Below are 228,256 nucleotides of genomic sequence, written 5' to 3'. Positions count from 1 at the left end.
GCAAACCCATCGCCGGCAGCACGATCAGCGCGGCAAAGGTCGCGCCACCGCCCACTCCGGCCACCCCGGCCGAACTCAGCGTTACAATCGCCACCAGTGTCGCGATCCACAGCGGGTCCAGCGGGTTGATGCCCACGGTTGGCGCCACCATTACCGCCAGCATCGCCGGGTACAGACCGGCACAGCCGTTCTGGCCAATGGTCGCGCCGAACGAGGCGGCGAAACTGGCGACAGACTGTGGAATGCCCAGGCGACGGGTCTGCGCTTCGATGCTCAGCGGGATCGTCGCCGCGCTCGAGCGGCTGGTGAAAGCGAACGTCAGCACCGGCCAGATTTTGCGGAAAAAGCGCAGCGGGTTGATCCCGGCTGCCGACACTAGCACGCCGTGGACCACAAACATCAGGCCCAGGCCCAAGTAGGAAACCACCACGAAACTGCCGAGCTTGATGATGTCCTGCAGGTTGGAACCGGCGACCACTTTGGTCATCAGCGCCAACACGCCGTACGGGGTCTGCTTCATGACCAGGCGCACCAGACGCATCACCCAGGCTTGCAGGGTGTCGATGGCGTTGATCACTTTCTGACCTTTTTCCACGTCATCCTTCAGCAGTTGCAGCGCCGCGACACCCAGGAAGGCGGCAAAGATCACCACGCTGATAATCGACGTCGGCTTGGCCCGCGCCAGATCGGCGAACGGGTTTTGCGGGATGAACGACAGCAACAGTTGCGGCACATTCAGGTCGGCGACCTTGCCGGCGTAATCGGTCTGGATGGTTTGCAGGCGGGCCATTTCCTGGGTGCCGGCGACCAGGCCTTCGGCGGTCAGGCCGAACAGGTTGGTCAGGCCGATGCCGATCAGCGCCGCGATGGCGGTGGTAAACAGCAGCGTGCCGATGGTCAGAAAGCTGATTTTGCCCAGCGACGAAGCATTGTGCAGACGGGCCACGGCGCTGAGGATCGAGGCGAACACCAGTGGGATCACGATCATTTGCAGCAACTGCACATAACCGTTGCCCACCAGATCGAACCAGCCGATCGAGGCTTTGAGCACCGGGTTACCGGCACCGTAGACCGAGTGCAGGGCCACGCCGAATGCCACGCCCAGCCCCAATGCAAGCAGGACTTTTTTCGCCAGGCTCCAGTTGGAGCGGCGGGTTTGTGCCAGGCCCAGGAGCAGGGCGAGGAACACCAGCAGATTCAGAATCAGCGGCAGATTCATTGGAACTCCCATTAGACATGTGCCAACTGCCTTCCGGGGCAGTTGCGAACCGGCAAGGCTAACAGCTTGATATCTAATGAATTAATATCAAAAACGTCTGTTAACTGTCGTTTTTGGAATAAGCACATGTCGCTCTCAGCGATGCAGTTGGCGCGATAGGTAAGTTGGCGGTCGCTGACAGACGAGGACTGTCACACTTATTTGTTAGCGTCGATGCCTTTAATTCAGGGAGAAACGCCAATGAAGTTCGCACCGAAATTTCTGGCAGCAGCACTTTGCGTGGGCCTCGCGGGCCAAGTGTTTGCAACGGATCTTAAGCACTGGCCCGCCGATCAGGCCAAGGCGCTGGACGCGATGATTGCCGCCAACGCCAACAAGGGTAACTTCGCAGTGTTCGACATGGACAACACCAGTTACCGCTACGACCTCGAAGAGTCCTTGCTGCCGTTCATGGAAAACAAGGGCCTGATCACCCGCGAGACCCTTGATCCCTCCCTGAAACTGATGCCGTTCAAGGACACCGCCGACCACAAGGAAAGCCTGTTCAGCTACTACTATCGCCTCTGCGAAGTCGATGACATGGTGTGCTACCCATGGGTCGCTCAAGTGTTCTCCGGCTTTACCCTGCAAGAGCTCAAGGGCTATGTCGACGAGATGATGGCTTCGGGCAAACCGGTCCCGGCCACCTATTACGATGGCGACGTGGTCAAGAACCTCGACGTCAACCCGCCGAAAATCTTCACGGGTCAGAAAGAGCTCTACAACAAGTTGATGGAGAACGGCATCGAGGTCTACGTGATGACTGCCGCCTCCGAAGAACTGGTGCGCATGGTCGCTGCCGATCCGAAGTACGGCTACAACGTCAAACCGGAGAACGTGATCGGCGTGACCACGCTGCTCAAGGATCGCAAGACCGGCGAACTGACCACCGCCCGCAAGCAGATCACCGCCGGCAAGTATGACGAGAAAGCCAACCTCGGCCTCGAACTGACCCCGTACCTGTGGACACCTGCGACCTGGATGGCCGGCAAACACGCGGCGATCCTGACCTACATCGATGAGTGGAAAAAACCGGTGCTGGTCGGCGGCGACACCCCAACCAGTGATGGTTACATGCTGTTCCACGGGGTCGACGTGGCCAAGGGCGGTATTCATTTGTGGGTCAACCGCAAGGATAAGTACATGACCCAGATCCAGGGCATGATGGCCAAAAACGCCGCAGCCCAGGCCAAGGAAGGGCTGGCGGTTACGGCGGACAAGAACTGGGTGATCGTCAAGCCGGAAGAAATCCAGTAAGGATTTGATTTCACAGTAGGAGCGAGCCTGCTCGCGATGGACGCAAGGGCAACGCGTTAAATCAGAAAGTACGCGTTATCGTTGACGACCATCGCGAGCAGGCTCGCTCCTACAGTTGACCGGATGTTGCCCAAAAAAATACCCCGCACTTGGCGGGGTATTTTTTTGTTCGACGGTTAAGCCTTACAGCCCGTCGAGCATGGCCTTGTTACGTACCGCACCCTTGTCGGCGCTGGTCGCCAGCAGGGCATAGGCTTTCAGGGCCGTAGTCACTTTGCGTGGACGCTTCTCGACGGGTTTCCAGCCTTTCTTGTCCTGCTCGACCCGGCGCGCGGCCAGTTCTTCGTCGCTGATCAACAGGTTGATCGAGCGGTTCGGAATGTCGATCAGCACTTTGTCGCCATCCTGCACCAGGCCGATGGCGCCACCGGCTGCCGCTTCAGGCGACGCGTGACCGATGGACAGGCCCGAGGTACCGCCGGAGAAACGGCCGTCGGTGAGCAGGGCGCAGGCTTTGCCCAGGCCTTTGGATTTCAGGTAGGACGTCGGGTACAGCATTTCCTGCATGCCCGGGCCGCCTTTCGGGCCTTCGTAGCGAATGATGACGATGTCGCCTTCCTTCACTTCGTCGGCGAGGATGCCGCGTACGGCGCTGTCCTGGCTTTCGAAGATCTTCGCATTGCCTTCGAAGACGTGGATCGACTCGTCGACGCCCGCAGTTTTCACCACGCAGCCATCGAGCGCGATGTTGCCGTACAGCACGGCCAGGCCGCCCTCTTTCGAGTAGGCGTGCTCGACACTGCGGATGCAGCCGTTTTCACGGTCGTCGTCCAGGGTTTCCCAACGGGTCGACTGGCTGAACGCGGTCTGGGTCGGGATGCCTGCCGGGCCGGCCTTGAAGAAGTGATGCACGGCTTCGTCGGTGGTCTGGGTGATGTCCCACTTGGCGATGGCTTCTTCCATACTGCGGCTGTGCACGGTTGGCAGGTCGGTGTGCAGCAGGCCGCCACGGGCCAGCGAGCCGAGGATGCTGAAGATCCCGCCGGCACGGTGTACATCTTCCATGTGGTACTTCTGGATGTTCGGCGCGACCTTGCACAGTTGCGGTACATGACGGGACAGACGGTCGATGTCGCGCAGGTCGAAATCGATCTCGGCTTCCTGGGCAGCGGCCAGCAAGTGCAGGATGGTGTTGGTGGAACCGCCCATGGCGATGTCCAGGGTCATGGCGTTTTCGAACGCCTTGAAGTTGGCGATGTTGCGCGGCAATACCGACTCGTCGTTCTCGCCGTAGTAACGCTTGCACAGCTCGACGATGGTGCGGCCGGCCTGCAGGAACAGCTGTTCGCGGTCGCTGTGGGTGGCCAGGGTCGAACCGTTGCCTGGCAAGGCCAGACCCAGTGCTTCGACCAGGCAGTTCATCGAGTTGGCGGTGAACATGCCGGAGCACGAACCGCAGGTCGGGCAGGCGCTGCGCTCGTACTCGGCGACTTTCTCGTCAGAAGCGCTGGAGTCGGCGGCGATCACCATGGCGTCGACCAGGTCTAGGCCGTGGGAGGCGAGTTTGGTTTTGCCGGCTTCCATCGGGCCGCCGGAAACGAAGATCACCGGGATGTTCAGGCGCAGGGAAGCCATCAGCATGCCAGGGGTGATCTTGTCGCAGTTGGAGATGCAGACGATCGCGTCGGCGCAGTGGGCGTTGACCATGTACTCGACGGAGTCGGCGATGATTTCGCGGCTCGGCAGCGAATACAGCATGCCGTCGTGGCCCATGGCGATGCCGTCATCGACGGCGATGGTGTTGAATTCTTTCGCCACACCGCCAGCGCGTTCGATTTCGCGGGCGACCAGTTGGCCCAGGTCCTTGAGGTGCACGTGGCCCGGTACGAACTGAGTGAACGAGTTGGCGATGGCGATGATCGGCTTTTTGAAGTCGTCATCTTTCATCCCTGTTGCGCGCCACAGTGCGCGGGCGCCGGCCATGTTGCGGCCGTGGGTGGATGTTTTCGAGCGGTAATCAGGCATGAAGCACTCCGGGCGGCTAAATCAGGTATCAAAAGGGAAGTGAGCTTCTATTGACGTCTGGAACACTCAGAAATGGCCGTGTGTCCGGAAGTTGCCGATAACTTTGCGGGATCGCCGCGCGCTTCAGCTTGAGCTCATAAACCCGCCGGGGGATGACTGGCGATGAATGTCGCGATTCTACACGGCTGGCGGCTGGAGGGAATGCCGGGAAGCGTCGAACCCGTATCAGCGGAGCACACGGGATGACGACCGGCAGCTGTCACGCCCCGTCCAGAGCCCCCTGATTCTTGTGGTCGATCAACGCATTCAGGCCCAGACCTGCAAGACTCAATATCAGGAAGCCAATGGCCAGTGTCGTGGTCAGGTCCCCGGACACCAGATTGATCACCATGCTGACGACGCCGCCACCCGTGAAGATCAGCACAGCGCCGACCGATGTCGAGGTTCCGGCATATGCCGGATGGATGCTCATGGCCCTGGAGTTGACGACGGGCCGGGTAATGGTGGTCCCGACCGTGCAGATCAGCATGGATACCAGTACCGCAGCGGCAGACAGGCCGAAGTGGCGAATCAGCCACAGCATCAACACACCCGAAACCGCGATCAGCCCCAGGCCAACAACGATCTGAGTATGGGCTTGCAGGCGTTCATGCAAGACGTTGGCGACTGCGCCGCCGCCCACGTACGCAACGTCATAGAGCAATAACGTCCAGGCGAACTCGTAGGGTGAGAGGGCCAGGTGTTCCATGAAAATAATGGGTGAAGTCACGATGAACGAAAAATGGCAGGCGAAAGCCAGGGACGAAATCAGCCAGTAAGCCATGAAGCGTGCATTCGAACAGACGTGCCAGTAGGCACTGAAAAATCCCCCGCGCGATGCGGTGCGGATAGCTGAGGACTCCTTGAGCAGCCAGCAGGCGCTTGACCAGACTGAAACGGCCAGTGCGACAAACACATAGAAGCTGCCTTGCCAGCCAAGCTGCAATTGCAGCCAGGTCCCCAGCAGCGGCGAAATCGAAATGAATACGCCACTGGCGGTCACCATCCAGATCCTCAGTCGCTGCCTTTCATGGCCTTCGAACAAATCCTGCACCAGCGCCTGTGACAGCGAAAAGGACCCGCAACCGATCGCCTGGACCACACGAAAACCCAGGAACCAATGGTATTCGCTTGAAAATGCGCATCCCAACGCGCCAATGGCCGCGATGGCTATACCTCCCAACAACAGCTTCTTGCGGCCCCACATGTCCGAGAGGGGGCCAACCAGCATCACGGAGAACGCCAGGCTGACGGCGAACAGGCTGACAGACAACGCAGTGTCGGCAGGCGAAATCCGGAAGCAGGCCGACAGGTCTGGAAAGGAGGGAAGAACCACGTCCAGCGGGAATACGCCCAGCAGGGTCATGGTCATCAGCAGCAGGACGATTAACGGCTTTTCTTTGGCGTTATCGGTGTGCCGCATTCTTCAACACGCTCGTTCCGTGAGAGGTGGACGAGAATTGATTTGATAAAGAAGCAAGTCAATGCGGCAGGGCGTGGGCCCTTTCTGAATCTGCTGTAGGAGCAGGCTCGCTCCTACAGAGGTGGGGTGTGTATTAGAGCCAGACGGCATCCCAGAGTGGATAGTTGCCGATATGGTCGACAAGCCCTGCGCGAAGCGGGTTGGCGATGATGTATCGAGCCATGGCTTTAAGATCTTCCTCACGCCGCAGGGCTCGGTCGAAGTAGCCTTTTTGCCATACGGGAGTATATGGATCTCGTTTCTGATTGATCAGGCGCGTGCAGCGAGATTTGGTGGCTTGTACCAGTTTTGGCAAATCACCGTTGTGCAGTTCAATCAGCCAGTGGAAGTGATCCGGCATGACTACCCAGGCTATGGAGGTGGCATGGCCGGCTTCCTGAGCCCTTCTGAACTCATGCACCAAAAAACGGCCCGTACGCCAATCCTGGAAGAAAGGCTGTCGTTCATGGGTGACGGCGGTCAGGTGATAGATACGACCGGATTGCGAGTGTCGACCGGTGCGTGATCGATGGGCTTTTGGCGTGTTGGACATTCCGTTGTCCTCTTCAATGGTGGGAAGAGAAAACGGTAGGCGTGGGGCAGGAGGTTGTCGTTTCGACAGTGGATCAGGATGTGTCGTGAACCTGTAGGAGCGAGCCTGCTCGCGATGAACGTCAACGATAACGCGGTGTGTCTGGTGCCCGCGGTGTCTTTGCGTTTTTCGTCGGAACGCCGCCCGGAGCAGGCTCGCTCCTACAGGAGGTGTTGTCAGCTGTTTGGCAGCAGCCGGCAGGTGATGCTCTTGATGTAGCGGGTTTCGGCAATGGCTGGGTGCACCGGATGATCCGGACCCTGGCCGCCGCGCTCGAGCATCTGGATGTTGCGATCCAGGTGACGGGCGCTGGTCAGCAGGATGTTCTGCAGGTCGTCTTCCGGCAGGTGCATCGAGCACGAAGCGCTGACCAGGATGCCGTCCTTTGTGAGCAGGCGCATGGCTTGCTCGTTCAGGCGGCGGTAGGCGCCTTCGCCGTTCTTCATGTCTTTCTTGCGTTTGATGAACGCCGGCGGGTCGGCCACGATCACGTCGAAACGTTCTTCGCTGGCTTTCAGCTCTTTCAGGGCTTCGAAGACGTCGCCTTCGATGCAGGTCATTTTTTCGGCGAAGCCGTTCAGCGCGGCGTTGCGTTCCACGCCGTCGAGGGCGAAGGCCGACGCATCGACGCAGAACACTTCACTGGCGCCGAAGGCAGCAGCCTGCACGCCCCAGCCGCCGATGTAGCTGTAGAGGTCCAGTACGCGTTTGCCTTTGGCATAAGGTGCCAGGCGTGCGCGGTTCATGCGGTGGTCGTAGAACCAGCCGGTTTTCTGGCCCTGGATGACGGGCGCTTCGAATTTCACGCCGTTCTCTTCCAGCGCAACCCACTCCGGCACCAGGCCGAAGACGGTTTCGACATAGCGATTGAGGCCTTCGGCATCACGGGCCGCGGAGTCGTTCTTGAACAGAATGCCGCTTGGCTTGAGCACTTGGGTCAGGGCCGCGATCACGTCGTCTTTATGGGCTTCCATGGTCGCCGAGGCGATCTGCACGACCAGGATGTCGCCGAAACGATCGACCACCAGACCTGGCAGCAGGTCGGAATCGCCGTAGACCAGGCGATAGAAAGGTTTGTCGAACAGACGATCGCGCAGCGACAGGGCGACGTTCAGGCGATGCACCAGCAGCGACTTGTCCAGCGGCAGCTTGATGTCGCGCGACAGCAGGCGGGCGCAGATCAGGTTGTTCGGGCTCATGGCAACGATGCCCAGGGGCTTGCCGCCTGCGGCTTCGAGGATCGCCTGGTCGCCGGCCTTGAAACCGTGCAAAGGGGTCGCCGCTACATCGATTTCGTTGCTATAGACCCACAAGTGACCGTTGCGCAGACGACGGTCGGCATTGGCTTTGAGGCGCAGGCTAGGCAGGGACATGACGTCGCTCCAGAAAAAAGAGCGGGAGTATAGCGTGTTGCGGCGCTTGCAGGTTCAGCGGGTAGACATGTGGCAAACGGCTTGAGAAATCCATAGACACCCTCACCCCCGGCATAAAGCATTGCCTGGCGATTTGGTATGTCGGATCCAACTTTAAGAAGCTAGAATCTGCGCCTGACCCAGAGTGTGTACTTATGTCCCAAGAGCTGACTCCCGAACAGATCCAACAGTCCCTGCAAGGCATTAGCGTGCCCGCTCAACCGCAGATCATGGTGGATTTGCAGATGGAGCAGTACATGCCGGACCCGGATCTGGAGGTGATCGCGAAGCTGATTTCCCAGGACCCAGGCCTTTCCGGCTCCCTGCTGAAAATCGTCAACTCGCCTTATTACGGCCTGACGAACAAGATCGCCTCGATCCAGCGCGCGGTGAATCTGCTGGGCAGCCGTTCGATCATCAACCTGATCAACGCCCAGTCGATCAAGGGTGAGATGAACGATGAAACCATCGTCACCTTGAACCGTTTCTGGGACACCGCCCAGGACGTGGCGATGACTTGCCTGACCCTGGCCAAGCGCATCGGCGCCCAGGCCGGCGATGAAGCCTATGCCCTGGGCTTGTTCCATGACTGTGGTGTGCCGCTGATGCTCCAGCGTTTCCCCGACTACATGAGCGTTCTGGAACAGGCCTACGCCAATGCCGGGCCCGAGTGCCGGGTGGTGGATACCGAGAACAACGCGTTCAACACCAATCACGCGGTGGTCGGTTACTACACGGCCAAGTCCTGGCGCCTGCCGGACCACGTGACGGCGGCGATTGCCAACCATCACAATGCCCTGGCGATCTTCAGCGATGAATCGTCGCGCAACAGCTCGCTGAAAAACCTGCTGGCGATTCTGAAAATGGCCGAGCACATTTGTGCGTCCTACCGTGTACTGGGGAACCAGACCGAAGACCACGAATGGAACAGCATCGGGCATCTGGTGCTCGATTATGTGGGTCTGTCGGACTACGACTTCGAAACCCTCAAGCAGACCATTCGCGATCTCGGCACTCACCGCTGAGTGCCGGACCTTCTTCTTTTTCGAGCGCCCGATTCGAGAGCACCATGCCTGAACTGCCAGAAGTCGAAACCACCCGTCGCGGTATTGCCCCGCACCTGGAAGGCCAGCGCGTCAGCCGGGTGATCGTGCGCGATCGCCGTCTGCGCTGGCCGATCCCCGAAGACCTCGATGTGCGGTTGTCCGGGCAGCGTATCGTGCTGGTTGAGCGGCGCGCCAAGTACCTGTTGATCAACGCCGAAGTCGGTACGTTGATCAGCCATTTGGGCATGTCGGGCAATTTGCGTCTGGTGGAAGTCGGCACGCCGGCGGCCAAGCATGAACACGTGGATATCGAGCTCGAATCAGGCCTGGCCCTGCGCTACACCGACCCGCGACGGTTTGGTGCGATGTTGTGGAGCCTTGATCCGCTCAACCACGAATTATTGATTCGCCTGGGGCCGGAGCCGTTGACCGACCTGTTCGACGGCGAGCGGTTGTTCCAGCAATCCCGCGGGCGTTCGATGGCGGTCAAGCCGTTCATCATGGACAACGCGGTGGTGGTCGGCGTCGGCAACATCTATGCGACCGAAGCGCTGTTCGCCGCCGGGATCGACCCGCGTCGCGAGGCCAAGAGTATTTCCCGGGCGCGCTATCTGAAGCTGGCCATCGAAATCAAACGCATCCTGGCCGCCGCCATTGAGCGCGGAGGCACCACATTGCGGGACTTCATCGGGGGTGATGGTCAGCCGGGCTACTTCCAGCAGGAGCTGTTCGTTTATGGCCGTGGCGCTGAACCGTGCAAGGTCTGTGGTACAGAACTGCGGGAAGTGAAGCTCGGGCAGCGCGCCAGCGTCTTCTGCCCACGCTGTCAGCGCTGAAACGCCTGCGGTCTATAGGCAGGTTTCTGACTGTCCAGCCGGAGTCGGGGAGAGGGTCGAGCGGCGGGAGTTATTCAGTCGGATATTGGGTGCATCTGATGACGTCATCGCGGGCAAGCCCGCTCCCACAGGGTTTAAGCGATCCTTGTGGGAGCGGGCTTGCCCGCGATGGCGTTTGAACAGATATCGAAAGACTCAAGCCTTGCCGGTGATTTTCCGGTACTTCTCCATCAACTGCTCGTGAGTTTCCGGATGGGCTTCGTCCAGGGGAATGCAATCGACCGGGCAGACCTGCTGGCACTGAGGTTCGTCGTAGTGGCCGACGCATTGGGTGCACAGGTTCGGGTCGATCACGTAGATCTCTTCGCCTTGGGAAATGGCGGCGTTCGGGCACTCAGGTTCGCAGACGTCGCAGTTGATGCAATCGTCGGTGATGATCAGGGACATGCTAACTCCAGCCGGGGCGGCAGGCCCGGGCGCAATAAATCAATGCGCGTAATTGTGCCGCATTGGCGCCTGCGTTGCACGCAGGTGCGACGTACTGCAGGAGCCAGCCTGCAGGCGATGAACCCGAGAACGCCGCGGGGTGTCAGGGTTCCCGCGTTCGTTGACGTCCATCGCCAGCAGGCTCGCCCCTGCAGTGTGCGGGGTTTATTTCTTGAAGCGTTCGGTCAGAGCGTCCGCCACCACGGGGTGCACGAACTTGGTGATATCGCCGCCAAGGGCTGCAATTTCACGGACCAGCGTTGAGGAAATGAACGAATAACGCTCGGACGGGGTGAGGAACAGACTCTCAACATCCGGAGCCAACTGGCGGTTCATGTTGGCCAGCTGGAATTCGTATTCGAAGTCCGACACCGCGCGCAGACCACGCAGGAACACGTTGGCATTCTGCTCTTTGGCAAAGTGTGCCAGCAGTGTCGAGAAGCCGACGACTTCAACGTTCGGCAGATGTTTGGTGACCTCGCGGGCCAGCTCCACACGCTGTTCCAGGGGAAACAACGGGTTTTTCTTCGGGCTGGCGGCGACGGCAATGATCACGTGATCGAACAGGCGCGAGGCGCGTTCGACCAGATCGCCATGGCCCTTGGTAATAGGGTCGAAGGTACCTGGGTACAACACTCGGTTCATCGCGTCGTCCTGGCGGGAGTGCGTTGGGGAGTCGGATGGTAACGCAGCCTAACCGGTCGGCCAAGTCGCCTGTTGGGTAAGAAAGCACTATAGACGATGGGAATATTCGTCGTTTTCATGAGTTTTTCAAACGTTCGGCCAGGGAAGTCGCCAGTTGCGCCGTCAGCCCGTAGACCGATAACTGCGGGTTTGCGCCAATGCTGGTGGGGAACAGCGAGCCGTCGTGAATCGACAGATTGGCCAGTTGATGATGTCGACCGAGGCTGTCGGTCACGGCGGTTTTCGGGTCTTCGCCCATGGCGCAACCGCCCATCACATGGGCGCTGCCCAGCCGCGTGCGGTACAGCTCCAGGCTCAAACCATCGATCAGCGTGCGCGCTTCGCCCAGGGTTTTCACATAGCGGGCGTCGGCGTGCATGGGCATCACGGCCTTGGCGCCACCGGCAAACTGAATCTCGGCCATGCTGTGGAACGCACGGCGCAAGCCTTCCCACATATAAGGCGTAACCTGGTAATCGAGCACCGGCGTGCCATCACCGCGCAATTCGACGGCGCCGCCGGTGCTGTCCGGGTGAAAACCGTCCCGCAGCAACGCGAGCATGGCGTGAGTATGGGGAAGGTTGGCCAGGTGCTGGGCATTTTCCTGGCCGAAACCACCAAGCAGCGTCGTGGCCAGCGCCGGGTGCAGCGGCGGCACCTCCAGTTTGTACGCCATCCTGCCCGTGGTGCCGTCCAGCCATTGGAAATGGTCGGAGTAAATCGACTGCGGTGCCCCGTAGAACGGATTGATCACCTCATCAAACAGCCCGGCAGACATGTTCACCACATGCAGGAAAGTCCGTTTGCCCAGTCGTTTGTGCGGATCGGGCGCTTCGGAACGCAGCAACAGCGCCGGGCTGTTGATCCCGCCACCGGCCAGCACGTAATGCCGCGCCTTGACCGTGATTCGACGTCCAGTGGGTTCGACGCAGCGCTCGTCCATCGCTACGCATTGCAGGCCGGTAACCTTGTCGCCAGTCAGAATGAGCTTTTCAGCGCGGGCCAGGTAAAGCAACTCGCCACCCTTTTCCAGGGTCGCCGGAATGGTCGTGACCATCATCGATTGCTTGGCGTTGGTCGGGCAGCCCATGCCGCAGTAGCCGAGGTTCCAGCAGCCGCGCACGTTGCGCGGGATCACATGCCAGCTGTAACCGAGTTTCTCGCAGCCTTTGCGGATCACGTCGTTGTTGGCATTGGGTGGAACCCTCCACGGCGCCACCCCCAGGCGCTGCTCCATTTTCTCGAACCAGGGCGCCATTTCAGCCGGTGAGTGGCCTTTTACGTTGTGCTCCCTGGCCCAGTGTTCCAGGGTCGGTTCCGGGGTGCGGAAGCTTGAGGTCCAGTTGATCAACGTAGTGCCGCCCACCGCCCGGCCCTGGAGAATGGTGATCGCGCCATCCTTGCTCATGCGGCCGATACCTTCCTGATAAAGGCTGGCATAGGCCTGGTCTTCAAGCAGTTTGAAGTCACTGCTGGTCTTGAGTGGCCCCTCCTCGATCAGCAGCACTTTGTAGCCGGCTGCGCTGAGGATTTCGGCCGTGGTTCCACCGCCGGCGCCACTGCCGATGATCGCCACATCCGCTTCGAGGGTCAGGTCCTGGGTCAGTTGTGAGCCGTTGTAGGTTTTCCAGCCACGGGCCATGCCTTCGCGGAACGGATCGGGTACGGGCATCTTGGGGTTCTCTTGTTGTTATGGTTTGGATCAGCGGTGTTCATGACGCCGTCTTCGCGAGCAGGCTTGCTCCCACAAGGGGAGCGATTCTCTGTGGGAGCGAACCTGCCCGCGATAGGGTTGACTCGACTTCAAACCGTGGGCGGCCCGGGATACCCGCAGTGCGCCCAGGATTCCTTGCGGCCGTACCAGGCCATCATCACCAGTTGCAGTAACGAGCTGTGACCCATGCGTAACAGGCCCAAGGAGCTGTTTTCCCAGCGATCGAGAAAGTGCCGGATCTCATCGCCGCTGGCGTTTTCCCAGCTGCCCCAGATACCGGTCAGCGGCCCGCGGGTCACGGCCATACCCAGCACGTCGAACAACTGCCGGGTCAACTTGAGCATTTCCGGTGACAGGTGATCGAGGCTGTAGTCCAGGCCTTTGAGGGTGCCTTCGACGGCGTCGGGCATCCGTTCGACGGGCACGGCACCGTCGAGCATCACCGGCACCAGTGCCCGCAGGCACAGCAGGTCGCCACTGCGCAGGGCCGCGAAGCCGCTGGCTGCAATGCCCGACGAGCAACCGCTGAGGCTGGCCCCCAACCCGGCGGTGGCAAGAAAGGCGCTGGCGCCGAGGCTGAATTTGAGCAGGCCGCGCCGTGACAGCGCGGGTGTATCGGACAGGCTTGGGCTCATTATTGTTATTACCCGAGGGTGATGATCGTTAGCGGATGAACAACTTCTGGATCAGTTTCTGAATGGATTTCCCGTACGGCGGGTAGATCAGTTTCGCCGCGTTGAACCGCTGTTTGATCAGCACACCCTTGGCCTTGCTGAAGGTCAGGAATCCTTCGTGGCCGTGGTAATGGCCCATGCCAGAGGCGCCAATGCCGCCGAACGGCATGTCGTCCTGGGCAACGTGCAGCAGGGTGTCGTTCAGGCACACGCCGCCGGAATGGGTTTCATGAAGTACGCGGTTTTGCTCGCGTTTGTCGTAGCCGAAGTAGTACAGCGCCAGTGGGCGAGGGCGCTGGTTGATGTAGGAAAACGCCTGATCCAGCCCCTTGTACGGCACGATCGGTAGCAGTGGGCCGAAGATTTCATCTTGCATCACCGTCATGTCGTCGCTGACGTTGAGCAGCAAGCTGTGACCCATGCGGCGTCCCTGGGCCTGTTCGAACAGCGGTATCAGCAGCGCGCCTTTGCTGGTGGCATCGCTGATGTAGCCGTTGAGTCGTGCCAGTTGGCGGTCATTGATGATCGCGGTGTAGTCCGGGTTGTCGGCCAGGGTCGGATAAAACCCGCGAACCGCCTGGCGATAGGCTTCGACGAAGGATCCGACGCGTTCTTCGGGCACCAGCACGTAGTCCGGCGCCACGCAGGTTTGCCCGGCGTTGAGGGTCTTGCCGAAAGCGATGCGTTCGGCGGCGTCCTTGAGGGGGACGTCGCGGGATACGATGGCTGGGGATTTGCCGCCCAGTTCGAGGGTGACCGGCGTCAGGTTCTCCGCGGCGGCCCGCATCACGTGTTTGCCGATGCTGGTGGCGCCGGTGAACAACAAATGATCGAAATGCAGTCGTGAGAACGCGACGCCGATGTCGGCCTCGCCCAGCACCACGCAGACCAGGTCTGCGGGAAAGATGCGCCCCAGCAGTTCCTTGAGCAGCAAACCGGTAGCGGGGGTCGACTCGCTGAGCTTGAGCATCACCCGATTGCCCGCCGACAGCGCACCGACCAAAGGCCCGATGGCCAGGTACAGCGGGTAGTTCCACGGCACGATCACCCCGACCACGCCCAGCGGCTGGTAGACCACTTTCGCCGAGGCTGGCTGGAAGGCTACGCCGACCTTGCGTCGCGACGCTCGCATCCAGCCCTTGAGGTGGCGGCTGGCGTAATGAATGCCATGCAGGCTGGGCATCAATTCGGCGAGCAGGGTTTCATCGGCGCTGCGATGGCTGAAGTCCTGGCTGATGGCGTCGATCAAGGATTGGCGTTCGCTGCTCAACAGGTCGCGCAAGGCCTTGAGCCATTGCTGGCGCTGGGCCGCGGGTGGCATCGGGTTGGCAGCGTAGGCGGCGCGCTGTGCGTCGAAGAGGTTTTGGAGTTCTTCCAGAGGCTGCTGCAGGTCTTGCAGGTAGGAAATTTCAGCAGTCATGGTCGGCTCCGGATTTTTTATAATGAGGCTTGTTTTAGAGTCTATGCTCTAGAAAGTCAAATGACATCCGGCGGCAGCTTTGTTTATCCCTGTCCGGTTAGGTCGTAAGATGCCCGTCAACGCACTCTGAATTAAAGCTCAAGCCATGGCCCCAAGGATCAAAACCAGCGAGCGCATCGTGCAGAACAGCCTGGAGCTGTTCAATCAACAGGGCGAGCGCAGCATCAGCACCAATCACATCGCTGCTCACATGGAGATTTCTCCAGGCAACCTGTACTACCACTTCCCCAACAAGCAGGCGATCATCGCTGTGCTGTTCAGTGAGTACGAAAGCCTGGTGGACAGTTTCCTGCGTCCGCCACAGGGCCGCGCCGCCACAGTGGAAGACAAGCGCTACTACCTCAAGGAGCTGCTCTCGGCGATGTGGCGCTACCGGTTTTTGCATCGCGACCTCGAACATTTGCTCGACAGCGATGCAGATCTTGCCGGGCGGTATCGGCGCTTTTCCCAGCGCTGCCTGATCCAGGGCACGCACATCTACGAAGGCTTCGTCGAGGCAGGCATCCTGAAGATGGATCGGGTGCAGATCGAATCCCTGACCCTCAATGCCTGGATCATCCTCACGTCCTGGGTGCGCTTTCTGTGCACCACGCGGGAAAACTCCAGCCACCTCAGCGAGCAAGCGATCAAGCGCGGGGTCTATCAGGTATTGGTGCTTGAGGCCGGCTTCGTCACGGATCAGGCGCGCGATGCGGTCAACGCCTTGTTCGAAGAGTTTTACGTGCCGCTGGCCCAGGCTCTGGAAGAGCTGTGAATCTCAAAGTGCAGTAGGATCGTCATTCGACACCATCACAGGAGCCTGTTATGCCCATTGCGCAACTGATCAGCCCGCCAGCACTGGACCTGAAGAAGGACCAGCCGGGGTTGGTGATTCTGGATTGTCGTTTTGCCCTCGAGGACCCGGATTACGGTCAGCGCAGTTATGCCGAAGGACACATCGCCGGGTCGAGCTTCGCCGATCTTGAACGCGATCTCAGCGGCAAAGTGGTCAGGGGCGTGACCGGGCGTCATCCGTTGCCCGAGCCGGCCGACCTGATCGAGCGCCTGCAAGCCTGGGGCATCAACGCCGACAGCGAAGTCGTTTTGTATGACGATGGTCCCGGGGCTTACGCGGCGCGGGCCTGGTGGCTCCTGGCCTGGCTGGGCAAGCGTGATGGCGTGTTCATCCTCGATGGCGGGCTCAAAGCCTGGCATGCCGCGGGGTTACCGTTGAGTCTGGACGCGCCTTCAATCACTCGCGGTACCTTTACCGGGAGTCCCGACGCCTCGCTGTTGCTCAGTGCAGAACAGTTGCACAAGCGTCTGGGTCAACCCGCGCTGACCTTGCTTGACGCCCGCGCCTTGCCGCGCTTCAAGGGCGAAGTGGAGCCGATCGATCCGATTGCCGGGCACATCCCCGGCGCGCAGTGTGCGGCGTTCACCGACAACCTGGGCAGCGATGGGCGTTTCCTTCCGGCCGATCAACTCAAGCAGCGTTTTGCGGCGAAGCTGCAAGATCGTTCGCCAACTGAGCTGGTGGCGTATTGCGGTTCCGGTGTGACGGCTTGCCATAACCTGTTTGCGTTGTGCCTGGCGGGTTATCCGTTGGGTTCGTTGTATGCCGGGTCGTGGAGCGAGTGGATCAACGAGCCTGCTCGGGGCATCGCCACCGGCGAATAAAAAGCGCAAACCTGTGGGAGCGAGCTTGTTCCCACATTGTTTTTGTCGTCATCAGGATCCGGGCAACTGCCGCGCACTTCGATACGCCCCCGGCCCAACCCCATACACCTGCTTGAATTGCCGACTCAGATGGCTCTGGTCGGCAAATCCCAACTGCGTCGCAACTTCCAGCGGCCAGCAACCGCCCTGCAAGAGTGCCCGTGCCCGAGCGATGCGTTGTTGCATCAGCCAGGTGTGCGGCGGCATGCCGGTGGCGCGGCGGAACACCCGGGCAAAGTGAAAGGGCGACAAGTTCACAGCCGCTGCCAGTTCCTCCAGCGAGGGAGGCGCCGCCAGGCGCGTGTGCAGCAGGTCCTTGGCCAAGGTCACCGCCCGGTGTTCCTTGCCCGGTTTTCCCGCATCCGCAATTGCCGCGTGGCGCTGCAACAGAGACAGCATCAGTTCACGCCAGGCGGTCTGTTGTTGCAGTGCGCTGGCCGGGCTTTCCAACAAGCGGTGCAATTGGCAGAAGCCGTTCACCAGATCCGGATCCCGGTACAGCGTGGCACCGAACGCCGGCAGGTTGTGGGTGGGCAATTCGAGTTCGGCCAGCAGCGACAGGATCTGCCCGCTATCGGGATAAAACGCCCGGTATAGCCAGCCGTCCTCCGTACCCTTGTGCCCGGTGTGCAGTTCATCCGGGTTGATCAACACCAGTGTGCCGCTGCCAGCCAGATGCTCGGCACCGCGATACCGGTAGCGCTGGGCGCCGGCCATGATCATGCCGATCACGTAGCCGTCGTGCACATGAGGGGCGAAACGCTGCTCGATGTAGCGCGCCGACAATAACTCGACCCCGGCCAGCGGCGCGGTATGCCAGAAGTGGATGGATTCGCCCTGAGGGTTGTTCACGGTCTACTCGCGGGCCACGGTGGTCAGCCACTGTGGGATGCGCCGTTCCAGGTAGTACCCCGGTTGGCGGAACGAGCCGTCGACAAATCCGACATGCCCGCCTTTGGCCTGCAACTCGAAATGCGTGCAGGCCGACAGCTCTTGAGTTTGGGGCAGGCTGTGGGGAAATACGAAGGGGTCGTCGGCGGCCTGAATGATCAGGGTTGGCGTGCGGATTTCGCCGAGGAAGTAGCGGCTCGACGCGCGGCGATAGTAGTCCTCGGCATCGGCAAAACCATTCAGCGGTGCAGTCACCCGGCCGTCGAAATCCCAGAACGTGCGCATGTTCTCCAGCGAGCCCAGCGCCGCGATTGCCGCCAGGCCGTCTTCGCGCCCGTCATGCTGGAACTGCCGTTGTTTGTTCTTGATGTAGGCCAGCATCTCGCGCATGAAATGCGCTTGATAGACCTTGGAAAATCCCTGGCCGATGCGGTCGGCACATTGGTCGAGGCGAAACGGCACTGACACCGCCACCGCACCGAGCACGCCGCTGGCACTGCCGGTTTCGCCCAGGTGTTTAAGCAACACATTGCCGCCCAGGGAGTAGCCGACCGCAAACAGCGGAGCGAGAGGGCGTTTGGCGCGCAAGTGCCTGATGGTTTCAGCCAGGTCTTCACTGGCACCGGAATGGTAGCTGCGCGGCAGCAGATTGGGTTCGCCGGAGCAACCGCGCCAGTTCAGCGCGACACTGGCCCAGCCGCGATCGCCCAGCGCCTTTTGTATCCCGGCCACATAAGGCGAATTCGACGAACCTGTCAGGCCGTGCAACACCAGGACCAGGGGCGCATCGACGCTGTGCGGACCGTGCCAGTCGAGGTCGAGGAAGTCGCCATCCTCAAGCCACAGGCGTTCACGCTCACGCTGAAGATGAGTGGTTTTGCGCCACAGCGGTCCCCACAAGGTTTGCAAGTGCGGGTTGCCGAGGCCGAAGGCCGGGATGAAGCGTTCTGACGGATGGGACACGAGTGTTCTCGAAGCATCGGCGCGTACCTTGAAGGAGGCACGCGCCTTGTTCAGGCCGATCGATTAGCCGGCAATCTCTGCCATACGTTGCCACAACGAATAATAGACCCGCCCGGACTTTTGCTCCCGGTGCAGACGCCAGTTGCCTGGCAGGCCCAGGGTCGAGGGTGCGCTTTCGCTTTCGGTATAAACCCAGGCGTCGTCTGCCAGCCACTGACGCTCTTCAAGCAGCGTACAAACGGCGGGCAACAGGTTTTGGTTGAACGGCGGGTCGAGGAATACCAGGTCGTAGGCAACCGCTGGCTGGGTTTCCAGATAGCGCAGGGCGTCGGCGGTCTGCACCTGGCCGGTGGTGCAGCGCAGCGTACCCAGATGCTCCTTGAGGCTGGATACCGCCAGGCTGCTGGCGTCCAGCGCCTGGCCCATGGCTGCACCACGGGACAAAGCCTCGAGAAACAGCGCGCCACTGCCGGTGAACGGGTCGAGCACCTTGGCGCCGGGGACGTAGGGAGCCAGCCAGTTGAACAGGGTTTCACGCACCCGGTCCGGCGTCGGGCGCAGGCCCGGAGCGTCAGGGAAGCTCAGCTTTCGGCTGCGCCATTCGCCGCCGATGATGCGCAGTTGGTTCACGCCGTTATGCACGTTGTGAACCGGTTTTTTGGGACGGGAAGTGGCCATTAATGCTCCGGAACCCCGAGCGGTTGCTCGGCAGGTTTATCAGTAGGGGCCGGTAACGGCTTTTGTGGCACGGTCGGGCCAGCGCTGACGATGACCATTTTGTCCGTGCTCAGGTGTTTGTTCAGTGCAGCCCGGACTTGCTCGACAGTCAGGTTCTGGGACTGTTGCATGAAGTCCTCCAGATGACTCAACGGCAGGTTATAGAAGCCGATGGCGCCCAGTTGTCCGACAATGTCGGCGTTGCTGGCGGTCGACAGCGGGAAGCTGCCGGACAGTTCGCGCTTGGCGTCGTCGAGTTCTTTTTCGGTCGGGCCGGTTTTAAGGTAGTCCGCCAGCACGTCCTGCACCAGCTTCAGGGTGCCTTCGCTCATTTCGGCGCGGGTCTGCAGATTGATCATGAACGGGCCGCGCGCCTGCATCGGGGTGAAGCCCGAATACACGCCATAAGACAGGCCACGCTTCTCGCGGACTTCGCTCATCAGGCGAGTGCCGAAACCGCCACCGCCGAGGATCTGGTTACCCATGGACAGGGCCGCGTAGTCCGGATCGTCACGGTCGATGCCCAGTTGCGCGATCATCAGATTGGTCTGCTTGGACGGAAACTCGATGTGGCTGACGCTGGCCTTGGGTTCGGCCGGTTGTGCGATTTTCGGCAGGGCCGGGCCTTTGGGCAGGGCTGCGGAAACCTGTGCCGCAATGGCTTCGGCTTCAGTGCGGGACAAGTCACCCACCAGTGCGATCACTACGTTCCCGGCAGCGTAGGCTTTCTGGTGGAACGCACGCAGTTGCTCCAGGGTGATGGCCGGAATGGTGTCCGCCGTACCGTCGCTGGAATGCGCATACGGGTGATCGCCATACAGGCGATTCATCAATTCGACGCTGGCCAGTTTGCCGGGATTCTGTTTCTGGTATTCGAAACCGGCGAGCAACTGGTTCTTGATGCGGGTAAAGGAATCAGCGGGGAACGTCGGTTTGCCCACGACTTCGGCGAACAGCTTCAAGGCTGGCTCGCGTTTGTCCGCGGCGCTGAGGCTACGCAAGGAGGCGACCGCCATGTCTTTGTAGGCACCGTTGCCGAAATCGGCGCCCAGTCCTTCGAAGCCCTGGGCAATCGCGCTGACGTCTTTGCCGGCGACGCCTTCGTTGAGCATGGCGTTGGTCAGGGTCGCCAGACCGGGTGCATCGCCATCCTGGCTGCTGCCGGCGGCGAAGATCAGGCGCATGTCGAACATCGGCAGCTCACGGGCTTCGACAAACAGCACCTTGGCGCCTTCGGCTGTTTGCCAGGTCTGGATGTCGAGTTTGCGATGGCTCGGTGCCTTGCCGTTGAGCTCGGTCAGCGATTGCAGTTTCTGGCTGGCCCTGGCTTTGTCCAGCGCCTCGCTGGCAATGGAATCATCAGTCTTGGAGAAATAGAACGCGGCTGAGCCGATCAGCATGGCTGCGATCAGGCCGAGCAAGGCCAGGCGCGATTTTTTACGCTCACTCATGAGTCGTCTCCTCTGGCAGAACATGGGCGACGCTGAGACGTTCGCGGGTGAAATACAGCTTGGCGGCTTTCTGGATGTCTTGCGGTGTCACGCTTTCCAGGTCGGTGAGTTCGGTGTCCATCACTTTCCAGGACAGGCCCACGGTTTCCAGTTGACCAATAGCAGAGGCCTGGCTGGTGATCGAGTCACGTTCGTAAACCAGACCGGCGATGACCTGCGCACGCACGCGCTCGAGTTCTTCGCTGGACGGGGCGGTGGTTTTAAGTTGTTCGAGCAGCTTCCACAAACCGGCTTCTGCCTGTTCGATGGTTTTGTTTTTCTGACTGTTAGGGGTTGCCGACAGCGTGAACAGACTGTCGCCACGGGTGTAGGCGTCGTAACTCGACGAGCCGCCGGACACCAGCTCTTCGCCACGCTCCAACTGGGTCGGGATGCGAGCGCTGTAGCCGCCGTCGAGCAGGGCGGAAATCAGGCGCAAGGCATTCACCGAGCGTTTGTCTTCGGCGGTGGCAATGCTCGGCACGTTGAATGCCAGCATCAGGCTGGGCAATTGGGTCTTCACGTGCAGGGTGATCTGACGTTCGCCGGGCTCGGCCAGTTCCAGCGGAATCTTCGCCGGCGGCACGTCGCGTCTGGCGATCGGCCCGAAGTAACGCTGGGCCAGGGCCTTGACTTCGTCCGGGGTCACATCGCCGACCACCACCAGCGTGGCGTTGTTCGGCACGTACCAGGATTGATACCAGTGGCGCAGCTCTTCGACCTTCATGCGGTCCAGATCCGCCATCCAGCCAATGGTGGGCGTGTGATAGCCGCTAGCCGGGTAGGCCATGGCCTTGAAGCGCTCGTAGGCCTTGGACATCGGTTTGTCGTCGGTGCGCAGGCGGCGTTCTTCTTTAATGACTTCGATTTCCCGGGCGAACTCATCGGCCGGCAGGCGCAGGCTGGCCATGCGGTCGGCTTCCAGTTCGAAGGCCACGCCCAGGCGATCGCGGGCCAGCACCTGGTAATACGCGGTGAAGTCGTCGCTGGTGAAGGCGTTCTCTTCGGCGCCGAGGTCACGCAGGATCAGCGAGGCTTCGCCGGGACCGACTTTCTCGCTGCCCTTGAACATCATGTGTTCCAGGGCGTGTGACAACCCGGTCTGACCCGGAGTCTCGTAGCTGGAGCCGACCTTGTACCAGACCTGTGAAACCACCACCGGCGCGCGATGATCTTCGCGCACGACGACCTTCAGGCCATTGTCGAGGGTGAATTCGTGAGTGGGTTGCGGGTCGGCAGCCAGGGCCGAAAGGGGCAGGCAAACTGTGCTGAGCAGCAGGCCTGCGGCGCGGCGGGCTAGAGCATTCATTCGTTTTTAAACCTTTGGGGCTGTCCGCTTGGTCTTAGCCTAGGCGGGCGAGGAGGTGCTAGGATACTGATCCGTTTTAGCGGCGGCCACGCCTATCAGGCCTTTATGCTTGATCAGGTTGATTGGGTTTGCGACGGAAGGTGGATATTTATCAACTGAATTCCGCTTTTTCGCCGATTTTGCTGCTTTAGTCCTATGAGAAGTCGATTTCTTGAGGCGCCGTTGAGCACCTCGACAAAATGTTGCGCGTGAACAAGCTGGATGAATCACAGTCTGTTCTGCATCGAATATTTATTTGCCGGGGCGCCCGTTGGCGCGTCGCTACCGTGAGATAGCCGTCCCCCATGTTTGGTTCCAACGACGACAAGAAGACCCCAGCTGCGGCTGGCGAAAAGAAAAGCCTGTTCGGATGGCTGCGCAAAAAACCGCAGGAATCCGTCGTCGAACAGCCAAAGTCAACACCCGAGCCAGCGCCTGCGCCAGTTGTGTCGCCAATCGCAGAGCCGGTACTGCAACCGGTTGCCGAACCTGTAGACGAAGTTCCGGCCGAATTGCCCCGAACCCCGGTCGCTCAGCCCTGGCTGACGTTGCCGGTGGCGGAAGAACCGGTGGCCCTGGTTGAAGATGAGCAGGCGCCACACGTGACGCCGCCGATTCCTGCACAGCCACCCGTGGCTCATGAGCCGGTTCGTGCGCCAGTGATCGAGCCGGTTATTGCCGCGCCGGTTGTCGAGACTGCGCCGGTATTCGTCCCACCGGTTGCACCGGTTGTCAAAGCGCCAGAGCCTGCACCTGCACCTGTTGTCGCTGCACCGGTCGAACCGCCGGCTGAACCCGTTCGCACCGAAGAAACCAAGGCCGGTTTCTTCGCCCGCCTCAAACAAGGCCTGTCCAAGACCAGCGCCAGCATCGGTGAAGGCATGGCCAGCCTGTTTCTGGGCAAGAAAGCCATCGACGATGATCTGCTCGATGATCTCGAAACCCGTCTGCTGACCGCCGACGTCGGCGTCGAAGCCACTTCGGTGATCATTCAGCGCCTGACCCAAAAGGTTGCGCGCAAGGAGCTGGCTGACTCCGATGCCTTGTACAAGTCCCTGCAAGCCGAACTCGCGGCCATGCTCAAGCCCGTCGAGCAACCGCTGAAAATCACCTCGCAAAACAAGCCGTTCGTGATTCTGGTCGTTGGCGTCAACGGTGCCGGCAAGACCACCACCATCGGCAAGCTGGCAAAGAAACTGCAGCTGGAAGGCAAGAAGGTTATGCTCGCTGCCGGTGACACCTTCCGTGCCGCGGCGGTCGAGCAATTGCAGGTCTGGGGTGAGCGCAACAAGATTCCGGTCATCGCCCAGCACACGGGTGCCGACTCGGCTTCGGTTATCTTCGACGCCGTGCAGGCCGCCAAGGCCCGTGGCATTGATGTGCTGATCGCCGACACCGCCGGTCGTCTGCACACCAAAGACAACCTGATGGAAGAGCTGAAAAAAGTTCGCCGGGTGATCGGCAAGCTCGACGCCGATGCACCGCACGAAGTGTTGCTGGTGCTCGATGCCGGCACCGGCCAGAACGCCATCAACCAGGCCAAACAGTTCAACCAGACCGTCGAACTGACTGGCCTGGCACTGACCAAGCTCGACGGAACCGCCAAGGGCGGGGTGATTTTTGCCCTGGCCAAGCAGTTCGGTCTGCCGATCCGCTACATCGGCGTCGGTGAAGGCATCGACGATTTGCGCACTTTTGAAGCTGAACCCTTTGTCCAGGCACTGTTTGCCGAGCGGGAGCGTTCATGATTCGTTTCGAACAGGTCGGTAAACGCTACCCGAACGGTCACGTCGGCTTGCATGAGCTGAGCTTTCGAGTCCGTCGCGGTGAGTTTTTGTTTGTAACCGGCCATTCCGGTGCCGGTAAAAGTACTTTGTTGCGGTTGCTGCTGGCCATGGAACGTCCCACCAGCGGCAAGTTGCTGCTGGCCGGGCAGGACCTGAGCACCATCAGCAACGCGCAGATTCCATTTTTGCGCCGACAGATCGGCGTGGTGTTCCAGAACCACCAGCTGTTGTTTGATCGCACGGTGTTCAACAACGTCGCGCTGCCGTTGCAGATTCTTGGCCTGTCCAAGGCGGAAATCGCCAAGCGCGTGGATTCGGCCCTGGAGCGCGTAGCGCTGTCGGACAAGACTGATCTGTACCCCGGTGACCTCTCCACCGGCCAGCAACAGCGCGTCGGCATTGCCCGCGCCATCGTTCACCGTCCGGCCTTGCTGCTGGCGGACGAACCGACCGGTAACCTCGACCCGCGTCTGGCGGCGGAAATCATGGGCGTGTTTGAAGACATCAACCGTCTGGGCACCAGCGTGCTGATCGCCAGTCACGACCTGGCCCTGATCGCGCGCATGCGCCATCGCATGCTGACCCTGCAACGCGGTCGATTGATTGGCGACGGGGAGGCCGGCGTATGAGTGCGACTCGCAGTCCAAAGGTTTCCGAGCGTGTAGCCCCGAAGGCCGCCGATCCGCAACCGACCAAGAAAAAGCACGACGACGATGACGGCCCGGACTTCGCCACGCTGTTCCGTGCCTGGGTCGAGAGCCATCGCGCCAGTCTGCTCGACAGCTTGCGTCGTCTGGGCAAGCAGCCTATCGGCAGTTTTTTCACCTGCATGGTGATGGCCGTGGCCCTGAGTTTGCCCATGGGTCTGTCACTTTTGCTAAGTAACGTTGAGCGTCTGGGTGGTTCCTGGCAGCGAGCTGCGCAGATTTCCCTGTACCTGCAACTCGAAGCCAGCCCGGTCGAAGGCGAGGCGCTGCGCGAGCGGATCAAGGCTATGCCGGGCGTGGCCGATGCCGAATACGTTGGGCGGGATCAAGCGCTGGAAGAGTTCCAGCAGCAGTCCGGCCTGGGCGACGCGCTCAAGGAGTTGCCGGAAAACCCGCTGCCCGGCGTGGTCCTGGTGACGCCGAACGAAGTCGATAAGCCGACTCTTGAAGCATTAAGACAAAAACTTTCCGAGCTGCCGAAGGTACAGCAGGCGCAGCTTGATTTAGTCTGGGTGGAGCGTCTGGCAGCCATTCTCAAGCTGGGCGACCGTTTTGTCTTCGGTCTGACCGTGCTTCTGGTTTCTGCATTACTTTTGGTGATAGGCAATACCATTCGTCTTCATATTGAAAACCGCCGCACAGAGATAGAAGTGATTAAACTGGTCGGCGGCACTGACAGCTATGTACGCAGGCCCTTTCTCTATATGGGCGCGCTTTATGGCTTCGGTGCGGGGATTTTTTCCTGGGGTGTATTGGCGTTTGGCCTTAACTGGCTGAATGACGCGGTAGTCGGGCTGGCCGGTTTGTACGGCAGTGATTTCGCGCTGGCCGGAGTGCCGGTTGCCGACGGTCTGTCTCTCTTGCTTGGCGCGGTGCTGTTAGGGTATATCGGTGCATGGATTGCAGTCGCACGCCACCTGAGGGAGCTTGCGCCTAAGTAGTATCATTTTGCTCGTATTGACCTTTCAGCGTTTATGGGAACTTGTTCTTCGGTTTCCGGTCAATTTTCGCAGTGCTTAACTGCACGAGTTATGTAAGTCGGAGGTTTTTTCGTATGACCAATTCTTTGCAGCCTGCATATGCTCTGGTCCCGGGTGCGAACCTGGAGGCCTATGTGCACACGGTGAACAGCATTCCTTTGCTGACGCCGGAGCAGGAGCGTGAACTGGCCGAGAGTCTCTATTATGAGCAGGATCTTGAGGCGGCTCGGCAGATGGTGCTCGCCCACCTGCGTTTTGTCGTACATATCGCCCGTAGCTATTCCGGCTACGGTCTGGCTCAGGCTGACCTGATCCAGGAAGGTAACGTCGGCCTGATGAAGGCCGTGAAGCGCTTCAACCCGGAAATGGGCGTGCGCCTGGTGTCCTTTGCCGTGCACTGGATCAAGGCTGAAATCCACGAATTCATCCTGCGCAACTGGCGTATTGTGAAAGTCGCGACCACCAAGGCCCAGCGCAAACTGTTCTTCAATCTGCGAAGCCAGAAGAAACGTCTGGCCTGGTTGAACAATGAGGAAGTCCATCGTGTGGCGGAAAGCCTCGGCGTAGAGCCGCGGGAAGTGCGCGAGATGGAAAGTCGCCTGACCGGCCATGACATGGCCTTCGACCCGGCGGCTGAAGCTGACGACGACAGTGCTTTCCAGTCGCCGGCCAACTACCTGGAAGACCACCGGTACGATCCGGCCCGTCAACTGGAAGATGCCGACTGGAGCGACAACTCCAATCACAACCTGCACGAAGCGCTGGAAGTGCTGGACGACCGCAGCCGAGACATCCTCTATCAGCGTTGGCTGGCAGAAGAAAAAGCCACGCTGCATGACCTGGCGCAGAAGTACAACGTGTCGGCCGAGCGTATTCGTCAGCTTGAGAAGAGCGCGATGAACAAGCTAAAGCTCTCGATTGCCGCGTAACCGGCAAGCAGGCAATAAAAAACGCCCCGATCATTGATCGGGGCGTTTTTGTTTCTGGCCTCACACATAACCAATGTGGCAGCGTCATTGAGACCACGGCGCCCGGCGCGAATCGTTCAGTCCCACCAGATAGCTGTCGCCCCCCAACTGGCTCATCTGCTGCCGTATCCACCCCGCACGCCGCGAAACGTAAGAAGTCGGATGGCTGGCGCTCCACACACGCGGGTTGGGCAGCACAGCGGCTAATAGACTCGATTGCTGGCGGCTGAGGTTTTTCGCACTGATGCCAAAGTGATGTCGTGCAGCGGCCTCGGCACCAAATACCCCGTCATCCCACTCGACGCTGTTGAGATACACCTCGAGAATCCGCTGTTTGGGCCAGAACACTTCGATCAGGCCGGTAAACCAGGCCTCCAGGCCTTTGCGCAACCAGCTGCGACCGGACCACAGGAACAGGTTTTTCGAAACCTGCTGGCTCAGGGTACTGGCGCCGCGAACCGTGCCTCCGAGCTCGTTATGGGCCAGTGCGGCCTGGATCGCTCCGAAGTCAAAGCCCCAGTGCTCCGGGAATTTCTGATCCTCACCCGCGATCACCGCCACTTTCAGGTCATCCGAGATTTCATCCCAGGGCTTCCAGGTGCGTTGCAGGTCAATGGGTTCGCCGTTGAACCAGGATTCAATCTTGCGTTCAACCATCAACGCCGTCCCCGGCGGTGGTACCACGCGAAAAATCAGCACGAGCAGTACGCTGCCGCCCATGAACCAGAGCACGGCCTTCGTGAATCGACGGAAAAATATACGCAGCATAGAGATGGCTTGGCCGAACCCGTTGAGCGGGCCATTATACAGACCCTGTTGATTGCGTCTGACTGGAGTTCTTCATGCTGCGTGGCTTTCTGATGCTGGCCGCTTTTTTCGGTTTCACTGGTGTCGGCCTTGGCGCATTCGCCGCCCACGGTCTGAAAAATCGCCTGAGTGCCGAGTACCTGGCCATTTTCCACACCGGCGTCACCTATCAACTGGTGCATACACTGGCGCTGCTGGGTGTGGCGCTGCTGGCCACGCAGGTGCCCGGTCGACTGATCACCTGGGCCGGTGCGTCCTTTGCCATCGGCATCCTGCTGTTCTCCGGCAGTCTGTACGTGCTGACGCTGACAGGCTTCAGCAAGCTCGGCATCATCACGCCTTTTGGCGGACTGGCATTCCTGGTTGGCTGGTTTTGCCTGGGTCTTGCCGCCTGGCGCTTGCAGCTTACCGCTTGACGCTTGTTGCTGACCTTTAGGTCACGATCGGGCTAGAATGCCAGCCCCTAAAAATGATGGCGGCATCCGGCATGCGCATTCAGTTGAACGGCGAATCCTTTGAACTGCCCGACGGTGAAACCGTTGCGGCCCTGCTGACCCGTCTGGACCTGACCGGACGTCGGGTGGCGGTCGAACTCAATCTGGATATCGTCCCGCGCAGTCAGCATGCCGATACCACGCTCAATGACGGCGACAACGTCGAAGTCGTGCACGCCATCGGCGGCGGCTAGCCGTCTGGCCCGCATGGGCCGAGAATTCTGCAAGACCCTCACTCCTACAGAGGATTTCCCATGAGCATCGTTCGTAGCGACAAGCCCTTCGTCCTGGCTGGTCGTACTTACCAGTCGCGTTTGCTGGTAGGTACCGGCAAGTACCGTGACATGGAAGAAACCCGCCTGGCCATCGAGGCCTCGGGTGCCGAGATCGTCACTTTCGCCGTGCGTCGTACCAACCTCGGCCAGAACGCGGGCGAACCGAACCTGCTGGATTTCCTGTCGCCGGATCGCTACACCTTTCTGCCGAACACTGCCGGTTGCTATGACGCAGTCGAGGCCGTGCGCACCTGCCGCCTGGCCCGTGAGCTGCTTGATGGCCACAACCTGGTGAAGCTGGAAGTGCTGGCGGACCAGAAAACCCTGTTTCCCAACGTGATCGAAACCCTCAAGGCCGCGGAGTCGCTGGTCAAGGAAGGCTTCGACGTGATGGTCTACACCAGCGACGACCCGATCATCGCCCGGCAACTGGCGGAAATCGGCTGCATCGCGGTGATGCCGCTGGCCGGTCTGATCGGTTCCGGCCTGGGGATCTGCAACCCGTACAACCTGCAGATCATCCTTGAAGAAGCCAAAATTCCGGTGCTGGTGGATGCCGGTGTCGGTACCGCTTCCGACGCTACCATCGCCATGGAACTGGGTTGTGACGCCGTGCTGATGAACTCGGCGATCGCCCACGCCCAGCAGCCGATCATGATGGCTGAAGCCATGAAACACGCCATCGTTGCGGGCCGTTTGGCTTACCTCGCTGGCCGCATGCCGAAAAAACTCTATGCCAGCGCCTCTTCGCCGCTGGATGGTCTGATCAAGTAAGAGCCATTGATGACTGAATCGAACGACACGCCTATCCAGACGGAAGAAGGCGACGAGCGCCAACACCGCCGCATCAAGAGTTTCGTGATGCGTGCCGGGCGCATGACCGAAGGCCAACAACGTGGCCTGGAGCAGGGCGCACCGCTGTTCGTGCTGCCCCTGGCCGACGCGCCGGTGGACTTCGACCAGGTGTTCGGTCGCTCGGCCCCGCGCTCGCTGGAAATCGGTTTCGGCATGGGCCATTCGCTGCTGGAAATGGCGGCGGCTTCGCCGGAGCAGGATTTCATCGGTGTCGAAGTGCACCGTCCGGGCGTTGGTGCGTTGCTCAATGGCGTGCTGACCCAGGGTTTGACCAACCTGCGGGTCTACGATTGCGATGCCATCGAAGTGCTCAACCGTTGCGTGGCCGACAACAGCCTCGATCGCCTGATGCTGTTTTTCCCGGACCCATGGCACAAGAGCCGTCATCACAAGCGTCGCATCGTTCAGGCTTCGTTCGCTGAACTGGTACGCAGCAAGTTGAAGGTCGGCGGCATCCTGCACATGGCCACCGACTGGGAACCGTACGCTGAATACATGCTGGAAGTGATGAACGTCGCGCCGGGTTATCGCAACCTGGCCGAAGACGGCAAATGCGTACCGCGCCCGGCCGAGCGGCCGATCACCAAGTTCGAACGCCGTGGCGAACGTCTTGGGCATGGTGTGTGGGATTTGAAGTTCGAAAAACTGGCGTAAAACCTGTGGGAGCGAGCCTGCTCGCGATAGCGGTCTGACAGTCGACGAAGATGTTAAATGTCAGCCCCTCATCGCGAGCAGGCTCGCTCCCACAGTTGTTTTATGTACAGCCGAAAGTCAGCGGCGGTCAGCCACGACGCCGATGAGCACCAGCACCACCAGCAACACCGGCGCCAGGCTGTAGTTGTTGAATTGGCTCAAGCCGCGAACGATCCACGGCGTGGCGTAGATCAGCGCGGCGCCGCTGCCCACCATGCACAGCAATGCCATCAACGGTACGCGCAAGGCGCCAGCAATGCTGCCCAGGCGTTGCTCGACCCAGCCTTTGAAGTCCGCGCCAAACAGCACCAGCAGACAGCCCACCAGGGCCAGGGCGATTTCCGAGAGATTGCTGCGGCTCCAGCGAGAAACGGTGGCGAGCAGGTCGAGTACCAGATCCATTCGATTTCCTTATGTCAGAAACTTTTGCAGCAAGTCGTTGAGGAATAGCTGTCCGCGCTCGGTAGCCGCCAGACGTGTCGGTTCGACCTGCAACAGGCCACTTTGTTCGGCTTCGCGACGCGCTTCGGCCAGGCTTTCCAGGGGCAGGCCGGTGCGTTCCGGATACAGGCGCGATTCGACCCCTTCGGTCAGGCGCAGGGCATTCATCAGGAACTCGAACGGCATCTCGTCGTTGGTCAGGGCTTTCTCGCCCGCCTGGAAGCTTTTGGCCGGGTTGAGGTAGTCCTTCGGCAGGCGAGTCTTCCAGGTTCGCACGATGCGCCCGTCCGGATGGCTGAGCTTGCCGTGGGCGCCGGCACCAATGCCAATGAAGTCGCCGAAACTCCAGTAATTGAGGTTATGCCGTGCCGGGCGGCCCGGTTGGGCGTAGGCCGAGACCTCGTACTGCGCGTAACCGTGTTCGGCCAGCAGTGCCTGGCCGGCTTCCTGAATGTCCCACAACGTGTCGTCTTCCGGCAGCGTCGGCGGCTGGTTCCAGAACACGGTGTTCGGTTCCAGGGTCAGCTGATACCAGGAAAGGTGGGTCGGCTTCAGGGCGATGGCCTGGCGCAGGTCGCTCAGGGCGTCCTCCAGTGACTGATCCGGCAGGCCGTGCATCAGGTCCAGGTTGAAGTTATCGAACCCGGCCTGACGCGCCATGCCAGCGGCTCGCACCGCTTCGTCGCCGTTGTGAATCCGCCCCAGCGCCTCGAGCTTTGCTTGCTGGAAGCTCTGGATGCCGATCGACAGGCGATTGATGCCGAGCGCCCTGTAGGCGACGAATTTCTCTTGCTCGAACGTGCCGGGGTTGGCTTCCAGGGTGATTTCGATGTCGTGGGCAAAGGGGATGCGCTGTTCAACGCCTTTGAGCAGTCGGCCCAGCGCGGCGGCGCTGAACAGGCTCGGCGTGCCGCCACCGAAGAAAATCGAGGTCAACTCGCGACCATAGACAGCGTGCAGGTCCTGATCGAGGTCGGCCAGCAACGCATCGACATACTCCTCTTCCGGCAGCACCGGGCTGGCGGTATGGGAGTTGAAGTCGCAGTAAGGGCATTTGCGCACACACCACGGGATGTGGATGTACAGCGCCAAGGGCGGCAGGACCGGCAGGGCCGCCCGAGGCGATTGCGCGGCACCGCCGAAGATCAGCGGCGACGCGGAGCGGTCGTGGGTCATTTCAGGCCCAGACGCTGGCGCAGCAGATCCATTGCACGGGCGCGGTGGCTGATCTGGTTCTTGTCGCCCGGGCTCAGCTCGGCGCTGGAGCAATCGCGCTCCGGCACCCAGAACAGCGGGTCGTAGCCAAAGCCGTGTTCCCCACTGGCCTCCGTCAGGATGCGACCGTGCCACAGGCCCTCGCAGAGAATCGGCAGCGGGTCTTCGGCATGTCGCACCAGGGCCAGCACGCAGACGAACTGTGCGCCGCGCTCGGCCTCGGGCACGTCCTTGAGGACGTCCAGCAATTTGGCGTTGTTCGCCGCATCGCCCTTGCCGTCGGCATAGCGCGCCGAGTAGATGCCCGGCGCACCGCCGAGGAAGTCCACCGCCAACCCGGAATCGTCAGCCAGCGCCGGCAGGCCGGAAATGCGCGCGGCGTTGCGGGCCTTGAGAATCGCGTTCTCGACGAACGACAGGCCGGTTTCTTCAGGCTCGACCTGGCTGAACTCGCCGATCGAGCGCAGTTGCACCGAGTCGCCGAGCATGGCCTGGAGTTCCTTGAGTTTGCCGGCGTTGTGGCTGGCCAGTACGAGTTGCGTGAAGTTGATCATTCGCCGGGGAAGAGCTCTTGGTTGAAATTGATGGTGTTGATTTTGTCACCGGTCTGCACCTTGATCTCGAAGGTGCGGGTTTCCTGTTGAGGCACAGGGTACTGAGCGATGTAATAAATGGCGCCCTGCTCGGTGATCTGTTTAAAGCTCAGTGGCACGCTCTGGCTGGTCAGGTCTTTGACCGTGCCGGTGACTTGCGCCATCAGCGGTTTACCGTCCTTGAGCACCGAAATATTGATCACGCCCTGATTCTTGCTGCGAATGAGCTCGGCCGATTTGGCGATGTCCGGCGTCAGGTAGGTGGAATTGAAGGTGTTGTAGTGCACCGTCACGTCGCCAAAGGTTTCCTGGCGCTCGCTTTTGATGACGTCGGCGGCCATGGCCGTGACGCTCAGGCAGGCGGTGAGTAGAAACAGCGCTAGACGACCCATGATCGTTCTCCTCGAAATGTGGTGATTCAGACCGCGACCTTGTGGTCCGCAAGCCCCGGGCTGCTGACGCGGTAGATACCGATCTCACCTAACAGATTAGGCCATAGCTTACTGGCCCACCCGTGCCGATGCTGTTGATCCACGGCAAGCCGATCAATGACCTTGGCTTCACGTTCGCGACACAAGGCTTCAAAGTCCTCGAAAGTGCAAAAGTGGATGTTTGGCGTGTTGTACCAGGTGTATGGCAGAAACTCGGAAACCGGCATCCGCCCCTTGCTGGCCAGGTACCAGCGGCAGCGCCAGTGACCGAAGTTGGGGAAGGTGATGATGCACTGACGTCCGACCCGCAGCATTTCGTCGAGGATCTTGTCCGGGTAATGCACCGCCTGCAGCGCCTGGGTCATGACCACGATGTCGAAGCTGTTGCTGGCAAAGTTGCCCAGGCCCTTGTCCAGGTCCTGTTCGATGACGTTGATGCCCTTGGCCATGCATTCGGCGATGTTGTCGGCGTCGTTTTCCAGGCCATAACCGGTGACCTGCTTGTTATCACGCAGCCAGCTCAGCAACTCGCCATCGCCGCAACCCAGGTCGAGCACGCGGCTACCGGCGGGGATCCATTCCTGGATGATTTCCAGATCAGCTCTCATGGCTATCTCACAACGTAATGCGGTTCATGTAATTGCCGAACGCCTGCAAGTAACGCGGGATCGGAATCAGGAAGGCGTCGTGGCCCTGCGGCGCGTCGATTTCCAGGTAGCAGACGTCCTTGCGCGCGGCCATCAGTGCGTCCACCAGTTCCCGGGAACGGGCAGGGGAGAAGCGCCAGTCGGTGGTGAACGACATCACACAGAACTTGGCGGTGGCGCCGGCGAAGGTCTTGGCCAGGTCATCGTCGAAATTGGCGGCCGGATCGAAGTAGTCCAGGGCCTTGGTCATCAGCAGGTAAGTGTTGGCGTCGAACCGTCCGGAGAACTCTTCCCCCTGGTAGCGCAGGTAGCTTTCGACCTGGAACTCGACGCTGTGGAAGTCGTAGTTGAGCTTCTCGCTTTTCAGGCCGCGACCGAATTTCTCGCCCATGGAATCGTCGGACAGATACGTGATGTGCCCGACCATCCGTGCCAGCATCAGGCCGCGCTTGGGGATCACGCCAAATTCCTGGAACGAACCGCCGTGGAATTCCGGGTCGGTGAGGATCGCCTGACGTGCCACTTCGTTGAAGGCAATGTTCTGCGCCGACAGCTTCGGTGCCGAGGCGATGGCCAGGCAGTGCCGTACGCGGTCCGGGTACGTGATGGTCCACTGCAGGGCCTGCATGCCGCCCAGGCTGCCGCCGATGACGGCCGCCCATTGGCCGATGCCAAGCAAGTCGGCGAGGCGCGCCTGGCTGTGCACCCAGTCTTCCACGGTCAGCACCGGGAAGTCGGCACCAAACGGCTTGCCGCTCTCCGGGTTGATGCTGCTCGGGCCGGTGGAGCCGTTGCAGCCGCCGAGGTTGTTCAGGCTGACCACGAAGAATTTGTTGGTGTCGATGGGCTTGCCGGGGCCGATGCAGCTGTCCCACCAACCGGGTTTGCGGTCGTCAGGGCTGTGATAGCCGGCCGCGTGGTGGTGTCCGGACAAGGCGTGGCAGATCAGCACGGCGTTGCTCGCCGTGGCGTTCAGCGTGCCATAGGTTTCGTAAATCAAGTCATAGGCTGGTAGCGAACGACCGCAGGCCAACGCCAGGGGTTCGCTGAAGTGCGCCACTTGCGGCGTCACCAGACCAACAGAATCGGGGGGGAAGGCAGCTGGCATCGACCCTGCTCTCATTGAAATGAGGCGTAAGTCTAAAGACCGGTGGGGTTAGCGGCAAGCAAAGGGCGGGCCTGATTTCATTCAGTTGTACCGAGGCGCTTCATTCGCGAGCAGGCTCGCCCCCACAGGGGAAACGCATTCCAATGTGAGAGCGAGCCTGCGCGCGATGAACGATGAAGCGGTTTAGATCAAACCGAATAATTCCTTAGGCATCAGCGCATAGTAAGCCAGGCGCGGAATCAGCCAGCTTTGCAGCAATTGCAGCGCGATAAAGGCGAAGATGGGCGAGATGTCGAGGCCGCCCAGGTTCGGAATGATCCGGCGGAAGGGGGCAAGTACCGGTTCGGTGATCTGCTGGACCAGTTCTGCGCCGGGGTTATGGCTGCCTGGAGCGACCCAGGACAGGATCACACTGATGATCATCGCCCAGAACAGGATCTTCAAAAACAGCGCGAAGATGCCGATCAAGGCCCATGGCACCAGGAACAGCACGTCGACCTTATAACCGCTGAGCAGCAGGATGACGGCGAACAGCACCATCTGCACGATCAGCGCCAACACCAAAGACGACATGTCCAGCCCGAACATGCTCGGGATGACCCGGCGCAGTGGCTTGAGCAACGGTTGGGTGGCCTTCACGGCGAACTGGCAGAGCGGGTTGTAGAAGTTTGCCCGCACCAGTTGCAGGATAAAGCGCAACAGCACGACCAGCAGATACAGGCTGCCCAGGGTTTGAATCACAAAAATGGCAGCGTCATTGAGTCCGAGCATCATTGATTCCTTTGTGAGAGCGGATTAGCGACCGAGTTGCTCAGCCATTTCGGCCGAACGGTGCGCGGCGGCGCCCAGTGCTTTTTCGACCAGCGCTTCGAAGCCGCCAGCCTGGAACGATTTGATCGCCGCTTCCGTGGTGCCCGCAGGCGAGGTCACGCGACGACGCAGTTCAGCCGCGTCGACGTCGCTGGACACCGCCATGTGAGCGGCGCCCAATGCGGTTTGCAGGGTCAATTGAGCGGCGATGTCGGCTGGCAGGCCGAGTTTCACGCCCGCAGCGGTCATGGCTTCGATCAGCAGGAAGAAGTAGGCAGGGCCCGAGCCGGAAACGGCGGTGACCGCATCCAGTTGCTGCTCCTGCTCCAGCCACAAGGCAATCCCGACGGCCGATAGCAGCTCTTGCGCTTGCTGACGCTGTTCGGCGCTGACCTGAGGCGTGGCGAACAAGCCGCTCACGCCCTGACGCAGCAGCGCCGGGGTGTTGGGCATGCAACGCACGATCGGCTGGGCGCCGAGCCAGTTGTTCATGCTGGCGCAGGTGATGCCGGCGGCAATGGAAACCACCAGTTGCCCAGGCTTCAGGCTTGGACGGATCGCTTCGCAGACCGTTTTCATCGCTTGAGGCTTGACCGCCAGCACGATCACGTCGGCACCGTCGATGGCCTGTGCGTTGTCGGCAAAGGTTTCGATGCCGTGTTCGGCGCTTACCCGGGCGCGGGTTTCTTCACCCGGGTCACTGGCGCGGATCTGCGTGGCGTCCAGGCCTTTGGCCCGCAGGCCGCCAATCAGACTGGCGGCCATGTTACCGGCACCGATAAAGGCGATACGCGTCTTGCTCATGTCAGGTCCTTATCAAAAGTGTGTAAGCCATGGATCAAGGCTGTGAATAGTCGCGAGCGCCAAACAGGGCCGTACCAATGCGGACCCAGGTGGCGCCCTGAGCGATGGCCGATTCGAGATCGTGGCTCATGCCCATGGAAAGTGTGTCGAGCGGCAGATTGAGGCTGGCTTGCAGGTTCTGCACGGCAGCAAAGGCGGCATCCTGGGCGGCGCGATCTTCGGTCGGCTCGGGAATCGCCATCAATCCGCGCAACTTGAGGCGTGGCAGGGCACTGATGGCATTGGCCAGGGCCGGCAGGTCGGCCGGGGTGCAGCCGGATTTACTGGCCTCACCGCTGACATTGACCTGGATGCAGATGTTCAACGGTGGCAAATCGGCAGGTCGTTGTTCGGACAAGCGTTGTGCAATTTTCAGGCGATCCACGGAATGCACCCAAGCGAAGTGCTCGGCGATTGCGCGAGTCTTGTTCGATTGAATGGGGCCGATGAAGTGCCAGATCAAGGGCAGGTCAGCCAATTCGAGCTGCTTGCCCAGGGCTTCCTGCAGGTAGTTTTCGCCAAAGTCGCGCAAGCCGGCGGCATAGGCGTCGCGCAGGGCTTGTGCCGGTTTGGTCTTGCTCACGGCCAGCAGCTGGACGCTGTGTTCGTCACGGTTGGCGGCGAGGGCGGCGGCGCGGATGCGCGAACTAACCAGTTCAATGTTGTCTGCTATCGTGGACATTCAAGAGGCGCCAGCGGGTCTGAGGTTGGCGGCATTCTACTGGAATTGAGGAGTGCTATGGATATCACTGAGCTGCTGGCGTTCAGCGCCAAACAAGGAGCATCCGACCTGCACCTGTCCGCGGGCCTGCCACCGATGATTCGGGTTGATGGCGATGTGCGGCGCATCAACCTGCCGCCTCTGGACCACAAGGAAGTGCAGGCGCTGATCTACGACATCATGAACGACACCCAGCGGGTGGACTTCGAGAAGCACCTGGAAACCGACTTTTCCTTTGAATTGCCCGGCGTGGCACGTTTTAGGGTCAACGCGTTCAACCAGAGCCGCGGTGCTGGCGCCGTGTTTCGCACCATTCCCTCCAGGGTCTTGAGCATGGAGGAGTTGGGCATGGGTGATGTGTTTCGCAAAATGACCGACGCTCCCCGTGGCCTGGTGCTGGTGACCGGCCCGACCGGCTCCGGCAAGTCCACGACGCTGGCGGCGATGATCGATTATCTGAACAATCATCGCCACCACCATATCCTCACTATTGAAGACCCTGTCGAGTTCGTCCACGAATCGCGCAAATGCCTGATCAATCAGCGTGAGGTCCATCGTGATACCCGCAGCTTTGCCACGGCCTTGCGTTCGGCCCTGCGCGAAGACCCGGATGTCATTCTGGTCGGCGAGATGCGCGACCTGGAAACCATTCGCCTGGCGCTGACCGCCGCCGAAACCGGTCATCTGGTGTTCGGCACGATGCACACCACCTCGGCGGCGAAGACCATTGACCGGATCATCGACGTGTTTCCGGGGGATGAAAAGTCGATGGTGCGTTCGATGCTGTCCGAATCGTTGCTGGCAGTGGTTTCCCAAACCCTGGTCAAGAAGATCGGCGGCGGGCGTACAGCCGCCCACGAGATCATGCTCGGCACGTCGGCGATCCGAAACCTGATCCGCGAAGACAAGGTGGCGCAGATGTATTCATCGATTCAGGCAGGAGGGTCGCTGGGCATGCAGACGCTGGACATGAGCCTGAAGGACCTGGTGACCAAGGGCCTGGTCACTCGCGACCATGCGCGGGAGAAGGCGCGGTCGCCGGATAATTTCTGAGGGGCTGGTACAGCTTTGTGGCGAGGGGAGCTTGCTCCCGCTCGAGTGCGTAGCGCTCGCGCTTTTTGGGGTCGCTTCGCGGCCCGGCGGGAGCAAGCTCCCTCGCCACAAATGCCTGCCTCGGGAGGCAGGCGTTTTCAAATCAGCGCTGAACAACCCGCATCTGATGAGGTTCTTTTGGCAGAACCCGTTTTGCAACGGCGTAGTGGTTTTCCCAGTACGGCTTCTTCAGTGTGTCGATGGTCACCGACTTGCCACGACGCGGTGCGTGGATGAAGCGGTCGTTGCCCAGGTAGATGGCAACGTGATTGACTCGACGACTCTTGATGTTGAAGAAAATCAGGTCGCCCGGCTTCAAGTCGTTGCGATCGACCTTCTGGCCGTGACCGCTGGCCATGGCATTGGAGGTGCGTGGCAGGTCAAACGTGGCGTCGTTGAACGCGTATTTCACCAGGCCGCTGCAGTCGAAGCCTTTGCTCGGGCTGCTGCCGCCCCAACGATACGGTGTACCGAGGACGTTGACCGCGCGGCTCAGCACGTTGCTGCTTTCCTTGTTCGCCATCGGCGGAACCAGGCCACTTTTTTTGCTGGCCAGGTGTTGAGCGTGTTTGACTGACTTTTTGCTTTTGTTCGAAGGAGCAGAAGCATGGGATTTCGGGGTGTAACCATTAACGTTCGGAAGACGTTGCTCACGATTGGTGGCGTGGGCGGCCAGTGGCAATAATAGGCAAATGGTTAGCCATGTCTTTATAAATGGATGCATTAGGCAGGGCTCGTATGGGTTAGCGCGCAACTTTATAACAGCTTTTTTGTCCCTTCCGAGGCCGTTGGTCGATTCAACCTGGGGGTCAACGGAACCAAATAAGCGGCAAAAAGACGCAATTGTCGGACAGAAGTCAGGTGCTACAAGGCTTTGACGGGAGACAACGTACCATTTGCCATACGTCGGGTGCTCGTAAAAAAGTCACAAAGAATTCAAGAATATTTATCTATCGCGTGAATCGAGGTCATCCATGAACACCTATCAACAACCTGTTCCCCATCAAGATACTCACAGCAAAGTGATCGGTTATCTGCTGTGGATTTTCGGTTTCACCGGCGCTCACCGCTTTTATTACGGCAAGCCGGTCACGGGGACGATCTGGTTCTTCACTTTTGGTTTGCTGGGGATTGGCTGGTTGATCGACCTGTTTCTGATCCCGTCCATGGACCGTGAAGCGGATCTTCGGTTCAACGCCGGACCGATCGAATACAACGTTGCCTGGATTCTGCTGACGTTTCTCGGGGTGTTCGGTGTGCACCGGATGTATCAGGGGAAATGGATCAGCGGCTTGATCTACCTGCTGACGGGTGGGCTGTTCTTCGTGGGAGTGCTGTATGACTTCTGGACGCTGAATGATCAGGTTTCGCTGCGTAATGCGCAGAACCGCTGATTAATTGTGGCGAGGGAGCTTGCTCCCGCTGGACTGCGCAGCAGGCCCATCTTGAGGCCGCTGCGCGCCCTGGCGGGAGCAAGCTCCCTCGCCACAGGTCTTACGCCTGGTGACTGATCCGTCCATCCACCAGGGTGTAACGCACCAGGCCCGGCAGGCTGTGCCCGATGAACGGGCAGTTCTCGCCTTTGGACAGCCAGGTTTCCCCGGCCACGGTCGAGGCCGCGGGGTCGAACAGCACGATATCCGCCGCACCACCCACCGCCAGTTTGCCCGCCGGCAGGCGCAAGGCCTCGGCAGGACCGGCGCCAAGGCGCGCCAGCAGGGTCGGCAAGTCCAGCAAACCGTCTTCCACCAGTGTCATCGCCAATGGCAGCAGCAGTTCGACGCTGCTGATGCCGGGCTCGGTGGCACCGAACGGCGCCAGCTTGGCATCGCGCTCGTGGGGTTGGTGGTGGCTGGAAATCGCCGAAACCACGCCCGACTTCACTGCCGCGCGCAGGCCCTCGCGGTCGGCGCGGGTACGGAGCGGAGGCTGGACGTGATACAGGCTATTGAAGTCGATCAGCGCTTCGTCCGTCAGGATCAGCTGGTACAGGGCGACATCCGCCGTAACCTTCAGGCCGCGGGCCTGGGCCTGGGCGATCAGGGCCACACCGCGAGCGCTGGTGAGTTGGCTGAAGTGCGCGCGCACGCCGGTTTGCTCGACCAGCAACAGGTCCCGGGCCAGGGCCACGGTCTCGGCGGTTTCCGGAATACCCGGCAAGCCGAGGAAGCTGGCGGTCGGGCCTTCGTGGGCCAAACCACCCTCGGCCAGATCATGGTCCTGGGAGTTGAAAATCACCGTCAGGTCGAAGGTTGCCGCGTACTCCAGTGCCCGGCACAGGGTACGGGTATTGCGGAAGCTCTCCAGGCCGTTGCCGAAGGCTACGCAGCCGGCATCGCGCAGCGCGACCAGCTCTGCCAGCTGTTCGCCGTCCAGGCCTTTGCTCAGGGCGCCGATCGGGAAGACTTTGGTGTTGCCGGCCTCGCGGGCGCGGTCGAGGATCAGTTCGGCCACCGCCGAGGTGTCCAGTACCGGTTTGGTTTTTGGCGGGCAGCACAGGCTGGTCACGCCACCGGCCGCGGCTGCGCGGGTTTCGCTGACGATCGAGCCTTTACGGCTGTAGCCCGGCTCGCGCAGGGCAACGTTGAGGTCAACCAGGCCAGGGGCGGCCACCAGGCCTTTGGCGTCGAGGGTGTCGACGGCGACAAAACCGGCCGGTGCGGCGCCAATGGCGACGATCTTGCAGGCTTCAATGTGGATATCGGTTACTTGATCCAGGCCGCTGGCTGGATCGATCACGCGGGCGCCGAGAATGCTGAGCTTCACTGGGCGTTCTCCTGCTCGAATTGGCGCTGGGCTGTCTGCCCGCTCATGGCCATGGACAGCACGGCCATACGAATGGCGATGCCGTAGGTCACCTGATTGAGGATCACCGAGTGCGGGCCGTCGGCCACCGCCGACTCAATCTCCACGCCACGGTTGATCGGCCCCGGGTGCATCACGATGGCATCGGGCTTGGCGCCGGCCAGGCGCGCGGTGGTCAGGCCGAAGAGGCGGTAGAACTCGCCTTCGCTCGGCAACAGGCCGCCGGTCATGCGTTCGCGCTGCAGGCGCAACATGATCACCACGTCGACGTCTTTCAGGCCTTCGGTCATGTCGGTGTAGACCTTCACGCCGTATTGCTCGATACCGATCGGCAGCAGGGTTTTCGGGGCGATTACGCGGATATCGGGGCAGCCCAGGGTCTTCAGCGCGAGCATGTTCGAGCGCGCCACCCGCGAGTGCAGGATGTCACCGACGATGGCCACCGAGAGGTTCTCGAAGCCGCCCTTGTGCCGGCGGATGGTAAGCATGTCGAGCATGCCCTGGGTCGGGTGGGCGTGACGGCCGTCGCCGCCGTTGATGATCGCCACTTGCGGGCAGACATGCTCGGCGATGAAGTGTGCGGCGCCGGAGTCACCGTGACGCACGACGAACATGTCGGCCGCCATGGCTTCCAGGTTGCGCAAGGTGTCGAGCAGGGTTTCACCCTTGCTCGCCGACGAGGTGGACACGTTCAAAGTGATCACGTCAGCCGACAGGCGCTGGGCCGCCAGTTCGAAGGTGGTGCGGGTGCGGGTGGAGTTCTCGAAGAACACGTTGCACACGGTCTTGCCGCGCAGCAGCGGGACTTTCTTCACCGCCCGGGCGCCGACTTCGAGGAACGAGTCGGCGGTGTCGAGGATTTCCGTCAGCAGCTCGCGGCGCAAACCGTCGAGCGAGAGGAAGTGGCGCAGCTGGCCCTGATCATTGAGCTGCAGCGGGCGCTTGGTTTCTAGAGGCGTCATCGCAAGGGGGACTCTCAATAGGGCGAATTAAAGGGCGAGGTCTTGCACTTCGAGCTTGAGCTCCGGGCCGGACAGCTTCACGCGCTCGTGGGCGGCGAGTGACAGCGTCGCACCGACCACGTTCGGGCGGATCGGCAGCTCGCCGGCGTCCAGGTCCAGCAGGCAGACCAGCGTCACACTGGCCGGACGCCCGTAGTCGAAGAGTTCGTTCATGGCCGCGCGGATGGTCCGGCCGCTCATCAGTACGTCGTCGATCAGCACCAGGTGCTGGCCTTCGATTTCGAACGGCAGGGCAGACGGACGCACTTGCGGGTGCAGGCCGTTCTGGCTGAAGTCGTCGCGGTAGAAGGAAACGTCGAGCGTGCCGAGAGGTTCATGGCTGCCCAGCTCTTTGAGCAGGGCCTGGGCGACCCAGACGCCGCCGGTACGAATACCGATGAAACGCGGTTCGCTGATGCCACGGTGTTCCAGGTGTGCCTTGAGACGGATCGCCATCTGGCTGATCAGTTCGGTGGGATTGGGCAGGCTCATGGTTGCTCCTTCTTGGGCCCGAGTCGGGTTGTGCTTGGGTTGGCTCGGGTTGTAGCTAAAAGAGGCGCGTGGCGACTCTTCAGGGTTAGGTGCATCAGGATTCGAACAATGCGCTGTTTTCGTCGAGCCAGCCTTGCAGCAACAGGGCGGCGGCGATGGCATCGACCGGGTTATCGCGGTAACTGCCTTTCTGGCCGCCACGATCACGTCGTTCGCCTTTGGCTTCGAACGTGGTCAGGCGTTCGTCGTGGGTATAGAAGGGCAGATTGAAACGACCGTTCAGGCGGCGGGCGAACTTTTCCGCGCGGGCGCACATCTCGCTGGGCGTGCCGTCCATGTTCAACGGCAGGCCGACCACCACGGCGTCGGGCTTCCATTCCTTGATCAGGGCTTCGACCTGATCCCAGTCGGGAATGCCGTTCTGCGCTTTCAGGGTGCACAGTTCGCGGGCCTGGCCGGTAATCACCTGGCCTACCGCAACGCCGATCTGTTTGGTGCCGTAGTCGAATCCCAGGATCAGCCGCAGGGCCATCAGGCGTGCCCCGCCTGGCTGGTGAGCAGGCTGAGGTTGACGCCCAGATGTTTGGCGGCCGCTTCCAGGCGCAATTCACTGCTGGTGTTGAACAGGACGTCAGCGTCGAACGGGCAGGTCAGCCAGGCGTTCTGCGCCAGTTCGGCTTCCAGTTGCCCGGCTTCCCAACCGGCATACCCGAGGGCGATCAGGCTTTTCGCCGGGCCGACGCCATCGGCGATGGCGAACAGCACGTCCTGGGAGGTCGACAGGGATAAATCGCCTTCCAGATCAACGGTCGCCTGATAGCGCTGCCCCGAGGGATGCAGGACAAACCCGCGATCGGTCTGCACCGGGCCGCCGATGAAAATCGGCACGTGCTGGCAGAGTGCAGGAGGTTCGATATCCGGGCGCAATTGCTCGAGGATATCGGCCAGGTTCAGGTCCTGCGGACGGTTGACCACCAGCCCCATGGCACCATTGGCCGTGTGCTCGACGATGTAGGTCAAGGTGTGCGCAAAGTTCGGGTCGACCATGTGTGGCATGGCGATCAGGAAGTGGTGCTTGAGGTAGCTGGGGCTGACGTTTTTCATGAGCGCTAGTGTGGCGTTGGAGGGGCGAACTGACAAGCTGGGGATGCGCAGGAAATGCCGCAAATTGCTGTTGGCGACGCAATCCCTGTAGGAGCGAGCCTGCTCGCGATGGTCGTCAACGATAACGCCGCAAGGTTGATACTACGCGGTGCTCTCAGGTTTATCGCGAGCAAGCTCGCTCCTGCAGGGGGATTTGGGTTGGTATCAGTTGCTTGAGAGGCGATCGCCGCGGGCAAATTTCCAGGTGCGAATGATTTCCAGGCGGTCAATATCCGATAGATCCCCGGTAAACGGAGCAAAGGGCGCGGCCAGCCGCACGATGCGCTGGGCCGCCTGATCGAGCAACGGTTGCCCGGAAGACTCCAGCACCAGCACCTCATACAGCGAACCGTCCCGGTTGATCGACACCATCAGGCGCAAATTGCCGTAAATCTGCTTGCGCCGGGCTTCGTCGGGGTAATTGAGGTTGCCGATGCGCTCGACCTTCTTGCGCCATTCGTCCTTGTACCAGGCGCCCTTGTCTTTCATGGTCGAGGCGGCGCTCAGGCGATGGATGCGCGGGCGCTTGGCGTACAACTGTTGTTCGTTGGCCAGTTCCGCTTCCAGGCTGGCGATGTCGCTGGATAACTGTTCGGTGTCAAACGTTGGCGCGGCGACCGCGGGTTTGATGTCGGTTTTGGGCTCTTCGGTCTTGGCGGCGGTTTTTTTCGGCTTCGGCGCGACGGTGGTCACGGCAGCCTTGGGCGGAGCGTCCCGCACTTCAGGCTTGGCCGCCGGCGGTGGCGTGACTTTCTGCACCTTGTTGTCCTGGAACGGCGCGACCTCGGTGGTCTTGGGAATGGCCTTTTTATCCAGGGTGCCGCTGCCTTGCTGGTTTTCCTGGGCGAGGAAATCAGCTTTCTCAGGCTTCTTTTCGCTTTTGAAAGTGGCGAGGGTGATTTCCAGGGTTTTGCTGATCTGCTGGGGCTCGACCATCGTGAAGCCGACACCCAGCAGCAAGGCCAGGTGAATCAGCGCCGCGAGAAACAGGGTAAAACCGAGGCGATCGGCCGGGCGCACGCCACGGTGGGCGAGTTCGGCGGGCAGATCGGACGGGAGTGTCATGACAAGGAAACCAACATCGCGTTTTCACAGGCCGCGCATGATAACGCAATGTTGGTTTGGCTTTTCAACGAGCCTTGAGCTTCTGATCGATGGCATCCATCAGCAGGCCGCCGATGTCGGTGCCAAAGGCGTTGTCGATCTCGCGAATGCAGGTCGGGCTGGTGACGTTGATTTCCGTCAGATGTTCGCCGATCACGTCCAGGCCTACGAACAGCAGGCCCTTTTCGCGCAAGGTCGGGCCGACTTGCGCGGCGATCCAGCGGTCTTTTTCGGTCAGCGGACGCGCTTCGCCACGGCCACCGGCGGCCAGGTTGCCACGGGTTTCGCCGGCAGCGGGAATGCGCGCCAGGCAGTAGTCCACCGGTTCGCCGTCGATCATCAGGATGCGTTTGTCACCATCGACGATGGCGGGCAGGTAACCCTGGATCATGATCTGCTGTTGACCGTGCAGGGTCAGGGTCTCGAGGATCACCGACAGGTTCGGGTGGCCCGCGGTGTGGCGGAAGATCGACGAGCCGCCCATGCCGTCCAGCGGCTTGAGGATCACGTCCCCATGGTGGTCGGCGAACTCGCGCAGCACATCCGGGCGACGGCTGACGATGGTCGGCGGCGTGCACTGCGGGAACAGCGTGGCGAACAGTTTTTCGTTGCAGTCACGCAGGCTCTGCGGTTTGTTGACCACCAGCACGCCAGCGCTTTCGGCTTGCTCGAGCAGATACGTGGTGTAGACGAACTCCATGTCGAACGGCGGATCCTTGCGCATCAGGATCACGTCCAGATCGCTCAGCAGATTGTCCTGCTCGGCGTCCAGTTCGAACCATTTTTCCGGATTGGCGAAGACCTTCAGCGGACGCATCCGCGCCCGTGCCTGGCCTTCGGCCTGGTACAGGTCACGCTGCTCCATATAGAACAGTTCCCAGCCGCGCTTCTGCGCAGCCAGCAGCATGGCCAGCGAGCTATCCTTTTTATAGGAAATGCCGGCAATAGGGTCCATGACAATCCCGACGCGAACGCTCATGGGTGTTTCCTCGAAAGTTGGGGGCGTATGAATGACCTGTAGGAGCGAGCCTGCTCGCGATAGGCTTGAGGGCGCCGCATTTTTCCAGCCGGCCTGCGTCATCGTTGACGACCATCGTCGGAACGCCGCCCGGAGCCGGCTCGCTCCTACAAAAGATCAGGCCGTAAAGTGGCGTCAGAGTGGCGCTGAGTGTGTTCCCGGTCAAGGAAAAACCACCTCGAAGGTTGGCCGATAGATTGGTGTTGGAGACTGTGCTAAAAAGACTGCCAAGTTGTACTGGCCCTTGAGTATCAAGGGTTTCTGGCCGCCATTAACCGGCAAACGGACAATTTGATTCGCAAAGGCGACGGTAGAGCATTTATGGAACAGCATTCCAGCGCCTTGAAGGTCATGGTCATCGACGATTCGAAGACGATTCGCCGAACCGCCGAAACGCTCTTGAAAAACGTGGGCTGTGAAGTGATCACGGCCATCGACGGATTCGATGCCCTGGCCAAGATCGCCGACAATCACCCCGGCATCATCTTTGTCGACATCATGATGCCGCGTCTGGATGGCTATCAAACCTGCGCATTAATCAAGAACAACCCGGCTTTCAAGTCCACGCCAGTGATTATGCTGTCGTCCAAGGACGGGCTGTTCGACAAGGCCAAGGGGCGTATCGTCGGCTCCGACCAGTTTTTGACCAAGCCTTTCAGCAAGGAAGAACTGCTGAACGCGATCCAGGCCCATGTTCCGGGCTTTGCCGCCGTTTTGCCGCAGTAAGACACCTACAGTGACGCTCGGCCAACGGGCCTTGCGTCGACAAGAATGGGGAAGACCATGGCTCGTATTCTGATCGTCGATGATTCGCCGACTGAGATGTACAAACTGACCGGCATGCTGGAAAAGCACGGTCATGAAGTATTGAAAGCCGAAAACGGCGCCGACGGCGTGGCCCTGGCCCGCCTGGAAAAGCCCGACGCGGTGCTGATGGACATCGTCATGCCCGGCCTCAACGGTTTCCAGGCGACCCGTCAGTTGACCAAAGACCCGGAAACCGGGCACATCCCGGTGATCATCATCACCACCAAGGATCAGGAAACCGACAAGGTCTGGGGCACACGCCAGGGGGCCAGGGACTACCTGACCAAGCCCGTCGACGAAGAAACCCTGATCAAGACCCTGAACAACGTCCTGCCCGGTTGATTGTCCGGTCATGACCGAGTCGCTGACCGCCTTCGAGCTGCTGCTGCAGATTGACCAGCGTTGTCGTCTGCTGGCCGCGGACTTGCCGTCCCAGCCACCCCGGCAGGACAGTTGGAGTGGCATCGGCTTTCGCGTGGGCGAGCACTGGTATGTTGCGCCCATGAGCGAAGTCGGCGAGGTGTTGCACGAGCCGCGCTTTACGCAACTGCCGGGGGTCAAGCCTTGGGTCAAGGGCGTGGCCAACCTGCGCGGACGGTTGTTGCCGATCATGGACCTGTGTGGCTTCTTTGGTTACGAACTGTCGACCGCGCGAAGGCAGCGACGGGTATTGGTGGTGGAGTACGAAGATGTGTTTGCCGGCTTGATGGTCGACGAAGTCTTCGGCCTGCAGCACTTTGCTCAGGACAGCCTGAAGGCCGTGCCCGCTGACGAATTGCAGGGGCCGATGGCGGCATTTGTTGAAGGCTGTTTCCAGGGCGAGCAGAGTTGGCGGGTGTTCAGCCCGTTTGCGCTGGTACGCTCGCAAGGATTCATGAACGTGGCCCTGTAAACCCTGTGGGAGCGAGCTTGCTCGCGATTGAACGATAACGCGGTTTTCCTGATGCGCCGCGGCACCTGAATCGCGAGCAGGCTCGCTCCCTCAGGTACTTCGGCAAGCTTTAAAGGGTGTTGGTGACCGATGATGAAAGCAAAAGCAGGCAAGCCAATGGAAGGGTCGCGCAGCCGGTCGCAGATCATTGTGCTGTTTATCGCACTGATCATCTTCATCATGCTGTTGTTCGCCAACTTCGCGTACCTCAACACCCAGGCCACCTACGATAAGCAGTACATCGGCCACGCTGGCGAATTGCGCGTGCTGTCCCAGCGCATTGCCAAAAACGCCACCGAGGCCGCCGCCGGCAAGGCTGCGGCATTCAAGCTGCTCAGCGATGCGCGCAACGATTTTGCCCAGCGCTGGGGCTATCTGAAAAAAGGCGATCCGGCGACCGGCTTGCCGCCAGCGCCGGCGACCGTGCGCCCGGAAATGCGCGCCGTGCAACTGGATTGGGAGCGCCTGCTGAAAAACACCGACGCCATTCTCTCCAGCGAGCAGACCGTGTTGTCGCTGCATCAGGTGGCCGCCACCCTCGCCGAAACCGTGCCGCAGTTGCAGGTCGAATACGAAAAGGTGGTGGAAATCCTGCTGCAGCGCGGTGCTCCGGCGGGTCAGGTGGCGATGGCCCAACGTCAATCGCTGCTGGCTGAGCGGATTCTCGGCGCGGTGAACACGGTGTTGTCCGGCGATGAAAATTCGCAACAGGCCGCCGACGCTTTCGGTCGCGACGCGGCGCGTTTCGGCCTGGTGCTCAACGGCATGCTCCAGGGCAACCTGTCGCAGAGGATCAGCCAGGTCGAAGACCGTGATGCGCGCGCGCGACTGACCGAAATTTCCGAGCTGTTCGAGTTTGTCTCGGGTTCAGTGGATGAAATCCTCGAAACCTCGCCCGAACTGTTCAAGGTGCGCGAATCGGCCACCAACATTTTCAGCCTGTCGCAAACCCTGCTCGATGAAGCCTCGCACCTGGCCAACGGTTTCGAAAACCTGGCGGGCGGGCGCACCACCGACACCATTGGCGGTTACGTGCTGGGTCTGTTGGCGTTGGCCTCCATCATCCTCATTGGCCTGGTGATGGTGCGTGAAACCAATCGCCAGCTGCGGGAAACCGCCGAGAAAAACGAGCGCAACCAGAACGCAATCATGCGTCTGCTCGACGAGATCGAGGACCTGGCCGATGGCGACCTGACGGTCACGGCATCGGTCACCGAAGATTTCACCGGCACGATCGCCGACTCGATCAATTACTCCGTGGATCAACTGCGCGACCTGGTGGCGACCATCAACCTGACGGCCGGCCAGGTGGCGGCCGCCGTGCAGGAAACCCAGGCCACCGCCATGCACCTGGCGCAGGCGTCGGAGCATCAGGCGCAGCAGATTGCCGAAGCCTCTACCGCCATCAATGAGATGGCCGAATCCATCGACCAGGTGTCGGCCAACGCTGCCGAGTCGTCGGCGGTGGCCGAACGCTCGGTGGAAATCGCCAACAAGGGCAACGAGGTGGTGCACAACACCATCCACGGCATGGACAACATCCGTGAACAGATTCAGGACACCGCCAAGCGGATCAAGCGTCTTGGCGAGTCTTCCCAGGAAATCGGCGACATTGTCAGCCTGATCGATGACATTGCCGATCAAACCAACATCCTCGCCCTCAATGCGGCGATCCAGGCGTCCATGGCCGGTGATGCCGGACGCGGTTTCGCGGTGGTCGCCGATGAAGTGCAGCGTCTGGCCGAGCGCTCGTCCGCCGCGACCCGGCAGATCGAAACACTGGTGCGGGCGATTCAGACCGACACCAACGAAGCCGTGATTTCCATGGAACAGACCACCACCGAAGTGGTGCGGGGTGCGCGGCTGGCGCAGGATGCGGGTGTGGCCCTGGAAGAAATCGAAGGGGTTTCCAAGACGCTGGCGGCGCTGATCCAGAGTATTTCCAATGCCGCACAACAACAGACGTCGTCTGCCGGTCAGATTTCCCTGACGATGAATGTGATCCAGCAAATCACGACGCAGACCTCGTCAGGTTCCACCGCCACTGCCGAGAGCATTGGCAACCTGGCGAAGATGGCCAGCCAGTTGCGGCGGTCGGTGTCCGGTTTCACCTTACCGGCCGCCAAGGCGCAGGCGACGGACAAAGCTTGAACCGCCTGCGGGCGTTGGCATTTTGACTGAAGTGGTAACTGAGGTGGTTATGGGTGATCGGCACGACTATGTGGCCCTCGAATGGGTCAAAGGCGAGATTGCCGAAACGCTGAAGCAGGCTCATCACGCCATCGAAACCCTGCTGGATGATCCGCAGGCGACGCACGCGCTGAGCGATTGCCTGGCGTACATTCATCAGGTTCACGGCAGTTTGCAGATGGTCGAATTCTACGGCGCGGCCCTGCTCGCCGAAGAGATGGAGCAGCTTGTAAGCGCCCTGCAACAGGGCCGCGTCAGCCATCGTGACGAGGCGCTGCACCTGCTGATGCAAGCCTTGGGGCAACTGCCGATGTACCTCGACCGGGTCCAGGGTGCGCGACGCGACCTGCCGCTGGTGGTGCTGCCGCTGATCAACGACCTGCGCAGCGCCCGTGGCGAAGGCCTGTTGTCGGAAACCAGCCTGTTCAGCCCGCTGCTGCCCGATCTGCCGCCGCTGGACGAAGCGTCGCTGGCGCATCTGGAACCGCCGGACCTGCCGAGCGTGCTGCGCAAATTGCGGCAAATGTTGCAGATGGCCCTGGTCGGCTTGCTCCGCGAGCAGGATGACGAGACCAACCTCGGTTATCTGGCCAAGGTATTCAGTCGCCTTGAAAGCCTGTGCGGTAACGCACCCCTGAGCCCGTTGTGGCAGATCGCTGCGGCGCTGGTCGAAGGCATGCGCGCCGGTGCGATTGCCAACAGCCCTGCCTTGCGCAGCCTGTTCAAGGAAGCCGACAAAGAACTCAAGCGCCTGCTCGAACAGGGCATGCCCGCCATCAATCGACCGGCGCCGCCGGAGCTGCTCAAGAGTTTGCTGTTCTACATAGCCAAAGCCGAACACCCCACCGGGCAGATGCTGACCATGAAAGATCGCTACGGACTGGATGACGCGCTGCCTGACAGCGCAATGGTCGATGAGGAACGTGCACGACTGGCAGGGCCTGACCGCGACGCCATGCGTTCGGTACTGACAGCACTGTGCGAAGAGCTGGTGCGGGTCAAGGAGCGCCTGGACCTGTTCGTGCGCAGCGACCGTCAACACGCTTCCGATCTCGACAGCCTGCTGGCGCCGCTGCGGCAAATCGCCGACACCCTGGCGGTGTTGGGTTTCGGTCAGCCGCGCAAGGTCATCATTGACCAATTGGCGGTGGTCCTGAGCCTCGCCCAGGGCCAGCGCGCACCCGATGACGCGATTCTCATGGACGTCGCCGGGGCCTTGCTCTACGTGGAAGCGACGCTGGCCGGCATGGTCGGCACCGTGGAGCCAGAGAGTCAGGAAGAAAGCCGTCTGCCGACCACTGATCTGACGCAGATTCACCAGATCGTGATCAAGGAAGCGCGCATCTGCCTGCAACAGGCCAAGGACATGATCGTCGACTACATCGACGCCGACTGGGACCGTCAGCATTTACAGGCGCTGCCGGCCTTGCTGACCCAGGTTCGCGGTGCGCTGGCGATGATTCCGTTGAGCCGCGCGGCCAGCCTGATCGACACCTGCAATCACTTCATCCGCGAGCACCTGTTGCTCGATCCCGGTCAGCCCGGCTGGCAGGAACTGGACAGCCTGGCCGACGTGATCGCCAGCCTCGAATACTACCTGGAGCGCCTCAACGATGACCCGGAAGCACCCGGTGAGTCGTTGCTCGATATCGCCGAAAAAAGCCTGGCGTCGCTCGGTTTCTTCCCTAGCGAACAGCATGTGCCGGTGCTCGAGGATGTACTGAGTCCGAGCGAAGCGCAGGTCATGCAGCAGAGGCAGGAACTGGACACCCCGGCCGTCGTCCAGACTCTGGCGGATGTGTTGGCCAGCCCGGTGTCGGCACTCAACCCGCCCGCCCAGACCACACCGGGCAGCCTGCTGCCGCCGCCCGCCGGTGAAGCACCGGTGGATGACGAGCTGCGCGAAGTGTTCCTCGAAGAGACCGACGAGGTGCTGGACATCCTGCGGGAATACCTGCCGCGCTGGTCGGCCAACCCTGATGACCCGTCAGCCCTGGGGGAAGTGCGTCGCGCTTTCCATACGCTGAAGGGCAGCGGCCGAATGGTCCGGGCACTGGTGCTCGGCGAACTGGCCTGGGCCGTGGAAAACCTGCTCAACCGTGTGCTGGAACACAGCGTCGCCCCGGGCGCTGCGGTGCAACAACTGCTGGTCGATGTGTTGACGCTGTTGCCGGAGCTGGTGGCCGAATTTGCCGCCAATGCCCAACGTCAGTGTAACGACGTCGACCAGTTGGCCGCCCGGGCCCATGCCCTGGCCAAAGGCGAGGCATTGGCCGCGGATGAAGATACCCAGGACGTCGCGGCCCTCGATCCTTTGTTGCTGGAGATCTTCCGCAAAGAAGCCGAATCCCATTTGAGCAGTCTCAATCGCTTTCTGGATCAGGCTGCCGAACACGTGCCGTTACAGGCCAGCGATGAATTGCAGCGCGCCTTGCACACCCTCAAGGGCAGTGCGTCGATGGCCGGGGTGTTGCCGATTGCCGAGCTCGCTGCGCCGCTGGATCAACTGGCCCGGGAATACAAGGCCCACCAGATCGCCCTCGACCTGGACGAAGTCGAATTGTTGTTGGAAGCCGAAGGTTTGTTCCGCCTCGGTTTGCGCCAACTGAAGACGGACCCGTTGGCCGAGATCCCTGACGCGGCGGCATTGATCGAACGCACCCAGGCCTTGTTGGCCGAACGTCTGGCCAGCCTGTCGAACACCCCGAACACAGGTCTGCGCATCAAGCGCGATCCGCAGTTGATCAACAACTTTCTGGCCCAAGGGATGGACATCCTGCTGGACGCCGAAAGCCTGTTGCAACGCTGGCAGCAACACCCCGGCGAACGCCAGGAACTCAGTGCGCTGCTGGATGAATTGACCACCCTCGGCGAAGGTGCACACCTGGCTGATTTGCATCCGGTGGATGAGCTGTGCGAAGCCTTGCTCGACCTTTACGGTGCCGTGGAAGAAAGCAGCCTGGCGGTCAGCGAGACGTTTTTCCATGAAGCGCAAAGTGCCCATGAAGCGCTGATCAACATGCTCGACGAACTGGCTGCCGGCCAGGAAGTCAGTCCGCGCCCGGAGCGGATTCGCGCCTTGCACGGCTTGCTCGATCAGAGTCTCGACCCGTCGGCCATGGGCCTGATCCGTAGCGATGGTAGCCGTACCCTGAGCATCCGCGAACTGTCTGATGCCACCGCCGAACTTGAAAACTCCCTGCCCCCTGTGGGCGCTGGCTTGCCAGCGATGGTCGTCAACGATGACGCGTTATCGCAGGATAAACGCGGCGCCTGTGAATCCATCGCGAGCAGGCTCGCTCCTACAAGGGAACGCGAGCCGGACGACGAGATTGTTTCGATCTTCCTCGAAGAAGCCGCGGATATCCTTGAAAGCGCCGGCCCGGCCTTGCAGCGCTGGTTAAGCGAGCCGTCCAATGCCGCGCCGCTGTCGTCCTTGCAACGGGATTTGCACACCCTCAAAGGCGGCGCGCGCATGGCCGAGGTCGAGCCGGTCGGCGATCTGGCCCATGAACTGGAAAGCCTTTACGAAGGCCTGGTGGACCGCCGGTACAGCTACAGCGACGGGCTCGCTTCTTTGTTGCAACACAGCCACGATCGCTTGGCGCATTTGCTTGAACAGCTTCAACAGCATCAACCCCTCGACGATCCGGGCGAACTGATCGAAGCGATCCGTGCGTTCCGCCAGGGACACGCAGGCCATGCCGATCTGATCGAGCCGGCGGCCAGCAATGACTCGGCCCATCACGACAGCGAGTTGCTGGACATCTTCCTTGAGGAAGGTTTCGACATCATCGAAAGCTCTGGTGCGGCGCTGGTGCGCTGGCAGGCCGAGCCGTCGAATCGTCAGGAAGTGGAAACCCTGCTGCGCGACCTGCACACGCTCAAGGGCGGCGCACGCATGGTGGAGATCACCCCGATCGGCGATTTGGCTCATGAGCTGGAATTTCTCTACGAAGGTTTATCCGCCGGAGTACTGAAACCCACGGCGGCGTTGTTCGAGCTGCTGCAACGCAGCCATGACCGACTGGCGCAAATGCTCGACGCGACCCGCGCCGGCGAACCCTTGCCGCCGGCCGATCGACTGATCGACGCGATCAAGAATTTCAGCCACCCGGCGCTGCCTGAAACGCCCGCGCCAATCGCGCTGCCCGTCGCCGCAAAAGCCGAAGCCCCGCTGCAACCCGATGCCGGCGCCGACATGGTCAAGGTCTCGGCGGAACTGCTCGATGACCTGGTGAACCTGGCCGGCGAGTCATCGATTGTTCGCGGCCGCATCGAGCAGCAGGTCAGCGATGCGCAAATCGCCCTGAACGAGATGGAAACCACCATCGAGCGGATGCGCGATCAGTTGCGCCGGCTCGATATCGAAACCCAGGGCCGGATCCTCAGTCGCCAGCAAGTCGACGCCGAACGCCTGGGTTACGAAGAGTTCGATCCCCTGGAAATGGACCGTCACTCACAATTGCAGCAACTGTCGCGGGCACTGTTCGAGTCCGCTTCCGACCTGCTCGACCTCAAGGAAACCCTCGACCGGCGCAATCAGGACGCGGAAAACCTGCTGCAACAGCAGGGCCGTATCAACACCGAGCTGCAGGAAGGCCTGATGCGCACGCGCATGGTGCCGTTCGAAAAGATGCTGCCGCGCTTGAAACGCATCGTTCGTCAGGTTTCCGAGGAGTTGGGCAAGGACGTTGAGTTCATCGTCGAAAACGCCGAAGGCGAGATGGATCGCAACGTGCTCGAACGCATGGCGGCGCCGCTGGAGCACATGCTGCGCAATGCCGTGGACCATGGACTTGAATCTGCCGAGGCGCGAATAGCGGCGGGTAAACCGGCCCAGGGACGGATCACCCTCGACCTGTCGCGCGAGGGTGGCGACATCATTTTCGATATCCGCGACGACGGTGCCGGCGTGCCGCTGGAGGCGGTGCGGCGCAAGGCGATCAAGCGCGGTCTGCTCGACCCGAACAGCGAAATCAGCGACCGCGACGTGCTGCAATTCATCCTGCAGCCGGGGTTCTCCACGGCCGAGAAAATCACCCAGATTTCCGGGCGCGGCGTCGGCATGGATGTCGTGCACGAAGAAGTCCGGCAACTGGGCGGCAGCATGAGCATCGATTCCGTGCAGGGGCAGGGCGTGCATTTCCGCATTCGCCTGCCGTTCACGGTGTCGGTCAACCGCGCGCTGATGGTGCAATGTGGCGAGGATCAATACGCGATCCCGTTGAACACCATCGACGGGATCGTCCGTGTGCTGCCCAACGAACTCGAAGGGCACTTCCGCCTCGACCCGCCGACCTATGAATACGCCGGGCAACGCTATGAACTGTGCTACCTGGGCGAGCTGTTGAAGACCAGTCCACGGCCGAGGTTGCTGGGCCAGAACCTGCCGCTGCCGGTGCTGCTGGTGCAGTGCAACGAGCGGCACATCGCGGTGTTGGTCGACGCCATGGCCGGCACTCGCGAGATCGTGGTCAAGAGCCTCGGCCCGCAGTTCGCGGCCGTGCAGGGCGTGTCTGGCGCGACGATCCTGGGCGATGGCCGGGTGGTGCTGATTCTGGATTTGCTGGCGCCGATCCGCGCCCTGCAAGCCCATGTGCCACAGCGTCCGGCCAATCACGATGTCGAGCCCGAGCCGCAACGGCCGTTGCTGATCATGGTGGTCGATGACTCGGTGACCGTACGCAAGGTCACCAGCCGCTTGCTCGAACGCCATGGCATGAACGTGCTGACGGCCAAGGACGGCGTCGACGCCATGTTGTTGCTCGAAGAGCACAGGCCGGACGTGATGCTGCTCGACATCGAAATGCCGCGCATGGACGGTTTCGAAGTGGCCAGGCAAGTCCGCAGTGACGAGCGTTTTCAGCACCTGCCCATCATCATGATCACCTCGCGCACCGGCCAGAAACACCGCGACCGCGCCATGGCCATCGGTGTCAACGACTACCTCGGCAAGCCGTACCAGGAATCGGTCCTGCTCGAAAGCATTGCCCTATGGAGCAAAACCCATGCTTGAGCGGCTGATCAACCCGCGCACCAGCCACCTCACTGGCCTTTTGCTGCCCCTGGCCGACCGCAACCTGATCCTGCCCAACGTCGCGGTCGCCGAACTGATCGACTACCAGCCCGCCGCGTTCGACCTCGACTCGCCGCCCTGGTTTCTCGGGCGAGTACCGTGGCGCAACCGGCAAATCCCGCTGCTCAGTTTCGAGTCGGCGTGCGGCAGTAAAGTCGTCATCGGAGAGCGCGCGCGGATCGTCATCCTCAACGCCCTCGGCGGCCGCCCCGAGCTGAAATTCATCGCCATGCTGGTCCAGGGAATTCCCCGCTCGTACAAGCTCGACAGTCAGTTGAGCTATGTCGATGTGCCGCTTTGTTCGCTGGAAAAAGCGGCGGTGCAAGTGGGCGATCAAGTGGCCAGGGTTCCGGATTTGCTGGGGTTGGAAGAGTTGCTGGTAGGGGCGGGGTTGGTTTGAAGGTTGATGATTCCCAAAAAGGGACCTAAAGTTCCCTTTTTGGGACCTTTTGGTTGTTGACGTGGAAAACCTGTCGCTGAGCGAAGCATTGTTCACCACGACCCAGCAAAAAGTGCTGGGCCTTATGTTTGGCAAACCCGACCGAAGCTTTTACGCGAACGAGATCGCCCGCTGGGCTCAGGTCGGAAAAGGCAGTCTCATGCGCGAACTGGACCGCTTGCAACGAGCGGGTGTGCTGACGATGTCACGTCTGGGTAATCAGACCCACTACCAGGCCAATCCCGATTGCCCGATCTATGCCGAACTGTTGGGTATTACTCGCAAGACATTCGGTATCGCCGAGCCTTTGCGTGAGGCACTGCAACCCTTCGCCGAACAACTCACATGGGCGTTTGTTTATGGGTCCATCGCCAAGGATCAGGCCATCGCATCCAGTGACATTGACCTCATGTTGATCGGGGAAGGGCTGCACTACAGTGATGTGATGGAGCGGCTCTTGCCTCTGGAAGAGCATCTGGGCCGCACCCTTAATCCGACGCTCTACACCCCTGATGACTGGGTTGCAAAACTGACGGCCGAAAACAGCTTCGTCATGCGGGTAGCGCAACAGGAGAAGATCAACCTGATGGGGGAAAACCCTTTGGAGTCCAAGGATGGGCAGCAACGAGAATCTGGAAAACCTGTTACGTAGTGGTGGACTGAAGGCCGAAGCACCCGATCGCAAGGAATGCGAAGGCTTGATGCGTTCGGCAACAGATCGCCTGAAAGATGCGCAAACCTCTTCACTTTCCTTCGCCAGCCGATTCGATCTGGCCTACAACGCTGCCCATGGCATTGCACTGACAGCGCTTCGATTGCGTGGCTACCGTTCGGATAAGCGTTACCTGGTTTTCCAGTGCCTGATCCACACCGCAGGTTTCAGCAAGGTGCAGGTTCGGCTGTTCGCCCTTTGCCATGAACGACGCAACCTGGCGGAGTACGAAGGCTATATGGATGAAGATGAGGCATTGCTGGGGCAGTTGCTGGAAAGTACTGCGCAGTTGTTGATCGGGGTGGAGCAGCAAATGGCAGAACCGTGATTCAGGAATCTTCGAAACGTTTTGACGGCCCCATCGCCGGCAAGCCGGCTTCCACACTGTTCTTGCAATCACGATACCTGTGGGAGCGGGCTTGCCCGCGAAGGCGTCAGCCATGGCAACGAAACTCTTCTGCACCATTAACCTGACCGTAACAATCCATCACCCTGCTTGATTGATGCCCCCCACCCAACGCTCCTAAGGTGACCCCACGACAGCGAACCCGTGGAGTGGTCATGACAACAACAATATCCCCCGACTCGCGATGGACGCGGCGGCGCAGCGAAAAGCTGCGGCGTCTCGAGCTGGTGCGGGGCCTTGCCGACGGTGTGGTGTTGCCCACCGACAAGATCGTGGCGGCGCTGGAGGCGTTGATTCTGCCTGGCGACCGTGTGGTGCTGGAGGGCAACAACCAGAAGCAGGCGGATTTTCTCTCCCGCTCCTTGGTCAAGGCCGATCCGGGCAAGCTGCATGACTTGCACATGATCATGCCCAGCGTCGGACGCGCCGAGCACCTGGACCTGTTCGAACGCGGCATTGCCAGCAAGCTCGACTTTGCCTTCGCCGGCGCGCAAAGCTTGCGCATCAGCCAGTTGCTCGAAGACGGCCTGCTGGAAATCGGCGCGATCCACACTTACATCGAGCTCTATGCGCGGCTGGTGGTGGACCTGATTCCCAACGTCGTGCTCTCGGCCGGTTTCATGGCCGACCGCGCCGGCAACATCTACACCGGGGCAAGTACCGAAGACACCCCGGCCTTGATCGAGCCGGCCGCGTTCAGCGACGGCATTGTCATCGTCCAGGTCAATCAGTTGGTGGACGATGTCAGCGAATTGCCCCGCGTCGACATTCCCGCGTCCTGGGTCGATTTCGTGGTGGTGGCCGACAAACCGTTCTATATCGAACCGCTGTTCACCCGCGACCCCCGGCACATCAAGCCTGTGCACGTGCTCATGGCGATGATGGCGATCCGCGGCATCTACGAAAAACACAATGTTCAGTCGCTCAATCACGGCATCGGTTTCAACACCGCCGCCATTGAGCTGATTCTGCCGACCTACGGCGAATCCCTCGGATTGAAGGGCAAGATCTGCCGCAACTGGACACTCAATCCGCACCCGACGTTGATCCCGGCGATTGAAAGCGGTTGGGTCGAAAGCGTGCATTGCTTCGGCACCGAACTGGGCATGGAAAACTACATCGCCGCCCGGCCTGACGTGTTCTTCACCGGGCGTGACGGATCCATGCGTTCCAACCGCATGTTCAGCCAACTCGCCGGGCAATACGCGGTGGACCTGTTTATCGGTGCCACCCTGCAAGTCGATGGCGATGGCCATTCTTCAACCGTGACCCGTGGACGCCTGGCCGGTTTCGGTGGGGCACCGAACATGGGCCACGATCCGCGTGGCCGGCGCCACGGTACGCCGGCCTGGCTCGACATGCGCCACAGCGACGCGCCTGAACCCATGCTCGAACGCGGCAAGAAACTCGTGGTGCAGATGGTCGAGACGTTCCAGGAGGGCGGCAAACCGACCTTCGTCGAAACCCTCGATGCGATCGACGTGGCGAAGAAAAGCGGCATGCCATTGGCGCCGATCATGATCTACGGCGACGACGTCACCCACCTGCTGACCGAAGAAGGCATCGCCTACCTCTACAAGGCGCGCTCGCTGGAAGAGCGCCGGGCGATGATCGCCGCCGTCGCCGGGGTGACCGCCATCGGCCTGCGTCATAACCCCAAAGACACGGCGCGCATGCGCCGCGAAGGGCTGATCGCCTTGCCCGAAGACCTGGGCATCCGCCGCACCGACGCCACCCGCGAATTGCTCGCCGCCAAAAGCGTGGCCGACCTGGTCGAGTGGTCCGGTGGTCTCTACAACCCGCCCGCCAAATTCAGGAGCTGGTAATGCACGCATTCAACCTGCAAGCGAAACCCCTGAGCCTGGCCGACCGGCTGGCGGACCTGGCGGTGGACGCACTGATCGACGAAGCGGACCTGTCGCCGAAGCCGGCGCTGGTCGACCGACGCGGCAGCGGTGCCCATACCGATTTGCACCTGGGGCTGATGCACGCCTCGGCACTGGCCTTGTGGCCAGCGTTCAAGGAAATGGCTGAAGCCGCCATCGAAATCGGCGAGATCGGTTTGCCCCTGCGTGAAGCCATCGGGCTGATCGGCCGAGAAGGCGAGCAAGCGATGCTCGCCACCACCCACGGCGTGAACACCCATCGCGGGGCCATCTGGGCGTTGGGCTTGTTGGTCGCGGCTGCCGCGCTGGAGCCTGAATCCTCTGGCGCAGGTTCCATCGCTTTGCGCGCCGCACGCCTGGCTTTGCTCGACGACCGCCATGCGCCACGGCCTCTGAGCCATGGTGCCCAGGTCGCCCAGCGCTATGGCGCTCGCGGTGCCCGGGAAGAAGCGCAGTTGGGCTTCCCGGCCGTCACCCAGCGCGCCCTGCCACAACTCAAGCGCAGCCGCGCCGCCGGCCATGGCGAACAGAACGCCCGGCTCGATGCACTGCTGGCGATCATGACCCGGCTGGCCGACACCTGCGTGCTCTACCGCGCCGGCGAGCATGGCCTGCACACCATGCAGCGAGGCGCCCAGGCGGTACTCGACGCCGGTGGCAGCGCCAGCCTCGGCGGTCGCCGTCGCTTGCACGAGCTGGACCAACAATTAATCGCGCTGAATGCCTCGCCCGGTGGTGCTGCCGATCTGCTCGCAGCCTGCCTGTTCATCGACCGCATCGAATCCCGCGACGGCATTAATCAGGGAGCTTTTTGATGGAAACCTTATCCTTTGAATTCCCCGCCGGGCAGCCGCCACGCGGGCGCACACTGGTGGGCTGTGTCGGCTCGGGCGATCTGGAAGTGCTGATCGAGCCGGGTCAGGCCGGCAAGCTGACGATCAACGTGCAGACCTCGGTCAATGGCAGCGAGCAACGCTGGCAGCACCTGTTTGCACGGATGTTCGACGGGCAGACCCCGCCGGCGATGGACATCAATATTCACGATTTCGGCGCCACCCCCGGCGTGGTGCGTTTGCGCCTGGAGCAGGGCTTCGAGGAGATCGGCCATGACTGACAGTGCTGAACTGCTGCACAAGCACAGCTTCGTCGAACTCGGCGCCCGCCAACGGGCGAAAGCCTTGCTTGATGTCGGTACCTTTCGTGAATTGCTCGACCCGTTTCAACGGGTCATGTCGCCCTGGTTGTCGCGTCAGGGCGTAGTGCCACAGGCCGATGACGGCGTGATCATTGCCAAGGGCAGCATCGACGGTTTGCCGGTGGTGATCGGGGCTATCGAAGGGGCGTTCCAGGGCGGCAGCCTCGGTGAAGTCGGCGGGGCGAAACTGGCCGGTGCGCTGGAGCTGGCGGCCGAAGACAACCGCAAGGGCATTCCGACCCGTGCCGTGCTGCTGTTGGAAACGGGTGGCGTGCGTCTGCAGGAAGCCAACCTCGGCCTGGCGGCGATTGCCGATGTTCATGCCGCGATTGTCGACCTGCGCCAATACCAACCCGTGATTGGCGTGGTGGCCGGCAGCGTGGGCTGCTTCGGCGGCATGTCGATTGCCGCGGGCTTGTGCAGCTACTTGCTGGTGACCCAGGAAGCGCGCCTCGGCCTGAACGGCCCGCAGGTGATCGAACAGGAGGCCGGGCTTGAGGAGTACGACTCGCGGGATCGTCCGTTCATCTGGAGCCTGACCGGCGGCGAACAACGTTTCGCCACCGGCCTGGTGGACCGCTTCGCGGAGGACGACGTGGCCCAGATCCGCCAGCAGGTCAGCGCATTGCTCAAGCAAGGTTTGCCCGCGCAGCAACGCAGCGCTCAGGCCGAACTGTTCCTGCAACGGCTGGCGCGTCTGGACGCCGAACCGCAAATCGAACCTTCAGTGGTTCGCGATCTGTATCAAGGAGAGCGCTCATGAGCTCGTATTCCCTGAGGGGCTTGAACTGGTTCAACGCCTTGAGTGCTGGTGCCAAACCGGTCGAAGGTTTGCCGGCCTCGCTGAAGGTGGCGGATGGATTTATCGGTGAACAAGCCGTTCGGTTTATCGCGGTGGTGGCCGATCCGGATAACCGTTTTGTTCGTGCCCGACATGGCGAGGTCGGCTTGCTCGAAGGTTGGGGCCTGGCCAAAGCGGTGGATGAAGTCATCACGGCCGATCAGGACAAAGCGCAAAAACGTGCCTTGATCGCCATCGTCGACGTACCGAGTCAGGCTTATGGCCGGCGTGAAGAAGCGCTCGGTATTCATCAGGCCCTGGCCGGCGCCGCCGACAGTTATGCCCGTGCCCGACTGGCCGGCCACGCCGTGATCGGCTTGTTGGTGGGCAAGGCCATGTCCGGGGCGTTTCTCGCCCACGGCTATCAAGCCAACCGGCTGATTGCCCTGCGTGATCCTGGGGTGATGGTGCATGCCATGGGCAAGGCTTCGGCGGCGCGGGTGACGCTGCGCAGTGTCGAAGAACTGGAAGCCCTGGCCGCCAGCGTGCCGCCGATGGCCTATGACATCGACAGCTATGCCAGCCTCGGCTTGCTCTGGGAAACCTTGTCGGTGGAGCAGATCGAACAACCGACGGCGAACGATCTGGCGCGGGTGACTGAGTGCCTGACTTTGGCGATCGGCGATGTCGCCGCCAAAGGTCGCGACCTGAGCGGCCGCCTCGGTGCCGCCAATCGTGCGGCCTCAAGCCAGGTTCGCCAATTGCTGAGGGCACAGTGGTGAACACGCTGCTGGCCCACGACCTGCTCTGGGGGATGACCCTGGAGCAGTTGCCCGCGGATGCTCCGGCGTGGGTGATCGAGTCTGTCCTTGCAGGGCAACCGGTGGTGGTACGGCGCGCTTTGTCAGCGGTAGGGCAGGTTGCGGTCGGTGTGCGTGGCCGTCTGCGTGAGCAGCGTTACGCGGCGTCGATGGCGATCAGGTCGATCACCCGTCGGGTTACGCCGGAAGCACTCTGTCATGTCGACATCGACCGTGCGTTGCCGGCACTTCAAGCCCTGCATCAATTGCGGCCCATGCTCAATGGCGGCGGTTGGGTCTGGGGTGTCAGTGGCAGTGCCGGGTTTGAGCTGGCCAGCGGTTTTACAGCCCTGCACGAGGGCAGTGATCTCGACCTGATTCTGCGTACGCCGCAGCCGCTGAGTCGCACCCGCGCTCAAGCGTTGCTGGCGACGCTCGACAGCGCCATGTGCGCGGTGGACATGCAATTGCAGACGCCATATGGCGCCGTCGCCTTGCGTGAATGGGCCGGTTCTTCGAATCGCGTTCTGCTCAAGAAGGCCAGTCAGGCCTGTCTGGTGCTCGATCCATGGAACCCGCAGGAGCAGGCAGCGTGAGCAGCTTGTTGGTGTTCCCCGGCCAGGGCGCGCAGCAGCCGGGCATGCTCCAGCGCTTGCCTCGGGAAACCCTGAACGAGGCGAGCGACGTGCTCGGTGAGGATGTCTTGCGGCTCGATTCTGCCGAAGCCCTGCAGTCGACGCGGGCCGTTCAGTTGTGCCTGTTGATCGCGGGCGTGGCGGCGTCACGACAGCTGTCAGTGGCTGCGGATTGTGTCGCCGGATTGTCCATCGGCGCCTACCCGGCAGCGGTGGTGGCCGGTGCGCTGAGTTTCAGCGATGCGTTGCATCTGGTCAGCCTGCGCGGTGAGTTGATGCAGCAGGCTTATCCACAGGGCTACGGCATGACCGCGATAATCGGTCTGGATCTGACTACGGTAGAAGGTTTGCTGGCTCGGGTTCACGGCAATGACTCGCCGGTTTACCTGGCCAACATCAACGCCGATAACCAGGTGGTGATCGCCGGCAGCGATGGTGCGATGAAAGCGGTCGCCGAGTTGGCGAAAGTCCATGGCGCCGGACTGGCCAAGCGTCTGGCGGTGAGCGTGCCTTCGCACTGTCCGCTGCTGGATGCGCCGGCGAAGGTCCTGGCCGAAGCCTTCGCCACGGTGCCACTGAAAACGCCTGTCCTGGGTTATCTCAGCGGCAGCCGCGCGCGGAGGGTGACCCACATCGAAGCGTTGCGCGACGACCTCGCTTTCAACATGTGCCGCGTGGTGGATTGGCGCGGCACGGTACAAAGCGCTTATGAACGTGGCGTACGTCTACAGATTGAACTGTCGCCCGGTGCGGTGCTGACCGGGCTGGCGCGCCGGGTGTTCGAGCAGGGCACCGTGATGGCTTTCGACGGTGCACGGCTCGATACCCTGCAGGCGCTGTTGCGTGAGGAGGGAAGCCGCCAACCCTAGATCTCAGGCTTCGAACAACAAAAACAATATTCGACGATGCATTTTGAGGACGACAACAATGATTATTTACGGTGTGGCGCTGTTGGCGATCTGTACGCTGGCAGGGGTGATCATGGGTGACATGCTGGGCGTGTTGCTGGGTGTGCAATCCAATGTCGGCGGAGTCGGGATCGCAATGATCCTGCTGATCTGCGCGCGGTTGTGGATGCACAAGCGTGGCGGCATGACCAAGGACTGCGAGATGGGCGTCGGCTTCTGGGGCGCGATGTACATTCCGGTGGTGGTGGCGATGGCCGCGCAACAGAACGTGGTCACGGCGCTGCACGGCGGCCCGGTGGCGGTGCTGGCGGCCATCGGTTCGGTGGTGGTCTGCGGCTGCACCATTGCGCTGATCAGCCGGACCCACAAGGGCGAACCCTTGCCCGACGAGCCGGCGGAAATAACGTCGGTTGGCGCATCGGCAGGAGGTCGCTGATATGTGGGATCTCATCGAGAAAGGTCTGGAACACAACGGTCTGGTCACGGCGTTCGCATTCGTTGGCGTGATCATGTGGGTGTCGGTGGTGGTGTCCAAACGCCTGACTTTCGGACGTATTCACGGCTCGGCGATTGCCATCGTCATCGGCCTGGTCCTGGCCTGGGTCGGCGGTACGCTGACGGGCGGGCAGAAAGGCCTGGCGGACCTGACGCTGTTCTCCGGCATTGGTTTGATGGGCGGCGCGATGCTGCGTGACTTTGCCATCGTCGCCACGGCGTTCGAAGTGCAGGCGACCGAAGCGAAGAAGGCCGGTTTGATCGGGGCGATTGCCTTGTTGCTGGGCACGGTGCTGCCGTTCATTGTCGGTGTGTGCATCGCCTGGGCCTTCGGTTATCGCGATGCGGTGAGCATGACCACCATTGGCGCTGGCGCGGTGACCTACATCGTCGGGCCGGTGACCGGGGCGGCGATTGGCGCGAGTTCCGATGTGGTGGCGCTGTCGATTGCCACCGGGCTGATCAAGGCGATTCTGGTGATGGTCGGCACGCCGATGGCGGCGCGCTGGATGGGCCTGGATAACCCGCGTTCGGCCATGGTGTTTGGTGGCCTGGCCGGGACGGTCAGCGGTGTGACAGCGGGGCTGGCGGCGACGGATCGGCGTCTGGTGCCTTATGGTGCGTTGACGGCGACCTTCCATACCGGGCTGGGCTGCTTGCTGGGGCCTTCGTTGTTGTTCTTTATCGTTCGGGGGATTGTGGGCTGATTGCTTTTTGTGGCGAGGGAGCACGCTCCCTCGCCACCCGTTTCAGGCCTGCCGATTGGCATACATCCGACACTCCGCCAGCAACGCCAACAGATTCGGGTCACGCTCCTTGGCCTTGAGAAACACCACCCCGATGTGCTGCTGCAACCGGTATTTTTCCTGCAACGGGATCAGTTTCACCCGGTTCTCATACACCGCCGCAATCCTGCCCGGCAGCAAGGCATAACCCACCCCCGAACTGACCATGCTCAGCAAGGTGAAGATGTCGTTGACCTGCATCGCCACCTTCGGCTCGAACCCCGCCTGCTCGAATACCCGCTTGCCGTCCTGGTGGGTGGCGAAGCCCTGGGTGAGGGTGATGAAGGTTTCGTCGCGCACTTCGGCGAGGTCGACTTCGCTGCGTTGGGTGAACTTCGAATCGGCCGGCGTGGCGAGGAAGATGTCGTCGGAAAACAACGGAATCTGCTCGCAGTCCGGGTCGTTGATGCTGTCGTCCAGGGACACCAGGATCGCATCCACTTCCATGTTCTTGAGTTTGTAGAGCAGGTCGAAATTCGAGCCAAGGATCAGGTCGATATTGAGTTCACTGCGGCGGATTTTCAGGCCCATGATCAACTGCGGCACGGTCTTCACGGTCAGCGAATACAGCGAGCCCAGTTTGAAGCGTTCAGCGGAAAATCCGGCGGCCTCGCGAGTCAGGCGCACGCTCTCGAGCACGTCCTGGATCAGCTTCTGTGCCCGTTCCTCCAGCACGTAGGCGCTTTCCAGCGGCGTCAGGTTGCGGCCCTCGTGTTTGAACAGCGGGCAGCGCAAGGCACTTTCCAGGGAATGGATCGCCCGGTGCACGCTGACGTTGCTGGTCTGCAACTCGGCCGCGGCCCGCGCCAGGTTACCGGTGCGCATGAAGGCCAGGAACACCTCGAGTTTTTTCAGGGTCAACTCTTCGTCAATCAGCATGGCGCGGACTCTTTTTGGAATGCCCCGATTGTGCCTAATTGCATTGGGTTACGCAGACCTTTGTGGGCGCTGGCTTGCCAGCGATGGCGCCATGAAGATCAACGTAAAACTTGAGGCTCGACAGCAGAAAGCCGGCCATTGTGTTCTGAAACATTGCGCTTTTAAGCTTCAGGCCTAAGCCTTGTACGTTGGGTTAATGATTTTCGAGGTGGATTACCGATGTATCACGGGGAAAGACTCAATGCCTGGACGCATCTGATCGGGGCGGTGGCGGCGTTTGTTGGTGGTATTTGGCTGATCGTCCTCGCCAGCCTGGATGGCAGCCCGTGGAAGATCGTCAGCATGGCGATCTACGCCTTCACCTTGCTGGTGCTGTACAGCGCGTCGACCGTGTACCACAGCGTGCGCGGACGCAAGAAAGTGATCATGCAGAAGGTTGATCACTTTTCGATCTACCTGCTGATCGCCGGCAGTTATACGCCGTTTTGCCTGGTGACCTTGCGCGGGCCCTGGGGCTGGACGTTGTTCGGGATTGTCTGGGGGTTGGCACTGATCGGCATCTTGCAGGAGATCAAGCCGCGTTCTGAAGCGCGGATTCTGTCGATCGTGATATACGCGGTGATGGGCTGGATCGTGCTGGTGGCGGTCAAGCCATTGCTGGCGGCGCTGGGTGGCGCTGGGTTTGCGTGGCTGGCCTCGGGCGGGGTGTTTTACACCGTGGGCATTATCTTTTTTGCCCTCGACCATCGCCTGCGGCATGCCCATGGGGTCTGGCATCTGTTTGTGATCGCCGGGAGTCTGCTGCACTTCGTGGCGATTTTCTTTTATGTCCTGTGATCGCTCCTACAGATCCGGTGCAAGACCCGCAATGCGGTCGAGTTGTGCCTGGGCCTGTCGACTGAACACTTGCAACAGGTCGCTCAATGTGTGGGGCGGCGGTTCCGTGGCACGGGTCACCGCATACAGGGTGATGGGCAGCGGTGGCGCGAGAGGGCGGATAGTCGTTGTGGCGGGGGAAGCGCCCAGGGCCGTGAATGGATCGATCACCGCCAGCCCGGCACCGGACTCCACCATCGCCCGGGCCAGCGAATAGGTCTGCACCGCGATGCGCACCCGAGGCGGCGGTTCGACCGCTTCGAGGTAGCTGTCGAGCCGGGCGGCCAGCGGGTCGGCGCTGGACAAGCCAATCAGCGGCGCATCGGCCAGGGCCATCAATGACAATGGCATGCCGGCCTGCGCCGATGGCCAGTAACCCGCCGGTGCCAGCACCACCAATACACCGCCCGCCAAGGCGTGGGCCTTGAGCCCCGGATGATCCGGTCTTTGAAGTGTCAGGGCGACATCCACTTCACGCATCAGCAGGTTCTGCACCAGCTCACGGCTATGGGCGCTGGACAGTTCGCAGGCGATGTCCGGATAGCGTGCGGTCCACTCGTGAATGGCCGGCGGCAACAACGACAGGGCCAGCGCCGGAGTGGCACCGATCCGCAGGCTGTGGCCCGGTTCGCGACGCAGGCTCTGAGCCAGGCGCCGCACGCCTTGCAGGCTTTCGCTGACCTTGTCGACCTCGCGCTCCAGCTCCAGCGCTTCGGGCGTCGCTTGCAACTTGCCGCGAACGCGCAAGAACAACGGGAACCCCAACTGCTGCTCGGCGTGTTGCAGCACCTTGGTCACCGCCGGTTGCGAGACATGCAGCAATTGCGCGGCGGCGCTGATCGATCCGGTTTGGCGGATGGCCTGGAAAATCTCGATGTGACGAAGGCGCATGGCGAGTCCATAACCTTTGTTTATGGGTTGAGCATCTTTATTCATTGTTCGCCGCCTGTCACCTGGCCCTAACCTCGGCTTCGTCATCACAACGGTTTTAAGGACGGACATGGCTCAGCGTGTGTGCATTATCGGCGGCGGCGTGATTGGCCTGGCAACGGCTTATGCGCTGGTGCGCGACGGCTTCGAAGTGACCGTCATCGAGGCGCGGGACGCGTTGGGCAGCGAAACCAGTTTCGCCAATGGTGGGCAACTCTCCTATCGCTACGTCGCACCTTTGGCTGACGCCGGTGTGCCGTTGCAAGCCATCGGCTGGATGCTGCGCGGCGATTCACCCTTGAAGCTACGCCCGCGGTTCGACGCTGCGCAGTGGCGCTGGATGGTGTCCTTCCTCGGCGCTTGCCGCCGTTCGGTCAACCGCGAGAACGCCGCGCACTTGCTGCGGCTGGCGCTGTTCAGTCAGGGCACATTGGAGGCATGGCGCGAAGACGATGGGCTCGCAGGCTTCCAATGGCGGCGCAACGGCAAACTGGTGACCTTCCGGGAGCGAGCCAGCTTCGAGCATGCATGCCGGCAGCTGGCCGACCCTCAACAGCAACAGGTGCTGTCGGCGGCCGAGTGCGCTGAACTTGAGCCGGCCCTGGCCAATGCCCCATTTGTCGGTGCGATTTATACGCCCGACGAAGAAGTGGGCGATTGTCATGCTTTCTGCCGGCTATTGGCTACACGGTTGCAAGCATCCGGGCGTTGCGAGCTACGCCTGGGGCAAGCGGTGACCGGCATTCGCCACGCCAATGGCAGCGTCAGCGCCATCGATCTGGGTGAGCAAGTGTTGCCGGTCGATCAATTGGTGATCGCCGCCGGCCACCGCAGTCCGCTGTTGGCATTGCCCGGTCTGCAATTGCCGTTGTACCCGCTCAAGGGCTACAGCCTGACGGTGCCCATTGGCCCCGAACACCAGGCCCCGGATGTGAGCGTCACCGACTATGACCGCAAGATCGTATATGCACGGATCAGCGACCGGTTGCGGGTGGCCGCGATGGTCGACATCGTTGGCTTTGATCCTGCTATAGACCCCAAGCGACTGGCGCTGATCAAGCGTCAGGCCCGTGACACCTTCCCCAATGCCGGGGCCTATGACGCGGCCATCGAATGGGCCGGGATGCGCCCGGCCACGCCAAGCGGCGTGCCGTTGCTGGGCGCCACCGCCTATCGCAACCTGTGGCTCAACATCGGTCATGGCGCGTTGGGGTTCACCCTGGCTTGTGGCAGTGGGCAGTTGCTCAGTGAGCTGATCGGCCAGCGCCGGCCCTCTATTGATATGCACGGTTTCAACCACCGGGCTGCCTGATCATTTATTTGCGAAGAGGACACTGCAATGACCATTACCCGACTCCACAGCAACTCGAGGTTGTCTGGCGCCGTGTCGTTTGGCGATCTGGTATTTCTCTCCGGCCAAGTGCCGGGTGAGGCCGCGGACGTGGGCGGTCAGACCCGCGAAGTGCTGGCCAGGATTGATGCATTGCTGGCCGAAGCCGGCAGCCACAAGGATCAAATGCTCAGTGCGACCATTTACTTGAAAAACATCACCGACGATTTTGCCGCCATGAATGAGGTCTGGTCGACCTGGCTATCGCCGGGGCAGGCCCCGAGCCGCACGACCGTGCAGGCCGAGCTGGCGCGGCCGCAGGTGCTGGTGGAAATCACCGTCATCGCCGCTCGTTTGAAATGACCGTCACCCAATACCCACAACGGAGAATAACAATGCAAAAAATCACGTTGCTCGGCTGCACCCTCGGACTGTTGCTCGCGAGTCAGGTCCAGGCCAACGAGGCCCCGCTGACCGGCACCCTGAGCAAGATCGCCGATGCCAGGAGCATTACCCTGGGCTATCGCGATGCGTCGGTGCCGTTCTCTTACGTGGGTGATCAAACCGGCAAGCCGATGGGCTATTCAGTGGATCTGGCGAGCAAGATTGTCGAGCGCATCAAGCAACAATTGGTGTTGCCGGACCTGAAGGTCAAGTACAACCTGGTGACGTCGCAAACACGCATTCCTCTGGTGCAGAACGGTACCGTGGACCTGGAGTGCGGCTCCACGGGCGTGACCGCCGAGCGGCAGAAGCAAGTGGCGTTTTCCTATGGCTTCATCTATGTAAAAGGCCAATTGCTGACTGCCAGGGACAGCGGCATCAAGAGCTTCGCCGACTTGCGTGGCAAGAACGTGGTAACGACTGCCGGTACTACCAACGAGCGCTTCCTGAAGAGCTATAACGTCGACCACAAGATCGACATGTTCGTCATCAGCGCCAAGGACCACGGTGAAGCCTTTCAGATGTTGCAATCGGGTCGTGCCGCCGCTTTCTACATGGACGATGCGCTTCTCTACGGCGAGCGCGCCAAGGCTCATGACCCACACAAGTGGGTGGTGGTGGGAGAGGAGCAATCGCGGGAGATCTACAGCTGTATGGTGCGCAAGGACGACCCGCAGTTCCTGTCGCTGGTCAACGGCGTGCTGGGGGATCTGTACAGTTCGGGGGAAATCAACGGCATCTATCAGCGCTGGTTCGAACAGCCGATTCCGCCGAAGGGTTTGAACCTTGAGTTTCCGATGACCAGCGAACTCAAGGCGATCATTGCCAAGCCGGTGAGTGATCCGGTGCAATAGTTACCTGTGCTGTTTTCGTAGACCGTGTCGCGGCCATCGCGAGCAGGCCCGCTCCCACAGTGGAACGCATTTCAAGTGTGGGAGCCTGCTTGCGCTGAGGCCCTAGAAATCGCCCCACAACTGCTGGGCCACCGCCAAGGCAACCACCGGCGCCGTCTCTGTACGCAATACCCGAGGCCCAAGCCGGGCCGCATGAAAACCGGCCCCCTTGGCCTGATCCACTTCCGTATCCGACAACCCGCCTTCCGGGCCGATCAGAAACGCCAGCGTCGCAGGCTTGGCATGGCTGACCCATGGTTCGGCCACCGGGTGCAGCACCAGTTTCAATTCAGCCTGAGTCTGCTTCAACCAATCGGCCAGCAGCACCGGCGGATGGATCACCGGTACCCGTGAGCGCCCGCATTGCTCGCATGCGCTGATGGCGACCTGACGCCAGTGCAGCAGGCGTTTGTCGGCGCGTTCGTCCTTGAGCCGGACTTCGCAGCGTTCGCTGAAGATCGGGGTGATTTCGCTGACACCCAGTTCAGTGGCTTTCTGGATCGCCCAGTCCATGCGCTCGCCACGGGACAGGCCCTGGCCCAGATGGATCTGCAGTGGCGAATCGATCTGGCCGGCGAACTGCTCGTCGATCTGCACCACGACACGTTTCTTGCCGACCTCCACCAGAGTGGCGCGGAATTCCTGGCCCGAGCCATCGAACAGTTGCAGCAGATCGCCTTCAGCCATGCGCAATACGCGGCTGATGTAATGGGCCTGGGCTTCGGGCAATTCGTGCTCGCCGGTACTCAGGGGGGCGTCGATAAAGAAGCGGGACAGTCTCATTTGAGTTCTCTACTAAATTCGATCGGAGTCGCTATTGTGGGGAGGGAGCTTGCTCCCGCCCGACTGCGCCGCCGTCGTAAATCCAGTGGATGCCATACAACTGGAAAAACGGGGTTGCAGGTTTTGGGGCCGCTTCACAGCCCAACGGGAGCAAGCTCCCTCGCCACAGGGTCGTGCAGTGACGGTCAGCCCGGATCACGGAACCCCGGATGGAAGTCCTTCGGCACTGAAACACTGACGCTGTCGCGAGTCGCGATGTCGATGCCTTCGCTGGCCACTTCGGCCAGAAAGTCGATCTGCTCCGGCGTGACCACGTACGGCGGCAGGAAATACACCACGCTGCCCAATGGTCGAAGTAGCGCACCGCGCTCCAGCGCATGCTGGAACACCTTCAGGCCACGGCGTTCCTGCCATGGATAGGCCTCTTTGCTGGCCTTGTCCTTGACCATCTCGATGGCCAGGACCATGCCGGTCTGGCGCACTTCACTGACGTTCGGGTGATCCACCAGGTGCGCCGTGGAGGAGGCCATGCGCCGGGCCAGGACCTTGTTGTTCTCGATGACGTTGTCTTCTTCGAAGATATCCAGCGTTGCCAGCGCCGCCGCACAGGCCAGCGGGTTGCCGGTGTAGCTGTGCGAGTGCAGGAAGGCGCGCAGGGTCGGGTAGTCGTCGTAGAACGCGCCGTACACCTCTTCGGTGGTCAGGCAGGCGGCCAGCGGCAGGTAGCCGCCGGTCAGGGCCTTGGACAGACAGAGGAAGTCCGGGCGGATGCCGGCCTGTTCACAGGCGAACATGGTGCCGGTGCGGCCGAAACCGACGGCGATTTCGTCATGGATCAGGTGCACGCCATAGCGGTCGCAGGCTTCGCGCAGCAGCTTGAGGTACACCGGGTGGTACATGCGCATGCCGCCGGCACCCTGGATCAGCGGCTCGACAATCACTGCCGCGACCGTGTCGTGATTCTCGGCCAGGGTCTGCTCCATGGCGGCGAACATGGTGCGCGAGTGTTCTTCCCAACTCATGCCTTCGGGGCGCAGGTAGCAATCCGGGCTTGGTACCTTGATGGTGTCGAGCAGCAGGGCTTTGTAGGTTTCGGTGAACAGCGGCACGTCGCCCACCGACATCGCGGCCATGGTTTCGCCGTGGTAGCTGTTGGTCAGGGTCACGAAGCGCTTCTTGTTCGGCTGACCGCGGTTGAGCCAGTAGTGAAAGCTCATCTTCAGCGCCACTTCGATGCAGGAGGACCCGTTATCGGCGTAGAAACACCGTGTCAGGCCTTCCGGCGTCATCTTCACCAGGCGCTCGGACAATTCGATCACGGGCTGATGGCTGAAACCGGCGAGGATCACGTGTTCGAGTTGATCGACCTGATCCTTGATGCGCTGGTTGATGCGCGGGTTGGCATGGCCGAACACATTGACCCACCAGGAGCTGACGGCATCGAGGTAGCGCTTGCCTTCGAAGTCTTCCAGCCAGACACCTTCGCCGCGCTTGATCGGGATCAGAGGCAGTTGTTCGTGATCTTTCATCTGGGTGCAGGGATGCCACAACACTGCGAGATCGCGTTCCATCCACTGTTTATTCAGGCCCATTTTCACTCTCCTGGAGGCGGTCCGTGACAAGCGCGGACATACAATCGCGCAAGCCTATGCAATGCATCGCGTGGGGACAACCCATTGTGTCGATTGGGCTACTTTGTATCGGGCGTTCAGACGCTGCTGGCAGGCGTCTGGCAGCTGACGTGTCCTTCGCGGTTCTTGAGCCGACTGGCTCGCAAAGACCGCTATTTTTTTGCCATAAGACATGAGTAATTCCGGCTTCGCCTGCGCAGTCCTGCACGCCTCAGCGATGTATCAGATACATCCCACAACCGAATCAGAATGAAATGATAGAGAGCGGCTGCTCTTGAAACCCAGGATCTTCAAAACCTGGAGGTCGTATGAAAGCACTCGCACTAATAATTGGATTGATCGCACTTTCTGGCTGTGTAGATGGCCATTTTTTTCCTAAAGGACATGGTCATGAACTGGACTTTAAATGTGAGATGAATCCGTACGATCCTGAATGCTTACAGATACGCCCGGTCTACCATAATTAGAGAAACCAACCATGGTGAGCCCAGGAAAGCCTGACTGCTCGCCTTCGTAACCCACCAAATCCCCTCCTGAATTGCATGCTCCGGCCAAGGCACCAACGAAAAGTGCCTTTGCTCCCGCCAGAACGCGATGCCGCCCGGAAAATGGGTTCGCGCCAGGCCTCAGGGCCCCCATTTTTTGCCTGAAAAAAAACCGCGAGCAGAAATCGAATAAATCTTTCAGTACAGGTGTTCTCAGATTTGTATTCACTTTTTCTGACAATTTGCCCTTTAATCTTTCCTTAACTCAGCTATTTCAGACTCTTGATCGTATTTCTCGATATTTCAAAGCAAAATTTTCCGCTTTTTTTCGATAGATAACTCGATAGTCTTGGGCCAGCACTTACAGGGATCTAGGCAATGCAGCTACGTAACACCACTTCTCGCTATGGCTGGGTCAGCATCTTCCTGCACTGGGGGGTAGCGCTGGCGGTTTTCGGTTTGTTCGCCCTGGGGCTGTGGATGGTGGGTCTGGGTTACTACGATCCCTGGCGCAAAGCCGGGCCGGACATCCACAAGAGCGTCGGGCTGATACTGCTGGCGTTCATGGTGTTACGCGTGTTGTGGCGTTTCATCAGCCCACCACCGCCGACGTTGAGCAGCTACAGCCCCATGACGCGTCTGGGCGCCAAGTTGGGCCATGCCTTTCTGTATATCTGTCTGTTTGCCGTGATGATTGCCGGTTACCTGATTTCCACCGCAGAAGGTGTCGGGATTCCGGTGTTTGACTGGTTTGAAGTGCCTGCACTGGTTTCCGGACTACCGGACCAGGCAGATAACGCCGGTGCGATTCATCTCTACCTGGCGTGGGCGCTGGTCATTTTTTCCGGCCTCCATGCATTGGCAGCTTTGAAGCACCACTTTATCGACCGCGATGTGACCCTCAAGCGAATGCTGGGTCGCAAAGCCTGAAGTTCAACCTCGACTCCCAAGGAAAACCAAGCATGTTGAAAAAGACTCTCGCCGCTCTGGCAATCGGTTCCGCCCTGCTGTCTGCCAATGTCATGGCAGCTGACTATGTTGTCGATAAACAAGGCCAGCACGCCTTCGTCAACTTCAAGATCAGCCACCTGGGCTACAGCTACATCACCGGTACCTTCAAGGACATCGACGGCAAGTTCAGTTTCGACGCGGCCAAGCCTGAAGACAGCAAGATTGAGTTCAACGTGCACCCCGCGAGCGTTTTCACCAACAACGCTGAGCGTGACAAGCACATCTCCAGCAAAGACTTCCTGGAAGTGGATAAATTCGCTACGGCCACCTTCGTGTCCACCAGCGTCAAATCCACCGGTAAAAACGCCGCAGGCAAAGACACTGCCGACGTGACCGGTGATCTGACCATCCACGGCGTGACCAAGCCAGTGGTGGTCAAGGCCACTTTCCTGGGTGAAGGCAAGGATCCATGGGGCGGCTACCGTGCGGGCTTCGAAGGCACTACCAGCATCAAGCGTTCTGATTTCGGCAAGATGATGGATCTGGGTCCACAGTCTGACGCCGTCGATCTGTACATCACGTTTGAAGGCGTCAAAGCGAAGTAATTTTTCGCTCCTGACAAAAAACGCCCGCTGCTTTCCCGAGCACGGGCGTTTTTTATTGGCGAACACATATCCATTGTGGGAGCGAGCGTGCTCGCGATGGCGGCCATTCAGTCAACACAGTTCTGAATGTGAGGGCCTCATCGCGAGCAGGCTCGCTCCCACAGGTATTTGTATCGCTCATAAAAAATGCCCCGGACCTTTCGGCTCGGGGCATTTTTATGGCTTTGAAAAACTCAGCGATTGCGGGTCAGCAAGGCCGGTTTTTCACCGCGAGGGCGGGTTGGCAGTTGATCCAGCTGCTCGGGTGTCGGGAAGCGATCAGCCTTCGACTCCTTGTGCATGATCTTCGGCGCCGGGCCACGCGGGTTCTGCACGGCCGGTTCCGAACGAGGCTGGTCGTCGCGGGCCGGACGGCGGTTGCGCGAGTCTTCGCGACGGGCCTGGCCGTCACGCGGCGCACCATTGCGCGGGCCGCTGCGTTTGGCTGGCGGTGTGCCGGTGCTGGCGCCATCGCTGTTGCGCGGACCGTTCTGGCGACCTTGTGGCTTGCCGCCACGTGGTGCGCCGGAACCTGCCGTCGCGCCATGTGCCGGAGCACCAGGACGGCGGCCACGGCCCTGGGCCGGTTTTTGCTGTGGCACGTAGTCGACGCGGTTACCGAAGTTATCGATATCGTCGTCGAGGAACTCGTCCGGGGCACGATCAGCGGCCGGGCGAGGAGCCGGGCGTTGCTGTTCACGGGCCGGCGTGCCTTCGCGCGGCTTTTGCTCACGGGCCGGGCGCTCGCCGCGACCGGACGCGGCAGGTTTTTCCTTGCCTTTGTCCTTGCCCTTGTCTTTGCGACCGCCACCGCTGCCGTTCGGGCCATCGCCGCGCGGGCCACGTGGATTGCGCGGGTTACGCACATCCGGACGCTCGCGAACTTCAGGCTTCTCGGCTTCCACGGCGCTCGAATCGAAGCCCATCAGGTCACCGTCGGCGATTTTCTGCTTGGTCATGCGTTCGATGCTTTTGAGCAGCTTCTCTTCGTCCGGAGCCACCAGCGAGATCGCCTCGCCCGAACGACCGGCACGGCCAGTCCGGCCGATGCGGTGCACGTAGTCTTCATCGACGTTCGGCAGTTCGAAGTTGACCACGTGTGGCAACTGGTCGATGTCCAGGCCGCGAGCGGCGATGTCGGTGGCGACCAGGATGCGTACGTCACCGGCCTTGAAGTCGGCCAGGGCTTTGGTGCGGGCGTTCTGGCTCTTGTTGCCGTGGATCGCGACAGCGCTCAGGCCGTGCTTGTCCAGGTACTCGGCCAGGCGGTTGGCGCCGTGCTTGGTACGGGTGAACACCAGCACTTGTTCCCAGGCACCGGCGGTAATCAGGTGCGCCAGCAGGGAACGCTTGTGGTTGGCCGGCAGGCGGAACACGCGTTGCTCGATGCGCTCGACCGTGGTGTTCGGCGGCGTGACTTCGATGCGTTCCGGGTTGTGCAGCAATTTGCCGGCGAGGTCGGTGATGTCTTTGGAGAAGGTCGCGGAGAACAGCAGGTTCTGCCGTTTGGCCGGCAGGCGGGCCAGGACCTTTTTCACGTCATGGACGAAGCCCATGTCGAGCATGCGGTCGGCTTCGTCCAGCACGAGGATTTCCACGTGGGACAGGTCGACGCTACCTTGGCCGGCGAGGTCGAGCAGGCGGCCAGGGCAGGCCACCAGCACGTCTACACCGCGGGACATGGCCTGAACCTGCGGGTTCATGCCAACGCCGCCGAAGATGCAGGCGCTGACGAACTTCAGGTCACGGGCATAGACCTTGAAGCTTTCGTGCACTTGCGCCGCGAGTTCGCGGGTAGGGGTCAGGACCAGGACGCGTGGTTGGCGCGGGCCATGACGCTGGGATTTGTCCGGATGACCGTTCGGGAACAACCGCTCCAGGATCGGAAGGGCGAAACCGCCGGTTTTACCAGTACCTGTCTGTGCCGCGACCATCAGGTCGCGACCTTGCAACACGGCGGGAATGGCCCGCTGTTGCACCGGAGTAGGCTCGGTATAGCCCGCTGCCTCGATGGCGCGGACTAAAGCCTCGGAGAGACCGAGGGAAGCAAAGGACATGAGTAATCCTGTTTTAGTTAGGGCTTGGCCCAATGGGAGTCTTGCCTGGCGCGAATGGCGTTTAAGAGGAACGCAATCCCGTCCGGTCCTGCTGGGTTTCGAAAGCTCGTCTGAAGCGCTCGCGCGGGCTGCAAAGCTGCGCTGTAGCGGGTCGAGATGCCTTGAACGATTCCGAGCGTCCGGGCGTGAGCCTGGCGGGAAGGCCGGAGTATAACAGAGCAATCACTGCGCGCTGCTTTCCTGCTGCTCAACGGTTTTTGCGGTGGTGGCAGTGGCGTGTTCCGCCGGTGCGGTGGTTGTCGGGTCGGCACCGTATCGGGCGCTTAGCTCTGCGTAGGCCGGTTCGCGCTTGAAGCGCTTGAGCTCGGCACCGAAGCGCTGCACCAGCAAATCCATGCCGGCGTTGCGGCGCACCGCCAGAAACTGGCTCTGCTGGCTGATGATGGTCGGGTTTTCGGTGATTTTGTCGCGGATGTTCAACTGGTCGAGTAGATGCTGGCCGACCCGGCGATCGGTGATCAGCAGGTCAATGCGCCCCCGCAACAGTTTGCCGAAGTTGGCTTCATGGCTCGGTGCGGGCTCACGGGTGAACAGTGTCGAGTCCCTGAAGTCCTGGCTGTACAGGTAGCCCGGCGAGGTGCCGATGGTCAGGCCGCGCAGTTCATCGAGGCTGTGGAACGGATGCGGCCGCTCATTGGCGTAGAACATCACGAACTGTACTTCCGAGAGCGGTTCGCCGGGGTAGAGCAGCATCGCGTCGCGTTCGTCGCTGTGGAAAATGTCCAGCGCGCCATCGGCCTGGCCTGTTTCAAGCATCGACAGGCAGCGTTTCCATGGCAGGAATTGCCACTCGACTTCGATGCCCAGTCGCTTGAAGACAATCGCCGTGGTTTCGTAGTCCAGCCCCAGGGATTTGCCGTTCTCCTCATAGACGTAAGGAGCCCAGGGTTCCGTGACAATGCGCAGTTTCTCGCCCCGGGCCGCGAAGCTCAGGCAAGTGAAGACAAGCACGGCGATTAGCTGCGTGATCAAAGGCATGGGCTTGAGATTACGACGAGAAACGGCAAAGAGCCAGAAACGGGATCCAGAAGCTCTATCTCCGTGTGTTGCGTCACAATAAACCTGTTGTTGAAGCAAAAAATCGCCGCCCGAGAAGGCGCCTACAGAAACGTCGGTTTCCAATGCAGGCGCTTTCGCAGGCGGCGATCTTTTGATCTTGCTTCGATAGCTTTTAGCGCGGCAGCTTCAGGTTGTTCCACACCGCCAGGCTCGCTTCGGCCTGGTTCAGTGTGTAGAAGTGCAGCCCTGGCGCACCACCTTGCAGCAGGCGCTCGCACATCTCGGTGATGACGTGTTCGCCAAAGCGTTGAATGCTCTGGGTGTCGTCGCCGTAGGCTTCCAGTTGCTTGCGGATCCAGCGCGGGATTTCCGCACCGCAGGCATCGGAGAAGCGCGCCAGCTTGCTGTAGTTGGTGATCGGCATGATCCCCGGCACGACCGGGATGTTCACGCCCAGTGCCCGTACACGCTCGACGAAATAGAAGTAGCTGTCGGCGTTGAAGAAGTACTGGGTGATCGCGCTGTCGGCGCCGGCTTTGGCCTTGCGGACGAAGTTGGCGATATCGTCTTCGAAATTGCGCGCTTGCGGGTGCATCTCCGGGTAAGCGGCCACTTCGATGTGGAAATGATCACCGGTCTCTTCACGAATGAATTCAACCAGGTCATTGGCGTGGCGCAATTCGCCGCTGGCCATGCCCATGCCCGAAGGCAGGTCACCGCGCAGGGCAACGATACGTTTGATGCCGGCAGCCTTGTACTGGCTCAGCAGGCCGCGCAAGTCATCCTTGCTGTCGCCCACGCAAGACAGGTGCGGCGCGGCAGGTACTTTGACTTCGCTTTCGAGCTGCAACACGGTGTTGAGGGTGCGATCACGGGTCGAACCGCCAGCGCCGTAGGTGCAGGAGAAGAAATCGGGGTTATAGGTTGCCAACTGGCGGGCAGTGGCGAGCAGCTTTTCTTGCCCGGCATCGGTCTTCGTCGGGAAGAACTCGAAGCTGTAGCGACGATCTTGGGACATGGTCATATCCTTGGAAACGCGTAAAGCGGACGCAGGCCGCTCCTTTCAGGAGCGAGCCGGCTCGCGAAAAACGTGAGGGCAGCGCGTTCAGCCAGGCAGTACGCGTTATCGTTAACGTCCATCGCGAGCAGGCTCATTCCCACAGGGGAGGAGCCGGCTTATCAGTAGCGGTAAGCGTGCGGCTTGAACGGACCTTCGACGGTCACGCCGATGTAGTCGGCCTGGGTCTTGGTCAGTTGGGTCACTACGCCGCCGAAGCCACGGACCATTTCCAGGGCCACTTCTTCGTCGAGTTTCTTCGGCAGTACTTCAACGGTCAGGCGCTCGGCTTTCTGGGCTGGCGACAGGTCGGCGTACTTTTGACCGAACAGGAAGATCTGGGCCAGAACCTGGTTGGCGAACGAACCGTCCATGATGCGGCTTGGGTGGCCAGTGGCGTTGCCCAGGTTAACCAGGCGGCCTTCGGCCAGCAGGATCAGGTAGTCGTCGTTCTGGGCATCGAATGCGCCAGGACCGGTACGGTGGATCTTGTGAACCTGTGGCTTCACTTCTTCCCATGCCCAGTTCTTGCGCATGAAAGCGGTGTCGATTTCGTTGTCGAAGTGGCCGATGTTGCAGACAACAGCGCGCTTCTTCAGGGCTTTGAGCATGTTCGAGTCGCAAACATTGACGTTGCCGGTGGTGGTCACGATCAGGTCGATCTTGCCCAGCAGTGCCTTGTCGATGCTGGCTTCGGTACCGTTGTTGATCCCGTCGATGAACGGCGAAACCACTTCGAAACCGTCCATGCAGGCTTGCATGGCGCAGATCGGGTCGACTTCGGACACTTTGACGATCATGCCTTCCTGACGCAGGGACTGAGCCGAGCCCTTGCCCACGTCACCGTAACCGATGACCAGCGCTTGCTTGCCGGACAGCAGGTGGTCGGTACCGCGCTTGATTGCATCGTTCAGGCTGTGACGGCAGCCGTACTTGTTGTCGTTCTTGCTCTTGGTGACCGAGTCGTTGACGTTGATGGCCGGGATTTTCAGCTCGCCCTTGGCCAGCATGTCCAGCAGGCGGTGTACGCCGGTGGTGGTTTCTTCGGTCACGCCGTGGACGCGATCCAGCACCTGCGGGTACTTCTTGTGCAGCAGCTCGGTCAGGTCGCCGCCGTCGTCGAGGATCATGTTGGCGTCCCATGGCTTGCCATCCTTGAGGATGGTTTGCTCCAGGCACCACTCGTACTCTTCTTCGGTTTCGCCTTTCCAGGCGAAAACCGGAATGCCGGCAGCGGCGATGGACGCAGCCGCCTGGTCTTGAGTCGAGAAAATGTTGCAGGACGACCAGCGTACTTCGGCACCCAGGGCAACCAGGGTTTCGATCAGCACGGCAGTCTGAATGGTCATGTGGATGCAGCCGAGGATCTTCGCGCCCTTGAGCGGTTGCTCTTCGGAGTACTTGCGGCGCAGGCCCATCAGGGCTGGCATTTCGGATTCGGCGATGATGGTCTCGCGACGGCCCCAGGCAGCCAGGGACATGTCGGCCACTTTGTAATCGGTAAAATCTGCAGGCGTGATAACAGCGCTCATGAAGAGCCTCCATTCGTAATGTATGCGAATGGGCGCCGTTGTGCGTTTAGTGTCTGGCTGATGACAGCCAGGCAACGCCCCATCCGAGCCTGACAGGTTGAACCTGCTGCAGCGCCCCTCGGACAGGTGGCGGGAAAACGGTACCCGGTAGAGGTTACCGTTTTGAAACGGGGGCGATTATAGCGGGCTATGCTGATCTTCCAAAGCCTTTCTGTTGGTCAATGTCCGAACGGTAATCGAGACCATAGTCGATGGTTAATAGAGCTCTGGCCCGGGGTCTGCCAAGATACCGCCCATCATTCGGCAAGACGCTCAGGAGTGAATATGAATTTCCACACCCGCAAATGGGTTAAGCCCGAAGACCTCAACCCCAACGGCACCCTGTTCGGCGGCAGCCTGTTGCGCTGGATAGACGAAGAGGCGGCGATTTACGCCATCGTCCAGTTGGGCAACCAGCGCGTCGTCACCAAGTACATTTCGGAAATCAACTTTGTCAGCGCCTCGCGCCAGGGCGACATCATCGAACTGGGTATCACTGCCACCGAATTCGGTCGCACCTCGATCACCCTGACCTGTGAAGTGCGCAACAAGATCACCCGCAAAAGCATCCTCACGGTGGAGAAGATGGTCTTCGTCAACCTGGGCGAAGACGGCTTGCCGGCGCCCCATGGCCGGACCGAGATCAAGTACGTCAAAGACCAGTTCAAGGAAGATGAATTGGTTACCAAGTGACATCGGTGTTGGCTACATCGCGAGCAGGCTCCCTCCTTCAAGGATCACGTTGTACCTGAGGGGGCGAGCCTGCTCGCGAAAACGGTTGTGCAATCACCGAAGATTTACCTGTCTACTGAACAGCCATGAACCACGGGGGTCGTAACTTAATCGCACGCCAGCGGTTCAGGAGTCCCATGGACACTCAAAAAGACGGCAAGACCCCCGACCTCTCGGCCAAAGAGCAGCGCGAGGTCGAAAAGAGCCAGCCACCGCGCGCGGCGGTGCTGCACGAAATCATCCGCACCCAGGGCGATCAAGAGCTTGAGCGCAGCGTCGCCGCGCTCTGGTGGTCGGCGCTGGCCGCCGGCCTGACCATGGGCCTTTCCCTGATGGGCATGGGCTTGCTCAATTCGCGGCTGCCGGAGGGTGAAGGCTTCAAGGTGATCGCCAGTTTCGGGTACTGCGCGGGTTTTCTTGCAGTGATCCTTGCCCGCCAGCAGTTGTTCACGGAAAACACTCTGACTGCTGTGCTGCCGATCATGAGCAAACCCACGCTGGCAAACTTCGGTCGCTTGCTCCGGCTGTGGACGGTGGTGCTGGTCGGCAATCTGTGCGGCACCTTGCTGGTGGCCTACGTCATGCTGAAGCTGCCGATATTCGATAGCAAAACCGATTTGGCCTTTCTGGACATCGGCCGCAAGGTCATGGAAAACCACCCCGGTCAGATGTTCGCCAAGGGCATCGTCTCCGGCTGGATGATCGCCACCATGGTCTGGATGATTCCATCCATGGAGAGCGCCAAGATGTGGATCATCATCCTCATCACCTACCTCATGGCCCTGGGGGATTTCACTCACATCGTGGTCGGTTCGGCCGAGGTTTCCTACCTGGTGTTCGCCGGCGAGCTGCCGTGGAAGGATTTCTGGCTGGTGTTCGCCGGGCCGACGCTGGCAGGGAATATCATCGGCGGCAGTTTCATCTTTGCGCTAATCAGTCATGCGCAAATTCGCAGCGAAAGCGGGGCGCCAAAGGAAGCTGCGGACCGAGACCGGGAGTCCGGTCCGCAGGAGCTCAAAAAATGATCAGGGCAAAAAGGCCGAGGCTCAGCCGGGCACATTGACCACGGCGGCATTGCGTCGCTGCAGATGGATGAAGTACAGCGCCGCCAGTACCGTCAAGCCGCTGACCAGCGCGCCCGTCCAGGGCAGGTCGGCCAGGTCGGCACCGCTGGCGACCACCAGACCGCCGATCCAGGCGCCCGCTGCGTTGCCGAGATTGAATGCACTCTGATTCAGCGTCGAACCCAGGTTCGGCGCCTCATGGGCCTGGTCAATGATCAGCAGTTGCAGGATCGGGCACAGGGCGAAGGCGAAGATTCCCCACAGCACCAGCGTAATGGCGGCCGGGATCACCGAGTGGCTGGTCTGGCTGAACGCGGCCAATACCACCACCACGGCCAGCGCCATGCCCACCAGTGACGGCAGCAGGCGACTGTCTGCCAGGCGCCCGCCGAGCATGCTGCCGGCCGTCAAACCGACGCCGAACAACAGCAGCATGATAGTCACGCCGTGGGGGCTGACGCCGGTGACGTCCTGCAGAATCGGGGCGATGTAGGTAAACACGCTGAACAGACTGGTCGATGCCAACACGCTCATGCCCAGCGCCAGCAGCACGTTGGTTTTGCCCAATACCTTGAATTCGCTGGCCAGGTTGGCCCTGTCCATCGCGATGTGCGTGGGCAGCCACACCCACTGTGCAATCGCGGCAATCACGCCGATCACCGACGCCGCCCAGAAGGTAGAGCGCCAGCCAGCGTATTGTCCGAGTGCCGTGCCCAGCGGCACGCCGAGCACGTTGGCCAGGGTCAGGCCGGTGAACATCATGGCAATCGCCTGGGCCCGTTTGTTGGGTGCGACCAGCCCGGCGGCCACGACCGAGCCGATGCCGAAGAACGCACCGTGACAGAGCGCGGTAATCACCCGCGCGGCCATCAGCGTGGCGTAGTTCGGCGCCAAGGCGCAGAGCATGTTGCCGAGAATGAACATCAGCGTCATGCCCAGCAGCGTGGCCTTTCGCGGCATGTTGGCCGTGCCGACGGCGAGGATCGGCGCACCGAACACCACGCCCAGCGCATAGCCGGTAATCAACAACCCGGCGTGGGGAATGCTCACGGCCAGATCGCGGGCGACGTCGGGCAACAGGCCCATGATGACGAATTCAGTGGTGCCGATGCCGAACGCGGCAACGGCGAGGGCAAGCAAGGCGAGTGGCATGCGCAAGGTCTCTGTCGGTAGTCTTGACGCTGTGATCAGGCATACGCATGCCAAAGTCCGTTCTCGACGAGAGCGGGCAGGGGCAGATTTTATTGGAATTAGTCTGTGCGCAACTGAGTGCGGCGTGGTCGCTTGCAGTATAAACAGCCGCAGACATATGGCGAATCAATTATCCGCCCGAACACTGTAGGAGCGAGCTTGCTCGCGATGAACGCCAACGATGACGCGTGCTTGCTGGCTAGTCGCGTTGCTCTTGGTCTATTCGCGAACAAGCTCGCGCCTGCAGGGGGGCGCGGAAAAATTAAAAAAGGAGTGTGCCGTGCTTGCAACGGCTTTGGTGTTGGTGGCGGCGCTGTTACACGCGGCGTGGAATACCTTGATCAAATTCAGCGCCGAACGGCTGCTGGTGGTGGCCTGCATGGACAGCGTGGCGTTGCTGTTTGTCGCCATCATGCTGCCGTTCGTGGCATTGCCGCCGCTGGAAATCTGGCCGTGGATCCTGGCGTCGGCGGCGTTCGAGTTGCTCTATCGCTACTTGTTGATCCAGGCCTATCGGGTCGGCGACCTGGGCTTGGTCTACCCGCTGATGCGAGGCTTGTCGCCGCTGGTGGTGCTGGCGTTGACGCTGATCTTTGCCGGCGAGGCGCTGACGGATCAGCAGGTTTTCGGAATTCTGCTGATCCCGCTCGGCATGCTGTGCCTGCTTTGGCAGGGCGGCGGCGGTGCACGCTTGCCGTGGTCGATGTTGCCGGTGGTGGCGTTGATCGGCTTGTGCATCGGTTGCTACACCTACATTGACGGCCAGGCGCTGCGGCGCTGGTCGCATCCGCTGGATTACCTGGTCTGGGTGACGTTGCTCAGTGCCTGGCCATTTCCGTTGTTGGCCTGGGTGAGCAAGCGACCGGCCTTCAAGCTGTTCTGGCGTGAGCAGTGGCGATTGGGGCTGGCGGTCGGGTTCTGCGTATTGTTCAGCTACGCTCTGGTGCTGTGGGCCATGCAGTTGGGTTCGATTGCCGAAGCGGCGGCGTTGCGCGAGATCAGTGTGATTCTGGTGGTGCTGTTCGGCATGCGCTATCTGAAAGAACCTTTCGGCAGACCTCGGCTCTTAGCCTGTGGGCTGGTGTTGGTTGGCATGCTGGTCATGAAGTTCTGACCGGCCCGCGAGGGAGCCCGATTGTCTATAACGTGAAGAAGGGACTGCTTTTATGACGGTTGCTCTGTGGTGCATTTTGATCGCGATTTTTCTGCCCTACCTGTGCACGGGGATCGCCAAGGCCAGTGGCCGGTACAACCTGAAAGACAACCATGACCCACGGGACTTTCTCGAGTCACTCAATGGTTTGGGTCGACGCGCACATGCGGCGCAACTGAACGGCTTCGAAGTGACCCCGGCGTTTGCGGCGGCCGTGATCGTGGCGCACCTGGTCGGCAATGCCGAACTGGTGACGATCAATGTGCTGTCGGTGTTGTTCATTACCAGTCGGCTGCTTTACATCATTTGCTATCTGGCGGACTGGGCGATTTTGCGGTCGCTGGTCTGGCTGGTGGGGATGGGCCTGATTGTGTCGTTTTTTGTTGTATCTGTTTGAATCTCTACCGCCGATAACTGCCGCTTCGCGAGCAGGCTCGCCCCCACAGGGGTATGCATTCCAATGTGGGAGCAAGCCTGCTCGCGAAGCTTTTTAGCGGGGAGTTCCGGTCTCAGGGTTTAGTCTTTTCTGCATCCGCCACCTGCGGTACTTGTGGCAATGCCGCCCCTTTGGGCCACAGCATCCAGATCTGCCCCTGCTGCTTCATGTCCCCGGCCAATTGCCCGGCGGCGTCGCCCGTTCCCCAGTACAAGTCCGCGCGTACTTCGCCGGCAATAGCGCCACCGGTGTCCTGTGCCGCCACGGGGCGGACCAGTGCCGTACCGTCCGGTTTGGTGGTCGACAACCACAACAGGCTGCCCAGCGGAATCACTTTGCGATCCACTGCCGCGCTGTACCCCGCCGTCAGCGGGACGTTCAGCGAGCCGCGAGGCCCTTCGTTGCTGTCGGGGTTGCGGGTGAAAAACACATAGCTGGGGTTGCTGCCGAGCAGTTCCGGAATGCGTGTCGGGTTCGCCTTGGCCCAGGTGCTGATCGCACCCATGGTCACGTCCTCTTTCTTCAACTCGCCTTGCTCGACCAGCCAGCGACCGATGGGTCGATACGGATGGCCGTTCTGATCGGCATAAGCGATGCGCAACTGACGGCCACTGTCGAGCTGGATGCGACCCGAGCCCTGGATTTGCAGGAACTGCAGGTTCATCGGGTCGGTCAGCCAGGCCACCACCGGCGCCTTGACGCCCTTGCTCTCGATGGTGGCTGCATCGTCATAAGGTTTGAGCACGCGGCCTTCGAGCCGACCGCGCAGGCGTTTGCCTTTGAGTTCCGGATAGAGGCTGTCCAGCGCAACGATGATCATGTCTTCGGGCACGCCATACACCGGGATGTTCGCCGTTGCGGTCTGGGTCAGGCTGCCGGGGTATACCGGTTCGTAGTAGCCGGTGATCAGGCCATTGGGGTTATCGTTGGCAGCGCGCAGGCCATAGACGTCAAGGTTCTGCTTGAGAAAGCCACGGATTTCGTTGGCGGTCTGCGGAACGTTGGCGGCCGCCGTGCAGGTTGCGCCCCAGACCGGGTCAGTCTTGAGTCGGGTGCAAGCGCTGCGCCACGAGCCGAAACCGGCGACAAGGTCATTGTCCGACACCGCCGGCAGTGCTTCCCACTTGGCACTGGAGTAGGTGGCCAGGGCGTGGGTTTTCGGTTTGTTGTTGTCACCACCGGTGCAGCCTGCGAGCAGGGCCACCATCGGCAGGGTCCAGGCCAGGCTGTGACGCCATGCCTTGAAACGGCTATTCATGGAGTGATTTCCTTTGCCGGTTGCCTGAGTGCTCCATGCGCTCAGGCAACCCTTATCGATAATAGGGCTATTGGTGTTTGCCGATGACGCGAGGATACTGGCCGCCATTTCCCGTGACTTGAAGCCAACATGACTCTTAAAAGACTTTCTGTTGTATTGCTGGCCTGCCTGACGTTGACCGCTTGCGGCGCGGTCGATCCCAACTCGCCGCTCGGTCAGCGCAAGGCTATTTTCAAGCAAATGCTCAAGACCGGCGAAGACCTGGGTGGCATGTTGCGTGGCCGGATTGCATTCGATGGCCAGAAATTCGCTGACGGCGCCGTGAAGCTCGATGCGTTGTCCCATGAGCCATGGAAACATTTTCCGCAAGTGCGCGAAGAAGATCACACCAGCGCCAAAAGCGATGTCTGGGAGCAGCAGGCACGCTTTCAGGCCATGGCCCGCGATCTTGAAAAGGCTACCGGTGAACTGGTGACGGTCAGTCAGGTTCAACCCTACAAGGCCAGCAATCTGGGGCCGGCGGTGCAGAAGGTCGAGGACGCCTGTAGTGCGTGTCATAAAGCGTTTCGGGATCATTGATTGCCTGAGATGACCGGGTAACTGAACAACTGTGGCGAGGGAGCTTGCTCCCGTCGGGTTGCGCAGCAGCCCCAAAGCCATTCAACCGATTTGTATCAGAAAGACCTGGTCGGCCGAATGTGCGACGGCTGCGCCGCCGAGCGGGAGCAAGCTCCCTCGCCACAGCGTTCGTGGACTACTTATCCAGTTCATCCAGCGCGTCCTGCAATTCCTTGCGCGACTCGGCGAGTTTGTCCTTGCGCTTGTTGATCTTGTCGGGATCGCCCTTTTTCATGGCCTTGTCGAGGTCGGCCTGACGAACGCTGACTTCATGTTTGGCGTCGAGGACCCTGTTTTCCCGTTCCTTTTTCAAGGAGGCGTCGGTGCAATGTTCGGTGACTTCGCTCAAGGCTTTTTCCAGGCCGGCCTGCTGGTCCGCATTGCCGTGGGATTTGGCCAGTTCGATCTGATTGATGATGCCTTGCTTCTTGGCGGCGCAGCCCGTCAGCTCCGGTGCCTCTTCAGCGGCCATCAGCGGGGCGGCCAACACGCTGCAGAGGGTCAACAGGGCGAGCGGTGAAAGAAGTTTCATAAAAGCTCCAGGTGAAAAGGCGATCGGGTCAGCGCAGCGATGGCTTGTTTGAGCTCATCGGTACCACAGGGTTCCCGCACGGGCGGGCAGCTGCGGCCGTTAAAAACCGTCGATCCCCACCCTGCGTAAAGTTTCACTCAAGGCCAGGACCTGCGGGTCGCGGAAAAATGCGCTCAATTGCGCCGCGCGTCCCGGGCCGATCCCGGCCTCGGCCTGCCATTGTCCGGTGTCTCGCCGGGCCAGTTCCTGCCAGGAATCGGCAAGGTTCGCTTTGCCTGTCGGCGGCAAACCCAGTGCTTTCAACCAGCGTATAAAAGGGCGTTGCCGGGCACTGTTGAAACTGTCCACGAGACGAGCGGCACTGCGCTCGCCGAAACCGTCAATGTTAGCAAGCTCTTGAGCATCGAGGGTCAACCAATCCAGCAGGTTGTTCAGATGACCTGCCGCAAGCAATCTTTCCCAGGTGCCAGGGCCGACATGGGGCAAGGCCAGGCCCTGCTTGCCACTGAGCCAGGACAGGCGCGCAAGAAACTGACTTTCGCAGCCCGGCGTCGGTTGCCAGCAACTGAGCGGATGAAAGTCTTCTGCCGCCGGCACCCTCAGGTCTGGGCGCAGGGTGCTACGCAATACGACGTCATCCAGCCTCGGAATGGTCAGGCCCGCCAGGCTGATCGCGACCTGGTCGCCCGGACGGATATCCAGGGTTTGCCAGCGCTGCAGGGAGCCCACGCTGACGCGTTTGATTTGCCGGTCATCGAGTGTCACCGGTGTCAGCTCCAGTAGCGGGGTGATGCGCCCGGTCCGGCCAACCTTGAAGTGAACCTTGCGCACTTCGGCCAGCGCCTGAGCGAAAGGGTATTTCCAGGCGGCGATCCAATACGGCGGTTTGGCCTGCCAGCGTTCGGCGGGCGGGCGCTGCTCCTGGCGCAGGACGATGCCATCAGTGGCGAAGGGAAGGGGCGAGCGATACCAGTGATCACGCCAGCGTTCGGCGTCGGCGAAACCACTGATCGGCTGGCTGTAGGCAGAGCTATCGGGGAAGCCCAGCGTATTCAGGGCTGCATGACGGGCGAGCAAACTCGCAGGCCCCTGTGGCCAGTCCCAGACAAACAGACCGATACCCGCCGTCTGTCCGGCATCCAGCACCTTGCGGGCCATCAGGCCGGCCACCGTGGTGCGGGCATTGAGGCTGCCGGCCCGGACTTGTACGTGGTCGGTCAGGCGCCAGTAGAGTTCGCCTTGCACGACCAAGTCCAGTGGTTGCGACAGTTGACCGGGAATGTCCGGTATCTGGCGCGCCGCGGCCGTCCAGTCCTGGCCACTTACACCGTCGCCGCGACTGATGGCTTGCACAAGCAGGCCACCGCGATACACCAGGGTGACCGCCACACCGTCGACTTTGGGTTGAACCCACACATCGGAGCGATCCCGCAGCCAATGCTCGACGGCGCGGGCATCGCGCAGTTTTTCCAGGCCAGTGTGGACGACAGGGTGGGGAACCGTGCCGCGCGCGGTGCGCAGCGGATCTGTGGAGGGGGCGAGGTTGAAGCATTGGCGCCAATCGATGAGGCGTGTGCGGGACTGGTCATACAGTTCATCGGTGACCAGTGAGCGTCCCTGGCGGTGATAGTGGTCGTCCCAGGTGTCGATTTGTTTTTGCAGGGCGGTGATTTCGATCAAGGCCCGTTCAGAAGGCCAGTCGGGGCATTGGTCTGCCTGGGCGTTCAGGCAGGAGAAAATGAACAGGCAGGTAAAAAACAGGCGCAGGTTGCGGAACATCGCGAGCGTCCTTGCTCATGGGGATGTTTGAAAGCTAGGTCAGTAATGGTGGGTGCGAGGAACGGGAGTTTTGCCGGGTATTTCTGCTGGCAGTGCCGGCCTTTTCGCGGGCAAGCCCCGTTCCCACAGGGTTCGATGGTGTACACAGAATATGCGCCCGCCCAATCCTTGCTCGCGAAGGCGGTGATGCGGTGAGCATAAAAAAGCCCTGCACGGCGAACCGTGCAGGGCTTTTGGGGACCGCGGGGAAGGCTTACAGGCCGGCAGCGGAGCGCAGGGCTTCGGCGCGGTCGGTTTTTTCCCAGGTGAATGTGGTGAAGGTGTCGTCGCCCACAGTCTTGGTTGTCGGGGTGCGACCGAAGTGGCCGTACGCAGCGGTTTCGCGGTACATCGGGTGCAGCAGGTCAAGCATCTTGGTGATGGCGTATGGGCGCAGGTCGAAGATTTCGCGGACCAGTTTGACGATTTTGTCGTCGCTGATCTTGCCGGTGCCGAAGGTGTTCAACGAGATCGACGTCGGCTGGGCGACGCCGATGGCGTAGGAAACCTGAATCTCGCAGCGTTCGGCCAGACCAGCAGCGACGATGTTCTTGGCGACATAACGGCCGGCGTAGGCCGCCGAACGGTCAACCTTCGATGGATCCTTGCCGGAGAACGCGCCACCGCCGTGACGGGCCATGCCGCCGTAGCTGTCAACGATGATCTTGCGACCGGTCAGGCCGCAGTCGCCGACCGGGCCGCCGATGATGAACTGGCCAGTCGGGTTGATGTGGAACTGGGTGTCCTTGGACAGCAGTTCGGCCGGCAGCACGTGCTTGACGATCAGCTCCATCACGCCTTCGCGCAGGTCGTTGTACGACACATCCGGGTTGTGCTGGGTCGACAGAACAACGGCGTCGATGCCGACAACCTTGCCGTTTTCGTAGCGGCAGGTCACTTGCGACTTGGCATCCGGACGCAGCCAGGGCAGCAGGCCGGATTTGCGGGCTTCGGCTTGCCTTTGTACAAGCTGGTGCGAGAAGGTGATCGGTGCAGGCATCAGCACGTCGGTTTCGTTGCTGGCGTAGCCGAACATCAGGCCCTGGTCGCCAGCGCCCTGATCTTCAGGCTTGGCACGGTCGACGCCCTGGTTGATGTCAGGGGACTGCTTGCCGATGATGTTCATCACGCCGCAGGTCGCGCCGTCGAAACCGACGTTGGAGCTGGTGTAGCCGATGTCGGTGATCACGTCACGAACGATCTGCTCCAGGTCAACCCAGGCCGAGGTGGTGACTTCGCCGGCGATGATCGCCACGCCCGTTTTCACCAGAGTCTCGCACGCCACACGGGCGAACTTGTCTTCAGCAATGATGGCGTCCAGCACCGCATCAGAAATCTGGTCGGCGATTTTGTCCGGATGCCCTTCAGACACGGACTCGGAGGTGAAAAGGGAGTATTCGCTCATCTCGATGTTTTCCTGATATTTACCGATGGTGAGTGTCGCCAGTCGACCGCTGAAAATGGCGGACCTGAATCTGGAAACCATTACGTAAGCCTACATAGAGGCTTTCCCCGGGAACGAGTCCCGCAGCGGTGGCCCAACGGGCCAGATCGTCCTGTTCAAACCCCAACCAGAGATCACCGCAGGCTTCCCTGGCCCAACTCTGGTTGTGGCTACATAACTCTGTCACTAACAGGCTACCGCCTGGTTGCAGCAAGTCGGCCATGTGCTTGAGCGCTTCGGCCGGCGCGGCGAAATGGTGCAGCACCATGTTCAGTACAACGCAATCTGCCGTCAGGCTGACGCCATTCAATGCATCGGCCAGTTGCAGGGTAACGTTAGCCAGCGCGTCGCGTTCGCAAACCTGGCGGGCCAGTTCAAGCATCGCCGAGCTGTTATCCAGCGCCGTGACCTGAGCGAAACGGCGCGCCAGTTCCGGCAGAAAAGCGCCATCACCGGGGCCGACTTCAATCGCCGTGGCGTCAGCGCTGAAGCTCAATTTGTCGAGCAAGGCCACCACGCTTTCGCGGTACTGCGGCAGGCCGGCAATCAAGTCTTGCTGGGCGCGAAATTTCTCCGCGACCCGTGAGAAAAAGTCCTGGCTGGCGGCTGCCCGTTGTCCATGGACCTGAGCAATTCGTGACTGCACATCGACAGGCAGGGGCAGGTTGTCCACTTCTTCGAGCAAGGCGGCGTGCAGCTTGCCGCCCAGCAGTTCGGTGTGGGGCAGGGCGCGACGGTAGAAAATCGCATTGCCTTCACGGCGGGTCGCCACCAGGTCGGCCTGGGCCAGTACCTTGAGGTGATGACTCATGCCGGACTGGCCGATGCCGAAGATCTGCGCCAGCTCCAGTACGCCAAACGAGTCGTTGGCCAGTGCGCGCAATACATTCAACCGCAGAGGATCGCCGCCGGCCTTGCACAGGGCCGCCAGGTCATCGCAATCGTCATGTCGAATGGAAGGCGCGCGTAGATTCATAAGGCCGGCAGTCTAGACACGCGCCGAAAGCACCGCAAGGGCAATATCAAAAAGTTTTGATATTGCACGATAAATGGCACTTCTCACGAGGTGGTTAACTCTACAAGCGAACAGCGGAAAGGTTTCATCAGTCGAAACCGCCGTAAACCATGGGAAAAACGTCTCCAGATGACTATCTGTCATTGCCCCGAGGCGGCCGGGTGAGGGAAAATGCTCGCCTTTTTTCCGTTTCGTTTATTCAAACCCCAGGAGATCAGCGATGCCTAGCCGTCGTGAGCGTGCCAACGCCATTCGTGCCCTCAGCATGGATGCCGTGCAAAAAGCCAACAGCGGCCATCCCGGTGCCCCCATGGGTATGGCGGATATCGCCGAAGTGCTTTGGCGCGACTACCTCAAGCACAACCCGAGCAATCCATCGTTCGCCGACCGTGACCGCTTCGTGCTGTCCAACGGTCACGGCTCGATGTTGATCTACTCGCTGCTGCACCTGACCGGCTACGACCTGTCGATCGACGACCTGAAGCAGTTCCGCCAACTGCACAGCCGCACCCCGGGTCACCCGGAATTCGGTTACACCCCGGGCGTCGAGACCACCACCGGTCCACTGGGTCAGGGCCTGGCCAACGCCGTGGGTTTTGCCCTGGCTGAAAAAGTCATGGCGGCGCAGTTCAACCGTCCAGGGCACAACATCGTTGACCACCACACCTACGTTTTCCTGGGTGATGGCTGCATGATGGAAGGCATTTCCCACGAAGTCGCTTCCCTGGCCGGTACCTTGGGCCTGGGCAAGCTGATTGCCTTCTACGATGACAACGGCATTTCCATCGACGGCGAAGTCGAAGGCTGGTTCACCGACGACACGCCGAAGCGTTTCGAAGCCTACAACTGGCAAGTGATCCGCAATGTCGACGGTCACGACCCGGAAGAAATCAAGACCGCGATCGAGACTGCACGCAAGAGCCCGCTGCCGACCCTGATCTGCTGCAAGACCACCATCGGCTTCGGTTCGCCGAACAAGCAAGGCAAGGAAGACTGCCACGGCGCCCCGCTGGGTGACGCGGAAATCGCCCTGACCCGTGCGGCGCTGAAGTGGAACCATGGCCCGTTCGAAATCCCGGCCGACATCTACGCCGAGTGGGACGCCAAGGAAGCCGGCCGCGCCGTCGAAGCCGAGTGGGACCAGCGTTTCGCGGCCTACTCCGCCGCTTTCCCGACTGAAGCCAACGAGCTGATCCGTCGCCTGAGCGGCGAGCTGCCGGCTGACTTCAGCGAAAAAGCCGATGCCTACATCGCCGAAGTGGACGCCAAAGGCGAAACCATCGCCAGCCGCAAGGCCAGCCAGAACGCGCTGAACGCGTTCGGTCCGCTGCTGCCCGAGTTCCTCGGCGGTTCGGCTGACCTGGCCGGTTCCAACCTGACCCTGTGGAAAGGCTGCAAGGGCGTCACCGCTGATGACGCCAGCGGCAACTACATGTACTACGGTGTGCGCGAGTTCGGCATGACCGCCATCATGAACGGCGTTGCCCTGCACGGCGGCCTGGTGCCTTACGGCGCGACCTTCCTGATGTTCATGGAATACGCCCGCAATGCCGTGCGCATGTCGGCCCTGATGAAGCAGCGCGTGATCCATGTCTACACCCACGACTCCATCGGTCTGGGCGAAGACGGTCCGACTCACCAGCCAATCGAGCAACTGGCCAGCCTGCGCTGCACGCCGAACCTCGACACCTGGCGTCCAGCCGATGCCGTTGAATCGGCGGTGAGCTGGAAGTATGCGCTGGAGCGTAAAGACGGTCCTTCGGCCCTGATCTTCTCGCGTCAGAACCTGCAACACCAAACCCGTTCTGCCCTGCAGATCGCCGACATCAGCCGCGGTGGCTACGTGTTGAAAGATTGCGCGGGCGAGCCTGAGCTGATCCTGATCGCCACCGGTTCGGAAGTTGGCCTGGCCGTACAGGCCTTCGACAAACTGACCGAGCAGGGCCGCAAGGTACGTGTGGTTTCCATGCCGTGCACCAGCGTGTTCGATGCCCAGGACGCCGGTTACAAGCAGTCGGTTCTGCCGTTGCAAGTCAGCGCCCGTATCGCCATCGAGGCCGCTCACGCGGACTACTGGTACAAGTACGTCGGCCTGGAAGGTCGCGTGATCGGCATGACCACCTACGGCGAGTCGGCGCCTGCGCCTGCCTTGTTCGAAGAGTTCGGCTTCACCCTGGAAAACATCCTGGGTCAGGCTGAAGAGCTGCTGGAAGACTAAGCACAACGCGGCGGTTTCACGACCGCCGCGATTCCCTTGTAGGAGCGAGCAGGCTCGCGATGGTGGCCCAGACAACGCGGGTATTCAGGCACCCAGCGTTATCGTTAGCGACCATCGCGAGCCGGCTCGCTCCTACAGTGGGGTGTGTTGCACACAAGAATTTCGTCTGACTGCGTCTATCGAGAACCCCATGCCTCAACCGCGTCCCTACAAAGTTGCACTCAACGGCTACGGCCGGATTGGTCGTTGCGTCTTGCGTGCGTTGTTCGAGCGAGGCGAGAAGGCCGGGTTTGAAATTGTCGCGATCAACGATCTGGCCGACATGGCCAGCATCGAATACCTGACACGCTTCGACTCCACCCACGGGCGCTTTCCCGGCGAGGTGAAGGTCGACGGCGATTGTCTGCATATCAATGGCAACTGCGTGAAGGTCCTGCGCAGTGCCACCCCCGAAAACATCGATTGGGCGTCCCTGGGCGTCGATCTGGTGCTGGAGTGCTCCGGCGCCTACCACACCCGCGCAGACGGCCAGCGTTTTCTCGACGCCGGCGCGCCACGGGTGCTGTTTTCCCAGCCGATGGCCAGCGAGTCGGATGTCGACGCCACCATCGTCTACGGCGTGAACCAGGATTGCCTGACCGGTGATGAACTGCTGGTGTCCAACGCGTCCTGCACCACCAACTGCGGCGTGCCGTTGTTGCGCCTGCTGGATCAGGCGATTGGTCTGGAGTATGTATCGATCACCACCATTCACTCGGCGATGAACGATCAGCCGGTGATCGATGCGTATCACCATGAAGACCTGCGTCGCACCCGTTCGGCGTTTCAGTCGGTGATTCCGGTGTCCACTGGTCTGGCGCGCGGCATCGAACGCCTGTTGCCGGAACTTGCCGGGCGAATTCAGGCCAAAGCCGTACGGGTGCCAACGGTTAACGTGTCTTGCCTCGACATTACGATGCAGACCGTCAGCGATACCGATGCCGTCGAGGTCAACCGGATCCTGCGCGAGGCTGCCACCAGCGGCCCGCTCAAAGGCCTTTTGGCCTACACCGAGCTCCCCCATGCAAGCTGTGATTTCAATCATGACCCACATTCGGCCATCGTCGATGCCAGTCAGACCCGTGTTTCCGGCCCCCGGCTGGTCAACATCCTGGCCTGGTTCGACAACGAATGGGGTTTTGCCAACCGAATGCTGGATGTAGCAGAACATTATCTGCAAACAGCTACTTCACTTTCTGTCTCTACAAAACAGTAACTCAGGAAATGCGACCCATGACCGTGTTGAAGATGTCCGACCTCGATCTGCAAGGTAAGCGCGTATTGATCCGCGAAGACCTCAACGTCCCAGTCAAGGACGGAGTTGTCACCAGCGACGCGCGAATCCTGGCTTCGCTGCCGACCATCAAGCTGGCCCTGGAAAAAGGCGCGGCCGTGATGGTTTGTTCGCACCTTGGCCGTCCGACCGAAGGTGAATTCTCGGCCGAGAACAGCCTCAAGCCAGTCGCCGACTACCTGAGCAAGGCCCTGGGCCGTGAAGTGCCGCTGGTGGCTGACTACCTGGGCGGCGTTGACGTCAAGGCCGGCGACATCGTGCTGTTCGAAAACGTGCGCTTCAACAAGGGCGAGAAAAAGAACGCTGACGAACTGGCCCAGCAATACGCCGCCCTGTGCGACGTGTTTGTGATGGACGCCTTCGGCACCGCTCACCGTGCCGAGGGTTCGACCCACGGCGTGGCCAAGTTCGCCAAAGTTGCTGCGGCAGGTCCCCTGCTGGCTGCCGAGCTGGAAGCACTGGGCAAAGCGCTCGGCGCCCCGGCCAAGCCTATGGCCGCCATCGTCGCGGGCTCCAAGGTGTCGACCAAGCTCGACGTGCTGAACAGCCTGAGCCAGATCTGCGACCAGTTGATCGTCGGCGGCGGCATCGCCAACACCTTCCTCGCGGCTGCCGGTCACCCGGTCGGCAAGTCCCTGTACGAGCCGGACCTGCTCGACACCGCTCGCGCCATCGCCGCCAAGGTCAGCGTGCCGCTGCCGGTGGACGTGGTAGTGGCCAAGGAATTCGCTGAAAGCGCCGAAGCGACCGTCAAGCTGATCGCCGACGTGGCGGCCGACGACATGATCCTGGACATCGGCCCACAGACCGCAGCGAATTTCGCCGAGCTGCTGAAGTCGTCGAAAACCATCCTGTGGAATGGCCCGGTCGGCGTGTTCGAATTCGATCAGTTCGGTAACGGCACCAAAGTGCTGGCCCAGGCCATCGCGGACAGCGCGGCATTCTCCATTGCCGGCGGCGGCGACACCCTGGCCGCTATCGATAAGTATGGCGTTGCCGGGCAAATCTCCTACATTTCTACCGGTGGCGGCGCGTTCCTCGAATTCGTCGAAGGCAAAGTGCTGCCAGCCGTTGAAGTCCTGGAAAGCCGGGCCAAGGCCTGAGGGTCGCCCGTTTGACCTGGCAAGGGAGTGTTCACATGGTCAAGACGCTAGCGCTGTTGGTCGTCGCGGGCTCACTGGCGGCTTGCGGGAGTAACCCGAAAGCCACGCCGGAGCCTGCGCCGGTTGCGCCCCAGAACGGCTGCTACCAGGCCGAGTGGCAGGCGGAAACCAATCCGGTGATCAACAAGCGTTCCGGGCCTGATGGCCTGGACAAATACGAGACACAGACCCCCGCCAAGGAACATGGTTGCCCTTGACGGGTCTGACTGATTACTCAGGGCTGGCGGCGTGTGCTGTCAGTCGAGGAGCACGGATGAAAGGTTTTATCGCCGTCGCGGCGTTGTCGTTGCTGGCCGGTTGTTCTCAGTTGAACCTGTTCCAGTCGTCCGCTCCTGTGGATAACTGGACCACCTGGACCTGCGACAGCCAGGCCAAAGTGCTTTGGCGCTACACCGATGACAGCCGCAAGGCAGTTGATGTGCGCCTGGGCGGTGCCGATCAGGTCTACCGCTTGAAGCAGGAGCCGGGCGCGTCCGGTTCGTTGTACAGCGACAACATGCTGGCGTTTCACATAAAAGGTGAGGAAGGCCTGGTTTACTGGGTCGCCACCAATGATTTGATCGGGCGTGGTTGTAAAGCGCAATGATTGACACACCACGGACCCAATGTGGGAGCGAGCCTGCTCGCGATGGTCGCTAACGATAACGCTGGCTATCTGGTTAAACGCGTTGTCCAGAAGTCCATCGCGAGCGGGCTCGCTCCCACAGGGATCTTTGTAGTGTTTGAGGTTTTGGTAACACCGAATTCGCAGCCCGGGCCAACCCCCGATCTGCAATAACTTGAATAGCCGCCGCCGCTACGGCAGGCTGGCACGATTAACGACCCAAACCGGGAGAGACACACACAATGGCACTTATCAGCATGCGCCAGATGCTGGACCACGCAGCCGAGTTCGGCTACGGCGTTCCAGCCTTCAACGTCAACAACCTTGAGCAGATGCGCGCCATCATGGAAGCCGCTGACAAGACTGACTCCCCGGTGATCGTCCAGGCTTCGGCCGGTGCTCGCAAATACGCCGGCGCGCCGTTCCTGCGTCACCTGATTCTGGCGGCAATCGAAGAATTCCCGCACATCCCGGTGTGCATGCACCAGGACCACGGCACCAGCCCTGACGTCTGCCAGCGTTCCATCCAGCTGGGCTTCAGCTCGGTCATGATGGACGGCTCCCTGGGCGAAGACGGCAAGACCCCGACCGACTACGACTACAACGTCCGTGTCACCCAGCAAACCGTGGCCATGGCTCACGCCTGCGGCGTTTCGGTAGAAGGCGAGCTGGGCTGCCTGGGTTCGCTGGAAACCGGCATGGCCGGTGAAGAAGACGGTATCGGTGCCGAAGGCGTTCTGGATCACAGCCAGATGCTGACCGACCCGGAAGAAGCCGCTGACTTCGTCAAGCGTACTCAGGTCGATGCCCTGGCCATCGCCATCGGCACCAGCCACGGCGCCTACAAGTTCACCAAGCCACCTACCGGCGACGTGCTGGCGATCGATCGCATCAAGGAAATCCACAAGCGCATCCCGAACACTCACCTGGTGATGCACGGTTCGTCTTCGGTTCCGCAAGAGTGGCTGGCGATCATCAACCAGTACGGCGGCGACATCAAAGAAACCTACGGCGTACCGGTTGAAGAAATCGTTGAAGGCATCAAGCACGGCGTGCGCAAGGTCAACATCGACACCGACCTGCGTCTGGCATCCACTGGCGCAATGCGTCGCCTGATGGCCACCAACCCGAGCGAATTCGATCCGCGTAAATTCTTCGGCGCCACCGTGACGGCCATGCGCGACGTGTGCATTGCTCGCTACGAAGCCTTCGGCACTGCGGGCAACGCTTCGAAGATCAAGCCGATCTCCCTGGAAGCGATGTTCCAGCGTTACCTGAAAGGTGAGTTGAACGCCAAGGTCAACTAAGCCTCCAGCGTTTGATTTGCATGAAAAACCCGTCGGAAGGCGGGTTTTTTTATGGGCGTGTTAAAAGTCAAAGCTTGAATCTATTCATTTTATTAGTTGTAGGAAGAGTTGCTCAATGAGCAGGTATTTTTCCGTTTGTTTTGGTGGCCTTTGACAGGGTATAGGGCATGCGCTAAATGAGTTTGTCGATGGCTGGATTGCCATCGATTTTGTTTATTCATGGAAGAGGAACTTGAGCATGTTTTCTGGAAAAAATATCAAGCAATCAGGTCTTTATGTTTTATCGATGTTGTTCATGGGGGCTGGCTTGGCCGGCGCCCATGCGGCAGACCGCTTTTTTACGGCCTCCATTGATAGCAAAGGTGCAGTGATAAGGCAGTCGCCCGAATGGATCAGTGGTGTGAAACATTACCCCCGGCCGGGATACTTTTCTGAATATGAAATATCCCTCAAGGCTGGCGTATTTGAGCGAGCATCAGAGTTCTGCTCTGTATCAGTTACCGATGTTGAGTCATACGACGATTTGTTATTCGCTCAAGCCAAACTGGCTGGAACGCCGACGACGCGTAAGTTGAAAGTGATCACCCAAGTATCAGGCAGTTCAGAAAAGGATGTGGGGACGTCGAAGAGTTTCATGCTGATGTGCGTTCGCTAGACTTCAGGACGAGCAAGTGATCCGGCGGGTTTTCGGTCGCGCCGGGTCACTCTGTTGCAGCCTCGTCAGGTGTTTCGGGACTTGAAAGACAAGACCGTTATTTATCGTGATCAATGTCCAGCTTGCTGAACGTCACCATCCCGCCCTCGCTGGTATATCCGGTGTTGTCCTGCACATACACCCCAGCCTTGAAGTACAACGGTTTATCGCGCCACGTCGCGCTGATATTGGTATCCCACTGGTAACCCGCCGCGCTGATGCCAAGCGCGCCCCCAGGGCTGAGGTGGATGAGGTAGGAGAACTGCTGATTGAGTTTCACACCGGTGGCGATGGTGATCACCCGGCCCTCATCGTCATCGGGATGCATGCGCACTTTGGCGACGATATTGCCGTTCAAGGTCGAGGTCTTGTATTGGTACTCGACCTTCACCAAGGGCTTCTGGCTTTTATAGGCATGGATCTGGCCAATCACGATCTTGCCCGAACTGGGCACCTGGTTCACCGCGAGGGTGGCGCGCAGGGAGTTGTCGGCGTCCGGGTAGTACCAGTTTTTCAGCGTGCCATTGCTGTAGGTTTCTCGCAGTTCGGTGCGTGGGTAGATGGCATTTTCAGTGCGCGAGCCGGTCACCGGGGTCCAGAAGAACAGCGTGCCGGTGTCGGAATGGAAGTATTGATCCTTGAAGCCGTTCACCAGTTTGGAGGTTTCAACGGTGTATGGCGGGCTGCCGACAGGAACGCTGAGGTTCCAGGTTGCGAGGTCGATCATAGTCAGAAACTTCCACGAATTTTTTACTGCACGCGCGTGCCAATCGCTCTAGCACGCGCCTTTGGGCGGCCTTTATAAGCGTAGAGGACTTCTTTGTTAACGCCCGTCCGGCGGTTTGCTGGCGTCAACATCCTGTCGAAATGCCATCTATCCCGGTTTTAGCGGGCTGTAGCGCCGACCGTTAGTCGGCAAATGAACCCTTCAGTTAAATGATGGCGCTCTGACACCTTCTGATTTTCCGGATCCGGGTCTAGAGTGAAGGCTTAGTATTTGTCCGGTTTTCACAAGAGCCCGGCCTGACGTCCCGAATATAGAGAAGCAGCATGGAATGCGCCCACCCGAAGCCAGTCGAAGGCAGCTCAACCTTATTAATCGTCGACGATTACCCTGAAAACCTGATCAGCATGCGCGCGTTGTTGCAGCGCCAGGACTGGCAAGTCATCACCGCGGCTTCGGGTTTCGAAGCCCTCAGCCTGTTGCTGGAACACGATGTCGACCTGGTGCTGCTGGATGTGCAGATGCCGGGCATGGATGGTTTTGAAGTCGCGCGCCTGATGCGCGGCAGTCAGCGAACCTGCCTCACACCGATAATTTTCCTGACGGCCAATGAACAGTCCCAGGATGCCGTGATCAAGGGCTATGCCAGTGGCGCGGTGGATTACCTGTTCAAGCCGTTCGACCCGCAAATTCTCAAGCCCAAGGTTCAGGCATTGCTGGAGCACCAGCGTAATCGCCGGGCATTGCAGCGCCTGAGCCATGACCTGGAAGTCGCTCGCGCCTTCAATGCCTCGGTGTTGGATAACGCCGCCGAGGGTATTCTGGTGGTTGGCGAAGACGGCCGGATCGGCTTTGCCAACCCGGCGATCTCGCGGCTGCTCACGGCCCCGGTGCAAGAACTGCAAGGCCGGGAGTTTCTGGATTTCCTGCAAAAACCGCATGTCCCGGTCTGGGCCGATTCGGATCTGTTGGCCGGGTACAGGCGCGGCGAAACCTTGCGTCTGCACGATGCGCTGTTGCGTACCGCGCCCGGACAGCAGGTGCCCGTGGCCCTGTCCTGCGCGCCGTTGCCCGCCGAACAGCGGGCGATGGTGGTGACGATCCAGGACATGTCGGTGGTGCGTCACCTGCATCAGCAACTGGAATCCCAGGCGGTCACCGACCCGCTCACCGGGCTGCTCAATCGGCGCGGTTTTTACCAGACCGTGGAGAACCTGCTGCTGCGCGGCGAGCGCTCCGACAGTGCCTGGGTGCTGTTGTACCTGGACCTCGATGGCTTCAAGCGAGTCAACGATTCCCTCGGTCACGATGCCGGCGACCGGGTGCTGCGTTGGGTGTCCGAGCAACTGAAGGCCTGCCTGCGGCCGTTCGATATCCTGGCGCGCATGGGCGGCGACGAATTCACCGCGTTTCTGGACCTGGAATTCCCGGAGCAAGCGGCCAAGATCGCGGAAAAACTGATCGAGCGGGTTTCGATTTGTCAGCAGATCGACGGTCTGGATATTGCCTTGGGTGCGAGCATCGGCATCGCCACATTCCCGGATTGCGGTGCCAATCTGGACGGGTTGCTGCGGGCTTCCGACATCGCCATGTACGAGGCCAAGCGCGCCGGGCGACAACAATATCGCTTTTACGATCATGAAATGAACGGACGGGCACGCTCGCGGCTGATGCTCGAAGAAAGTGTGCGCACGGCCATCGAGAATCGCGATTTCAATCTGGTGTATCAACCCCTGGTGTCCATCGCCGACGGGCAGATTCGTGGCTTCGAGGCGTTGCTGCGCTGGCAGCACCCCAGCGTTGGCGATGTGCCCCCAGGGCTGTTTTTGCCGTTGCTGGAAGAGGCGCGGTTGATCAGTCGGCTGGGCAGCTGGATTTACCATCGCGGTGCCGGGCAGCGCAAAGCCTGGGAAACGCTGTTTGCCGAGGATCTGGTGCTGGGCGTCAGTTTGAGCAGCACGCAATTTGCCATGCCCAATCTGGTCACCGAGTTGCGCCAGGTGCTGGAGCGACATGGCTTGCAGGCGCGTCACCTGGAAGTCGAGGTGACGGAAGAGGCCTTGATGCATCATCCGGAAGAAACCCGTAAACAGCTGCGGTTGCTGCGTAATCTTGGGGTCCGGGTCGCGCTGGATGACTTCGGTTCCGGCCCCTGTTCGCTGGCTCATTTGCGCGATCTGGAACTGGATACGCTCAAACTTGACCGCCATTTGATCGCCCGGCTACCGGATTCTTCACGGGATGCAGCGCTGGTGCGCAATGTCATTGAGCTGTGCAAGCAGTACGGGATGCTGGTGATTGCCGAAGGGGTGGAAACCATGGCGCAGTACGACTGGCTGCAAGCCCATGGCTGCGAATATGTGCAGGGCTTTCTGGTATCGCGTCCGATGATGGCCGAGGACACCGGCCACTTTGCGCAGCCGTTTGACTGGAGCGCGCTGACGCGCTGAATTCGCTACACTGGCGACCTTTTCGTCACTTGTGTTGCCGCACCGATGACCGCGTTGAAATACCTCCAGGCTTATCCCGCCACGTTGCAGGACCAGGTACGCCAGTTGATCGCTGACGATCGGCTGGGCGACTACCTGAGCCAGCGTTACCCGGAAAAACACGGCGTGCAGAGCGATAAGGCGCTGTACACCTACGCGCTCGACCTCAAGCAGGAATACCTGCGCAACGCACCGGCCATCGACAAGGTGTTGTTCGACAACCGTCTGGACCTGACTCACCGGGCACTGGGGCTGCACACAACGATTTCCCGGATACAGGGCGGCAAGCTCAAGGCCAAGAAGGAAATTCGCATCGCCTCGCTGTTCAAGGAAGCGCCTTCCGAGTTTCTGAAAATGATCGTGGTACATGAGTTGGCGCACTTCAAGGAATCCGATCACAACAAGGCGTTCTACAAACTGTGCGAACACATGCTGCCGGGCTATCACCAGGTGGAGTTCGATGTGCGGGTGTACCTGACCTGGCGGGATATGCAATAAAAGAAAAGGATCGTCAGATGGATGTCAGCAAGACCAAAAGCAGCTTCTACCGTCGCCTGTATGTGGCGTATCTGATCGACAGCGGACTGGCCAGCAGCGTCCCGGCATTGACCGAGGTCACCGGGATGCCACGACGCACGGCCCAGGACACCATCGCCGCGTTGGCGGACCTGGATATCGTTTGCGAGTTCGAGCAGGAAGAGGGCGCACGCAATCACGCTGGGCGCTATCGGATTCGCGAGTGGGGAGCGATCGATCGGGGATGGATCGAGCGTAATTTGCGGCAGATCAAGGCGGTGCTGGAGTATCCCTGAGATTTTGTGGCGCCAGTGATGACGCCATCGCGGGCAAGCCACGCTCCCACAAGGTTTGTATCGTTCGCAAAAACTGTGGGAGCTGGCTTGCCAGCGATGGGTTCCTTACTGGCGACGCATGCCTATATGTGGAATGCCATCCTCGACATACACCTCACCCGCCACCACAAACCCGTACCGCCCGTAGTACCCCTGCAAATGCGCCTGGGCAGAGAGGTAGATCGGGATCTCGGGCCAGTACTTTTCGGCCTGCTTCAGCGCCTGGGCCATCAGCTCGTGACCCAGCCCGGTGCCCCGTGCAGCGGGAGCAATGACCACTCGCCCGATCACCACGTCGCCGCCCTGTAGCTCGGGGTCCAGCAGGCGCAGATAGGCCACCAGGCGATCGCCGTCCCACGCCATCAAATGGCAGGTGTCACCTTCCAGGTCCTGGCCATCGATATCCTGATAGACGCATTTCTGTTCGACGACAAATACCTCTGCGCGCAATTGCAGAATGGCGTACAGCTGTTCCTTGCCCAGATCGCTATGGTGTTTGCAGACCCAATCGATTGTCATGTTCCTGATTCCCTGAAAACGTCCCTGAGATACTAAGCGCCTCGACGCTGGATGTCTTGGAGGCGGAGAAATCTGTGACAAAGACCAAAATGCCATCATTCATTTCTCGCGCGGTTGTCTTCTTTGTGTAATCTGGGATCAAGCGATGTGCAGTGGCTTCAATGAGCTAACGTTAGTGCCTGGGCGTGCCGGTATGGGGCTTGGAGTTTGGCTGAAAACACGTCGGGCAGCCCGCCCGCTAAGGATTTTCTAGCATGCCGCGATTGCATCGAGCCTTTGCTTTGATTGGATTGCTGTTGCTGACTCAAAGTGCCGCGGCGGAGAAGCTGCGACTGGTGGCGGATGCCTGGCCTCCGTTTACCGATGCCACGCTGGTCAATGGTGGGTTGGCCACCGATATTGTCAGCACCGCCCTGGCGCGCGCCGGCTATGCCAGCGATTTCGAGCAGGTGCCTTGGGCACGCGCACTGTTGGGCGTGGGCGAAGGACGCTACGACGTGCTGGTCAACGCCTGGTACACCGACGAGCGCACAAAGCTCGGCCAGTTTTCATCTGAGTACCTGCTCAATCGCGTGCGCTTTCTCAAGCGCAAGGACGCGCCGATCGAATTCAATAATCTGCAGCAACTGCACACCTACCCGATCGCGGTCGTGCGTGGCTATGCCTATTCGGCGGCGTTCGATGAAGACGAATCCCTGCAGAAAGTCCCGGTACACAGCTTTGCCATGGCCGTGCGGATGGTCGCCGCCGACAGGGTCAAGCTGACCCTGGAAGACGAGTACGTCGCCCGCTATTACCTGGCCCGTGAATCAGCCAAGGTGCGTAACGCGGTGGAGTTCCTGCCCAAGCCCCTGAGCGAGAACAGCCTGCACATTCTGGTCAGCCTGAAGAACCCGCAGCATGAGCAGATCGTCGCGGGTTTCGACCGCGAGATCGCGGCGATGAAGGCGGATGGCAGTTATGAGCGGTTGATGAAGCAGCATGGGATGTAGGCTTTGTGGCGGGGCTGATGGCCTCATCGCTGGCAAGCCAGCTCCCACAGTGTCCGGTGGGTTACAAAGGTTTTGTGTCCAACCCAATTCCCTGTGGAAGCAGGCCAGCTCCCACAGTATCCGGTGGGTTACAAAGGATTTGCGTCCAACCCATTTCCCTATGGGTTACATAGGATTTGTGTCTACCTCATTTCCCTGTGGGAGCTGGCTTGCCAGCGATGACGTCCGTCAGGACACTGCAGCCCTCAATCCTCGCTCGTATCCTTGATCAGATGCGCCGCCAGCGTCCTTAGCGGCCCCAGTTGCCGGCAGATCAACGCCAGTTGTGTCTGAACCAGCCGTTGGCCTTCATCGATCTCATCGGGCATCTGCTCAAGCGTATTGGCCAGCGCTTCTTCCTCGTCACTCTGAATGGCAATCGCCGCTTTACTGGCAAGCCCCTGGGCGATTTCGTCGATGCTGGCGGCCAGCTTCACGCCGGCGCCTTCGATCAACTGCTCGCGAACATCCGGTGGCAGTTGGGTTTCCCGGTGTGCGCCCAGTCCAGACAGGTAACTGAGCAATGTGTGCGAGAGCACCAGGAAGCGGAAGCCAACATCGGCCTCCTTACGGAAATGCCCCGGCTCCATCAGCATGTTCGCCAGCGTGGTCGACAGCGCCGCGTCAGCGTTGTGCGCGTTGCGCCGGGCCAGGCGATACGCCAGGTCGTCGCTCTTGCCAGCGGCGTATTGCTGCATGATCTGGCGCAGATAAATGCTGTTGCAGGTCAGGGTATTGGCCAGCACCTTGTTCAGGCGTCGACCCTGCCAGTCCGGCAGGAACAGCAGCACCGCGAGCCCGGCGATCAGCCCGCCGAGCAGGGTGTCGAGCAGCCGAGGCAGAAACAATCCGTAGCCGTCGCCCACCTGGTTGAAACAGAACAGCACCATCAAGGTAATCGCCGCCGTCGCTGCGGTGTAGCGGGTGGTGCGGTTGGTAAAGAACACCACCCCGGCGGCAATCGCGAAGCACGACTGGATCAACGGATTGGGGAACAGGTCGAACAGTGCCCAGGCCAGGGTCAGGCCGATGGCGGTGCCGATGATCCGTTGACCGAGTTTGCGCCGGGTCGCGCCGTAGTTCGGCTGACAGACAAAGAGCGTGGTCAGGATAATCCAGTAGCCCTGGGACGGGTGGATCAAATGCACCATCGCGTAGCCGACGCTCAGGGCCAGGGGCAAACGCAGGGCGTGGCGGAACAGCAGGGACGTCGGTGTCAGCTGCGTGCGCAGGCGTACCCAGACATCCTTGAGGTTGCGTGGCGAACGGTCGAGCAGGCTGCTATCGGTGGCGTCGGCCAGGGCGTCGGGGTTGCTGGCGTCGCTGAGCAAACGGTCAAGGGTGGCGAGGTTGGCCGCCAGTGCCCGCAACGAGCGCAGCAAACCGCGCCAGGCCGGGTTGCTCTGGATGCGCAGGTGTTCGAGGGAGGCGTGCAGGTCGCTCAGGGCTTCGGCGAAGCTTGCGTCATAGATGAACGGCTGGCGCATCTGGATCGATTCGGCCAGCGCCCGGCAGGCCTTGCCCTGCTGACGCAGCAGGCGTTGGCAGCGGAACAGCACGTCACTGTGGAAAAACGCCTCGGCCAGTGCGTTATACGGGTAGTGCGAGGAGCTGGCGCGTTCGTGGATGTCCTGGGCGAGAAAGTACAGCTTCAAGTAACGGCTGACTTTCGAGCCCGGCCGACCGTTGCCGACCCGATGCAGGATGATTTCCTTGGCGGCGTTCAGCGCGGCGACCACGCGACCGTTTTGCTGGGCCAGTTCCAGGCGCCGTGCTTCCACGTCCAACTGGCGGATCGGCTCGAACAGCGATGACTTCAACTTCAGGTAAAAACCCAATTCACGGAACAACCGCGCCAGGCTTTGTTGCACCGGCTGATTGGAAAACAGCGCCTGCCACAACACCGACAGAAAACCGTACCAGGCCGCACCGGCCACCAGTAGCACGGGTTCGTGCCAGAAATCGGTGACCGCGCCGCCGCGCTGGTCGACGCCGATCATGGTGTAGACCGAGAGAATCAGCGTCGCCGAGGCAATCGCGCCATAGCGTTCGCCCAGGGCACCGAGCATCGTCAGGCAGAACGCAGCCAGGGCGAAGGCAATGATGAAAATGATGGGGTAGGGGAACAGCAATTCAACCGACAGCGCGGCGACCAGGAAACACACCAGCGTCACCGCCAGTGCGTTGAGTCGACCTTGCCAGCTGTCGTCGGTCTCGGCCAGGGCACTGGCGATAATCCCCAGGAACAGCGGGATCAGCAGCCCCATTTCATCCTGATACCAACACAGCGCCATGGTGCCGGTCAGGGCGATGAACACCCGCACGCTGTAACTGAATTTATCCAGCGCCCAAAGGCGCCGCAAAGACTGACGAAACGAGGTCGATGACATGAAGTGCGAGGGCCTTCCGAGGCGATGACGCTAAATTGAGCCAGTAATGACGCCGACGCAATGGCGCCGATCACATCTGACAGCAAAATCTGTTCCTTTGAGATCCTGTGCCGACCGCGATCTTTGAGATTGACATACAACCCTGCGGGCGCTGGCTTGCCAGCGATAGCGACCTGACAGTCAACAAAGACGTTGGATGTACCGGCCTCATCACTGGCAAGCCAGTTCCCACAGGGATTGTATTTACATTGGTCAGACGTACTGCGCAGCAGCGTAACCGGAGGCCCAGGCCCACTGGAAGTTGAAACCGCCCAGGTGCCCGGTTACGTCGAGCACTTCGCCGATGAAGTACAGGCCTGGGCTTTTCAGCGATTCCATGGTCTTGGACGAGACCTCGTTGGTATCGACGCCACCCAGGGTCACTTCGGCGGTGCGGTAGCCTTCGGTGCCGGCCGGCACGATTTTCCAGCACGCCAGTTTTTCGGCGATGGCAGCCATTTCAGCGTGGGTGTACTGCTTCATCGGTTTGGAGACGAACCAGTTGTCCGCCAATAGGTTGGCCATCTTCTTGGTGAAGATTTCACCGAGCAGGGTTTTCAGCTCGCTGTTGGGGCGTTCGGCTTGTTGCTGTTGCAGCCAGGACGGCACGTCATGGTCGGGCATCAGGTTGATCTCGACCGTGTCGCCGGGCTCCCAGAACGAAGAAATCTGCAGAATCGCCGGGCCGCTCAAGCCACGGTGAGTGAACAGGATGTTCTCGCGGAAGCTCTGGTCATTGCAGCTCACCAGGCAATCGACCGAAGTGCCGGACAGCTCGGTGCACAGTTCCTTGAGCTGATCGGTAATGGTGAACGGCACCAGCCCGGCGCGGGTTGGCAGCAATTCGTGGCCGAACTGCCTGGCCACCTGATAGCCGAAACCGGTGGCGCCCAGGGTCGGAATCGACAGGCCGCCGGTGGCGATCACCAGGGATTCACAGGTGACCTGGCCCAACGTGGTGTCCAGCAGGTAGCCCTTTTCGAGCCTCTCGATGGTCTGGATCGAGGTGTCCAGGTGCAGGCTGACGCCGACCTGATCGCACTCGTTGAGCAGCATTTCGAGGATGTCGCTGGATTTGTTATCGCAGAACAACTGGCCGAGCTTTTTCTCGTGGTACGGCACGCCGTGCTTGGCGACCATGCCGATGAAATCCCACTGGGTGTAGCGGGCCAGGGCGGATTTGCAAAAATGCGCGTTCTGCGAAAGGAAATTGCCGGGTTCTGTGTACATGTTGGTGAAATTGCAGCGCCCGCCGCCCGACATCAGGATTTTCTTGCCGGCCTTGTTCGCGTGGTCGAGCAACAGCACCTTGCGCCCGCGCCCGGCGGCGGTCAGCGCGCACATCAACCCTGCGGCGCCAGCGCCAATGATCACGACTTCGGTAGAGCGCAAAACGGTGTCCTCTAAATGTGTCACCACAAAACCAACCTGTGGGAGCGAGCCTGCTCGCGATGGGCGTCAACGATTACGCGGGCTGCCAGATCGCCAGCGGTGCTCAATCGTCCATCGCGAGCAGGCTCGCTCCCACAGGGAGAGCGATTCGTTGTTACAAAATACGCACGCGCAGCGAACGGCCCTTGATCTTGCCGTCGTTCAGGCGTTGCAGGGCTTGCTTGGCGATGCCGCGTTCAACCGCCACATAGGCCTGGAAATCGAAAATCGCAATCTTGCCCACCTGAGCGCCGGGAATACCGGCATCGCCGGTCAGTGCGCCGAGAATGTCGCCCGGGCGTACCTTGTCCTTGCGGCCGGCGCCGATGCACAGGGTGCTCATCTGTGGCAGCAGCGGACCGCCGCCCTGGGACGTGAGGTTGTCCACCTGATCCCAGGTTAACGGCGATTTTTGCAACTGTTCGATGGCTTGGGCGCGCTGGGCTTCGGACGGCGCCACCAGGCTGATCGCCAGGCCTTTCTCACCGGCGCGACCGGTACGGCCGACGCGGTGGATGTGGATTTCCGAGTCACGGGCCAGCTCGACGTTGATCACCATGTCCAGCGAGTCGATGTCCAGGCCGCGTGCTGCAACGTCGGTGGCGACCAGTACCGAAGTACTGCGGTTGGCGAACATCGCCAGGACCTGATCGCGATCACGCTGTTCCAGATCGCCGTGCAGGCCGACGGCGGAAATGCCTTTGGCGGTCAGGTGATCGACGGTTTCCTGAACCTGCTGCTTGGTGAAGCAGAAGGCTACGCAGGACGCCGGACGGAAGTGGCCCAGCACCTTGGTCACCGCGCTCATGCGCTCTTCCGGGGAGATTTCGTAGAAGCGCTGCTCGATCTGCGTGTCATCGTGGAACGCCTCGGCCTTCACTTGCTGCGGATTGCGCATGAACTTCGAGGCCAATTGCTTGATGCCCACCGGGTAGGTGGCGGAGAACAGCAGGGTCTGGCGACGTTCCGGGGCCTGCATGATGATTTCTTCGATGGAATCGTAGAAACCCATGTCGAGCATGCGGTCGGCTTCGTCGAGGATCAGGGTGTTCAGGCCATGGAGCACCAGCGAACCTTTGCGCAGGTGCTGCTGAATGCGCCCCGGCGTGCCGACGATGATGTGCGCGCCGTGTTCCAGCGAAGCGATCTGCGGGCCGAGGGACACGCCGCCGCACAGGGTCAGGACCTTGATGTTGTCTTCGGCACGGGCCAGGCGACGGATTTCCTTGGCGACCTGGTCGGCCAGCTCGCGCGTCGGGCACAGGATCAGTGCCTGGCAACCGAAGTAGCGCGGATTGATCGGGTTCAGCAGGCCGATACCGAAGGCCGCGGTCTTGCCGCTGCCGGTCTTGGCCTGGGCGATCAGGTCCATCCCCTTGAGGATCACCGGCAAGCTTTGCGCCTGGATCGGCGTCATCTGGGCATAACCGAGGGAGTCGAGGTTAGCCAGCATGGCGGCGGACAGCGGCAAAGTATTAAAAGCGGTGGCGATGGTGGTCACGGGACTGGCCTGCAAAACAAAATGTCGCGCAGTGTACCAGCCCGATGGCCATTCGCCCTAAGGCTCGATGTGTTCTTCCGGACGTTTGACGCGCCGTCCGTCTTCTCTTGAGAGCTGCGAGAAGATCGTCGCGGCCAGCATCGCCATGATGCCGACGGTCACAAAGGTCAGTTGGAACGCGCCGAGCACGGTTTCCACGCCGTCATTTCCGATCTCCGCCGTGAAGCCGCCAAGCAACGCACCGGCGCAGGCCACGCCCAGGCTCAGGGACAATTGCGCGACCACCGACAGCAGGCTGTTGCCGCTGCTGGCACTGGCGTCGTCGAGGTCGATCAGGGTCACGGTGTTCATGGCAGTGAACTGCAAGGAGTTGATCGCACCCAGGACCGCCAGCAGGCACAGCAGCAACCAGTACGGCGTCTGTTCACTGACCAGGCCCATGCTCGCCAGCATGATGCCCAGGGCCAGGGTGTTGCCGGTCAGCACAATGCGGTAGCCCAGACGCTCGATCAGCGGGCGCGCCACCCACTTGGCGATCATCGCGGCAGCCGCCAGCGGCAGCATGCTCATCCCGGCCTGGGACGGTGAGTAGCCCAGCGCCACTTGCAGCAGCAACGGCACCAGAAACGGCAGGGCGCCGCTGCCCAGTCGGGCGAACAGATTGCCGAGAATGCCGACGGCAAAGGTGCGGGTCTTGAACAGTGAAGGCGCGAACAGCGGGTTTTCGATGTGTCCGGCACGTAGCCAGTAGGCCGCCAGGCAAGCCATGCCGCCGAACAGCAGCAACATCACCCGCAGGTGCGGCAGGTGCAGTTCGCCCAGGCCTTCCATGGCGATGGTGATCAGAATCATCGCCGCGCCGAACAGCAGGAAACCCAGGCTGTCGAAACGGGTGCGCTCATTGCCGCGCAGGTCCGGGATGAATTTCCACACGGCATAACAGCCGATCAGCCCCACCGGCAGGTTGATGAGGAAAATCCAGTGCCACGTCAGGTATTGCACCATCCAGCCGCCCATGGTCGGGCCGATCAATGGGCCGAGCAGGCCGGGAATGGTGATGAAACCCATGATTCGCACCAGTTCGGAGCGTGGGTAGGCGCGTAGCACCACCAACCGCCCGACCGGCAACATCAGGGCGCCGCCCAGGCCCTGGATGACCCGGGCGCCGATCAGCAGGGTCAGGCTGGTCGACAGCGCGCACAGCAATGAACCGATGCTGAACAGCAGGATCGCGCCGAAGAAGATTTTCCGGGTGCCGAAGCGATCGGCGATCCAGCCCGAGGCCGGGATCAGCAAGGCGACCGTGAGCATGTAGGCAATGATCACACCCTGCATGCGCAGCGGGTCTTCGGCCAGGTCTGCGGCCATGGCCGGCAGGGCGGTGTTGAGGATCGTCCCGTCGAGGGACTGCATGAAAAAGGCAATGGCGACGACCCACGGCACCCAGCGGGCGGTGACAGCGTCGAGAGGCGGGCGGTTGGGCATGGGACCTCTGAGTCAGAAAGTGCTCGGTCCTTGTGGCGAGGGGGCTTGCCCCCGTTCGGCTGCGAAGCAGTCGTCAATCCAGCGAATGCGGTCTTCCTGATGAAAGTGCGTTTGCCGGTTTTGGGGCCGCTTCGCAGCCCAACGGGGGCAAGCCCCCTCGCCACAGGGTTTTGTGTTTACAGCGTCAAGGTAAGCTTGCTGACCAGCGCCCCCGGCAACAACGCCGAAGCCGTGGCCCGCTGGCTGTAGGTACTGGCCGATAACAGCATCTCGCGTTCCTGGGTCAACGCCTCCAACTGCGAACCGAGCAGGCTGAAGGCGCTGTCGTCGAAACGCATGGTGCTGACCGGTGCCTGAATCTCGCCGTTTTCGACCCAGAACGTCGCAAACCGGGTCATGCCGGTCAGGCGCGCCGCCGGTTGGTCCGAGTAGTTCAGGTACCACAGGTTGCTGATGTACAAGCCGGTGCCCAGCTCCTTGAGGATTTCCGATTCAGGCAACACGCCGCCCTTCATGTTCAAGGCACTGGGTGATTCGCCGCCGCTGGCGCCGTTGGCGGTCAGGCCATATTCGGCGGCACTGCGAGAGCCCACCAATTGCGCCCCGGCCTTGCCCTCGACAATCAACTTGAGATCACTGCGCGGATAGCCTTCGTCGGAGAACGCCGGGCTCAACGAGCCGCTGACCTTTTCGTCCAGCGAGACCAGCGGGCTGAACGCCTGGTCGCCCCCGTAGAGCTTCTGCAGCGGGCTGTTTTTGCTGGCAATCGACTGCGCCGAAAAACCGCCCCAGCAGAGCATGCTCATGATCTCTTCCAATGCGGCTGGCGCAAGATAGGCGCGGTACTGGCCCGGCGCCAAGGTGCGCAAGGGGCGGCCCAGGAACTCAAGCTGCTCGCGGGCCTGCCGGAAGCGCCTGGCGAAGCCTTCGCTGCTCCAGTCGTGCCCGGCGTAGCTGGCTTTCACCGCCTGGCCGTTTTCATGAAACAGGCTGAAATCGAAATTGAAACTGTTGGCCTGATGCCAGCCGAAGGCGCCGGAGGAGCTGGCAAAGCCACGGCTGATGGGACCGGCGGCATAGAAACCGACCAGATCCAGGCCTTGCGCGGCATGAGCGATTTCAGCGACCACTTGCTCGGTGTCCGGCAGCGGATGCTCCTGCACGTTCTTGCTCTGCCAGCTGTTGTAGTTCAGCAACAGATACGGGTCCTGCGGCAGCAGCGGCAAGGTTTCCCGCAGCTGTTGCAGGCCTTCGGACAGACGCTGCAAGTCGACGTCGGGGTCGCCAGCCAGGGTGATGTGCAAATCCGCATGACGACCCTCGTTGATCAATTTCAAACCGATGCTCGCCTGCTGCACCTGACCGGACTGGCGCACCTTGGCGTGGTTGAAACGGACGAAAGCCGACGACTCGGCGGCATAACTGAGGGTGAACTGTTCCGGTTCGCGCAGGGCTTCACGCAAACCGGCGACCAATGCCTTGAACGACTCGGCCTGGGTTTTCGATGGACTCATCAGGCGTCTCCTCCGAACACATCCACATGGCTGAACACACAGGCCGGCGAGGCATGGCCGACGCGGATCACCTGATTCGGTTCGCCTTTGCCGCAGTTGGGGGTGCCGAGCACCTCGAAGGTGCTGGCATCGCCGACAGCGTTGAGGCTCTTCCAGAACTGCGCGGAAATCGCCCGGTAATTCGGGTTTTTCACCACGCCCTTGAGTTCGCCGTTTTCAATCAACTGGCCCCATTCGCAGCCGAACTGGAACTTGTTGCGTGCATCGTCGATGGACCACGAGCGGTTGGTGCTCATCAAGATGCCGTGCTCGATGTTTCCGATAAGTTGTTCCAGCGCTTGATCGCCAGGCTCGATGTTGAGGTTGGCCATGCGGTCGATCGGCGGGCGGTTCCAGCCGCAGGCACGGCTGTTGGCGACACCTTCCATGCCGGCGCGGAATTGCGACAACGCGCCACCCAATGGCCGCAGCAGCAGGCCTTCACGGATCAGGAACTGTTTGCTGGCGGCGCTGCCATCGTCGTCATGGCCGTAACTGGCGAGCTGTTCGGGGATGTCCGGGTCGAAGGTCACGTTGAGCAGCTTCGAGCCGTATTGCAGGCGGCCGAAGTCTTCGGCTTTGACGAAGCTGGTGCCCGCGTAATTGCGTTCGTCACCGAGGATGCGATCCAGCTCCAGCGGGTGGCCGATGGATTCATGGATCTGCAGCATCATCTGGTCAGGCATCAGCAGCAGATCGCGCGGGCCTTGGGGCGTGTTCGGCGCCAGCAGCAATTGCAGCGCCTGGTCGGCGACGGTCGGCCCGGCACCGACAAGGCCGCAACGGCTGATGACGTCGGCGCCACCTTGTTGGCCGAAGTTCTCGCGGCCGAGGCTGCGGGTCTGGCTGTCGTTGCCGTCGTAGGCGGTGACGTCGAGGCCGGGGTAGACGAAGCGTTGAGCCTGACGCAATTCGGCGCCGGCACTGTTGAGGTAGATCTGCTCGACGTGGGTGATGCCGATGCTCACTTGCCAATTCACCAGGCGCTCGTCCTTGGGCACGGCGGCGGACTCGTCGCCGAGCAACTGGTAGCAGTCGCTCAGGGACGGGAACGGCTGGTCGAGGTTCGGCGAAAAGTAATCGGCGCAAGCACTCGACACGGCATGTTCGCGCAGGTCCAGCAAGGCGTGGGGCTTGAGGCGGCGAGCTTGCTGTTCGGCACGTTCGAGGGCGGCTTGCAGGCCCTGTTGCGACAGGTCGTTGGTGGCGGCATAGGCTTCGACACCGTTGACCCGCACCGTCAGCATCGCGCCTTCGTCACGGCTCAGGCTCGGCGGTTCGGCGACGTTCTTTCGCACCGACAGGTACTGACCGGACTCGCGCACATAACGCAGGGAAAAGAATTCAGCGCCCGTGCGCAAGGCAGCAAAACGCTGCTTGAGCTGGGGATGGAAATCGAACATTCGGGAACCTCCTTGGTGTGGAGCATCGATGTTGCGAGGGGAGGGTGAAACGTTTGCGTGGCGCTAGAGTAGGCCCGTGCGGGGGGTGGGATCAAGGTTGGAGCGGTGCGGGAGGGGATTGCTGTGTCTGGCAGGAAAATATGTACTGGTTTGCCCGGCCTCATCGCGGGCAAGCCCGCTCCCACAGGATTCGCGTGATTTCAAAATCGACGCATAACCTTGTGGGAGCGGGCTTGCCCGCGATGGGAGCGGCGCAGTTCTACGCCTTACGCCGTCTGGCCTACTTCACGCAGCGGCTTGCCCTTGACCGGCGCATCGCCGGCCACGTAGTAGGCAGCCTTGCTGCGCGGCAGCGGCTTGCGACCGCGGATTTTGTCGGCGATTTTCTCGGCGATCATGATCGTTGGTGCGTTGAGGTTGCCGGTGGTGATGATCGGCATGATCGAAGCATCGACCACACGCAGGCCCTGCAGGCCATGCACGCGACCTTCGCCATCGACCACGGCCATCTCGTCGGTGCCCATCTTGCACGAGCAGGATGGGTGGAACGCGGTTTCGGCGTGCTCGCGGATGAACTTGTCCAGTTGCTCGTCGGTTTGCACCTCGATGCCGGGGCTGATTTCGCGGCCACGGAAGGCGTCCAGTGCCGGCTGTTGCATGATTTCGCGGGTCAGGCGGATGCCGTCGCGGAATTCCTGCCAGTCCTGCTCGGTGGCCATGTAGTTGAACAGGATGCTCGGGTGCTGGCGTGGGTCCTTGGACTTGGCCTGGATGCGACCACGGCTCGGCGAACGCATGGAGCCCATGTGCGCCTGGAAGCCGTGCTCTTTCACACCGTTGCTGCCGTTGTAGTTAATCGCTACCGGCAGGAAGTGGTACTGGATGTTCGGCCACTCGAATTCCGGACGGGTGCGGATGAAACCACCGGCTTCGAACTGGTTGCTGGCGCCGATGCCGGTGCCGTTGAACAGCCATTCGGCACCAATGGCCGGCTGGTTCCACCACAGCAGCGACGGGTACAGCGAGACCGGTTGGGTGCACGCGTATTGCAGGTACAGCTCCAGGTGGTCCTGCAGGTTTTCACCGACGCCCGGCAGGTCGTGGACCACCGGAATATCGAGCTTTTTCAGCAGTGCGGCCGGGCCGACACCGGAGCGTTGCAGGATCTGCGGCGAGGCGATGGCGCCGGAGCACAGCAGCACTTCCTTGCGCGCCTTGACCTCGACGCGCTCTTCGGCGGCGCCGACCAGGTAACGCACGCCGACCGCACGCTTGCCTTCGAACAGGATCTTGTCGGTCAGGGCGTGGGTGACGATGGTCAGGGTCGAACGCCTCTTGGCGATGTCCAGGTAGCCGCGCGCGGTACTGGCGCGACGACCTTTCGGCGTCACGGTACGGTCCATCGGGCCGAAACCTTCCTGCTGGTAGCCGTTCAAGTCTTCGGTGCGTGGGTAACCGGCCTGCACGCCGGCTTCAACCATGGCGTGGAACAGCGGGTTGTTGCCGGCTTTGGGCGTGGTCACGCTGACCGGGCCGTCGCCACCGTGGTAATCGTTGGGGCCGATGTCGCGGGTTTCGGCTTTGCGGAAATACGGCAGGCAGTCCAGGTAGGTCCAGTCTTCCAGGCCTGGCAGTTTGGCCCAGCCGTCGTAGTCCATGGCGTTGCCGCGGATGTAGCACATGCCGTTGATCAGCGAAGAACCGCCCAGGCCCTTGCCGCGCCCGCACTCCATGCGACGACCGTCCATGTAGGGTTCCGGATCGGTTTCGTAGGCCCAGTTGTAGCGACGGCCTTGCAGCGGGAACGCCAGGGCGGCCGGCATCTGCGTGCGGAAGTCGGAACGGTAGTCCGGGCCGCCCGCTTCGAGCAGCAGGACAGTGACGCCTTCGTCTTCAGTCAGACGGGTCGCCAGGGTGTTACCGGCCGAGCCGGCACCGATGATGATGTAATCGAATTCTTGGGACATTGAATGCACCCTCTTTAGATGTGGTCAGGTCGGACCCAGGCGAGTGCTGCGCACTCGAATCGCTGGCAAGCCAGCTCCCACAAGGATTGGGGGCTGCCACAGATTTGGTGGGCGACACCAAACCTGTGGGAGCTGGCTTGCCAGCGATGACGGCCCGGCAAGCAATACAGGACTCGGGTCTTAGAACACCGAGACGTAATCGCCCAGCTCGACCTGTACCGATTTGATGCGGGTGAAGTTGTTCAGCGAGCTGATGCCGTTCTCACGACCCACACCCGACTGCTTGTAGCCGCCAACCGGCATCTTGGCGTCGGATTCGCCCCAGGCGTTGATCCAGCAGATACCGGCTTCCAGTTGATGAATCACGCGGTGGGCGCGGTTCAGGTCGCGGGTGACGATACCGGCGGCCAGGCCGAAGTCGGTGTCGTTGGCGCGACGGATCACTTCTTCTTCGGTTTCGTAGGTGAGGATCGCCATCACCGGGCCAAAGATTTCTTCACGGACGATGGTCATGTCGTCGGTGCAGTCAGTGAACACGGTCGGCGCGACGAACGCGCCCTTGGCGAATTCGCCGTCGGTCAGACGCTCGCCGCCGCACAGCAGGCGGGCACCTTCTTCCTTGCCCTTGGCGATGTAGCCCAGCACGCTTTCCATGTGGGCGAAGCTGACCAGCGGGCCGAAGTTGGTGTTTTCGTCTTGCGGATTGCCGACGCGAATGCGCGCAACGCGCTCAACGATCTTGGCTTCGAAGGCGGCTTTGAGGTGGCTCGGCACGAATACGCGAGTACCGTTGGTGCAGACCTGACCGGAACTGTAGAAGTTGGCCATCATTGCGGTGTCGGCGGCGCGATCGAGGTCGGCGTCGTCGCAGATGATCAGCGGGGATTTGCCGCCCAGCTCCATGGTCACGTCCTTGAGCGAAGAGCTCGAAGCGCTGGCCATGACTTTCTTGCCGGTGTCGGTGCCGCCGGTGAACGAAACTTTTTCGATGCGCGGGTGCTCGGTCAGCCAGGTGCCGACTTCGCGGCCGCTGCCGGTCAGGACGTTGAATACGCCAGCCGGAACGCCTGCCTCGGTGTAGATCTCGGCCAGTTTCAGGGTCGTCAGGGACGTGACTTCGCTTGGCTTGAAGATCATCGCGTTACCGGCCGCCAGGGCTGGCGCGGATTTCCACAGGGCGATCTGAATCGGGTAGTTCCACGCGCCGATACCGGCCACGACGCCCAGCGGCTCGCGACGGGTGTAGACGAACGAAGTGGTGCGCAGCGGGATCTGCTCGCCTTCGATGGCAGGCACCAGGCCGGCGTAGTACTCCAGCACGTCAGCGCCGGTGACGATGTCGACGTAACGGGTTTCGGAATATGCCTTGCCGGTGTCCAGGGTTTCCAGGGCGGCCAGCTCGTCATTGCGCTCACGCAGGATTTCCACGGCGCGACGCAGGATGCGCGAACGCTCCATCGCGGTCATTGCCGCCCAGATTTTCTGACCCTTTTCAGCGCTGACCACGGCGCGCTCGACGTCTTCCTTGGTTGCGCGCTGTACGGTTGCGAGGACTTCACCGTTAGCCGGGTTGATGGCTTCGAAAGTGGCGTCGCTGCTGGCGTCGGAGTACGCGCCATCGATGTAGAGTTTTTGCAGTTCGAAACGGGCCATATAGTCCTCGCAAGAGCATAAGTGGTTGGCGTTAACCACCGGGCGTGCCGTGGAGCCTTGGCGTCGCTGGTCGGTGGCGGTTCAGGGGTCGAGCGGTTATGTGTGCTCTAACTCACCTGCTTGGCCAATTGGATATCCATGTATTCGTAAGCGATCTGTTGCGCCTGCTCGGTGTCGAAAGCGTCTCCCGACAACGCGCCGCGCAACCACAACCCGTCAATGAGGGCTGCCAGGCCACGGGCGGCGCTGCGCGCTTGATCGAGCGGCAACACACGGCGGAACTGGCAGCACAGGTTGGAATACAGACGGTGATCGTTGATCCGCTGCAACCTGTGCAAAGACGGCTGGTGCATGCTGGTGGCCCAGAAGGCCAGCCAGGTTTTCATTGCCGGGCCATTGACCTGGCTGGCGTCGAAGTTGCCTTCGATGATCACCTGCAGATGTGCCCGGGGGCTGTCATCTGCCAGCGCTTGGCGGCGCAGGGTGACGTTCTCGCTCAGGACGCTCATCAGATACCGCATCGTGGCGGCGATCAGGCCGTTCTTGTCCTGAAAGTAGTGACTGATGATGCCATTCGAGACACCGGCCAAACGGGCGATCAGCGCAATGCTGGCGTCCCCCATACCGACCTGATCGACGGCCTGCAAAGTGGCTTCGATCAACTGCTGGCGGCGGATGGGTTGCATACCGACCTTGGGCATCTTGCACATCTCCTTAGGCCTTCCGGCGGACGAAGAACGACCACCGGGCTGAGGCCAGTCTATTTTGTTTTGATTGAACGTTCAATCAACAAAGAATAAGATCTGCGACAATTCGTCGCTGCTTACAGATTTTTCCTACATGTAAATGGCGTCAAACCGACATCCGAAAACGCTCGAATCCTGTACGCGCTGGCGTCTGCAGGGCTTCGGGCTTTTTCGGCGTGTCTTTATATCACCCACTGGTCGGCTGCCCACTAACCGATTGGTCGGGTAACACACTGCCTTGCGTTCTTCTCTCGCACTGCCCGGAGCATCTGTGCCATGAGTTCTGCCTCGCTAATAAAGACCCCACCCGAGAAGGTGACGGTCAACGGTTGGGTGTTCTACACCTCTACCGCGTTGATTCTGTTGTTGACCGCCATTCTGATCATCGCCCCGCAAGAGGCCGGCAGAATGCTCGGTACGGCGCAGGCCTGGTTGTCCCGCAGCTTCGGCTGGTACTACATGGTGGTGATCGCCGCCTACCTGATTTTTGTCGTTGGCCTGGCGTTTTCGTCCTACGGCAAGCTCAAGCTCGGCAGCAAGGACGACACCCCGGACTTCAGCTACGGCGCCTGGGCGGGGATGCTGTTCTCGTCGGGCATCGGCATTTCGCTGTTGTACTTCGGCGCTTCCGAGCCGCTGGACCATTATTTCAACCCACCGGAAGGCGTGGCGGGCAGCAACCTCGCCGCGCGTCAGGCGGTTCAGCTGACGTTCCTGCACTGGGGCCTGCACGGCTGGGCGATCTATGCGCTGGTCGGCCTGGCCGTGGCGTACTTTGCCTATCGGCATAACCAGCCACTGGCGTTGCGTTCGGCGTTGTATCCGCTGGTGGGCGAGCGTTGGGTCAAGGGTGCGGCCGGTCATGCGGTGGACGGCTTTGGCATGTTCGTGACCCTGTTGGGTCTGGTGACCAACCTGGGGATTGGCTCGCTGCAGGTGTCGTCGGGCCTTGAAAACCTGTTCGGCATGGAACACAGCAACACCAACCTGCTGATCGTGATCATCGTGATGAGCACGGTGGCGACCATTGCTGCGGTGTCGGGCGTGGAAAACGGCATCCGTCGCCTGTCCAACCTGAACATCGTGCTGTTCAGCGGCCTGCTGATTTTCGTGCTGCTGTTCGGCCCGACCCTGCACTTGCTCAATGGTTTTGTGCAGAACGTCGGTGATTACCTGAACGGCGTGGTGCTGAAAACCTTCGACCTCTATGTGTACGAAGGCGACACAGAGAAGTCCGACCGCTGGCTGGGCCTGTGGACCCTGTTCTACTGGGCCTGGTGGATTTCCTGGGCACCATTCGTGGGCATGTTCGTCGCGCGTATCTCCCGTGGTCGCACGGTGCGTGAGATGGTGGCCGGCGTACTGCTGATTCCGTTGGGTTTCACCCTGGCGTGGCTGTCGATTTTCGGTAACTCGGCGCTGGACCTGGTGATGAACCACGGTGCGGTGGAGCTCGGCAAGACGGCGCTGGAACAGCCGTCCATGGCGATCTACCAGTTGCTGGAGCATTACCCGGCGTCGAAAGTCGTGATCGGTGTGTCGATCTTTGTCGGTTTCGTGTTGTTCCTGACCCCGGCGGATTCCGGCGCGGTGATGATGGCCAACCTTTCGTGCAAAGGCGGTAACGTCGACGAAGACGCCCCGCACTGGTTGCGGATCTTCTGGTCGGTGGTGATCACCCTGGTGACCATCGGTCTGCTGTTTGCCGGTAACTTCGAGGCCATGCAAACCATGGTGGTACTGGCCGGCCTGCCGTTTTCGGTGGTGCTGGTGTTCTTCATGTTCGGCTTGCACAAGGCCATGCGCCAGGACGTGCAGATCGAACAGGAACAAGCCGAGCTGGCGGCGCGTGGTCGTCGTGGTTTCAGCGAGCGTTTGACGCAACTGGACCTGCAACCGAGCCAGTCTGTCGTGCAGCGTTTCATGGACAAGCATGTGAGCCCGGCGTTGCAGGATGCGACGGCGCAAATGCGTGCCCAGGGCCTGCAAGTGCAGACGCTGCTGGGCAAGTCCAAGCGTTGCATGGGCGTACGGGTGGAGATGGAAGAGGGCAACCCGTTTGTCTACGAAGTGAGCCTGGACGGCTACCTGGCCACGCCAACCGAGTCGGCTCAGTCCGATGAATCGCGTCAGCGTTACTACCGTGCCGAGGTGTACCTGCACAACGGCAGCCAGGACTACGACTTGATGGGCTTCACCCAGGATCAGATCACCCGTGACGTGCTCGATCAGTTTGAAAGCCATCGGCAGCTCCTTGGTCGGGTGTATAGCTAAGACTTGAAGTTTTGCAGTGCAGTCAGATGTACTGCAGAACCATTGTGGGGAGGGAGCTTGTCGGAACGCCGCACCGTCCCGCTCGGCTGCGAAGCAGTCGTAAATCCGGATAGCGCGTTCTGCCTGAATCGCAGCGGTGTCCGGTTTGGGGCCGCTTCGCAGCCCAGCGGGAGCAAGCTCCCTCGCCACAGGTGTCAGTATTCCAAGTCTTTTATGTGCACCAACAAAAACGCCGCGATTCTCTCGCGGCGTTTTTGTGTCTGTTGCCTTATCCCAGGTTCTTGCCGAGCAGCGCGTGGTACAGCTCGCTGTCGCCGAGAATCCCGACCACATGGTTGTTGTCGTGCAGCACCAGCTTGTTGCCGGTCTGATAACGAATCTGCAGCGCATCGCGCATGCCGATGTTCGAATCCACCAGCGTTGGTCGACGACCCAACCCTTCAACCGCCTGACCCGGTACCCAGTTCTGCAGGTCCAGAACCGAGCCGTTCTGGCGTGCACCCTTGATGGTGTTGCCTTCGGCCAGGTCCAGCCAGGAGTCGCCGCCCGGATCGAGGCACACCGAACCGTTGATGCGCTTGCAGTTGTCCAGGGTGCGCATCAGGCTGCGACCGCACAGCACGTTCAGCGGGTTGGTGTGGGCCACGAAGGTCCGCACGTAGTCATCCGCCGGGTTCAGCACGATCTCTTCCGGCACGCTGTACTGGATGATCCGGCCGTCTTTCATGATCGCGATACGGCTACCGAGCTTCAGGGCTTCATCGAGGTCGTGGCTCACGAACACGATGGTTTTGCTCAGCTTGCGTTGCAGTTCCAGCAGTTCGTCCTGCAGGCCTTGGCGGATCAGCGGGTCGAGGGCCGAGAACGGTTCGTCCATCAGCAGAATGTCGGCGTCCATCGCCAGGGCGCGGGCCAGGCCCACGCGTTGTTGCATGCCACCGGACAGCTCGTTGGGTTTCTTGTTGCGCCACTGGGTCAGGCCCACCAGCTCAAGCTTTTCGTCCACCAGCTTGCGTCGTTCCTTCTCGGGACGACCCTGCATTTCGAGGCCGAAGCTGATGTTCTCGCGCACCGTCAGCCAAGGCATCAGGGCGAACTTCTGGAACACCATCGCGATGCGCTTGGTGCGCATCATTTTCAGTTCCGCCGGGGTACAGGACGCAATGTCGATCTGCTTGCCTTCATGCTCGACGAACAGCTTGCCGCGGCTGACGGTGTTGAGGCCGTTGATGCAGCGCAACAGACTGGACTTGCCGGAGCCGGACAGGCCCATCAGTACGCAGATTTCACCTTTTTCGATGTCCAGGCTGGCCTTTTCGACCCCCACGATCTGCCCGGTCTTTTTCAGGATCTCGTTGCGGGTCATGCCTTGATCCAGCAGCTTGAGTGCCTCGCGTGGATCCTTGGAGAAGATAACGTCGACGTTATCGAAGCGAATAATGCTCATGCGTCACCCCCTACTTTGGCTTCGGGTTGTTTGCAGATACGGTCGAGCATGATCGCCAGCAGTACGATCGCCAGGCCGGCTTCGAAGCCCAGGGCGATATCAGCGGTATTCAGTGCGTTGACCACCGGTTTGCCCAGGCCATCGGCGCCCACCAGTGCCGCGATCACCACCATCGACAACGACAGCATGATGCACTGGGTGATACCGGCCGCGATGCTTGGCATGGCGTGGGGCAATTCGATTCGCGAGAGCAGTTGACGTCGCGAGCAGCCAAAGGCCTTGCCGGCGTCCATCAATTCTTCCGGAACATCGCGGATACCCAGGTAGGTCAGGCGGATGGGCGCGGCAATCGCGAACACCACCGTCGAAATCAGACCCGGGACCACACCCAGACCGAAGAGGGTCAGGGTAGGAATGAGGTACACGAAGGTCGGTACGGTCTGCATCAGATCGAGTACCGGACGCATCAGCGTGTAGAACATCGGTTTGTGCGCGGCGACGATACCCAGGGGGACGCCGATGACCACGCAGACCAGGGTGGCGAACATCACCTGGGCGAGGGTTTCCATGGTTTCCTGCCAGTACCCCAGATTGAGGATCAGCAGAAAGGAGGCAATGACGAATACGGTCAGGCCCCATTTGCGCTGGATGAAGTGTGCCAGTAGTGCAATCAGGCCGATCAATGCCAGCGGGTTGAACCAGGTCAGCGCAAATGTCACGCCGTGGATCATCGTTTCCAGTGTCACGGCGATTGCGTCGAAGGTGCTGGCGCCGTGTTTCGTCAGCCATTCAACGAAGCCCGCGATGTACTGGCCTAAGGGGATTTTCTGATCAATCAGCATGGTAGTGAACGTCCGCATGCAAGGAAATAAACAGCCCGGGCGGGCTAGCCCGCCCGGCGTAAGCGATTACTGCGCGAGCTTGGCTTTCACGGCCTCCAGGCCTGGTTTACCGTCAATGGTGGTCACGCCAGCGAGCCAGGTATCGAGCACCTGTGGATTCTTTTTCAGCCAGGCCTTGGCGGCCGCTTCAGGCTTCATCTTGTCGTCCAGGATGTTGCCCATGAGGGTGCTTTCCATGTCGACAGTGAACTCCAGATTCTTCAGCAACTGACCCACGTTGCTGCATTCCTGGGTGTACCCCTTGCGGGTATTGGTCAGGACGGTTGCTGCACCGAAATCCGGGCCGAAATAATCGTCGCCGCCGGTGAGGTATTGGATTTTGAAACGCTTGTTCATCGGGTGAGGAGCCCAGCCGAGGAACACCACGGCGGTGTCGCGTTTCTGCGCGCGGTCGACCTGCGAGAGCATGCCGGCTTCACTGGATTCGACCACTTTGAAACCGGCGTCTTTGAGGCCGAAGGCGTTCTTGTCGATCATACTCTGGATCAGACGGTTACCGTCATTACCCGGCTCGATCCCGTAAATCTTGCCGTCGAGCTCTTTCTTGAACTTGGCGATGTCGGCGAAGTCATGCAGGCCTTTGTCATACAGGGCCTGTGGTACCGCCAGGGTGTATTTGGCGCCTTTGAGGTTGGTGCGCACGGTGTCCACGGTGCCGGCATCGCGGTAGGCCTTGATGTCGTTTTCCATGGTCGGCATCCAGTTCCCCAGGAAAACATCCATGTTCTTGCCGTCGGCCAGGGACTTGTAGGTCACCGGCACGGAAATCATTGTGGTCTTGGTCTTGTAGCCCAAGGCATCGAGTACGACGCTGGTGGTGGCGGTTGTTGCGGTGATATCGGTCCAACCGACATCGGAGAAGTTTACGGTACTGCATTGTGCCGGCTCGGCGGCTTGCGCCAGGAGCGGCAGACTAAGCATGGCGGCCAACAACAACGACGGGGAACCTTTCATGGATGGACTCCTTGGTGTTTTTTTTGGCAGTGTTCCGACTGGGACCACCGCACTTATGGGTTGCGGTTGGATGGCGTTTTGGAGACAGCTCTACCACGGCGCCTTGCAATCGAGTCGATACGATCATGTACCAGTGAAAATCTGACGCCTACAGGGTGCGTCGTAACCAGTACAGGGAGGGTCGCATCCAGTGTCAGTGACGTCGCTTACAGCTTTTTTCAGCCCGATTTCCCCCTGCGTGTCGCAAAAAAACGGCGAAAACACGACGTAAAAGACACGCGGCGTTCGTGAGCATGAGTGCGTCGGTGTGAGACGTCGAACGACAAATTAAAAGCCTGATGATGCGGCCATCCCGACGGATTGCAGCTTGAGCGTAGCAGCTCCGTCACCGGGCGCTTTTGCGCCTGGAGTTGGCACATCCAGGAGTCCGGCAGTAATGGCTATCAGTGTTTTCGACCTGTTCAAAATCGGCATCGGCCCTTCCAGTTCGCATACCGTGGGCCCTATGCGGGCAGCGGCGCTGTTCGTGCAAGGTTTGCGTGAGCGCGGATTGCTGGAGCAAGTTCGGCGCGTCGAAGTTCAGCTTTTCGGTTCGTTGTCGGCCACAGGCATCGGCCACGGCAGCGACAATGCGGTGATCATGGGGCTGATGGGCGAATGGCCGGATGCGATCGATCCGTCGCAAATCGGCATTCGCATCGCCACCCTGCGTGAAACCCACACGCTGTTGCTCGACGGTCGCCTGTCGGTGCCGTTTATCTGGGACCGCGACATGCGCCTGATCGACGAGAACCTGCCGTTCCATCCCAACGCCATGACCCTGATTGTCGAAGACGATCATGGCGAGCTGCATCGCGACACCTACTATTCGGTCGGCGGTGGCTTTGTCGTCGATGAGGCCCAGGCATCCAGCGGTGTCGTCGACCTCGACAGCACCGTATTGCCATACGACTTCTCCAGCGCCGCCGAGCTGCTGGAACTGTGCAAAAAACACGACCTGCGCGTGGCTGAATTAATGATGGCCAACGAGAAGGTCTGGCGCAGTGAAGAAGAGATTCGCAGCGGTTTGATGAAGCTCTGGCGCGCCATGCAGGATTGCGTGGATCACGGCCTCAAGCACGAAGGCATCCTGCCTGGTGGCCTGAATGTGCGCCGGCGCGCGGCCAAGCTGCATCGCAGCTTGCAGGAATTGAACAAACCCAACGTGATCGGCTCGACGCTCAGTGCCATGGAGTGGGTCAACCTGTTCGCCCTGGCGGTCAACGAAGAAAACGCGGCCGGCGGGCGCATGGTCACGGCGCCGACCAATGGCGCGGCGGGGATCATTCCGGCGGTGTTGCACTACTTTATGAAGTTCAGCGAAGACGTGACCGACGCCAATGTCGTCGACTACTTCCTTGGGGCCGCTGCGGTCGGAATTCTGTGCAAGAAGAACGCTTCGATTTCCGGTGCCGAAGTCGGTTGCCAGGGGGAAGTCGGTTCGGCCTGCGCCATGGCGGCGGCCGGGTTGGCGGAAATCCTCGGCGCCACGCCGGAGCAACTGTGCAACGCAGCGGAAATCGGCCTGGAGCATAACCTCGGCTTGACCTGCGACCCGGTAGGCGGGCTGGTGCAGGTGCCGTGCATCGAGCGCAACGCGATTGCCGCGGTGAAAGCGATCAACGCGGCACAGATGGCCTTGCGCGGCGATGGTCAGCATTTCATCTCGCTGGATCGGGTGATCCGCACCATGCGCGATACCGGTGCCGACATGCATGACAAATATAAGGAGACATCGCGGGGCGGGTTGGCGGTCAGCGCTGTAGAGTGCTGAGACCGTGTCGAGCCCAATCGCTGGCAAGCCAGCTCCCACAGGTTCTTCGGTGTGTCTGATATCTGGCTCACACCACAAATCACTGTGGGAGCTGGCTTGCCAGCGATAGCGCCAGATCAGTCAAAACTGCGCGCTAAATGAACACCAGATCGAAAACGCGCCACCTTTTGGCGCGTCGCAAACAGGTAAATCATGACCTCAAGGTCAGGGATCGCCAGCAACCCTGACCGCCTGTCACCTGTGCCTGCGGTGACACTCTTCCCCGTATCGTTTCAGCCCTGTTCCCACAAGTGCTACCGATTTGCTCACACGCAACGGGGCAGCGCACTTGTCCGGCCCGATGGCCTCTTAATCCCTACTCGCCGCGCGTCATATGCAGACACATTCCGACGTCGTTTTTAGGAGTTATTGAACGCGCATTCAAATTTAGGCATGGCATTTGCTCTGTCATTACAAAGCCCGTCTCCCACGCGAGAACGATGGCAATAACAAGAGCCTCCGCCTGAGGCCATCACCCGCTTTGTGTGAGGAGATACCGCGATGACGTCGTTCAACTCCGGGGCCCAACCCCAGAACCGTGCGCCTCAATCCATCGGCTTTCTGCTGCTGGACAATTTCACGCTGATTTCCCTGGCTTCCGCAGTGGAGCCTCTGCGAATGGCCAACCAATTGTCCGGTCGCGAGCTGTATCGCTGGACCACCCTCACCGTCGATGGCGGTCAGGTCTGGGCCAGTGACGGTCTGCAAATCACCCCTGATGCCTCCATGCACAAAGCCCCGCCAATGGACACCGTGATCGTCTGCGGCGGCATCGGTATTCAACGCACTGTTACCCGCGAACACGTCTCATGGCTGCAGAGCCAGGCGCGTCAGTCCCGTCGCCTCGGTGCGGTCTGCACCGGCAGTTGGGCATTGGCGTGCGCCGGCTTGCTGGACGGTTTCGACTGCAGCGTGCACTGGGAATGTCTGGCCGCGATGCAGGAAGCTTTCCCGCGTGTGGCCATGAGTACGCGTCTGTTCACCCTCGACCGTAACCGCTTCACCAGCTCCGGTGGCACCGCGCCGCTGGACATGATGCTGCACCTGATCAGCCGCGATCATGGTCGTGAACTGTCGGCCGCGATTTCGGAGATGTTCGTCTACGAGCGCATCCGCAACGAACAGGATCACCAGCGCGTGCCGCTCAAGCACATGCTCGGCACCAATCAGCCGAAACTGCAGGAAATCGTCGCGTTGATGGAGGCCAACCTCGAAGAGCCGATCGACCTGGACGAACTGGCGGTGTATGTCGCCGTGTCCCGTCGTCAACTGGAGCGGCTGTTCCAGAAGTACCTGCATTGCTCGCCGTCGCGTTACTACCTGAAACTGCGCCTGATCCGTGCACGGCAGTTGCTCAAGCAAACGCCGATGTCGATCATCGAAGTGGCGTCGGTCTGTGGCTTCGTGTCCACGCCGCACTTCTCCAAGTGCTACCGCGAATACTTCGGCATTCCGCCGCGTGACGAGCGCGTAGGCTCCAATACCACCCAGCAAGTGGCGATGATGCCGCTGCCGCAAGCGCTGGTGCTGTCGCCGTTGTCCGGGCCTTTGTCGGCGCTGAGTCAGGCGCGTAACGAGTCGACGTTTGCCAGCGTAAGGCTCTAAACCACTGTGGCGAGGGAGCTTGCTCCCGCTGGGCTGCGAAGCGGTCCCCTGGATCGGCGGATGCGGTTTTCAGAATAATCGCATTCGCCGGTTTTGCGACCGCTTCGCGCTCGAGCGGGAGCAAGCTCCCTCGCCACAGAGTATTTGCAGGTCGCCTATCGGGCGCGATGGCTCTGCTGATACTCCGCCAACGCCGGCAGCAATTGCCTGTCGATGGCCTGACGCACGGCCGGCAGGATGGTCGCGCCGCTGGTGTACATCTGCTTGACCATCGTGCGCAGCACGATCGCCCGCTCGTTGTTCAAACCTCGTACCGCACATTCGCAAGCCTGGTCGGCGGTCGCGCCATTGGGCGCTTGAAAGCCCAATGCCTTGAGCTGACCCAACAGGTCTTCCTGGTCAATCAAATCGGCGTGCATCATGACGCAAATCCTTCTTCTGGGAACGGTGTCGTGGCTCGATTCTGGTAGGGGTGCAGGGTGGCGGCAAGGGCGATTTGTCGCGATGGCCGCAATGGCTATGAACAGGTCGTTTTCGGCTAACTTGCCGGTCAAGGGAGTCGGCAAACTGGAATCAGCTGGCTTCACGAAGGTTTGGTCACCCTCGCGCGCAGCTCCTCAACAGTACCTTCTGCCTCGATCTTGTCACGGCTTGATCGGGGTTTTTTTTGGTCCATGAATCCTGGTTCTTGTGTTGCTTGTGCGGACGCCATCGCGAGCAGGCTCCCCCAGAGGATCGCGTGCCCCCTGTGGGAGCGGGCCTGCTCGCGATGAACGATGACGCGGTTTAACGCTGTAACACGAGGATGCGCGACAGCAATTCATCGCGGTCCACATAGCAACCCTGAAAATGCCGGGCGCCGGTGGCGGGGTCGAAGGCATTGCGGGCGTGCAGGGTGCGGCGGTTGTCGAAGCACCAGAGTTCGCCGGGATTGAGCCTTTGCATCAAGCGGAACCGGGGTTCGCGCGTCATCGCAATAAAGCGTCGATAGGCACGATACAGCCGGGGCATTTGTTCCACCGAGGCATCGAACGGGCCGCGCAAAAAGTTGGCCATGCGGATTTCCGACACCTGCCCGCAAGCGTTCAGGGCGATGATCGGCGCGAGGCAGCGGTAGTCGCTGTGGCGGTCCTTGTTGCGAAATTCCACCGGGATTTCGCAGAGGCTTTGAAAGGCTTGCGGATCTTCCTGGCGCAACGCCTCGGCGATGGCAAAGCCGTCGACAAAAATGCTCTCGCCCCCCTCGGCGTCGTTGACCAGGCAATGCAGGAACTGCAGCCCCGGTTGCAGCTCTCGGGTCGGCAAATCACTGTGCAGCGGCAGGTTGAAAGCGGTGTAGGCGTTGCTGTCGGCATCGGCCTTGGATTGCACGTTGAACAGCACACCGAAATTGCTTTCGCGGATGAACGAAATACGCTGCGCGATCAACTTCAATGAGCCGGGTTCGGTGGGCACGCCGCGGACCTGGGTCAGGCCGATATCGCGCACGGCCAGCAGCCATTGCAACAAGGCCTGGTTGTCTTGCATCAGCGCCTCATAGTCGAACACAGGCAGTTGCAGATCGCTGTGCCAGAGCCTGGCTTTCGGTTTGCCGGCCTGACGCTCGGCACGGGATTCGTCGTCATACGCGTGGGCGCGCAGCCAGCCAGGGTCGAAGCGACTGAGGTGGCCATCTTGCCACTGCACGCACAGGCAGTCCTCAGCATCGACGCCGGCCTCTGCGGGCTCCAGCTGTTCCGGGACGTCGACGATCTCCAGCACCTGCTCTCGGGTGACGGTGTAGACGCATTGCGGGCAGGGGCAGTTGTCCCGTAGCCATTGATGATGAAACGGGCTGAGGCGGTTGTCGGCCCACTTCACCAGAACATGATCGGCCATGACCTGCACGCCCTTCAGCGCGCTGATCAACGGATAAGTACGGAAGTCGGCGAAAGCGGCGGCGGTGTTCATGGCGATCTCCTTGTTATTTTTTTGGGGGTAACGCGATCACTCGGCCAATGTACTCGGGGGTGGGCAGGTCGGTTTGTTCGGCGACGATGGCTTGCAGTCGATCCAGGGTGTCTTCGCTGAACGGCGCGGAACGCGGCCCGGCGAGGTCGACGTGCAGCAGCATTTGCTCGTTGCCCGCCAGTTCCTTGTCGTCACCCACAAGATGCAGGCTGTGATAGAGGTGCAGGCGTTTGCTGTCGTGGCCGATGATCTGCGTGTGCACTTCGACCTCGGCGTCGAGCTTCACTTCGTGCAGGTAGTTGAGGTGCAGCTCCAGGGTAAACAACGAGTTGCCGCTGGCTTCACGGCTGTTGCTGTCAAGCCCCAGGCGATCCATCAGCGCATCGGTAGCGTAGCTGAAGATGAGCAGGTAGAAGGCGTCGCGCAGGTGGCCGTTGTAGTCAACCCAGTCGGGGATGATTCTGGTTTGGTAGGTGGTGAGGGTGGGCATGATTCCGGTTCCAATGTTGGTGGTGACTGGACCGCCGCTTTCGCGAGCAGGCTCGCTCCCACAAGGACAGCGCAAACCTGTGGGAGCGAGCCTGCTCGCGAAGGGGCCAGACCTGCGGGGCTCATTATTCGGCGAAAGCCATACCGTGCTTGGCTTTGGTGGTCTTCACCGCCTCCAGCACCGCCAGCAGGCAGTCATCACGATAGCGCTCCAGCGCCGAAATGCTGTGTTTGCCCAATTGCTCGCTGGTGCCATCGACCACGTCATCGATCAGCTTGTCGGTCAGCTCCGGTGCAGGCAGGTAAGTCCACGGCAACTGCAACGCCGGGCCGAACTGTGCCATGAAGTGGCGCATGCCGGCATCGCCGCCGGCCAGGGTGTAGGTCAGGAAGGTGCCCATGAACGACCAGCGCAGACCCGCGCCGAAACGGATCGCGTCGTCGATTTCACCGGTGGTTGCGACGCCGTCGTTGACCAGGTGCAGCGCCTCGCGCCACAGCGCTTCGAGCAGGCGGTCGGCAATGAATCCGGGTACTTCCTTGCGCACGTGCAGCGGGCGCATGCCGAGGGATTCATAGACTTTCATCGCGGCTTGTACCGCTTCAGGCGCGGTGTTCTTGCCGCCGACCACTTCGACCAATGGCAGCAGGTAAACCGGGTTGAACGGATGGCCGACCACGCAGCGTTCCGGGTGCGTGGCGCTCTCGTAGAACTCGCTTGGCAACAGGCCGGAAGTGCTGGAGCCGATCAACGCGTCGGGCTTGGCCGCGGCGCTGATTTTGCTGTGCAGTTCCAGTTTCAGTTCCAGGCGTTCCGGTGCACTTTCCTGGATGAAATCGGCATCGCGAACGCATTCTTCGATGGTCGCGACAAAGCGCAGACGATCCTGTGAGGCGCCAGGGGCCAGGCCTTGTTTTTCCAGGGCGCCCCAGGCGTTGGCAACGCGTTTGCGCAGGGCTGCCTCGGCGCCGGGCGCCGGGTCCCAGGCGACAACGTCGAGACCGTGGGCGAGGGCGCGGGACACCCAACCACTGCCGATGACACCGCTGCCCAGGGCGGCGAAGGTTTTGATATCGGTGATAAAGCTCATGGCAACTTCCTGAATAGTTCGGTGATCCTTGTAGGAGCGAACCTGCTCGCGATGGTATTCCAGGCGCTGAGTGGCGTCGGCTGTACCTTTTTCGCGAGCAAGCTCGCTCCTACAGGGGAAAAAGAGGGGTTATCCGCGCTTTGTCAGGCCCATTTTCTTGCGGCCTTCAGCCGGGGTGAGCACGCGGGCACCGAGGCGGCTGAGGATTTCCGTAGCGCGTTCGACCAGTTGGCCGTTGGTCGCCAGCACGCCCTTGTCCAGCCACAGGTTGTCTTCCAGACCGACTCGCACGTTGCCGCCGAGCAGCACCGCTTGAGCGGCCATCGGCATTTGCATGCGACCGATGCCGAAACCGGCCCACACCGCATCGGCCGGCAGGTTGTCGACCATGGCCTTCATGGTGGTGGTGTCAGCCGGCGCGCCCCATGGGATGCCCAGGCAGAGCTGGAACAGCGGGTTGTCGAGCAGGCCTTCCTTGATCATCTGTTTGGCGAACCACAGGTGGCCGGTGTCGAAAATTTCCAGCTCGGCCTTCACGCCCAGCTCTTGAATGCGTTTGGCGCCAGCGCGCAGTTGCGCCGGGGTGGAGACGTAAATGGTGTCGCCGTCGCCGAAATTCAGGGTGCCGCAATCGAGGGTGCAGATTTCCGGCAGCAGTTCTTCTACGTGAGCCAGACGGGTCAGCGGGCCGACCAGGTCGGTGTTCGGGCCGAACTCCATCGGGTTCTCGCCAGCGCCGATTTCCAGGTCGCCGCCCATGCCGGCGGTCAGGTTGACGATGATGTCGACGTCGGCTTCACGAATGCGCTCCATCACCTCACGGTACAGCGCCACATCACGGCTGAACTTGCCGGTTTCAGGGTCGCGAACGTGGCAGTGAACCACGGTGGCACCGGCCTTGGCGGCTTCCACGGCGGCAGCGGCGATTTGTTTCGGGGTGACCGGCACATGTGGGCTCTTGGCGGTCGTGTCGCCAGCACCGGTGAGTGCGCAGGTGATGATGACGTCGTGGTTCATGAGGTGGTTCCTTACAGGCGTGATTGGTCTGTCCGCAGCCCTTTCGGGCTGCGAATCGGTGGTTCGATCAGGTCGTGTTACGGGTGAGTCATTTGCTGGTCAGTTGCAGGTTTTGAGCGGCCGGTTTGCCATCGAAGGTGGTGACGCCTTCAAGCCAGCGTTGCTTGTCTTGCGGGTGATCCTTGAGCCATTGCTTGGCGGATTCCAAGGCGTCCTTGTGATCGAGCAGCGGCTGCATCATGCGGCTCTCGTCTTCGGCGGTGAATTTCAGATTGGTCAGCAGGCGACCAATGTTTGGGCACTGCTCCGCATATTTTGGCGCGGTGACGGTCCAGACGGTGGCCTTGCCTTCGTTCGGGCCGAGGGCGTTGTCGCTGCCGGTCAGGTAGGTCATCTTGACGTTGACGTTCATCGGGTGCGGCGCCCAACCGAAGAAGACCACGGCTTCATTGCGACGCACGGCGCGATCCACCGCGGCGAGCATGCCGGCTTCGCTGGACTCGACCAACTGGAACTTGCCGAGGCCGAACTGGTTCTTGGCGATCATCGCCTTGATCTGGGTGTTGGCGCCCGAGCCTGGCTCGATGCCGTAGATTTTGCCACCCAGTTCTTTTTCGAACTTGGCGATGTCGGCGAAGGTTTTCAGGCCCTTGTCGGCGAGGTAGGTGGGCACGGCCAGGGTGGCGCGTGCGTCTTCCAGGCTGGGTGCCTCAAGTACCTTGACCTGGTTGGCCTGGACGAACGGGGTGATGGTCTGGGTCATCAGCGGGTTCCAGTAACCCAGGAACAGGTCGAGGCGCTGATCACGGATCCCGGCAAAAATGATCTGCTGGGAGGCGCTGGTTTGTTTGGTGTTGTAGCCGAGGCCATCGAGCAATACCTGGGTCATGGCGCTGGTGGCGATCACGTCGGTCCAGTTCACCACACCCATGCGCACGTTCTGGCATGCGGCGGGTTCGGCGGCCATGACACTGGCGCTCAGCAAAGCGGTACCGCTGAGTGCAAGAACACAGCTGCTGATCAGTCGTTTCATCTCAGGTTTCCTCGGCAGTTCGTTATTGTGAGTTCCGGCGTCTGACGCGCCGGTGATGCCAAGTTACGCACCCAGGGCGCCATGAAAGCGCACTGCGGCGACCAGCTCTTGCACTGCAGCGACCTGTGCTCTTGAATGCCGCTGGTAAGTGGCGTATCAACATCAACACGCTGCCCGCCCTCTCGTTTCCGCCAACCGAGTGCGCTCCATGTCCCAGGATTTCTATTTCTTGTTGATGCCGGGTTTCTCGGCCATTGGATTTATCTCGGCCATCGAGCCATTGCGGGTCGCCAATCGCTTTCGCGGCGAGTTGTATCGCTGGCATGTTTTGAGCGCGGATGGCGGGGCAGTGCTGGCCAGCAACGGCATGTCGGTCAACGCCGATGCGGCGCTGGAGCCGCTGAAAAAAGGCGCGACCCTGTTAGTGGTCGCCGGTTTCGAGCCGCTGAAGTTCGCGACCCCGACGCTGGAGCACTGGCTGCGACGGCTGGACAACGAAGGCGTAACCCTCGGCGCCATCGACACCGGCAGTTTCATCCTCGCGCAAGCGGGCCTGCTAGACGGCCATCGCCTGACCCTGCACTGGGAAGCCATCGACGCCTTCAAGGAATCCTATCCGCAGCTCAGCGTCACCCAGGAGCTGTTCGAGATCGACCGACGGCGCATCACGTCGGCGGGCGGCACGGCCTCCATCGATCTGATGCTCGACCTGATCGCTCAGGCCCACGGCCCGGAGTTGGCGATTCAGGTCAGCGAACAGTTCGTGCTCGGCCGCATCCGCCCGCGCAAAGACCACCAGCGCATGGAGGTCGCCACCCGATATGGCATCAGTAACAAGAAACTGGTGCACGTGATCGGCGAAATGGAACAGCACAGCGAACCGCCGCTGAGCACGCTGGAACTGGCGGAATCGATCAAGGTCACCCGGCGTCAGCTCGAACGGCTGTTTCGCCTGCACCTGAACGACACACCGAGCAATTTCTATCTGCGCTTGAGGCTGGAGAAGGCCCGGCAATTGCTGCGCCAGACCGACATGAGCGTGCTGGAGGTCAGCATTGCCTGCGGGTTTGAGTCGCCATCGTATTTCACCCGTAGTTACCGGGCGAAGTATGAGCGGTGTCCGCGGGAGGACCGACGCACTGCCAAAGCGTGATTCTGAAAACACCGAAAAAACTATGGGAGCGGGCTTGCCCGCGATGAGGTCGGCACATTCAACATTGATGCTGACTGATACGCTGCCATCGCGGGCAAGCCCGCTCCCACAGTGATCTGTTTTGAGAGGATAAAAAGGGTTACTTCTTCATCAGCGCCGAACACGCCGCCTTGTAAGCCTCATGCTGATACTTGTTCAGCGTTCCCGGTAGTTCGAAGTCGTGCTTTTTGCTTTGCGCATTGATGGTTTGCGGTGACAGCAGTGTCACCTCGCAATTGTCCAGCAACTGGAACACACCCTCGATCTTGAACGTGGTCGGCCCACCAGCGAATTCGCCCTTCTTGCTGCGCTTCTTGATGGCGATGCGATCAATGGCATTTTCGCGAACAAAGGACGCCACCTGAGCCGCGAACACCTTGACGTTGGCGGCTTCGTCGTCATCGTCGAGGGCGATTTTCCTGGTCGCGAGCGCAACATGGCTCAGCGCCTGACCCTCCAGCATGGCCACGGCGATGATCGCTTCGCTGCCTTTGATTTCGATGCCGCAGACTTTCATGTTGAATCCCTTTACTGGCTGAAGGCGTGCAGCTTACAGCTCTAGTTGACTGGCGTTGATGCCAAAAGCCGCAGCGATTTTTTCGCGGGTGGCCTTGCGCGGCTTGGCGACTGTTTCTTGCTGGGCAAAAGCCGGTTGAGAAATCCCCATCCGTTTGGCCACTTCATCCTGAGTAAGGTTCAAGTGTTCGCGCCAGGCGCGGATGGGCGTGGCGCCATCGACCATGCGACTGACTACATCGTGCGGGATCAGATCGGGTTCGATTTTTTGCGCCAGATACTGCGCATAGGGAATGACCACGAATGCAGGGTTGCCGTGTTCATCATTGATAATCTGAACGTCAGTAGGTGCGTTCATCGCGTTTTTTGACCTCTTGAATACTGACCACTTTGATCGCGCCATCCCAGTCGAACATGACCCGATAATTACCGACGCGTAGCCGGTAAGAGTGGTTATGACCAACCAGTGCTTTGACTTGACCTACATTGGGCATGTCGGCCAGCGCCGTGATGGCATCACGAACCTGGATCTGGTGAACGGAATGCAATCTCAAGAGTTGCTTAACGGCCTTTCGAGTCCAGTGAATGCTGTTCATGAAGAATATAAGTCTTTTATAAGATTTGCGAATCTTTGCTTATATTTTTCAGATAGCCAATAAGCGAAACTTATCGGGATATTGCTGGAAACGAACGCCAAAAATACTCGTTACGCCAGGAATAGTCGGAAGAGTCAGAATGGTTTGTAGGAAGAGGGATTTTTGGGGATGAAAGCTGGAGTGGGTTCCAGCTTTCGACGGCTTATAAGAGATTACTCCTGTCCAATCGACTCCAAAAACTCCGACCGCTCGTCACTCATACGCGCCACGCAATCATTTTGCGCAATGGTGAATGCCTTGCTGCCAGCGGTGGCCGGGAAGGCTTCGACGGCGCAGTCGGCGTCGCGGGTCTTCGTCCACTGCTGCTGAGCGGTCTTGATCCTGGCGGTGATGTCGTTCAGTTGCGACGGGGTCTTGCCGTAGAGCGACTGCATGCGCTCGTTCAGGCTTTTGAGGTTTTCGCTCAATAGATCTTCGGCGGTTTTTTTGCTGTAAACGGAGCATTCCAGGGTCTGGACGTCGTTTTCCACTTTGTCGCATGGGTTGTCGTCGGATTCCTCCGCCGCGTGTACGCCGGTCGCAATCAGCGCCAGAGCCAGGATGATGGATTTCATTACGTTGCCGCCCCTTATTCCAGTAAAGCTTCCAGTAAGGCCTCAAGAGATGCGGCGAATTCTGGCCCAAGCGGAACGTGTTGAACAGGTAGCAGATTGCGCCTGGCGACGACCCTTTGTCGCGGATTGACGCTTTCGGCAATTCCCCTGTCGTTTTTGCACCCGGCTGCCGAGGCACCGAGGCATATGCTGGCCCAAAGCGCCGGCAGACGATTCGGCGCATGAATCGCTAACAAGGGGACAGCCTGATGAGCCCAGCCGAATTGCACGCCGACAGCATCGTTATCGACGGGCTGATTATTGCCAAGTGGAACCGCGAACTGTTCGAAGACATGCGCAAGGGCGGTCTGACCGCTGCCAACTGCACCGTTTCGGTGTGGGAGGGCTTCCAGGCCACTGTCAACAACATCGCTGCCAGCCAGAAACTGATCCGCGAGAACAGCGACCTGGTGATTCCGGTGCGTACCACCGCCGATATCCGCAAGGCCAAGGAGCAGGGCAAGACCGGCATCCTCTTCGGTTTCCAGAACGCCCACGCCTTTGAAGACCAGATCGGCTATGTCGAAGTGTTCAAGCAGCTCGGCGTCGGTATCGTGCAGATGTGCTACAACACCCAGAACCTGGTCGGCACCGGTTGCTACGAACGTGACGGCGGCCTGTCGGGCTTCGGTCGTGAAATCGTCGCCGAGATGAACCGCGTCGGCGTCATGTGCGACCTGTCCCACGTCGGCTCCAAGACGTCCGAAGAAGTCATCCTCGAATCCAAGAAGCCGGTCTGCTATTCCCACTGCCTGCCGTCGGGTCTGAAGATTCATCCGCGTAACAAGTCCGATGAAGAGCTGAAGTTCATCGCCGACCACGGCGGTTTCGTCGGCGTGACCATGTTCGCGCCGTTCCTGGCCAAGGGCATCGATTCGACCATCGACGACTACGCCGAAGCCATCGAATACACCATGAACATCGTCGGCGAAGACGCCATCGGCATCGGCACCGACTTTACCCAGGGTCATGGCCAGGACTTTTTCGAATACCTGACCCACGACAAGGGCTACGCCCGCCGCCTGACCAGCTTCGGCAAGATCATCAACCCGCTGGGCATCCGTACCGTGGGCGAGTTCCCGAACCTGACCGAGACCCTGCTCAAGCGCGGCCACTCCGAGCGTGTGGTGCGCAAGATCATGGGCGAGAACTGGGTGAACGTCTTGAAAGATGTTTGGGGCGAATAAGCCACCGCACTTCTGAATCCTTACCTGCGGCCATCCGCGCCGCAGGCAACACCAAAATTTTTCTGGAGTTAAGTTTCCATGGCCAAGATCGCCCCGCAATTGCCAATCGAAGTCGACAGTGAGACCGGTGTCTGGACGTCCGACGCCCTGCCGATGCTGTACGTGCCGCGTCATTTCTTCGTCAACAACCACATGGGCATCGAAGAAGTGCTGGGCGCTGAAGCCTACGCCGAGATCCTCTACAAAGCCGGCTACAAGTCCGCCTGGCACTGGTGCGAAAAAGAAGCTGAATGCCACGGCCTGGAAGGCGTCGCGGTGTTCGAGCACTACATGAAGCGCCTGTCGCAACGCGGCTGGGGCCTGTTCAAGATCCAGGACATCGACCTCGACAAAGGCACCGCCAGCGTCAAGCTCGAACACTCGGCGTTCGTCTACGTCTACGGCAAGGTCGGACGCAAGGTCGACTACATGTTCACTGGCTGGTTTGCCGGTGCGATGGACCAGATCCTCGCCGCGCGCGGCAGCAAGATCCGCACCGTCGCCGAACAAGTCTACGGTGGCTCCGAAGAGGGCCACGAAGACGGTTTGTTCACCGTCAAGCCGTTGTAAGTCGAGGAACCCGCCATGGCTTTCGAAGCAATGTTCCAGCCGATCCAGATCGGCAAACTGACTATCCGCAACCGCGTGCTCAGCACCGCGCACGCCGAGGTCTATGCCACCGACGGCGGCATGACCACCGATCGGTACGTCAAGTATTACGAAGAGAAGGCCAAGGGCGGGATCGGCCTGGCGATCTGCGGCGGTTCGTCCGTGGTTGCCATCGACAGCCCCCAGGAATGGTGGAGCTCGGTGAACCTGTCCACCGACCGCATCATCCCGCACTTCCAGAATCTGGCCGACGCCATGCACAAGCACGGCGCCAAGATCATGATCCAGATTACCCACATGGGCCGTCGCTCCCGTTGGGACGGCTTCAACTGGCCGACGCTGATGTCGCCGTCGGGCATCCGCGAGCCGGTGCACCGCGCCACCTGCAAAACCATCGAGCCGGAAGAAATCTGGCGGGTAATCGGCAACTACGCCCAAGCGGCACGCCGCGCCAAGGCCGGCGGCCTGGACGGTGTCGAGCTGTCGGCCGTGCACCAGCACATGATCGACCAGTTCTGGAGCCCGCGGGTCAACAAGCGTACCGACGAATGGGGCGGTACCTTCGAAGGCCGCATGAAGTTCGGTCTGGAAGTGTTGAAAGCGGTGCGTGCCGAGGTCGGTGACGATTTCTGCGTGGGCATGCGTATCTGCGGTGACGAGTTCCACCCCGATGGCCTGTCCCATGAGGACATGAAGCAGATCGCCAAATACTACGACGACACCGGCATGCTGGATTTCATCGGTGTCGTGGGTTCGGGTTGTGACACTCACAACACCCTGGCCAACGTGATTCCGAACATGAGTTATCCACCGGAGCCGTTCCTGCACCTGGCCGCCGGTATCAAGGAAGTGGTCAAGGTTCCGGTGCTGCACGCGCAGAACATCAAGGACCCGAACCAGGCCACCCGTATTCTGGAAGGCGGCTACGTCGACATGGTCGGCATGACCCGCGCCCACATCGCTGACCCGCACCTGATCGCCAAGATCAAGATGGGCCAGATCGACCAGATCAAACAATGTGTCGGCGCCAACTACTGCATCGACCGTCAATATCAGGGTCTGGATGTGCTGTGCATCCAGAACGCGGCCACCTCCCGTGAGTACATGGGCCTGCCGCACATCATCGAGAAAACCACCGGCGTGAAACGCAAAGTGGTGGTGGTCGGTGCCGGTCCTGCGGGGATGGAAGCGGCGCGTGTGGCGGCTGAACGTGGCCACGACGTGACCTTGTTCGAGAAGAAAGAATTCATCGGCGGGCAGATCACCACGGCCTCGAAAGCGCCGCAACGGGACCAGATCGCCGGTATCACCCGCTGGTATCAACTGGAGCTGGCACGCCTGAAAGTCGACCTGCGCCTGGGGACTGCGGCGGATGCGCCCACCATCATGGACTTGCGTCCGGACGTGGTGGTGCTGGCGGTCGGCGGTCATCCGTTCCTGGAGCAGAACGAGCATTGGGGCGCGGCTGAAGGCCTGGTGGTCAGCAGCTGGGACATCCTCGACGGCAAGGTGGCACCGGGCAAGAACGTACTGGTGTACGACACCATCTGTGAATTCACCGGCATGTCCACGGCGGACTTCCTCGCCGACAAGGGTAGCCAAGTCGAGATCGTCACCGATGACATCAAGCCGGGCGTGGCGATTGGCGGTACGTCGTTCCCGACCTACTACCGCAGCATGTACCCGAAAGAAGTGATCATGACCGGCGACATGATGCTGGAGAAGGTCTACCGCGAAGGCGACAAGCTCGTGGCCGTACTGGAAAACGAATACACCGGCGCCAAAGAGGAGCGGGTGGTGGACCAGGTGGTCGTGGAAAACGGCGTGCGCCCGGACGAAGAAATCTACTACGCGTTGAAGGAAGGTTCGCGCAACAAAGGCCAGATCGACGTCGAAGCCTTGTTCGCGATCAAGCCACAACCGTGCCTGGAGCAGAGCGGCGCCGGCTATTTGCTGTTCCGCATCGGCGACTGCGTGGCCCAGCGCAACGTGCACGCGGCGATCTACGACGCGCTGCGGTTGTGCAAGGATTTCTAAGAGCTTGTGGATAACCTTGTAGGAGCGAGCCTGCTCGCGATGAATTTGAAGGCGCCGCGTTCTTTCAGTCCGCGCGCGTCATCGTTAACGACCATCGCGAGCAAGCTCGCTCCTACAGGGGGTCGAGCAAAGCATCCAGGTAGTTAAGCCCGAGGTCTTTGGGAGCTTCACCATGTTGAACACCCTTCTTCCAATCCTGTTGTTCGCTGCCCTGGGCCTTGCGGTTCTGGGCGCGTTACGGCGGGTGTCCATGTGGCGCCGGGGCCGTGCCTCGAAGGTCGATCTGATCGGCGGCCTGTTCGCCATGCCCAAGCGTTACATGGTCGACCTGCACCACGTGGTGGCGCGGGACAAATACATCGCCAACACCCACGTGGCTACGGCCGGTGGTGCGGTGGCGTCCATCGTGCTGGCGATTCTGGTGCACGGTTTCGGCCTGCATAACCGCATCCTCGGGTACGCACTGCTGCTGATGTCGGCGGTGATGTTCGTCGGTGCGATCTTCGTTTACCTGCGTCGACGCAACCCGCCGAGCCGTTTGTCCAAAGGCCCGTGGATGCGCCTGCCGAAAAGCCTGCTTGCGTTCTCGGCGTCGTTTTTCCTGGTGACCCTGCCCGTGGCGGGCATTCTTCCGGAGAACTTCGGCGGCTGGCTGTTGGCGACGATCCTCGGCATCGGCGTGCTGTGGGGCGTATCGGAGCTGTTCTTCGGCATGACCTGGGGCGGGCCGATGAAGCACGCCTTCGCCGGTGCCCTGCACCTGGCCTGGCACCGTCGCGCCGAGCGCTTTGGTGGCGGTCGTTCCACGGGCTTGAAGCCGCTGGACCTGACCGACCTGTCCGCACCACTGGGCGTAGAAAAACCCAAGGATTTCACCTGGAACCAATTGCTCGGTTTCGACGCCTGCGTGCAGTGCGGTAAGTGCGAAGCGGCGTGCCCGGCGTTCGCCGCCGGCCAGCCGTTGAACCCGAAAAAACTGATTCAGGACATGGTCGTTGGCCTGGCGGGCGGCACCGATGCCAACTTCGCCGGCAGCCCGTATCCGGGTAAAGCCATCGGCGAACACGCTGGTAATCCCCATCGGCCGATCGTCAACGGTCTGGTGGATGCCGAGACCCTTTGGTCATGCACCACTTGCCGCGCCTGCGTCGAGGAGTGCCCGATGATGATCGAGCATGTCGATGCCATCGTCGACATGCGCCGTCACCTGACCCTGGAAAAAGGCGCGACCCCGAACAAGGGCGCCGAAGTCCTGGAAAACCTGATCGCCACCGACAACCCGGGCGGGTTTGCGCCGGGCGGGCGGATGAACTGGGCGGCGGACTTGAATCTCAACCTGCTCAGTGAAAAGAAATCCACCGACGTGCTGTTCTGGGTCGGCGACGGTGCCTTCGACATGCGCAACCAGCGCACCCTGCGCGCATTCGTCAAAGTGCTGAAAGCGGCCAAGGTCGACTTCGCCGTGCTGGGCCTCGAAGAGCGCGACAGCGGCGACGTGGCCCGACGCCTGGGCGATGAAGCGACCTTCCAGTTGCTGGCCAAGCGCAACATCCAGACCCTGGCCAAATATCGCTTCAACCGCATCGTCACCTGCGACCCGCACAGCTTCCATGTGTTGAAGAACGAGTACGGCGCTTTCGATGGCAACTACCTGGTGCAGCACCACAGCACCTACATGGCGGAAATCATCCAGGCCGGTGCGCTGAACCTCGGTCAGCACAAGGGCGACAGCGTGACCTATCACGACCCGTGCTACCTCGGCCGCTACAACGGCGAGTACGAGGCGCCGCGCGAGGTACTGCGTGCGCTCGGGATCGAAGTCAAGGAAATGCAACGCTCCGGTTTCCGCTCGCGCTGCTGCGGTGGGGGCGGCGGGGCGCCGATCACCGACATTCCGGGCAAGCAACGGATTCCCGACATGCGCATGGAAGACATCCGCGAAACCGGCGCTGAACTGGTGGCCGTGGGTTGTCCACAGTGCACGGCGATGCTCGAAGGCGTGGTCGAACCGCGGCCGTTGATCAAGGACATTGCCGAACTGGTGGCCGATGCGCTGCTCGAAGACCAGGCACCGAGCAAGCCATCCACGCCAGCCAAACGTGAACCTGCGGAGGCCCACTGATGAGCGACATTATCCGCCGCGACCCACGGGCTGAATGGATCGCCCGAAACCGCCTGCATCCGCTGCACGCAGCCATGCAGCCGGCGCAACACAGCTGGATGGGGCCCAATGGCGTCATCCGCAAGAACCCGCACGGCATCGGTTTTATCGGCCCGAACGGCATCAAGCGCATCGACCGCAGTGGCGCGCAGCAGGGCGGTGCGACCAAGCGCTCGGCCGCCGTTGAAGTGCAATTGCCGCTGCATCAGGTGCCAGCACCGGCGTTCTACATCAGCGTCGTTCCGGACATGGTTGGTGGCCGCTTGAGCAGTCACGACCGCGACCTCCTGGGCTTGGCCCATCAACTGGCGGGCAAGGACGGCGCGGTGTTGGCCGTGGTCTTTGGCGAACATAAAGAGAGTGCCTTTGCCAGCGCCGGTGTCGATCGCCTGCTGGTGCTCGAAGGAGATGAATTCAGCGGTTATGCACCGGAACAACGTGTCCAGGGCTTGCGGGCTGTGGATAACCAGTTCAGTCCGCGTCACTGGCTGCTACCGGACAGTCGCACCGGCGGTGGCGAGCTCGGTCGCCGTTTTGCCGCGGCGTTGGGCGAGCGCCCGGCCACGCGGGTCTGGCAGGTCAAGGACCAGGAATGTATCGGCCGCGCCGGTGCCGGTCTGCAAGACCTTGCGCGTCCGCTCGCACGGTTGATTCTGGCGGCTGCCGAATGCGCCGAGCCGGTCAGCGAAACCCGTCACGAAGCTCTGCCGGTGGAGTTATCCACAGCAGTCCCGCGCAGCCTGTCGCGGATCGAGGATCTGGGTGCGGTGGCGGTGGACCCGGCGGCGATCCCGATGGCCGAAGCGGAGTTCATCTTCTCCGGCGGCAACGGCGTCAAGGACTGGGGACTTTTCCACAGGACTGCCGAGGCATTGGGTGCCACCGAAGGCGCGTCCCGGGTTGCCGTGGACGACGGTTTCATGGCCCGCGACCGTCAGGTTGGCGCCTCGGGTACCTGGGTCACTGCGCGGGTCTACGTGGCGGTGGGGATTTCCGGGGCGATCCAGCACCTGCAGGGCATCGGTGCCTGCGACAAGGTGGTGGCGATCAACCTCGATCCCGGCTGCGACATGATCAAACGGGCCGACCTGTCGGTGATCGGCGAAAGTGCCGAGATTCTTCAAGCCTTGATCGCGGCGGTAGAGGCCTACCGCAACGACGCCAAGCGCGATGCGGCTTAAGGGAAGGAAAGGGTTATGAGCACGAAAATCATCAGCCTGGTGTCCATCGGCGCCCACCCGACGTCCGGCCGTCCACGTCGCGCCGAACAGGATGCGCGTGCCGTGGAACTGGGTTTGCAGTTGGCTGGGGATAACTTGCAGGTGCTGCATGCCGGCGATGTCGCCGAGCCTGCGTTGCGCGCTTATCTGGGCATGGGGCTGGAGCAATTGCATGTCCTGGAACAACCCGAGGGCGCGGATGCGCTGCCGGCGTTGACCGCGTATTTGCGCGATGCCGGTGCTCAGGTGGTATTGACCGGCAGCCAGGCTGAAACCGGCGAAGGCTCGGGCATGTTGCCGTTCCTGCTGGCTGAAAGCCTGGGCTGGCCGCTGGTGGTGGGGCTGGCGCAGGTCGAGTCCATCGATGGCAGTTCGGCGCTGGTGCTGCAAGCCTTGCCACGTGGTCAGCGTCGTCGCTTGAAGGTTCGCCTGCCGTTTCTCGCGACTGTGGATAACGCTGCGCCCAAGCCACGGCAAAGCGCCTACGGCCCGGCCCGGCGCGGGGTGTTGCAGGCCGATGAAGTGGAAGTCGTCGACGATGAACTGCTGGCGGTGGCGACTCTGCAGCCGGCCAAGCCACGACCCAAGCGCCTCAAAGTCATCAAGGCCAAGAGCGGTGCCGACCGCATGAAAGCCGCGACGGCCAAGGCCAGTGGCGGCGGCGGTCAAGTGCTCAAGGGCGTCACGGCGCAGGCGGGGGCTGAAGCGATTCTCAAGCTGCTGATCGAAGAGGGCGTGGTGCGCTGACACCCAGCCTCGAGCCGCAATACCCGGAAAAACACCCATCCCTGCGGCGCGTTGCTGCGCCGTGAGCGCCCACGTAAAACGGGCGCTCGATGATCTGTGGAGTTTTAATCAATGTCGGTTGAGTTTCGTTCGGCGGTACGCGCGGATGCGCGCGAGATTGCGCGTCTGTTCCAGATTTCCTCGGAAGGCGCTTCGGATTACATCTGGAGCCAGATAGCAGAGCCCGGGCAGGATCTGTTGGACGTTGGAGCCATCCGTTATGCCCGTGAAGATGTGGATTTTTCCTACCAGAATTGCCTGATCGCCGAGGCCGAGGGGAAGGTCATTGGCATGCTGCACAGCTACGTGATGCGTTATGACCCGTTCGCGGAGCCAGTGACCGATCCGGTGCTGGCGCCGTACGCGACGATGGAGATCCCCGACACCCTTTATATTTCCAGCCTGGCGCTGCACGAGGGCTGGCGAAACCAGGGCCTGGGCAAGCAATTTCTCGATTACGCCTACGACCGTGCCAATCGGCTCGGACTCAACGGCCTTAGCCTGATCGACTATGCCGCCAACACCGGCGCCCGGCGCTTCTATGAGCGCCACGGCTTCCGCATCGTCGATACCTGCCAGATCACGCCGCATCCGATGATTCGGGTCACGGGCGAAGCCTATTTGATGTACCGGCCTTAACGGGCTATGGCGACGACGACCGCCCCTGACAGATTTGCCAGGGGCGGTACCAAGCCGTCATTTCTTTAAAAGAACATCCCGCCCGGAAGACCCCTCCGAACATGATCAGGCGCACTCGTGTGGATAACGCCTGCCGGGTTCTCCACAAACGCTGTTGGCGATTCTGTGGATAACATGTTCGCCCCTCGCTGTAGCCCTTGAAAATAAAGCCTTTCAGCCCGTAGATCAAAAAACAATCAGCGTAAGCTACGGTTTTTTCTGTTGTTTTTCTGAGGATAAGTGTGAGCACGAAGCAAAACTTGTCCCCGATCTCTGTTGGCGCTTCTGTGGATAAGATGTTCGCTTACCGCTACAGGCCATATAAAACGTGCCTCTCACGTGTTTGGTCAAAAATTGATCGAATCGTCTTTTTTATCTGTTCCATCTCCCGCAAATGCAGAAATTACGCGGCTTTCAGCGGTTTTCCACAGAGGCGCAGAAGTTTCCCCCAAAGTCTGTTGGTGCTTCTGTGGATAAGGTGTTTGCCATCCGCTACAGGCTAAGTAATACGTGGTCTTCATGGATTTGGTCAAAAATTGATCAGGCGCGGCGGGAAACCGTGATTCCGGATAAGTCACGGATTTTCTTCGGTTTCTGTGGAGAAAATTTCGAACCTGTCCACAGTTGTCCCCATTTGCTGTGGGTGGAGATGTGGATAACTTGTTCGCGAAAGGCTGGGAGGCGCGCACTGTATAGCGCCGAACGGAATAGATCATATTTCGTACAGTGCTAAAGGGAAGAGGGTAATGGCGGGAGTAAACGTCGCGAGCAGGCTCCTGGAGGAGCGAGCCTGCTCGCGATGGTCGTGAACGATAACGCGGGGTATCAGTTATCCCGCGGTGCTCATGCGTCCATCGTGAGCAGGCTCCTAGAGAGTGGGATATTTAACCTTGGACAGGGACACCTTTGAGGTAAGGCGCCGGCTCAGCCCCCAGATTGTTCAGCATCCGCTCGCTGTACCAGTCCACGAAGTTCACCACGCCAAACTCATACGTCTTGGAGTAAGGGCCAGGCTGATAAGCGGTGGAGTTGATGCCGCGCTGGTTCTCTTCGGCCAGGCGACGGTCCTGGTCGTTGGTGGCGTCCCAGACTTTGCGCATGCGCTCTACGTCGTAGTCCACGCCTTCGACGGCGTCCTTGTGCACGATCCACTTGGTGGTGACCATGGTTTCCTGGGCGCTGATCGGCCACACGGTGAACACGATGATGTGGTCGCCCATGCAGTGGTTCCACGAGTGCGGCAGGTGCAGGATGCGCATGGAGCCCAGGTCGGGGTTTTTGATGCGGCCCATCAGCTTGGCGCAGCCTTGTTTGCCGTCCATGGTCATCGACACGGTGCCCTTGAGCAGCGGCATGCGTACGATGCGGTTACGCAGGCCGAAGCTGGCGTGGGCGTAAGGGATCTTCTCGGCTTCCCAGGCAGCGGCGGAGGCGGCGACATGGTCCTTGAACGCCTGGTCGGCGCGCGGGTCGGTGACGTCGTCCCATTCCAGCAGGGTTTTCAGCAGTTCCGGGTGTGAGCCGCCGCAGTGGTAGCACTCGCGGTTGTTTTCCAGCACCAGTTTCCAGTTGGCTTTTTCCATCAAGGTGGTTTGCACCGCCACCTTGGTGTTTTCCATGTCGTACGGTTCCATGTAATGGCTGAGCGTCGACAGGAAGTCGTCGATGGCCGGCGGGTTGTCCGCCAGGCTGATGAAGATGTAGCCACCCGCGGTTTTCACGTTCACCGGCTTGAGGCCGTACTGGTTCATGTCGAAGTCGGCGCCCATCTCGGTGCCGGCGAACAGCAGGCGACCGTCGAGTTCGTAGGTCCACTGGTGGTAGTGGCAGACCAGTTTGGCGACCTTGCCCTTGTCGCTGGTGCACAAGCGCGAGCCACGGTGACGGCAGACGTTATGGAACGCATGCACGACGCCTTCGGCGCCACGGATCACGATGATCGGGTTCTTGCCGACCTGCAGCGTCAGGTAGTTGCCCTTGGTGGGGATCTCGCAGGTCATGCCGGCGATCAGCCACTCTTTCTGAAAGATTTCCTGCATGTCGATATCAAACAGGCGCTCGTCAGAGTAAAACGGCTGCGGCAGCGAGAACGTGCGCTCGCGCTCTTGCAGCATCTGGGCGGTGGCCTTGCGTGCGGGTTCCAGCGGATCGCCCAGGCTCAGGGTAGTAGTGACGTCCATCGTTTAATCCTCAAGGCCATCTGCGTGGCCGGCGAAAGTGGCTAATCAGGTGTGCTGCTCAGGTTTGCTACGCAAGGTGTAAAGGTTGTGTCTTGGTATGGGGCGAGTGTGGGGCCGGCGCTGGCCAGAACCTTATCCATGGGCGACATGGTGCAATCTGTTCCCGACGCGCAAGCCCCGGTAGTTGGGGGCTGGTCGCGATAAGCATGTGAATGTCGCAGATAGGTAAATGGGTGGTTCGCGCTATACGCAGAATCGCCATCATGAAGGCCGACAGTCGGCCGTGGAGATCAGCATGTCCAACAACTTCCTGAACCCGGTAACCACCCAGACCTGGGCCAATGGTCGGCACATCGTCCGTTGCGTCAAAGTCATCCAGGAAACCTGGGATGTGCGCACCTTTTGCTTCATGGCCGACCAGCCGATCATGTTCTTCTTCAAGCCGGGGCAGTTTGTCACCCTGGAGCTGGAAATCGAAGGCCAGCCGATCATGCGTTCGTACACCATTTCCAGCTCGCCATCGGTGCCGTACAGCTTTTCGGTGACCATCAAGCGCGTGCCGGGCGGCAAGGTTTCGAACTGGCTGCACGACACCCTGCACGAAGGCTACGAACTGGCCGTGCACGGTCCGGTCGGGCTGTTCAACGCGATCGACTTCCCGAACCCTAAAGTGCTGTACCTCAGCGGCGGCGTTGGCATCACGCCGTGCATGTCCATGGCGCGCTGGTTCTTCGACACCAACGGCAATGTCGACATGGCGTTTATCCACAGCGCCCGTTCGCCGAAGGACATCATTTATCACCGCGAGCTGGAACACATGGCAGCGCGGATCGAGAATTTCAGCCTGCACCTGATTTGCGAAAAACATGGCTTCGGCGAGCCATGGGCTGGTTATCGCGGTTATTTGAACCACAAGATGCTGGAACTGATGGTCCCGGACTTCCTAGAGCGCGAAGTATTCTGCTGCGGCCCGACGCCGTACATGAATGCGGTCAAGCGCCTGCTGGAGAACGCCGGCTTCAACATGAAGCACTATCACGAGGAGTCCTTCGGCGCCACGCCGCCGGAGGCGATCGCCGATGCTGTGGAGAATGCCGAGCAGGCCGCCGATGCGCCGGAGGTGGATGACGCAGATCTGCATGAGGTGGAGTTCATTGCCTCGGGCAAGAGCATTCGCGTGGCACCGGGCGAGACCGTACACGCCGCTGCCGCGAAAGTCGGCCTGATGATCCCGAAAGCCTGCGGCATGGGCATCTGTGGCACGTGCAAGGTACTGAAACTGGGCGGCGAAGTGGAGATGGAGCACAACGGCGGGATCACCGAGGAAGACGAGGCCGACGGGTACATTTTGTCGTGCTGCAGCGTGCCGAAGGGGGATGTGCGGATCGAGTTCTGAGAGCAGTCTGTAGGCATTGGCCGATCTCCCCGCAGGGGAGATCGAAGGGGGATTAATGGTTGGTTTTAAATTAGTTTGAATGTGGCGAGTAAGCCAAAGCCCATGAATGTAAAGCCGAAAATTTTCTGGTATCTATGCAGTGTAAGTAGTGTGCGTTTTAGTTTTGGTGGGGAATTCTGAATATCTTTTGTGCTTAATTTTCCTTGGTATTAAACAAGGCCTAGCCAAGCAACCAAACCCAGGCACATCATTACGGCCCAGAATATAAAAACGTATTTATGCAGGGTAATTAAGTTTTGCCTTAGCTTGTGAGGGAACTTTTCCATGTCTTTTGCGCTAAGTGTTCCGGCGTGAATGTAAATTTCGGGATTTCTCATGATGCCGAAAATTTCGCCCATCATGTAGATTCGCCCCCATGGTCCTCCGTGCCATAGCATTATGATTCGGCTGGAAATTGAACTGTTTGTCAAATGGTTTAATATTGTTCCGGTTTTTGTTTTGGCGACGTATAACATAATTCCAAGCAGGATGAAGATGCCTGTGAAATCTACAATGCCAATCAATAAAAATATGATTTCTGAAGTGCGAAGGGTCATTTAACAACCTTATAAACTATCTCTGCGAGCTCTTTACCGCCCTTTTCGCCAATAACACCCCCTGCATAGGACCCAACGCCTGCTACTAGAGCACCGCAAAGGACAGTACCGAGCCCCCCTGTCGGAACGCCAACCCCCACGCAAATCGTCGCGGCAGCTAAGTTCGTCATTGCGCCGGTAACTATTCCGCCACCCAACCCACCCAAAAAACTTCCGCTCTCAGTGAACTTCGCCTTTTCACAAGCCACGGAACTTCCATTCCGACAAACATCCTGAACCTTCATGACTGACGCTCCACCGCCCACAGCTGTGCCAATCCAACCACCATATTTGACGTATTGCGATGCTTTGGTGAGGGCCTGAATATGAGTGGCATAACCGGGAACCTGGCCGATGCCGCCGGCTTTTCTCCAGCGGTGCAAAAGGTGAGGGTGATCAATGCCAAGGGCGGTTTTAAGGTTTGGATGATCCGGCAAGCCAATACTCCTCTTGGTCAACGTGGTGAGTTCTCCGTCAAGGCGTTTGAGTAGGCGGGCGCGCTGCTTCTTGAATGCCTTTGAATTCAGACGACCATTTGTCTGGAGGGTGCTTGTGTACAAGGCCTCCATGTCTTTCAGGATGGTTTTTACCCCGTCCAGGTGATTGGCCGCCATGGCTGTGCCTACACCGATCACTTGCGACCCGTTAGTGAGCGTTCTTTTTATCACCTCATAGTGCTGCGCCATAAAGTCGGCTTCCTCCACCGTCAGCGGCTCCAGCACTGTGCTGACAATTTTTGCGGCCTGCATCAACAACGCTTCCTCATAAGTACATTGCTGATTATTCGGATCACTCAGCACAATCATCGACCCGGCTTTTACTTGATCCAGATTCGGATTCAGGGTTTTGAATTTGGCGATGACGGCGGGGGAGGCGGAGCTGAATAGCTGGGCCTCCAGTTTTTCAGCGGTCGTGCTCTTGGGGACGATGTAGAAGCCCGGTTGCTCGGGTTCCGGGAGGGGCGCAGGCCAGCGCTCGCGGGGGAAGAAATTCAAGTCGGGGACCGGGTGCGGCGACGGGGCTGCCTCGACCGAGTTGGCTGTGTTGGCGGCATTCGTTTTGAGATTTTGTGCGTGAACATGCCTCAGTAAACGCTCGGAGTCCGGTTTCAATCCTGGTTGCGTGAGCCTTGAAGTTGGCATTCTTTCAATCGAATCGACGATCGCGTGGGGGCCTTTGCGTGTGACAACTTGCGCCTGGATGAGCAGATCACGCTGCTCTCGGAGCAACGCCTGTATGCCTTGTTCCGGGGTTTTTCGACCTTGCGCGACATCGTCGGCAATGCGCTTGGCGTACCAGGCCACTTCCTGATTGAACTGCATGCGCGGTATGCCATGGGGCAGATGGCGGGTGCTGAGGGTATGGGCCTGCGCAATCAGTTTTTTTGCGGCGCCGTTGACGTCCCAGACGTCATAACGATAGGAGGTCACCCCTCTTCGCCCCACGAACTGTGGCCGCTGGTTCCTGCTGTGTGGTGGATCCAGGTGATATCACGATAACGGATGGCGAGATGTTCTTGAGGTTCTGCGTCGTTTTGCATGATCGCGTGAGGCACTTCAAGCGTCAGGTCAACAATGACGCCGCCACTGATCGCTACGGAATAAAACTTCTCCTGCTGACCAGACGAAGACACGCGATAGAAACGAAGCGTGCATTCGATTTCTTCTCTCTTTGAGAGTGCCTGGGCCAGTAGCGGTGAGGATTTATCGATGGCTTTGGTGATGATGACCGGGTTGTGTGTGGATTTATTGTTGTTCCCGATATTGGACATGTTGTGGTTGAAAGACAGCAGCATGATTTCATCGGTGTGCGCGGCTTGAAACTTGTTCCCGATGGACGCTGGGGTTGAGCAACCGGCGGAGATGAGTCCTTGAATCTTTCCGGTGATGGTCATGTAGCCGGGGTTCGCCATAAGTAACACTCCTTGTCGTCAAGAAGGCAGTTTACGACGATGAATCGAAGCGTTTATGTAGTCCGTTTCCGAAAAAACCTAATGGAGTCAGTGCGTGCAAGCTGTCACCGATCCCGACGGGCAGGATCGGTGTTTAACGCGTTCAGTCGATAAACAGATCCGGCATCAGCGTGTCGCTGGTGCCCGGTGCGAACCGATAGTGTTCGAACTCGGTCACGCCGTTCTCCCGCAATATTTCCTCATCAATCAACAACCGCCCGGTCAGGCTGCGATTCGCGCTGCTCAGAATCACATGTGCCGCGTCGGCCATGATCGCGGGCGTCCTGGCGTGCTTGAACGACTCCCGTGACCCCAGCTGAAACTCGATGGCGGCGGTGGCGATCATTGTTTGCGGCCACAGCGAGTTGACGCTGATGCCGTAGTGCTTGAATTCCTCGCTCATGCCCAGCGTCAGCATGCTCATGCCGTACTTGGTCACGGTGTACGGGCTGTATTGGGCGAACCATTGGGTCGCCAGGTTCAGTGGTGGCGACAGGTTGAGGATGTGCCCGGCGGACTTCTTCAGGTAGGGCAGCGCGGCCTGGCTGCACAGCAGCACGGCGCGGGTGTTGATCTGGTGCATGAGGTCGAAGCGCTTGAGTTCGATGTGCTGCACACCGGTCAACTTGATCGCCCCGGCGTTGTTGACCAGTGCATCGATGCCGCCGAAATGTTCGTTGGCCTGGGCCAGGGCCTGGTGCACGGCGACTTCATCGCGCACATCCACTTGCAAGGCCAGCGCCTTGCCACCCGCGTTTTCGACTTCCTCGGCCACGCTGTAAATGGTGCCGGGCAGCTTGGGGTGCGGTTCGGCGCTTTTGGCGGCAATCACAATGTTTGCGCCATCGCGTGCGGCCCGAAGGGCGATCTCCCGACCAATCCCGCGACTGGCGCCGGTAATGAACAGCGTTTTGCCTTGAAGGGACATGCTTGCGCTCCTGATTATTGTTATGAGAGCGGATGGGCTCGACAAACAATGTAGACGAAGTCTTCAGGTGCGAATGATGAGGGTGAGTGGGTTGGGCTTTTGTGGGAGCTTGCTCGCGATGGCGGTGTGTCAGCTGACATCATTGTTGGATGGGCTGGCCTCATCGCGAGCGAGCTCGCTCCCACAGGGGGCAGTGCAAACCAAGGTTGTTAGTGCGACATCACTTCACGGATGTCCCTGGCCAATTCCCGAACGCGTTCTTCTTCGGTGTCCCAGGAGCACATGAAGCGTGCGCCGCCGTTGCCGATGAATGTGTAGAAGCGCCAGCCCTTGGCGGTCAGCGCGGCGATGGCCGGTTCCGAGAGTTGCAGGAACACGCCGTTGGCCTGCACCGGGAACATCAGTTCCACGCCGGGAATGTCGCTGACCAGCTCGGCCAGCAATTGCGCGCAACGATTGGCGTGGTTGGCGTATTTGAGCCAGGCGTCGTTTTCCAGGATCCCGACCCAGGGCGCGGAGAGGAAACGCATCTTCGACGCCAGTTGCCCGGCCTGTTTGCAGCGGTAGTCGAAGTCTTCGGCCAGTTTGTGGTTGAAGAACAGGATCGCTTCGCCTACGGCCATGCCGTTTTTCGTGCCGCCGAAGCACAGCACGTCGACGCCGGCCTTCCAGGTCAGGTCCGCTGGCGAGCAGCCGAGGAACGCGCAGGCGTTGGAGAACCGCGCGCCGTCCATGTGCAGGTTCAGGCCCAGTTCCTTGCAGGTGGCGCTGATGGCGCGGATTTCGTCCGGGGTGTAGACGCTGCCGACTTCGGTGGCCTGGGTGAGGGTCACGACGCGGGGTTTCGGGTAGTGGATGTCCTGGCGCTTGAGAGCGACTTCGCGGATCGATTCCGGAGTCAGCTTGCCGTTTTCGGTGCGGGCGATCAGCAGTTTGGAGCCGTTGGAAAAGAATTCCGGCGCCCCGCATTCGTCGGTTTCGACGTGGGCGGTTTCCGAGCAGATCACGCTGTGATAGCTCTGGCACAGCGACGACAGGGCCAGGGAGTTGGCTGCGGTGCCGTTGAAGGCGAAGAACACTTCGCAGTCGGTTTCGAACAATTTGCGGAAATAGTCGGACGCGCGAGCGGTCCATTCGTCGTCGCCGTATGCGCGCTGGTGGCCATGGTTGGCCTGCTCCATGGCAGCCCAGGCTTCAGGGCAAATGCCGGAGTAGTTGTCGCTGGCGAATTGTTGGCTCTTATCGGTCATGGCCTGCTTCCGTGGTCGAGACGCCTATGGTGAAGTGTCTCGTGGTCAATGATGGTGCGCACTTTACCGAAGATCGTCCGGGGAGCACACGGGATGTCACTGTCTGAAAAATACGGGGATGCCGGGCAATTATGCACCTGGCGATGCACATGACACAGCGGCAGTTAAAGCCGCGCGACGGTGCACTCGATTTGCTCAAGTGGCTGGCGCTGCTGAGCATGGTGCTCGACCACCTGCGCTATGTCGGTTATTCCGTCGATCTGCTGTATGTGCCGGGGCGCCTGGCGTTCCCGTGGTTTTGCCTGGCGATGGCGGCGAATCTGGCTCGCGCGCCGACCGTGAACACCCAGGGGCAATGGCGCTATCTGGGCTGGTTGCTGCTGTTCAGTGCGCTGAGCGAAGTGCCTTACCGGATGTACATTCCCGATCCCGACACCTTGAACGTGTTGCCCACCCTGGCCTTGGGCCTGCTGGTGGCACGGGGCTGGCAAACGCGGGGGCTTCAGGCGCGACTGTTGGCGGTTGTCGCTCTGCTGCTGGCGGTGGTGTTCTGGTCGCGATTGATGTTCGGTTTCTTTGGTGTGCTGTTGCCGCTGGCGCTGTTGCTGGTGATCCGTCGTCCCTGGTATTTCGCGCTATTGCCGGGGCTGGTTTGTCTGGCGGCCAATCAATGGCAAGTGCTGTATTACGCCGCACGGCTGGGCAACCCCGCGGCCCTTCCGGCCATCGTCACCTGCCTGATCGCGCCCTGGCTGGGGCTGTTCTTGTTGCGACATGCCAAGGGCGTAAAACCACCACCGATGCGGCGTTGGGCTTATGCCCTCTATCCGGTGCATTTCCTTGTGCTGCTACTCGTCCGCCAGTTCGCCGTATAACCCTGTGGGCGCTGGCTTGCCAGCGAATAGCGGTGGACCCGTCGCCATCAAGGCTGGATGTGACGCCGTCATCGCTGGAAAGCCAGAGCCCACAGGGTTTCTCACTGATTTGAGAAGAGCGGCCGCCCCGTCATTTCCCGCCATGTCGTAAACGCACCTTTACGTGGCGTCCGTAGGCATTTGGCCTGCCTGCGCCGGTCATACCATCGCTATCAAAGGGCACTGCCGAAACACCGGTGCCTTACCGAGACGAATGGCGCATAGATGCCGCTGGGAGAGACGCGATGTTCAGCAAGCAAGACCAGATCCAGGGTTACGACGATGCACTGCTGGCGGCGATGAATGCCGAGGAGCAACGTCAGGAAGATCACATCGAGCTGATCGCGTCGGAGAACTACACCAGCAAACGGGTCATGCAGGCCCAGGGCAGCGGCCTGACCAACAAATACGCCGAAGGCTATCCGGGCAAGCGCTACTACGGTGGCTGCGAGCACGTGGACAAGGTTGAAGCCCTGGCGATCGAACGCGCCAAGCAACTGTTCGGTGCCGACTACGCCAACGTGCAGCCGCACTCCGGCTCTTCGGCCAACAGCGCCGTGTACCTGGCCCTGATTCAGCCAGGCGATACCATTCTCGGCATGAGCCTGGCCCACGGCGGTCACCTGACCCACGGTGCCAAAGTGTCGTCCTCGGGCAAGCTGTACAACGCGGTGCAGTACGGCATCGATACCAAGACCGGTCTGATCGACTACGACGAAGTCGAGCGTCTGGCCGTCGAGCACAAGCCGAAGATGATCGTCGCCGGCTTCTCCGCCTACTCCAAGACCCTGGACTTCCCGCGTTTCCGTCAGATCGCCGACAAGGTCGGTGCACTGCTGTTCGTCGACATGGCTCACGTGGCCGGTCTGGTTGCCGCCGGTCTGTACCCGAACCCGCTGCCGTACGCTGATGTGGTCACCACCACCACCCACAAGACCCTGCGCGGTCCACGTGGCGGCCTGATCCTGGCCAAGGCCAACGAAGAGATCGAGAAGAAACTCAACGCCGCGGTATTCCCCGGCGCCCAGGGCGGCCCGCTGATGCACGTGATCGCCGGTAAGGCGGTGTGCTTCAAGGAAGCGCTGGAGCCAGGCTTCAAGGCCTACCAGCAACAAGTCATCGATAACGCCCAGGCCATGGCCGGCGTATTTATCAAACGCGGCTACGATGTAGTGTCCGGCGGCACCGATAACCACCTGTTCCTGGTCAGCCTGATCCGTCAGGGCCTCACCGGCAAAGACGCGGATGCAGCACTCGGTCGCGCCCACATCACCGTGAACAAGAACGCTGTCCCGAACGACCCGCAGTCGCCGTTCGTGACCTCCGGCCTGCGCATCGGCACCCCGGCGGTAACGACCCGTGGCTTCAAGGTCGCTCAGTGCACCGAGCTGGCCGGCTGGATCTGCGACATCCTCGACAACCTCGGCGATGCCGATGTCGAGGCCAACGTCGCCAAGCATGTGGCAGCCCTGTGCGCGGACTTCCCGGTTTATCGCTGAGTGCGGTTTTGGAGTAAATGACTATGCAACGCTACTCGGGCTTCGGCCTCTTCAAACACTCTCTCAGCCACCACGAAAACTGGCAGCGGATGTGGCGCACGCCGACCCCTAAAAAGGTCTACGACGTGGTCATCGTCGGCGGTGGCGGGCATGGTCTGGCGACCGCCTACTACTTGGCCAAGGAGCACGGCATCACCAACGTGGCCGTGGTCGAAAAAGGCTGGCTGGGCGGCGGTAACACCGCGCGCAACACCACCATCGTTCGCTCCAACTACCTGTGGGACGAGTCGGCGCACCTGTACGAACACGCGATGAAGCTGTGGGAAGGCCTGTCCCAGGACCTGAACTACAACGTGATGTTCTCCCAGCGCGGCGTCTACAACCTGTGCCATACCCTGCAGGACATCCGTGATTCCGAGCGTCGGGTCAGCGCCAACCGCCTCAACGGCGTCGATGGCGAACTGCTCGATGCCAAGCAAGTGGCCGACGAGATTCCGTACCTCGACTGCTCGAAGAACACCCGCTACCCGGTGATGGGCGCTACCGTCCAGCGTCGCGGCGGCGTGGCTCGTCACGATGCCGTGGCCTGGGGCTTTGCCCGGGCCGCCGACGCACTGGGCGTGGACCTGATCCAGCAGACCGAAGTGATCGGTTTCCGCAAGGAAAACGGCGTGTGCATCGGTGTCGAAACCAACAAGGGCTTCATCGGCGCCAAGCGCGTCGGCGTGGTCACCGCCGGTAACTCCGGGCATATGGCCAAGCTGGCCGGTTTCCGTCTGCCGATCGAATCCCACCCGCTGCAAGCGCTGGTGTCCGAGCCGATCAAGCCGATTATCGACAGCGTGATCATGTCCAACGCCGTACACGGTTACATCAGCCAGTCCGACAAGGGCGACCTGGTGATCGGCGCCGGTATCGACGGCTACAACGGCTACGGCCAGCGTGGTTCGTACCCGGTGATCGAGCACACCATCCAGGCCATCGTCGAAATGTTCCCGGTGCTGTCGCGCGTACGCATGAACCGTCAGTGGGGCGGCATCGTCGACACCACGCCGGATGCATGCCCGATCATCTCGAAAACCCCGGTACCGAATATGTTCTTCAACTGCGGTTGGGGCACCGGTGGCTTCAAGGCAACACCTGGCTCGGGCAACGTGTTTGCCGCGAGTCTGGCCAAGGGTGAAATGCACCCGCTGGCCGCCCCTTTCTCCATCGACCGTTTCCACAACGGTGCGTTGATCGATGAACACGGCGCTGCTGCGGTTGCCCACTAACAGGAGAAATCCCCATGTTGCATATCTTCTGTCCTCACTGCGGCGAACTGCGCTCCGAAGAGGAATTCCACGCATCCGGCCAGGCGCACATCCCGCGTCCACTGGATCCGAACAGCTGCACCGACGAGGAGTGGGGCGACTACATGTTCTTCCGCGACAACCCTCGCGGTCTGCACCATGAACTGTGGATTCACGCCGCCGGTTGCCGTCAGTACTTCAACGCCACCCGCGACACCGTGACCTACGAGATTCTCGAAACCTACAAGATCGGCACCAAGCCACAATTCACCGACAAGACCGATAGCCCGAAAGCGGCCAGCACGGCTCTGGGAGAGAAGGTATGAGCCAGATCAATCGCCTGTCCAACGGCGGACGGATCGACCGCAACAAAGTCCTGACGTTCTCCTTCAACGGCCAGAGCTACAAAGGCTTCGAAGGCGACTCACTGGCCGCTGCACTGCTGGCCAATGGCGTTGACATCATTGGTCGCAGCTTCAAGTATTCCCGTCCGCGCGGCATCTTCGCCGCCGGTGCCGAAGAGCCGAACGCCGTGCTGCAGATCGGCGCTACCGAAGCCACGCAGATCCCGAACGTACGCGCCACGCAACAAGCGCTGTACCAAGGCCTGGTCGCCACCAGCACCAACGGCTGGCCAAGCGTGAACAACGACATGATGGGGATCCTCGGCAAGGTCGGCGGCAAGCTGATGCCGCCGGGCTTCTACTACAAAACCTTCATGTACCCGCAATCGTTCTGGATGACTTACGAGAAGTACATTCGTAAGGCCGCCGGTCTTGGCCGTTCGCCGACCGAGAACGATCCGGACACCTATGACTACATGAACCAGCACTGCGACGTGCTGATCGTCGGCGCCGGCCCTGCGGGTCTGGCCGCTGCACTGGCGGCTGCACGCAGTGGCGCCCGGGTGATCCTGGCTGATGAGCAGGAAGAGTTCGGCGGCAGCCTGCTCGACTCCCGCGAAAGCCTCGACGGCAAGCCTGCACTGGAATGGGTCGCCAGCGTCATCGCCGAGCTGAAGAACACCCCGGACGTGCTGCTGTTGCCGCGCGCCACGGTCAACGGCTATCACGACCATAACTTCCTGACCATTCACGAGCGCCTCACCGATCACCTCGGCGACCGTGCCCCGATTGGCCAGGTGCGTCAGCGCATCCACCGCGTTCGCGCCAAGCGTGTCGTACTGGCAACCGGTGCTCACGAGCGTCCGCTGGTCTACGGCAACAACGACGTGCCGGGCAACATGCTGGCCGGTGCTGTCTCGACGTATGTACGCCGTTACGGCGTGGCGCCGGGCAAGAAGCTTGTCCTGAGCACCAACAACGACCACGCCTACCGTGTGGCCCTGGATTGGCTCGACGCCGGCCTGCAAGTCGTGGCCGTCGCCGATGCTCGCAGCAACCCGCGTGGGGCGCTGGTGGAAGAAGCACGCGCCAAGGGCATCCGCATCCTCACCGGCAGCGCCGTGATCGAAGCCCGTGGCAGCAAGCGCGTGACCGCTGCCCGCGTGGCCGCGATTGATGTCAAAGGGCACAAGGTCACCAGCCCTGGCGAATGGCTCGAGTGCGACCTGGTCGCCAGTTCCGGCGGCTACAGCCCGGTGGTTCACCTGGCATCGCACCTGGGTGGCAAGCCGATCTGGCGTGAAGACATCCTTGGTTTCGTACCGGGTGAAGCACCGCAGAAACGCGTGTGCGTCGGTGGCATCAACGGCGTCTATGGCCTGGGCGATTCCCTGGCAGACGGTTTTGAAGGCGGCGTGCGCGCGGCCAGCGAAGCCGGTTTCGGCCCGGTCGAAGCGACGCTGCCCAAGGCCCTGACCCGTCTGGAAGAGCCGACCCTGGCGCTGTTCCAGGTGCCCCATGAAAAGAACACCGCACGGGCGCCGAAGCAATTCGTCGACCTGCAGAACGACGTCACCGCCGCCGCCATCGAACTGGCGACCCGCGAGGGCTTCGAGTCGGTCGAGCACGTCAAGCGCTACACCGCGCTGGGCTTCGGCACCGACCAGGGCAAGCTCGGTAACGTCAACGGCCTGGCGATTGCCGCCCGTTCGCTGAACGTGACCATCCCGCAGATGGGCACCACCATGTTCCGCCCGAACTACACGCCGGTGACATTCGGCGCCGTGGCCGGTCGTCACTGTGGGCACATCTTCGAGCCGGTGCGTTTCACCGCACTGCATCACTGGCACCTGAAAAACGGCGCCGAGTTCGAAGACGTCGGTCAGTGGAAACGTCCCTGGTACTTCCCGAAATCCGGTGAAGACATGCATGCCGCGGTCAAGCGTGAATGCAAAGCCGTGCGCGACAGCGTCGGCCTCCTGGACGCGTCGACCCTGGGCAAGATCGACATCCAGGGCCCGGATGCGCGTGAGTTCCTCAACCGCATCTACACCAACGCCTGGACCAAGCTCGATGTGGGCAAGGCGCGCTACGGCCTGATGTGCAAAGAAGACGGCATGGTGTTCGACGACGGCGTGACCGCCTGCCTGGCCGACAACCATTTCGTCATGACCACCACCACGGGCGGCGCCGCACGCGTGCTGCAATGGCTGGAGATCTACCAGCAGACCGAATGGCCAGACCTGAAGGTGTACTTCACGTCCGTGACCGACCACTGGGCGACCATGACCCTGTCCGGGCCGAACAGCCGCAAGCTGCTCAGTGAAGTCACCGACATCGACTTGAGCAACGAAGCCTTCCCGTTCATGACCTGGAAAGAAGGTCTGGTCGGTGGCGTGCCGGCGCGGGTGTTCCGGATTTCGTTTACCGGTGAGCTGTCGTATGAAGTCAACGTGCAGGCCGACTATGCGATGGGTGTGCTGGAGAAGATTGTCGATGCCGGCAAGAAGTACAACCTGACGCCCTATGGCACCGAAACCATGCACGTGCTGCGGGCCGAGAAGGGCTTCATCATCGTCGGTCAGGACACCGACGGCTCGATGACCCCGGACGACCTGAACATGGGCTGGTGCGTGGGTCGCACCAAACCGTTCTCGTGGATCGGCTGGCGTGGCATGAACCGCGAAGACTGCGTGCGTGATCAACGCAAACAGCTGGTCGGCCTGAAACCGATCGATCCGACCAAATGGCTGCCGGAGGGTGCGCAACTGGTGTTCAACACCAAGCAAGCGATCCCGATGACCATGGTCGGTCACGTGACCTCCAGCTACGCGCACAACTCCCTGGGCTATTCGTTTGCCATGGGCGTGGTCAAGGGCGGCCTGAACCGCATGGGCGAGCGTGTGTTTGCGCCACTGGCGGACGGTAGCGTGATCGAAGCGGAGATCGTTTCTTCGGTGTTCTTCGATCCGAAAGGCGAACGCCAGAACGTTTGACGGCCTCGGGCCCTGTGGTGACTGTGCCGCCGCTATCGCGAGCAGGCTCGCTCCCACAGGGGAACCCGGTCAAATGTGGGAGCGAGCCTGCTCGCGATAGCGGTAGACCTGCCACCACATAGGCCGGAACCAACAGAATTCAGGAAAAGGTGCTTTATGACCGCAGCCAATGTTTACCAACAACGCCCAACCTCCGGGGCCAAGGCCGAGTCGTCGCTGCATCATGCCGACCTCGCCAGCCTGGTGGGTAAGGGTCGCAAGAACGCCGGCGTGACCGTGCGTGAGAAAAAACTCCTCGGTCACCTGACCATCCGTGGCGATGGCCATGACGCAGCGTTCGCTGCCGGCGTGCACAAGGCCCTGGGCATTGAACTGCCGGGCGCGCTGACCGTCATCGTCAAAGGCGAAACCAGCCTGCAATGGATGGGGCCGGATGAATGGCTGCTGATCGTGCCGACCGGTGAAGAGTTCGCCGCCGAGAAAAAACTGCGTGAAGCGCTGGGCAAGCTGCACATCCAGATCGTCAACGTCAGCGGCGGGCAGCAGATCCTCGAACTGAGCGGCCCGAATGTGCGCCAGGTGCTGATGAAGTCCACCAGCTACGACGTGCACCCCAACAACTTCCCGGTGGGCAAGGCGGTTGGCACGGTGTTCGCCAAGTCGCAACTGGTGATCCGTCACACCGCCGAAGACACCTGGGAACTGCTGATTCGTCGCAGTTTCTCGGATTACTGGTGGTTGTGGTTGCAGGATGCAGCTGCGGAATATGGCCTGAGCGTTCAGGCCTGACCACAACCGACCTTGCAGGAGCGAGCTTGCTCGCGATGGACTTGAGAGCGGCGCGTCGTATCAGTGAGAACGCGTCATCGTTAACGTCCATCGCGAGCAGGCTCGCTCCTACAGCAAGCCGTTTCGCTTATCGATGTCTCAGGAGTCACCGCACTATGAGCCGCGCCCCAGACACATGGATTCTGACCGCTGACTGCCCCAGCGTCCTCGGCACGGTGGACGCGGTGACGCGCTTTCTGTTCGAGCAGGGCTGCTACGTCACCGAACACCATTCCTTCGATGACCGGCTTTCGGGCCGTTTCTTCATTCGCGTGGAATTCCGTCAGCCCGACGGTTTCGATGAGCAGTCTTTCCGCGCAGGCTTGCAGGCCCGCGGTGAAGCCTTCGGCATGGCCTTCGAGCTGACCCCGCCGCACTACCGGCCGAAAGTGGTGATCATGGTGTCCAAGGCCGATCACTGCCTCAACGACCTGCTCTACCGCCAGCGCATCGGCCAGTTGTCGATGGACGTGGTTGCCGTGGTGTCGAACCACCCGGACCTCAAGCCCTTGGCGGACTGGCACCAGATTCCGTATTACCACTTCCCGCTGGACCCGAACGACAAGCCGTCCCAGGAGCGTCAGGTCTGGCAGGTGATCGAAGAGTCCGGCGCCGAACTGGTGATCCTTGCCCGCTACATGCAAGTGTTGTCGCCGGAGCTGTGCCGCAAACTCGATGGCAAGGCGATCAACATTCATCACTCGCTGCTGCCGGGTTTCAAGGGCGCCAAGCCTTACCACCAGGCCTACAACAAAGGCGTGAAACTGGTCGGCGCGACCGCGCACTACATCAACAACGACCTCGACGAAGGGCCAATCATCGCCCAGGGCGTCGAGGTGGTGGATCACAGTCATTACCCGGAAGATCTGATCGCCAAGGGACGGGATATCGAAGGCCTGACCCTGGCGCGGGCCGTTGGTTATCACATTGAGCGACGGGTGTTCCTCAACGCCAATCGTACGGTCGTTCTTTAGATCGCCATCGCTGGCAAGCCAGCTCCCACAGGGTTTTATGTCGTTCGCAGAGTTTGCGTACACCCCGTCCACTGTGGGAGCTGGCTTGCCAGCGATGTGGCCCTTACAAGCAAGACAAGAAACAGCATCTGTACCCGAGCACTTAACGCGCTGCCTGCCTGGGCAACGCGGTTCCATAAAAACAACAGCGAGGTGAAAGCATGTCTGGCAATCGTGGTGTGGTGTATCTCGGCGCTGGCAAGGTCGAAGTACAGAAAATCGACTATCCGAAAATGCAGGACCCGCGCGGTCGCAAGATCGAGCACGGGGTCATTCTCAAAGTGGTTTCCACCAACATCTGCGGCTCCGACCAACACATGGTGCGCGGCCGTACCACGGCACAAACCGGCCTGGTGCTGGGCCACGAGATCACCGGTGAAGTGGTCGAGAAAGGCAGTGACGTCGAGAACCTGAAAATCGGCGACCTGGTGTCCGTGCCGTTCAACGTGGCTTGCGGGCGCTGCCGTTCCTGCAAGGAAATGCACACCGGCGTGTGCCTGAGCGTCAACCCGGCCCGTCCGGGCGGTGCTTATGGTTATGTCGACATGGGCGACTGGACCGGTGGCCAGGCTGAATACGCCATGGTGCCGTACGCCGACTTCAACCTGCTGAAACTGCCCGATCGCGACCGGGCCATGGAGAAAATCCGTGACCTGACCTGCCTTTCCGACATCCTGCCGACCGGTTACCACGGCGCCGTGACGGCGGGCGTTGGCCCAGGCAGCACCGTGTACATTGCGGGCGCTGGTCCGGTTGGCCTGGCGGCTGCCGCTTCGGCTCGCCTGCTGGGCGCCGCTGTGGTGATCGTCGGTGACGTCAACACCGTGCGCCTGGCTCACGCCAAGGCCCAGGGTTTCGAAATCGCCGACCTGTCCCTGGACACCCCGCTGCACGAACAGATCGCCGCGCTGCTGGGTGAACCTGAAGTGGATTGCGCCATTGACGCCGTAGGCTTCGAAGCTCGCGGCCACGGCCATGACGGCGTGAAACACGAAGCCCCGGCCACCGTCCTCAACTCGCTGATGGGCGTGGTACGTGTGGCCGGCAAGATCGGCATTCCTGGCCTCTATGTCACCGAAGATCCGGGTGCCGTCGACGCCGCCGCGAAATTGGGCAGCCTGAGCATCCGCTTCGGTCTGGGCTGGGCCAAATCCCACAGCTTCCACACCGGCCAGACCCCGGTGATGAAGTACAACCGCCAGCTGATGCAGGCGATCATGTGGGACCGCATCAATATTGCCGAAGTGGTGGGCGTGCAGGTGATCAGCCTGGATCAGGCGCCGCAGGGCTATGGCGAGTTCGATGCCGGCGTGCCGAAGAAGTTTGTGATTGATCCGCACAAGATGTTTAGTGCGGCGTAAAGCTTCTGGCAAAACAAAACGGCGACCTTCGGGTCGCCGTTTTTTGTTCGTTTATGTTGAATTTCGTCTTACGTCACTTTGTCGTTTGGATAAATTATCCAGCCACGTTTTGTTGACTAACGCCTGCTGATAAGAAGGTAGCTCGCTTGCTCCATAGTTCGGAGGAGGTAAGGGGGCAGAGTAGGGAGGGGAAGGATCGAACGTGGATCCACTGCTGCTGATCGAGTTAATGGATTGATTGCTGCCATAGAGTGGTAATAATTGGCCAGATTGTCCCACTTCAAAGATATTCCCCATGCGCCGTGTATGGATCGGTCTCGGGGATACGTTAGGGCTGTCACCTGGAAATGTAGTTAAGGACTCTTGTGAGGCAGCAGAGCGGGGCGCACCCGGGTGGCGCGCTTCCGTACCGGCAAACGCCAATCTGTCTTGGGTCGTCCACGCAGGGGTCTTGGCGCCGGGATAGGGGCTAAGCGTATTTGCCAAGGGGTTTTGAAAGCCCGTCGCCGTATGAGATGCAACTCTGGGCGAACTGAGGCTGGAGCGTGCATTCTGGATATCCTGCATATTGCTTCTTCTTAATCCAAAAAATCGCAGGGCGGCTCTCACAAAGTTCCAGGCATGCCCTGTCGGATCCATGCGATTCACCGGATCCCCCACGCAATACGCATACGCATTTGCCCCACCCTTCCCAAATGGACTCCAACTGTCCGGACTGTTAAACCGCATCAACACCGTATTGAACGCTCGATAACCATTACCCAGGAAATACCAACCCGTAAGCGGATCCCGCCGTTCGCCGTTGAAACCGAGCAGGCTGAGCAAGGCGTTCTGCCAATGACGATGCCCGTAAGGTGTGTAGGCCAGCGCATGCCGGGCAACGGCGTCCAGCAGGTTCAGCACCGAACGTTGCTGGTCCGTGGCCAGGAGATGGGTGTGCACGGCGGTGGTTTGGCGCTCTCGCTGCGCGAGCAGTTGATCCTCGTGCTGCATGATCGAACGCTGCACGGCGCCCTGGATCTCGGTGGTCAGGCGGTCTTTCAGGTAGAAGCGCTGAGCGCTTGCCTGCGCCGAGGGCGTGCTGGCGGCCAGTCGATCCAGCGGGTCGTAGTGGTAGCGGCACAACACGGTGCCGCGATTGGACGGCATGGTGAGGGCTCCCTGAAATATCCGGCCATTCAGGGTTTCACTGTGGCGCAATCGGCCAGGGCTGCCTACTAGCAGAACTGATAGTAGAGCTGTACTTGCGCAGTGTTCACAGGTCCTTGTGGCGAGGGGCCATTACAACGCCGCCAACGCCCCCTGATACAACACCGGCCCTGTCGGTTGCCCGGTCGGCGAGCCGCCCTTCGGCTCCAGACTGACCGCCAATGCAATCGGTTTGCCGATCAGTGCTTTCTGCGCGTCGCTCAGTTCAACCTTGCCTTTGCCGCCCGCCGGGATCACCCCGAGGGAAACCGGTTTGCCGTCGGCCGGTATCGCCCACAGTTCCAGGCTTTGCTGCGGTGTGATCGCCGCCAATGCCAGCGGTTCGACTTGCAGGTAATCGGCGTGCGCCTGGACCCGTAATGCCGGCTGCGCATCGGCGCTGGCCAGGGTTGCGCTGTAGCGCACGTCGTCGCGGGTGTAGATCATGCCGATGGTCACGGCAATCACCAGCGAGGCAATCGCCGCTGTTGCCCGCAGCCAGTTCCAGAACGGGCGTTTGTGCGGCAAGTGCAGGACCTGCGGTTCGATGCGCGCGGTAATGCCTTTCCACACGCGATCCGGCACCGGTTGCTCAGGCAGCGTATCGGTGAGGCTGGCAAGGCTTTGCTGCCATTGCGCCAATTCCACGCGTAGTGCCGCGTCTTCCAGCAGCAGTTGTTCGAAGCGTCGACGCGCGGCCGAGGGCATCAGACCGATGGCGTAATCGGCAGCGAGGGCGCGGCGCAGGGATGGCGTTTGATAGTTCATGATTCGAGGCACCTGCGCAGGCGTTCCATGCCACGGCGGATCCAGGATTTCACCGACCCCAGCGGCGCCGCCAGGTGTTCAGCCAGTTCGGCGCCGGACATTCCCTGAAAGTAGGCGATGGTGATCGATTGGCGCTGCATGCCTTCGAGGCTGTCCAGGCAGCGCTTCAGGGCGCTGGCCTCGCGTGCACTGCTCAACTGTTCGTGGGCCGATGGGGTTTCATCCACCAGTGATTGTTCTTCGAGATCGCTCAACGGCCGATCACGGTGTTTGCGCAGCTGGTCGATGGCCTGATTGCGGGTGATGTTGATCATCCAGGTCAACGGCGCCGACAGATGCGGTTCGTAGCGCGAGGCGTTGTTCCAGATCCGCACGAAGCTTTCCTGCAGCACTTCTTCGGCCAGGTCCGGGCGCCCCATGAAACGCAGGGCCACGCCATGCAAGCGCGGGCCTACGCTGCGGTAAAGCGTCTCGAACGCGCGGCGGTCACCCAGTGAGCACTGGGCCAGGAGCTGCCTGAGCTGATCGGCGTCGGCGATGGAAATAGCGGTTCTCCAGGCAATCAAGTCGGCGATGGTCGGCGGCGTAGGGTGCCGGTTGCAGGCAGAGGTTAGTTCACGGTGCGCAGTTGTTCCATTCACCAGCGGATACCCCGGAAAAACCGCCGGCCCCCAGGCACGGGGCCGGCGACATGGCTCAGCTTTTCGGCATCAGGACTTTGTCGATGACCTGAATTACGCCGTTGGACTGGTACACGTCATAGGTGGTGATGTCGGCGACGTCGCCTTTTTCATCCTTGATCGTGATGTTGTGCGGGCCGTTCATCGTTGCCCATAGCTTGCCGCCCGCGACGGTGGTGAGTTCGGTCTTGCCGCCGCCTGCCTTGATCTTCTCGGCCAGGGTCATCATGTCGAGTTTGCCGGCGACCACGTGGTAAGTGAGGATCTTGGTCAGGGTGGCTTTGTTTTCCGGTTTCAGCAGGGTGTCGACGGTGCCGGCGGGCAGGGCGGTAAATGCCGAATTGACCGGAGCGAAAACGGTGAACGGGCCTTTGCCCTTGAGGGTGTCGACCAGACCCGCGGCCTTCACGGCGGCGACCAGGGTGGTGTGGTCGGCGGAATTGACCGCGTTATCGACGATGTCTTTGCTCGGCAGCATGCTTTGGCCACCGACCATCACGCTGTCGTGGCTCATGGTGGCGGCTTGCGCGGTGGTGGTCAGGGCGAAGGTGCCGCCAAGGGCCAGGGTCAGCAGGCTGGCAATCAACGGTGTTTTGATCGAGGTGCGTATCATGGTGATGATCCTTTTGGGGGAGAATCGGCCAGGAATGTCTGTCCGTGCTTGATATACGGGCGTGGGGGCAAGCTGGATGCAGCACCGGGAAAATATTGTGATGAACCTGATCCCTGTAGGAGCGAGCCCGCTCGCGATGGACTCCAGGACAACGCGTTGACTCAGGAAGTACGCGTTATCGTTGGCGTCCATCGCGAGCAGGCTCGCTCCTACAGGGGGCGGGAACAATGTCGGGGGATACCAGTCCAACACACAGCTTTTCACCGCCCACTGCCGGGCGGTTTTTCATAGGGGATGTCTGGATGAGGATTTCACGCGCTTTTGCACTGGCTTCGTTGATGAGTCTGGCGGCCAGCCCGGTCTTCGCTCAGTTCAGCCTGGGCGATGCCGCCAATGCCATTTCGGGGATGCAGGGCGGTAACGCCGCCACTGATGCTGCACCGACGCCGCAGACAGCCGACCTGCTGGGCGCGCTCAGCCAGTTGAACGTAACCCCGCAACAAGTGATCGGTGGCACCGGAGCGATGCTGGCGTTGGCGAAAAATCAGCTGAGTTCGACCGACTATTCGGAACTGGCCAAGAGTGTGCCGGGAATCGACAGCCTGTCGGGTGGTGGCGAATTGGGTTTGCTCACCGGTTTGCTCGGTGCAACCGGCAAGGCGGCAGGGCTGGATAATGCCTTGGGCAACGTCAAGGACACCAACGACTTGAACAACGCCTTCAGCACGCTGGGCATGGACAGCGGCATGGTCGGTATGTTTGCCCCGGTGATCCTGCAATACCTCGGTCAGCAAGGTGTTACCGGTTCGCTGTTGCAAAGCCTGGGCGGCATCTGGGGGACTGGCATCGGCACCGGCAGTTGATCAACGGCTCTCGCCGCGCAATGCGTCGATGCGCCGGTCCTTCTCGATCCAGAGCTGGTTGACCCAGTTCTGGATGTCTTCGCGAAACTGCGGATCGTTTTCGTAATCGCCCTGCCACAGTGCCGGGTCGAGTTCGCGGGTCTTGATGTCGATGATGACCCTTGGCACGTTGCCGCTGATCAAATCCCAGAACCCCGGAATTCCCTGCTGCGGATACACCACCGTGACGTCGAGAATCGCATCCAGCTGTTCGCCCATTGCCGCCAGCACAAACGCCACGCCACCCGCCTTGGGTTTGAGCAGGTGAGTGAAGGGTGACTGCTGCTGAGCGCTTTTCGCTGCGGTGTAGCGAGTGCCTTCCAGATAATTGACCACCGTCACCGGCTGGCGCTTGAACAATTCGCAGGCCTGCCTGGTGATCTCCAGATCCTTGCCGGCCAGCTCCGGGTGCCTGGCCAGAAACGCCTTGGAGTAGCGCTTCATGAACGGGTAATCCAGCGCCCACCAGGCCAGGCCGAGGAACGGCACCCAGATCAGCTCTTTCTTGAGGAAGAATTTGAAGAAGGGTGTGCGTCGGTTCAGCGTCTGGATCAACGCCGGAATGTCGACCCAGGACTGGTGGTTGCTGATGACCAGGTAGGAGGTGTCGCGACGCAGGTCGTCACCGCCGCGTATGTCCCATTGAGTGGGGATGCACAGACGGAAGATCAGCTTGTCGATTTCCGACCAGCTCTCGGCGATCCACATCACTGACCAGGAGGCGTAATCGCGAAAGCGGCCGGGCAGGATCAGTTTGAGCAGGGCAAACACCATCAAGGGCCCGATCAGGATCAGGGTGTTGAGTAACAGCAGCAGGGTGACGAAACAGCCGGTGAGCAGGCGGCGCATAGGTAACTCTTGAAAGCGTTTGGGCGCGCCATGATAAGCAGCTTCGGGCGGCAGGCCAAATCGGCTGATGACGAATGTTTCACCCTTGGATGGGTAGGCTGGGTGGGAATATCAGGCCCCATCACGATGTTGATGGCACCGGTCCCTTCGCGGGCAAGCCCGCTCCCACGGTGGATTGCGGTGTTTTTGAGTCACACAAGACCCTGTGGGAGCGCGGCTTGCCCGCGAAGCGATTTCAAGAACGAACGAATTGCCCGCTGAGGGTCTAAAATTTCGCTGCCCCATTTATCCAGGACGCCCATCACGTGAAATCCTTCCTCGCACTGTTGTCCCTTTTAGCCCTGCCGGTGCTGGCCGCCGAGCCCACCCTGTATGGGCGTTACGAATACATCGCGCTGCCGGAAATCGGCGGTGAAGTGCTCAAGGCGAAAATGGACACCGGCGCCCTGACGGCGTCGCTGTCGGCCAAGGACATCGAAACCTTTACCCGAGATGGCGAGAACTGGGTGCGTTTCCGCCTCGCTACCAAGGATGCGAGCAACAAGGTCTACGAACACAAGGTCGCGCGGATCAGCAAGATCAAGACCCGCTCCGAAGAGGACGAAGACGAAGAAACCGCCGCGCCGACTAAGCGCCCGGTGGTCGAGCTGGAATTGTGCCTGGGCAATGTCAAGCGCACGGTTGAGGTCAACCTGACGGATCGCAGCAACTTCAACTATCCGTTGCTGATCGGCGCCAAGGCCTTGCGCGAGTTCGGTGCGGCGGTGAATCCGGCGAGAAGGTTTACGGCGGACAAGCCGGATTGTTAAGAAGGTAAGGGAATAAATATTGGCGTTGTCATCTGCGGGTTCCGGATATCCCGATGCTCACAAGCGGGCGATCAGGATCGCCCGCTTGTGTCATTGACTTGATACTCGATGGATCTTCCTTGGAAGGCGGCTTGGTTTAGCGAATCCCAGGTCGACGTATGTTTGCAATATTCGGGTTGGTGGTGGGGGCTGTCAGGCGGGGCCTCGGGATTCGTAGGGGGGGATTGGCAGCTCCAGAGCCATTCGTATTGGATGAACGGGGCAAGTTAGACGTATTCATTTCAATGTTCTGTACATTACTTGTATGAGTAGGGTTTCGTTGGGGGGCTGTGGCAGGTGTTGTTGGTGGGTCAACACGGCCGGGTGTCGGAACTTGCCTTCTCGATATCGGGCGAGGGGTTGCGGAGTGCCTAAAGCTGTACATTCCTCCGAGTCCAACGCCTAATAAAAGGCTTGATCCAAGTAAAAGTGCTGTGTTTGAGGTTTCATCCAACTCAACGGTTGTCTCTACTATAAGCCCGGCTGCACCGGCTAATGCCGCCATTGCCGAAGCATGGAACATTGGGGGTCTCTGCAGGCGACTGCCAATTTGCCTGAGCGACGCCAGAAATGAAAAATGCCCGGTCGGATCGCGTCGTCCAATCGGATCGCCCTTGCAGTACGCATACGTATTCAACCCGCCCTCCCCAAACGGACTCCAACTATCCGGACTGTTGAATCGCATCAACACCGTATTAAACGCTCGATATCCATTACCCAGGAAATACCAACCCGTGAGCGGATCCCGCCGTTCGCCGTTGAAACCGAGCAGGCTGAGCAAGACGTTCAGCCAATGATGCCCGTAAGGTGTGTAGACGAGCGGATGCCGCTGAGTGGCGCCGAGCAGGTTCAGCACAGAGCGTTGTTGGTCCGTGGCCAGGAGCTGGGTTTGCACGGCGGCGGTTTGGCGTTCTCGCTGCGCCAGCAGGTGATCCTCGTGCTGAATGATCGACCGCTGCACGGCGCCCTGGATCTCGGTGGTCAAGCGGTCTTTCAGATAGAAGCGCTGAGTGATTGCCTGCGCCGAGGGCGTGCTGGCGGCCAGTCGATTCAGCGCATCGTAGTGGTAGTGGCACAGCACAGTGGCCTGATTGGATGGCATGGTGAGGGCTCCTGAAATACCCGACAAGTCAGGCTTTCACTGTGGCGCAATCCGCAAGGGCTGCCTACTGGCAGAACTGATAGGGTCACAACGCTACCAGCGTTCTCTGATAGAACGCTGGACTGTTGGCGGCCAGGTTGGCGAATGGCTTTCCAGTTCAGAACGGATCGCAGCAGCGCCAACTATCTCTTACGTATTTGAGGAACTTCATGAATTGCCGGTATGGAGGCAACAGTTGGTTGTTGATGCCACGTTTCAATTAATTTTTTTGCTTCATTGACTTCCCTGTTGAATTTAACTGAATTGGCCAGTTCGAAGGCTTTTATAATCTTCGGTACTGGCATTGTTTGACTGTGGGTGAGAACTTTGTGCCCTGATGTCAGATTGCGTAGCGTGTTGGTCTGTTCTGGAGGTGTGATGTAGAGGTGATTATTAACTATCTCGTAAATAGGCCTGCTATCTGAATTTATCGTGGCGGTGTATAGAGTTAATTTGTTTTGTGAGAGTTTTGCCAAGTCGATGGGTTTTGCTGTTTTGGTGTTCAGCTTCTCTACCATGATTTCGCCGTTGTAGTTCAATTCTGCGCCGTTGATTATGTCGTTTATTTTTTGCTTGTGAAACTTTCCAGGGTGCCTGACGCCGATCATATTTTTCACTCCTTTAAATAAGCTGGTTATAAAGGAATGGCCTGTCGGGTCCACTCGGTTGAGTGGATCGCCATTGCAGTACCCATACGCATTCAATCCCCCCTTGCCAAACGGACTCCAACTGTCCGGACTGTTAAACCGCATCAACACTGTGTTGAATTGCCGATACCCGTTGCCCAGGTGGTAGTCCCCGGTCAGCGGGTCCGGTTGTTCGCCGTTGAACCCGCGCCGGCTGAGCAGTCTATGGAGCGCTGGATGATGGCCATAAGGGGTATAAGCGATGGGATGAGGCCCGGAGGCGTCGAGGGCGTTGAGCACGGAACGTTGCTGATCGGTCGTCAGTAACGTAGCGGTCACGCTTGCTTCGAGATGATTTCGTTGCGCCAGCAGATGGTCGCCGTGCTGAAAGATGCTCCAGCGCGCACCGCCCTGGACTTCAGTGGTCAATCGGCCATCGCAATGAAAACGCTGGATGACCGGTTCTTGAGGCAGTGTGCAGCCGCTCTGACGGTCCAGCGGGTCGTAGTGGTAGCGGCACAGCAGGGTTGCATGAGGTGGATTGGGCATGGGTTGAGCTCCGTGCAGGGGCCGGTTGGCCGAACCTTGAGCATCGGAGCTTTTTCAGTGTTTGCCCACTAGCAGAACTGCTAGTGCGTTAGCGTCGGCAGGTTAAACCTTCGGCATCGTGGCTATCATCGAAGGCCGCTGGCTCACCTCGAAATACCACGCCGCCAGCTGCGGATTCGTATCACGCCAAGCCAGGTCCGGATGGCGCAAGTCCAGGTAACCCAGGGCACAGGCCACGCTGATCGCCGCCACATCGAAATGGCTAGTCAGTTCGGCGATCGCGTCTTTTTCCAGCAAAGCCAGGGCGCGGCGGATTTTGTCGCGCTGACCGTCGAGCCATTCATCCCAGTGTTTTTCCGGGGCGCGCAGGGCCACTTCGTAACGGATCAGAACGGCGGCGTCCATGATGCCGTCCGCCATGGAGGCCAGCGTCAGGCGTCGCCAGCGGGCGGAGCCCTCACGGGGAATCAGCGGGTTGCCGACGTGCTGGTGGTCGAGATAGTCGAGGATCACCCGGCTGTCGTGGATGACGTTGCCGTCGTCCAGACGCAGCGCGGGGATCTTGCCCAACGGGTTGTCTTCGTTGAGGGTCAGGTCGGGACTGACCGGCGTCAGTACGCTGGTCTGCAAGGCCACGCGGTCCTGTTGACCGGTTTCGTGCAGCAGCACCATGACTTTACGCACGAAGGGCGAGAGAGGGTTGTGGTACAGGGTCATGCTCGGGGTGGACATGGCAGTGACTCGGTCGGTGGCGGTGTCACGCAGCATAACGTGTGGAGGCGATAGCTCAAGATCACCGTCACCTGCAGGAGCGAGCCTGCTCGCGAAAAACCTGAGCGCGCCGAGCGGTGTCAGGTGCCCGGCGTCATCGTTATCGGCCATCGCGAGCAGGTATTGCGTTTTAGCTGGCGGGTTGCAGCGTCTGCGCGGCTTCAGGTCCTGAAACTGCCTGTGGCTTGAGCTCACGAGCAACGGTCCAGACGATGAACGCTGCCACGATGTCGAAAATCGCCAGCACCACGAACAGCGGGCTGTAGCCGATCTTGGTCACCATCACGCCAAACACCAGGGTGAAGGCGGCCGCACCCAGGTAGCCGAACATACCGCCCATGCCCGTGGCGGTGGCCACTTCGTTTTTGCCGAACGAGTCGGAGGTGATGGCGTACAGCGCGCCGGACAGGGTCTGGTGAGCGAAACCACCGATGCACAGCAACGCAATCGCGGTGTAGGGGCTGGCGACCAGGCCGATGCACGCCGGGCCGATCATGCACGAGGCGCCGAACAGCAGGACCATTTTGCGCGAGGTGAACAACGACACTTTGCAGTATTTGTGGAAGAACGGGCTCAGGTAGCCGCCGAGCACGCAGCCCAGATCAGCGGCGAGGAACGGCAGCCAGGCGAACATCGCGATTTCCTTGATGTTCATGTGGCGCTCGGTCATCAGGTACAGCGGAATCCACGCGTTGAAGGTCTGCCAGGCGGGCTCGGAGAGCATCCGGGCGCTGGCGATGGCGTAGAAGTTGCGGCTGCCGATGATCTTCTTCCAGCTGCCCTTTTTGTGGGTGGTGTCTTTGAAGTGATCTTCCTGGCCGCTGAGGATGTAGTCGCGCTCTTCATCGCTCAGGCGTTTTTGATCGCGCGGATGTTTGTAGAGGATCATCCACAGGAACGTCCAGGCCACGCCCAGACCACCCACGATCAGGAACGCCAGCTCCCAGCCGCTGTGCAAGATGGCCCAGACCACCAGAGGCGGCGCCAGCACGGCGCCAATCGACGAGCCGATGTTGAACCAGCCGATGGCCACCGAGCGCTCTTTGGCCGGGAACCATTCAGTGGAAGTCTTGACCGCCGCCGGCAAACCGGCCGCTTCCGTCAGGCCGAGCAGGCCGCGGACAAACGCCAGTCCCTGCCAGCCCGTCGCCAGTGCCGCCAGCGCGCAGGCGATCGACCAGGCGAAGGCAAAAATGGCGAAGCCCATTTTGGTACCGATGGCATCAATGATGTAGCCGGCGACCGGTTGCATGAACGCATAGCAAAGCTGCCAGGCGACGACGATGTGCGAGTACTGCTCGGTGGAGATGTTCATTTCGCTCATCAGGGTCGGAGCGGCCACTGAGAGGGTATTGCGCGCCAGGTAGTTGACCATCAGGCCGGCGGTCACCAGACCGACCATCCACCAACGGATGCCTTTGACTTTCATCACTTCACCATTCTTTATTTTTGGATTTTTTGGTGTTGCCGTTGTTGTAGGTTGTCGTACAACATGCGTCTTTATAGAAGCACACAGGCTAAAGTGTCAACAAATATGTCAGAGGATTTGCAGTGTGAGGCGACCGGCGGAATAGAGGGTCATCGTATGACCTGTAGGGGCGAGCCTGTCGAATCGTCGCACCGTCGCGATGGTCGTCAACGATGACGCGGGGAGCCTGATGCCCCGCGGCGTATTCGAGTGCACCGCGAGCAAGCTCGCTCCTACAGGGGGGGCGCGTCAATTGCGTTGCAACAACCCTCGCAGGCCAAGCGCAGCGGGGATGCCGAGGCCCAGCCAGCTCAGGGCGTCCCAAACGCCATCGCCCAGCAGCGCGGCAAACAACCCGGCGGCGCTGAACAGAGCGATGACGGCGGGAGTCGCGAAGACCTTCCAGAAGTTCGACTGCCGGGGCCTCATGCCATGCTCTCCGCTTTTTCCAGCAGCGGTTTCGCGGCTCTGCGCCGTACCACCCAAAGGTAAACCCCGCTGCCGAGCACGATGATCGTCAGCACATCCAGGGTCGCCCAGAGGATTTTCATCGGCAGGCCGCCGTAGTCACCGAAGTGCAGTGGCTGCGACATGCCCATGGCGTCCATGTACCACGGGCGTTCGGCCACGGCTGTGACTTGCAGGGTGCTGGCATCGATCAGCACTGGCGTCAGCAGGTGCGAAGTCAGGTGCGTGCTGCCTTTCATGAACACCGCGTAATGGTGCTCGCTGGAGAAGCGGGTGCCGGGGAAGGCGATGAAGTCTGGCTGCATGTCTGACGCGACTTCATTGGCGATGTCCAGCAACCGGGTAGCGGGCGCCCGTTGTGTCAGCGGCGGTGCATCGCGGTACGGCGCGATCATTGCGCTAAGGCTGTCGTTGCGCCAGGCGGCGATCAGCAAGTCGGCGCAGGCGCTGATGACCCCGGTCACGCCGACCACCAAGGCCCAGGTCAGGGTCACGACACCGATCAGGTTGTGCAAGTCGAGCCAGCGCAGGCGGGTGGATTTGTCCTGGCGCACGGTGGCGAATTTCAAGCGCCGCATGAAGGGCAGATACAGCACGGTGCCGGAGATGATCGCCACCACGAACAGGATGCCCATGAATGCCAGCAGCAACTTGCCCGACAGCCCGGCGAACAGGTCCACATGCAGGCGCAGCAGGACCATCATCAAGCCGCCGTTGGCCGACGGCATCTCCAGCGCCTGGCCGGTGCGGGCGTCGAGCATGAAGGTGTGAGACGAATTCGGTTCGGTTCCGGCCGTGGGCGCCATGATCGCGATCACAGCGTCGGGCTCATCGTCCTCGAAACCGAAATACTGCACGACGTCGCCGGGGCGATGCTTTTCGGCGGCCTGCACCAACTGCTGCAAGTTCAGGTGCGGGGTGTCCTCAGGGATTGCCTTCAGCTCGGCGGCGTCGCCCAGCAAATGGTCGATCTCGTGATGGAAAATCAGCGGCAGGCCGGTCAGGGCCAGCATCAGCAGGAACACCGTGCAGATCAGGCTGCTCCAGGTGTGCACGGCGGACCAGCGGCGAATTGTTTTGCTTTTCATTTCATGGCCTTCGGAAATACCGAAGCCGTCCATGGAGGACGGCCTGGTTGTGGGGCAGGTCAGGTCACGCCCTTACCACTTGTAGTTAACGCTGGTCATGACGTTGCGGCGGTCGCCGTAGTAGCAATAGAAGCCGTCACAGGTTGAGATGTATTCCTTGTCGAATACGTTATTGGCATTGACGGCAACACTGACGCCCTTGAGCGTATTGTTCAGACGGCCCAGGTCGTAATGAACAGCGGCGTCATAGACGGTGTAGGAATCGGTATGGCCGTCTGATTTATCGCGCACGAATTCCATGCTGCCAATGGCGATGTTGTCGGTCTCGCCGATGTAGCGCACGCCGAATCCAAGTCCAAAACCATCCAGCACGCCGGTATGCCAGGTGTAGTCAGCCCAGGCAGAGGCCTGGTTTTCCGGCGTCAGTGGCAGGGGGCGATTTTGGTCCAGGGGGCTGGTGACTTTGGTCATCCTGGTGTTGGCGTAGGTATAGGCTGCCGTCAATTTGAGGTTTTCGTTGACGTCGCCGGTGGCTTCCAGCTCGAAGCCACGCACCTTGGCTTCACCCAGTGGACGCGATACGCCAAGGGTGTCGCTGAGCACGATGTCTTTTCGCGTCAGGTCATAGGCGGCGGCGGTGAACAGCATGTCGCTGCCTGGAGGCTGGTACTTGAGCCCCACTTCATATTGCTTGCCAGTGCCCGGGCGAAAAGCCTGGCCATTGGCACCACCTGCTTCGGCTTGAAAGGACTCGGCATAGGAGACGTAAGGGGTGAAGCCGGAATCGAACACATAGCTGAGGGCGGCATTGCCGGTGAAGGCGGTGTCGTTACGGGTGTCCCTGGCGTCGTTCAGGTTGTAGAAGGTCGAGTCGGTGTGCAGCCAGTCCTGTCGCCCGCCCACCGTCAGGCGCCAGTTATCGAGGGCCATCTGGTCCTGGGCATAGAGGCCTGTGTCATGGGTCTTCTGGTTGTAGTCATTGAACGCGGTGTAGCTGACGTTGCTGAAGTCCTGGCCGTAAATCGGGTTGATGATATTGCTGGTCGGTGCGCTGCCATACAGCCATTGGTAGTTGGTGTTGACGCGCTGATGGTCAAGTCCCAGCAACACAGTGTGCTTGAGCGGGCCCGTTTCAAAATCGGCCTGGACGTTGTTGTCCACGGCGAACTGGCTGATGTCTTCGTTGACGATGTTGGCGCCCCGGGCCACGGTGCCGTCGTCACTGACCGAACCATAAAACCCGCCCGCGGTGATGCCCTGGAAGGATAGATCGCTCTTGCTATAGCGCAGGTTCTGACGGAACTGCCAAACGTCGTTCATCCGGTGCTCAAAGGCATAACCCAGGGCGTAGTAAGTCTTGTCGTAGAACTCCCATTGCGGGTCGCCGAGGTTCTTGTGGTACTTCACTTCGCCGGCAGGCGATGAAAGCCTGGTGCCTTGCAACGGCAGAAACTGACTGGTGATGCCGGTATCGTCACGGTTGAACTGGCTGAGGAAGGTCAGTCGGGTATCGGGATCAATGTTCCAGGTCAGGCTGGGAGCGATGTTGTAGCGTTTGTCGTCGTTGTGCTCGATGGTGGTGTTGCTGTCCCGTACCACGCCGCTGACACGGTAGAGAAAGCGTCCGTCGTCGTCGAGCGGGCCGGTGCTGTCGAAGCTGATCTGCTTGCGCTGATAACTGCCGATCTGCAGTTGCACTTCGTTGCTGGCAAAGGCTTCAGGACGACGGCTGACCATATCGATCAACCCTCCGGGCGGCGTCTGGCCGTACACCGAGGATGCGGGGCCGCGCAGCAAGGCCACGCGCTCGAGATCCCAGGTTTCCATTTTCGGCATGGTGTAGGCGCCCTTGGGGAGCGGCAAGCCATCGAGAAATTGAGTCGGTTCAAATCCGCGTACCTTCAGCCACTCGGCGCGGCTGTCACTGCCGTAGCTGCTCGCGACGACACCGGGCATGTAACGGACGGCGTCATCCAGGTTCTGTACGGCGCGATCTTGCATCTGCTCGCGAGTGGCGACCGAAATCGAACGGGGCACTTCGGCCAGAGCCGTATCCGTCTTGGTCCCGGCCGCCGTGCGCTTGGCCAGGTAGCCTTGCACCGGTCCCCAGGCGTTTTCAGTGTCTTCTACGCCGATCACGCTGGTTGCCGGCAGGGCCAACGCGCCCTCGGGGACGGCCGCCAGACTGAAGGTGCCGGTGCCGCTCTGTTCCAGTTGCAGGCCGCTGCCGCGCAAGGCTTCACGCAGGGCGGCAGGGGCGTCGAACTGGCCTTTGACCGGTGCCGAGGTCTTGCCCGCCGCCAGCGACGGATCGAGCGACAACGCCAGGCCGGCCTGACTGGCGATCTGGTTCAGCGTGCTGGCCAGGGGCGCGGCCGGCAAGTCGTAGGCGCGAACGCTGGTCGCCTGTTCAGCGGCAAACAGTGGGCTGCTGGCCAGGGGGGCGCAAAGCGCAATGGCAACCGCCAGCAAACCGGGGCGCAACAAGGTGTCTGGGGAACGGGACATACGGCGGCTCCTGAAAGGGAATACTTCTCAATTGCCTGGGTGCCGAGCGAAAAGTGAAAAGTGATAGGGCGGGATGAAAATAATTTCGATTCAGTTATTTCGAGGTCATCGCGGACCAGCATGAGCCGGTTTGCCCAGCTATGCCCTTAAAAGCCCCGCGTTTATCCAATGAGCATGGCGTTATCGTTAACGACCATCGCTGGCAGGCCAGCTCCTACAGGGGATTGCGCTTGGCCTCAGTTTTCGCCGCCACCGTCACCCACCATGGCGTGTGCTGGTCGATCTGCACCGGCAGGGTCGGCAGCAGCGCGTTCAGTGCCAGGTTGGTGTCCTTGAGCGGGAAGCTGCCGGTGATTCGCAGGTCGGCCACTGCCGGCGTGACGCCCAGATGTCCGGGACGATAACGGCCGAGCTCACGGACCAGGTCCTCCAGGCGCACGTTGTCCACCACCAGCATGCCGCGGGTCCAGGCATCCGCGCCGAGGTTGAGGGCAACGATCGGCCCCATGCCATTGTTGCGTATCAGCACTTGCTGGCCTTCGCGCAGGATCTGTTCTTCCGGACTCGATTCAGGATGTGCAGCCACCGCCGACTTCAATACGCTCAGGCGCGTGCCTTCTGCTTCGCGCTTGACCAGAAACCGCGTACCGAGGGCACGCATGCTGCCTTCGCGGGTTTCGACGATAAACGGACGGGCATCGCCATGGGCGGTTTCGACCAGGATTTCGCCTTCCTGGAGAATGACCCGGCGCTGCTTCTCGTCGAAGCGCACATCGATGGCACTGTGGGTGTTGAGGTTGATCAGCGTGCCGTCGGCCAGGCGCAGGGTGCGTTGCTCGCCCGTGGCGGTGCGCTGGTCTGCCAGCCAATAGTCGATTGGCAGGTACCGATCCGCAGCGAACAGCGCCAGGCCAATCACGGCGACGACACTGGCCAGGCCGCTGCCAAGCGTGCGCACTCGCCGGCGAATGCTTTCGCGCGATTGCAGCAGGGCGGTGCGGGCCGGACCGCTGGCGACGCTGAAACGCTGGTCGAGCATGCCCAGTTGGCGCCAGGCGCGCGCATGCTCTTCGTGGGCCGCGTGCCATTTGGCGAACGCTTCGCGCTCGACCGCAGTGCCGGAGTCCAGTGACAGCTGCCAGGCAATCGCGGCATCCAGCACCTGTGCCGACACCGGCCTGGAACTGGCCGGGCTCACGTCGGCTCACCGTACAGCGCGATGTAGCACTGCCGAATACCTTGGGCCAGGTATTGGCGCACCCGTGGCACTGAGACACCCAGGCGTTCAGCGATTTGTGCGTGTCCCAGGCCGTCGAGACGGTTGTAGAGAAACGCCGCCCGCGCCTTGCTCGACAGTTTGCCGAGCAGGCGATCGATGTTTTTCAGGTCTTCGAGGATCATTTGCTGTTCTTCCACCGACGGTTGCTCGGCTTCGGGAATCAGCATCAGTTCGGTCAGGTAAGCCTGTTCCAGTGCGGCTCTGCGGAAGTGGTCGAACAGCAGGCCCTTGGCAATCGCCACCAGAAAGGCCCGCGGTTCGCGTGGCGCCGTCAATTGCTCACGGCCGAGCAAGCGCAGGAACGTGTCCTGACTCAGGTCTTCGGCGCGTTGCGGGCAAGCCACGTTGCGCCGAAGCCAGGCCAACAGCCAACCGCGATGGTCGCGATATAACGCACCGACGAGCTCATTTTGGGGGCTTGGGACTGGCGTCACGTAGCATTACCGATTGGGAAATATTAACTAACGAGAATGGTTCGCGATTGTGTCAGAGGCGGGGGAGGTAATGCAATTGGCGTTGGTCGGGAGACCGCGTCATCGTTCATCGCGGGCAAGCCGCGCTTCCACAGGGAGTGTGCGTAACCTTGTGGGAGCGTGGCTTGCTCGCGATGAGGCCGGAGATCAGAAGGACGGTGTGTGCTGCCGTCGCTTCCACTGATTCAAGCGCTGCTGCAAATTCAACGGGCTATGAATCTGTTGCTGCCGCGCCCGGCTGAACAGGATCAGCGCCAATTCGGCGGTGGCCAGGGCATCGGCGCTGGCGTTGTGGCGTTCGAAGACTTCGAGCTTGAACCAGTCGATCCACTCGTCCAGTCCGGCTTCGCGGATATTGGCTTGCGGGCACAGCAGCGGGGCGATGTCCGCCACATCCAGAAATGGATGCTGCAACTTGTAGCCCAGATGGTCTTTCAAGGCGCGGCCGAGCATGTGTTGGTCGAAAGGCGCATGAAAGGCCAGGATCGGACTGTCGCCGACGAACTCCATGAACTCCACCAATGCCTGCGCTGGGTCGCTGCCGGCGGCAATCGCGCTGGGGCCGATGCCGTGGATCAAGACGCTGGGGCCGAGTTTGACCTCGGCGCACTGCAGGGTGCGTTCGAATTGCTGGCTGAAATCAATCGCGCCGTCCTCGATCACCACCGCGCCGATGGACAGCACGCGGTCCTTGTTCAGGTTCAGCCCGGTGGTCTCCAGGTCGAGTACCACCCAGCGCTGTTCGCGCAGGCTGCACTCGCTCAGTCCGGCGGGCGTTGGCAAGCGTTGCAGGCGTTGTTGCAGCTCCCCGGACAGGATCGGGCCGGCCGGGCGCAGCCATGAAAACAGGCTCATAGCTGATACCGCAGGGCCAGGCTGCTTTGCAGGCGTTGTGCCTGGCGCAGGGATTCTCGCAGGATCCGTCGATCCAGATGATTGAGGCTGTCCGGATCGACGCGGTTGGAGTCGGGCAGATTCTCCCGGGTCTGGAGTTGATGTTGCTGCATGCGGGTTTGCTGGATGAAGTGATACGCCTCTTCATACGCTGCGCCGTCCAGCGGCTCGATGACCTCTTTGTCGACCAGCTGGCGAAACCGCTCCAGGGTATTGTTCGCTTCGATGCCGTTGGCCAACGCCAATAATCGTGCGCCGTCGACGAACGGGGTCAGGCCCTGAACCTTCAGGTCGAGGGTGGCCTTCTCGCCATTTTTGCGGGCCAGGACAAACTCGCGGAAACGGCCCACGGGCGGACGATTGCGCAAGGCGTTCTCGGCCATCATGCGCTGGAACAAGCGGTTGTCGCCGACTTGATCGAGAATCGCGCGGCGCAACTGTTCGCAGCCTTGCTCGCTGCCCCAGACCACACGCAAATCGAAATAGATGCTCGAACCGAGCAGGTTCTCAGGCGTCGCCTCGCGGATAAACGCAGCAAAGCGTCGTGCCCATTCGGCCCGGGACAAACACAGTTCGGGGTTGCCGGCCATGATGTTGCCCTTGCACAGGGTGAAACCGCACAGGGCCAGGCTCTGGTTGATCTGTTGGGCGATGGGCAGCAACTTGCCGCGGATCTCAGCGGCGTGGGCGGCGTCCCGCGCTTCAAAAATGATGCCGTTGTCCTGATCGGTATGCAGGGTTTGTTCGCGGCGGCCTTCGCTGCCGAAGCACAGCCAACTGAACGGTATGCCCGGGTCGCCTTTCTCGGCCAGGGTCAATTCAATCACTCGGCACACGGTGTGATCGTTGAGCAGGGTGATGATGTGGGTGATCTGGGTTGAAGACGCCCCGTGGGCCAGCATGCGTTCCACCAGTTGGCCGATCTCGCCGCGTAGCGTGACCAGGTTTTCCACGCGCTGGGCGCTGCGAATGGTGCGCGCCAGGTGCACCAGGTCGACCCGTTGCAGGGAAAACAGGTCACGTTCCGAGACCACGCCACACAGGCGCTGATCCTTGACCAGGCAGACGTGGGCGATGTGGCGTTCGGTCATGGCGATGGCCGCATCGAAGGCGCTGTGATCCGGCGACAGGAAAAACGGCGCCTGGGTCATGTGCCGTTCGATGGCTTCGTTGAAGTCATTCGTGCCGTTGGCCACGACCTGGCGCAAGTCGCGCAGGGTGAAAATCCCCAGCGGCGCCTTTTGCTCGTTGACCACCACAATGCTGCCCACCTGCTGTTCGTGCATCAGGGTCACGGCTTCGCGCAGGGGCGTCATCGGGTTGCAGGTCACCGGATGGCGCATGGCCAATTCGCCGAGGCGGGTGTTGAGCGAGTATTGGGTGCCGAGGGTTTCCACGGCTTTTTGCTGGACCTGCTGGTTGACCTGATCCAGCAGGCTACTGACGCCGCGTAGGGCAAAGTCGCGAAAGGTGCTGGAAATGGCGAACAGTTTGATGAATGCGAGCTTGTTCAGCTGTAGGCAAAAGGTGTCTTCGGCGGCCAGATGCTCGGTGCGGGTCGCCCGTTCGCCCAGCAACGCGGCGAGGGGAAAGCACTCGCCGGTGGTGATCTCGAAGGTCGTTTCGGTACCGCCCTTGGCCGTGTGCGGACGCTCGCCCACGACCCGACCCTGCTTGACGATGTAAAAGTGCTCAACCGGGCCATCGGCAGGCTTGATGATGCTCTCGCCGGGCGCATAAAAACGCAGCTGACATTGTTCAACCAGGTACGCCAGATGAGCGTGCTCCATCTGATTGAAGGGCGGGAAGCGCTGAAGAAATTGCAGGGTGCCCTGGATGTTTTGCAACACCGCCGTTTTCCCTGCTTGTGTGAAGGCGTCCGCTTTACTCATAACCATAACCGCAGTCTTTTTTGGATTTGTTGTCGTCGGATGACTCAGCCATGGTCGGCCCCTGCGGTCCGGGTGCCCATTGGACGTAAGTCTAGGTAGGTGATGTGTGAAAGGGAATGTCGGAAAAGCCTTACGCAATTGTGCGAAAAACCTTTCCGTACACCTATTGGAAAAATATCTGACGAAGTGCACATTGAGGGTCTGCTTAGCGATGTCTGACCACTGTGCTAGGGAATTGAACTGAACATGTAGAGAAAGCCATGTCCGACCACGATATTTTGAGTGACGCCGAGCGCGAGGCGCTCAGTGCCGTCATGCTGGAACCTGACTTGCCGCCGCAGCGCGTGCTGATCGTCGATGACGATAAAGACGCCCGGGAATTGCTGTCAGAGATTCTGGCGCTCAACGGGATTCGCTGCCTGACCGCTGCCAGTGGCGAGACTGCACTCAAGATGCTGGAAGAGAAACCGGCGATTGGCCTGGTGATCACGGATTTGCGCATGGGCCACATAGACGGCCTGGACCTGATCCGCCGGGTGCGTGAATCGGTGCGGGCGGCAATGCCGGTCATCATCGTCTCGGGGGACGCCGACGTGAAAGACGCCATCGCCGCAATGCATTTGAGCGTGGTGGATTTCCTGCTCAAGCCGATTGATAGCGACAAGTTGCTGGAGTTGGTCAAGCATGAGCTGGGGATGGAGCCTTAGTCACCCCTGTAGAGCCGGCTTGCTGGCGAAGAACGTTTACACATTTTGCCTGATTCACTGCGGCGTCTGGATCGCCAGCAAGCCGGCTCCTGCGGGAAGGCGGTGACACCCATGAATAAAAAGGCCCTGATCCGAAGATCAGGGCCTTTTTTTGTACGGCGCAAACGCTCAGTTACAGGCCATTGGCAGCCTTGAACTCGCGACGGCGACGGTGCAGGACCGGCTCGGTGTAGCCGTTCGGTTGCTTGGTACCTTCGATCACCAGCTCGACAGCGGCCTGGAAGGCGATGTTGCTGTCGAAGTTCGGTGCCAGCGGACGGTACAGCGCATCACCCGCGTTCTGACGGTCCACCACCGGCGCCATGCGCTTGAGGCTTTCCATCACTTGCTCTTGAGAGACGATACCGTGACGCAGCCAGTTGGCGATGTGCTGGCTGGAAATACGCAGCGTCGCACGGTCTTCCATCAGGCCGACGTCGTTGATGTCCGGCACTTTCGAACAGCCGACGCCCTGGTCGATCCAGCGCACCACGTAACCGAGAATGCCCTGGGCGTTGTTGTCCAGTTCGTTCTTGATCTGCTCGGCGGTCCACTGCGGGTTCACCGCCAGCGGAATGGTCAGGATGTCGTCCACCGAGGCGTGAGCACGCTTGGCCAGTTCGGCCTGGCGCGCGAACACGTCAACCTTGTGGTAATGCAGTGCGTGCAAGGCGGCGGCGGTCGGCGAAGGTACCCAGGCGGTGTTGGCGCCGGCCAGTGGATGAGCGATTTTCTGTTCGAGCATCGCGGCCATCAGGTCCGGCATGGCCCACATGCCTTTACCGATTTGTGCGCGACCTTGCAGGCCGGTGCTCAAGCCGATATCGACGTTGGAGTTCTCGTAGGCGCCAATCCATTTTTCCGCCTTCATGTCGGCCTTGCGCACCATCGGGCCGGCTTCCATGGAGGTGTGGATTTCGTCACCGGTACGGTCGAGGAAGCCGGTGTTGATGAACACCACGCGCTCGCTTGCCGCCTTGATGCAGGCCTTGAGGTTGATCGTGGTACGACGCTCCTCGTCCATGATCCCGACTTTGAGGGTGTTGCGTGGCAGGGCCAGCACGTCTTCGATGCGACCGAACAGCTCGTTGGTGAATGCAGCTTCTTCCGGCCCGTGCATTTTCGGTTTGACGATGTAGATCGAACCGGTGCGGGTGTTTTTGCGCGACGTGTTGCCGTTCAGGTTGTGCAGCGCGGCCAGGCAAGTGACCAGGCCATCGAGGATACCTTCCGGCACTTCGTTGCCGTCTTTATCCAGGATCGCGTCGATGGTCATCAGGTGACCGACGTTGCGCACGAACAGCAACGAACGGCCGTGCAGGCTCAGTTCACTGCCATCGACGGCGGTGTAGGTACGGTCGGCGTTCATGGTGCGGGTAAACGTCTTGCCGCCCTTGGCGACTTCTTCCGACAGGTCGCCCTTCATCAGGCCGAGCCAGTTGCGGTAGATCACCACTTTGTCATCGGCATCGACTGCAGCGACGGAGTCTTCGCAGTCCATGATGGTGGTCAGCGCCGCCTCCATCAGGATGTCTTTGACACCGGCGGCATCGGTCTGGCCGACCGGGGTGCTGGCATCGACCTGGATTTCGAAATGCAGGCCGTGGTTTTTCAGCAGGATCGCGGTGGGGGCCGAAGCAGCGCCCTGGAAGCCGATCAACTGGGCGTCGTTGCGCAGGCCGGTGTTGCTGCCGCCTTTGAGGGCGACGACCAGTTTGCCGTCAACGATTTTGTAGCCGGTGGAGTCGACGTGGGAGCCGGCCGCCAATGGCGCCGCTTCGTCGAGGAAGGCGCGGGCGAAGGCGATGACCTTGTCGCCGCGCACCTTGTTGTAGCCTTTGCCTTTTTCCGCGCCGTCAGCTTCGCTGATCGCGTCGGTGCCGTAGAGCGCGTCGTACAGCGAACCCCAGCGGGCGTTCGAAGCATTGAGCGCGAAACGGGCGTTCATCACCGGCACTACGAGTTGCGGGCCGGCCATGCGGGCGATTTCATCATCGACATTTTGCGTCGTTGCCTGGAAATCGGCTGCTTCTGGCAGCAGATAACCGATGTCTTGCAGGAAGGCTTTATAGGCCACGGCGTCGTGTGGCTGACCGGCACGGGATTGGTGCCAGCCATCGATACGAGCCTGGAGATCGTCGCGTTTGGCGAGTAGGGCTTTGTTCTTCGGCGCCAGGTCATGAATGACCTTGTCGGCACCGGCCCAGAACGTATCGGCGGTGAGGCCGGAACCGGGAATGGCTTCGTTGTTCACGAAGTCGAACAGGACTTTGGCGACCTGCAGGCCACCGACTTGAACGTGTTCAGTCATTGCTTGCCTCACTCTGCTCAGCTATTTCGCTTTTCAGCTCTTCAATTTAACAATGAAGCCTTTGGCATTTAAACCACAAACCCTGGGACCAGTACATGCCATTTCTGACGGCTGGGTGGGGACCAATCAACGGCGCGGAGGCCGTGCTGACGGGGCTTTCAGGGATGCGACTGCGCCTGAGGCAGACATCGATCCAACGTTATGTAGTGCGCGCTGCGGCATACTACATGATGAATTGCGCTTGTGAAAATTAGACTAATTACGTCGTTCTGCGACCCCATGACGCATTGCAGTCACGCCGGGGATCGGGATGTTCTCAAAAAACCATGAGATTGTTCCAGTTAAATATAAAAAGTTGTACACATAATCTTTGATGCACGGCTATGGGGCTTTGTTTTTTGGTGGCGAGGGAGCTTGCTCCCGCTGGCTTGCGAAGCAAGCCCAAAAGCTTTTACGACCGCTACGCGGTCGAGCGGGAGCAAGCTCCCTCGCCACAGAAAAGCTGCGCCAAGCCGATTCCGGTGCCTTGCCTATACTTGGTTTTCGATAACAAAAGTCATGACCAGAGGGCTGCGCCATGGACCACCTCGTACTCACCGTTTTTGCACCGGACAAGCCAGGGCAGGTCGAGCGCATTGCCCAATGCATTGCCGAGCACGGCGGCAACTGGCTGGAAAGCCGCATGTCACGCATGGCCGGGCAGTTCGCCGGGATCCTTCGAGTGGGCGTGCCGGCAGAGGCCTACGATGCGTTGGTCGATGCCCTGCAAGGCCTGTCCGCCCAGGGCATTCGCGTCTTGATCGCCGAAAGCGGCATCGAACAATCCTGCACCTGGAAACCCATCGCCATGGAGTTGGTAGGCAATGACCGGCCGGGGATCGTGCGTGATATCACTCGACTGTTGAGTGAGCAGGGGGTGAATCTGGAACGGCTGGTGACTGAGGTGCGGCCGGCACCGATGAGCAGTGAGCCGCTGTTCCACGCCGAAGCGATTCTCGCGGTGCCGTTGACCTTGTCCCTGGATGTATTGCAGTCGCGCCTGGAAACCCTGGCCGACGATCTGATGGTGGAGTTGGTGCTGCGCAGTGAGCCTTGATCGGGTTATCCAAGTTAAACGTGCACCTGCCTGTGGATAACCTGTAGAGACAGCCCGCCAGGCCACACCGGCCGGGGCTTTTTAGGAATTGATCAAAAAACCAACAGTTTCAGCGACTTGCGCACATTCGCCGGGGATCAGGCTGTGGATAACCTTGGGAAGAAACGATGCAGGCCACGATTGACGTGGCCTGCAGAGGTTTGTGCGTTTTTTGATCAGCCTCGGCGGCGCAGGCTGAGCCATGCGTCGACGCTGTAAACGGCCAGGCCGGCCCAGATAAAGATGAAGGCCAGCAATGTACTCGACGAAAGGTGTTCGCCAAACAGCAGCACGGCCAGCAACAACACCAATGTCGGTGCCACGTACTGGAGAAACCCCAGCGTGGTGTAGGGCAAATGCCGTGCAGCGGCGTTGAAGCAGACCAGCGGCACCAGCGTCACCGGGCCGGCAGCGACCAGCCACCAGGCTTCGGACGTCGTCCAGAACTCAGGTTGAGTACTCGCAGCGGTCGGATTGAACAGCAACCAGGCGACGGCAATCGGCACCAGCATCCAGGTTTCCACCACCAGCCCCGGCAATGCCTTCACCGGTGCCTGCTTGCGGATCAACCCGTAGCAACCGAAGGTCAGGGCCAACACCAGCGACACCCACGGCAGGCTCCCTACCTGCCACACCTGCTGCGCCACACCGATCGCCGCCAGACCCACGGCGATCCACTGCATGCGCCGTAGCCGTTCGCCGAGGATCAACATGCCCAGCAGCACGTTTACCAGCGGGTTGATGTAATAGCCAAGGCTGGCTTCAAGCATGCGTCCGTTATTCACCGACCAGACATACGTCAGCCAGTTGGCGGCGATCAGCGTGCCGCTCAGGGCCAGGATCGCCAGTCGTTTCGGGTTCTCCCGCAGCTCGCGCCACCAGCCCGGATGTTTCCAGACCATCAGCAGCAAAGAGCCGAACAGCGCCGACCACAACACACGGTGGATGATGATCTCCACGGCGGGCACATTGGCGATGGCTTTGAAGTAGAGCGGGAAAATTCCCCAGATGATGTAGGCACTCAGGCCCAGGATGTACCCCCGACGGAGGTTGGCAGCTTGCATGCAGAGTCCTTGCTTAGGCAGCTAACAAAGAGGGGATTGTAAGGAGATTTTTCCTGATGTGCTGATCGATGTAGGAGCGAGCCTGCTCGCGATGAACTCAAAGGCGCCGTGGGGTATCAGGTTCCCCGCGTTCTCGTTCACGACCATCGCGAGCAGGCTCGCTCCTGCAGGGGGCGCTGCTGTTTAGAAAAGTTTCAGCGGTTCTTCGTTGAGTGCCGCGAGTTGTTCACGCAATGCCAACACTTGATCGCCCCAATACCTTTCCGTCCCGAACCACGGGAAACTGCGCGGGAAGGCCGGGTCGTCCCAGCGGCGGGCGAGCCAGGCACTGTAGTGCATCAGGCGCAAGGCGCGCAGTGGTTCGATCAAGGCCAGTTCGCGCGGGTTGAAATCGTGGAATTCGTTGTAGCCGTCCATCAATTCCGACAATTGTCCGAGGCAATCCTGGCGATCCCCCGCCAGCATCATCCAGATGTCCTGCACCGCAGGGCCCATGCGGCAGTCGTCGAGGTCGACGATGTGAAACATCTCGTCGCGGCACATCATGTTGCCGGGGTGGCAGTCGCCATGCATGCGGATGTTCTGGTGTGGCGTGGCGTCGTAGACCTCTTCCACGCGCTTGAGCAGATCACGGGCCACCGACTCGTAGGCCGGCAGCAAGCTGCGGGGGATGAAGTTGCCTTCAAGCAAGGTGGTCAGCGAGTCATAACCAAAGTTTTTCACACCCAGCGCTTCACGGTGCACGAACGGTTTGGTCGCGCCCACCGCGTGCAGGCGACCGAGCAGTTGCCCGAGGCGATACAACTGATCGAGGTTGCCTGGCTCCGGCGCACGGCCACCACGGCGGGGAAACAGGGTGAAACGAAAGCCGTTGTGTTCGTGCAGGGTTTCACCGTTATGGATCAGCGGCGCGACGACCGGCACCTCGACATCGGCAAGTTCGAAGGTGAACTGGTGTTCTTCGAGAATTGCTTCGTTGGTCCAGCGCTGCGGACGGTAGAACTTGGCGATCAGCGGCTCGGAGTCTTCGATGCCGACTTGATAGACGCGGTTCTCATAGCTATTGAGCGCCAGAATGCGCGCGTCGCTGAGAAAGCCGATGCTTTCGACGGCATCGAGCACGAGGTCTGGGGTGAGTGTTTCAAACGGGTGGGCCATGCTGACTCCTGCGCGCAGCAGGCTGCCGCGTCCGGCCATGCATGGTAGCGCAGACGGGGCTTCTTTAGTGACTGTGCTTGAGATGTGTGTGGTTTGGGCCGACGTCATCGCGAGCAAGCTCCCCAGGTTCGGTGTTGCCCATATGGGAGCGAGCCTGCTCGCGATGAGGCCTTATCAGGCGCCGACGACCCCGCCATCCTCGCGGGTAATCGCCATCACCGAAGACCGCGGTTTACCGTTCGGCAAATGCTCGGGGAAGGTCGATCCGCCGTTTTCCCCAGGATGCTGAATCCCGACGAACAGCGTCTTTTGATCCGGCGAGAAGCTGATCCCCGTCACCTCGCAACCAATCGGCCCGACCATGAAGCGGCGAATCTCACCCGTCTGCGGGTCGGCACAGAGCATCTGGTTGTTGCCCATGCCCGCAAAGTCGCCGGCATTGCTCATGTCGCCGTCGGTCAGAATCCACAAGCGCCCGGCCTTGTCGAAACCCAATCCATCGGGGCTGTTGAACATGTTCTGGGCCGTGATGTTCGACGATCCGCCCTTCGGCGTCCCGGCATGCACCTGCGGGTTGCCCGCGACCACGAACAAGTCCCAGGCGAACGTATTCGCGCCATGGTCATCTCGGTCGGTGCGCCAGCGCAGGATTTGCCCGTAGACGTTCTTCTCCCGCGGGTTCGGACCGCCTACTGGCTGGCCGTCTTCGCCGCGTTTGGCGTTGTTGGTCAGCGTGCAATAAACCTGGCCATCCATGGGACTGACGACGATCCATTCCGGGCGGTCCATGCGCGTGGCTTTCACCACGCTGGCGGCCAGGCGTGCATGAATGAGCACCTCAGCCTGATCGGTAAAACCGCTGCTGGCGTCGATGCCGTTCTTGCCGTGGGTCAGTTCGATCCATTCGCCCTGGCCTTTGGGGTGATCAGCATTGCCGTCGCCGGCGTCGAAACGCGCCACGTACAAGGTGCCGTGGTCCAGCAGGTCGCGGTTGGCCTTGGGATTCTTGTGGTCGATCTTGTCGCGGCTGACGAATTTGTAGATGAACTCGCCGCGTTCATCGTCGCCCATGTACACCACGGCACGACCGTCGCCGGTTTCCGCCAGGGCCGCGTTTTCATGTTTGAAGCGGCCCAGCGCCGTGCGTTTGACCGGGGTCGATTTCGGGTCGAACGGATCGATCTCCACGACCCAGCCGTGACGGTTGAGTTCGTTGGGGTTCTTGGCCAGGTCGAAGCGCTCGTTGTGCGGGTGCCAGTTGATTTCTTTGCTGGTCGCCACCGCGCCGTAGCGTTTCTGTGCGGCATCGAACTTCTGTTCGGCATCGCTGCTGCCGAAGCAGTCGGTGAAGTTCTCTTCGCAGGTCAGATACGTGCCCCACGGCGTCTTGCCGTTGGCGCAGTTCTGGAACGTCCCGAGGACGTTCTTGCCATACGGGTCGGCGCTGGTTTTCAACAGGTCGTGACCCGCTGCCGGGCCGCTCAGGCTGATCGGCGAATTGCCGTGGATGCGTCGGTTGTAGTGCGAGCCCTGGACGAACTGCCAGTGACCGTTCTTGCGCTGCACTTCGATCACCGACACGCCTTCGCAGGCCAGTGCCTTGCGCACGTCATGCGCCGACTGCGGCATGCCGCCGTGGGGATAGAGGTAGCGGTAGTTGGTGTATTCGTTATTGATCGCCATCAGCGCCCGGTCTTTTTCACCGGGGAATTCAAACAGGCTCATACCGTCGTTGTTGTCGCCGAACTGCACTTCCTGATGCTCGGCCGTGCCATTGCCGCTCGGGTCGAAGGCCGGACCGTTTTTCTGCAGGGGCTGGCCCCAGCTGATCAGTACCGAGGATTTGTAGCCAGGCGGCAGGGAGATCGCATCGCTGGTGGCGGCGGGGATGCTGTCGAAACCCAGCAATTGGCTGTTGCCGGCGCTGACTCCAGCGGCCAGCACACTACGGCTCAACAGGTTGCCGCCGAGAAACATGGCGGCACCGCACAGGGCGCCCGCGCTGATGAAACCGCGACGGCTGAGGCCGACCATTTGTTCGAGGTCGGTGGGTTGGTTGTCTTCTAATAGGCTCACATCAGGCTCCCTGCGAATTTTGCAGTCACCTTAATGATGGGGGATGAAGCTTTTGTTTCAGTTGTCTTTACAGCGGCGTGCCGAGCAAGACGTTGGACGGCGAGAACTGCACGCGTACGGATTTGCCGGTGCCCAGCTGGCGTGATTGCAAATGCCGGGATTCGGCCAGGGCGCAGAGGGTCTGGCCATTGGGCAGGCCGATGCGCACTTCGCAGGGACCGTCTTCGGCATCGAGGATCTGGTCGATGACGCCCTCCAGGCAATTGTGTCCGGGTGTTGCTGCATCGTCGCTGCCGAGCAGGTCGAGCCAACCGGCCTTGATCAGGGCCACGACTTCAGTGCCGGTTTGCAGGTCCAGGCGCAGGGTGCTGTCGTGGGTAATTTGCGCATCGAGGCTCAAGCCTTTGGCTAGCTCAAGGCGAACCCGGTCGTTATGCCCTTGGGTTTCAATGGCCACCACCTTGCCGTGCAACTGATTGCGCGCGCTGGTCCTGAGCATCAGGCGACCGAGCAGGTCGAGGTCGCTGGCTTCTTCAGCCGCTTCCAGGACCTGGGCCTGCAACGCCTGCAGTTTTTGATAGAGGCGCAAGACCCGCTCCCCTTCGGCGGACAGTTTGGCGCCGCCACCGCCCTTGCCGCCGACGCTGCGTTCCACCAGTGGTTTCTGCGCGAGGTTGTTCAGCTCGTCAATCGCGTCCCAGGCCGCCTTGTAGCTCAGACCTGCGCTTTTCGCCGCGCGGGTGATCGACCCCTGTTCGGCGATGTGTTGCAACAGCGCAATGCGCTGCGGGCGGCGGACAATGTGCTGGGACAACAATGTAGGCAAGGACATGGCAAGGCGCTATGGGCTGTGACGATGATGCGGACGTTGGCGGCTCGGGGCGCGGGAGTCAAGTCACGGCGACTCGCCAGGTTTGGGCGTGCGTGCCAGGCAATAGACGTCGACCTGCCTGGCGCCCGCGTCCATCAGCAGGCGCGCGATGGCTTGCGCGGTGGCGCCGGTGGTCAGCACATCGTCCACCAGTGCCAGGTGGCGTCCCTTTGGCGAAGCATCGGCGGCCAGGGCGAAGGCATTGCGCAGGTTTTTTTTGCGCGCCTCGGCATTCAGGTCTTGTTGAGCGTCCGTATCGTGGGGTCTGAGCAGCAACCGTTCATCGGAAGGTATATCAAGGTGGGCGCTGAGCCAGCGCGCCAGCATGGCGGCCTGATTGAACCCCCGTTGGCGCAGACGCCGGTTGGCCATCGGTACGGGTACCAGCGCATCGGGGCGGGCCAGGTCGTCGTCGAAGCGATGTTGCAGCGATTGGGCGAGAAGTTCGCCGAGCAGGTGACCATAAGGCCATTTCGCGTTGTGTTTGAAACGGGTAATCAGGCTGTCGACCGGGAAACCGTAAGTCCAGGGTGCGATCACCTGTTTAAAAGCGGGAGGCCGGTGCAGGCATTGGCCGCAATCGAGGCCCGAAGACGGCATGGGCAGGGCACAGGTCTGGCAGTGATCGCCGAGCCAGGGCAGCTCGGTTTCGCAGCTGACGCAGATGGGCGTGGTGCCATCGGCGGGTTCATCACAGAGCAGGCAGGATTGTTTGTTTTTTAACCAGATGTAAACCGGTCCTTGGTATCGAGGTTGACAGTGCATCGCTCTTCCTTAAATATGCCGAAACATCTTGATGCGACTGCGATTCCATCCCCAGCCGCCTGTCCAAGCATAAAAAGGAAGCACCCATGAGCGCCAGCACCTCGGCAACCCTGCGTCATGACTGGTCTTTGGCCGAAGTCAAAGCACTCTTCGTTCAGCCATTCAACGACCTGTTGTTCCAGGCTCAGACGGTGCACCGTGCGCATTTCGACGCCAACCGTGTTCAGGTGTCGACCCTGCTGTCGATCAAAACCGGCGCCTGCCCGGAAGATTGCAAATATTGCCCACAGTCCGGTCACTACAACACCGGCCTGGAAAAAGAAAAACTGATGGAAGTGCAGAAGGTCCTCGAAGAGGCTGCACGCGCCAAGGCCATCGGTTCGACTCGTTTCTGCATGGGCGCGGCGTGGAAACACCCGTCGGCCAAAGACATGCCCTACGTGCTGAAAATGGTCGAAGGCGTAAAAGCCCTGGGCCTGGAAACCTGCATGACCCTCGGTCGCCTGGATCAGGAGCAGACCGAAGCCCTGGCCAAGGCCGGCCTCGACTACTACAACCACAACCTCGATACCTCGCCCGAGTTCTACGGCAGCATCATCACCACCCGCACCTACAGCGAACGCCTGCAAACCCTGGCGTACGTACGTGATTCGGGGATGAAAATCTGCTCCGGCGGCATTCTCGGCATGGGCGAGTCCCTCGACGACCGCGCCAACCTGCTGATCCAGCTGGCCAACCTGCCGGAGCATCCGGAGTCGGTGCCGATCAACATGCTGGTGAAAGTCGCCGGCACACCGCTGGAAAATGCCGACGACGTCGACCCGTTCGACTTCATTCGCATGCTCGCCGTTGCCCGGATCCTGATGCCGAAATCCCACGTGCGCCTGTCCGCCGGCCGCGAAGCGATGAACGAGCAGATGCAGGCCCTGGCGTTCTTCGCCGGCGCCAACTCGATTTTCTACGGCGAGAAATTGCTGACCACCGCCAACCCGCAGGCCGACAAGGACATGCAGCTGTTCTCGCGTCTGGGCATCCTGCCGGAAGCCCGCGAAGAGCACGCCGACGAAGTTCATCAGGCCGCCATCGAACAGGCGCTGGTGGAGCAGAAGAGCAGCGAGCAGTTTTATAACGCGGCGGTTTAATCACGGCGCCTGTTCCATTGCTGGAATGCAAACCCTGTAGGAGCGAGCCTGTCGAATCGTCGCACCGTCGCGATGGTCGTCAACGATGACACGGGACATCTGATACCCCGCGGCGTCCTCAAGCCCATCGCGAGCAAGCCCGCTCCCACATGGAACTGCGATTGCTTCTGAAACCTGATCCCCGAGGCCTGCATGTCTTTCGATCTCGCCGCACGCCTTGCTGCCCGTCGTGCCGAAAACCTCTACCGCCAGCGCCCGCTGCTTGAAAGCCCGCAAGGCCCGCAAGTGGTGGTCGATGGTCAGCCGTTGCTGGCGTTCTGCAACAACGATTACCTGGGCCTGGCCAATCACCCGCAAGTGATCGAAGCCTGGCGCTCTGGCGCGTCGAAGTGGGGCGTCGGTGGCGGGGCCTCGCATCTGGTGATCGGCCACAGTGGCCCGCATCACGCGCTGGAAAAAGCCCTGGCTGACCTGACCGGGCGCCCGCGAGCCTTGCTATTCACCACCGGTTACATGGCCAACCTCGGCGCGGTGACGGCGCTGGTGGGGCAGGGCGATACAGTGCTCGAAGACCGGCTCAATCACGCATCGTTGTTGGATGCCGGGCTGTTGTCTGGCGCGCGTTTCAATCGCTACCTGCATAACGACGCGGCGAGTCTGGCCAAGCGTCTTGAGAAGGCGACCGGCAATACCCTGGTGGTCACCGATGGCGTGTTCAGCATGGACGGCGACATCGCCGACTTGCCGGCGCTGGCCCGGGAAGCCAAGGCCAAAGGCGCGTGGCTGATGGTCGATGACGCCCATGGTTTCGGTCCTCTGGGGGCCAACGGCGGCGGCATCGTCGAGCATTTCGGCCTGAGCCAGGATGACGTGCCAGTGCTGGTCGGTACCCTCGGCAAGGCGTTCGGCACCGCAGGCGCCTTTGTCGCTGGCAGCGAGGAGCTGATCGAAAGCCTGATCCAGTTCGCCCGCCCTTACATCTACACCACCAGCCAGCCACCGGCCCTGGCCTGCGCCACGCTGAAAAGTCTGGAGCTGCTGCGCAGTGAACACTGGCGACGTGAGCATCTGAAAACGCTGATCAGCCAATTCCGTCGGGGCGCCGAGCAGATCGGCCTGGAGTTGATGGACAGCTTCACGCCGATCCAGCCGATCATGGTGGGCGACGCCGGGCGTGCGGTGCGCCTGTCACAGATGTTGCGCGAGCGCGGCCTGATGGTGACCGCGATCCGCCCGCCGACCGTGCCCGCCGGCAGCGCCCGTTTGCGCGTGACCCTGACCGCCGCCCATAGCGAGGCGCAGGTGCAGCTATTGTTAGAGGGACTGGCCGATTGTTTTCAGCAACTGGGACCGGAGCCAAGCCATGCGTGATCGACTGATTCTGCTGCCCGGTTGGGGGCTCGGCGTTTCACCGCTGGAGCCCTTGGCTGCGGCGTTGCAGGGCCTGGACGAGCACCTGCATGTCGAAATCGAGCCGTTGCCGGAGCTGGAGTCGAGTGATCTTGAAGAGTGGCTCGACGAACTCGATTCGACGGTGCCGCAGGATGCCTGGCTCGGCGGTTGGTCACTGGGCGGCATGCTTGCTGGCGAATTGGCGGCGCGTCGCGGTGATCGCTGCTGTGGTTTGCTGACCCTGGCGAGCAACCCGTCCTTTGTCGCCCACGAACACTGGCCCAGTGCGATGCCCGGTGAAACCTTCGATGCGTTTCTGGCGGGCTGTGCAACCGACCCACGCATGACGTTGAAGCGCTTTTCACTGCTCTGCGCGCAAGGTGCCGATGACCCGCGGGGTTTGTCGCGGTTGTTGCTCGGTGGTGCGCCCCATACGGCGGCGCCAGTGTTGATGAGTGGCCTGGAGTTGCTCGCACAACTGGACACCCGGCCAGCGTTGCAAGCATTTCGCGGTCCGCAACTGCATTTGTTCGCCGGCCTCGACGGGCTGGTGCCGGCCGAAGCGGCGGGAGACTTGCTGGCGTTGCTGCCGGATATCGAAATCGGTCTGATTGAACAGGCCAGCCACGCGTTTCTTCTGGAAGACCCCCACGGTGTGGCGGGGGCGATCCAGGCTTTTTTGCATGAGTCCGGTGATGACTGATTTATCCCTTCCCACTCTATCCGGCGGTTTGCCCGACAAGCGCCAGGTAGCCGCTTCCTTCTCCCGTGCAGCGGCGAGCTACGACAGCGTGGCCGAGTTGCAGCGTGACGTCGGCAGCCAATTGCTGCGTCGTTTGCCGGATGATTTCGTGCCGGGGCGCTGGCTGGACATGGGGTGTGGCACCGGGCATTTCAGCCGTGCGCTGGGCGAGCGGTTCCCCACCAGTCACGGCGTGGCGCTGGATATTGCCGAAGGCATGCTCAACCATGCCCGGCCGTTGGGCGGCGCCACGCATTTCATCGCGGGTGATGCCGAGCGTTTGCCGCTGCGAGATTCGACCTGCGACCTGGTCTACTCCAGCCTGGCAGTGCAGTGGTGCGAGGACTTCGCCTCGGTGCTCAGCGAGGCCCGGCGCGTGCTGAAACCGGGCGGTGTTTTCGCATTTGCTAGTCTGTGTGTGGGTACGTTGTTTGAACTGCGTGACAGTTGGCGGCAGGTGGACGGTATGGTCCATGTCAACCGCTTCCGCGAGTTCGCCGTTTATCAACAGCTGTGTGCGGCCAGTGGTTTGCAGGCGCTCAGTCTGGAAACCCGTCCCCATGTTTTGCATTACCCCGATGTGCGCAGCCTGACCCATGAGCTCAAGGCGCTGGGGGCGCATAATCTGAACCCTGGTCGGCCGGGCGGTTTGACCGGCCGGGCGCGGATTCTGGGTTTGATCGAGGCTTATGAGCAGTTTCGTCAGGCCCAGGGACTGCCGGCGACTTATCAGGTGGTGTACGCCGTTTTGGAGAAACCCTTATGAGCGCAGCCTATTTCATCACCGGCACCGACACCGATGTCGGCAAGACCACGGTGGCCGCCGGGTTGCTGCATGCGGCGCGTTCGGCGGGCCTGAGTACGGCGGCGGGCAAGCCGGTCGCTTCCGGTTGCGAGGTTACGCCCAAGGGTTTGCGTAATGCCGATGCGCTGGCGCTGCTGGCGGAATGTTCACTGCCGTTGACTTATGCACAGGTCAACCCGGTGGCGTTCGAGCCGGCCATCGCTCCGCACCTGGCTGCCCGTGAGGCGGGCGTGGCGTTGACGGTGCAGTCCTTGTTGGCGCCGATGCGGCAGATTCTCGATATGCAGGCCGATTTCACCCTGATCGAAGGCGCTGGCGGCTGGCGCGTTCCGTTGGCGGACCAGGCGAATCTGTCCGATCTGGCGATGGCGCTGGACCTGCCGGTGATTCTGGTGGTCGGTGTGCGCCTGGGTTGCATCAGCCATGCGTTGCTGACCGCCGAGGCGATTGCCCGGGACGGTTTGCAACTGGCAGGCTGGGTGGCCAACATCATCGATCCGAAGACCTCGCGCCTGGAAGAAAACCTGGCCACCCTCGCCGAACGAATCCCGGCGCCTTGCCTGGGGCGCGTGCCGAAACTCAAGGCGGTGACGGCCGAGGCGGTGGCGGAGCACCTTCAACTGGATCTGCTTGACTAGGCTTTGCCTATGACAAGGCACTGTGCCATTAGTGTTTTTGTCGGGTGTTTTCCCGGCGCCTCTGGTTCAATGCTCACTGTTGATCCTTCGCAAGGACGAGTTCTCCCATGGAAATCTCAGGAAGCACCGCTTTTTACGCCGGTCTGAGCACTATTCAGGCAGGGCAGAACCGTGTCGATCAAGCCGCCGGCCAGATCGCCAACACGACGATCGAGCGTTCGGTGACCAGCCAGTCCTCCGAAGCGCAAGTCGATCGCTTGCTGTCGGTTGATCGCAGTCAGCAATCGGACCTGGCCAGCAACGTGGTCGACATGTCCCAAGGCAAATTTCAGGTGGAGCTTGGGGCGAAAGTCGCCAAGGCATCCGATGAAATGCTCGGTACGCTGATCGATACGTTCGCCTGATTCCCCGCTGAATCGGCCCCCGGAACGCCGCGAACATTCGCGGCGTTTTTCTGCGTAAGTCCTTCTCCCCAAAAATAATCTTTCGATACGGCGCGTTGTTCGGTCAACGGCGTTGCGCACGGCTGCGTCCTGCATACCCGTGAAGTGATGACCAACGGCAAAAGATCGACGCTTGACAAGATTTCGGCGTAAACGTATGTTTCAAACAACTGTTTGACCGTCGCAGCAAATCGACACGGTCGCTCATTCCCGGTTACATCAGCAGAGGTTTATCGCTATGCCTGACTACAAGGCCCCCTTGCGTGATATTCGCTTCGTTCGTGACGAACTGCTCGGCTACGAAGCGCACTATCAGAGCCTTCCGGCTTGCGCAGACGCAACTCCGGATATGGTTGACGCCATTCTCGAAGAAGGCGCCAAGTTTTGTGAGCAGGTGCTGGCTCCGCTGAACCGCGTGGGTGACATCGAAGGCTGCACCTGGAGCGAGTCCGGCGTTAAGACCCCGACCGGTTTCAAAGAAGCCTACAAGCAATTCGTCGAAGGCGGCTGGCCAAGCCTGGCCCACGACGTGGAACACGGTGGCCAGGGCCTGCCGGAGTCCCTGGGTCTGGCGGTGAGCGAAATGGTCGGCGAAGCCAACTGGTCGTGGGGCATGTACCCAGGCCTGTCCCATGGCGCGATGAACACCATCTCCGAGCACGGCACTCCAGAGCAGCAGCACGCCTACCTGACCAAGCTGGTGTCCGGCGAATGGACCGGCACCATGTGCCTGACCGAACCGCACTGCGGCACCGACCTGGGCATGCTGCGCACCAAGGCCGAGCCTCAGGCCGACGGTACCTACAAAGTGTCCGGCACCAAGATCTTCATCTCGGCCGGTGAACACGACATGGCCGATAACATCGTCCACATCGTACTGGCCCGCCTGCCGGACGCACCGGCCGGCACCAAAGGCATCTCGCTGTTCATCGTGCCGAAATTCCTGCCGAACGCAGACGGTTCGATCGGTGCGCGTAACGCGGTGTCCTGTGGTTCCCTGGAACACAAGATGGGCATCCACGGCAACGCCACTTGCGTGATGAACTTCGACGCGGCCACCGGTTTCCTGATCGGCCCGGCGAACAAAGGCCTGAACTGCATGTTCACCTTCATGAACACCGCACGTCTGGGGACCGCGCTGCAAGGTCTGGCCCACGCCGAAATCGGCTTCCAGGGCGGCCTGAAATACGCTCGCGATCGCCTGCAAATGCGCTCGCTGACTGGCCCGAAAGCGCCGGACAAAGCCGCTGACCCGATCATCGTGCACCCTGATGTACGTCGCATGCTGTTGACCATGAAGGCCTTCGCCGAAGGCAACCGTGCGATGGTTTACTTCACCGCCAAGCAAGTCGACATCGTCAAGTACGGCGTAGACGAAGAAGAGAAGAAGAAAGCCGACGCTCTGCTGGCGTTCATGACGCCAATCGCCAAAGCCTTCATGACCGAAGTTGGTTTCGAATCGGCCAACCACGGCGTGCAAATCTACGGCGGCCACGGTTTCATCGCCGAGTGGGGCATGGAGCAGAACGTTCGCGACAGCCGCATTTCGATGCTGTACGAAGGCACCACCGGTATCCAGGCACTCGACCTGCTGGGCCGTAAAGTGCTGATGACTCAAGGCGAGGCCCTGAAAGGCTTCACCAAGATCGTCCACAAGTTCTGCCAGAACAACGAAGGCAACGAAGCCGTCAAGGAATTCGTCGCACCGCTGGCTGCACTGAACAAGGAATGGGGTGAGCTGACCATGAAGGTCGGTATGGCCGCCATGAAGGATCGCGAAGAAGTCGGCGCCGCCTCCGTGGACTACCTGATGTACTCCGGTTACGCCTGCCTGGCCTACTTCTGGGCTGACATGGCGCGTCTGGCTGCCGAAAAACTGGTTGCAGGCACCACCGAAGAGGCGTTCTACACCGCCAAGCTGCAGACTGCGCGTTTCTACTTCCAGCGCATCCTGCCGCGTACCCGCACTCACGTGGCAACCATGCTGTCGGGCGCCAATAACCTGATGGACATGAAAGAAGAAGACTTCGCGCTGGGTTACTAACTCTTAACGCAGTACTTCAAAAAAACGCCGCTTCCTCCCGGAGCGGCGTTTTTTTTTGCGCGGTGGTCAGGCCTTGATCACCAGGGCGTCGGATCCAGGGGGCCTACACCCGTCGGGGTGCTCACGCCTTCGCCGTTACGTATGAATGGCAGGTGCCAGAAGTCGTTAGGCACCACTGGATCGCCAGGCTTGACGCCTTCCGGAAAGATGAACTCAAACACCGGCGCCACATACTGTCCGGCAGTCAGTCCATTGGCGACAGTCGACCTGGCCGCATTCTGGATGCAACTGTCCACAGCGGTCTGGGACAGGCTCTGCTGTGGAACGCAAAGTGACCGCGCCAAGACACGCAAGGTTCGTGTCGGCTGGCTAAGAAGCCCGGCGGGCGCTTTGGTCGCACGTAATCTGGCGCGTTGTGGCTGAGGGCCCGTGTTCTGTGTGGTAATGCCACCCGAGGCTCCCTGGCAGCTGGCCGCAAGGCCCAGCGCAGGGTTGCATTCACCCGTCATCTCATAGGGTGTAATCCAGCGATTGGTTTGCACACCTGTCGATGGATTGACATCTATCAGATAGATGTCGACCGGGGTCTTGATGTCGGTGGTCGAGGCTTCTAGGAAAATCCGGTCCTGCGTCTCCTGGGCTACTCCGCTGATGGCCGTTGCGGCCGGGTCGGCCGTACCGATGCCAAATTCCCCGATAGCCATGTAGCTGGGCTGTGAACCAGGCTGAGTGTAGATCCCGACATTCGCCTCGATCGTGTGCGCAGAGATGAAGTCCGGGGCGCCCGTTGTTGCTGACTTGAACAGGGTACCGGACCAACTGATGAAGTCGCCGACTTCGAAGGGGGCCTGTTGTGTCGGGTCGGGGTCCGTCGACGTGCGTGTAGCATCGCTGAATCTCTTCATGACGTACTGGCTGCAATAGACCTGCCCCACTGCTGGCCCCGAGAGTTCCCCACTGGCCGGAAGCGTGACACCTGCCTGGCTGAAATTGCGGCAGTTGTTGGTCGTGGTCGGGGTGACCACTTTTGGCCGGTTTTTCTGTGGGCAGAGTGCATCGTCCCCGGAAATCGTGCGTGGCACGCACATCGGGTAGCCGGTGGCGGCATGGATGGTCGGGTTGGCATCATCGACGGAGAACCGTGGGTCGGGGCTTTGGGCACGGCCAAAACGTCCGTTCGGATCGTTGATCTGAATAATCGTGGGTTGTGTCGGGTTCCCGCTGTCAACTTCGAGGTTGCCGTTGGTGTAGTCGATCCGGGTGATGAAACCGCTCCCCGCGTTGACTGATTGCTGGGAGACAAAGATCAGCCCGGCAATCTGCTTGTTGGACACGCTATTGCCTACCACATGAATCTCGAACGAGGGGTAGGCCGCCGCTGATTTTCCGAGCGCCAGGGTTCCACCCCTGACGAAGTCGGCCCAGGTCAGGGTGTTGGCCGGCATCTGCATGATGGTGTTGCAAGGGACAATAATCGTGACGCCGTTCAACTGGACGGTCCCCCCAAAGCGGCCCGGGTCGCTGGTATTGGGGCAATTCGCATTGGTGGTGTCCAGCGTCATGTTCTGGATAAAGCCGGTAACGTCAAACCCGTTAATCGCAGTCGGGTTTGTAAAAACCGGGTCAGGCAGTGTGGGTGTCGAGAACGGCGAGGGCACCCCCGGGGGCTTGGCAGTCCCGCCACCACCGCCACCGCCAGCACCGTTTTTGGCAAATGCATCTCCACCACCAGCAATGGTCAGCGCGACAGCGACGGCACTGGCAAGCAGGGCATGGCGACTGAAGATGCCGTTGAATCGTTTGTGAGATAGCAGCGGTATGGCGAGCGTTTTTTCGTACAAAGATAAGCTCATGGCTCACTCCAGAATCTTGCAGGACCAATTGCCGGCCAATCGAGATCGCAGATCTGCTGATGCGCTGAATCCTGCGCAAGAAAAACGCAAAGCCGTGAAATTGGGCTCGATCCAGCGGATTGAGTGCCTGTGTACGGTCGACACTTGCCGTTCGGATGCTTTCACCTGCGTTGCGTCGGCCGGTTACGGGCGCAATAGCGAGAGACATTTCCTTGAGCCTGAGGCGTACAAAGCAGTTGTTGTGCCTGTTTTGAAATAATTAGACACAAATAGCCGCCGGGGCATTCAGAATGCGGGCCGCGCGGCCAGGGATGGTATCGCGCACGAAGCTACCGAATTAATATTCACCAATATAGGGGGGGATATATACCCAGGTTCGGGAGTGTGCGAAGGGAAGTGTAAGTGCTCGATGGGTTTATTTGATCATAAGTACTAAATGAGAAAAGTTGTCTATATCTATTCCGGGCGGAATGATATTGCAAGAAAAAGTATTGAGGGTGTTAGTCATGAAGTTTTGGTTTGATATTAAATAAATGCCATAGCTCACGCGGTGCAACGTGCGCACAAATGGAATAGTGGTAATTAAAATTATTCCTCCCTATAACGTGTCTTCTTGATATCGCTGTAGTAAATACACGATTTCCCTATGCTGTACGAATTAGCAATTACTCTGCCAGTTTGCCAAAAAAGCGTGGAAAGCCTGATTTTTCTCCAGTAAACGCTGGGCTATTGAAAGTGTCGCTGGTTGCCGGGGACCGACTGTTGGGGAATAACACCCAGTAATGGGGGGGAATTCCACCGGTATTCATTGCTGTAGGGAGTTACGGGTGTTGTGGTGTCATTTTGGCAATTGCTATCCGAGGAGGGTAAGTAAAAAATATTTTTGTTTTCTGTTGAAATCTTTTGTTACAGCTACAGTTGGGTTAAGCGCCCTCGGAGGTGCGACGGAGTAATGTTTTAATCAAGCCTGAGCCAAGAGAGTACTTTGCCTGTTACGTCTTGCCGTGTCTTGCCAACTTTTGCATTGGTTTGGCCGTGGGTGCGAGCAGCAGGATTCATGGCGATTAGTTCCTCTCGCAACAGGACAATCACGGAGCCCGGCTACTCCGTGCTGAATCGAGAATGTCATCATGGTTAAGTACTTGAGGGTCTTTCGAACTCCTTGCCTGGCCCGTGTGACGGCGATGATGCTTTTCGCCACTGGCCTACCCGTCATGAACGTTTGGGCTGCAGATCCGATTGAGGTCGTTCCGACCGTGCCGGATGTGCCCAGCCTGCAGTCGCTGCGGGGCCTGACGCCACCCGATCCTTCGGGAACCGAAGGCGGGCGTAAAGTCGACCTGATGACCGACTACGTGCTCAATCGCTCGGCGGCAGTGCTACTGGGCAAAGCACTGTTCTGGGATATGGAGATCGGCAGCGACGGTTCCACCGCTTGCGCGTCCTGCCATTTCCACGCGGGTGCCGATCACCGCACCACCAACCAGATCAACCCGGGCCAGGCAAACACCAACGCAAACGTCTCGTCGATTTTCAACAAACCGTTCATTGCTTCGGACATTCCAGGTGATGTGCCGAGTTACACCACCAAATCCGGAGGCAAGGGCGGCCCGAACTACCTGCTGAAGAAAAACGACTTTCCGACCCATGTGCTGGCGGACCCTCTGAATCGCGATTCGGCCATTGTCTATTCGACTGACGATGTGATTGGTTCCCAGGGTGTATTCGACGCCAACTTCGTCAAGCCTCATCAGGCACGTTTCGACAAATGCATCCAGCAACCGGACGGCATCTTCCAGGTGGGCGGCATCAATGTGCGTCGCAGTACCGGGCGCAACGCACCCACCGTTATCAATGCCGCGTTCAACGTGCGCAACTTCTGGGATGGTCGGGCCAATAACGTCTTCAATGGCTTCTCTCCATTCGGCAATCGCGACCCTGACGCCGGGATTTTCGTGACCAGCGATGGCAGTGGCGTGGCAACCAAGGTCAAGCTGGCGCTCAAAGATGCTTCGGCCGCCTCGCAAGCAGTCGGGCCACCCGGCAGCCCTGTGGAAATGTCCTGTGGTGGGCGTACCTTCGCTGACATCGGCCGGCGCATGCTCGACACCTTGATGCTCAAGCAGCAACGGATCTCGTCCACCGACTCGGTACTCGGGCCAGTGTCCGGTGCCCGTCGGCCGACCTACCGTGAACTGATCAAGAACGCGTTCCAGCCACGCTTGTGGAACGCCACCCAGCAAGTCTCACTGGGCGGCGCGCCATACACCCAGATGGAGGCGAATTTCCCGCTGTTCTTCGGCCTGGCGATTCAGATGTACGAGTCCACGCTGGTCTCGGATCAGGCTCCGCTGGATGCCTATTTGCAGGGTGATCACACGGCCATGAATAACCAGCAGGTCCAGGGCATGAACCTGTTTTTGGGCAAGGGTAAGTGCGTCAATTGCCATGGTGGTGCGGAGTTGACCAACGCCGGCAGCCGGTTGCTCTTCCATCCCCGTGAGCGTATCGAGCGGATGGTCATGGCCGACAACCTGACTACGCTCTATGACAACGGGTTCTACAACACCGGGGTGCGTCCAACCTCGGAAGACCTGGCGCTCGGTGGCTCGGATGCCTGGGGTAACCCGTTATCTTTCACCCGTGAGTACAACACCGTGCTTAAGGGGGGCCAGATACCTGACCCGCTGGATGTCGATGTGTGCACCTTCGAAGCGCGTTTGAGCCCGGCAATCCCCTGTGATGCGACGCTCAAGCCTGAAGTCGGTTTCCGCGATGCGGTCGATGGCGCCTTCAAGACGCCGACCTTGCGTAACATCGCGTTGACCGGGCCGTACTTCCACAACGGCAGTCGCGCAACACTGCAACAGGTCATGGAGTTCTATAACCGCGGTGGTGACCGGCGTGGGGAGGATGCCAGCAACACCAGTGGCTTCGAACACCCGGCAGTCAATCAGCACAATGGCTCAAACCTCGATCCGGACATGACCCGGTTGAACCTCACCCCGGATGAAGTGGATGCGCTGGTCAAGTTCATGGAAGTCGGGCTAACCGACCCCAGGGTCGCGTGGGAACGGGCACCGTTTGACCATCCGTCGCTGGTGCTGCCGCAGGGTGCAAAGGGTGATGAAAACTCCGTCGGTCAAAAACCGGCCAGTCCGAAGATCACTACCCGGCAGGCGCAGGACGCCGAGATTCTGCTCAAACCGGTCGGTGCCGAAGGTCGCGCAGCTCTGGAAGGGCCTCTGCAACCGTTCAACAACGACTTGTAATCGTATTTCTCCTTGCGTCACTGGCGGCCCGTTCGTCGCCTGTGACGCTGTTTTTTTAAAAAATACCTCAGTAATTCACTCAGCAATCCGGAGGTTCTGCCGTTACAGTAGTGGGCACATTGCCATCTATTGATTTGACGGTCGGAGTTTTACCCTTGCCGCGTCCTTCCGCTGTACGCTTCAGTCATTTCCTGCCTTCATTACTGCTGTTGCTGGCGGGGCTTGCGGCGGCTTACGTCAAGGATCTGAACGTCTTCTTCACCTCGCTGTTCAACGTGCTTCCCACGCTGGTGCTGCTGCTCGGAGGGGCTTACTGCGCGGTTTATCGACGTCAGCGTGAGCTTTTTCTGATGGTCACGGTGTACATCGCCTACTTCCTGCTCGACACCCAGACCGACTACTACCGCGACAACGGCAAGGTGCGCGATGACGCGGCCGTGGTCTTCCACTTGTGTTGCTTGCTGCTGCCGTTGCTGTTTGGCGTGTTCGCCGCCTGGCAGGAGCGCACGCACCTGTTCCAGGACATGGTGGCGCGCTTCGCCGTGTTGCTGGCAGTGGGCAGCGTCGCGTTGGGGCTGGAGCAAAGCTACCCGCATGCGCTGTTGATCTGGCTGTCGGAGATCCGCTGGCCGGCACTGCACGGTGCCTGGATGAGCCTGATCCAGTTGTCCTACCCGGTGTTCATCGGTTCGTTCCTGCTGCTGGCGTATCAGTACTGGCGCAATCCGCGACCGCTGCACGCTGCACAACTGGTGGGCCTGCTCGGGCTGTTCTGGATGCTGCCGAAAACCTTCATCCTGCCGTTTACCCTGAACATCATGTGCAGCCAGGTGATGCTGATGATCGCCGCCGCCGTTGCGCATGAGGCCTATCAGATGGCGTTCCGCGATGAACTCACCGGTCTGCCGGGGCGTCGTGCCTTGAACGAACGCATGCAGCGGTTGGGGCGCAACTACGTGCTGGCCATGAGCGACGTCGATCATTTCAAGAAATTCAACGACACCCATGGTCACGACGTCGGCGATCAGGTGCTGCGACTGGTCGCCAGCAAGCTGTCGAAAATCGGCGGGGGCGGCAAGGCGTACCGTTATGGCGGTGAGGAGTTTGCCCTGGTGTTTGCCGGCAAGACGCTTGAAGAGTGCATGCCGCACCTGGAAGTCATCCGCGAATCCATCGCCACCTACAACATTCACCTGCGTAACCAGGACAGCCGTCCGCAGGATGACAGCCAGGGACGTCAACGTCGTTCCGGTACCCATGCTTCGAGTGTGTCTGTCACGGTGAGCATCGGCGTCGCCGAACGGGTTGAACAACGCACTCCGGAAGAAGTCCTCAAGTCTGCGGACCAGGCGCTCTACAGCGCCAAGGGCGCCGGCCGTAACTGCGTCATGGCATTCGGTCAGACGCGTCGTGGCGCGGTGCGCATGGAGGCCGCCACGGTTGAGTGATGATGGCGCATTCAGCGTCTGGACTGTGATTGTGAGGGGCGGTCGGCGGCAGTAGGTTTGAGTCATCTGCTGCCGGAGAAATGACCATGCCCGAATACAAAGCTCCCTTGCGCGACATGCGCTTTCTGATCGACCACGTCTTCGATTTTCACGGCAACTACGCCGCACTGGGGGCCACTGACGCCAGTCCGGACATGGTCAGTGCCATCCTCGAAGAAGGCGCGAAGTTCTGCGAGAACGTGCTGTCACCCCTCAACCGCAGCGGCGACGAAGAAGGCTGCCATTTCGACAATGGCGTGGTCACGACGCCCGCAGGCTTCAAGCAGGCTTTCGCACAATATGTGGACGGCGGCTGGCATGGCCTGGCGGCCGACCCTGCGTACGGTGGCCAGGGGCTACCGAGCTCTCTGGGGCTGGTCATCAGCGAAATGGTGGCCTCCAGCAACACGTCCTGGGGCATGTACCCCGGCCTGACTCACGGCGCCATGTCAGCGATCCACGCCCACGGCACCGAAGAACAGAAACAGACCTACCTGAGTAAACTCACCGCCGGCCAATGGACCGGCACCATGTGCCTGACCGAAGCCCATTGCGGTACGGACCTGGGCATTATCAAGACCCGCGCCGTGCCTGCGGTCGACGGCAGCTATGCAATATCCGGCAGCAAGATCTTCATCTCCGCCGGTGAGCACGACATGAGCGACAACATCATTCATCTGGTGTTGGCCAAACTGCCGGACGCGCCGGCCGGGACCAAGGGCATTTCGCTGTTTATCGTGCCCAAATTCCTGCCAGACGCCGCGGGTGAGGCTGGCGAGCGCAATGGCGTGTCCTGTGGCTCCATCGAGCACAAAATGGGCATCAAGGCGTCGGCCACCTGTGTGTTGAACTTCGATGGCGCCAAAGGCTTCCTGATCGGCGAGCCGAACAAGGGCCTGAACTGCATGTTCACCATGATGAACCACGCGCGCCTCGGCACCGGCATGCAGGGTTTGTGTCTGGGCGAGGCGAGTTTCCAGGGTGCAATCAAATACGCCAACGAGCGTTTGCAGATGCGCGCGCTAACCGGCCCCAAGGCACCGGACAAGGCGGCCGACCCGATCATCGTCCATCCCGACGTGCGCCGCATGCTGTTGACCATGAAGGCCTTCAACGAGGGCAATCGCGCACTGACCTACTTCACGGCGCAGTTGCTGGATGCTGCCCATCTGAGCAAGGACGAAACGGCGCGCCAGGACGCGGAAGACCTGCTGGCGTTCCTGACGCCGATCTGCAAGGCCTTCATGACCGACACGGGCCTGGAAGTGACCAACCTCGGCATGCAGGTCTTCGGTGGTCACGGCTTTATACGTGAATGGGGCATGGAGCAACTGGTGCGCGATTGCCGCATCGCACCGATCTATGAGGGCACCAATGGCATTCAGGCGCTGGACCTGCTGGGGCGCAAGGTCCTGGGCAGCCAGGGCAAACTGCTGCGCGGCTTTACCAGGATGGTGCACAAGTTTTGCGTGGCGAACGCTGAACATCCGCAGTTGGCCAGCTATGTGGCGCAGCTTGATGGCCTGAACCAGCAGTGGGGCGAGTTGACGACCAGGGTCGGCATTGCCGCGATGAAGAACCCCGATGAAGTGGGGGCAGCGTCGGTGGATTACCTGATGTACAGCGGCTACATCATTCTCGGCTATCTGTGGTTGCGCATGGCATGGGTGGCTCAGGCCCGGCTGGAGGATGGCAGTGGCGATGCGGATTTCTGCAAGGCCAAACTGGCGACCAGCGAGTTCTACTTCAAGCGATTGTTGCCGCGTACTGCCGCTCATCGGGCGGCCATTGAGGCGGGTAGCGATTGCCTGATGCAGCTGCCGGCGGAGTTGTTTGCGCTTTAATCTTTAAAACCAGTGACAAAGGAGCCCGCGATCTTGCGGGCTTTTTTATGACTGCGCGGTCGGTGACTAAACATTACAAAACGGTCACTGCCTGACCCTATGTGTCACAAAAGTTGTTGGGTTACACTCGGACACAACGAAAATACTACCCCTACGATTCACCTGTTTAGATCTTGCGAGGTTTGCCATGGCTGACTACAAAGCGCCCCTGCGCGATATGCGCTTCGTCCTCAATGAAGTTTTCGAGGTCGCCAAACTCTGGGCCGAGCTGCCTGCGTTGGCCGAAACCGTTGACGCGGAAACGGTCGAGGCCATCCTTGAAGAAGCCGGCAAGGTCACCAGCAAAAGTATCGCGCCCCTGAGCCGCGCGGCGGACGAAGAGGGTTGCCACTGGGCGGACGGTGCCGTCACCACGCCGGCAGGCTTCACGGAGGCTTATCAGACCTACGCCGAGGGCGGCTGGGTCGGCGTGGGCGGTGACCCGGCCTATGGCGGCATGGGCATGCCCAAGGCTGTTTCGGCCCAGGTCGAAGAAATGGTCAACTCCGCCAGCCTGGCGTTCGGTCTGTACCCGATGCTGACTGCCGGCGCCTGCCTGTCGATCAACGCCCATGCCAGCGAAGAGCTGAAAGCGGCGTACCTGCCGAACATGTATGCCGGTGTCTGGGCCGGCTCCATGTGCCTGACCGAACCGCACGCCGGTACCGACCTGGGGATTATCCGCACCAAGGCCGAGCCTCAGGCTGACGGCTCCTACAAGGTCAGCGGGACCAAGATCTTCATCACCGGCGGCGAGCATGACCTGACCGAGAACATCATTCACCTGGTGCTGGCCAAGCTGCCGGACGCGCCGGCGGGGCCGAAAGGCATTTCGCTGTTCCTGGTGCCGAAGTTCATGGTCAATGCCGATGGCAGCCTGGGCGCGCGCAACCCGGCGAACTGCGGCTCGATCGAACACAAGATGGGCATCCAGGCGTCTGCGACCTGCGTGATGAACTTCGATGAAGCGGTGGGTTATCTGGTCGGTGAGCCGAACAAAGGCCTGGCGGCAATGTTCACCATGATGAACTACGAGCGTCTGGGTGTCGGCATTCAAGGCCTGGCCACGGGCGAACGCTCGTACCAGAACGCCATCGAATACGCCCGTGACCGTCTGCAAAGCCGTTCGCCGACTGGCGCGCAGAACAAGGACAAAGTGGCCGACCCGATCATCGTGCACCCGGACGTGCGTCGCATGCTGTTGACCATGAAAGCATCGAACGAAGGCGGCCGTGCCTTCTCGACGTACGTGGCCATGCAACTGGACACTGCCAAGTTCAGCGAAGACGCCGCGACCCGCAAACGCGCGGAAGAACTGGTGGCGCTGCTGACGCCGGTGGCCAAGGCATTCCTGACCGATCTGGGTCTGGAAACCACCGTCCATGGCCAGCAGATTTTCGGCGGCCATGGCTACATCCGCGAATGGGGCCAGGAACAACTGGTGCGTGACGTGCGCATCACCCAGATCTACGAAGGCACCAACGGCATTCAGGCGCTGGACCTGGTCGGGCGCAAGATCGTCGGCAGCGGCGGGGCGTTCTACAACCTGTTCGCTGACGAGATTCGTCATTTCACCGCCACGGCCAGCGCCGATCTGGCGGAGTTCACCAAGCCGCTGAACGATGCCGTGACGACCCTCGACGAACTGACGGCATGGTTGCTGGATCGGGCGAAAAACAACCCGAATGAAATCGGCGCGGCGTCGGTCGAGTATCTGCAAGTGTTTGGCTACACCGCCTACGCCTATATGTGGGCTCTGATGGCCAAGGCTGCTTTCGGCAAAGAAGCACAGGACGATTTCTACGCCAGCAAACTGGGTACGGCGCGGTTCTATTTCGCTCGTCTGTTGCCGCGGATTCACTCGTTGAGCGCGTCGGTAAAGGCTGGCAGTGAGTCGTTGTTCCTGCTGGATGCAGCGCAGTTCTGATTGTGTATCGTCATGTAAGCATTCTCTTACATGACGTGCTGCTGTTCTCCCATAGAAGCAAATTGGATCCACAGCTAATCTACTTCTCATGGACGTAGCGCAGGAAGCGCAAAGCAACAACACGGACACGTAGGATTCTGCCAGGACGGCGGAGTGAAATGGATGTCAGGGAAACAGTCTGCAAAGCCCCGCTTCGGCGGGGTTTTCTTATGCCCGCGAAAAAGTATTCAGCTCAGTCCATCCAGCGCCGATGGGCTGCTCAAGTGTTCATCCGGTCGATTCATCACCTCCTCCAGCAATGTTCGCAACAACGCCAGCGAGGCCTGTTGCCGTTGCACATCCCGACACACCAGTCCGATTTTCAGCGGCACCCGGGGTTCGCTCAAGGGTTTCCACAGCAGCTCCTTGTTGCCGTGTGCCTTTTGCGAGCGCCCGGGCAATACCGTCGCCAAGCGCGTGTGAGGCAGACTGTCGAGAATCCCGGCCATGTTGTTCAGTTCGGCTTGTACCTGCGGACGTCGCCCCAGACTGGCCAGTTGCGCTTGCCAGATTTGCCGTACTTGAAACTCCTCGCCGAGCAGCAACATGGGCAACTCGGCGGCCTGGCTCATGGACACCTTCTTGAATTCCCGCAGCGGATGGTCCGCCGGGATGACCAGCGTCAGTTCATCTTCGTACAGCATCACGCCGTGCAAGCCAGGCTGCCGGGGTGGCAGGTAGCTGATGCCGATGTCCAGCGAGCCATTGAGCAAGCGTCGCTCGATTTCCAGGCCCGTCAGTTCGTAAATCTGCACCACCAGATGCGGTTGCGCCTTGCGCACCCGTTCGAGCATCTGCGGCACCAGGCTGGTATGTACCGTCTGCAAAACGCCAATCGCCAAGGTACGCAGCGCCTGCCCCTTGAAATTACCCAGCGCCTCGCGTGCCCGTTGCAGGCCATCCAGCAGGGGCAAGGCGTGGTTGTACAGGGTATGTGCTGCCAGCGTTGGCAGCAGGCGTTTGCTGCTGCGTTCGAACAGGCTCACATCGAGCAATTGTTCAAGTTGCCGGATCTGCTGGGACAGCGCGGGTTGAGAGATGGACAGTCGCTCGGCAGCACGGCCCACATGGCCTTCTTCGTAGACCGCGACGAAATAACGCAGTTGTTTAAAATCCATAAGTAATACTTATCGAAAATGCTGAGAAATCGAAATGGCCCAAGGCCTTGTCTGAGCCTAGTCTAACCGCATTCACAAGGCTTACAGGGCCACAGAGCGCGATGATTACCGTTTGCTTCGATGGTGTTTACATAGGTAAGGCAAAAAATCAAAAACGGGGGTTGAACGGATGAATCTGTTCAATCTGCGCCGTCATTCGCCGAGTCTTGATGATTTGGTGGCGGATGCTTCCTTTCAATCCGGGGGCGACAACCTTTCCAGTGAGTGCCTGATGCCCAGTGTCGAGCGACCGAAGCAGGTTTTTGTCCGGGGCCAGGGTTCCTGGTTGTGGGACAACGATGACCGGGCTTATCTGGATTTCTCGCAAGGCGGTGGCGCCAACAGCCTTGGACACAGTCCCAAGGCACTGGTCGATGCCATCGCGGTGCAGGCACAAGCGCTGATCAATCCCGGTTTCGGCCTGCATAACCGCGGCATGCTCAACCTGGCCGAACGCCTGTGCGCCAGCACCGGCAGCGACCAGGCCTACCTGCTCAACAGTGGCAGCGAAGCCTGCGAGGCAGCGATCAAACTGGCACGCAAGTGGGGTCAACAACATCGCGGCGGCGCTTCGCGGATTATCGTCGCCAATAACGGATGTCATGGCCGTAGTCTGGGGACGATTCCGGCGTCAGACAGTTCGACGCTGGTCAATCGATTCGAGCCCCAACTGCCGGGTTTCAGCCACGTCCCGTTCAACGATCTTCCAGCGCTGCATGCGGCCGTTGATGAGCGCACCGTCGCCATCATGCTCGAACCTATCCAGAGCGAGGCCGGCGTGATTCCCGCGACCGCGCATTACCTCAAGGGGGTCGAGCGCCTGTGTCGTGAGCTCGGCATCCTGTTGATCTTCGACGAAGTGCAGACCGGCATCGGGCGCTGCGGCACTTTGCTTGCCGAACAGTCCTACGGCGTGCGGGCGGATATCGTTGTGCTCGGCAAAGGACTGGGCGGTGGCGTGCCATTGGCGGCCTTGTTGGCCCGGGGCCAGGCGTGCTGTTTCGAACTCGGCGAAATGACCGGAACCCATCACGGCAATGCGCTGATGACAGCCGCAGGCCTGGCCGTACTCGACAGCGTGCAGGACCGGGCATTTCTCGAGCATGTCGGGCAAAGTGCCCAGCATCTGCGCGAAGGGCTGCAGCGCTTGGCGCATCGCTATGGCCACGGCGAGTTGCGCGGGCAAGGGCTGCTCTGGGGACTGACCCTGTCCGATGACTCAGCCGACGCGGTGGTCAAGGCCGCGCTCCACGAAGGCTTGCTGCTCACCGCCCCGCAACCCGACTGCCTGCGCTTCACACCGGCGCTGAACGTCAGCAAAGCCAACATCGATGAAATGCTTTTGCGCCTGACTCGCGCCTTCTCCCGTGTACGCACCGCCCAGTTGCAGTGCCGTAAAGGAATCGCCGTCTGATCAGACGCACCCTGCACGAATCCCCGAACCGTCTCGCGGTATAACGCACGCCCCACGCCTGATTCTTTTGGCGTGGGGCGTTTTTTTGTGGCTGGGTTTTGCCAAGCGCTATGCCGGGCTTGAGCGATGGAAGCATCGATGGCTTTTTATAGGGGCGGCAGGGAATGCACGCACCAGCGAAACAAATTTTGAAGAGCTGGTTTTAAAATCTATACCACTGGGTGGTATGTTTTTGGAAGGGATGCCAATGTCACCAAGGCCATTTAAAACAAAACACTTTGCGATGCTGGCCGCAAAGGCCTGGATTGGAGATGACGAGCTTCGACAGGCATTCACCGAAATGCTCAACGGGCAGGCGGACAATCTCGGCGGCGGGGTCTGGAAAAAACGCTTGAATGCCAATCGCCATCGTTCGATTGTCTTGGCAAGGGGCAGTTATTACTGGGTTTACCAGTTCATTTACGCCAAAAAAGATCAGAGCAATATCAGTCAGGCCGAACTGATCGGTTTCCGGAAAATGGCCAAGACCTACCAGGGACTGACGGAGATGCAAGTCCAGTACTTGCTGGATACGAAGGCGTTTACGGAGATTTTTTATGAGTAAGAAATTCAAAAGCGAGGCGTTTGAATCAATTCACGAATCGGCCACTGCGCTATACGCCATCGGTGCAATCAGCAAGGCAACCATGCGTGAATTCGATGAGTCTTGCCTCGCTACCGTACCGGACGCGATTCCGGCGGAGCAGATCAAAGCGCTACGTGAGCGTAACAATGTCAGTCAGCCGGTATTCGCGCGTTACTTGAACACCAGTGCTTCAACGGTCAAGCAATGGGAAGCAGGGGCCAAACACCCCAGTGGCATGGCGTTGAAGTTGCTGAGTATCGTGCAGAAGCACGGCCTGGAAATCCTGGCTTGAGGAATCGGGCTGAACCCTCACCAGCGGCGCAGGTCGATTGTGTGTAAGGCTCGTATGAGCCGACTTCAATCAGGAGCTGACCCCATGGATTTCATTCGCATCATCATCGCCATTCTGTTGCCACCGCTGGGAGTGTTTCTGCAAGTGGGGTTTGGCGGGGCGTTCTGGCTGAACATTCTGCTGACGTTGTGTGGTTACATTCCGGGGATCGTGCATGCGGTGTACATCATCGCCAAACGTTGAGTTTCGCGTCGTGTTAGATACCGCGATCGCTGGCTAGCCAGCTCCCACAGGGACATCCCCGTATTTGTAGGAGCTGGCTGGCCAGCGATTTCAGCCAGCGTGCTCCATCACCCTTCGGTAAAACAACCACTCCTGTTCCAGCGCATGGGCCTGATTGCCGGCCTTGCGAAAGCCATGGCGTTCGTCCGCGTAGTAATGGGCTTCGACTGCAATGCCGTTGTTCTGCAACGCTTTGACCATCTCGCGGGTTTGCGCCGGCACCACCACCGCATCCAGTTCGCCCTGAAAGAAGATCACCGGCACGCTGATGTTGCTCGCGTGCTGTAAAGGCGTTCGTGCGGCGTAGCGCTCGGCGTCTTGCACCGGATCGCCAATCAGCCAATCCAGGTAGTCCCCTTCGAACTTGTGGGTCGCCCGGCCCAGGGCCACGGGATCGCTGACCCCATAGAGGCTGGCGCCGGCGCGGAAGACCTTGTGGAACGCCAGTGCGCACAGCGTGGTGTAGCCGCCGGCACTGCCGCCGCGAATGAACGCTTTGTCGCCGTCGACCAATCCGCGTTCGGCGAGATGACTGACCACCGCGCAGGCGTCTTCGACATCGACCTCACCCCAACTCAAATGCAGGGCCTGGCGATAGGCCCGGCCGTAGCCGCTGCTGCCACGGTAGTTGAGATCGGCCACGGCGAAGCCACGTTGCGCCCAGTATTGAATGCGCGGATCGAGCATCGGGTAGCACGCCGATGTCGGGCCGCCGTGGATGAATACCACCAGCGGCGGTTTAGCCTGGCCGGACATCGCCGGGTAGAAGAAGCCGTGAGCCTCGCCCGACCCACTCGGGTAGCGCAGGGTCTGTGGAATGCTGATGTGCTCGGCCGGCAGCGGAGTCATGCCGCCGGCCAGCTTTTTCACTCCCCCGGTTTGTCGGTCGATGGCGATCACGGCCGGCGAACTGATCGGCGATGCCGCGATGCAGTAGATGAACTGTTCATCCACGGCGAGATGGCGGAAGCGGCTGTATTGGCCAGTGAAGTCCGCGTTGGCGTCGCCACACACAGCCAGTCGACCAAAGCCTCCTTCCGTCCAGCTGGCCAGATAACTGGACTCGCCCAACGGCAGCCAGGTGCAGCCCCCGAGTTGCCAGGGGGCGGGACCATGATCGGCCGCGGCGCTGGCTAACGGGCTCAATCCCTCGCTGGATTCCACCCAGGGTTGCCAGAAACCGCCGCGATCGGTCAGGCAAAACAAGCGACCGCTGTCGTCAAATCGTGGTTGTTGAAGGGACTCTTGATCGTCGTCACCGGCTAAGCAACGGGGCGGGGCAAAACCGCCATCGCTCTGGCGTTCGGCGAGCATCAAGCGAGTGGCCGTCCAGGGCTGATGCGGGCGACTCCACTCGATCCAGGCCAGGCGACGGGCATCCGGGCTCAATGTCGGGGCGGCATAAAAGTCCGCGCCCTCGGCCAGCACATGCCGTAGGCCATCAGCCAGATCAATCGCCACCAGCCGATGTTGGTCGTGGTTCTCTTCTACCGCCAGCACTTGACCCTTGGCGAACTGAAGATCGCCATAACGGCACACCCCCAATGTCAGCACTTCGGGCGATTCACCCTGCAACGATTGCCGATACAGTTGCTGGTCGGTCTCGTTGACGAAAACGACGCCATCGTCAGTCAGACAAAACGCACCACCGCCATATTCGTACACCCGACTGCGAACACTGAACCCCGGTGGCGTCAGACATTTCGCCGTGCCGTCGCGCCAGTGCCAGATTCGGCAAGCGCCATCTTCCGGGCGGTATTCGTTCCAGAACAGGCCGTTGGCGCCCGCCTGCAACTCGGCAAAGTCGATACCGGCCGCGACGGCGTTGGCCGCGCTGAAGGGGTCAGCTTTTGGCGATGAGGCGTGAGTTTCGTTCATTGCGAAAGGCCAGTTGGTCGATGGTCTGGGTGGCGTGCTCGGCTTCTTCGCGGGCCTTGAGGATCACGCCGTGATGGTGCGATTTGCTGCACACCGGGTCGGCGTTGCTCGCATCACCCGTGAGCATGAACGCCTGGCAACGACAGCCGCCGAAGTCCTTTTCTTTCTCATCGCAGGAGCGGCAGGGCTCGGGCATCCAGTCGTAGCCACGAAAGCGATTGAAGCCGAACGAGTCGTACCAGATGTGCTGCATGCTGTGGTCGCGCACGTTGGGAAACTGCACCGGCAACTGTCGGGCGCCGTGACAGGGCAGTGCGGTTCCGTCCGGGGTGACCGTCAGAAAAATACTGCCCCAGCCGTTCATGCAGGCTTTCGGGCGTTCTTCGTAGTAGTCCGGGGTAACGAAAATCAGCTTGCACGGATGACCTTCGGCTTCGAGTTTTGCCCGGTATTCGTTGGTGATGCGTTCGGCGCGTACCAGTTGTTCTTTGGTCGGCAACAGGCCGACGCGGTTGAGCTGGGCCCAGCCGTAGAACTGGCAAGTGGCGAGTTCGACGAAGTCCGCTTCAAGGGCAATGCACAACTCGATGATGCGGTCGATCTGGTCGATGTTGTGCCGATGGGTCACGAAGTTCAGCACCATCGGATAGCCGTGGGCCTTCACCGCGCGGGCCATTTCGAGCTTCTGCGCAAAGGCTTTTTTCGACCCGGCCAACAGGTTGTTCACCTGCTCGTCGCTGGCCTGGAAACTGATCTGGATATGATCCAGGCCGGCCTTTTTGAAGTCGCTGATTTTCTGCTCGGTCAGACCGATGCCGGAGGTGATCAGGTTGGTGTAGAAGCCGAGTTGGCGCGCTTCAAAAATCAGTTCGGCGAGATCCTGGCGCACCAGCGGTTCGCCGCCGGAAAAGCCCAGTTGCGCCGCGCCCATCTCCCGGGCTTCGCGAAACACCTTGATCCACTGCTCGGTGCTTAGCTCCTTGCCTTGCTCGGCGAAGTCCAGCGGATTGGAGCAGTAGGGGCATTGCAGCGGGCAGCGGTAGGTCAGCTCGGCGAGCAGCCACAGCGGCAGACCGACTTCGGGTTTGGGCGGTACTTGCACCGATGACTCAGGCAAGTTCGATCCAGTGCTGCGCACGGGCAACCTCCATGAATTGCTCGATGTCGTCACCAAGCTCGGGCACGCCGGGGAACTGCTTGTCGAGTTCATTGATGATCGCCGCGACATCGCGTTGGCCATCGATCAAGCCGCCGATCAGCGCGGCGCTTTCATTGAGTTTGATCATGCCTTCGGGGTACAGCAGCACGTGGCCTTTCTGCGCCGGTTCGTACTGGAAGCGGTAGCCGGGCCGCCAGGTCGGAGTCTTGCTGCGATCGAAACTCATAAGGTGATTCCTTTATGCCAGACCCGTTGTTCGGTCACGCTGTGATACGGCGGGCGATTCAATTCGTAAGCCATGCTCATGGCATCGAGCATGCTCCAAAGAATGTCCAGTTTGAACTGGAGAATTTCCAGCATGCGCTCCTGGCCGACCCGCGTTGTGTAGTGCTGCAAGGTGATGGCCAAGCCGTGTTCGACATCGCGTCGCGCCTGACCCAGGCGGGTGCGGAAATACTCGTAGCCGGCCGGGTCGATCCACGGGTAATGCTGCGGCCAACTGTCCAGGCGCGACTGGTGGATCTGCGGCGCGAACAGTTCGGTCAGCGAGCTGCTGGCAGCCTCCTGCCAACTGGCGCGGCGGGCGAAGTTGACGTAGGCGTCCACGGCGAAACGCACGCCGGGCAGCACCAGCTCCTGGGAGCGCAGTTGATCCGGGTCGAGGCCGACGGCCTGGCCGAGGCGCAGCCAGGCTTCGATACCGCCGTCTTCGCCGGGGGCGCCGTCATGATCGAGCAGGCGCTGAATCCACTCGCGGCGGATTTCGCGGTCCGGGCAGTTGGCCAGAATCGCGGCGTCCTTGAGCGGGATGTTCACCTGATAGTAGAAGCGATTGGCGACCCAGCCCTGAATCTGTTCGCGGGTCGCCCGGCCTTCATACATCGCCACGTGATACGGGTGATGGATGTGGTAATAGGCCCCCTTGGCGCGCAGGGCGGCTTCGAATTCGGTTGGGGACATCGGGGTGTCGGTCATGTCTGTTCTCCGGGAACAAGCATTTGATTCTGTGGTGTCTGGTCGGATGTCATCGCTGCGATGCGGCGACCCGACAAGCCAGCGCCCACAATGCTTTGTGGCGCACATAAAACCTGTGGGAGCTGGCTTGCCAGCGATGGGGCCATCCGCTACAGCACAATACTCATACCATCAAAAGCCACTTCAACATTACGCCGCGCCAGTTCCGCGCGCTGCGGCGAATCCTCATCGAGAATCGGGTTGGTGTTGTTGATGTGGATAAGAACTTTGCGCTGCGTGGGCAGTTGCTCCAGCACTTCGAGCATGCCGCCGGGGCCGTTCTGTGCCAGGTGACCCATCTCCCGCCCGGTGCGGGTGCCGACGCCACGGCGTTGCATTTCGTCGTCGTCCCACAGCGTGCCGTCCACCAGCAGGCAATCGCTGTCGGCCATGATCTCCAGCAACGGCGCATCGACCTTGCCCAAGCCCGGTGCGTAGAAGAGTTTGCCGCCCGTGTTGAGGTCTTCAACGATCAGTCCGATGTTGTCCCCCGGGTGCGGGTCGAAGCGATGGGGCGAATAGGGCGGCGCGGCGCTGCGCAACGGCAGCGGGGTGAAGCGCAGGTTCGGGCAGGCCGGGATACTGAAGCTCTGGTCGAGTTCGATGCGGTTCCAGGTCAGGCCGCCGTTCCAGTGGGTCAGCATGTTGAACAGCGGGAAACCGCTGCTCAGGTCTTCGTGGACCATGTCCGTGCACCAGACCTGATGCGGGCACCCTTCACGCAGCATGAGCAGGCCGGTGGTGTGGTCGATCTGGCTGTCCATCAGAATGATCGCACTGATCCCGGTGTCACGCAGGGCGCGGCCCGGTTGCATCGGCGCGAAACCCTGAAGTTGGGCGCGGATGTCCGGCGAGGTGTTGCACAGCACCCAATTGACCCCGTCATCGGAGATCGCGATGGATGACTGGGTACGCGCCTTGGCATTCAGGCTGCCGTCGCGAAAACCTGCGCAGTTGGCGCAGTTGCAGTTCCATTGGGGGAAACCGCCGCCGGCGGCGGATCCCAGGATCTGGACAAACATGGAGGCTCCAAACATTCAACAGCTGAAAATAAAAACGCCTCGGCGAACCGAGGCGTTGAACCGCATGTTCTACCTGGCGGCAGGACTCAACGGCTGGCGAAGTACATGGTGACTTCAAAGCCGATACGCAGGTCGGTGTAAGCAGGTTTGGACCAGGACATGGGAGCGCTCCTTCAGGTGATGGGACAGTTGAGATCTATACATATAGTCCACCTCCAGCAGGAGATGTTCAGATAGTTAGGCTGCTATGTTACTTAAAATTTCACAATGATTGGCTGCAAATGTTCGAGAAAGTTAATTGCAGCCTCGGTAATGATCATTTTGTCACTTGCCAAGGCGAGCCGGGGCAACTCCCGCTGGACAGGCAGCGCCAGCCGCCTTCGGCCTGTTTCAGGCGTTGCGCTGCGGCGATGAGCGTCGGTCGATCAACCAGCAGAATCGCCTCGGGCAGCTGACTCAAATAATCCGACGAGCGGCCGGCCAGTTTGCCCTGCCACAGCAGTTCAGCGGCTTGGGCATTGGGCAACACGGCACTGGCGAATTGGTCGGCCAAGGCCTGGCGCAGGGCGATGAAACTGCCTTCATCGATATCCCGGATCATCTGCGGCAACCCGCCCAGGAACTGCTCAATGTGTTGCAGCAGGTCGACTGGCGCGACGCTCGGCGATTGCACGCCGAACAGCAGTCCGGTTTGGCCGTGCATCTGGCGCAAGGCGCTGAACACCGCATAGCCGAGTTGCAGGTCCACCCGCAGGCGCTGGTAGAACGGCGTGTGGCAGATGTGTGCCAGCAGGCGCCATGCGGCTTCGTCAGCGATAGCCTCGCTTGCGGATGGGCAGAACAGCAGCAAGGCGTGTTCGCTGGAGCCGGTATTGATGGTGCTCCACAGATAGTGCGACGGGCTCGATGGCGGCGGTGTCAGCTGACTGTCCGGCGTGCCGGGGATGCGGCTTAAAGCCAGGCCCATGGCCGCTTGGGTCTGCGCCGACAGACCTATCGCCAGGCCATCCCAGCGGGCGCTTGACCAGAGTTGTTGCAGGTCATCTGAGTAGGCGATGGGTTCAAGGCAATGATCGGGCAAGGCCTTGAGCAATTGCCGAATCGGCATCAACGCAGGGGGCGTCGGCGCATCGGGTGAGACATCCGCCTCAGGTTTTGTCAGCGCTTTCAGCGCATGCTCGAGGACAGCGGGCATCGGCTCCTGCAGTCCGGTCATCTTCAGCAGCCATTCGTTTCCCGATGCGCTGAAGGAAAAGTCCACACCGGCCTGACGCGCTTCTTCGCGCAATATTTGCAGATGGTTTTCGAGGCGCGTCTGCAGAAGCGTGGAAGGTGCTGCATCAAGGCGCCAACGCAGATACACCACACCTTGTGCACCCATCTCCGACAGCGCCTGGCTGAACTGCATCGGTGAGCGTTCGCGGCGGCTGCGCGAGCGGTCCTGAGCGAAGGTGCGCAGGCCACGGTGGGCGCTGGTCTGGCCACGAATCAGGCCGGCGTTGGGGGCTGGCGCATCGGAGCGCAGGAAGGGGTTGGGTGTCGGCAATCGCCATTGGCCGCTGAAGTTATCCACAGCGCCGATTTGATTCAGCACTTGCCTGAGGGCCGTCGCACCCTGTTCGGATAGCCCGGCTTCAAGCTGCTCGTTGTCCAGTCGGGCCAGTTGCAGGGCTGTGCTGACTTGCTGCTGGCGTTGCAGCAAGGCGGCATATTCGGCGCTCAACGCGCTCCAGTCTTGCCGGGCGAAAAAGCCCAGCCAGTCCAGCAGTTGTTCGCGTATCGCCACTGGCGGTGTATCGGCGTTGCGTGTGAATTCGACATGCAGCAAGGCTTGCCCGGCGAATTGATACAACGGTGCCGCTTTCAGGTGGGTGACCCAGCCCCGGTCACGCAACCCGGCCAACAGTCCGCCGGGTTTGGCGCTGTTGAGCCAATGGCACAGGAACGCCAATGCGTCCGCCGAAGAGTCGGGCAGCGCTTCGAGGGCGAATAACAGGTGCAGGCGATGGGCGTCCACCTGTTGATAACTGTTTTCCGAAGCACTCATCAGCGGTGCAGGCGCTTGTTGCGCGATCGGGCTGCCCGCGGGGATGGCATCTGCGAAACCCTGGGCCAGTGCTTTCAGTTCTTCCAGACTTTGCGGCCCCGCCAGGCTCAGGGTCATCTGCCCGACTTGATAAAAACGCTGATAAAAATCCCGCAAGCCTTGCTGAAACTCCGGTTGCGACACTGGAAGACTGTCGCGGTTGCCGGCGTGAAAGCCGCGCAAAGGGTGCGTTTCACTCAGCCCGTCGAACAGCGCCAGTTGTTGTTGGGCCGTGGCGTCCTGGGACCAGGCGACAAACTCGGCCTGCAGCACTTCTCTTTCGCGTTGCTGATCATCCGGATTCATTCGCGGGTGAGCGAGCATGTCTGACAGACGTTCCAACCCACCGGCCAACGCCTGTGCCGGCAATTCGAAAAAGTAGTCGGTGGTGCGCTCGTTGGTTCGCGCGTTGACCTGCCCACCATGACTCTGGACGTAGGCCATCAACCCTTGCCCGGCAGGAAAACGCTCGGTGTGCAGAAACAGCAGATGCTCAAGAAAGTGCGCCAGGCCGGGCCAGGCCAGCGGGACATCGTGGCTGCCCGCGGCGACTCGCAAAGCCGCCGCGCAGCGCTTCAAATCCGGCGCATGACGCAGCGTCACCCGCAGACCGTTGGCCAGGGTTTCAGAATGGGGGCGAGGGTGATTCAGCGCAGGCATGGGCACTTCCAAAACAGTGAAGTGCCAATGCTAGCGGATTAGCGCTTGTTCAGCGCGTCGTAAAGCTCGGGGCGGCGATCGAGGAGGTAGCGATTGGCGGCGCGGGAATCGACCATCAACTGACGATCCAGCTCACCGACGATCAGTGCCTCATCAAGACCGGCCTGGGCAATGCGGCTGCCGTCCGGTGCGGCGATGCTGCTCTGGCCGCAGTAGTGGATGTCGCCTTCATGCCCGCAGTAGTTGGCGTAGGCCACATAACACTGGTTTTCAAAGGCGCGGGCGCGGACGGTGACATCAGCGATGAAATCGAAGGGAATCATGTTCGCAGTCGGCACCAGGATCAGCTCGGCGCCCTCAAGGGCGAGGCGCCGGGCATTTTCCGGAAACTCCAGGTCGTAGCAGATCAGGAAACCGAGCTTCCAGCCGTTGAGTTCAACGACCGGAAAATCGTTGGTGCCGGGGCTGAACATCGAGCGGTCGAGGTCGCCGAACAGGTGCGTCTTGCGGTAGTTGCACAGGCGTTCGCCATTGGCATCGATCAACTGCACGGCGTTGTAGATCTGCCCGTCCTCGGTGCGCTCGGGATAGCCATACAAAATGGCAATCCCGGCAGCCTTGGCGATGCGCGCGACCTGTTGCGCCGACTCACCGTTGTACACCTCCGCCAGCACGCTGACGGCATCGACGCCGATGTTGTAGCCGGTCAGGAACATCTCCGGCAGCACCAGCAAATCGGCGCCTTTGGCCTCCAGCGCAAGCTGGTGCAAGCGTTGCAAGTTACCCGCGACATCGAGGGGCAACGGTGGACATTGGTAAAGGGCTACGCGCATTTCGGATTCCTCTTACTCGGGCAGGGCGATCGGTCCGATCTCGTTGAACACATCACCTGGACCCGGATTCTCGGCGTGAGTTGCACCGCCGAAGTGTTTCATGATGCCCCATACCGCATTGAGCGACGTCTGCACGGCGCCTTCGACCCAGGCCGGTGTCCACGAAACATCATCACCGGCGATGAAAATCCCGCGTTGTTCGGCCGGCATGTCGTCCTGCATGAAGTGCGCGTACATGCGCTGGTTGTAGCGGTAGTGACCGGGCAGGGCGCCTTTGAAGGCACCGAGGAAATGCGGGTCGGCTTCCCAGGACACGGTGATCGGATCGCCGATGATGCGCGCGGCGATGTCGACTTTCGGGTAGATCTTTTTCAGCGCATCGAGTGCCAGCTTCACGCGTTTTTCCACCGGGTGCGGGAGCATTTTCAGCGCATCGCTCATCCATGAGTACGACAGGCAAATGACCCCCGGCTTGTCGTCGCCGTTGTCGAACAGGTAGGTGCCACGGGTCAGGCGATCGGTGAGGGTCATGCTCATCAGGTCGCGGCCGGTTTCCGGGTCCTTGTCCTTCCAGAACGGGCGGTCGACCATCACGAAGGTCTTCGACGATTGCATGTAGCGGGTACGGTCCAGGGCCATCCACATCTTTTGCGAGAACAGGGTTTCGTCGCATTCGATCTGGGTGGTCAGCAGCCAGCTCTGGCAGGTGGTCAGCACCGCAGCATATTCGCGGGTGTCGCCATTGTTGTCGGTCACCGCAAAACGGCCACCGGGGGCGTGGGCGATTTTTTTCACGCCGGAGCGCGGGGCGCCCCGGTGCAACGATTTCAGACTGGTGCCTTCAGGCCAGTGCACGCAACGTTCCGGCACATGGCGCCAGATCCCTTGCGGTACTTGCTCGACACCACCGACCACCAGGTGCTGGTGATCGTCGCAGTTGGTCATGACCACGCGGAAGATTTCCAGCATCGAGTTCGGGAAGTCGGAGTCCCAGCCACCGGTGCCGAAACCGACCTGGCCGAACACTTCGCGGTGGTGGAACGACAACTTGGCAAACGCCTTGGAGGTAGCGACAAAGTCGTAGAACGTGCGGTCGTCCCACAGTGGCACCAGGGTATTCCACAGTTCTTTGAGGCGTGGCACGTCGCGGTCGCGAATGGCCTGCTGGATTTCGCCGAAGCGTGAGCCGTCTTCCAGTGCATCGGCCCAGGCATCAGCCACTTCCTGGAACAGCGTAGGAAGGTCCGCCAGTTTCTGTGCGTAATGGGTCTGGCCTTCCAGGTCGATCACGGTGCTGCCGGAGGCAGGCGTCAGCGGGTTGGGGAAGGGTTTGGTCTCAAGGCCGAGTTTGTCGACGTAGTGGTAGAACGCGGTGGACGACACCGGGAAGCGCATGCCGCCCAGTTCGGCGACGATGCCATCGGTGCCGTTGAACGTCTGGGAGCGCAGACGGCCGCCCATCTTCGAGGCTTCGTAAACCACCGGCTTGAGGCCGAGTTTCATCAGCTCATAAGCCGCCACCAGCCCGGCGATGCCGGCACCGACAATCGCCACTTCGGCACCATGATGGTGCTCGGGAATGCTGCCCAGCCCGGCCGGGTGTTCGATCCAGTCGTCGAAGGCGAAAGGGAAGTCCGGGCCGAAAATGGTGACTGGTTTCTTACCGTCTGCAGGGTGGCGATTGTTCTTGTTCATGGCTGACCTTACTGGCGTCCGGACGCGGCGTGCGCGTCTGAGTATAGGAAAAGATGCCGGCCATTCTAGAGAGCGTAGAACACGTTAATAAGACGCAAAGTGTCGTCGTTTTGCTATATTAATGATCAATATGACGATTATGCTGTGCACACTGTCCACTGTGGGAGCAGGCTTGCCCGCGAAGAGGCCCGATCAGGCTCCGGAGATTGATTGGCTGGATACTCAAACCGGCTGCCCCCGATCAATCTTGCTGCTCAGGATGATCGAGGTCGTCGTTTTCTCCACCCCGTCGACACTGCCGATCTGATCCAGCAACTGATCCAGCTGCTCTGGCGAGTCGGTCCGCAGCCACGCCACATAATCAAATTCGCCACTCACGGCACACAACTGCTGCACCTGGGCCATGGCGCTCAGGCGTCGCAACACTTCCTTGCCGGAGCGCGGTTGCACGGTGATCCCCACGTACGCCTGCAACCCGCCGTCGACCACACGCTGACCCAGGCGAACGCCATAACCGGTGATCACCTTGGCTTTTTCCAGGCGTGCCAATCGCGATGTAACGGTGGTGCGCGCGATGCCCAGCTGCCGGGCAAGCATGGCCACGCTTTCGCGGGCGTTGATCTGCAGGGCCGCGATCAACTGGCGGTCGATTTCATCAAGAACGGGCGGACGAGTGTCAGGCAAGGGTTGTCTCCAGCGGGACCGAGCAATGGGCAAGCATGTTACAGCCACATCTCTTCGAGCGGAGGTTTGAACTAGGCTGACTACCGTTCATGCCATTTTTACCTGCGACAATTTGCCATAAGTAACTAGGTAGTACATTATTCCGCGCTTGTCACAAATGGGGATAATTTCCGACATGAATACTTCTGGGGCTGCCGCCGGCAGCAAATGGTTGCTGGCGGGACTGGGTGTCCTGATTGCACTGATCGGGCTCGGCCTGGCGGGGGGCGGTGGCTACCTGATTTCACTCGGTGGCAGCTGGTATTTCCTGCTGATGGGCCTGGCGATGCTGGTCTCCGGGCTGATGATTGCCCGCCGTAAACCGGCTGGTGCCTGGTTGTATGGTCTGGCGCTGATACTGACCGCGATCTGGGCGGTATGGGATGCTGGCTTCGAATATTGGCCGTTGGTCTCGCGCGTGCTGACCTTTGCCGTGATCGGCCTGGTCGTGGCACTGATCTATCCGACGCTGGTGCGTGCCTCGGGCGCGTCCGCAGGGCGTGGCGCCTATGGCCTGGCCGGTATTTTGGCCGTCGGTGTCGTCGCCACCATGGCCTACATGTTCGTGCCGACCCATGTGGTCAAGGCCACCACCGAACCTGCCGTCACGCCGGTCGCACCGGGCACCGAGCAGAAAGACTGGGCGCACTGGGGCAACACCACCGCGGGCAACCGCTTTGCCGCGCTGGACCAGATCAACAAGGGCAACATCGACAAGTTGCAGGTAGCCTGGACTTTCCGTACCGGCGACATCCCGCAAAGCACCGGCGCCGGTGCCGAAGACCAGAACACCCCGCTGCAAATCGGTGACACGGTCTACACCTGCACTGCCTACGGCAAAGTCTTCGCCCTGGATGCTGACACCGGTGCCCAGCGCTGGAAGTTCGACCCGCAAGGCTCCGCGCCGAACTGGCAGCGTTGCCGCGGCTTGGGCTATTCCGAAGCCCCGGCACCTGCAGGTGCTCAGCCAACGGCCTGCACGAAACGTCTGTTCCTGCCGACCGGCGATGCGCGCTTGATCGCCATCAATGCCGAAACCGGCAAGCCATGCGAAGAGTTTGGCAACAAAGGCACGGTCGACCTGAAAACCGACATGGGTGAAGTGAAGCCCGGTTACTACCAGCAGACTTCGACGCCATTGGTCGCAGGAGACGTGGTGATCGTCGGTGGCCGCGTGGCCGACAACTATTCCACCGGCGAGCCGCCAGGCGTGGTCCGTGCCTACGACGTGCGCAGCGGCGAACTGGTGTGGGCGTGGGATCCGGGTAATCCGAACACCACCAAGCGCCCACCAGCGGGTGAGACGTATACCCGTGGCACGCCGAACGTGTGGTCGGCCATGTCCTACGACGCCAAACTCGGTCTGGTGTACTTGCCCACCGGCAACGCCACCCCTGACTTCTTCGGCGGTCAGCGTACCGAATTCGACGACAAGTGGAACTCCTCGATCGTCGCCGTCGACGTGAAAACCGGCCAGGTGCGCTGGCATTTCCAGACCACCCACCATGATCTGTGGGACTTCGACCTGCCGGCACAACCGCTGCTGTACGACGTGCCGGACGACAAGGGCGGCCTGCAGCCGGCCCTGGCGCAAGTCACCAAACAGGGCGAGATCTTCCTGCTCAACCGCGCAACCGGCGTGCCGATTTCACGCGTTGAAGAACGTCCCGTTCCACAGGGGCATGTGCCTGGCGAACGCTACTCGCCGACCCAGCCGTTCTCGGTGGACATGCCTTCGATCGGCAACAAGACCCTCACCGAATCCGACATGTGGGGCGCCACGCCGTTCGACCAGTTGATGTGCCGCATCCAGTTCAAGGGCATGCGCCACGAAGGCGTCTACACCCCGCCGGGTATGGACCGCGCCCTGCAATTCCCGGGCTCGTTGGGCGGCATGAACTGGGGCAGTGTCTCGGTGGATCCGAACACCAACTACATGTTCGTCAACGACATGCGCCTGGGCCTGGCCAACTACATGATCCCGCGCGACAAGATCGGCGCGGGGGCCAGCGGCATCGAAATGGGCGTCGTGCCGCAGGAAGGCACGCCATTCGGCGCCATGCGCGAACGCTTCCTCTCGGCGGCCGGTATTCCGTGCCAGAAGCCACCGTTCGGCACCATGTCCGCCATTGACCTCAAGACCCACAAACTGATGTGGCAAGTCCCGGTCGGTACCGTGCAAGACACCGGCCCGCTGGGCATCCGCATGCACCTGCCGATCCCGATCGGCATGCCGACCCTCGGCGCTTCGCTCGCGACCCAGTCCGGCCTGCTGTTCTTCGCCGGCACCCAGGACTTCTACCTGCGCGCCTTCGATACCGGCAATGGCAACGAGATCTGGAAGTCGCGCCTGCCAGTGGGCAGCCAGTCCGGGCCGATGACTTACGTTTCGCCGAAGACGGGTAAGCAGTACATCCTGCTCACCGTAGGCGGTGCACGTCAGTCGACGGACCGTGGGGACTACGTGATTGCGTATGCATTGCCCAAATAAGGGCTGACGTTTGACTCGGAAAAGCCGCGCCATTGCGCGGCTTTTTTCTGGGCGAAAGAGCGACTGTGGAGATCGGCTAGGATTGATGAGGTCGAGAGTGCGAGGCGAAGGACATGACGACAAAACTGCCTGCGGCTGTACGGGACCGCGCATTGCAGATCGCCCATCATGAAATCGGCCACTACGTCGTGGCCCGCGCGTTGGGGTTTGAAACAGGTGGCGTCACCCTGACCGTGACCATGGACCTGCGGCACAAAGGGGGCGCAACCATCAATCTGGTGCAGCCCATTGCGTCGATGGCTGCCATGAAGGCCTACCTGGAAGCCCGGATCATCATTCTCTTCGCAGGCGCGATGGCCCAGACGTTAACTTCAGCACCTGCCGGCGCAAAACGTGTCGACCTGTCGGAAGCGGCGGCCATCCTCAAAGGGGCGCTCGGTGCGGAACGGGACGACGCAAAAATCAGTGAGCTGCGGCACCTGCTGCGCAACATCACCTATCCCGATACAGGCCTCACATCACCTGACCGCATCACGACTGAACTGAAAACGATCAATGATCGCCTGTGGCTGCGGGCTCAAGAAATGATTGAGGCTTTGGCAGACACCATTACAGAATTGGGCGCTGCAGTGGTGGATCGTATGGTTCTAGTGGAGCAGTGGGGGAGGCCTGCGGATACGTATGAAGTGGCGTTGACGGGCGAGAGGCTTGAACGGATTGGGTCGGTGCGTTGAAACGCGGCAAATCCCTGGTAGGGGCGAGCTTGCTCGCGAAGGTCGTGAAGCAATAAAAAAATGGCTCTATTGCTTCAGGCCATTCAGAAACGCAAAAGCCGCGCATTGCGCGGCTTTCTTGTTTGGTGGGCCCACACGGACTTGAACCGTGGACCAAAGGATTATGAGTCCTCTGCTCTAACCAACTGAGCTATAGGCCCTCAGTAGGTCGCGGATTATAGCGACGGTTTCGCGGCTGTGCTATCCGAAAAGTCTGAAACGGTTGAACGAAGAAACGTCGCGGCGAATTCGTCGGGGGGCAGGGGCAGGCTGACGATGTAGCCCTGGATCTGTTCGCAGCCTTCGTCGGCCAGGAATCGTTGCTGCGCATGAGTCTCCACGCCTTCGGCAATCACGGTGAATTGCATGCTGCGGC

General features: G+C 60.5%; 207 protein-coding genes, 1 tRNA gene and 1 riboswitch (2 of these 209 running past the window's edge). Of the genes, 95 read left to right on the top strand and 113 right to left on the bottom strand.

Annotated elements, in window-relative coordinates; genetic code table 11:
• Positions 1 to 1,219 carry the 5' portion of a cation:dicarboxylate symporter family transporter gene (locus ACGJAX_RS04635; RefSeq protein ID WP_390957586.1) on the bottom strand. Its footprint begins 173 nt before the window's first position, so the window shows 1,219 of its 1,392 coding nt (coding positions 1-1,219); its start codon is at positions 1,217 to 1,219; its stop codon lies off the left edge, out of view.
• A 240-nt stretch (positions 1,220 to 1,459) separates the two neighbouring features.
• On the opposite strand from ACGJAX_RS04635, the gene ACGJAX_RS04630 reads away from it, so the two are divergent.
• Positions 1,460 to 2,515 (top strand): phosphorylcholine phosphatase, encoded by a 1,056-nt coding sequence (locus ACGJAX_RS04630; RefSeq protein WP_090326169.1) that lies wholly within the window; start codon positions 1,460 to 1,462, stop codon positions 2,513 to 2,515.
• 183 nt (positions 2,516 to 2,698) lie between these two features.
• On the opposite strand, the gene ilvD is transcribed toward ACGJAX_RS04630, so the two are convergent.
• The 4 genes from ilvD to ACGJAX_RS04610 all read right to left on the bottom strand — a co-directional run bounded on the left by ilvD (position 2,699) and on the right by ACGJAX_RS04610 (position 8,006).
• Complete coding sequence (gene ilvD, locus ACGJAX_RS04625; RefSeq protein ID WP_090326166.1) at positions 2,699 to 4,540, bottom strand: dihydroxy-acid dehydratase; 1,842 nt, start codon at positions 4,538 to 4,540, stop codon at positions 2,699 to 2,701.
• Positions 4,541 to 4,799: 259 nt separating this feature from the next.
• The gene (locus ACGJAX_RS04620; protein ID WP_390957583.1) at positions 4,800 to 6,002 is read right to left on the bottom strand and encodes an MFS transporter; all 1,203 of its coding nucleotides are present in this window, start codon (positions 6,000 to 6,002) and stop codon (positions 4,800 to 4,802) included.
• Between the two features lie 133 nt (positions 6,003 to 6,135).
• Positions 6,136 to 6,594 (bottom strand): REP-associated tyrosine transposase, encoded by a 459-nt coding sequence (locus ACGJAX_RS04615; protein ID WP_390957581.1) that lies wholly within the window; start codon positions 6,592 to 6,594, stop codon positions 6,136 to 6,138.
• A gap of 215 nt (positions 6,595 to 6,809) precedes the next feature.
• Positions 6,810 to 8,006 carry a class I SAM-dependent rRNA methyltransferase gene (locus ACGJAX_RS04610; RefSeq protein ID WP_090326160.1) on the bottom strand — a complete coding sequence of 399 codons (1,197 nt, stop codon included), beginning with the start codon at positions 8,004 to 8,006 and terminating at the stop codon, positions 6,810 to 6,812.
• A gap of 248 nt (positions 8,007 to 8,254) precedes the next feature.
• Between ACGJAX_RS04610 and ACGJAX_RS04605 the strand changes: the two genes are divergently transcribed.
• Positions 8,255 to 9,070, top strand: a complete 816-nt coding sequence (locus ACGJAX_RS04605; RefSeq protein WP_174552509.1) for an HDOD domain-containing protein — start codon at positions 8,255 to 8,257, stop codon at positions 9,068 to 9,070.
• A gap of 44 nt (positions 9,071 to 9,114) precedes the next feature.
• Positions 9,115 to 9,927, top strand: a complete 813-nt coding sequence (gene mutM, locus ACGJAX_RS04600; protein ID WP_047534590.1) for a bifunctional DNA-formamidopyrimidine glycosylase/DNA-(apurinic or apyrimidinic site) lyase — start codon at positions 9,115 to 9,117, stop codon at positions 9,925 to 9,927.
• 195 nt (positions 9,928 to 10,122) lie between these two features.
• On the opposite strand, the gene ACGJAX_RS04595 is transcribed toward mutM, so the two are convergent.
• The 5 genes from ACGJAX_RS04595 to ACGJAX_RS04575 form a co-directional block, all read right to left on the bottom strand.
• Positions 10,123 to 10,374 carry a YfhL family 4Fe-4S dicluster ferredoxin gene (locus ACGJAX_RS04595; protein ID WP_090326155.1) on the bottom strand — a complete coding sequence of 84 codons (252 nt, stop codon included), beginning with the start codon at positions 10,372 to 10,374 and terminating at the stop codon, positions 10,123 to 10,125.
• A gap of 204 nt (positions 10,375 to 10,578) precedes the next feature.
• On the bottom strand, positions 10,579 to 11,058 hold the full coding sequence (gene coaD / locus ACGJAX_RS04590; RefSeq protein ID WP_007939322.1) for a pantetheine-phosphate adenylyltransferase: 480 nt from the start codon (positions 11,056 to 11,058) through the stop codon (positions 10,579 to 10,581).
• Positions 11,059 to 11,173: 115 nt separating this feature from the next.
• Positions 11,174 to 12,769 carry a GMC family oxidoreductase N-terminal domain-containing protein gene (locus tag ACGJAX_RS04585; RefSeq protein ID WP_390957577.1) on the bottom strand — a complete coding sequence of 532 codons (1,596 nt, stop codon included), beginning with the start codon at positions 12,767 to 12,769 and terminating at the stop codon, positions 11,174 to 11,176.
• Between the two features lie 131 nt (positions 12,770 to 12,900).
• Positions 12,901 to 13,446: a twin-arginine translocation pathway signal protein gene (locus ACGJAX_RS04580; RefSeq protein WP_390957575.1), complete on the bottom strand. Its 546-nt coding sequence runs from the start codon at positions 13,444 to 13,446 to the stop codon at positions 12,901 to 12,903.
• Between the two features lie 28 nt (positions 13,447 to 13,474).
• On the bottom strand, positions 13,475 to 14,905 hold the full coding sequence (locus ACGJAX_RS04575) for an aldehyde dehydrogenase family protein (protein WP_390957573.1): 1,431 nt from the start codon (positions 14,903 to 14,905) through the stop codon (positions 13,475 to 13,477).
• Between the two features lie 145 nt (positions 14,906 to 15,050).
• On the opposite strand from ACGJAX_RS04575, the gene ACGJAX_RS04570 reads away from it, so the two are divergent.
• Positions 15,051 to 15,719, top strand: a complete 669-nt coding sequence (locus tag ACGJAX_RS04570) for a TetR/AcrR family transcriptional regulator (RefSeq protein WP_090326146.1) — start codon at positions 15,051 to 15,053, stop codon at positions 15,717 to 15,719.
• Between the two features lie 50 nt (positions 15,720 to 15,769).
• On the top strand, positions 15,770 to 16,624 hold the full coding sequence (locus ACGJAX_RS04565; protein WP_090326143.1) for a sulfurtransferase: 855 nt from the start codon (positions 15,770 to 15,772) through the stop codon (positions 16,622 to 16,624).
• Positions 16,625 to 16,675: 51 nt separating this feature from the next.
• On the opposite strand, the gene ACGJAX_RS04560 is transcribed toward ACGJAX_RS04565, so the two are convergent.
• The 5 genes from ACGJAX_RS04560 to ACGJAX_RS04540 all read right to left on the bottom strand — a co-directional run bounded on the left by ACGJAX_RS04560 (position 16,676) and on the right by ACGJAX_RS04540 (position 22,033).
• Positions 16,676 to 17,515, bottom strand: a complete 840-nt coding sequence (locus ACGJAX_RS04560; protein ID WP_390957571.1) for an AraC family transcriptional regulator — start codon at positions 17,513 to 17,515, stop codon at positions 16,676 to 16,678.
• Positions 17,516 to 17,518: 3 nt separating this feature from the next.
• A complete protein-coding gene (locus tag ACGJAX_RS04555) occupies positions 17,519 to 18,517 on the bottom strand; it encodes a hydrolase (RefSeq protein ID WP_390957569.1) in 999 nt (332 codons plus the stop codon).
• Between the two features lie 63 nt (positions 18,518 to 18,580).
• Positions 18,581 to 19,195, bottom strand: coding sequence for a 16S rRNA (guanine(966)-N(2))-methyltransferase RsmD (gene rsmD / locus ACGJAX_RS04550; protein WP_130206689.1), 615 nt, complete (start codon positions 19,193 to 19,195; stop codon positions 18,581 to 18,583).
• Complete coding sequence (locus tag ACGJAX_RS04545; RefSeq protein ID WP_248914479.1) at positions 19,195 to 20,685, bottom strand: pitrilysin family protein; 1,491 nt, start codon at positions 20,683 to 20,685, stop codon at positions 19,195 to 19,197. Before ACGJAX_RS04545 ends, rsmD begins: the two co-directional genes overlap by 1 nt.
• Positions 20,678 to 22,033 (bottom strand): pitrilysin family protein, encoded by a 1,356-nt coding sequence (locus ACGJAX_RS04540; protein ID WP_390957566.1) that lies wholly within the window; start codon positions 22,031 to 22,033, stop codon positions 20,678 to 20,680. Before ACGJAX_RS04540 ends, ACGJAX_RS04545 begins: the two co-directional genes overlap by 8 nt.
• Positions 22,034 to 22,377: 344 nt before the next feature.
• Here ACGJAX_RS04540 and ftsY point away from each other — a divergent pair, with 344 nt between their 5' ends.
• The 4 genes from ftsY (at position 22,378) to rpoH (ending at position 26,475) form a co-directional block, all read left to right on the top strand.
• Positions 22,378 to 23,820 carry a signal recognition particle-docking protein FtsY gene (gene ftsY, locus ACGJAX_RS04535; protein ID WP_390957564.1) on the top strand — a complete coding sequence of 481 codons (1,443 nt, stop codon included), beginning with the start codon at positions 22,378 to 22,380 and terminating at the stop codon, positions 23,818 to 23,820.
• Positions 23,817 to 24,488: a cell division ATP-binding protein FtsE gene (gene ftsE, locus ACGJAX_RS04530; RefSeq protein ID WP_003229148.1), complete on the top strand. Its 672-nt coding sequence runs from the start codon at positions 23,817 to 23,819 to the stop codon at positions 24,486 to 24,488. Before ftsY ends, ftsE begins: the two co-directional genes overlap by 4 nt.
• Complete coding sequence (gene ftsX / locus ACGJAX_RS04525; RefSeq protein WP_390957562.1) at positions 24,485 to 25,507, top strand: permease-like cell division protein FtsX; 1,023 nt, start codon at positions 24,485 to 24,487, stop codon at positions 25,505 to 25,507. Before ftsE ends, ftsX begins: the two co-directional genes overlap by 4 nt.
• Positions 25,508 to 25,620: 113 nt before the next feature.
• On the top strand, positions 25,621 to 26,475 hold the full coding sequence (gene rpoH, locus ACGJAX_RS04520) for an RNA polymerase sigma factor RpoH (protein WP_047534555.1): 855 nt from the start codon (positions 25,621 to 25,623) through the stop codon (positions 26,473 to 26,475).
• 84 nt (positions 26,476 to 26,559) lie between these two features.
• On the opposite strand, the gene mtgA is transcribed toward rpoH, so the two are convergent.
• Positions 26,560 to 27,282, bottom strand: a complete 723-nt coding sequence (gene mtgA, locus ACGJAX_RS04515; RefSeq protein WP_090326122.1) for a monofunctional biosynthetic peptidoglycan transglycosylase — start codon at positions 27,280 to 27,282, stop codon at positions 26,560 to 26,562.
• A gap of 74 nt (positions 27,283 to 27,356) precedes the next feature.
• Between mtgA and ACGJAX_RS04510 the strand changes: the two genes are divergently transcribed.
• The 4 genes from ACGJAX_RS04510 (at position 27,357) to trmB (ending at position 29,599) form a co-directional block, all read left to right on the top strand.
• On the top strand, positions 27,357 to 27,737 hold the full coding sequence (locus ACGJAX_RS04510; protein WP_090326120.1) for a DUF423 domain-containing protein: 381 nt from the start codon (positions 27,357 to 27,359) through the stop codon (positions 27,735 to 27,737).
• 71 nt (positions 27,738 to 27,808) lie between these two features.
• Positions 27,809 to 28,009: a sulfur carrier protein ThiS gene (gene thiS, locus ACGJAX_RS04505; protein ID WP_007953386.1), complete on the top strand. Its 201-nt coding sequence runs from the start codon at positions 27,809 to 27,811 to the stop codon at positions 28,007 to 28,009.
• 60 nt (positions 28,010 to 28,069) lie between these two features.
• On the top strand, positions 28,070 to 28,864 hold the full coding sequence (locus tag ACGJAX_RS04500) for a thiazole synthase (RefSeq protein ID WP_090326117.1): 795 nt from the start codon (positions 28,070 to 28,072) through the stop codon (positions 28,862 to 28,864).
• 9 nt (positions 28,865 to 28,873) lie between these two features.
• Positions 28,874 to 29,599: a tRNA (guanosine(46)-N7)-methyltransferase TrmB gene (trmB, locus tag ACGJAX_RS04495; RefSeq protein ID WP_090326115.1), complete on the top strand. Its 726-nt coding sequence runs from the start codon at positions 28,874 to 28,876 to the stop codon at positions 29,597 to 29,599.
• A gap of 117 nt (positions 29,600 to 29,716) precedes the next feature.
• On the opposite strand, the gene ACGJAX_RS04490 is transcribed toward trmB, so the two are convergent.
• The 9 genes from ACGJAX_RS04490 to ACGJAX_RS04450 all read right to left on the bottom strand — a co-directional run bounded on the left by ACGJAX_RS04490 (position 29,717) and on the right by ACGJAX_RS04450 (position 36,408).
• Positions 29,717 to 30,040, bottom strand: a complete 324-nt coding sequence (locus ACGJAX_RS04490) for a DUF3392 domain-containing protein (protein WP_056853986.1) — start codon at positions 30,038 to 30,040, stop codon at positions 29,717 to 29,719.
• A gap of 9 nt (positions 30,041 to 30,049) precedes the next feature.
• The gene (gene hemW / locus ACGJAX_RS04485; protein WP_247254444.1) at positions 30,050 to 31,255 is read right to left on the bottom strand and encodes a radical SAM family heme chaperone HemW; all 1,206 of its coding nucleotides are present in this window, start codon (positions 31,253 to 31,255) and stop codon (positions 30,050 to 30,052) included.
• Positions 31,252 to 31,848: an RdgB/HAM1 family non-canonical purine NTP pyrophosphatase gene (gene rdgB, locus ACGJAX_RS04480; RefSeq protein WP_390957557.1), complete on the bottom strand. Its 597-nt coding sequence runs from the start codon at positions 31,846 to 31,848 to the stop codon at positions 31,252 to 31,254. The genes hemW and rdgB overlap by 4 nt, the downstream gene beginning before the upstream one ends.
• On the bottom strand, positions 31,845 to 32,279 hold the full coding sequence (locus ACGJAX_RS04475) for a DUF4426 domain-containing protein (protein WP_090326107.1): 435 nt from the start codon (positions 32,277 to 32,279) through the stop codon (positions 31,845 to 31,847). The genes rdgB and ACGJAX_RS04475 overlap by 4 nt, the downstream gene beginning before the upstream one ends.
• Positions 32,280 to 32,305: 26 nt before the next feature.
• Positions 32,306 to 32,926 (bottom strand): methionine biosynthesis protein MetW, encoded by a 621-nt coding sequence (metW, locus tag ACGJAX_RS04470; protein WP_390957555.1) that lies wholly within the window; start codon positions 32,924 to 32,926, stop codon positions 32,306 to 32,308.
• 7 nt (positions 32,927 to 32,933) lie between these two features.
• A complete protein-coding gene (locus tag ACGJAX_RS04465; protein WP_090326101.1) occupies positions 32,934 to 34,073 on the bottom strand; it encodes a homoserine O-acetyltransferase in 1,140 nt (379 codons plus the stop codon).
• A 183-nt stretch (positions 34,074 to 34,256) separates the two neighbouring features.
• Positions 34,257 to 34,844 carry a YggT family protein gene (locus tag ACGJAX_RS04460; protein ID WP_090326098.1) on the bottom strand — a complete coding sequence of 196 codons (588 nt, stop codon included), beginning with the start codon at positions 34,842 to 34,844 and terminating at the stop codon, positions 34,257 to 34,259.
• 24 nt (positions 34,845 to 34,868) lie between these two features.
• Positions 34,869 to 35,687, bottom strand: coding sequence for a pyrroline-5-carboxylate reductase (gene proC / locus ACGJAX_RS04455; protein WP_390957552.1), 819 nt, complete (start codon positions 35,685 to 35,687; stop codon positions 34,869 to 34,871).
• A 34-nt stretch (positions 35,688 to 35,721) separates the two neighbouring features.
• Positions 35,722 to 36,408: a YggS family pyridoxal phosphate-dependent enzyme gene (locus ACGJAX_RS04450; protein ID WP_090326092.1), complete on the bottom strand. Its 687-nt coding sequence runs from the start codon at positions 36,406 to 36,408 to the stop codon at positions 35,722 to 35,724.
• A gap of 57 nt (positions 36,409 to 36,465) precedes the next feature.
• On the opposite strand from ACGJAX_RS04450, the gene ACGJAX_RS04445 reads away from it, so the two are divergent.
• Positions 36,466 to 37,500 carry a type IV pilus twitching motility protein PilT gene (locus tag ACGJAX_RS04445; RefSeq protein ID WP_247254447.1) on the top strand — a complete coding sequence of 345 codons (1,035 nt, stop codon included), beginning with the start codon at positions 36,466 to 36,468 and terminating at the stop codon, positions 37,498 to 37,500.
• 142 nt (positions 37,501 to 37,642) lie between these two features.
• On the opposite strand, the gene ACGJAX_RS04440 is transcribed toward ACGJAX_RS04445, so the two are convergent.
• Entirely contained in the window at positions 37,643 to 38,263 is a 621-nt protein-coding gene (locus ACGJAX_RS04440; protein WP_390957550.1) for an NlpC/P60 family protein, read from the bottom strand.
• A gap of 250 nt (positions 38,264 to 38,513) precedes the next feature.
• On the opposite strand from ACGJAX_RS04440, the gene ACGJAX_RS04435 reads away from it, so the two are divergent.
• The gene (locus ACGJAX_RS04435) at positions 38,514 to 38,933 is read left to right on the top strand and encodes a TM2 domain-containing protein (RefSeq protein WP_090326084.1); all 420 of its coding nucleotides are present in this window, start codon (positions 38,514 to 38,516) and stop codon (positions 38,931 to 38,933) included.
• 100 nt (positions 38,934 to 39,033) lie between these two features.
• Here the strand turns inward: ACGJAX_RS04435 and ACGJAX_RS04430 are convergent, their stop codons facing one another.
• The 7 genes from ACGJAX_RS04430 to gshB all read right to left on the bottom strand — a co-directional run bounded on the left by ACGJAX_RS04430 (position 39,034) and on the right by gshB (position 45,063).
• Positions 39,034 to 40,305 carry a dihydroorotase gene (locus ACGJAX_RS04430; protein ID WP_248914474.1) on the bottom strand — a complete coding sequence of 424 codons (1,272 nt, stop codon included), beginning with the start codon at positions 40,303 to 40,305 and terminating at the stop codon, positions 39,034 to 39,036.
• Positions 40,302 to 41,306: an aspartate carbamoyltransferase catalytic subunit gene (locus tag ACGJAX_RS04425; RefSeq protein WP_007939362.1), complete on the bottom strand. Its 1,005-nt coding sequence runs from the start codon at positions 41,304 to 41,306 to the stop codon at positions 40,302 to 40,304. The genes ACGJAX_RS04430 and ACGJAX_RS04425 overlap by 4 nt, the downstream gene beginning before the upstream one ends.
• Positions 41,307 to 41,333: 27 nt before the next feature.
• Positions 41,334 to 41,837, bottom strand: a complete 504-nt coding sequence (gene pyrR, locus ACGJAX_RS04420) for a bifunctional pyr operon transcriptional regulator/uracil phosphoribosyltransferase PyrR (protein ID WP_090326079.1) — start codon at positions 41,835 to 41,837, stop codon at positions 41,334 to 41,336.
• 94 nt (positions 41,838 to 41,931) lie between these two features.
• Positions 41,932 to 42,369, bottom strand: coding sequence for a Holliday junction resolvase RuvX (gene ruvX / locus ACGJAX_RS04415; RefSeq protein WP_090326077.1), 438 nt, complete (start codon positions 42,367 to 42,369; stop codon positions 41,932 to 41,934).
• Positions 42,369 to 42,941, bottom strand: a complete 573-nt coding sequence (locus ACGJAX_RS04410) for a YqgE/AlgH family protein (RefSeq protein ID WP_090326075.1) — start codon at positions 42,939 to 42,941, stop codon at positions 42,369 to 42,371. The genes ruvX and ACGJAX_RS04410 overlap by 1 nt, the downstream gene beginning before the upstream one ends.
• A 204-nt stretch (positions 42,942 to 43,145) precedes the next feature.
• Entirely contained in the window at positions 43,146 to 44,045 is a 900-nt protein-coding gene (locus ACGJAX_RS04405; RefSeq protein WP_247254450.1) for an energy transducer TonB, read from the bottom strand.
• A gap of 64 nt (positions 44,046 to 44,109) precedes the next feature.
• Complete coding sequence (gene gshB / locus ACGJAX_RS04400) at positions 44,110 to 45,063, bottom strand: glutathione synthase (protein WP_247254451.1); 954 nt, start codon at positions 45,061 to 45,063, stop codon at positions 44,110 to 44,112.
• A 360-nt stretch (positions 45,064 to 45,423) separates the two neighbouring features.
• On the opposite strand from gshB, the gene pilG reads away from it, so the two are divergent.
• The 17 genes from pilG to madM all read left to right on the top strand — a co-directional run bounded on the left by pilG (position 45,424) and on the right by madM (position 64,073).
• Positions 45,424 to 45,828: a twitching motility response regulator PilG gene (pilG, locus tag ACGJAX_RS04395; protein WP_090326068.1), complete on the top strand. Its 405-nt coding sequence runs from the start codon at positions 45,424 to 45,426 to the stop codon at positions 45,826 to 45,828.
• Between the two features lie 57 nt (positions 45,829 to 45,885).
• Entirely contained in the window at positions 45,886 to 46,251 is a 366-nt protein-coding gene (gene pilH, locus ACGJAX_RS04390; protein WP_090326066.1) for a twitching motility response regulator PilH, read from the top strand.
• A 10-nt stretch (positions 46,252 to 46,261) separates the two neighbouring features.
• Positions 46,262 to 46,801: a chemotaxis protein CheW gene (locus ACGJAX_RS04385; protein WP_090326063.1), complete on the top strand. Its 540-nt coding sequence runs from the start codon at positions 46,262 to 46,264 to the stop codon at positions 46,799 to 46,801.
• A gap of 129 nt (positions 46,802 to 46,930) precedes the next feature.
• A complete protein-coding gene (locus ACGJAX_RS04380; protein WP_390957545.1) occupies positions 46,931 to 48,991 on the top strand; it encodes a methyl-accepting chemotaxis protein in 2,061 nt (686 codons plus the stop codon).
• 49 nt (positions 48,992 to 49,040) lie between these two features.
• Positions 49,041 to 55,049: an Hpt domain-containing protein gene (locus ACGJAX_RS04375; protein ID WP_390957543.1), complete on the top strand. Its 6,009-nt coding sequence runs from the start codon at positions 49,041 to 49,043 to the stop codon at positions 55,047 to 55,049.
• Positions 55,042 to 55,509 (top strand): chemotaxis protein CheW, encoded by a 468-nt coding sequence (locus ACGJAX_RS04370; protein ID WP_247254453.1) that lies wholly within the window; start codon positions 55,042 to 55,044, stop codon positions 55,507 to 55,509. Before ACGJAX_RS04375 ends, ACGJAX_RS04370 begins: the two co-directional genes overlap by 8 nt.
• Positions 55,510 to 55,570: 61 nt before the next feature.
• Complete coding sequence (locus ACGJAX_RS04365) at positions 55,571 to 56,200, top strand: nucleotidyltransferase domain-containing protein (protein ID WP_090326052.1); 630 nt, start codon at positions 55,571 to 55,573, stop codon at positions 56,198 to 56,200.
• A complete protein-coding gene (locus tag ACGJAX_RS04360; protein WP_247254455.1) occupies positions 56,163 to 56,588 on the top strand; it encodes a hypothetical protein in 426 nt (141 codons plus the stop codon). Before ACGJAX_RS04365 ends, ACGJAX_RS04360 begins: the two co-directional genes overlap by 38 nt.
• A gap of 233 nt (positions 56,589 to 56,821) precedes the next feature.
• The gene (gene mdcA, locus ACGJAX_RS04355) at positions 56,822 to 58,492 is read left to right on the top strand and encodes a malonate decarboxylase subunit alpha (RefSeq protein ID WP_390957540.1); all 1,671 of its coding nucleotides are present in this window, start codon (positions 56,822 to 56,824) and stop codon (positions 58,490 to 58,492) included.
• Entirely contained in the window at positions 58,492 to 59,367 is an 876-nt protein-coding gene (locus ACGJAX_RS04350; protein ID WP_390957538.1) for a triphosphoribosyl-dephospho-CoA synthase, read from the top strand. Before mdcA ends, ACGJAX_RS04350 begins: the two co-directional genes overlap by 1 nt.
• Complete coding sequence (locus tag ACGJAX_RS04345; RefSeq protein WP_247254458.1) at positions 59,367 to 59,666, top strand: malonate decarboxylase subunit delta; 300 nt, start codon at positions 59,367 to 59,369, stop codon at positions 59,664 to 59,666. Before ACGJAX_RS04350 ends, ACGJAX_RS04345 begins: the two co-directional genes overlap by 1 nt.
• Positions 59,659 to 60,510: a biotin-independent malonate decarboxylase subunit beta gene (locus ACGJAX_RS04340; RefSeq protein ID WP_390957536.1), complete on the top strand. Its 852-nt coding sequence runs from the start codon at positions 59,659 to 59,661 to the stop codon at positions 60,508 to 60,510. The genes ACGJAX_RS04345 and ACGJAX_RS04340 overlap by 8 nt, the downstream gene beginning before the upstream one ends.
• Positions 60,507 to 61,310 carry a biotin-independent malonate decarboxylase subunit gamma gene (gene mdcE / locus ACGJAX_RS04335; protein ID WP_390957534.1) on the top strand — a complete coding sequence of 268 codons (804 nt, stop codon included), beginning with the start codon at positions 60,507 to 60,509 and terminating at the stop codon, positions 61,308 to 61,310. The genes ACGJAX_RS04340 and mdcE overlap by 4 nt, the downstream gene beginning before the upstream one ends.
• The gene (locus ACGJAX_RS04330; RefSeq protein ID WP_390957532.1) at positions 61,304 to 61,924 is read left to right on the top strand and encodes a malonate decarboxylase holo-ACP synthase; all 621 of its coding nucleotides are present in this window, start codon (positions 61,304 to 61,306) and stop codon (positions 61,922 to 61,924) included. The genes mdcE and ACGJAX_RS04330 overlap by 7 nt, the downstream gene beginning before the upstream one ends.
• Positions 61,921 to 62,832, top strand: a complete 912-nt coding sequence (gene mdcH, locus ACGJAX_RS04325; RefSeq protein WP_390957530.1) for a malonate decarboxylase subunit epsilon — start codon at positions 61,921 to 61,923, stop codon at positions 62,830 to 62,832. Before ACGJAX_RS04330 ends, mdcH begins: the two co-directional genes overlap by 4 nt.
• A gap of 58 nt (positions 62,833 to 62,890) precedes the next feature.
• Positions 62,891 to 63,307, top strand: coding sequence for a malonate transporter subunit MadL (gene madL, locus ACGJAX_RS04320; RefSeq protein ID WP_090326027.1), 417 nt, complete (start codon positions 62,891 to 62,893; stop codon positions 63,305 to 63,307).
• A gap of 1 nt (position 63,308) precedes the next feature.
• Positions 63,309 to 64,073 (top strand): malonate transporter subunit MadM, encoded by a 765-nt coding sequence (gene madM / locus ACGJAX_RS04315; RefSeq protein WP_247254463.1) that lies wholly within the window; start codon positions 63,309 to 63,311, stop codon positions 64,071 to 64,073.
• Positions 64,074 to 64,115: 42 nt separating this feature from the next.
• Here madM and ACGJAX_RS04310 read toward each other — a convergent pair whose 3' ends face one another.
• Positions 64,116 to 65,030: a LysR substrate-binding domain-containing protein gene (locus tag ACGJAX_RS04310; protein WP_390957528.1), complete on the bottom strand. Its 915-nt coding sequence runs from the start codon at positions 65,028 to 65,030 to the stop codon at positions 64,116 to 64,118.
• A gap of 219 nt (positions 65,031 to 65,249) precedes the next feature.
• On the opposite strand from ACGJAX_RS04310, the gene ACGJAX_RS04305 reads away from it, so the two are divergent.
• Entirely contained in the window at positions 65,250 to 65,867 is a 618-nt protein-coding gene (locus tag ACGJAX_RS04305; protein WP_247254464.1) for a hemolysin III family protein, read from the top strand.
• Between the two features lie 6 nt (positions 65,868 to 65,873).
• Here the strand turns inward: ACGJAX_RS04305 and ACGJAX_RS04300 are convergent, their stop codons facing one another.
• On the bottom strand, positions 65,874 to 66,797 hold the full coding sequence (locus ACGJAX_RS04300; protein WP_090326014.1) for a LysR family transcriptional regulator: 924 nt from the start codon (positions 66,795 to 66,797) through the stop codon (positions 65,874 to 65,876).
• Between the two features lie 109 nt (positions 66,798 to 66,906).
• On the opposite strand from ACGJAX_RS04300, the gene ACGJAX_RS04295 reads away from it, so the two are divergent.
• The 3 genes from ACGJAX_RS04295 to ACGJAX_RS04285 are packed head-to-tail and all read left to right on the top strand — an operon-like array spanning position 66,907 to position 69,464.
• A complete protein-coding gene (locus ACGJAX_RS04295) occupies positions 66,907 to 68,148 on the top strand; it encodes a D-amino acid dehydrogenase (RefSeq protein WP_390957525.1) in 1,242 nt (413 codons plus the stop codon).
• Positions 68,149 to 68,175: 27 nt separating this feature from the next.
• Positions 68,176 to 68,529 (top strand): RidA family protein, encoded by a 354-nt coding sequence (locus ACGJAX_RS04290; protein ID WP_090326008.1) that lies wholly within the window; start codon positions 68,176 to 68,178, stop codon positions 68,527 to 68,529.
• Positions 68,530 to 68,561: 32 nt separating this feature from the next.
• Positions 68,562 to 69,464: a transporter substrate-binding domain-containing protein gene (locus tag ACGJAX_RS04285; RefSeq protein WP_390957523.1), complete on the top strand. Its 903-nt coding sequence runs from the start codon at positions 68,562 to 68,564 to the stop codon at positions 69,462 to 69,464.
• A 102-nt stretch (positions 69,465 to 69,566) separates the two neighbouring features.
• Here ACGJAX_RS04285 and ACGJAX_RS04280 read toward each other — a convergent pair whose 3' ends face one another.
• Complete coding sequence (locus ACGJAX_RS04280) at positions 69,567 to 70,286, bottom strand: 16S rRNA (uracil(1498)-N(3))-methyltransferase (protein ID WP_390957521.1); 720 nt, start codon at positions 70,284 to 70,286, stop codon at positions 69,567 to 69,569.
• Between the two features lie 185 nt (positions 70,287 to 70,471).
• Positions 70,472 to 71,878, bottom strand: coding sequence for an adenosylmethionine--8-amino-7-oxononanoate transaminase (locus ACGJAX_RS04275; protein WP_247254468.1), 1,407 nt, complete (start codon positions 71,876 to 71,878; stop codon positions 70,472 to 70,474).
• Positions 71,879 to 72,780: 902 nt separating this feature from the next.
• Here ACGJAX_RS04275 and ACGJAX_RS04270 point away from each other — a divergent pair.
• Together ACGJAX_RS04270 and ACGJAX_RS04265 are read left to right on the top strand one after the other, a co-directional pair.
• Positions 72,781 to 73,332, top strand: a complete 552-nt coding sequence (locus tag ACGJAX_RS04270; RefSeq protein WP_390957519.1) for a cytochrome b/b6 domain-containing protein — start codon at positions 72,781 to 72,783, stop codon at positions 73,330 to 73,332.
• A 32-nt stretch (positions 73,333 to 73,364) separates the two neighbouring features.
• Entirely contained in the window at positions 73,365 to 73,958 is a 594-nt protein-coding gene (locus ACGJAX_RS04265; protein WP_090325991.1) for a YceI family protein, read from the top strand.
• A 233-nt stretch (positions 73,959 to 74,191) separates the two neighbouring features.
• On the opposite strand, the gene ACGJAX_RS04260 is transcribed toward ACGJAX_RS04265, so the two are convergent.
• The 4 genes from ACGJAX_RS04260 to ahcY form a co-directional block, all read right to left on the bottom strand.
• Positions 74,192 to 76,054 carry a DEAD/DEAH box helicase gene (locus ACGJAX_RS04260; protein ID WP_090325988.1) on the bottom strand — a complete coding sequence of 621 codons (1,863 nt, stop codon included), beginning with the start codon at positions 76,052 to 76,054 and terminating at the stop codon, positions 74,192 to 74,194.
• A 222-nt stretch (positions 76,055 to 76,276) separates the two neighbouring features.
• Complete coding sequence (locus tag ACGJAX_RS04255) at positions 76,277 to 77,092, bottom strand: ABC transporter substrate-binding protein (RefSeq protein WP_390957516.1); 816 nt, start codon at positions 77,090 to 77,092, stop codon at positions 76,277 to 76,279.
• 193 nt (positions 77,093 to 77,285) lie between these two features.
• Positions 77,286 to 78,131, bottom strand: coding sequence for a methylenetetrahydrofolate reductase [NAD(P)H] (gene metF / locus ACGJAX_RS04250; RefSeq protein WP_090327591.1), 846 nt, complete (start codon positions 78,129 to 78,131; stop codon positions 77,286 to 77,288).
• Between the two features lie 161 nt (positions 78,132 to 78,292).
• Positions 78,293 to 79,702 (bottom strand): adenosylhomocysteinase, encoded by a 1,410-nt coding sequence (gene ahcY, locus ACGJAX_RS04245; protein ID WP_090325980.1) that lies wholly within the window; start codon positions 79,700 to 79,702, stop codon positions 78,293 to 78,295.
• 23 nt (positions 79,703 to 79,725) lie between these two features.
• Positions 79,726 to 79,828: riboswitch (S-adenosyl-L-homocysteine riboswitch) on the bottom strand.
• Positions 79,829 to 80,026: 198 nt separating this feature from the next.
• On the opposite strand from ahcY, the gene ACGJAX_RS04240 reads away from it, so the two are divergent.
• Both ACGJAX_RS04240 and ACGJAX_RS04235 read left to right on the top strand, forming a co-directional pair.
• A complete protein-coding gene (locus tag ACGJAX_RS04240; protein WP_003229043.1) occupies positions 80,027 to 80,434 on the top strand; it encodes an acyl-CoA thioesterase in 408 nt (135 codons plus the stop codon).
• Positions 80,435 to 80,610: 176 nt separating this feature from the next.
• Positions 80,611 to 81,498: a formate/nitrite transporter family protein gene (locus ACGJAX_RS04235; RefSeq protein WP_090325977.1), complete on the top strand. Its 888-nt coding sequence runs from the start codon at positions 80,611 to 80,613 to the stop codon at positions 81,496 to 81,498.
• Positions 81,499 to 81,519: 21 nt separating this feature from the next.
• On the opposite strand, the gene ACGJAX_RS04230 is transcribed toward ACGJAX_RS04235, so the two are convergent.
• Positions 81,520 to 82,689: an MFS transporter gene (locus ACGJAX_RS04230; RefSeq protein ID WP_390957513.1), complete on the bottom strand. Its 1,170-nt coding sequence runs from the start codon at positions 82,687 to 82,689 to the stop codon at positions 81,520 to 81,522.
• Between the two features lie 319 nt (positions 82,690 to 83,008).
• Between ACGJAX_RS04230 and ACGJAX_RS04225 the strand changes: the two genes are divergently transcribed.
• Both ACGJAX_RS04225 and ACGJAX_RS04220 read left to right on the top strand, forming a co-directional pair.
• Positions 83,009 to 83,842, top strand: a complete 834-nt coding sequence (locus tag ACGJAX_RS04225; RefSeq protein ID WP_090325970.1) for an EamA family transporter — start codon at positions 83,009 to 83,011, stop codon at positions 83,840 to 83,842.
• Between the two features lie 52 nt (positions 83,843 to 83,894).
• Complete coding sequence (locus ACGJAX_RS04220; RefSeq protein WP_090325967.1) at positions 83,895 to 84,278, top strand: MAPEG family protein; 384 nt, start codon at positions 83,895 to 83,897, stop codon at positions 84,276 to 84,278.
• Between the two features lie 112 nt (positions 84,279 to 84,390).
• Here ACGJAX_RS04220 and ACGJAX_RS04215 read toward each other — a convergent pair whose 3' ends face one another.
• The gene (locus tag ACGJAX_RS04215) at positions 84,391 to 85,575 is read right to left on the bottom strand and encodes an MltA domain-containing protein (protein ID WP_390957509.1); all 1,185 of its coding nucleotides are present in this window, start codon (positions 85,573 to 85,575) and stop codon (positions 84,391 to 84,393) included.
• A gap of 129 nt (positions 85,576 to 85,704) precedes the next feature.
• On the opposite strand from ACGJAX_RS04215, the gene ACGJAX_RS04210 reads away from it, so the two are divergent.
• Positions 85,705 to 86,154 (top strand): cytochrome c, encoded by a 450-nt coding sequence (locus ACGJAX_RS04210; RefSeq protein ID WP_247254475.1) that lies wholly within the window; start codon positions 85,705 to 85,707, stop codon positions 86,152 to 86,154.
• Positions 86,155 to 86,329: 175 nt separating this feature from the next.
• Here ACGJAX_RS04210 and ACGJAX_RS04205 read toward each other — a convergent pair whose 3' ends face one another.
• The 4 genes from ACGJAX_RS04205 to ACGJAX_RS04190 form a co-directional block, all read right to left on the bottom strand.
• Positions 86,330 to 86,725, bottom strand: a complete 396-nt coding sequence (locus ACGJAX_RS04205; RefSeq protein WP_390957506.1) for a DUF1090 family protein — start codon at positions 86,723 to 86,725, stop codon at positions 86,330 to 86,332.
• A 99-nt stretch (positions 86,726 to 86,824) separates the two neighbouring features.
• Positions 86,825 to 88,504 (bottom strand): NAD-dependent DNA ligase LigB, encoded by a 1,680-nt coding sequence (ligB, locus tag ACGJAX_RS04200; protein ID WP_390957504.1) that lies wholly within the window; start codon positions 88,502 to 88,504, stop codon positions 86,825 to 86,827.
• A 253-nt stretch (positions 88,505 to 88,757) separates the two neighbouring features.
• Positions 88,758 to 89,948, bottom strand: a complete 1,191-nt coding sequence (metK, locus tag ACGJAX_RS04195) for a methionine adenosyltransferase (protein WP_247254478.1) — start codon at positions 89,946 to 89,948, stop codon at positions 88,758 to 88,760.
• Positions 89,949 to 89,967: 19 nt separating this feature from the next.
• Positions 89,968 to 90,963, bottom strand: a complete 996-nt coding sequence (locus ACGJAX_RS04190; protein WP_090325948.1) for a metalloregulator ArsR/SmtB family transcription factor — start codon at positions 90,961 to 90,963, stop codon at positions 89,968 to 89,970.
• 259 nt (positions 90,964 to 91,222) lie between these two features.
• Here ACGJAX_RS04190 and tkt point away from each other — a divergent pair, with 259 nt between their 5' ends.
• The 7 genes from tkt (at position 91,223) to ACGJAX_RS04155 (ending at position 98,282) form a co-directional block, all read left to right on the top strand.
• On the top strand, positions 91,223 to 93,220 hold the full coding sequence (gene tkt / locus ACGJAX_RS04185) for a transketolase (protein WP_390957501.1): 1,998 nt from the start codon (positions 91,223 to 91,225) through the stop codon (positions 93,218 to 93,220).
• 190 nt (positions 93,221 to 93,410) lie between these two features.
• Entirely contained in the window at positions 93,411 to 94,475 is a 1,065-nt protein-coding gene (gene epd, locus ACGJAX_RS04180) for an erythrose-4-phosphate dehydrogenase (protein ID WP_090325941.1), read from the top strand.
• A gap of 17 nt (positions 94,476 to 94,492) precedes the next feature.
• The gene (locus ACGJAX_RS04175; RefSeq protein WP_247254481.1) at positions 94,493 to 95,656 is read left to right on the top strand and encodes a phosphoglycerate kinase; all 1,164 of its coding nucleotides are present in this window, start codon (positions 94,493 to 94,495) and stop codon (positions 95,654 to 95,656) included.
• 35 nt (positions 95,657 to 95,691) lie between these two features.
• On the top strand, positions 95,692 to 95,913 hold the full coding sequence (locus ACGJAX_RS04170; RefSeq protein WP_090325935.1) for a hypothetical protein: 222 nt from the start codon (positions 95,692 to 95,694) through the stop codon (positions 95,911 to 95,913).
• 56 nt (positions 95,914 to 95,969) lie between these two features.
• Positions 95,970 to 96,302 carry an MliC family protein gene (locus ACGJAX_RS04165; RefSeq protein ID WP_090325932.1) on the top strand — a complete coding sequence of 111 codons (333 nt, stop codon included), beginning with the start codon at positions 95,970 to 95,972 and terminating at the stop codon, positions 96,300 to 96,302.
• A 260-nt stretch (positions 96,303 to 96,562) separates the two neighbouring features.
• Entirely contained in the window at positions 96,563 to 97,627 is a 1,065-nt protein-coding gene (gene fba / locus ACGJAX_RS04160) for a class II fructose-bisphosphate aldolase (protein WP_019694035.1), read from the top strand.
• A 238-nt stretch (positions 97,628 to 97,865) separates the two neighbouring features.
• Positions 97,866 to 98,282 carry a hypothetical protein gene (locus tag ACGJAX_RS04155; RefSeq protein ID WP_390957497.1) on the top strand — a complete coding sequence of 139 codons (417 nt, stop codon included), beginning with the start codon at positions 97,866 to 97,868 and terminating at the stop codon, positions 98,280 to 98,282.
• 97 nt (positions 98,283 to 98,379) lie between these two features.
• On the opposite strand, the gene ACGJAX_RS04150 is transcribed toward ACGJAX_RS04155, so the two are convergent.
• Complete coding sequence (locus ACGJAX_RS04150; RefSeq protein ID WP_390957495.1) at positions 98,380 to 99,048, bottom strand: polysaccharide lyase family 7 protein; 669 nt, start codon at positions 99,046 to 99,048, stop codon at positions 98,380 to 98,382.
• A 323-nt stretch (positions 99,049 to 99,371) separates the two neighbouring features.
• On the opposite strand from ACGJAX_RS04150, the gene ACGJAX_RS04145 reads away from it, so the two are divergent.
• From ACGJAX_RS04145 to ACGJAX_RS04135, 3 genes are read left to right on the top strand one after another with little or no spacing between them, the layout of a single operon-like run.
• Complete coding sequence (locus ACGJAX_RS04145; protein ID WP_390957493.1) at positions 99,372 to 101,495, top strand: EAL domain-containing protein; 2,124 nt, start codon at positions 99,372 to 99,374, stop codon at positions 101,493 to 101,495.
• A gap of 45 nt (positions 101,496 to 101,540) precedes the next feature.
• Positions 101,541 to 102,032 carry a M48 family metallopeptidase gene (locus ACGJAX_RS04140; RefSeq protein ID WP_248916684.1) on the top strand — a complete coding sequence of 164 codons (492 nt, stop codon included), beginning with the start codon at positions 101,541 to 101,543 and terminating at the stop codon, positions 102,030 to 102,032.
• A 17-nt stretch (positions 102,033 to 102,049) separates the two neighbouring features.
• Positions 102,050 to 102,346, top strand: coding sequence for a helix-turn-helix domain-containing protein (locus tag ACGJAX_RS04135; protein ID WP_007894945.1), 297 nt, complete (start codon positions 102,050 to 102,052; stop codon positions 102,344 to 102,346).
• A gap of 105 nt (positions 102,347 to 102,451) precedes the next feature.
• Here the strand turns inward: ACGJAX_RS04135 and ACGJAX_RS04130 are convergent, their stop codons facing one another.
• Positions 102,452 to 102,904 carry a GNAT family N-acetyltransferase gene (locus ACGJAX_RS04130; protein ID WP_247254486.1) on the bottom strand — a complete coding sequence of 151 codons (453 nt, stop codon included), beginning with the start codon at positions 102,902 to 102,904 and terminating at the stop codon, positions 102,452 to 102,454.
• Positions 102,905 to 103,158: 254 nt separating this feature from the next.
• On the opposite strand from ACGJAX_RS04130, the gene ACGJAX_RS04125 reads away from it, so the two are divergent.
• The gene (locus ACGJAX_RS04125; RefSeq protein ID WP_390957490.1) at positions 103,159 to 103,896 is read left to right on the top strand and encodes a transporter substrate-binding domain-containing protein; all 738 of its coding nucleotides are present in this window, start codon (positions 103,159 to 103,161) and stop codon (positions 103,894 to 103,896) included.
• Between the two features lie 245 nt (positions 103,897 to 104,141).
• Here ACGJAX_RS04125 and yccS read toward each other — a convergent pair whose 3' ends face one another.
• From yccS to betI, 9 genes are all read right to left on the bottom strand, one after another.
• Positions 104,142 to 106,325, bottom strand: a complete 2,184-nt coding sequence (yccS, locus tag ACGJAX_RS04120) for a YccS family putative transporter (RefSeq protein ID WP_090325914.1) — start codon at positions 106,323 to 106,325, stop codon at positions 104,142 to 104,144.
• Between the two features lie 252 nt (positions 106,326 to 106,577).
• Positions 106,578 to 107,756, bottom strand: coding sequence for an NAD(P)/FAD-dependent oxidoreductase (locus ACGJAX_RS04115; RefSeq protein WP_248916686.1), 1,179 nt, complete (start codon positions 107,754 to 107,756; stop codon positions 106,578 to 106,580).
• A 154-nt stretch (positions 107,757 to 107,910) separates the two neighbouring features.
• A complete protein-coding gene (gene dbpA, locus ACGJAX_RS04110) occupies positions 107,911 to 109,248 on the bottom strand; it encodes an ATP-dependent RNA helicase DbpA (RefSeq protein ID WP_231977978.1) in 1,338 nt (445 codons plus the stop codon).
• Positions 109,249 to 109,353: 105 nt separating this feature from the next.
• Positions 109,354 to 110,781 (bottom strand): multidrug transporter subunit MdtD, encoded by a 1,428-nt coding sequence (mdtD, locus tag ACGJAX_RS04105; RefSeq protein ID WP_390957488.1) that lies wholly within the window; start codon positions 110,779 to 110,781, stop codon positions 109,354 to 109,356.
• Between the two features lie 176 nt (positions 110,782 to 110,957).
• Positions 110,958 to 112,295 (bottom strand): metallopeptidase TldD-related protein, encoded by a 1,338-nt coding sequence (locus ACGJAX_RS04100; RefSeq protein ID WP_390957485.1) that lies wholly within the window; start codon positions 112,293 to 112,295, stop codon positions 110,958 to 110,960.
• Complete coding sequence (locus ACGJAX_RS04095; protein ID WP_390957483.1) at positions 112,295 to 113,737, bottom strand: metallopeptidase TldD-related protein; 1,443 nt, start codon at positions 113,735 to 113,737, stop codon at positions 112,295 to 112,297. The genes ACGJAX_RS04100 and ACGJAX_RS04095 overlap by 1 nt, the downstream gene beginning before the upstream one ends.
• Positions 113,738 to 114,003: 266 nt before the next feature.
• Positions 114,004 to 115,704 carry a choline dehydrogenase gene (betA, locus tag ACGJAX_RS04090; RefSeq protein ID WP_390957481.1) on the bottom strand — a complete coding sequence of 567 codons (1,701 nt, stop codon included), beginning with the start codon at positions 115,702 to 115,704 and terminating at the stop codon, positions 114,004 to 114,006.
• Positions 115,705 to 115,884: 180 nt separating this feature from the next.
• Positions 115,885 to 117,357, bottom strand: coding sequence for a betaine-aldehyde dehydrogenase (gene betB / locus ACGJAX_RS04085; protein ID WP_090325899.1), 1,473 nt, complete (start codon positions 117,355 to 117,357; stop codon positions 115,885 to 115,887).
• Between the two features lie 107 nt (positions 117,358 to 117,464).
• A complete protein-coding gene (betI, locus tag ACGJAX_RS04080) occupies positions 117,465 to 118,058 on the bottom strand; it encodes a transcriptional regulator BetI (RefSeq protein WP_090325896.1) in 594 nt (197 codons plus the stop codon).
• A gap of 378 nt (positions 118,059 to 118,436) precedes the next feature.
• On the opposite strand from betI, the gene ACGJAX_RS04075 reads away from it, so the two are divergent.
• A complete protein-coding gene (locus tag ACGJAX_RS04075; protein WP_245706755.1) occupies positions 118,437 to 120,377 on the top strand; it encodes a BCCT family transporter in 1,941 nt (646 codons plus the stop codon).
• A gap of 268 nt (positions 120,378 to 120,645) precedes the next feature.
• On the opposite strand, the gene choV is transcribed toward ACGJAX_RS04075, so the two are convergent.
• The 3 genes from choV to ACGJAX_RS04060 all read right to left on the bottom strand — a co-directional run bounded on the left by choV (position 120,646) and on the right by ACGJAX_RS04060 (position 123,680).
• Positions 120,646 to 121,824 (bottom strand): choline ABC transporter ATP-binding protein, encoded by a 1,179-nt coding sequence (gene choV, locus ACGJAX_RS04070; RefSeq protein WP_090325891.1) that lies wholly within the window; start codon positions 121,822 to 121,824, stop codon positions 120,646 to 120,648.
• A complete protein-coding gene (gene choW, locus ACGJAX_RS04065) occupies positions 121,821 to 122,666 on the bottom strand; it encodes a choline ABC transporter permease subunit (RefSeq protein WP_090325888.1) in 846 nt (281 codons plus the stop codon). The genes choV and choW overlap by 4 nt, the downstream gene beginning before the upstream one ends.
• A gap of 66 nt (positions 122,667 to 122,732) precedes the next feature.
• Positions 122,733 to 123,680, bottom strand: coding sequence for a choline ABC transporter substrate-binding protein (locus ACGJAX_RS04060; protein ID WP_090325885.1), 948 nt, complete (start codon positions 123,678 to 123,680; stop codon positions 122,733 to 122,735).
• A gap of 436 nt (positions 123,681 to 124,116) precedes the next feature.
• Between ACGJAX_RS04060 and ACGJAX_RS04055 the strand changes: the two genes are divergently transcribed.
• Together ACGJAX_RS04055 and ACGJAX_RS04050 are read left to right on the top strand one after the other, a co-directional pair.
• A complete protein-coding gene (locus ACGJAX_RS04055) occupies positions 124,117 to 125,493 on the top strand; it encodes an L-serine ammonia-lyase (protein WP_090325883.1) in 1,377 nt (458 codons plus the stop codon).
• Positions 125,494 to 126,033: 540 nt separating this feature from the next.
• Complete coding sequence (locus ACGJAX_RS04050) at positions 126,034 to 127,137, top strand: GlxA family transcriptional regulator (protein WP_090325880.1); 1,104 nt, start codon at positions 126,034 to 126,036, stop codon at positions 127,135 to 127,137.
• 155 nt (positions 127,138 to 127,292) lie between these two features.
• Here ACGJAX_RS04050 and ACGJAX_RS04045 read toward each other — a convergent pair whose 3' ends face one another.
• The 6 genes from ACGJAX_RS04045 to ACGJAX_RS04020 form a co-directional block, all read right to left on the bottom strand.
• Positions 127,293 to 127,559, bottom strand: coding sequence for a hypothetical protein (locus ACGJAX_RS04045; protein ID WP_090327589.1), 267 nt, complete (start codon positions 127,557 to 127,559; stop codon positions 127,293 to 127,295).
• Positions 127,560 to 127,923: 364 nt separating this feature from the next.
• Positions 127,924 to 129,087, bottom strand: coding sequence for a gamma-butyrobetaine dioxygenase (locus ACGJAX_RS04040; protein WP_390957477.1), 1,164 nt, complete (start codon positions 129,085 to 129,087; stop codon positions 127,924 to 127,926).
• A gap of 13 nt (positions 129,088 to 129,100) precedes the next feature.
• The gene (locus ACGJAX_RS04035) at positions 129,101 to 129,577 is read right to left on the bottom strand and encodes a thioesterase family protein (protein ID WP_248916691.1); all 477 of its coding nucleotides are present in this window, start codon (positions 129,575 to 129,577) and stop codon (positions 129,101 to 129,103) included.
• 124 nt (positions 129,578 to 129,701) lie between these two features.
• A complete protein-coding gene (locus ACGJAX_RS04030) occupies positions 129,702 to 130,667 on the bottom strand; it encodes an L-carnitine dehydrogenase (RefSeq protein ID WP_288098690.1) in 966 nt (321 codons plus the stop codon).
• Positions 130,668 to 130,796: 129 nt separating this feature from the next.
• Positions 130,797 to 131,684 carry a 3-keto-5-aminohexanoate cleavage protein gene (locus ACGJAX_RS04025; RefSeq protein ID WP_390957475.1) on the bottom strand — a complete coding sequence of 296 codons (888 nt, stop codon included), beginning with the start codon at positions 131,682 to 131,684 and terminating at the stop codon, positions 130,797 to 130,799.
• Between the two features lie 88 nt (positions 131,685 to 131,772).
• Positions 131,773 to 132,717: a choline ABC transporter substrate-binding protein gene (locus tag ACGJAX_RS04020; RefSeq protein WP_247254496.1), complete on the bottom strand. Its 945-nt coding sequence runs from the start codon at positions 132,715 to 132,717 to the stop codon at positions 131,773 to 131,775.
• A gap of 208 nt (positions 132,718 to 132,925) precedes the next feature.
• On the opposite strand from ACGJAX_RS04020, the gene ACGJAX_RS04015 reads away from it, so the two are divergent.
• Positions 132,926 to 133,870, top strand: coding sequence for a GlxA family transcriptional regulator (locus ACGJAX_RS04015; RefSeq protein WP_090325863.1), 945 nt, complete (start codon positions 132,926 to 132,928; stop codon positions 133,868 to 133,870).
• A 139-nt stretch (positions 133,871 to 134,009) separates the two neighbouring features.
• Here ACGJAX_RS04015 and ACGJAX_RS04010 read toward each other — a convergent pair whose 3' ends face one another.
• From ACGJAX_RS04010 to ACGJAX_RS03995, 4 genes are all read right to left on the bottom strand, one after another.
• Positions 134,010 to 134,426, bottom strand: a complete 417-nt coding sequence (locus ACGJAX_RS04010) for a DUF3010 family protein (protein ID WP_090325861.1) — start codon at positions 134,424 to 134,426, stop codon at positions 134,010 to 134,012.
• Positions 134,427 to 134,459: 33 nt separating this feature from the next.
• Positions 134,460 to 134,783: a helix-turn-helix domain-containing protein gene (locus ACGJAX_RS04005; RefSeq protein WP_390957472.1), complete on the bottom strand. Its 324-nt coding sequence runs from the start codon at positions 134,781 to 134,783 to the stop codon at positions 134,460 to 134,462.
• On the bottom strand, positions 134,767 to 135,021 hold the full coding sequence (locus ACGJAX_RS04000) for a type II toxin-antitoxin system RelE/ParE family toxin (RefSeq protein WP_090466679.1): 255 nt from the start codon (positions 135,019 to 135,021) through the stop codon (positions 134,767 to 134,769). Before ACGJAX_RS04000 ends, ACGJAX_RS04005 begins: the two co-directional genes overlap by 17 nt.
• Before the next feature lie 212 nt (positions 135,022 to 135,233).
• Positions 135,234 to 135,635, bottom strand: a complete 402-nt coding sequence (locus ACGJAX_RS03995; protein WP_390957470.1) for a lysozyme inhibitor LprI family protein — start codon at positions 135,633 to 135,635, stop codon at positions 135,234 to 135,236.
• A 248-nt stretch (positions 135,636 to 135,883) separates the two neighbouring features.
• Between ACGJAX_RS03995 and ACGJAX_RS03990 the strand changes: the two genes are divergently transcribed.
• From ACGJAX_RS03990 to ACGJAX_RS03960, 7 genes are all read left to right on the top strand, one after another.
• Positions 135,884 to 136,861 carry a dipeptidase gene (locus tag ACGJAX_RS03990; protein WP_008033250.1) on the top strand — a complete coding sequence of 326 codons (978 nt, stop codon included), beginning with the start codon at positions 135,884 to 135,886 and terminating at the stop codon, positions 136,859 to 136,861.
• Positions 136,862 to 136,939: 78 nt separating this feature from the next.
• Positions 136,940 to 137,470: a DUF5943 domain-containing protein gene (locus ACGJAX_RS03985; protein ID WP_008048169.1), complete on the top strand. Its 531-nt coding sequence runs from the start codon at positions 136,940 to 136,942 to the stop codon at positions 137,468 to 137,470.
• Between the two features lie 15 nt (positions 137,471 to 137,485).
• Entirely contained in the window at positions 137,486 to 139,546 is a 2,061-nt protein-coding gene (dgcA, locus tag ACGJAX_RS03980; RefSeq protein WP_090325856.1) for a dimethylglycine demethylation protein DgcA, read from the top strand.
• A 172-nt stretch (positions 139,547 to 139,718) separates the two neighbouring features.
• A complete protein-coding gene (gene dgcB / locus ACGJAX_RS03975) occupies positions 139,719 to 141,668 on the top strand; it encodes a dimethylglycine demethylation protein DgcB (protein WP_390957467.1) in 1,950 nt (649 codons plus the stop codon).
• Positions 141,668 to 142,888, top strand: a complete 1,221-nt coding sequence (locus tag ACGJAX_RS03970; RefSeq protein ID WP_247254499.1) for an electron transfer flavoprotein subunit alpha/FixB family protein — start codon at positions 141,668 to 141,670, stop codon at positions 142,886 to 142,888. The genes dgcB and ACGJAX_RS03970 overlap by 1 nt, the downstream gene beginning before the upstream one ends.
• Positions 142,889 to 142,903: 15 nt before the next feature.
• Positions 142,904 to 143,674 carry an electron transfer flavoprotein subunit beta gene (locus tag ACGJAX_RS03965; RefSeq protein WP_047534320.1) on the top strand — a complete coding sequence of 257 codons (771 nt, stop codon included), beginning with the start codon at positions 142,904 to 142,906 and terminating at the stop codon, positions 143,672 to 143,674.
• A 111-nt stretch (positions 143,675 to 143,785) separates the two neighbouring features.
• Positions 143,786 to 144,352 (top strand): GNAT family N-acetyltransferase, encoded by a 567-nt coding sequence (locus tag ACGJAX_RS03960; protein ID WP_390957465.1) that lies wholly within the window; start codon positions 143,786 to 143,788, stop codon positions 144,350 to 144,352.
• 923 nt (positions 144,353 to 145,275) lie between these two features.
• Here the strand turns inward: ACGJAX_RS03960 and gbcA are convergent.
• Positions 145,276 to 146,571, bottom strand: coding sequence for a glycine-betaine demethylase subunit GbcA (gene gbcA / locus ACGJAX_RS03955; RefSeq protein WP_090325846.1), 1,296 nt, complete (start codon positions 146,569 to 146,571; stop codon positions 145,276 to 145,278).
• Between the two features lie 295 nt (positions 146,572 to 146,866).
• On the opposite strand from gbcA, the gene gbcB reads away from it, so the two are divergent.
• Complete coding sequence (gene gbcB / locus ACGJAX_RS03950; protein ID WP_247254500.1) at positions 146,867 to 147,967, top strand: glycine-betaine demethylase subunit GbcB; 1,101 nt, start codon at positions 146,867 to 146,869, stop codon at positions 147,965 to 147,967.
• A 209-nt stretch (positions 147,968 to 148,176) separates the two neighbouring features.
• Here gbcB and ACGJAX_RS03945 read toward each other — a convergent pair whose 3' ends face one another.
• The 5 genes from ACGJAX_RS03945 to ACGJAX_RS03925 form a co-directional block, all read right to left on the bottom strand.
• Positions 148,177 to 148,563, bottom strand: coding sequence for a hypothetical protein (locus tag ACGJAX_RS03945; RefSeq protein WP_390957464.1), 387 nt, complete (start codon positions 148,561 to 148,563; stop codon positions 148,177 to 148,179).
• Complete coding sequence (locus ACGJAX_RS03940) at positions 148,560 to 150,032, bottom strand: hypothetical protein (protein ID WP_390957462.1); 1,473 nt, start codon at positions 150,030 to 150,032, stop codon at positions 148,560 to 148,562. Before ACGJAX_RS03940 ends, ACGJAX_RS03945 begins: the two co-directional genes overlap by 4 nt.
• On the bottom strand, positions 150,029 to 150,514 hold the full coding sequence (locus ACGJAX_RS03935) for an Hcp family type VI secretion system effector (RefSeq protein WP_248916698.1): 486 nt from the start codon (positions 150,512 to 150,514) through the stop codon (positions 150,029 to 150,031). Before ACGJAX_RS03935 ends, ACGJAX_RS03940 begins: the two co-directional genes overlap by 4 nt.
• Positions 150,515 to 150,656: 142 nt before the next feature.
• Positions 150,657 to 151,481, bottom strand: a complete 825-nt coding sequence (locus ACGJAX_RS03930; protein WP_390957461.1) for an SDR family oxidoreductase — start codon at positions 151,479 to 151,481, stop codon at positions 150,657 to 150,659.
• Positions 151,482 to 151,690: 209 nt separating this feature from the next.
• Positions 151,691 to 152,731 carry a low specificity L-threonine aldolase gene (locus tag ACGJAX_RS03925; RefSeq protein WP_090325840.1) on the bottom strand — a complete coding sequence of 347 codons (1,041 nt, stop codon included), beginning with the start codon at positions 152,729 to 152,731 and terminating at the stop codon, positions 151,691 to 151,693.
• Positions 152,732 to 152,862: 131 nt separating this feature from the next.
• Here ACGJAX_RS03925 and ACGJAX_RS03920 point away from each other — a divergent pair, with 131 nt between their 5' ends.
• The 8 genes from ACGJAX_RS03920 to fdhA all read left to right on the top strand — a co-directional run bounded on the left by ACGJAX_RS03920 (position 152,863) and on the right by fdhA (position 162,978).
• Positions 152,863 to 153,606, top strand: a complete 744-nt coding sequence (locus ACGJAX_RS03920) for a TraX family protein (protein ID WP_390957460.1) — start codon at positions 152,863 to 152,865, stop codon at positions 153,604 to 153,606.
• Between the two features lie 284 nt (positions 153,607 to 153,890).
• Entirely contained in the window at positions 153,891 to 155,144 is a 1,254-nt protein-coding gene (gene glyA, locus ACGJAX_RS03915; RefSeq protein WP_090325837.1) for a serine hydroxymethyltransferase, read from the top strand.
• Between the two features lie 23 nt (positions 155,145 to 155,167).
• Positions 155,168 to 156,418 (top strand): sarcosine oxidase subunit beta, encoded by a 1,251-nt coding sequence (locus tag ACGJAX_RS03910; protein ID WP_007980419.1) that lies wholly within the window; start codon positions 155,168 to 155,170, stop codon positions 156,416 to 156,418.
• Positions 156,419 to 156,432: 14 nt separating this feature from the next.
• A complete protein-coding gene (locus tag ACGJAX_RS03905) occupies positions 156,433 to 156,762 on the top strand; it encodes a sarcosine oxidase subunit delta (protein ID WP_047534309.1) in 330 nt (109 codons plus the stop codon).
• Complete coding sequence (locus ACGJAX_RS03900) at positions 156,759 to 159,776, top strand: sarcosine oxidase subunit alpha (RefSeq protein ID WP_090325834.1); 3,018 nt, start codon at positions 156,759 to 156,761, stop codon at positions 159,774 to 159,776. Before ACGJAX_RS03905 ends, ACGJAX_RS03900 begins: the two co-directional genes overlap by 4 nt.
• Positions 159,777 to 159,932: 156 nt before the next feature.
• Positions 159,933 to 160,565: a sarcosine oxidase subunit gamma gene (locus ACGJAX_RS03895; RefSeq protein WP_090325831.1), complete on the top strand. Its 633-nt coding sequence runs from the start codon at positions 159,933 to 159,935 to the stop codon at positions 160,563 to 160,565.
• A gap of 155 nt (positions 160,566 to 160,720) precedes the next feature.
• Complete coding sequence (gene purU / locus ACGJAX_RS03890; RefSeq protein WP_047534304.1) at positions 160,721 to 161,578, top strand: formyltetrahydrofolate deformylase; 858 nt, start codon at positions 160,721 to 160,723, stop codon at positions 161,576 to 161,578.
• Between the two features lie 200 nt (positions 161,579 to 161,778).
• Entirely contained in the window at positions 161,779 to 162,978 is a 1,200-nt protein-coding gene (gene fdhA / locus ACGJAX_RS03885) for a formaldehyde dehydrogenase, glutathione-independent (RefSeq protein WP_090325828.1), read from the top strand.
• 51 nt (positions 162,979 to 163,029) lie between these two features.
• Here fdhA and ACGJAX_RS03880 read toward each other — a convergent pair whose 3' ends face one another.
• The 4 genes from ACGJAX_RS03880 to ACGJAX_RS03865 all read right to left on the bottom strand — a co-directional run bounded on the left by ACGJAX_RS03880 (position 163,030) and on the right by ACGJAX_RS03865 (position 166,227).
• The gene (locus ACGJAX_RS03880) at positions 163,030 to 164,127 is read right to left on the bottom strand and encodes an RHS repeat-associated core domain-containing protein (RefSeq protein WP_390957459.1); all 1,098 of its coding nucleotides are present in this window, start codon (positions 164,125 to 164,127) and stop codon (positions 163,030 to 163,032) included.
• 132 nt (positions 164,128 to 164,259) lie between these two features.
• On the bottom strand, positions 164,260 to 164,934 hold the full coding sequence (locus ACGJAX_RS03875; RefSeq protein WP_248916665.1) for an anti-sigma factor domain-containing protein: 675 nt from the start codon (positions 164,932 to 164,934) through the stop codon (positions 164,260 to 164,262).
• Positions 164,931 to 165,575, bottom strand: a complete 645-nt coding sequence (locus ACGJAX_RS03870; RefSeq protein WP_090327580.1) for an RNA polymerase sigma factor — start codon at positions 165,573 to 165,575, stop codon at positions 164,931 to 164,933. The genes ACGJAX_RS03875 and ACGJAX_RS03870 overlap by 4 nt, the downstream gene beginning before the upstream one ends.
• Before the next feature lie 55 nt (positions 165,576 to 165,630).
• On the bottom strand, positions 165,631 to 166,227 hold the full coding sequence (locus ACGJAX_RS03865; RefSeq protein WP_390957458.1) for a fasciclin domain-containing protein: 597 nt from the start codon (positions 166,225 to 166,227) through the stop codon (positions 165,631 to 165,633).
• A 302-nt stretch (positions 166,228 to 166,529) separates the two neighbouring features.
• Here ACGJAX_RS03865 and ACGJAX_RS03860 point away from each other — a divergent pair, with 302 nt between their 5' ends.
• Complete coding sequence (locus tag ACGJAX_RS03860) at positions 166,530 to 167,090, top strand: DUF2780 domain-containing protein (RefSeq protein ID WP_390957457.1); 561 nt, start codon at positions 166,530 to 166,532, stop codon at positions 167,088 to 167,090.
• Here the strand turns inward: ACGJAX_RS03860 and ACGJAX_RS03855 are convergent, their stop codons facing one another.
• A complete protein-coding gene (locus ACGJAX_RS03855) occupies positions 167,091 to 167,978 on the bottom strand; it encodes an acetyltransferase (RefSeq protein ID WP_390957456.1) in 888 nt (295 codons plus the stop codon).
• A gap of 305 nt (positions 167,979 to 168,283) precedes the next feature.
• Between ACGJAX_RS03855 and ACGJAX_RS03850 the strand changes: the two genes are divergently transcribed.
• Positions 168,284 to 168,787: a RimK/LysX family protein gene (locus ACGJAX_RS03850; protein WP_390957455.1), complete on the top strand. Its 504-nt coding sequence runs from the start codon at positions 168,284 to 168,286 to the stop codon at positions 168,785 to 168,787.
• Between the two features lie 136 nt (positions 168,788 to 168,923).
• Here ACGJAX_RS03850 and ACGJAX_RS03845 read toward each other — a convergent pair whose 3' ends face one another.
• The 11 genes from ACGJAX_RS03845 to ACGJAX_RS03795 all read right to left on the bottom strand — a co-directional run bounded on the left by ACGJAX_RS03845 (position 168,924) and on the right by ACGJAX_RS03795 (position 181,983).
• The gene (locus tag ACGJAX_RS03845; RefSeq protein ID WP_390957454.1) at positions 168,924 to 169,928 is read right to left on the bottom strand and encodes an RHS repeat-associated core domain-containing protein; all 1,005 of its coding nucleotides are present in this window, start codon (positions 169,926 to 169,928) and stop codon (positions 168,924 to 168,926) included.
• Positions 169,929 to 170,110: 182 nt separating this feature from the next.
• Complete coding sequence (locus ACGJAX_RS03840) at positions 170,111 to 171,142, bottom strand: RHS repeat-associated core domain-containing protein (RefSeq protein WP_390957453.1); 1,032 nt, start codon at positions 171,140 to 171,142, stop codon at positions 170,111 to 170,113.
• Positions 171,143 to 171,244: 102 nt separating this feature from the next.
• Positions 171,245 to 171,874 (bottom strand): glutathione S-transferase, encoded by a 630-nt coding sequence (locus tag ACGJAX_RS03835; RefSeq protein WP_248916661.1) that lies wholly within the window; start codon positions 171,872 to 171,874, stop codon positions 171,245 to 171,247.
• A gap of 169 nt (positions 171,875 to 172,043) precedes the next feature.
• Positions 172,044 to 173,342, bottom strand: a complete 1,299-nt coding sequence (locus ACGJAX_RS03830; RefSeq protein WP_090325807.1) for an MFS transporter — start codon at positions 173,340 to 173,342, stop codon at positions 172,044 to 172,046.
• A gap of 288 nt (positions 173,343 to 173,630) precedes the next feature.
• On the bottom strand, positions 173,631 to 173,810 hold the full coding sequence (locus ACGJAX_RS03825) for a hypothetical protein (RefSeq protein WP_090325805.1): 180 nt from the start codon (positions 173,808 to 173,810) through the stop codon (positions 173,631 to 173,633).
• The gene (locus tag ACGJAX_RS03820; protein ID WP_390957452.1) at positions 173,807 to 174,937 is read right to left on the bottom strand and encodes a PepSY domain-containing protein; all 1,131 of its coding nucleotides are present in this window, start codon (positions 174,935 to 174,937) and stop codon (positions 173,807 to 173,809) included. The genes ACGJAX_RS03825 and ACGJAX_RS03820 overlap by 4 nt, the downstream gene beginning before the upstream one ends.
• Before the next feature lie 72 nt (positions 174,938 to 175,009).
• Entirely contained in the window at positions 175,010 to 177,445 is a 2,436-nt protein-coding gene (locus ACGJAX_RS03815) for a TonB-dependent siderophore receptor (RefSeq protein ID WP_390957451.1), read from the bottom strand.
• Positions 177,446 to 177,659: 214 nt separating this feature from the next.
• Positions 177,660 to 178,643 carry a FecR domain-containing protein gene (locus ACGJAX_RS03810; protein ID WP_390957450.1) on the bottom strand — a complete coding sequence of 328 codons (984 nt, stop codon included), beginning with the start codon at positions 178,641 to 178,643 and terminating at the stop codon, positions 177,660 to 177,662.
• Positions 178,640 to 179,158, bottom strand: coding sequence for an RNA polymerase sigma factor (locus ACGJAX_RS03805; RefSeq protein ID WP_090325797.1), 519 nt, complete (start codon positions 179,156 to 179,158; stop codon positions 178,640 to 178,642). Before ACGJAX_RS03805 ends, ACGJAX_RS03810 begins: the two co-directional genes overlap by 4 nt.
• A gap of 186 nt (positions 179,159 to 179,344) precedes the next feature.
• Positions 179,345 to 180,052, bottom strand: coding sequence for a PolC-type DNA polymerase III (locus tag ACGJAX_RS03800; RefSeq protein ID WP_247254515.1), 708 nt, complete (start codon positions 180,050 to 180,052; stop codon positions 179,345 to 179,347).
• Complete coding sequence (locus tag ACGJAX_RS03795) at positions 180,049 to 181,983, bottom strand: putative nucleotidyltransferase substrate binding domain-containing protein (protein WP_390957449.1); 1,935 nt, start codon at positions 181,981 to 181,983, stop codon at positions 180,049 to 180,051. Before ACGJAX_RS03795 ends, ACGJAX_RS03800 begins: the two co-directional genes overlap by 4 nt.
• 260 nt (positions 181,984 to 182,243) lie before the next feature.
• Here ACGJAX_RS03795 and ACGJAX_RS03790 point away from each other — a divergent pair, with 260 nt between their 5' ends.
• Positions 182,244 to 182,690 carry a response regulator gene (locus ACGJAX_RS03790; RefSeq protein WP_247254517.1) on the top strand — a complete coding sequence of 149 codons (447 nt, stop codon included), beginning with the start codon at positions 182,244 to 182,246 and terminating at the stop codon, positions 182,688 to 182,690.
• Between the two features lie 172 nt (positions 182,691 to 182,862).
• Here the strand turns inward: ACGJAX_RS03790 and ACGJAX_RS03785 are convergent, their stop codons facing one another.
• A complete protein-coding gene (locus ACGJAX_RS03785; protein ID WP_390957447.1) occupies positions 182,863 to 185,040 on the bottom strand; it encodes a malate synthase G in 2,178 nt (725 codons plus the stop codon).
• Positions 185,041 to 185,617: 577 nt separating this feature from the next.
• Here ACGJAX_RS03785 and ACGJAX_RS03780 point away from each other — a divergent pair.
• Positions 185,618 to 186,136, top strand: coding sequence for a glycine cleavage system protein R (locus ACGJAX_RS03780; protein ID WP_090325785.1), 519 nt, complete (start codon positions 185,618 to 185,620; stop codon positions 186,134 to 186,136).
• Between the two features lie 215 nt (positions 186,137 to 186,351).
• On the opposite strand, the gene rarD is transcribed toward ACGJAX_RS03780, so the two are convergent.
• From rarD to ACGJAX_RS03755, 5 genes are all read right to left on the bottom strand, one after another.
• Complete coding sequence (gene rarD, locus ACGJAX_RS03775) at positions 186,352 to 187,239, bottom strand: EamA family transporter RarD (protein ID WP_390957446.1); 888 nt, start codon at positions 187,237 to 187,239, stop codon at positions 186,352 to 186,354.
• Between the two features lie 183 nt (positions 187,240 to 187,422).
• Positions 187,423 to 188,397, bottom strand: a complete 975-nt coding sequence (locus ACGJAX_RS03770) for a serine/threonine protein kinase (RefSeq protein WP_090327572.1) — start codon at positions 188,395 to 188,397, stop codon at positions 187,423 to 187,425.
• A 174-nt stretch (positions 188,398 to 188,571) separates the two neighbouring features.
• On the bottom strand, positions 188,572 to 190,473 hold the full coding sequence (locus tag ACGJAX_RS03765; protein ID WP_390957445.1) for an alkaline phosphatase PhoX: 1,902 nt from the start codon (positions 190,471 to 190,473) through the stop codon (positions 188,572 to 188,574).
• A 67-nt stretch (positions 190,474 to 190,540) separates the two neighbouring features.
• Positions 190,541 to 191,305, bottom strand: coding sequence for a TOBE domain-containing protein (locus ACGJAX_RS03760; RefSeq protein ID WP_090325777.1), 765 nt, complete (start codon positions 191,303 to 191,305; stop codon positions 190,541 to 190,543).
• Between the two features lie 63 nt (positions 191,306 to 191,368).
• The gene (locus tag ACGJAX_RS03755; RefSeq protein WP_390957444.1) at positions 191,369 to 192,109 is read right to left on the bottom strand and encodes a phosphoribosyltransferase family protein; all 741 of its coding nucleotides are present in this window, start codon (positions 192,107 to 192,109) and stop codon (positions 191,369 to 191,371) included.
• Positions 192,110 to 192,195: 86 nt separating this feature from the next.
• On the opposite strand from ACGJAX_RS03755, the gene bioB reads away from it, so the two are divergent.
• The 7 genes from bioB (at position 192,196) to ACGJAX_RS03720 (ending at position 199,315) form a co-directional block, all read left to right on the top strand.
• Positions 192,196 to 193,251 carry a biotin synthase BioB gene (gene bioB / locus ACGJAX_RS03750; RefSeq protein ID WP_090325772.1) on the top strand — a complete coding sequence of 352 codons (1,056 nt, stop codon included), beginning with the start codon at positions 192,196 to 192,198 and terminating at the stop codon, positions 193,249 to 193,251.
• Between the two features lie 192 nt (positions 193,252 to 193,443).
• Entirely contained in the window at positions 193,444 to 194,622 is a 1,179-nt protein-coding gene (gene bioF, locus ACGJAX_RS03745; protein ID WP_390957443.1) for an 8-amino-7-oxononanoate synthase, read from the top strand.
• Positions 194,615 to 195,346: an alpha/beta fold hydrolase gene (locus ACGJAX_RS03740; RefSeq protein ID WP_390957442.1), complete on the top strand. Its 732-nt coding sequence runs from the start codon at positions 194,615 to 194,617 to the stop codon at positions 195,344 to 195,346. Before bioF ends, ACGJAX_RS03740 begins: the two co-directional genes overlap by 8 nt.
• Positions 195,339 to 196,151, top strand: coding sequence for a malonyl-ACP O-methyltransferase BioC (bioC, locus tag ACGJAX_RS03735; RefSeq protein WP_390957441.1), 813 nt, complete (start codon positions 195,339 to 195,341; stop codon positions 196,149 to 196,151). Before ACGJAX_RS03740 ends, bioC begins: the two co-directional genes overlap by 8 nt.
• Complete coding sequence (gene bioD, locus ACGJAX_RS03730; protein WP_090325756.1) at positions 196,148 to 196,828, top strand: dethiobiotin synthase; 681 nt, start codon at positions 196,148 to 196,150, stop codon at positions 196,826 to 196,828. The genes bioC and bioD overlap by 4 nt, the downstream gene beginning before the upstream one ends.
• A 107-nt stretch (positions 196,829 to 196,935) precedes the next feature.
• Positions 196,936 to 197,232, top strand: a complete 297-nt coding sequence (locus ACGJAX_RS03725; protein WP_090325755.1) for a pyrroloquinoline quinone biosynthesis protein PqqE — start codon at positions 196,936 to 196,938, stop codon at positions 197,230 to 197,232.
• A 277-nt stretch (positions 197,233 to 197,509) separates the two neighbouring features.
• Complete coding sequence (locus ACGJAX_RS03720; RefSeq protein WP_390957440.1) at positions 197,510 to 199,315, top strand: phenylacyl-CoA dehydrogenase; 1,806 nt, start codon at positions 197,510 to 197,512, stop codon at positions 199,313 to 199,315.
• Positions 199,316 to 199,392: 77 nt separating this feature from the next.
• Here the strand turns inward: ACGJAX_RS03720 and ACGJAX_RS03715 are convergent, their stop codons facing one another.
• Complete coding sequence (locus ACGJAX_RS03715; RefSeq protein WP_390957439.1) at positions 199,393 to 201,168, bottom strand: hypothetical protein; 1,776 nt, start codon at positions 201,166 to 201,168, stop codon at positions 199,393 to 199,395.
• A 1,184-nt stretch (positions 201,169 to 202,352) separates the two neighbouring features.
• Between ACGJAX_RS03715 and ACGJAX_RS03710 the strand changes: the two genes are divergently transcribed.
• From ACGJAX_RS03710 to ACGJAX_RS03695, 4 genes are all read left to right on the top strand, one after another.
• A complete protein-coding gene (locus ACGJAX_RS03710; RefSeq protein WP_390959802.1) occupies positions 202,353 to 204,440 on the top strand; it encodes a cytochrome c peroxidase in 2,088 nt (695 codons plus the stop codon).
• A gap of 155 nt (positions 204,441 to 204,595) precedes the next feature.
• Positions 204,596 to 205,888, top strand: a complete 1,293-nt coding sequence (locus ACGJAX_RS03705) for a diguanylate cyclase (RefSeq protein WP_390957438.1) — start codon at positions 204,596 to 204,598, stop codon at positions 205,886 to 205,888.
• 86 nt (positions 205,889 to 205,974) lie between these two features.
• A complete protein-coding gene (locus tag ACGJAX_RS03700) occupies positions 205,975 to 207,771 on the top strand; it encodes an acyl-CoA dehydrogenase C-terminal domain-containing protein (RefSeq protein WP_390957437.1) in 1,797 nt (598 codons plus the stop codon).
• 187 nt (positions 207,772 to 207,958) lie between these two features.
• Positions 207,959 to 209,737, top strand: a complete 1,779-nt coding sequence (locus ACGJAX_RS03695) for an acyl-CoA dehydrogenase C-terminal domain-containing protein (RefSeq protein WP_390957436.1) — start codon at positions 207,959 to 207,961, stop codon at positions 209,735 to 209,737.
• A 227-nt stretch (positions 209,738 to 209,964) separates the two neighbouring features.
• Here the strand turns inward: ACGJAX_RS03695 and ACGJAX_RS03690 are convergent, their stop codons facing one another.
• A complete protein-coding gene (locus tag ACGJAX_RS03690) occupies positions 209,965 to 210,894 on the bottom strand; it encodes a LysR substrate-binding domain-containing protein (protein ID WP_390957435.1) in 930 nt (309 codons plus the stop codon).
• Between the two features lie 169 nt (positions 210,895 to 211,063).
• On the opposite strand from ACGJAX_RS03690, the gene ACGJAX_RS03685 reads away from it, so the two are divergent.
• The 4 genes from ACGJAX_RS03685 to ACGJAX_RS03670 all read left to right on the top strand — a co-directional run bounded on the left by ACGJAX_RS03685 (position 211,064) and on the right by ACGJAX_RS03670 (position 213,507).
• On the top strand, positions 211,064 to 212,347 hold the full coding sequence (locus ACGJAX_RS03685; protein ID WP_390957434.1) for an aminotransferase class III-fold pyridoxal phosphate-dependent enzyme: 1,284 nt from the start codon (positions 211,064 to 211,066) through the stop codon (positions 212,345 to 212,347).
• A gap of 247 nt (positions 212,348 to 212,594) precedes the next feature.
• Complete coding sequence (locus tag ACGJAX_RS03680; protein ID WP_390959800.1) at positions 212,595 to 212,951, top strand: type II toxin-antitoxin system RelE/ParE family toxin; 357 nt, start codon at positions 212,595 to 212,597, stop codon at positions 212,949 to 212,951.
• Positions 212,944 to 213,264: a DNA-binding transcriptional regulator gene (locus ACGJAX_RS03675; RefSeq protein WP_247254529.1), complete on the top strand. Its 321-nt coding sequence runs from the start codon at positions 212,944 to 212,946 to the stop codon at positions 213,262 to 213,264. The genes ACGJAX_RS03680 and ACGJAX_RS03675 overlap by 8 nt, the downstream gene beginning before the upstream one ends.
• 84 nt (positions 213,265 to 213,348) lie before the next feature.
• Entirely contained in the window at positions 213,349 to 213,507 is a 159-nt protein-coding gene (locus ACGJAX_RS03670) for a YqaE/Pmp3 family membrane protein (RefSeq protein WP_003228885.1), read from the top strand.
• A 90-nt stretch (positions 213,508 to 213,597) separates the two neighbouring features.
• Here the strand turns inward: ACGJAX_RS03670 and ACGJAX_RS03665 are convergent, their stop codons facing one another.
• The 10 genes from ACGJAX_RS03665 to ACGJAX_RS03620 form a co-directional block, all read right to left on the bottom strand.
• A complete protein-coding gene (locus tag ACGJAX_RS03665) occupies positions 213,598 to 215,424 on the bottom strand; it encodes a prolyl oligopeptidase family serine peptidase (protein WP_390957432.1) in 1,827 nt (608 codons plus the stop codon).
• The gene (gene pqqE / locus ACGJAX_RS03660) at positions 215,390 to 216,562 is read right to left on the bottom strand and encodes a pyrroloquinoline quinone biosynthesis protein PqqE (RefSeq protein ID WP_248916644.1); all 1,173 of its coding nucleotides are present in this window, start codon (positions 216,560 to 216,562) and stop codon (positions 215,390 to 215,392) included. The genes ACGJAX_RS03665 and pqqE overlap by 35 nt, the downstream gene beginning before the upstream one ends.
• Positions 216,534 to 216,809, bottom strand: a complete 276-nt coding sequence (pqqD, locus tag ACGJAX_RS03655) for a pyrroloquinoline quinone biosynthesis peptide chaperone PqqD (RefSeq protein ID WP_021784513.1) — start codon at positions 216,807 to 216,809, stop codon at positions 216,534 to 216,536. Before pqqD ends, pqqE begins: the two co-directional genes overlap by 29 nt.
• The gene (pqqC, locus tag ACGJAX_RS03650) at positions 216,806 to 217,558 is read right to left on the bottom strand and encodes a pyrroloquinoline-quinone synthase PqqC (protein ID WP_247254532.1); all 753 of its coding nucleotides are present in this window, start codon (positions 217,556 to 217,558) and stop codon (positions 216,806 to 216,808) included. Before pqqC ends, pqqD begins: the two co-directional genes overlap by 4 nt.
• Before the next feature lie 149 nt (positions 217,559 to 217,707).
• Positions 217,708 to 218,619 carry a pyrroloquinoline quinone biosynthesis protein PqqB gene (gene pqqB / locus ACGJAX_RS03645; protein ID WP_390957431.1) on the bottom strand — a complete coding sequence of 304 codons (912 nt, stop codon included), beginning with the start codon at positions 218,617 to 218,619 and terminating at the stop codon, positions 217,708 to 217,710.
• An 86-nt stretch (positions 218,620 to 218,705) separates the two neighbouring features.
• On the bottom strand, positions 218,706 to 218,780 hold the full coding sequence (gene pqqA / locus ACGJAX_RS03640; protein WP_009045898.1) for a pyrroloquinoline quinone precursor peptide PqqA: 75 nt from the start codon (positions 218,778 to 218,780) through the stop codon (positions 218,706 to 218,708).
• Between the two features lie 155 nt (positions 218,781 to 218,935).
• Positions 218,936 to 221,365: a pyrroloquinoline quinone biosynthesis protein PqqF gene (pqqF, locus tag ACGJAX_RS03635; protein WP_390957430.1), complete on the bottom strand. Its 2,430-nt coding sequence runs from the start codon at positions 221,363 to 221,365 to the stop codon at positions 218,936 to 218,938.
• Positions 221,366 to 221,403: 38 nt separating this feature from the next.
• A complete protein-coding gene (locus tag ACGJAX_RS03630; RefSeq protein WP_390957429.1) occupies positions 221,404 to 222,198 on the bottom strand; it encodes a carbon-nitrogen hydrolase family protein in 795 nt (264 codons plus the stop codon).
• Between the two features lie 12 nt (positions 222,199 to 222,210).
• Positions 222,211 to 223,893: an FAD-dependent oxidoreductase gene (locus ACGJAX_RS03625; RefSeq protein WP_390957428.1), complete on the bottom strand. Its 1,683-nt coding sequence runs from the start codon at positions 223,891 to 223,893 to the stop codon at positions 222,211 to 222,213.
• Between the two features lie 222 nt (positions 223,894 to 224,115).
• Positions 224,116 to 224,577, bottom strand: coding sequence for an Lrp/AsnC family transcriptional regulator (locus tag ACGJAX_RS03620; protein ID WP_007980298.1), 462 nt, complete (start codon positions 224,575 to 224,577; stop codon positions 224,116 to 224,118).
• A gap of 175 nt (positions 224,578 to 224,752) precedes the next feature.
• Here ACGJAX_RS03620 and ACGJAX_RS03615 point away from each other — a divergent pair, with 175 nt between their 5' ends.
• Positions 224,753 to 227,107: a membrane-bound PQQ-dependent dehydrogenase, glucose/quinate/shikimate family gene (locus ACGJAX_RS03615; RefSeq protein WP_390957427.1), complete on the top strand. Its 2,355-nt coding sequence runs from the start codon at positions 224,753 to 224,755 to the stop codon at positions 227,105 to 227,107.
• A 113-nt stretch (positions 227,108 to 227,220) separates the two neighbouring features.
• Positions 227,221 to 227,841 carry a peptidase M41 gene (locus ACGJAX_RS03610; protein WP_390957426.1) on the top strand — a complete coding sequence of 207 codons (621 nt, stop codon included), beginning with the start codon at positions 227,221 to 227,223 and terminating at the stop codon, positions 227,839 to 227,841.
• A 123-nt stretch (positions 227,842 to 227,964) separates the two neighbouring features.
• Here ACGJAX_RS03610 and ACGJAX_RS03605 read toward each other — a convergent pair.
• Positions 227,965 to 228,041, bottom strand: a tRNA-Ile gene (locus tag ACGJAX_RS03605).
• Positions 228,042 to 228,056: 15 nt separating this feature from the next.
• Positions 228,057 to 228,256, bottom strand: partial view of an EAL domain-containing protein gene (locus ACGJAX_RS03600; protein ID WP_390957425.1) — the 3' portion only. Its footprint extends 3,547 nt past the window's final position; only the last 200 of its 3,747 coding nucleotides appear in the window; the start codon falls outside the window, past its right edge; its stop codon occupies positions 228,057 to 228,059.

Origin of the sequence: Pseudomonas moorei (assembly GCF_042846945.1) — a bacterium.
Lineage (GTDB): Bacteria > Pseudomonadota > Gammaproteobacteria > Pseudomonadales > Pseudomonadaceae > Aquipseudomonas > Aquipseudomonas moorei.
This window is presented reverse-complemented; position numbering and strand designations above follow the sequence as displayed.

Coding starts and splice junctions, on each gene's coding strand:
- ACGJAX_RS04630 (WP_090326169.1), top strand. CDS start 1,460: ATGAAGTTCGCACCGAAATTTCTGGCAGCAGCACTTTGCGTGGGCCTC.
- ilvD (WP_090326166.1), bottom strand. CDS start 4,540: ATGCCTGATTACCGCTCGAAAACATCCACCCACGGCCGCAACATGGCC.
- ACGJAX_RS04620 (WP_390957583.1), bottom strand. CDS start 6,002: ATGCGGCACACCGATAACGCCAAAGAAAAGCCGTTAATCGTCCTGCTG.
- ACGJAX_RS04615 (WP_390957581.1), bottom strand. CDS start 6,594: ATGTCCAACACGCCAAAAGCCCATCGATCACGCACCGGTCGACACTCG.
- ACGJAX_RS04610 (WP_090326160.1), bottom strand. CDS start 8,006: ATGTCCCTGCCTAGCCTGCGCCTCAAAGCCAATGCCGACCGTCGTCTG.
- mutM (WP_047534590.1), top strand. CDS start 9,115: ATGCCTGAACTGCCAGAAGTCGAAACCACCCGTCGCGGTATTGCCCCG.
- ACGJAX_RS04595 (WP_090326155.1), bottom strand. CDS start 10,374: ATGTCCCTGATCATCACCGACGATTGCATCAACTGCGACGTCTGCGAA.
- coaD (WP_007939322.1), bottom strand. CDS start 11,058: ATGAACCGAGTGTTGTACCCAGGTACCTTCGACCCTATTACCAAGGGC.
- ACGJAX_RS04585 (WP_390957577.1), bottom strand. CDS start 12,769: ATGCCCGTACCCGATCCGTTCCGCGAAGGCATGGCCCGTGGCTGGAAA.
- ACGJAX_RS04580 (WP_390957575.1), bottom strand. CDS start 13,446: ATGAGCCCAAGCCTGTCCGATACACCCGCGCTGTCACGGCGCGGCCTG.
- ACGJAX_RS04575 (WP_390957573.1), bottom strand. CDS start 14,905: ATGACTGCTGAAATTTCCTACCTGCAAGACCTGCAGCAGCCTCTGGAA.
- ACGJAX_RS04570 (WP_090326146.1), top strand. CDS start 15,051: ATGGCCCCAAGGATCAAAACCAGCGAGCGCATCGTGCAGAACAGCCTG.
- ACGJAX_RS04565 (WP_090326143.1), top strand. CDS start 15,770: ATGCCCATTGCGCAACTGATCAGCCCGCCAGCACTGGACCTGAAGAAG.
- rsmD (WP_130206689.1), bottom strand. CDS start 19,195: ATGGCCACTTCCCGTCCCAAAAAACCGGTTCACAACGTGCATAACGGC.
- ACGJAX_RS04545 (WP_248914479.1), bottom strand. CDS start 20,685: ATGAGTGAGCGTAAAAAATCGCGCCTGGCCTTGCTCGGCCTGATCGCA.
- ACGJAX_RS04540 (WP_390957566.1), bottom strand. CDS start 22,033: ATGAATGCTCTAGCCCGCCGCGCCGCAGGCCTGCTGCTCAGCACAGTT.
- ftsY (WP_390957564.1), top strand. CDS start 22,378: ATGTTTGGTTCCAACGACGACAAGAAGACCCCAGCTGCGGCTGGCGAA.
- ftsE (WP_003229148.1), top strand. CDS start 23,817: ATGATTCGTTTCGAACAGGTCGGTAAACGCTACCCGAACGGTCACGTC.
- ftsX (WP_390957562.1), top strand. CDS start 24,485: ATGAGTGCGACTCGCAGTCCAAAGGTTTCCGAGCGTGTAGCCCCGAAG.
- rpoH (WP_047534555.1), top strand. CDS start 25,621: ATGACCAATTCTTTGCAGCCTGCATATGCTCTGGTCCCGGGTGCGAAC.
- mtgA (WP_090326122.1), bottom strand. CDS start 27,282: ATGCTGCGTATATTTTTCCGTCGATTCACGAAGGCCGTGCTCTGGTTC.
- ACGJAX_RS04510 (WP_090326120.1), top strand. CDS start 27,357: ATGCTGCGTGGCTTTCTGATGCTGGCCGCTTTTTTCGGTTTCACTGGT.
- thiS (WP_007953386.1), top strand. CDS start 27,809: ATGCGCATTCAGTTGAACGGCGAATCCTTTGAACTGCCCGACGGTGAA.
- ACGJAX_RS04500 (WP_090326117.1), top strand. CDS start 28,070: ATGAGCATCGTTCGTAGCGACAAGCCCTTCGTCCTGGCTGGTCGTACT.
- trmB (WP_090326115.1), top strand. CDS start 28,874: ATGACTGAATCGAACGACACGCCTATCCAGACGGAAGAAGGCGACGAG.
- ACGJAX_RS04490 (WP_056853986.1), bottom strand. CDS start 30,040: ATGGATCTGGTACTCGACCTGCTCGCCACCGTTTCTCGCTGGAGCCGC.
- hemW (WP_247254444.1), bottom strand. CDS start 31,255: ATGACCCACGACCGCTCCGCGTCGCCGCTGATCTTCGGCGGTGCCGCG.
- rdgB (WP_390957557.1), bottom strand. CDS start 31,848: ATGATCAACTTCACGCAACTCGTACTGGCCAGCCACAACGCCGGCAAA.
- ACGJAX_RS04475 (WP_090326107.1), bottom strand. CDS start 32,279: ATGGGTCGTCTAGCGCTGTTTCTACTCACCGCCTGCCTGAGCGTCACG.
- metW (WP_390957555.1), bottom strand. CDS start 32,926: ATGAGAGCTGATCTGGAAATCATCCAGGAATGGATCCCCGCCGGTAGC.
- ACGJAX_RS04465 (WP_090326101.1), bottom strand. CDS start 34,073: ATGCCAGCTGCCTTCCCCCCCGATTCTGTTGGTCTGGTGACGCCGCAA.
- ACGJAX_RS04460 (WP_090326098.1), bottom strand. CDS start 34,844: ATGCTCGGACTCAATGACGCTGCCATTTTTGTGATTCAAACCCTGGGC.
- proC (WP_390957552.1), bottom strand. CDS start 35,687: ATGAGCAAGACGCGTATCGCCTTTATCGGTGCCGGTAACATGGCCGCC.
- ACGJAX_RS04450 (WP_090326092.1), bottom strand. CDS start 36,408: ATGTCCACGATAGCAGACAACATTGAACTGGTTAGTTCGCGCATCCGC.
- ACGJAX_RS04445 (WP_247254447.1), top strand. CDS start 36,466: ATGGATATCACTGAGCTGCTGGCGTTCAGCGCCAAACAAGGAGCATCC.
- ACGJAX_RS04440 (WP_390957550.1), bottom strand. CDS start 38,263: ATGCATCCATTTATAAAGACATGGCTAACCATTTGCCTATTATTGCCA.
- ACGJAX_RS04435 (WP_090326084.1), top strand. CDS start 38,514: ATGAACACCTATCAACAACCTGTTCCCCATCAAGATACTCACAGCAAA.
- ACGJAX_RS04425 (WP_007939362.1), bottom strand. CDS start 41,306: ATGACGCCTCTAGAAACCAAGCGCCCGCTGCAGCTCAATGATCAGGGC.
- pyrR (WP_090326079.1), bottom strand. CDS start 41,837: ATGAGCCTGCCCAATCCCACCGAACTGATCAGCCAGATGGCGATCCGT.
- ruvX (WP_090326077.1), bottom strand. CDS start 42,369: ATGGCCCTGCGGCTGATCCTGGGATTCGACTACGGCACCAAACAGATC.
- ACGJAX_RS04410 (WP_090326075.1), bottom strand. CDS start 42,941: ATGAAAAACGTCAGCCCCAGCTACCTCAAGCACCACTTCCTGATCGCC.
- ACGJAX_RS04405 (WP_247254450.1), bottom strand. CDS start 44,045: ATGACACTCCCGTCCGATCTGCCCGCCGAACTCGCCCACCGTGGCGTG.
- gshB (WP_247254451.1), bottom strand. CDS start 45,063: ATGAGCGTTCGCGTCGGGATTGTCATGGACCCTATTGCCGGCATTTCC.
- pilG (WP_090326068.1), top strand. CDS start 45,424: ATGGAACAGCATTCCAGCGCCTTGAAGGTCATGGTCATCGACGATTCG.
- pilH (WP_090326066.1), top strand. CDS start 45,886: ATGGCTCGTATTCTGATCGTCGATGATTCGCCGACTGAGATGTACAAA.
- ACGJAX_RS04385 (WP_090326063.1), top strand. CDS start 46,262: ATGACCGAGTCGCTGACCGCCTTCGAGCTGCTGCTGCAGATTGACCAG.
- ACGJAX_RS04380 (WP_390957545.1), top strand. CDS start 46,931: ATGATGAAAGCAAAAGCAGGCAAGCCAATGGAAGGGTCGCGCAGCCGG.
- ACGJAX_RS04375 (WP_390957543.1), top strand. CDS start 49,041: ATGGGTGATCGGCACGACTATGTGGCCCTCGAATGGGTCAAAGGCGAG.
- ACGJAX_RS04370 (WP_247254453.1), top strand. CDS start 55,042: ATGCTTGAGCGGCTGATCAACCCGCGCACCAGCCACCTCACTGGCCTT.
- ACGJAX_RS04360 (WP_247254455.1), top strand. CDS start 56,163: ATGGGCAGCAACGAGAATCTGGAAAACCTGTTACGTAGTGGTGGACTG.
- mdcA (WP_390957540.1), top strand. CDS start 56,822: ATGACAACAACAATATCCCCCGACTCGCGATGGACGCGGCGGCGCAGC.
- ACGJAX_RS04350 (WP_390957538.1), top strand. CDS start 58,492: ATGCACGCATTCAACCTGCAAGCGAAACCCCTGAGCCTGGCCGACCGG.
- ACGJAX_RS04345 (WP_247254458.1), top strand. CDS start 59,367: ATGGAAACCTTATCCTTTGAATTCCCCGCCGGGCAGCCGCCACGCGGG.
- ACGJAX_RS04340 (WP_390957536.1), top strand. CDS start 59,659: ATGACTGACAGTGCTGAACTGCTGCACAAGCACAGCTTCGTCGAACTC.
- mdcE (WP_390957534.1), top strand. CDS start 60,507: ATGAGCTCGTATTCCCTGAGGGGCTTGAACTGGTTCAACGCCTTGAGT.
- madL (WP_090326027.1), top strand. CDS start 62,891: ATGATTATTTACGGTGTGGCGCTGTTGGCGATCTGTACGCTGGCAGGG.
- madM (WP_247254463.1), top strand. CDS start 63,309: ATGTGGGATCTCATCGAGAAAGGTCTGGAACACAACGGTCTGGTCACG.
- ACGJAX_RS04310 (WP_390957528.1), bottom strand. CDS start 65,030: ATGCTGATTGACGAAGAGTTGACCCTGAAAAAACTCGAGGTGTTCCTG.
- ACGJAX_RS04305 (WP_247254464.1), top strand. CDS start 65,250: ATGTATCACGGGGAAAGACTCAATGCCTGGACGCATCTGATCGGGGCG.
- ACGJAX_RS04300 (WP_090326014.1), bottom strand. CDS start 66,797: ATGCGCCTTCGTCACATCGAGATTTTCCAGGCCATCCGCCAAACCGGA.
- ACGJAX_RS04295 (WP_390957525.1), top strand. CDS start 66,907: ATGGCTCAGCGTGTGTGCATTATCGGCGGCGGCGTGATTGGCCTGGCA.
- ACGJAX_RS04290 (WP_090326008.1), top strand. CDS start 68,176: ATGACCATTACCCGACTCCACAGCAACTCGAGGTTGTCTGGCGCCGTG.
- ACGJAX_RS04285 (WP_390957523.1), top strand. CDS start 68,562: ATGCAAAAAATCACGTTGCTCGGCTGCACCCTCGGACTGTTGCTCGCG.
- ACGJAX_RS04280 (WP_390957521.1), bottom strand. CDS start 70,286: ATGAGACTGTCCCGCTTCTTTATCGACGCCCCCCTGAGTACCGGCGAG.
- ACGJAX_RS04275 (WP_247254468.1), bottom strand. CDS start 71,878: ATGGGCCTGAATAAACAGTGGATGGAACGCGATCTCGCAGTGTTGTGG.
- ACGJAX_RS04270 (WP_390957519.1), top strand. CDS start 72,781: ATGCAGCTACGTAACACCACTTCTCGCTATGGCTGGGTCAGCATCTTC.
- ACGJAX_RS04265 (WP_090325991.1), top strand. CDS start 73,365: ATGTTGAAAAAGACTCTCGCCGCTCTGGCAATCGGTTCCGCCCTGCTG.
- ACGJAX_RS04260 (WP_090325988.1), bottom strand. CDS start 76,054: ATGTCCTTTGCTTCCCTCGGTCTCTCCGAGGCTTTAGTCCGCGCCATC.
- ACGJAX_RS04255 (WP_390957516.1), bottom strand. CDS start 77,092: ATGCCTTTGATCACGCAGCTAATCGCCGTGCTTGTCTTCACTTGCCTG.
- metF (WP_090327591.1), bottom strand. CDS start 78,131: ATGTCCCAAGATCGTCGCTACAGCTTCGAGTTCTTCCCGACGAAGACC.
- ahcY (WP_090325980.1), bottom strand. CDS start 79,702: ATGAGCGCTGTTATCACGCCTGCAGATTTTACCGATTACAAAGTGGCC.
- ACGJAX_RS04240 (WP_003229043.1), top strand. CDS start 80,027: ATGAATTTCCACACCCGCAAATGGGTTAAGCCCGAAGACCTCAACCCC.
- ACGJAX_RS04235 (WP_090325977.1), top strand. CDS start 80,611: ATGGACACTCAAAAAGACGGCAAGACCCCCGACCTCTCGGCCAAAGAG.
- ACGJAX_RS04230 (WP_390957513.1), bottom strand. CDS start 82,689: ATGCCACTCGCCTTGCTTGCCCTCGCCGTTGCCGCGTTCGGCATCGGC.
- ACGJAX_RS04220 (WP_090325967.1), top strand. CDS start 83,895: ATGACGGTTGCTCTGTGGTGCATTTTGATCGCGATTTTTCTGCCCTAC.
- ACGJAX_RS04215 (WP_390957509.1), bottom strand. CDS start 85,575: ATGAATAGCCGTTTCAAGGCATGGCGTCACAGCCTGGCCTGGACCCTG.
- ACGJAX_RS04210 (WP_247254475.1), top strand. CDS start 85,705: ATGACTCTTAAAAGACTTTCTGTTGTATTGCTGGCCTGCCTGACGTTG.
- ACGJAX_RS04205 (WP_390957506.1), bottom strand. CDS start 86,725: ATGAAACTTCTTTCACCGCTCGCCCTGTTGACCCTCTGCAGCGTGTTG.
- ligB (WP_390957504.1), bottom strand. CDS start 88,504: ATGTTCCGCAACCTGCGCCTGTTTTTTACCTGCCTGTTCATTTTCTCC.
- metK (WP_247254478.1), bottom strand. CDS start 89,948: ATGAGCGAATACTCCCTTTTCACCTCCGAGTCCGTGTCTGAAGGGCAT.
- ACGJAX_RS04190 (WP_090325948.1), bottom strand. CDS start 90,963: ATGAATCTACGCGCGCCTTCCATTCGACATGACGATTGCGATGACCTG.
- tkt (WP_390957501.1), top strand. CDS start 91,223: ATGCCTAGCCGTCGTGAGCGTGCCAACGCCATTCGTGCCCTCAGCATG.
- epd (WP_090325941.1), top strand. CDS start 93,411: ATGCCTCAACCGCGTCCCTACAAAGTTGCACTCAACGGCTACGGCCGG.
- ACGJAX_RS04175 (WP_247254481.1), top strand. CDS start 94,493: ATGACCGTGTTGAAGATGTCCGACCTCGATCTGCAAGGTAAGCGCGTA.
- ACGJAX_RS04170 (WP_090325935.1), top strand. CDS start 95,692: ATGGTCAAGACGCTAGCGCTGTTGGTCGTCGCGGGCTCACTGGCGGCT.
- ACGJAX_RS04165 (WP_090325932.1), top strand. CDS start 95,970: ATGAAAGGTTTTATCGCCGTCGCGGCGTTGTCGTTGCTGGCCGGTTGT.
- fba (WP_019694035.1), top strand. CDS start 96,563: ATGGCACTTATCAGCATGCGCCAGATGCTGGACCACGCAGCCGAGTTC.
- ACGJAX_RS04155 (WP_390957497.1), top strand. CDS start 97,866: ATGTTTTCTGGAAAAAATATCAAGCAATCAGGTCTTTATGTTTTATCG.
- ACGJAX_RS04150 (WP_390957495.1), bottom strand. CDS start 99,048: ATGATCGACCTCGCAACCTGGAACCTCAGCGTTCCTGTCGGCAGCCCG.
- ACGJAX_RS04145 (WP_390957493.1), top strand. CDS start 99,372: ATGGAATGCGCCCACCCGAAGCCAGTCGAAGGCAGCTCAACCTTATTA.
- ACGJAX_RS04140 (WP_248916684.1), top strand. CDS start 101,541: ATGACCGCGTTGAAATACCTCCAGGCTTATCCCGCCACGTTGCAGGAC.
- ACGJAX_RS04135 (WP_007894945.1), top strand. CDS start 102,050: ATGGATGTCAGCAAGACCAAAAGCAGCTTCTACCGTCGCCTGTATGTG.
- ACGJAX_RS04130 (WP_247254486.1), bottom strand. CDS start 102,904: ATGACAATCGATTGGGTCTGCAAACACCATAGCGATCTGGGCAAGGAA.
- ACGJAX_RS04125 (WP_390957490.1), top strand. CDS start 103,159: ATGCCGCGATTGCATCGAGCCTTTGCTTTGATTGGATTGCTGTTGCTG.
- yccS (WP_090325914.1), bottom strand. CDS start 106,325: ATGTCATCGACCTCGTTTCGTCAGTCTTTGCGGCGCCTTTGGGCGCTG.
- dbpA (WP_231977978.1), bottom strand. CDS start 109,248: ATGCTGGCTAACCTCGACTCCCTCGGTTATGCCCAGATGACGCCGATC.
- mdtD (WP_390957488.1), bottom strand. CDS start 110,781: ATGCCCAACCGCCCGCCTCTCGACGCTGTCACCGCCCGCTGGGTGCCG.
- ACGJAX_RS04100 (WP_390957485.1), bottom strand. CDS start 112,295: ATGAGTCCATCGAAAACCCAGGCCGAGTCGTTCAAGGCATTGGTCGCC.
- ACGJAX_RS04095 (WP_390957483.1), bottom strand. CDS start 113,737: ATGTTCGATTTCCATCCCCAGCTCAAGCAGCGTTTTGCTGCCTTGCGC.
- betA (WP_390957481.1), bottom strand. CDS start 115,704: ATGTCCCAAGAATTCGATTACATCATCATCGGTGCCGGCTCGGCCGGT.
- betB (WP_090325899.1), bottom strand. CDS start 117,357: ATGGCCCGTTTCGAACTGCAAAAACTCTACATCGATGGCGCGTACTCC.
- betI (WP_090325896.1), bottom strand. CDS start 118,058: ATGCCCAAGGTCGGTATGCAACCCATCCGCCGCCAGCAGTTGATCGAA.
- choV (WP_090325891.1), bottom strand. CDS start 121,824: ATGAGCATTATTCGCTTCGATAACGTCGACGTTATCTTCTCCAAGGAT.
- choW (WP_090325888.1), bottom strand. CDS start 122,666: ATGCTGATTGATCAGAAAATCCCCTTAGGCCAGTACATCGCGGGCTTC.
- ACGJAX_RS04060 (WP_090325885.1), bottom strand. CDS start 123,680: ATGAAAGGTTCCCCGTCGTTGTTGTTGGCCGCCATGCTTAGTCTGCCG.
- ACGJAX_RS04055 (WP_090325883.1), top strand. CDS start 124,117: ATGGCTATCAGTGTTTTCGACCTGTTCAAAATCGGCATCGGCCCTTCC.
- ACGJAX_RS04050 (WP_090325880.1), top strand. CDS start 126,034: ATGACGTCGTTCAACTCCGGGGCCCAACCCCAGAACCGTGCGCCTCAA.
- ACGJAX_RS04045 (WP_090327589.1), bottom strand. CDS start 127,559: ATGATGCACGCCGATTTGATTGACCAGGAAGACCTGTTGGGTCAGCTC.
- ACGJAX_RS04040 (WP_390957477.1), bottom strand. CDS start 129,087: ATGAACACCGCCGCCGCTTTCGCCGACTTCCGTACTTATCCGTTGATC.
- ACGJAX_RS04035 (WP_248916691.1), bottom strand. CDS start 129,577: ATGCCCACCCTCACCACCTACCAAACCAGAATCATCCCCGACTGGGTT.
- ACGJAX_RS04030 (WP_288098690.1), bottom strand. CDS start 130,667: ATGAGCTTTATCACCGATATCAAAACCTTCGCCGCCCTGGGCAGCGGT.
- ACGJAX_RS04025 (WP_390957475.1), bottom strand. CDS start 131,684: ATGAACCACGACGTCATCATCACCTGCGCACTCACCGGTGCTGGCGAC.
- ACGJAX_RS04020 (WP_247254496.1), bottom strand. CDS start 132,717: ATGAAACGACTGATCAGCAGCTGTGTTCTTGCACTCAGCGGTACCGCT.
- ACGJAX_RS04015 (WP_090325863.1), top strand. CDS start 132,926: ATGTCCCAGGATTTCTATTTCTTGTTGATGCCGGGTTTCTCGGCCATT.
- ACGJAX_RS04010 (WP_090325861.1), bottom strand. CDS start 134,426: ATGAAAGTCTGCGGCATCGAAATCAAAGGCAGCGAAGCGATCATCGCC.
- ACGJAX_RS04005 (WP_390957472.1), bottom strand. CDS start 134,783: ATGAACGCACCTACTGACGTTCAGATTATCAATGATGAACACGGCAAC.
- ACGJAX_RS04000 (WP_090466679.1), bottom strand. CDS start 135,021: ATGAACAGCATTCACTGGACTCGAAAGGCCGTTAAGCAACTCTTGAGA.
- ACGJAX_RS03995 (WP_390957470.1), bottom strand. CDS start 135,635: ATGAAATCCATCATCCTGGCTCTGGCGCTGATTGCGACCGGCGTACAC.
- ACGJAX_RS03990 (WP_008033250.1), top strand. CDS start 135,884: ATGAGCCCAGCCGAATTGCACGCCGACAGCATCGTTATCGACGGGCTG.
- ACGJAX_RS03985 (WP_008048169.1), top strand. CDS start 136,940: ATGGCCAAGATCGCCCCGCAATTGCCAATCGAAGTCGACAGTGAGACC.
- dgcA (WP_090325856.1), top strand. CDS start 137,486: ATGGCTTTCGAAGCAATGTTCCAGCCGATCCAGATCGGCAAACTGACT.
- dgcB (WP_390957467.1), top strand. CDS start 139,719: ATGTTGAACACCCTTCTTCCAATCCTGTTGTTCGCTGCCCTGGGCCTT.
- ACGJAX_RS03970 (WP_247254499.1), top strand. CDS start 141,668: ATGAGCGACATTATCCGCCGCGACCCACGGGCTGAATGGATCGCCCGA.
- ACGJAX_RS03965 (WP_047534320.1), top strand. CDS start 142,904: ATGAGCACGAAAATCATCAGCCTGGTGTCCATCGGCGCCCACCCGACG.
- ACGJAX_RS03960 (WP_390957465.1), top strand. CDS start 143,786: ATGTCGGTTGAGTTTCGTTCGGCGGTACGCGCGGATGCGCGCGAGATT.
- gbcA (WP_090325846.1), bottom strand. CDS start 146,571: ATGGACGTCACTACTACCCTGAGCCTGGGCGATCCGCTGGAACCCGCA.
- gbcB (WP_247254500.1), top strand. CDS start 146,867: ATGTCCAACAACTTCCTGAACCCGGTAACCACCCAGACCTGGGCCAAT.
- ACGJAX_RS03945 (WP_390957464.1), bottom strand. CDS start 148,563: ATGACCCTTCGCACTTCAGAAATCATATTTTTATTGATTGGCATTGTA.
- ACGJAX_RS03935 (WP_248916698.1), bottom strand. CDS start 150,514: ATGGCGAACCCCGGCTACATGACCATCACCGGAAAGATTCAAGGACTC.
- ACGJAX_RS03930 (WP_390957461.1), bottom strand. CDS start 151,481: ATGTCCCTTCAAGGCAAAACGCTGTTCATTACCGGCGCCAGTCGCGGG.
- ACGJAX_RS03925 (WP_090325840.1), bottom strand. CDS start 152,731: ATGACCGATAAGAGCCAACAATTCGCCAGCGACAACTACTCCGGCATT.
- ACGJAX_RS03920 (WP_390957460.1), top strand. CDS start 152,863: ATGCACCTGGCGATGCACATGACACAGCGGCAGTTAAAGCCGCGCGAC.
- glyA (WP_090325837.1), top strand. CDS start 153,891: ATGTTCAGCAAGCAAGACCAGATCCAGGGTTACGACGATGCACTGCTG.
- ACGJAX_RS03910 (WP_007980419.1), top strand. CDS start 155,168: ATGCAACGCTACTCGGGCTTCGGCCTCTTCAAACACTCTCTCAGCCAC.
- ACGJAX_RS03905 (WP_047534309.1), top strand. CDS start 156,433: ATGTTGCATATCTTCTGTCCTCACTGCGGCGAACTGCGCTCCGAAGAG.
- ACGJAX_RS03900 (WP_090325834.1), top strand. CDS start 156,759: ATGAGCCAGATCAATCGCCTGTCCAACGGCGGACGGATCGACCGCAAC.
- ACGJAX_RS03895 (WP_090325831.1), top strand. CDS start 159,933: ATGACCGCAGCCAATGTTTACCAACAACGCCCAACCTCCGGGGCCAAG.
- purU (WP_047534304.1), top strand. CDS start 160,721: ATGAGCCGCGCCCCAGACACATGGATTCTGACCGCTGACTGCCCCAGC.
- fdhA (WP_090325828.1), top strand. CDS start 161,779: ATGTCTGGCAATCGTGGTGTGGTGTATCTCGGCGCTGGCAAGGTCGAA.
- ACGJAX_RS03880 (WP_390957459.1), bottom strand. CDS start 164,127: ATGCCGTCCAATCGCGGCACCGTGTTGTGCCGCTACCACTACGACCCG.
- ACGJAX_RS03875 (WP_248916665.1), bottom strand. CDS start 164,934: ATGAACTATCAAACGCCATCCCTGCGCCGCGCCCTCGCTGCCGATTAC.
- ACGJAX_RS03865 (WP_390957458.1), bottom strand. CDS start 166,227: ATGATACGCACCTCGATCAAAACACCGTTGATTGCCAGCCTGCTGACC.
- ACGJAX_RS03860 (WP_390957457.1), top strand. CDS start 166,530: ATGAGGATTTCACGCGCTTTTGCACTGGCTTCGTTGATGAGTCTGGCG.
- ACGJAX_RS03855 (WP_390957456.1), bottom strand. CDS start 167,978: ATGCGCCGCCTGCTCACCGGCTGTTTCGTCACCCTGCTGCTGTTACTC.
- ACGJAX_RS03845 (WP_390957454.1), bottom strand. CDS start 169,928: ATGCCATCCAATCAGGCCACTGTGCTGTGCCACTACCACTACGATGCG.
- ACGJAX_RS03840 (WP_390957453.1), bottom strand. CDS start 171,142: ATGCCCAATCCACCTCATGCAACCCTGCTGTGCCGCTACCACTACGAC.
- ACGJAX_RS03835 (WP_248916661.1), bottom strand. CDS start 171,874: ATGTCCACCCCGAGCATGACCCTGTACCACAACCCTCTCTCGCCCTTC.
- ACGJAX_RS03830 (WP_090325807.1), bottom strand. CDS start 173,342: ATGAAAGTCAAAGGCATCCGTTGGTGGATGGTCGGTCTGGTGACCGCC.
- ACGJAX_RS03825 (WP_090325805.1), bottom strand. CDS start 173,810: ATGAGGCCCCGGCAGTCGAACTTCTGGAAGGTCTTCGCGACTCCCGCC.
- ACGJAX_RS03820 (WP_390957452.1), bottom strand. CDS start 174,937: ATGAAAAGCAAAACAATTCGCCGCTGGTCCGCCGTGCACACCTGGAGC.
- ACGJAX_RS03815 (WP_390957451.1), bottom strand. CDS start 177,445: ATGTCCCGTTCCCCAGACACCTTGTTGCGCCCCGGTTTGCTGGCGGTT.
- ACGJAX_RS03800 (WP_247254515.1), bottom strand. CDS start 180,052: ATGAGCCTGTTTTCATGGCTGCGCCCGGCCGGCCCGATCCTGTCCGGG.
- ACGJAX_RS03795 (WP_390957449.1), bottom strand. CDS start 181,983: ATGAGTAAAGCGGACGCCTTCACACAAGCAGGGAAAACGGCGGTGTTG.
- ACGJAX_RS03790 (WP_247254517.1), top strand. CDS start 182,244: ATGTCCGACCACGATATTTTGAGTGACGCCGAGCGCGAGGCGCTCAGT.
- ACGJAX_RS03785 (WP_390957447.1), bottom strand. CDS start 185,040: ATGACTGAACACGTTCAAGTCGGTGGCCTGCAGGTCGCCAAAGTCCTG.
- ACGJAX_RS03780 (WP_090325785.1), top strand. CDS start 185,618: ATGGACCACCTCGTACTCACCGTTTTTGCACCGGACAAGCCAGGGCAG.
- rarD (WP_390957446.1), bottom strand. CDS start 187,239: ATGCAAGCTGCCAACCTCCGTCGGGGGTACATCCTGGGCCTGAGTGCC.
- ACGJAX_RS03770 (WP_090327572.1), bottom strand. CDS start 188,397: ATGGCCCACCCGTTTGAAACACTCACCCCAGACCTCGTGCTCGATGCC.
- ACGJAX_RS03760 (WP_090325777.1), bottom strand. CDS start 191,305: ATGTCCTTGCCTACATTGTTGTCCCAGCACATTGTCCGCCGCCCGCAG.
- ACGJAX_RS03755 (WP_390957444.1), bottom strand. CDS start 192,109: ATGCACTGTCAACCTCGATACCAAGGACCGGTTTACATCTGGTTAAAA.
- bioB (WP_090325772.1), top strand. CDS start 192,196: ATGAGCGCCAGCACCTCGGCAACCCTGCGTCATGACTGGTCTTTGGCC.
- bioF (WP_390957443.1), top strand. CDS start 193,444: ATGTCTTTCGATCTCGCCGCACGCCTTGCTGCCCGTCGTGCCGAAAAC.
- ACGJAX_RS03740 (WP_390957442.1), top strand. CDS start 194,615: ATGCGTGATCGACTGATTCTGCTGCCCGGTTGGGGGCTCGGCGTTTCA.
- bioC (WP_390957441.1), top strand. CDS start 195,339: ATGACTGATTTATCCCTTCCCACTCTATCCGGCGGTTTGCCCGACAAG.
- bioD (WP_090325756.1), top strand. CDS start 196,148: ATGAGCGCAGCCTATTTCATCACCGGCACCGACACCGATGTCGGCAAG.
- ACGJAX_RS03725 (WP_090325755.1), top strand. CDS start 196,936: ATGGAAATCTCAGGAAGCACCGCTTTTTACGCCGGTCTGAGCACTATT.
- ACGJAX_RS03720 (WP_390957440.1), top strand. CDS start 197,510: ATGCCTGACTACAAGGCCCCCTTGCGTGATATTCGCTTCGTTCGTGAC.
- ACGJAX_RS03715 (WP_390957439.1), bottom strand. CDS start 201,168: ATGAGCTTATCTTTGTACGAAAAAACGCTCGCCATACCGCTGCTATCT.
- ACGJAX_RS03710 (WP_390959802.1), top strand. CDS start 202,353: ATGATGCTTTTCGCCACTGGCCTACCCGTCATGAACGTTTGGGCTGCA.
- ACGJAX_RS03700 (WP_390957437.1), top strand. CDS start 205,975: ATGCCCGAATACAAAGCTCCCTTGCGCGACATGCGCTTTCTGATCGAC.
- ACGJAX_RS03695 (WP_390957436.1), top strand. CDS start 207,959: ATGGCTGACTACAAAGCGCCCCTGCGCGATATGCGCTTCGTCCTCAAT.
- ACGJAX_RS03690 (WP_390957435.1), bottom strand. CDS start 210,894: ATGGATTTTAAACAACTGCGTTATTTCGTCGCGGTCTACGAAGAAGGC.
- ACGJAX_RS03685 (WP_390957434.1), top strand. CDS start 211,064: ATGAATCTGTTCAATCTGCGCCGTCATTCGCCGAGTCTTGATGATTTG.
- ACGJAX_RS03680 (WP_390959800.1), top strand. CDS start 212,595: ATGTCACCAAGGCCATTTAAAACAAAACACTTTGCGATGCTGGCCGCA.
- ACGJAX_RS03675 (WP_247254529.1), top strand. CDS start 212,944: ATGAGTAAGAAATTCAAAAGCGAGGCGTTTGAATCAATTCACGAATCG.
- ACGJAX_RS03670 (WP_003228885.1), top strand. CDS start 213,349: ATGGATTTCATTCGCATCATCATCGCCATTCTGTTGCCACCGCTGGGA.
- ACGJAX_RS03665 (WP_390957432.1), bottom strand. CDS start 215,424: ATGAACGAAACTCACGCCTCATCGCCAAAAGCTGACCCCTTCAGCGCG.
- pqqD (WP_021784513.1), bottom strand. CDS start 216,809: ATGAGTTTCGATCGCAGCAAGACTCCGACCTGGCGGCCCGGCTACCGC.
- pqqC (WP_247254532.1), bottom strand. CDS start 217,558: ATGACCGACACCCCGATGTCCCCAACCGAATTCGAAGCCGCCCTGCGC.
- pqqB (WP_390957431.1), bottom strand. CDS start 218,619: ATGTTTGTCCAGATCCTGGGATCCGCCGCCGGCGGCGGTTTCCCCCAA.
- pqqF (WP_390957430.1), bottom strand. CDS start 221,365: ATGCCTGCGCTGAATCACCCTCGCCCCCATTCTGAAACCCTGGCCAAC.
- ACGJAX_RS03630 (WP_390957429.1), bottom strand. CDS start 222,198: ATGCGCGTAGCCCTTTACCAATGTCCACCGTTGCCCCTCGATGTCGCG.
- ACGJAX_RS03625 (WP_390957428.1), bottom strand. CDS start 223,893: ATGAACAAGAACAATCGCCACCCTGCAGACGGTAAGAAACCAGTCACC.
- ACGJAX_RS03615 (WP_390957427.1), top strand. CDS start 224,753: ATGAATACTTCTGGGGCTGCCGCCGGCAGCAAATGGTTGCTGGCGGGA.
- ACGJAX_RS03610 (WP_390957426.1), top strand. CDS start 227,221: ATGACGACAAAACTGCCTGCGGCTGTACGGGACCGCGCATTGCAGATC.